This window comes from Bacillus sp. Xin1 (assembly GCF_013314535.1).
Taxonomy (GTDB): Bacteria; Bacillota; Bacilli; order Bacillales; family Bacillaceae_G; genus Bacillus_A.
On sequence record NZ_JABUAE010000001.1, the window covers coordinates 288,358 to 517,024 of the forward strand.

Genomic DNA, 228,667 nt, shown 5'->3' on the forward strand with positions numbered 1-228,667 from the left:
CGCTGCATATGTTGTTCCATTAATTCTTTACCAAATTGTTTGCCTGTTTCATATAGTGCCTTTTCACCAGCTGCACCAAGGCTCAGTAATGAATTAAAAGCGATTTTCGCTAATAACTGATAATCGCGAAATGGGAATTGTAATTGAATTAAGTCTTCAGACAATACATATAACCTGCTTGGCCTTCCGCCTTTTCCTGTTTTCTTCGTTTCAGATCGTAGCATATTAACATCTTCTAATTTTGATAAATGTAGACGTGCCACGTTTGGATGGATATTAAATTCATCTGCGATTTCTTGTACAGTTACGTAACTATGCTTTTGAGAAATATATTTATAAATATAATAACGAGTTGGATCAGATAGTACACCTGTAATTTTTAAAGCTTGCTCCATGAGGATCTCCACCTTTATCACTTTATCCAAGATATTAACATTATAATACAGATAAAGTTGCATATAGGTAATTTTAGTCAATAATTCAGAAATTGTTCATATTTTCACAAACATATTTTTCCTTTTTCGGATAGAGAAAACGTGAAAGTTGCGATTTTTCTTGCGCACCTCTTCATGATATAAACATAGTGAGGGGGCGATAATGATGAATGGTGTTGAACATTTTGCTAATACAATTATGAAAGAAGCATGCGCATTACAGGCATCCGATTTACATATCGTGCCGCGGCAAGAGGATGCAGTTATACAATTACGTATTGGAAAAGATTTAGTAACGAAGCATTGTATTAGAAAAGAATTTGGAGAAAGACTTGTTTCGCATTTTAAATTTTTAGCGTCTATGGATATAGGGGAAAGGCGTAAGCCACAAAATGGATCATTGTATTTACAAATTGATGGGCAAGAAGTTCACTTACGTCTTTCTACACTGCCAACTGTATATCACGAAAGCCTTGTCATCCGTTTACACTTGCAAGCATCGATTCAACCACTTTCCCATCTCTCTTTATTTCCAAGCTCGGCGAAAACACTTCTCTCTTTTTTACATCATTCTCATGGATTACTCGTATTTACTGGGCCAACAGGATCTGGAAAAACAACAACAATGTATGCTTTGCTAGAGGTAGCTAAAAAGGGACAAACGCGCCGCATTGTTACACTGGAGGATCCAATTGAAAAGCGAAAGGATGGTTTATTACAAATTCAAATTAATGAAAAAGCAGGTATCACGTATACAACAGGTTTAAAAGCGATTTTGCGCCATGATCCTGATATTATTTTAGTCGGTGAAATTCGTGATGAGGAAACAGCGAAAGTAGCTGTGCGTGCAAGTTTAACAGGACATTTAGTTATGACAACGCTACATACAAACGATGCCAAAGGGGCTGTACTGCGGTTGATGGATTTCGGAATTACACAGCAAGAAATTGAACAATCATTGCTTGCTGTAGCGGCGCAGCGCCTTGTGGAATTGAAATGTCCATTTTGTAATGGGAAATGTTCACCGCTTTGTAAAGCAATGAGGAAAGTGCGACAAGCAAGCATTTATGAGTTGTTATATGGCCTTGAATTGAAACAAGCGATTCGTGAAGCGAATGGAGAGCAGGTAACCTATTATTATGAAACATTGCAATCGTGTGTAAGAAAAGGGTATGCCTTAGGATTTTTAGAAGAGGATGTTTATGTTTGAACGAAAAGGGTGGAGATTACATGAGCAAGTCTTGCTATTAAAAAGGCTTGGTGAATTGTTAGAAAAAGGTTATCCGCTCTTACAAGCGCTAGAATTTTTACAGTTTCAATTATCTTCTGCAAAAAAGTTACAACTGCAGCATATTATCGAAGAATTGAAAAATGGACAAAGTTTACATGATGCTTTTCAGCAAATGATGTTTCATCCGGACATATTAAGTTATTTATTTTATGCCCAGCAACACGGTGATGTTTCTTTTGCTTTAAAGCAAGGAAGCGTACTCCTCTATAGGAAAGATAAGCATCAAAAAGATATGATGAAAGTTCTCCGTTATCCGATTTTTTTATCTCTTTTTTTACTAGGAATTCTTGCTGTATTCAACCTTGTTTTGCTTCCTCAATTTGAGACATTGTACAGTTCTTTACGTGCAACTTCAGCTTCCTTTTCAGATCAAATTATGTCCCTTATTCAAATGCTCCCATATATCATTGGCGGATTTTTTCTCGTTATTTTACTAGGAGTATGCGTATATGTGTTTTATCTACGAAAGCTTCCTCCCATTCAAAGGGTAAGTATTATGGTGCGTATTCCCCTTATCAAAACATTTCTTATTTTAACAAACTCCCATTATTTCTCTGTTCAATTAAGCGGCCTATTACAAGGCGGATTATCGGTACTCGAGGCTTTAACGTTAATGATTGAACAAAAACATCACCCGTTCTTTCAATGTGAAGCCACTCGAATTGAAGAGTTATTAACGGCGGGAGAACAGTTGGATTCTATTATTATGAAGAGCAGTTATTACGAGCGTGAACTGTCTTACGTTATTGCGCATGGACAAGCAAACGGAAACTTAGCGACAGAATTAGGTGATTATAGCGAATTAACGATTGAAAAAATGGAAGGAAAGATTCAACGTATTTTAGTCATTATTCAGCCACTCCTGTTTACATGCATTGGCATAATTGTTGTTCTTATGTATTTAGCGATGATCATGCCAATGTTTCAAATGATGAATTCTATTTAGGAGGTAAGTTATATGAAAAATGAAAAAGGATTTACTCTTTTAGAGATGCTATTAGTGATGGTTGTTATTTCGGTATTGCTTCTATTAATTATTCCAAATGTCATTAAACAGCGTTCTTCCGTACAAGGAAAAGGTTGTGATGCTTACGTAAAATCGGTCGAATCGCAAGTGCAGGCTTATCAATTACAACATAATAAGATACCTACCATCGACGAATTAGTGAAAGATAAGTACATTACTTCCACAACGTGTCCAAAAGGGGAACAAATTAGTATTTCAAGTGATGATGGTGCAGTATCGGTAGTTGGAAAATCGTGAAACAACAGGGATTTACATTTTTAGAGATGCTCCTCGTTCTATCCATCATCTCGATATTGAGCGTTGTTACTTATTTTAACGTTGCACCATTATATGAAAGGCAAAAAGTCGAACAGTTTTTAAAACAATTTTCGCAAGATATATTATACATGCAGCAGTTAGCTATAAACCGCCGGAATCTTCATATGTTACGATGGGTCCCTGAAAAACATATGTACAGTATTTGGGAATCTGGAGATAAACGTTCCTTGTTTATCCGGGAATATGAACGTGATATAAAGATTGATTTAAATACTTTTCCGAATCCAATGACCTATAATGCAAATGGAAATATAAACCAAGGTGGTACAATCATACTTTCTTATCGCTCGCACACTTATGAAGTTGTATTTCAACTTGGGAGAGGGAGATTTGCGTATCGTGAAGTGCCAAAAAGGATCGGTTATGCTCGAGATGCTCGTATCGTTAAGTTTATTAATGATGGCTGTGTCACTGTTGCTTCCGCAAACACTTCTTATTATGCAAGAAAGAAAAAATATTCAATTTCGGTATAAAGCACATGTATTGTTGAAGAGGGAAGCGGCGCTATATATGTATCAAAATCGGCCGAAGCAGCAAAAAGAGGAGACAATAGATGGTGTTGTATACAAGACGCATTGGCAGGGAGAAGAGGTTTGTGCAATTTGGAAAGACGTTAAACAAAAAAGAATGGAACAATGTCGCTATGTCCAAAAGTAAAAAGGGAGAAGCAGGATTTACGTTATTAGAAATGTTATTATGTGTATTGTTTTTATCTACTTTCTTTCTTCTTGTGCCGCGCCTCCATGGTTTATTTATCGAGAAACCGTATTCGAAGCAAATAAATAGTTGGGAATGGGATGTGTTCATGGAACAAGTGCAATTAGAATTTAGGGAGAGTCAGATGGGAAAAGGTGTTCAGTTAGAAAATCAAGAAGATTTACTCCTTCTTCAACTGAGTAGCGGAGTTAATGTAACATATGAAGTGTTAGGAAATAATATCGTGAGAAAAGTAAATACGCTAGGGATGGAGATTATATTACAAAAGGTAAGTTCGGTTTCTTATGACGTAACACCGAATGTATTAACCATACATGTGCAAGATATAAGGGGTAAAACGTATCACGGTATAGCAACACGTTACACACCTATTGAGTTGAAAACATGAGAAAGCAAGATGGTTTTGCGATGCCAGGAACATTAATTCTTCTTTTCTTACTGTTTTCATTTTTTATATATGAAATAAATATGTTACAATCTGATCAAAGATTTTATAAAGAAGCGCAGCAGAAATTTTTGTTAGAAGAGATTACCGATCAAGCGATTGCCTCGATAAAGGCAGATTTGCTGGAAAAAGAACAAAATGATGCATTCTCATTTCGATATAAAAATGGTGAGGCGAGTGGGAACTATGCATTTGAGAACGAACTCGTTTTTGTTACATTACAGTGCATGACGAAACAAAAGCATTCTTATAAAGTGAACTTTCAATACGATAAAATAAATAAACGGGTTATGAATTGGGTAGAGGAGAGATGAGGTAGAAGGTTCATTACTGTTACGTTTTGTTCTTGATACAGAATTAAGGGCAAAACGTTTCTTATTAATGTGCGCAAGTCACATATAAAATAAACCCTATCAGTCAATTTTTCGTTATAATACAAATAATTAAACAATGACCAACTCGATAGAAAAGAGGTAACAAAATGAAATCCATCTACCTAACAGGTTACATGGGAGCAGGCAAAACAACAATTGGGAGAGTGCTAAGTGAACGATTGCATATTCCAGTTGTAGATACCGATCAAAAAATTGAGGAGAAGCAAGGGAAGTTAATTCGTGATATCTTTGCAGAAGAAGGAGAAAATACATTTCGGCAATATGAAAGCGAAATGTTGTGCTCTTTGCCGACGAGTAACTTAATTATTACAACTGGTGGAGGTATCGTTGAGCGAGCTGAGAATCGCCAGTGGATGAAAGAAAATGGGACGGTTGTGTATTTATATTGTGATCCGTATGTTGTTGCGGAACGCCTTCGCGAAGATATGACGCGTCCATTATTTCAAAAAGAAAACATAGAGGCGTTTGTAGAGAAGTTTGAGAACCGCCGTGCATATTATGAAGAAGCTTATATCTATATAGATACGACAAATAAAAATGTGGAAGAGATTGTGAAAGAGCTACTGCGAAAGATTAATGCGTAAAAAAGTGGGCATACTAATCAAGTAGAGGTGATGATAATATGTCTACTAATGATTATGTGCGTTTTGTGACGCAACAATTTGTATCATATATGGATGCTCCAAAAGAGGATCGAAAGCAGAAGAAAGAACAACGCCGTGCTGAAAAAGCACCGTTTTTAAACAGATGGTTTGGAATGATGCCTCTTAGTGCTGCTTTGTTTTATCAAAATGTAAAGAAGAAAAGAAAAAAAACAAGTTAATGAAAATTGGAATGATTTACCGCTAGTGATTATGCTAGGCGGTACAGTAAAATTTTTGCGACGAGTATATACTTGTCATTGATTCGACAGACAAACCTATGAAAATCCCCCTGTACATGTACAGGGGGATTTTCATTATTTCTTTTGATGATCTATACTCTATTGGGTAGATTCGCTCTGTTCAGTTACTGCGTGTATTTTATTATTCACCCATACAAATCCTATACCAATACATATAGAAATTCCCCAACCAACTGCAGTCATGATTGCTCTCATTTCACCATATCCTTCCACACCAAACACAGAGATGAAATAGATTTTTAAAAAGCTTTTTAAAATGAATTGGAGACCGAAAAATAGTGTTAAATATTGCAGTGCTGGATATATGCGTTTGTCGCGGTAAAGGACGCGACTTTTATCTCGGTCATGTCCTTGCAGTGCTGCAATATCAGCTGCGAAATATAACATGAGTGGTTTTTTAATAAAGATTGTGCAAATAACAATGCACCCGAGTACGATATGATAATATGCGTCATTCCAAAGCATTCGCTCGGCAGATCCGGATAATAGATCTACTGCCGTGTTAGCAACGAGGGTAATTAAAATAAAGAACCCTGTGACGTTGAACTGCTTTTCTTTCTTAAAGCAGTACAGTGTATAAAGAATTCCCGGTACCGAGGAAATGAGCATTGCATAATAAGGATCAATATGTGCTTTTGCAAATTTCCAAATAACAAAAGGGAAGACGAGGTAAAAGACAATATCGAATATAACTTTTTTATTTTGATTCATTTTATGCCTCCTTAAGTAATAGGTATATTTTACAATAGAATTTCTGAATATTGTACAAGATTAATTGATAATGAAAGTTAAAAAATCGATATAAATCCCTTCTTTTTGGTTAGGAGAGAGAATTTAGCCATGTATATAAGCGGTAAATGCTATGTAAACATTTTGAGCGTATACGAAATGAAGCGAAAATCATAGTTTGGTAGAAATAAAAAGATTGCCCCTAGCGTGGTAATCTTTTTTAGTATATAATAATTAAAACGCTTTCATTTTTAAATTTTTGTTCACAAAATTGACGAAAACTTAAGTTATTCCTATCGTCATGTTGTTTTATAATGAAACTAATCAACTATACATGCATACAATATTGTGAAATAAATAACATAAATAATCTATACAAATGTAAACGTTATCAAAAAAAGAGAGGTGGAGACAATGAGTAAATTTTTCTTCAATCATAACCCAGCAACAATAGAAGATGGAAGGCTTGTAGAATACGCTGAAATTATTTATGGTGAAGGTGGCCGTTCTGTATTAGAAAATTTAATGGTGAAAGCATCTATCAGGTTGCGTGATCGTTATCCGCATAAATCTGACGAACAGATCTCTCATCTCGTAAATCAAGGCTTGCACGATATGTTTCAGAAATATGTGAAGGAATAAGAGGAGCGAAAAAGCTTCTCTTATTTTTGCATAAGGATTGCCCCCTTAGCTGACAATAAGAGTGAATTTGAAAAGCATAAGGGGTGAAAGAGATGAGCAATGGCGTAGGACGTTCGAAAAAGAATCTTCCAACAGATGCAAACCATGTGAGTGCGAAAGACAGGGAATATCAAAAACGAATGACAGAAAAGCAGCAACAAGAACATAACGATGGCCGGAAGTATAATGGGAAAATATAAGAAAAGCTCCTTCTCATATGAAGGGGCTTTTCTCATGAAAAAAAATGATTAGCGGTTACATAAAAGAGTCCACCATTTATAATTTGCATTGTAATACGAGGTTCGTATTGCTCTTGTAGTGCTTGCTTTTCTATTTCGTAGCTTTCGGGAAGCTCTTCGCTTTCTTCGTAAAATCGATTTAGAAGCGCTAAGTCATGGTTCCAGCGCACATGTGCTTCTTCAGCCCATGTATGATTATCTGCTGCGATGAGATTTTTTAGTGCATCTTCTATTCGCTGGAGTCCGCTTTGCGGCTTAATAATTGGAGTAAGCGTAAAACTGAAATCTGGTATTTTTGGCGTGAGCCGAATTTTTGCTAATGTTTCATGAAAGTTTGTAATCATTGTCCCAGAAATAAGATGAATCCCAATGGAATGAAGCATGTCTTTTTTTCGATCACATTGATAACATACTTTTACATTAACGCCAAGCCATGGGTGAAGTGGTGTATGAGTTGTACCACCTGAATTCACTTCCTCGAATAAACGTATGTAGGATCCAAGTTCTTTTGTTGTTTGAAAGATTTGATGCAGGCGAGGAGAGCCATAGTGAATAAGCTCACCTTCCTCCTCTGCGTTCTCTGGATTTGTAATGAGAGTAAGTTTCATCGGATTTGGAACGCCGCCTGTTTTCTCAAGGTAATGCCAGTAAAAAGGGCGATTCATCAATAGTTTATCCATCTCAATTGTTAATTGTACATCTAGTAGATGCGGGGAACGTCGGGAAATTTCACAGTCGTTTGCTTCAAAAAAACTCCATAAATAATTATGAATTTCATGTTGCTGCATAACCTTGCACCTCAGCTTCGTTTCTCTTCGCAAAGTCGATGATGGATGTTAAATTTTCCATTTTAATTCGAATTTCTCCTTCGCTCTTTGACCCTGCGAAAATCTCTTGAATATGCGCATCGATATTTTTCATATTGATTCTTGTTAAAATCTCATCAAGTTCACCGATGACTCGCTCAAATAAATTGATTTTTTCGTATAGAAGTTTCAAAATATGTTCTTCAACTGTATGCTTTGTCGCTAAGTTATAAATATGGACATCATTTTTTTGTCCAAGCCTATGAATACGTCCAATCCGTTGTTCAAGCCGCATTGGGTTCCAGGGCAAGTCATAGTTAATCATATGACTACAAAATTGTAAGTTAATCCCTTCACCGCCTGCTTCTGTTGCGATTAACACTTGCGCATGATTTTGGAAGAGTTCTTTCATCCAATCTTTTTTTCCGCGTTTGAATCCACCTCGAAAGGGAACCGATGAAATACCATGTTGTTTTAAAAACCATTGTAAGTACATTTGTGTTGCTCTATATTCTGTAAAGATAACGACTTTATTATCAATTTCTTTTATAAGCTCTAGTGCTTGATTTGCTTTTGAATTAAAAGGAATATGGTTGATTTTATCCATTAAAACATCGATATATGGATCTGGTATATAATTCTCATTTTCTTTTTGTCTTTTTTCTACATGTTTTTTAAGTGAATAATAAACTGCTTCCCGGCTACTGCATACTTCTCTTTTCAAAGTTAATGATGAAAAGGCAGAGGTAAACGCGTCTTGTCCTTTCCAATGTTCAATCGCGTTATACAGAGCTCGTTCTTCTCCATTAAAATCAACAAATATGGTTCGAACGTGCCTTTTAGGCCACTCAATCCCTGTACCGTTTCGACGATTTCGTACCATGACTTTGTTAATAAGGGCTTTCAAATCTTCATCTGACTCTGTAGAGCGATTTTTAGAAGCATAGTATTCTTCGAAGTTAGATTGATTCCCTAAATGACCGGGTTTTAATAAAGAAACAAGATTAAAGATTTCATCGATTTTGTTTTGGACAGGTGTTGCAGTTAGTAATAAACAAAACTTCTTTTTTAGACGCTGCGCAAATTCATAGTTTTTTGTTTTATTATTTTTGAGTTTATGTGCCTCATCAATAATGATGAGATCATATTCTAGGTTCAAAACGATATCACGATGCGGTGAACGCTTTGCTGTATCAATTGATGAAACGATGACGTCAGCTTGTTCCCATGAGTAGCTTTTTCTCTGGGCAACTGCAGGGATAAAAAACTTGGTGTTAAGTTCATATGCCCACTGGGAAACAAGGGAGGCTGGAACGAGTATAAGTACTTTTTTAACAAGACCACGCACCATATATTCTTTTAAAATCAGACCCGCTTCAATTGTTTTTCCAAGTCCAACCTCATCTGCTAGTATCGCTTTTCCATTCATTTGCTCAATCACAGTTTGCGCAACTTCTAATTGGTGAGGAAGCGGTGTGAAATGAGATAAATGTTTTGGTGCTTGCAAACCATCGAATGTAGGGACAAGTAACGACTTTTCTGTTTCGTAGGCTAAATTATACAATTCCCAATTTGTCCAAGGACCGTCCTCATCAATTCGTTTTAAAAAATTTTCTTGCCATGTCCGATCTACGGAAATATCAACATTCATGAAAACTCTCCCACCTTTTGTAAACTAAAACGGTTATTATTATATCCTTCACCCAAAACGATAATTTCTAGCATTTTTAGGGGAAGTCGTTTTTGCAAGTATAAGAATAAAAAATTCCAAATTATTTTTTATGCTAGAATATTGATGAAATAGATCGAAAAATGTTAGGATAATGGTGTGAAATGAATGGAATCTTTCGTATTTTATCCAAGAAAGTACTTTTTTATTTACGCTTTCATAAAAAAATGCATTGAGATTCCGTATATCCCATCTTTTCTGAATGAAAAATGTTTAGATACGGGAAGCCAACTTTTATTGATTTGTCATAGACAGCATAAGGGGGAAAGAACATGATTACATTACAACGTACACCGCTATTTGATGTTTACGCGAAGTATGGTGGGAAAACAATCGACTTTGGTGGTTGGGAATTACCAGTTCAATTTTCAAGCATTAAAGAAGAGCACGAAGTTGTTCGTACAGCAGCGGGTCTATTTGATGTGTCTCACATGGGAGAAGTAGAAGTAACGGGCACAGATAGTTTAGCATTTTTACAACGTGTTGTTACAAATGACGTTTCTACCTTAAAGGTAGGAGGCGCACAATATACAGCAATGTGTTACGAAAATGGTGGTACTGTAGATGATTTATTAATCTACAAACGTGGCGAAGAAGACTATTTATTAGTAATCAATGCATCGAACATCGAGAAAGATTACGAATGGTTAGCAAGTCATGTAATTGGCGATACGAAAGTAGTCAATGTTTCTAGTGAAATTGCACAGCTTGCAATTCAAGGACCAAAAGCAGAAGGCATTTTACAAAAAGTTGTGTCAGAAGATTTAAAAGAAATTAAGTTCTTTAAATTTAAAAATCCTGTTCTTGTAGATGGTGTAGAAGCACTTGTATCACGCACTGGTTACACAGGCGAAGACGGATTTGAAATTTACTGTAAGAGTGAAGATGCTGCAAAACTTTGGGAGAAACTTCTTGAAGTTGGAGCAGAAGACGGCTTAAAACCATGTGGTTTAGGAGCACGTGATACACTTCGTTTTGAAGCAACACTTCCACTTTATGGTCAAGAATTATCGAAAGATATTACACCAATTGAAGCTGGAATTGGTTTTGCAGTAAAAACAAACAAAGAGGCAGATTTCTTTGGAAAAGAAACATTAAAAGAATACAAAGAAAACGGTGCACCTCGTAAATTAGTCGGTATTGAAGTAATTGAGCGCGGTATTCCTCGCACACATTATCCAGTATATGTAGGCGAAGAAAAAATCGGTGAAGTTACAAGTGGTACACAATCTCCAACGTTAAAGAAAAGCATTGGCTTAGCATTAGTTGATGTAAAATACGCAGCAGTTGATACAGAAGTAGAAATTGAGATTCGTAATAAACGCGTCAAAGCAGTAGTCGTTCCAACACCATTTTACAAACGTTCAAAGTAACGGGGAGAGGGGTAGATTTCATGTTGCATCGTTATCTTCCAATGACAGAAGAAGACAAAAAAGAAATGTTACAAACGATCGGCGTTCAAACGATCGATGAATTATTTTCTGATATTCCAGAGAGTGTTCGTTTTAAAGGGGATTTAAAAATTAAACAAGCGAAGTCAGAACCAGAACTTTTAAAAGAACTGACTGGTATGGCTCGTAAAAATGCGAATTTAAAAGATTATGCTTCCTTCTTAGGAGCAGGCGTATACGATCATTATGCTCCAGTAATTGTTGATCATGTTATTTCTCGTTCAGAATTTTATACAGCGTACACACCATACCAACCAGAAATTTCACAAGGGGAATTACAAGCGATTTTTGAATTCCAAACAATGATTTGTGAATTAACAGGAATGGATGTGGCAAACTCCTCTATGTATGACGGAGGTACAGCTTTAGCAGAAGCGGCAATGCTAGCAGCTGGTCATACTCGTAAAAAGAAAATCCTTGTTTCTAAAGCAGTTCATCCAGAATCAAGAGCAGTACTTGAAACATATGCAAAAGGTCAACATCTTGAAGTTGTTGAAATTGATTATAAAGACGGTGTAACAGATTTAGACGTATTGCAAAGCGAAGTAGATGATACAGTAGCTTGTGTAATTGTTCAATATCCAAACTTCTTTGGACAAGTTGAAAAGTTAGCTGATATTGAAAAAATCGTTCATGAACAAAAGTCATTATTTATCGTTTCTTCAAATCCATTATCATTAGGTGCATTAACACCACCAGGAAAATTTGGTGCTGATATTGTAATCGGTGATGCACAACCATTTGGCATCCCAACACAGTTTGGTGGACCACACTGTGGTTATTTCGCAACAACGAAAGCATTTATGCGTAAAATTCCAGGGCGTCTTGTAGGACAAACTGTAGATTCAGATGGTAAACGTGGTTTTGTATTAACATTGCAAGCTCGTGAACAACATATTCGTCGTGATAAAGCGACATCTAACATTTGTTCTAACCAAGCATTAAACGCATTAGCAGCATCTGTTGCGATGACAGCACTTGGAAAACAAGGTGTGAAAGAAATGGCGCGTCAAAACATTTCTAAAGCACAATATGCAAAACGTCAATTTGAAGCAAAAGGATTTACAGTAACATTTGCTGGTCCATTCTTCAATGAATTTGTTGTAGATTGCAAACGTTCAGTACAAGAAGTAAATGATGCATTAGTTCAAAAGAATATTATCGGTGGTTATGACCTGGGCCGTGATTATAAAGAGCTAGCGAACCATATGCTTTTAGCAGTAACAGAGCTTCGTACAAAAGAAGAAATTGACACACTTGTAAACGAAATGGGGGCTATCCAATGAAGAACCAAGACCAAGCACTTATTTTTGAAATGAGTAAAGAAGGACGCGTAGGATATAGCTTACCCCAATTAGATGTAGAAGAAGTAAAATTAGAAGATGTGTTTGAGAGCGATTATATTCGTACTGAAGATGCAGAGCTTCCAGAAGTATCGGAGCTTGACATTATGCGTCATTACACAGCACTTTCAAACCGTAACCACGGCGTTGATTCTGGATTTTATCCATTAGGGTCTTGTACGATGAAGTACAACCCAAAAATCAATGAGAATGTGGCACGTTTCCCAGGCTTTGCGAATATTCATCCGCTTCAAGACGAAAAAACGGTGCAAGGTGCAATGGAATTAATGTACGACTTGCAAGAACATTTAATTGAAATTACAGGTATGGATACTGTTACACTTCAACCAGCAGCTGGTGCACATGGAGAATGGACAGGATTAATGTTAATCCGTGCATACCATGAATCAAACGGTGACTTTAACCGTACGAAAGTAATTGTGCCGGATTCTGCGCACGGAACAAACCCAGCGTCTGCAACGGTAGCAGGATTTGAAACAATTACAGTAAAATCAAATGAGAATGGTCTTGTTGATTTAGAAGACTTAAAACGTGTTGTGAACGAAGAAACAGCAGCACTTATGCTAACAAATCCAAATACACTTGGTTTATTTGAAGAAAATATTTTAGAGATGGCAGAAATCGTTCATAATGCAGGTGGTAAATTGTATTATGATGGTGCGAACTTAAATGCGGTATTAAGTCAAGCACGTCCTGGTGATATGGGATTTGACGTTGTGCATTTAAACCTTCATAAAACATTTACAGGTCCGCATGGCGGCGGTGGCCCAGGCTCTGGTCCAGTAGGTGTAAAAGCAGATTTAATTCCGTTTTTACCAAAACCAATTTTAGAGAAAACAGAAAATGGTTACCACTTTAACTACGATCGTCCACAAGCAATTGGACGCGTAAAACCGTTCTATGGAAACTTCGGTATTAACGTTCGTGCTTATACGTATATTCGTTCTATGGGTCCAGATGGACTGCGCGCAGTAACAGAATATGCTGTATTAAATGCAAACTATATGATGAGAAGATTAGCTCCGTTCTATGATCTTCCATTTGATAGACATTGTAAGCATGAGTTTGTATTATCAGGTCGTCGTCAAAAGAAACTTGGTGTACGTACATTAGATATCGCAAAACGTCTGCTTGATTTTGGCTACCATCCACCAACAATTTACTTCCCACTAAACGTGGAAGAATGTATTATGATTGAGCCAACAGAAACAGAATCAAAAGAAACGTTAGATGGATTCATCGATAAGATGATTCAAATCGCAAAAGAAGCAGAAGAAAATCCAGAGGTTGTACAAGAAGCACCACATACGACGGTAATTAAGCGTCTTGATGAAACGATGGCTGCTCGTAAACCAGTTTTACGTTATCAAAAGCCAGCTCCTGTACAAGTTTGATCATATGTAAAATGAAAAGAACTCACTATATGCGAGTTCTTTTTTTGTGGAGAATTTGTGCAGAAATTATGAAAATCATGTAAAGAATTTTTAGGTTTTATGTAATAGTGCGGAAGAAAGTTGTTTTTTAGGTTTTATTGTTGAAAAAGTCAGTTTGATAAAATTGTGTATTTTTGTTAGAATTTTATTGAAATTAAGAGGGTGTAATGAGAGAGACGTAACTCATTTTTATGTATATGTGAAAAAACGAACAATTTGGGGTGAGAGAATGGGCTATAAGTGTTACAGGATGGTGTATCATTTAGAAAATGGTAAAACGATTAAAGATATAAAGGAATTTTGTTATCGGGATCATGGGAAAATGTTAGAGCGTGTAGCACATCGTGTAATGGATAACGCAGAAGTGACAGCAATTGATAAGCAAGGAACAATTATTTCAATAGCTTGCGATGACATTGTAAAAGTAGAGCTCGATTATATAAAAGAAAGTTAACCTTGAGTCATATCGAATTATTCGATAAAATATACTGTTGAATGGTGAAGTGAGAAGAGAGGAGTTTATCATGGGTAGTACAAGACACTTTTATATGTTTGTTTTAGCGTTTGTACTTGTTGTGGCATTAACGGTATATTTAATTGTTGATAGCAGCTGGTACAATGCAGTGCATCCAGCATTTCTTATTTTTATGTATGTAGGAATTGCGGTTGTTAGTTTTGGGATGAGAGATGAAATGTTAGATCGCTTTGAGAAGTGATACATATACAAAAGACCAACAGGAAATAGTTGGTCTTTTTTTCTTGCCAAAAATAGGATGATGTGTATATACTGTACATATAAAGTATATACAGTATATACACATTGGAGGGAAACATGGATATTATCATTTCAAATTCTTCTCCAGACCCTATTTATGAACAAATTAGTAAGCAGTTAAGGCAGCTTATTTTAAATGGTCGTCTAAAGGGTGGAGATCAATTGCCATCTATTCGCATATTAGCAAAAGAATTACAAATTAGTGTGATTACGACGAAACGTGCGTATGAGGAACTTGAAAAGGAGGGTTACATTGAAACGGTTGCGGGAAAAGGGTCGTATGTCTCTGGGCAAAATAATGAGCTTATAAGGGAACAACGATTGCGTTTACTAGAAAGTAAAGTGGAAGAAGTTGTTCAGGAAAGTAAATTTTTACAGCTTTCACTTGAAGAGTTAGAGCAAATGATTGCGTTTTTATATAAGGGGGAATAAGCGACATGTTAGAGTTAAAAAATGTTTGTAAAAACTATAAAGATTTTTCAGTGAAAAATGTAAGTTTTGCATTGCCACGTGGATATATTATGGGATTTGTCGGGCCAAACGGTGCCGGGAAAAGTACGACCATTAAAATGATAATGAACTTAGTAAAACAAAATAGTGGGGATATTATGATTTTTGGGAAAGACAATCAAAAAGCAGAGAAGGAAATTAAGCAAAATATCGGATTTGTGTATGATGAAAATCACTACTATGAAGAGTTAACGTGTGAACAAATGAAGCGAATTATCGCACCACTATATAAAAAATGGGATGAAGAAAAATATCAATCATATATAGAGCAATTACAAGTTCCAAACGACAAGAAGATTAAGCAGTTATCAAAGGGGATGAAAATGAAATTTGCAATTGCGATGGCGTTATCGCATCATGCAAAGCTTATCATTATGGATGAACCAACATCAGGTTTAGATCCAGTTGTCCGTAGTGAACTGCTTGATATTTTGCAAGAGATTGTAATGGAAGAAGAAGCATCCGTACTATTCTCCACGCATATTACAACTGATTTAGAGCGAATTGCTGATTATATTACATTTATTCACGAAGGTGAAATTATCTTTACGGGAGAAAAAGACGAAATATTAGAAAAACATGTGATTGTAAAAGGAAGCAATGATTTATTAGATGTGGAGGGAAAAGAGCTCTTTATCGGGTTACGTAAAAATAAATTTGGTTTTGAAGGCTTGGCGAAGGATAAACAAGCGATTAAAGATTGGTTTGGACAAGAAGTTGTGATCGAAAAACCGTCTTTAGATGATATTGTTGTGTATACAGCGAAAGGGAGAGGTGCTTATGCGTCAGCTCGTATATAAGGATTTATTCTTTTTTCGGGTAACTTGGTTGGTTAATATTATTATGCCTTTTCTGTTTTTTATTTTAGAACCAAATGGAGAAACAGCATTTCCTCTAAGTTGCTTACTTATAACGATTTCCTCAGCGATGGTATTAATAGCAATGGATGAAAGAAATAAAAGTGAAATTGTTTTTAATAGCTTACCTGTAAGGCGAAGGGATATTATAATTGCTAAATATATTTCTAGTGCAATATTCATTGCAGTAGGGATGGTTGTGACAATAGCGGTATTGGGGCTTATCAAAGGTGTAGCTTCAATTGGTAATATAGGTGCACATCATCCTAATTTATACATTGAGATTCCATGGTATGTAGTAGTAAGAGGGGCTTTTGTTTCGATTGTTTTTATAGCAGCTTTGTTTCCTAGTTATTACGGAACAAAGTCAAAAGTAGTGCGAGGAATATTTACAGGCCTAACAGTTGGAATAGCTGTTCTTATTGGGATATTTATTGAGGAAGGACCAACAAACCAAATAGCATTGTCATTCATGGATTGGATCATGAATCCATCACATGTTGTGATATTTATAATTGGTGGGATTATAGTAGCTAGTATATATATCACTTCTATGTTTATTACGATTAAAATTTATGAAGCACGTGATTTATAAAAACAGGAAGGGGGATACATATGAAGCAACTTATTATGAAAGATTTTATTGTGCAAAGGAACATGCTCATTTGGTATATCATGTATCCTTTTTTATTCTATATGGCAACGCACGATAACCATAGTACATTCACACTTACGACAGTTATTATTCCTGTTATATTGATGATGAGAACTTTTTATAGTGATGAAAAAAATCAAATCGAAAAAATGTTTAATAGTTTACCGATATCTAGAAAACAAATAATATTGGCAAAGTATATGTTTGCATCGATTATTTTAATGATCAGTGTTATCATTGTTTACTTTGCAGTAGGTATTCAGCTACGAAATGGGACAGTGGATTTTATAGAAACGACAGTTGTGGCTAGTATGAGCCTCAGTTTTATTGTTTTTAGTTTAATTTTACCAATATACTTTCTGTTCGGTTATCAGAAAACGTTTATGATTGCTTGTTTTATATTAATTGCACCTATATTTATTTTAGAAGTTTTCTTTAAAGTAAATATAGAGCGATTGAATTTACATAGTGGGTTTTTATTCATAGGTGCAACTTGTATGATGCTGTTATCGATGATAGTTTGTACAAAATTATATGAACAAAGAGACCTATAAAAAGGGAGAGAGAAGATAATGAAAATCATAGGTATTCTATTTAGCATTGCTGGATTTCTCCTGATCATCGGAACTGGAATAGGAACAACAATACATGTCATTCCTTCATCTATTTCAGTATCTACGTGTCTATTGTTCGGAACAGTTTTTGTAACAACAGGGAGTATCATTAGAAAAAGGAAAAACGTACATTGAAAAAGGTGTCTCATCATAAGACACCTTTTTCAATAGGCAAAATAACAAAGGAGTAACTTATAAACTAAAACGGTGCTCGGCATATCTTTTGGTGTATGTAAGATTAGGCTGAAACATATAACAAAGAAAAGAAATAGGAAGAACAACAATAGGATATGTTTATGTATGGAATTTTGCATATAATCAGCTCCTTTTTTGTAGTATGTCCAAAAGGTAAGAGGATATAGTTGGAGTTTGAAAATTTTACAGGAGGGTTGCATGGTGAGGAAGCAAACGTTAAAAGGAAGAATACTATATGGTTTTGGAGTGGTCTTATTTGTCTGGGGACTTATTATGCTTAATATTATTTCAGATATAGCTGTATTTGAGAATGTGAATAAGAGCGTAGGTGGGGGAGTGCTTATCCTTGGAATCATATGTCTTATTACATCTAATTTCTTTAGAGAATCAAAAAATGAGAATCATTAAACATAAAAAAGACAGTTACTTCTTTTCAGAAGAACTGTCTTTTTTGGTTATTTTATTCCAAAGTTTAGCGATACTCCAAACGATAATAATGGTAATGGAGGCAATAATCGACCAAACGATAGATACGACTTCAAGTGCCATGTTGGGAAGGAACGTAAGAACAGAAATAACTTTATGGAATAGCCCTTCTATCACATGAAAGCTCATTTGCAGTAGAATAACCATTCCAATCAGAATTCCTGTCAGAAGCTGTTTCCCTTTTTCTTTCCACATGACATTCACCTCACGTTAGCTCATTAATTTTAAGCCAACTGCACCGCATAAAATGCAGCTTAAGAAGGCAAGACGACGCCAATCAGCTGATTCGCGGAAGATCAAAATGCCTAAGAGTGCACTTCCAGCCGTTCCAATTCCTGTCCAAATGGCGTAAGCTGTTCCCATTGGTAATGAGTCCATTGCAAGTGATAAGAAGAAGAAGCTTACTCCAAAGTTGGCGATTAAAATAAGCTTTGGTGCCCAGCCTTTTTTTTCAGTGGCTACTTTCATAAACAGTACACCAACGATTTCACAAATACCAGCAATAATTAAAAATACCCATGCCATTTTATGCGGCCTCCTTCTCTTCTTGTTCACCTGTTACTCGTTTTAAACCAATTACTCCGAAGAAGATTAAACCGATTAATAAAACTTTTACAATTGAAAAAGGTTCTCCAAAAATAAAAATCTCTGTAAGAACGATTCCACCAGCTCCGATACCTGTAAACACAGCATATACAGTTCCTACAGGTAAATCTTTATAGGCTTTAAATAATAGGACAAAACTAATTGTAATTAATAGAGCGACACCAATCCATTCAAGTGGTGTCTCCGCGTGCTTTAGTCCAATCACCCAAAAAATTTCAATAATACCAGCTAAAATTACATAGATCCATGCCATATATTATTTCTCCTTCCTACCAGTCGTTAGGTAAAGGGCTGAAAAACGACGCATTGCAAAGAAAGCAATCCGTCATTTTGAAAGGCCGCGCCAAAACACTTTCCAAGAGGCGTTTAAGCGGGTCTCAAAGCGATTTAAACCTGCGTATAATAGTTCAACCATAAGACCATCAAGTAAGCATAAGTAAGCCTCTAGAGCGTCTTTAATTTCAATGTTATGCAGTTCACCTTGTTCATTTGCTCGTTTGAATACAGGAAATAAAAGTTCCCTAATATTCTCAATGTGAGCATTTGCTTTTTCAATAATTTGCTCGCGAAATGCATCGGGTGGAAAATAAGAAGTGCGTAACCAAAACATTGATTCTTCACTCTCACCAAATCGTTTTGCATAACCGTTTAACAGATTTACGAGTAATACTTCAGTAGATGATTCCGAAAGTGCTTCTATATCATCAGTAAAGCATTGTAAATCTTTTTGCAGGGCTGCTTCTAAGCAGATGAAATATAATTCTTCTTTTCCCTTAAAGTGTGCGTAAATCGATGGCTTTTTAATCCCGACTTCTTGAGCAATATTTGCTAATGAAGTCCCTTCATAGCCGTAGCGTGCGAAATGAGAGAGTGCTACAGCTTTAATGCGGTTTGCTGTCATTTCCATCCCCTACCTATCGTTCGTTAGTTTAAGTATAAAAGAAAGAAAAAATAAAGTCAATAGGAAGAACATCTAAAAAAGAGTACCTAATTAGATACTCTTTATACGGTTTGACGCTCAATTAATCGGAAAGAGAGTTCTTTTGAATTATTTTGGATTTGCTCGTTTTGTATTTGTTTATAAAACATGGAAAAAGCATGAGACCCCATGATTTTTCCAGGATGTTCAATTGTTGTAATCTCTAAAGCTTCGGAAATTTCATGGTTATCGAACCCTAGAATTGCTATATCACCTGGAACGTGCAGACCTTGTTTTTTTGCTTCTGTTAATAAACCAGCTGCAACTTGATCGTTTGCAGCAAAGATAGCAGTGGGACGTTTTTTCATTTTTAATATGTTTTGCATGACTTTGGAACCGTCTTTCATCGTATAACATTGATAAAACATCCAGTCTTGATGAACCGTTTTTCCAGATGAATGGAGCGTATTAAAAAATGCTTGTTTTCGTTGTTTTGTATTGGCACTGTGTTCGCGAGCTAGGCAAACCCCGATGTAATCATGTCCCTTTTGTAATAAATACTCTGTGCCGATGCGAAAGCCCTCATAGTGATCAACGTAGACAGATGAAATAAGGGGATGTTTCATTTTTTCACATGAGATGATGGGAGCAAACGTTGCGAAAGGTTCAATTTGCTCCCACGAGCTTGCTCGTGAGCAAATAATCATACCATCAAATTGTTTCATTTTCATCATTTCTAAAACGCGAATCTCTTCTTTACTATCGTAATTCGTTTGACACAAATTAATATGATAACCAGCAGCTAATGCTTCATTTCCAATCCCTTCAATAAGGGTACTAAAGTAGGGTAAATTGATGAAAGGAAGCATCACCCCAACCGTAAATGTTTTTCCTTTTATTAAATGAACTGCATTTATATTCTTTGCATAATTTAGCTCTTCAACTGCATCTAAAACGCGTTTTCGCTTTTCATCGCTGACGTGGGGATGGTCATTTAGCACGCGCGAAACCGTCGTGATAGATACTCCAGCGATTTTCGCGATTTGTTTTATATTCGCCATATGTATCACCTCTTCATTCATTATAAAGGCAAATAGATAAGAATGGAAAAATACTGAAAAAGGCTTGACCTGAAAAGCTTTTCACAATCTATTTTATAAATAAGACTTTCCGTTATTCGCGTAACCTTTTTGGGCGTAAGAGTAACGAAGAGTCTTTTTTTGTCTAAAAAGATACAGTATGTCAAAATGTGTGAGATAAACGAGGAAAGTTTTCAAAGGGAGAGTAAACAAGTGAAGCGAATATGAACAACATATTAACGCTTTGTTCGCAAAAGGAGCGGTATGAAAGGGCGGAAACAAATTGAAAAAAAGAATCATTTGTTTCGTGTTTTCGAGTATGTTGCTGAGCTCATGTTCATTCCAACAAACGGCGAAAGAAGAAAAACAATTTGTGGGAAATGCGGATGGAGCTGTAGATCTTGTATCTGGTCCCATTTCGTTAAAAGATACAAAAAAATATTTTTCGGCAGCATATAAAGTTCCGACGTATTTGCCGTACGATGTTATGAATGATGTAAAAGGAGAAGTAAGAACAATTGGGAAGAAGAACGCTGTCTTGACGATAAAATATAAACCACAAGAAAAAGGAAGAAAAGATTATATAGAATTAACAGTTGCTAATTTTTCTTACAGTTTTCCTTATATTGTAGAACAAAATCGATTTCATGAAAAAATGAGATTAGATAATGGTTCAGCTACCTATTTTAAAAATAGGGATGAGGGTGAACAGGGGGAAGAATTTGCGACACTCATTTGGAGAGAGAAAGGATTAGAGTATCAATTGCTATACCGTAATGTAGAATTAGGAAATGAGGAAGAAGTGAAACAAAACTTATTGTATATTGCGAACAACATGGAAGAAAAGAACTAGCTGATGAGTTATGCTAGTTCTTTAAAATATTATTTCTTTTTAATTTTGCCTGTCCAAGATTTAAATCCACCTTGTAATTGGTAGAAATCTTTGTAACCTTGTTTTTTTAGATATTGAGCGGCACGTCCTGTACGGAATCCGCTTTGGCAGTATAAATAGACAGGTTGGTCTTTACGTAGCTCTTTGTAACGCATACGAATTTGTGATAACGGAATGTTACGAGCACCTAAAATATGACCAGCGTTAAATTCATCTGCTTCACGAATATCGATAAGCTGTGCTTTACGGTAGCCAGCGCGAAATTCTTCTTCTGAAAGTGTTTTAATTAATCTTTTCTGATAGAAAAACATCCATACAGAGTAGCCGATGAATGCCAGAACTACGGCTAGTATAATAATTAAGTTTGTTGACACGATTCTATCGCTCCCTTTTTTCTTATCCTACTTTAAATATTATAATGCCCATATGTATTTATGCAACAGGTTCGTTCGGTGAGAAGAAGAAATTTCGTATTCTTTCACAAATTTTGTCGAATTTGTTAGACTAGAGATTGTGAAAAATAATTGGTTATATGAGGTGCAGGATGGGAAAAGAAAAATGGTGTTATATTAACTCTGGTCAATGTTCACCGGCATTTAATATGGCGTTAGATGAATGTTTATTAAATTGGCAAAGTGAAAAGAAAATGCCGCCGATAATTCGCTTCTATGAATGGGAAGTGCCAACGTTAACGGTGGGGTATTTTCAGAGTGTAGAAAAAGATATCAATATGGATGTAGTAAAAGAGAAGGAATATGGATTTGTTCGCCGTCAGACAGGTGGTAGAGGCGTATTGCACGATAAGGAATTAACCTACAGTGTCATTGTCTCTGAAGGTCATCCTAAGATGCCAAAAACAGTTACAGAAGCGTATCGTGTAATTTCGCAGGGGTTACTTGAAGGTTTTAAGGCGCTAGGATTAGAAGCGTACTATGCAGTTCCAAAAACAGAAGCGGATCGTGAGAATTTAAAAAATCCACGTTCAGGTGTATGTTTTGATGCACCATCTTGGTATGAAATTGTTGTAGAAGGTAGAAAAATTGCTGGGAGCGCTCAAACGCGTCAAAAAGGTGTTATTCTGCAACACGGGTCAATTCCGTTAGAAATTGACTTAGATGAGCTATATGATTTATTCCTATTCCCAAATGATCGAGTGAAAGAGCGTATGAAGAGTATGTTTTCTTCAAAAGCCGTCGCAATCAATGAATTAACAGATCGTACGTTTACAATTGAACAGTTGATTGAAGCGTTCCAAATTGGATTTGAAAAAGGTTTAGATGTAGAGCTAGTTCCGTATGAACTAACGGAAGAACAGCTTCAGGAAGTACAAACATTAGCAAAAGAAAAGTACGAAAGTAATGAATGGAATTATAAAAAATAAGGAGACGGCATTTGCCATCTCCTTGTTTTTTATAATAAATTTAGTACCTTTTCTACTTTAATCCCTTTTTCTTGTAAAGAACGAAGACGATTTACAACATCCATAATCTCTTTATCAAAAGTAACACTAATTCCTTGGCTTTGTAATTCTTCTTTTAAATTTTCAATAGAATCATCTATGTCGATGCCAAGCTCGTAATCTTGACACACTTCGATTGTCTTTTTCACAAGCTTCACATAATTCTCTTGTAGTTTTGAATTTGTTTCCGCCACAGCTGTTTGTTTCGGTTTTGTAGGCATAGCTACAGTCGTTTCTTTCTTTGCAACTGGAGTAGGTACTGCCTCTTTTACAGGTGCTGGAGTAGGTGCCACTACAACTGTTTCTGAACGCACTGGCTTCGGTGCAGGTGTTGGAGTAGGTTTAGGTATTGCGACAGATTCTTCAACACGTGTAACAGGTTTAGGCGCAGTTGTAACTACTTTTGGTGCTTCTACAACTACTTCTTTCTTTGGCGCAGTTTCTACAGGTGTTACTTCTTGTTCAGCTGCCTCTTTGTTTTCTTTACTCCACATAACGCGTTCGATTTCTAGGGAAACATTGTTTTTGTTCATTGCTGTTAATGTAACTTTACCAACTTCAGCGTTACCTGTGAAATCGACAATTTTATAAATCACACTTTTGTTCCAATCTACGTTTCCGCTCAAAAATAATTCTTCGTTACATTTCGGCGTTAAGCCCTCGATTTTAATTTCTGCATTTACACCGTTTTCACTGTATACCATAATTAGCGAAGCATTTACATCTTCGTCTGCTAACATTAGTTCACGTACCATTTTGCCGGTGCGTACTTGCGTTTTCTTCTTAAGTGACATCAAATTTCCCCTCTCAAAAATTCAGTAATAATAAAAAAATCGTATAACGAAAAATAATTGCTCACGAAGAAATATGATACCGATAATAAAAGCATCACGTCAACAATTTACGTTAATTATTTTGCATTTTTCTTTTTTTCTTTATGAAATTTTTCAATTTGTAAAATTAGACAAAAGAAAACCAGCCTTTTGAGGCTGTTAAAATCTAGAGGTTTTATATAAAAGTTTGTATAAAATGTAAAAGGAACTTGCAACGAGAGTGCCTTGTAAAATTGTTAAGTTGAATGATAAATAAGATTGTGTTTTAAAATAAATGTTTGTAAATATTGATAATCCAAAAGGTATACAAAAGGATAACATAAGCATAGTCTTTTGCTTCCAAGATGCTAATATTGTGAAAGAATAGCGTCTTAATAGGGAAAAAGTTAAAATAGTGCCTGCAGTAAAAATAAAGGCTGATAATATTGTTCCAGGGATGCTAAAGGCAATGTTTGATGTATTTTCATCTGTGAAGAGGACATGCATAACTGATAAAAGTGTATCAAATCCAAATTGAATAGCTAGTAATAAACTAACTGCGAAACCAATTACTGCTCCTTTTTCAAAAGTAGTTTGATGTTCAGATGATTTTATTAATTCATCGCAATATGCTTTTAGATCTTCCCCGAAAATATCGTAAGCATTTTTTTCATCTTTTTGAGCGTCTAAAAGGTGATCTAATATTTCTAAAAGTAGTTCTTCCATTTGTTTTTGGGGAACGGTAGTAAAACGTAAATAAATGAGCATATCGCTATAAATATTTTCGTTTTCGGGGGTTAGAAGCTTGCGTTTGTCATTGTTTAGCTCAACCATGTCTTTTGCGTTCAATTTTCTCACTCCCTGTATAATTAAAAGTTTAAGCGTCTATAAAAAAATTTATAAAAAAAATAAAAAGTGATAGCAAGAAATGATCCAATCCAAGGAGACAGTTGATACTTTATAATTGGGTGATCGATAAAAAATAAAGAAATGACAATGAGTATAAACCATGGGCTTTGTTGGGAAATGAATCCTTTTACACGCTTCCAATTACTCATGTGGTTGTTGAATAAATCCCCTTTAATAAAGTCAAATACAAAACGGATAGCAAGGTGTATAGCGATAATGATTATAAATACATATATAAAATTTACCTGTACAGATTGGAAGCGTTTGTTGTCAAAGAAAAAGGGCAAAATAAAAGCTGCAAGAGAATTAATAGCGAAAAATATAGCAAGTAAATAACTACTCATAAAGGCTGGTGTGGCTATTTTCTGCCATATATTTTGTTTTGGAAGTGCAGCGATTACTTCATCACAGTAATCTTGTAAGTTATGTCCAAAAACATCATAGGCATTTTTATCTTCTTCTTGCGCATCAAGTAGGTGATCTAAAATTTCTAGTAACAGTTCCTCTACTTGTTGCTCTGGAATATTAGCAAATCGAATGTATACTAGCATATCTCCATAAGCAGCCTCGTTTTCTTCTGTCAACAATTTACGCTTTTTATTATTAAGTTCAATCATGTCTTTTGCTTTCAAATCCTTCACTCTCCTTGTAACAAATTATTTACCGTCGTCGAGACCATCCCCCAGCTCTTTTTAAACGCTTCTAACTGCTCAAATCCTTTATCTGTCACATGATAATACTTATGTTTTGGACCAAGGTTTGAGGCTTTTAAGGTACCGGCTATGAGCTTTTCTTTTTGCATTCGTAGCAAAAGGGGATAGATGCTACCTTCACTTACGAATGTAAAACCGTGTTGATTTAATTTCGTACTTAGTTCATACCCATACACTTCTTCTTGAGAAATGATGTATAAAATACATCCTTCGAGCACACCTTTTAACATTTGACTATGCATGATTTCACCACCTTTAATTCAGGTAACTTGTTGTGCAAGGTAGATGTTATCAAAATTATAACACTTCAGTAACTTGCCATGCAAGTTACTGAAGTGGAAAACTTTAAACAGCGTTGTTATCGATTGTCTGCTCATACTAGGAATAGGGAGGGAAGTTGTATGAAGCCATTTATGCCAAAGCTTGTTTATTTTGAACCAGGGGCACTTGAGTATCCACTTGGAAAAGAGTTGTATGAGAAGTTTACAAAGATGGGTCTGGAAATTCGAGAAACAACATCACATAATCAAATTCGTGATTTACCTGGAGAGAATGATTTGCAAAAATATCGCAATGCGAAAACAACACTTGTTGTTGGTGTAAGACGGACGTTGAAGTTTGATACATCTAAACCATCGGCTGAATATGCAATACCACTTGCCACAGGTTGTATGGGACATTGTCATTATTGTTATCTGCAAACAACATTAGGCAGCAAGCCATATGTTCGTGTATATGTGAATTTAGATGAAATTTTTGAGAGAGCGCAGCAATATATGGATGAAAGAGCGCCAGATATAACGCGTTTTGAAGCAGCGTGTACGTCGGATATTGTAGGAATCGATTATTTAACACATGCTTTAAAGAAAACGATTGAATTTATTGGGAAGAGTGAATATGGTCGTTTGCGTTTCGTGACAAAATATTCTCATGTTGATCATTTGTTAGATGCAAAGCATAATGGGAAAACGCGTTTTCGTTTCAGCATCAATTCTCGATATGTCATAAAAAATTTTGAACCGGGTACCTCACCATTTGAGGATCGAATTGAAGCGGCTCGTAAAGTAGCGGGGGCAAATTATCCACTTGGTTTTATTGTTGCTCCAATTTATATGCATGAAGGTTGGGAAGACGGGTATCGTGAATTATTTGAACGACTTTTTGATGTGTTAAAAGATTTAACTTTGCCGAATTTATCATTCGAATTAATTCAACATCGCTTTACTAAGCCAGCGAAAAAGGTAATACAACAACGTTATCCCAATACAAAACTCGAAATGGACGAGGAGAAACGAAAATATAATTGGGGACGATATGGTATCGGAAAGTATGTATATCAGAAAGATGATGCAGTAAGGTTAGAGAAAACAATACGAGGATATATTCACGAGTATTTTCCAGATGCTGAAATTCAATATTTCACATAGAAGAATCTGTAGTACTTTGCAGATTCTTTTTTATTTCGTATTTTTAGGCTTGTTTCCACCCTTGTCACGATATCCTTTCTGGTGTATCATTTTATTGATTGCTTAGTGCGGAAAACACAAAATGAAATTGGATGGAGGAAACCGATGCCTACCCCTAGTATGGAAGATTATATTGAACAAATTTATTTGTTGATTGATGAAAAGGGATATGCCCGCGTATCTGATATTGCTGAAGCGCTTAGTGTACATCCATCCTCTGTAACGAAAATGGTACAAAAGTTAGATAAAGATGAGTATCTCATTTATGAAAAATATAGAGGGCTTGTATTAACATCAAAAGGGAAAAAAATCGGGGAGCGTCTTGTATATCGTCATGAGTTACTAGAACAATTTTTGCGTATCATCGGTGTGGATGAGAGTAAGATTTATAATGATGTAGAAGGAATTGAACATCATTTAAGTTGGGAAGCTATTGACCGTGTTGGTGATTTAGTACAGTATTTTGAGCAAGATGAACTTCGAATTGAAACACTTCGTGGTGTTCAAAAAGCAAATGAAGAGCGGGGAAAGTAAAGGGAACGAGAGGCGTTTCCTTTTTTGTTTAGAAAAGGAAATTACTTTCTTTAAATTGAATGTATAGAAATGTGAAAAATCGTTTTGTAAAAGGTGGGATAGGAATGAAAGCAATTATTTTTGACTTTGATGGATTAATTGTAGATACAGAGACAATTTGGTTTCAATCTTTTCAGGAAGTAATGCGCGAATATGGTGGTGAGTTACCTCTAGAAGAGTTTGCTAAATGTATTGGAACAACAGATGAAGTGCTTTATACATATATTGAACAACAATTGAAAGAGAAATTTAATAAAACATTGCTAGAAGAAAAAGTTTCGGCTGTACATCAAGAGAAAATGAAAATACCAGTAGCTCGTGAAGGTGTGCAAGAATACTTAGAAGAAGCAAAAAGTCTTGGAGTAAGAATTGGTTTAGCTTCTAGTTCTTCAAGAAAATGGGTTGTTGGTTTTTTGGAAGATTTAGGAATACGAGAGTATTTTGAAGTGATTAAAACAAAAGAAGATGTTGAGAAAGTAAAACCAGATCCAGCGCTGTATCTGGCAGCTATTGAGGAATTGGAAATTGATTCTTCAGAAGCTGTTGTATTTGAGGATTCAGTAAATGGATTGAAAGCAGCGATTGCAGCGGGATTAAAATGTGTCGTTGTTCCAAATGAAGTTACAAAGACTTTGCAGTTTGAAAATCACGATCTTCGCTTAGAAAGCATGCAAGACAAAAGTTTAGCAGAAGTGCTTAAATATGTGAGAGAGCATAAATGAAAAAAGACCGCATTTCCTAAAAGGAAGCGCGGTCTTTCTTTTTATTTTTTTTACCTTCAATCACGGTTAAATGAGATTGTTTTCGCTTCCTTTTTAATACGGATGAATTGCCTTTCTTAACTTTGTCATCAGAAGCATTTCGCTTTAATAAAGAATTGCTTAGGGGTGCTACGTTTTGTTTTCCGTATTTTCGGTTCGAGTGTTTCGCAGCACGCTTATACGAGTTTTGCGAATTGGCGGAACCGCTGGAGCTTGTAAACATTTTATATAATAAATAAAAGACACCAACAACAAGTAACATGATGGCAATGTTTTTGATCATTCCGTATGGATTTGTAATTGCAGATGATACGAGACCAAATATTGCTAACCCAATAATAAGCATGACTAAAGCGAACGTAAACGAACGACCGTTCATAGGGAACACCTCCTAAATAACATATATTTAAATTAGTATATTAGCGACAGGGAAGGAGTTGAGTACCATTTTGAAAAATTATTGTTGTTTTCCTTCTAAACGTAATAATTCTTCAAAAGATGCAATTGCAACTTCAACTTGATCATTTTCTGGTTCTTTCGTTGTTAATAGTTGAAGCCATAATCCTGGATATCCTAATACGCGCAAGACCGGAATATCTCGTAATCGATTTGTAAATTGCAAGACTTCAAAAGAAATACCTAGAACAACTGGAATTAATAAAATTCGATTTACCACTCTGACCCAAAGGGGATCAGTTGGAACAAGAAAATAAACAAACATTCCGATAATGACTGTAAATATAATAAAACTACTACCGCAGCGATAATGGAGACGAGTTTGTTTTTGTACATTCTCTACTGTCAGTGGAAGGTTGTTTTCGTAAGCATTGATGACTTTATGTTCCGCACCGTGATATTGAAATACACGCTTAATGAGCGGAGTTAATGACACAATATATATATAGCTCAGTAAAAGGATGAGCTTGATGATGCTTTCAACAACGATTTGCCCAGTGTGAGATGGGAAAATCGGCCTTGTCAATTCTGCTAAAAGTGCGGGAACTGCTGTGAAAATAACTTTGCCGAATACGAACGATAAGACTCCGACTGTGGCTACTCCTAATATCATCGTCAATTTTGATTGTTCTTCTTTTTTGTTTGCAAGCTGTTCATCGTCCGCAGGATGAACGTCAAATCGTTCCGAAGCAAAGTTTAAGTGCTTTGCTCCATTAGCGCTTGCATCAATGATAGCTGCGATGCCACGTATAAATGGAATCTTCTTCAGCAAAGATGATACCTTATTGCGTACGCGTGGTAATCGGTAAAATTCGATCGATTTATCCTTACGACGAACCGCTGTAACAGTATATTCTCTACCGCCAAACATAACTCCTTCTATGACCGCTTGCCCTCCGTATATTTGTTTTGTCTCCTCTGCCATGTTAACACCAACCTGTATTTGTTTCTCTCTTATGTAGAAAAGAGGCAATTGTCACACTTGGTTCTGTCACTGTGAGATTTGACAATCACCGAGTTTCCTTTATTTTATCGACAAACACAAGCTGCTGACAAGGAAAATTGTTACGGAAGCTAGACATTTCTTATTCTTTTTATAGACAAATTTCGCATAATTTAAACATGCTTCAAAATAGTTTCGGACATACTAATAAGCGGAGGTGTTGATGTGAAGCAAGAACAATCAATAACAAAGAAATTTGTACAGATTGGTTTATTTGGTGGTGTTTTTTGGGGGAGTATATGGTATTTTCTTCATGTTTTTTCATTTACAGAAGCGGGACCAAACTATCTACTTTTACCATTTGCGTTTGGAGCGTGGAAAGAAGGAGTTTGGGGAAATGTATTAGGTATTATTTGTATGGGGCTTCTTTCTATTTTAGTGGCATTTCTCTATAAGGCTCTTTTCAAAAGATTTGAAGGGATACTGCCTGGAATATTGTATGGTCTTTTTTGGTGGAGTCTTTTATTTTTTGGGCTTGGTTCTATTGCCCCTGTTATTAAAAATGCACTTCATTTACCGAAAGAAACAATTGTCACAACGATATGTATTTTTATTTTATATGGTGTATTTATCACATACTCTGTTTCGTTTGAAGCGAATAATGTGAATCGGGGAGAAGGGATAGAGTAGACAAACTATTCAAATAAGTGACTCCTGTGTTAAAATGTTTTATAGACATTTTTATATTAAGGAGTTTTGCAAGATGAAGAAATTACTCCTCGTTAACGGTCCTAATCTAAATCGCCTCGGTGTTCGAGAGGTGAATGTATATGGGAAAGGAACGTTAGCGACACTTGAAACAGAGATGAAGCAAGAAGCAGAGAAATTGGGAGTGGAGTTAGAATGTTTTCAATCGAATCATGAAGGTGCTCTTATTGACATCATTCATGAGGCAGATGACATATATGAAGGGATCATTCTAAATCCTGGGGCATTTACGCATTATAGCTATGCGATTCGAGATGCAATTGCCAGTATCTCGATTCCAGTTATTGAAGTACATATTTCTAACATTCATCAGCGTGAATCGTTTCGTCATGAATCTGTAACGGCAGCGGTCGCAGCGGGACAAATTGTTGGATTTGGTTTTTATGGTTATAAGTTAGCGTTATTTGCATTATTGGAGAAACTGAGGGGGGCATAGACTGATGGAAAAGATCACGAAGTTAAGAAGTGCATTTGGTGAAGCTGGTATTGATGGTATTTTATTAACGAATGAATATAGCCGTAGATATATGACGAACTTTACAGGAACAGCTGGTGTTGTACTTATTTCGAATGACCGCGCCCTATTTATTACAGATTTCCGCTATGTAGAGCAAGCTGGTAAGCAAGCTGTTGGGTATGATATTGTACAACATACAGGGGCAATTCTTGATGAAGTTGCGAAACAAGTGAAAAACTTGGGAATTCAAAAGCTTGGCTTTGAGCAAGATACGCTTACATATAGCTCTTATACAGCACATAAAGAAGCAGTTGAAGCAGAATTTGTTCCAACTTCTGGGCTTGTAGAAAAGTTACGCTTGATTAAGACTGATTCAGAGATTAAGATATTAAAGGAAGCTGCACAGATTGCAGATGCTGCCTTTGAACATATTCTATCATTCATTCGCCCAGGCGTATCTGAAATTGAAGTGTCAAATGAACTTGAATTTTTCATGAGAAAACAAGGAGCAACATCTTCTTCGTTTGATATTATCGTTGCTTCAGGACTTCGTTCAGCATTGCCGCATGGTGTGGCATCTGAAAAAGTGATAGAAAAGGGAGATTTCGTAACACTAGACTTCGGTGCTTATTATAAAGGATATTGCTCTGATATTACACGTACGATTGCAGTCGGTGAGCCATCTGATAAATTAAAAGAAATTTACAATGTCGTTTTAGAAGCACAGCTTCGTGGTGTAAACGGCATTAAAGCTGGTTTAACTGGTCGTGAAGCTGATGCATTAACACGTGACTACATAACTGAAAAAGGATACGGTGAATACTTTGGACATTCTACAGGTCATGGAGTGGGTCTTGAGATTCATGAAGCACCAGGTTTAGCATTCCGCTCTGAAACGGTACTTGAGCCTGGTATGGCTGTGACAGTAGAGCCAGGTATTTATATTCCAGGTGTTGGCGGTGTACGTATTGAGGACGATATTATTGTAACAAGTGACGGTAATGAAGTAATCACGAAGTCTCCAAAAGAACTTATTATTTTGTAATACACAGGAGGATTTTTTGCATGATTTCAGTAAACGATTTTCGTACAGGTTTAACAATTGCGGTGGACAACAGCCTTTGGCAAGTTATTGATTTCCAACACGTAAAGCCGGGTAAAGGTGCTGCGTTCGTTCGTTCTAAACTACGTAATCTTCGCACAGGTGCGATTCAAGAAAAAACATTCCGTGCTGGTGAAAAAGTAGAGAAAGCACATATCGAAAACCGTCGTATGCAATATTTATACGCGAGCGGTGAGGCTCACGTATTTATGGATAATGGAACTTATGAGCAAATCGAACTTAGCGAAGCTCAAATCGAGTATGAACTAAAATTCTTAAAAGAAAACATGGAAGTAGCTATTATGACATACCAAGGTGAAGTACTTGGAGTTGAACTTCCAAATACTGTTGAGTTAAAAGTTGTTGAAACAGAACCAGGTATTAAAGGTGATACAGCTTCTAACGTAACGAAACCAGCTACATTAGAAACAGGTCTTGTTGTACAAGTACCAATCTTCATTAATGAAGGTGAAATGCTTATCATCAACACAGGTGAAGGTAAATACGTTTCTCGTGCATAGTTAGAAAAAGCACTCGTGATCATCACGAGTGCTTTTTTATGTGAAGTACGGTAAATAATAAATGATGCTTGTAATAAGACTGATAGCTATAAGACTGATTGTTCCTATTATGTAAGGACTCCAAATGAATTGGAATGGTTTTACTTTCCCTGTTTTGTATATAGTGTGATCCATATTAACGTTAAGATTGATATTTAGCGCAAGCAACCAAATAACACCGAATATAGCTAAACTCCCTAGAAAAAACGTCTCCATAAATGACCAACTAACCAGTTTGGAAAAAAGGTAAATGCCAATTACTTCTAATGTGATTGTAATAATAAATTTAATTGCTTTCACTCCAAAACCTCCTTGCTATTTAATACCATTCCAACTTAAAAAATTCTCACGAGATAATGTAAAAATGATGTCCGTATATTGTAAATCGAGTGGTAATAATGTGACGTGCTTCATAGAAAATTCTCCTTTCATATACTAAGTGTAACATATAAAGTTTTGAATATTATGATTATTTTTGTTGAGAGTAATATGAAAAAATATGTTTTTACTTCTGAAATAGACAACCTCTGCATATGGTTGTACAAATATATGTTTTTTGGAGTACGACTTACTCAGTAAGTCTAAGAAGTTACTTGAAAAGTAATTGGTAAGGAGAGAAGGTGGGAAAATGAAACAGTGGCTAGCGGCAATGGAGACATCTGTGCTTGTTATGGGGTTGCTTCGATTGTTTTCAGGTAGCGCGGAAATATTCGCCGCTTTGCTAATGCTTTATGTGAATGATGCAAAAAAAGCATTGTTTATAAACGGTATGCTGGCATTTGTTGGACCGACTGTATTGATTCTAACGATGACAATTGGTATTGCAAGCGTTGCAAATGAAATTTCCTTTCTGAAACTTTTTTTTCTAACTCTTGGAATTGGCTGTATTTTTATTGCGGTGCTGAAATAGTAAGTCAATTATAGTGGGGAGAAGCTTATGAAGGAAGTATTAGAAGTTTTACCAAAGCATATGAAACAGTTCATTGAAGGCTGTGAACAATATAGCGTGTTAGAAGAAATTCGGGTCCGGATTGGAAGGCCGCTTGAATGTATTGCACACGGAGAAGTGTTCTTTTATGACTATGTCGTTACAGCAGAGGATGCAATCTATTTATTAAATAAGCTGAGTCAATATTCAATTTATACGATGGAAGAAGAGTTAAAGCGCGGGTATGTTACTTTGCGCGGTGGTCATAGAATTGGCTTAGCTGGAAAAGTAATTACCGAGAAAAGTGCAGTGAAAATGATCCGGGATGTGTCGTCATTTAATATTCGGATCGCGCGTCAAAAAATTGGAATAGCTGAGCCGCTCCTATCTTATTTGTACGACTCACGTTGGTTAAATACGATGGTAATTGGTCCACCGCAAACAGGGAAAACAACACTTCTCAGGGATGTGGCACGTTGTATGAGTCAAGGAGTTCGTTCCTATAAAATTCCTTCTTGTAAAGTGGGGATTGTTGATGAACGCTCAGAAATTGCTGGATGTGTAAAAGGGGTTCCGCAATATGAGTTTGGCCCCCGTGTTGACGTGCTAGATGCGTGTCCAAAAGCAGAAGGAATGATGATGATGATTCGTTCTATGAGTCCCGATATATTAATAGTGGATGAAATTGGGCGTATGGAAGATAGTGAAGCTATTATGGAGGCAGTTCATGCAGGTGTTCAGCTTTTTATAAGTGCTCACGGATTTTCTTTTGATGATGTAATGAAAAGACCATCTTTAAAGGCTGTGATGGAACTTGGGGTGTTTGATCGCTTTATTGAACTATCAAAAGCAAAGGGACCTGGAACCGTTGTCCAAGTGAAAGATGGGGATGGCAAGCCTGTTCAAAGGCAAGGGAAGGCTCAAAGTGTATGGTGAAAATATTTGGTGCAGTGTTAATTGTAGCAGTGACTACTTTCTTTGGGTTTTCTTACGCGAAAAGGTATAGTGAACGCCCACGTCAACTTAGGCTTTTAAAAGCAGCACTGCAATCCCTAGAGGCTGAAATTATGTATGGGCATACCCCTTTATCGGAAGCAGCCGAACGCTTAGTAAAACAAATGCCGAAGCCTTTAAACTGGATATTTCAAAGTTTTTCAAAGCGGTTAGAAAATGGTGAACAAACAGTTAGAGAAGCTTGGCTCGACAGTTTACAAGAAAATTGGAAACTCACTGCATTTAAACAAACTGAATATGAGATTTTACAACAATTTGGTGAAACATTAGGGCAGCATGACCGTGAATCGCAGCAAAAGCATATTCGCTTATGTATTACGCATTTAGAAAGAGAAGAGGGTGAAGCGAAAGCGCTGCAATTCCAATATGAAAAGATGATAAAGAGTTTAGGGGTATTAGCGGGGCTACTTATCGTAATTTTACTGCTATAGGGGGGAGAAAGGCGATGTCCATCGATGTTGGATTAATATTTCAAATCGCCGGAATCGGCATTGTTTTAGCTTTTATTCATACAGTTTTAAAAGAGTTAAAGCGGGAGGATATTGCAAACTGGGTGATCCTTGTTGGTTTTGTCGTTATTTTATTTCATGTAGCTTTTTTGATTAATACTTTGTTTGACAAGATTAAAAGTGTCTTTCTCTTCCAGTAAAGGGGGCGGTTCGAATCGAAATCTTGCAAATTGTCGGATTGGGCCTCGTTGCGACATTTTTAGCAGCTGTGCTAAATCAACATAAATCTAGTATTACTTCTTTGTTTATTGTATTTGTTGCGAGTGTAATGTTTCTGCTACTAATCGATCAAATTCATTCTATTTTGAGAATGATTGAGAGAGTTGCAAGTGAGGCGAAAGTGAGCAATGTCTATGTGGAGACGCTGCTGAAAATCATTGGAATTGCCTACATTGCTGAGTTTGGGGCACAAATTACAAAAGATGCTGGTCAAGGCGCAATCGCTTCAAAAATTGAACTAGCGGGAAAGATTTTAATTCTTGTTATGGCTATTCCTATTTTAACGGTTGTTATTGAAACAATTCTCGGCTTTTTACCTACGGGATAAGGAGGAGTGAATGTTGCGAAGGTTTGGAGCTAAGCTGCTGTTTGCTTGCTTCCTTTTCTTTTCTTTACCAATTGTTGTACAAGCTTCTCCTGTAGAACAAAACGTCGTGGATCAGCAATTGGATAAATTAGGGATTGAAGATGTGAAGCAGTTTTGGGACGGGCTTGTCACAAAGTATGGAGGCTATTTACCAGAGAGTCAAAAGGGAAGTTTTATGGAATTTGTAAAGGGTGAAAAGGAATTTTCTATAAAAGAATGGATGGTAGGATTATTAAAATATTTATTTCATGAACTTGTTGCAAATGGAAAGTTACTCGGAACGCTCATTATGCTGACAATTTTTAGTGCGTTATTACAGTCCCTACAATCAGCTTTTTCAAAGAGTAGCGTTAGTAAAATTGCAGATGCAGTTGTATACATGGTGCTCATTATTTTTGCTTTAAATAGTTTTTATGTCGTAATGACGTATGCACGAGAAACGATTCAAACAATGGTAGATTTTATATTAGCTCTACTTCCTATTCTTCTAGCACTCATAGCGACAGGGGGCGGGGTTGTATCCGTATCATTCTTCCATCCGATTATCATTTTTTTAATGAATACAAGTGGGCTGCTCATGAATTATATTGTACTTCCACTTTTATTGCTGGCGACCATCTTAAGCATTGTAAGTACAATGAGTGATCAATATAAAGTTACGAAATTGTCCAAGCTCCTGCAAAATGTAAGCGTTGGGATCATTGGTATCTTTCTAACAATTTTTCTAGGCGTATTATCTGTACAAGGGACAGCAACAGCAGTTGCTGATGGGATAGCTGTTAAAACAGCGAAGTTTGTAACGGGGAATTTTATTCCTGTGGTAGGCCGGATGTTTACAGAAGCGGCGGATACTGTTATTAGCGCCTCTGGATTGTTAAAGAATACGGTCGGGATTATCGGACTTGTTATCTTATGTTTAATCGTTGCTTTTCCGGCGATTCAAATTTTTTGTATCGCGTTTATTTATAAATTCGCAGCGGCAGTACTACAGCCGGTTGGCGGCGGAGCTATTATTAAATGTTTAGATATTATAGGACGAAGTATCATTTATGTATTTGCCTGCTTAGCTATCGTATCTTTTATGTTCTTTTTAAGCATTACCATTATTATTGCCGCGGGAAACATTACCCTTATGATGCGATAGGAGGTGACGGGTATGCAATTTATTACAGAGTGGATTCGAAATATTATCGTATTTTTACTCTTAGCGACGATGCTGCATCTTATCCTTCCTAACTCAAATTTACAAAAGTATGTCAAGTTTGTCGTGAGCTTACTGTTAGTTGTTTTAATCTTAACGCCGCTATTTAAGTTGTTACAAACAGATGTAAATGAAGTGATTGCGAATTTTAATCAAGAAAAATACGTAGCGAACGGATCAATAAAAAATTCAATTGATGAAAAGAAAAAAGAAATACAAGCCCTAACACGTGCATATAGTTTAGAAGAGATGGCTGTCAAAATGAAAAAAGAAGTTGGAAAAGAATTTGAGAAAAAGTATGGCGTGACAGTGTCTGAAATAAAAGTAATTGCAGCAGAAACGAAGGAAGAAGTAAAAACAGCGAAGGATATTCAATCTGTTATTGTGACATTAAAAGAAACTGAACCGAAGAAAAATGATGCAATTGAAACAGTAAAACCAATTGAAATTGATACGGAAGAACCACGAAAAACTTCGGAAGAAACAAACGTAGAAATGAAAGAGTTCTTTTCAAGCAGGTGGCAACTAGAGAATAAACAAATCCAAGTTCAAATGGAAGGGGGGACAGGTAGAGTAAATGGACAATAAAGATAAAAATTCAAAATTCTCATTTTTTCGCAACTTATTAAAAGGGGACGAAAAAGACGATAAGGAGAAGGGAAAAAAGGTAACACCGAAGTTTTTGCTTGTCCTACTCATACTTGGAATGTTACTTATGTTTTCTAGTAATTTCTTTGGGCCGAAAAAAGAAGAATTGCCTGTATTTAAAGAAAAGACAAGTCAAGATGCAGGAAAAGATGTGCCAACCTTTGGACAAAAGAATAACGATAATATGTCAATTATAGAAAAATATGAAAAAGCATATGAACAAGAATTGAAATCTTCATTAGAAGATATAACAGGGGTAAAAGATGTATCTATTGAAGTGAATTTAGATTCATCTGAACAAAAAATACTTGAAAAAAATATTGTAAAACGATCACAAACAACAGGGGAAACAGATAAAACTGGAGGTAAAAGGGAAGTTGAAGATGAATCAACTGACGAAAAAACAGTGATTATACGTGAAGGTGACAAAGAAACTCCGATTGTACTGCGAACAGAGAAACCGAAAGTACGAGGTGTCCTTGTCGTAGCAAAAGGAGTGGATAATATACAAATAAAAGCAATGGTGAAAGAAGCGGTAACGCGTATGCTTGATGTACCATCTCACCGCGTAGCAGTACTACCAAAAAAGGGTTAGGGAGGAACTAAAGTGTTAAAAAAACAAACAGTTTGGTTATTAACAATGCTAAGTTTAGTAGTTGTGCTATCCGTATACTATGTTACAACACCTGAGAAAATGAATACTGCAACACCAACAGTAGGTGAAAAGGTTGGACAAGAAAAGCAAGGTGTTGAAAAAGAAGTGACGAAAGAAACGACAAAGGAAACATCAAATAAGGAAGCTACTCCAAAAGAAACAACGGGTAAAGAAACAGAGAAAAAAGATGATAGTAAAAAGGAAACAGGTAAAAAGGAAAGTAATGTAACGGTTCAATCAAGTGATGAGAACTTTACAGCACTGCGTTTAAAAATGGAAGACCAACGCAGTGCAGAGAAAGAAAAATTACAAGAAGTTATGAAATCAACAAAATCTTCTGCTGAAGAAATAAGTAAAGCGAAAGATCAATTGAACGCAATCGATAAAATGGAAACAAAAGAAGGATTACTTGAAACAGTAATTAAATCACAAGGTGGCTACAAAGATGCGCTTGTAAGGGCGGATGGAGAGGATATTAAAGTGACAGTAAAAGCTACGAAACATTCCCAAAAAGAAGCAAATAAAATTATCCAACTTGTTCGCGCTGAAGCAGGCTCCAAAGATGTAGGTGTCAAGTTCGATCCAGCAAAATAAAATATATATCCGCTAGTTTTAAATACGCATTGCGAATGGTGATAAGTTAGGCGGATTCCTATTCGTGGACAATGGGGAAACAGAAAAAAGGCTATCGTTTTCGATAGCTTTTTTCTGTTTCAGCTTTTTGAGTGGCTGTAATGTTTTCTATAGGGAAAGGAGAAATACGCTGAGAGTGAAAAATTAAAGGTTCGTGGTAATGGTGATTGCCTTTTCCATATTTTATATGAGTGAAGACAATGATGAGCCAGATCAATACAGCTGGTACGAACAAGATGAGCCATATCATATTTCTGCACCTCACCACAAGATAATTTACTATACTTTGAACATACTATTCGTATGTGAAGGAAGGATGAACGGCTTGTAAATAAAAAAATATTTGGTAAAAATATGTTTTTCTATGCAGTGGTCTTGCCAATTTCGAGTGAAACTTGGTATTATTACTAGGTGACAATTTTTTATCGAAATAATATTTTTACAGGAATTTCGATTTATCGTAAAGAAATATAAATTGGAATGCTGAAAATATTTATCGTAAGATGAGAGTAGTAAAAGTTTCTATTAGAAAATGTGATAGGAATAATTTTTCTAGTAGGATGAATCGTATCTTTACAGACAACGTAGCTTTTTTATATGTTCGTATCTGTAAGAGCGAGACAAACAAGTGTATGGGAGTGGATTTTACATGTTTAAAATTCAAGAAGTTCGTGAATTAATTAAGTTAATTGATAGCTCTAACATTGATGAATTTGAATACAAAAAAGATGGTACCACAATAAAAATGAAAAAACGTGGTAATGAAGTTGTTTCTGTGCAAGCAGCTCCAGCGGCAAAAACAGCATTACAAATGCCAGCAGTAGAACTTGAAACGACGGTAGCAGCGGCGCAAGTAGAAGTACCGAAGCAAGAAGAAAAGAAAATTGTTCAAGATGAGAATTTACATAAAATCACATCACCGATGGTTGGAACATTCTACGCTTCTTCTTCGCCTGATACGCCTGCATATGTAAGCGTTGGTGATCGTGTTTCAGAAGGGAAAGTTGTTTGTATTGTTGAAGCGATGAAGCTCTTTAATGAAATTGAAGCAGAAGTAACTGGAGAAATTGTTGAAATTCTTGTTAACAACGGACAACTTGTTGAGTATGGACAACCGCTATTTCTTGTAAAAGCGTAATAAGGGAGTCTTTGTGATGATAAAAAAAGTATTAATAGCCAATCGTGGGGAAATTGCTGTACGAATTATTCGTGCTTGTAAAGAAATGAATATTGAAACAGTAGCTATTTATTCAGAAGCGGATAAAGAATCACTTCATGTGCAAATCGCAGATGAGGCGTATTGCGTTGGACCGACACTGTCGAAAGAAAGCTATTTAAATTTGACAAATATTATAAGCGTTGCAAAATTAACAGGCTGTGATGCAATTCATCCTGGTTATGGATTTTTAGCGGAGAATGCAGATTTTGCAGAACTATGCCGTGAGTGTAATTTAATTTTTATTGGTCCTAGTCCTGAGGCAATTTCAAAAATGGGTACAAAAGACGTTGCTCGTGATACAATGAAAGAAGCAGGGGTTCCGATTGTACCAGGTTCACAAGGAATTATAAAAAATACAGAAGAAGCGATAGAACTTGCAAATCAAATTGGATATCCGGTCATTATTAAAGCAACTGCGGGTGGCGGCGGAAAAGGAATTCGTGTTGCTCGCGATGAAGAGGCGCTTGTAAAAGGAATTCAAATTACACAGCAAGAAGCTAGTACCGCTTTTGGAAACCCTGGTGTATACTTAGAAAAGTACGTTGAAGATTTCCGTCATGTTGAGATTCAAATAATGGCAGATACACATGGCAATGCGATTCATTTAGGAGAGCGTGATTGTACAATTCAGCGCCGTTTGCAAAAATTGATAGAAGAAAGTCCTTCGCCTGCACTTGATGCCAACGTTCGCAAGGAAATGGGTGAAGCGGCAGTAAAAGCAGCGGTAGCAGTTGATTATACAGGTGCTGGTACGGTTGAGTTTATTTATGAATATAAAACGAAAAGTTTTTACTTTATGGAAATGAACACACGAATTCAAGTAGAACATCCAGTTACAGAGCTAGTAACAGGGGTGGATTTAATTAAAGAACAGATTCGTGTTGCTTCTGGAGAAACACTATCGTTACAGCAAGAAGAAGTACAATTTAACGGTTGGGCAATGGAATGTCGAATTAATGCGGAAAATCCTGCCAAAAACTTTATGCCGTCTCCAGGTAAGGTAGAAATGTATTTACCGCCAGGAGGATATGGTATTCGCGTCGATTCAGCTGTTTATCCTGGATATTCAATACCACCTTTTTATGATTCAATGATTGCAAAATTAATTGTTCATGGGAAAACACGTGAAGAAGCAATTGCAAAAATGAAGCGAGCGCTTAGTGAATTTGTCATTGAAGGCGTACATACGACAATCCCGTTCCATTTACAATTGCTAGATCATCCTGACTTTATAAAAGGGGAATTTAATACGAAATTCTTGGAAGAGCATGAACTTGTGACGCAGTGATACATTTAAAGGAGGTTTTTTTCATGGCTGAACATATGTTAGATATGGGTCAAGATACAACCCTTGGAAAAGTAGAAATTGCACCAGAAGTAATTGAAGTAATTGCAGGCATCGCTGCTGCTGAAGTAGATGGTGTAGCAGCAATGCGTGGTAACTTTGCTACAGATGTTGTTGAGAAGTTAGGGAAGAAAAATCACGGTAAAGGCGTGAAGGTTGAATTAGTAAACGACGATATTATCGTTGATGTTTATGTTGTCATGTATTTTGGTGTAGCGATCCCAGTTGTTGCACAAAAAATTCAAGATAATATTCGCCAAGCACTCTTTACAATGACGGGTCTTGAGCCGAAAGAAGTGAATGTTCACATCGTTGGAGTAACATTCGAAACGCAAAAAACAGAAATCGAGCCAGTGTAAAAAATGGGAAGGTGCCTTGTCAAATGGGCACCTTTTTTCTCGTTTCATCTCTTCATGCACAAAATCTTCTAATTATTATACTATTTTAAAAATAAAGAATATAAAAAAAGAGTGATGCGTTTTTCCAAAAAACGTACATTGTGATAGGATATGGAACTTGAAGTTAATCTTTTTATTATTTTTCAGCCTTGTAACTCGTGTGTGAAACGATAAATTGTGTTATTATCATTGTATTATAAGGTTGAAAAATCAATGAAAACTGTAAGAGTAAGTAAATTGACGGCTTATAAATTATAATAATATAACAAAACATAAGGAAAGACTTGAAGTATAAAGGAGAGTTACAATGAAACGTAGGACGGCTAGAGAAAGAGCCATGCAAGCATTATATCAAATGGACATTACTGGAGAATTAGAGCCAAAAGTAGCGGTGGAAAATACGCTAGAAGAAGGCGAAGAAACAAATGAGTTTTTAGATTCACTTGTTGTTGGTTTTGTAGAACATAAAGAAACAATTGATGAAGCAATTCGTCAAAATTTAAAAAAGTGGAAATTAGAACGTATTAGTATTGTGGACCGCAGTATTTTACGTCTAGCTGTGTATGAAATGAAGTACATGGAAGAAATTCCACACAATGTAACAATTAATGAAGCAATTGAAATTGCAAAAACATTTGGGGATGAGGAATCTCGTCGTTTTATAAACGGCGTTTTATCTAATATAAAAGACACAATTTAATTTCTTTAAGGGGGAATCTTAAAATGGTAGCAGTAATCATCAAAGGAAATGAAGTTGCGGAGAAAAAACGAGCACAATTAAAAGAAGAAGTTGTGAAGTTGAAAGAGCAAGGAATTGTACCAGGATTAGCAGTTATTTTAGTTGGAGAAGATCCAGCATCTCGTTCTTATGTAAAAGGAAAAGAAAAGGGCTGTGAACAAGTTGGGATTTATTCAGAGTTAATTGAGTTTCCAGATACAATTACAGAAGAGCGTTTGTTAGCTGAAATCGATCGCTTAAATGAGGATGACCGTATTAATGGAATATTAGTACAATTACCTTTACCGAAACATATTGAAGAGAAAGCTATCATTGAAAGAATTTCACCTGAAAAGGATGTAGATGGATTCCATCCAATCAGCGTTGGCCGTATGATGACAGGTCAAGATACATTCCTTCCGTGTACACCGCATGGCATCGTGGAATTAGTAAAAGAAACAAATCTTGATATTTCAGGAAAACATGTTGTGGTGATTGGAAGAAGTAATATCGTTGGGAAACCAGTGGGACAGCTATTTTTAAATGAAAATGCGACTGTAACATACTGTCACTCCAAAACGAAGAATATAAAAGAATTATCAAAGTTAGCTGACATTTTAATTGTAGCTGTTGGAAGACCAAAAATGGTAACGGCTGACTATATAAAAGAAGGTGCAGTTGTAATTGATGTTGGTGTCAATCGCTTAGAAACAGGAAAACTATGCGGTGATGTTGATTTTGATAATGTACTGGATATCGCAGGCTATATTACACCAGTACCAAAAGGAGTCGGCCCAATGACAATTACAATGCTCCTTCATAATACAGTTGAATCTGCAAAACGTGCAGGGGTTGTTTGTAAATAATTTGAATCGGCTATGAGGAGAGAGAGATGGAAAAGCAATATTTAACCGTTACAGCATTAACACGCTATATAAAAACAAAAATAGAGTATGACCCGCATCTGCAGTCTGTTTGGTTAAAAGGAGAAATTTCAAACTTTAAATATCATAGCCGTGGCCATATGTATTTCACATTAAAGGATGAAAATGCAAGGATAGCAGCGGTTATGTTTGCGGGGCATAATCGTAATATAAAGTTTAGACCAGAAGATGGAATGAAGGTACTTGTAAAAGGGAAAATTTCTGTCTATGAAGCGAGTGGTTCCTATCAGATTTATATTCAGGATATGCAGCCTGATGGGATTGGGAATCTTCACTTAGCTTACGAGCAATTAAAGGTTCGATTAGAGGAGGAAGGGCTGTTTTCTCAAGTTTATAAACAACCAATTCCTGCCTATGCCAAAACAATTGGTGTCATTACATCACCAACAGGAGCTGCGATTCGAGATATTATAACGACAATTAAACGCCGTTATCCAATTGGGAATGTGATTGTATTTCCGGTACTTGTACAAGGGGAGTCTGCGGCTCCCTCAATTGTACAAGCGATTCAAACAGCGAATGAGATGAAAGAGATAGATGTATTGATTGTTGGTCGTGGGGGTGGTTCTATTGAAGAACTATGGGCCTTTAATGAAGAAAGTGTTGCACGGGCGATTTTTTCAAGTGAAATTCCAATCATTTCAGCTGTTGGACATGAAACAGACTTTACAATTGCTGATTTTGTAGCCGATTTACGTGCGCCAACTCCAACGGCGGCAGCAGAACTTGCAGCACCGAATATACTTGAATTACAAGAGAAAGTGTTACAAAGAACTCTTCGTATGCAAAGAGCAATGCGAGAGATGTTACATAAAAAGCAAGAACAACTGCAAACCCTTCAAAAATCGTATGCATTTCGTTATCCAAAGCAAGTGTACGAGCAAAAAGAAGAGCAGTTAGATCGCACTCTTGAACAGCTTATTTTAGCGAAAGAACGTTATATAGAGAAAAAGGTAAATCAATTGAAACAGCTCTCATTTTATGTTGAGAAGCATCATCCATCTCAAAAGATTTTTCAAACGAAGACAAGAGTAGAAACGTTGCAAAAGCAATTACAACGTGAAATGCAAACATTGCTGCAAACGAAAGAGTTTACTTTTATGAGGGCGGCTCAGCAACTAGAAGTACTTAGTCCACTTAAAGTAATGATGAGGGGATATGGGCTCGTATATAGCGAGAAAAAGCAAGTGTTAAAAAGCGTGAAAGATGTTAGCCTTGGTGAGGGTGTTTCCGTACAATTACAAGATGGAGTGTTAGATTGTAACGTATCGGGCATAGAGGAGCGTGAATTGAACAATGGAAAATAAATTAAGTTTTGAAGAAGCGATTTCTCAGCTTGAACACCTTGTTTCTAAGCTTGAACAAGGTGATGTTCCATTAGAAGAGGCAATTTCATATTTTAAAGAAGGTATGGAGTTATCTAAGCTATGTGATGAGAAATTAAAAGATGTTCAAGAACAAATGGCGGTTATCCTTGGAGAGGATGGAGAACTTAAACCATTTACTGCTGTAGGAGATGAAGCATAGTGGCATATGTAGCTTTTGATGCTTTTGTGAAAGAGAGTAAAGCTTTCGTTGAGGAGCAGCTTGTGCGCTATGCAAATCAATTACAATGTCCAAATGTACTTCGCGAAGCGATGATATATTCATTGGAAGCGGGCGGAAAACGTCTCCGTCCGTTACTTTTATTTGCAACGTTGCAAGCGTTTGAAAAAGAAAGAGAATTAGGTATAGGAGCAGCTTGTGCTCTTGAAATGATTCATACGTATTCGTTAATTCACGATGATTTACCATGTATGGATGATGATGATTTAAGACGAGGAAAACCAACAAACCATAAAGTGTTTGGTGAAGCGATGGCCGTTTTAGCAGGAGATGGCTTGTTGACATATGCTTTTCAGGCAGTGACAGCGTACGATCATCAAGATGTTTCTACAGAAACAAAGCTAAGGCTTGCTCTTGAACTTGCAAAAGCAGCTGGGCCAGAAGGGATGGTTGCTGGACAAGTAGCAGATATGGAAGCGGAAGGAAAGCAGCTTACGCTTAGAGAATTAGAATATATTCATAAGCACAAAACAGGACAATTATTAGAATATGCTGTGCTTGCAGGAGCTATACTTGCAGGAGCAACACCAGAACAAGAGAAAAAACTACTTGCATTTGCAAAATATATTGGTCTGGCTTTCCAAATTCGAGATGATATTTTAGATGTAGAAGGTATAGAAGAAGAAATCGGAAAACCTATTGGTAGTGACGCTTCCAATGAAAAAAGTACATATACGACGTTATTTACTATAGATGAGGCAAAATGTATCTTAGAAGAAACAATTGTCAAAGCGAAAGATGCGATTGCATCTTTACAATTACAAGATGAGCATTTATTATCTATTTGTGATTTAATCGCAAAGCGTAATAACTAATGTAAGAGCGTTTTCATTTGTTGAGTCATTTATCATTTTGTGGTATAAATGTAGAAAAAGGTTTTTCTTTACTTGTTATTGGCAAAAATATATCTAGATTACGTTGCCGTTATCACTTTGTGTTAGCGGCTCTTTTTTCATCGGATAGAGAAGAGACGATAACTGGCGGCTTCTTAGCTGAAAGGCATATTTCGCTTTCTAAGAACGTAGAGAAAGATGACAGATTGTCTGTTCAAGCACGATAGAATAGAGCGTAATAGGAAAGATATTGAAGAATTACTTGTATTGTGCAAATATTTTTTGCAGTATTTGACATGTTGACAGATTATGAAACGAAAGTGAGTGATCCATGTGGATCTAACGCAAATTCAAAACCCTAGTTTTTTGAAAGATATGTCTATCAGTGAACTAGAGGCATTGAGTGAGGATATTCGGAAGTTTTTAATTGAAGAGCTCTCTCAAACGGGTGGACATATTGCTCCTAACTTAGGTGTAGTAGAACTCACAATTGCTCTGCATAAATTATTCGATAGTCCAAAAGATAAATTTTTATGGGATGTAGGACATCAATCCTATGTACATAAAATTTTAACAGGGCGTGCAAAAGAGTTTGGCACATTAAGACAATATAAAGGCCTATGTGGTTTCCCAAAGCGCTGTGAAAGTGAGCATGATGTATGGGAAACAGGTCATAGTTCGACTTCATTATCCGCTGCAATGGGAATGGCTCTAGCGCGTGATTTAAAGAAAACGAAAGAGTGTGTTATACCAATTATTGGGGATGGTGCTTTGACTGGTGGAATGGCTTTAGAAGCATTAAACCATATTGGGCATGAAAAAACAGATATGATTGTTATCTTAAATGATAATGAAATGTCGATTGCTCCGAATGTTGGCGCTCTTCATAATGTTCTAGGCCGTCTGCGTACCGCTGGAAAATATCAATGGGTGAAAGACGAGTTAGAATATTTACTCAAGAAAATCCCAGCAGTTGGCGGGAAAGTGGCAGCAACAGCAGAAAAAGTAAAAGATAGCTTAAAATATTTGCTTGTATCAGGTGTCTTTTTTGAAGAGTTAGGGTTTACATATTTAGGTCCTGTGGATGGACATAGTTATGAAAATCTATTTGAAACGCTTCAATATGCAAAGAAAACAAAAGGCCCGGTACTTGTTCATGTGATTACGAAAAAGGGAAAAGGCTATAAACCAGCAGAGAGCGATGTAATTGGAACTTGGCATGGAACAGGTCCATATAAAATCGAATCTGGTGATTTTGTGAAGCCGAAAGAAGTTGCACCAGCATGGAGTGCCGTTGTGAGTGAGACAGTTCGTAAGCTTGCAAGAACGGACGAGCGGATTGTAGCTATTACACCAGCGATGCCAGTTGGATCTAAACTTGAGAAATTTCATCAAGAGTTTCCAGATCGTATGATTGATGTTGGGATTGCTGAGCAGCATGCGACAACAATGGCGGCTGGAATGGCAACGCAAGGAATGAAGCCGTTTTTAGCAATTTATTCAACATTCCTGCAACGGGCATATGATCAAGTTGTTCATGATATATGTCGTCAAAATTTAAATGTCTTCATTGGAATTGACCGTGCAGGACTAGTTGGAGCGGATGGTGAAACGCATCAAGGTGTATTTGATATTGCGTTTTTACGTCACTTGCCGAATATGGTGCTCATGATGCCGAAAGATGAAAATGAAGGTCAGCATTTAGTGTACACGGCAATGCAATATGAAGATGGTCCAATTGCTCTGCGTTATCCACGTGGAAATGGGCTTGGTGTTCCAATGGATGACGAATTGCAGGCTATTCCAATTGGGACATGGGAAACGTTAAAAGAAGGCACGCAAGCGGCAATTTTAACGTTTGGTACAACGATTCCGATGGCGATGGAAGCAGCGGAGCGTCTTGAAAAGGCTGGTATTTCAGTGAAAGTAGTAAACGCTCGCTTTATTAAGCCGATGGATGAAACGTATTTACATGAACTTTTAGGTAAGAATATTCCAATTTTAACCATTGAAGAAGCTTGCTTAATTGGTGGATTTGGAACAGGTGTAGTTGAATTTGCTACTGACCATGGGTATCATAGCAATTTAATTGAACGAATGGGTATTCCGGATCATTTCATTGAGCATGGTAGTGTTACAAAGCTATTAGAAGAAATTGGTTTAACGACAGATGCTGTTGTGGACCGTATTCATACAATGATTCCATCAAAACAAAAAAGGGCGTAACAAATGAGTGTAAAAAAAGAAAGAGTAGATGTACTATTAGTAGAACGAGGGCTTATAGAAACGCGTGAAAAGGCAAAACGCGCTGTTATGGCGGGACTTGTATATGCAAATGAAATGAGGCTCGATAAGCCAGGGGAAAAAATTCCACAAGATATACCGATTACGGTAAAAGGACAAGTTATGCCATATGTGAGCCGCGGTGGTTATAAGTTAGAGAAGGCATTAGAGACTTTTCATCTTGATTTACAAGATAAAATTATGTTAGATATTGGTTCATCAACTGGTGGCTTTACAGATTGTGCGTTGCAAAATGGTGCAAAGCTATCTTATGCTTTAGATGTAGGTTACAATCAACTTGCTTGGAAATTGCGTCAAGATGAGCGCGTTGTTGTTATGGAGCGAACAAATTTTCGTTATGTAACACCGGCTGATTTAGAGCGTGGTTTGCCGCAGTTTGCTAGCATTGATGTTTCATTTATATCATTAAAATTAATTCTTCCAGTCTTAAAAACGATATTGACTCCAAATGGTGATGTTGCGGCTTTAATTAAACCGCAATTTGAAGCTGGAAGAGAGCAAGTTGGGAATAAAGGCATTGTTCGTGATCGTAAAGTTCATGAAGCTGTCGTAGAAATGATCGTTGATTTCGCAATAAAAGAAGGATATGATGTTGAAAACTTAACATTCTCTCCAATTACAGGTGGGGACGGAAATATTGAGTTTTTAATTCATTTAAAATGGCATGGAGAGCGCGAGAGTGGTGCGAATCATTCTCTAGTTTCTGCAAGACAAGTGGTAGCAGAAGCTCATGAAATTTTAAAACAAAAAGGGAAAGGGGAATAACTGTTGTTGTTCCTCTTTTTGCTGGAATTGTATAATGATTGTAAAAACAATTATGTACAAGTAAACGATTATAAGTTAACATAAATAAGTGAAGTATACCAATGTTTAAACTATGGTAAGAGATAGTGTGAGGTGCAAATGTATGAATAAAGGTCAGCGCCATATTAAAATCAGAGAAATTATCGCGAATAAAGAAATTGAAACGCAAGATGAACTAGTTGATATTTTACGTAATGAAGGCTTTAATGTAACACAAGCAACTGTATCGCGTGACATTAAAGAGTTGCACTTAGTAAAAGTGCCATTGCATGATGGTCGCTATAAATATAGCTTACCAGCAGATCAACGATTTAATCCACTGCAAAAATTAAAACGTAATCTAGTTGATTCGTTTGTAAAGTTAGACACAGCAGGACATATGCTGGTGTTAAAAACACTACCTGGTAACGCGCACGCGCTTGGAGCACTTATTGATCATTTAGAATGGGATGAGATTATTGGAACTATTTGTGGTGATGATACTTGCTTAATCATTTGCCGTACGCCTGAAGATACAGGTTTTGTATCAGATCGGTTCTTGAATATGTTGTAAAAAGGATCTTGTTTACTTTTTTGCTAAAAGCAAAAAGTAAACAAGATATTTTTTTGTTAGGAGAAATGGATAAGTGTGAAGTGAGATATAGTATTTTTTAGAGTGAAATGAGGAAATCGATGGATTGACCCGTAAAACAAATGTTTGGTACAATGGAGCGGTCTAGAAGAGTAAACGATACATACAATAACTACTTGAGTGAAAAGTGTGTAATGAAAGCACTTAGTAGGGGATTAGTTTATAACGAGGTGAATGGGGCATTGTTATCGGAATTATCGATTAGAAACTTTGCTATTATTGAGTCATTAAATATTTCTTTTCAAAAAGGTTTAACGGTTTTGAGTGGTGAAACAGGTGCTGGGAAATCAATTATTATTGATGCAATTAGCTTACTTGTTGGTGGCCGTGGTTCAGCAGAGTTTGTTAGATACGGAACAGAGAAAGCTGAAATTGAAGGATTATTTTATATAGAGGATGATAGACATCCGTGTATTGCGAAGGCTGAAGAGCTGGATATTGAAATTGAAGATGGGATGATCATTTTAAAGCGTGACATTGCTGCGAATGGAAAAAGTGTATGCCGTGTAAATGGTAAGCTTGTTACATTGAGTATATTAAAAGAAATTGGAAAAACGCTTGTCGATATTCATGGACAGCATGAAACCCAAGATTTGATGAATGAGGAACGCCATTTGTTTATGCTTGATCATTTCGATGGAGATCGGATTACGAATCAATTAGAAATATATCAAGATGTATACGGTGAGTATGAGCAGTTAAAAAAACAACTGAAATCTTTAACAGAGAATGAGCAACAGATGGCCCATCGGTTAGATTTAATTCAATTCCAGCACGAAGAAATTCGTAAAGCAGATTTGAAAGCTGATGAAGAAAATGAATTGACGGAAGAGAGATTAAAAATCTCAAATTTCGAAAAAATTTATAAAGCGCTGGGTGATGCATATCGTGCATTAAGTGAAGATGGTAGCGGACTTGACCATGTACGAAATGCAATGGGACAAATGGAGAGTATTACGCACCTAGATGAGGCGTATCAAGAGAATCATGATTCGATTGCGAATAGCTATTACTTATTAGAAGAGGTTGCCTATCAGCTTCGGGAAAAGTTAGATATGATGGAGTATGACCCGAATCGTTTAGATGAAATTGAAACGCGTTTAAATGAAATTCGTATGCTTAAGAGAAAATATGGAAATACTGTAGAAGAGATTTTAGTGTATGCTGATAAAATAGAGCAGGAAATTTTTACAATTGAAAATAAAGATGTACATATTGAAACGACGAAAAAGAAATTAAAAGAATTAGAAAGCGTGATTTTGAAAGAAGCAACGATGTTGAGTAATATGCGCCATCAGCTTGCAGATCATCTTACGAACGCAATCCACCAAGAATTAAAAGAACTGTATATGGAAAAAACAAAATTTGAAGTGAGGATTGCGAAAAGAGCTGGAATTATGGATGATCCGCTTGTAGATGGAACGCCAGTGAAACTTACGGTAGATGGCTATGATTATGTGGAATTTTATATTTCAACAAATCCAGGTGAACCTTTAAAACCACTTTCAAAAGTAGCTTCTGGCGGAGAATTATCCCGCATTATTTTAGCTTTGAAAAGCATTTTTTCTAAGCATCAAGGTGTTGCATCTGTTATTTTTGATGAAGTAGATACAGGCGTAAGTGGTCGAGTGGCACAAGCGATTGCGGAAAAAATTTATCGTGTATCTGTAAACTCGCAAGTACTTTGTATTACGCACTTACCTCAAGTAGCGTCAATGGCGGATTCGCATTTATTTATCCGCAAACAAGTTGCAAATGATCGGACGATTACATCAGTTACTGTATTAAGTACAGAGGATAAGGTAACGGAGATTGCTCGAATGATTTCTGGCGTGGAAATTACCGATTTAACGACGGAACATGCAAAAGAGTTACTTACGCAAGCACATCATTTTAAACAGACAGCAGAGGCTATCCAATAATGGATAGCTTTTTTGTTCAAATGATGATTTCTTAATTCTTCCGGTTATAAACAGAGCGTTGCAAGGAGAGATTAAAAGATGAAGTCGTTAGGCTGAATGTGGGGTAGGAGCGAGGAGAGTGAACGAATTGAAATTAGAGCAATTCCGAAAAATAATAGGTCTTTGTCTCCTTGTTTCATTAATTTTTATCGGATGTTTTAAACCGCTTCGTACGTTTATTTCATCCCCAAAGCAACTCGTTATTTTTGAAGGACAACAATCAGAAATAGCATCATTTCCGGTTTTTCAGGCTTCATCCACAAATCATAATGTTTTTACGGTAAGTTCAAATAAAGAACAGAATTCTGGACTTGTAGTAAATTCGCACCAAAATGGTGAAGCGGATATGGTATTTCAACTTGCTGGCTTTCCGGTAAAAAAAGTAAATGTTAAAGTATTAAAAGATTTTAAAGTAATTCCAGGTGGACAATCAATTGGAGTGAAATTGAATACAAAAGGTGTACTCGTTGTTGGGCATCATTTAATTCAAACAGAAAAAGGAAAAGTATCGCCTGGAGAAGTAGCTGGTGTACAAGTGGGGGATATGATTACTGAAATTAATGGAAAAACCATTGAGAGAATGAGTGATGTGGCACCTTTCATTCATGATAGTGGAAAAACAGGTGAACCACTTAACCTTGTCTTATTGCGAGATGGTAAGTATATTCGCACAAAATTAACCCCAGAAAAAGATAATGGTGAGTCGTCTTATCGAATTGGTTTATATATTCGTGATTCAGCTGCTGGTATTGGAACGATGACTTTTGTTCATACGGATTCCATGAAATATGGAGCGCTTGGTCATGTTATTTCTGATAACGATACGAAAAAACCAATTCAAGTGGAGGATGGACAAATTGTACGTTCGACAGTTACTTCCATCGAGCGTGGTAGTCATGGAAATCCAGGAGAGAAATTAGCAAGATTTTCACCGGATCGTGAAGTGATTGGTAATATTACAACAAATAGTCCGTTTGGTATTTTTGGTAAGTTAAATACAGGTATAAAAAATGGCATAATGGATGAGGCGATGCCGATTGCATTATCGCATCAAGTGAAAGAAGGACCAGCGAAAATATTAACAGTTATCGATCAAGATAAAGTAGAGGCATTTGATATTGAGATCGTAAGCACGGTACCACAAAAGTTTCCAGCCACAAAAGGAATGGTTGTAAAAGTTACAGATAAACGTCTCTTGTCCAAAACGGGTGGTATTGTTCAAGGGATGAGTGGTAGTCCGATTGTTCAAAATGGAAAAATGATTGGTGCTGTTACACATGTATTTGTTAATGATCCAACTTCAGGATATGGTGTCCATATTGAATGGATGTTACATGAAGCAGGAATTAATATTTATGAGCAAGAGAAAAAAGCAAGCTGATTTACATCAGCTTGCTTTTTTCTTGAGAAATTCGTTGAAATTTTGTAAAAGCTCCGCAAGAGCTGCTTTTTGTTGTAAAATAAAAGAAAAGAGTGAACGTTTCGTTGTAATCCTATGATGGAATGTGTAAAGAAAGAGAATAAATGAACGATAAACATATTTTTTTGTGATTTTATCGGAAATTAAGAAACTTTAAAAGGGAAATTTCACACAATTGTCGAACAATTCATGTAGCCTAGAAGCTTACACATGTCGGGAGAATCGATTCGGTAAGGGAGGAAAAGCTGTGGAGAAAATTAAAGTGTGTCTTGTGGATGATAATAAGGAACTCGTATCAATGTTAGAAAGTTATGTTGCTGCTCAAGATGATATGGAAGTAATTGGAATCGCTTATAATGGTCAAGAGTGTTTAAATTTACTGAAAGAGAAACAACCAGATGTACTCGTTTTAGATATTATTATGCCTCATTTAGATGGTTTAGCGGTACTAGAGAAAATGCGACATATTGAACGACTAAAGCAGCCAAATGTCATCATGTTAACAGCCTTTGGACAAGAAGATGTAACGAAAAAAGCAGTTGATTTAGGTGCTTCTTATTTCATCTTAAAGCCATTTGATATGGAAAATTTAACTAGTCATATTCGTCAAGTGAGCGGTAAAGTGAATACTGCGATTAAACGTCCACTACCATCTTTCCGATCTGCAACAACAGTAGATGGAAAACCGAAGAATCTAGATGCGAGTATTACAAGCATTATTCACGAAATTGGTGTACCAGCTCATATTAAAGGATATATGTATTTGCGAGAGGCAATTTCTATGGTATATAACGATATCGAGCTCCTTGGCTCTATTACAAAAGTTTTATACCCGGATATTGCGAAAAAATATAACACGACAGCGAGCCGTGTGGAACGAGCAATCCGTCATGCGATTGAAGTAGCATGGAGTCGTGGGAATATTGATTCAATCTCGTCCTTATTTGGTTATACTGTATCAATGTCAAAAGCAAAGCCTACGAATTCCGAATTTATCGCAATGGTTGCGGATAAGTTGAGGCTTGAACATAAGGCATCATAAAGGTTAATATTATAGGATTTTTTCGTGTTTAGTGGTAATGTAAAGTTACCACTAAACTTCTTTTTATGCCAACAAATAACATTGAATGTAATGCGGTAAACACTGTCCTGTATTAATTTTTTAATTAAACGAATGGTGGTATTTTTTGTTTGAATTTGAGTAGTTTTCTTCCTTTATATAGTTACAGTTATTCTTGCATATTAAAAATTGGGTTGAATATTGTATATAATTTGTTATTTTGCTCTCAAATGACTGAATATTCAATTAAAATGAGAACTGTAGGAGGATCAAAATGGAATTCGTGGGCAGCAAAGTAGTAACGGTGTTATTGGGTATATTTTTTTTAATTACTTTATATGTTAACGTTAATACTCTATATTATGTAATTTTATCTTTTTTTGGTTTTACTAGAGCAAAACGGGATTATGAATTAGTCGAAGATAAGACAAAGTTTTTAATCTTAGTAGCAGCGCATAATGAGGAGAAGGTAATTGGCTCGACTATTGACAATTTGAAAAAAATTAAATATCGTGACGATTTATATGACATTTATGTTGTAAATGATAATAGTTCTGATAGAACAGGTGCCATTTGTGAAGAAAAAGGAATGCAATATATAAATACAAGTGAACAGTTATTTACACGCGAGGGAGTCGGTAAGCCAGCAGGATTACAATATGCATTACGTTATTTAGGGTTTGAAGAGTTAACACGAAAATATGATTGTTTAATGATTCTCGATGCCGATAATCACATTGATTCTAATGTTTTACAAGAATTAAATTCTCAGTACATTGCAAAGGAAAAACCAGAAGCGATTCAAATTTATTTAGATTCCAAAAATTCGGCGACTAATTTGTCCCTTGGATATGCTATGAGTTATTATTTAACAAATCGTTTCTTTCAGTTGGCGAAATATCGTGTTGGGTTACCGAATGCTATTGGTGGAACTGGATTTATTGTTAAAATGGAGTACCTTATGAAACATGGAGGTTTTTGTTTTGATTCTTTAACAGAGGATTTAGAGTTAGAAATGGAAATTGTTAAAGATGACGGAAGGGTACTATGGAATCATTTTGTTCGTGTATATGATGAAAAACCGGATAATTTTAAAGTAAGTATCAAGCAACGCACACGTTGGTCACAGGGGCATTGGTATGTAGCGTTTACGAACTTTAAACCGATGATGAAAAAATTATTTACTGAAAAAGGTAAGATGAAAATTATTGACCAGTTATTTTACTTATTTGGTATGACACGTGCAGTTCAAATGATGATAACTTTAATGGGAATTTTAATTGCTATTGGCTATGTGATTGTGACGAAATCATATCAGGATATTCCGGGTATAGGGAAACGACTTGTAGCGCTGATTTTGGGAGCCAGTATTATTTCTTTGGTACTATTTACTTATCAATTTGTTGTTTGTATGTATTATGCAGTTAAGGTAGATACAAATCGGAAATATAAATTGCTTCAGATGAGTTTCTCAACTTTCTATTATGCATACACGTTTATATATGCCCAAATTATGGGGTTAATTAAGTGGAAACAACAACATACATGGGTGAAAACGGAACATAACAAAACATCTATAAACCATAAAGAAGGCAAATAATAATCGCATAACTTATTATGAATAAAGAAATAGACAAGGAGGAGAGATGTTGTCTGATATCTCTTCTTCTTGTTTTAGTTAGTAGATTCCTTGCCGTAAAGTTTAACAAAAGTAAGTAGGTGTCAGTAGAAGCTTGAATAATGAAGACGAATAAAGGGTGAAGAAATTTAATTTATTGAAATTTACTTCTGTTACACATATGTTTCTTAGGTTTATGTACGAAACCGCTTGTGATATTATGATGTATGAGATGAAAATATAGTAAAGAGAGCTAATAAAAGCCCTGTAAAAAAACAGGACTATTACTCTTCATCTTTATTTTGTTTTTCTAATTCAACTAACTTTTGAACTAAAATGTGCTGCGGCATATGCATGATTTGCTCAAGTGGAACACCGAGAGCTTTTGATAGACGGATTGCCGTTTCTGGAGAAATTTGTAATGGTTTCATAGAAGTACCTCCTTTTTCGTATAGTATAGCATAGATTGGAGGAGTGAGGATGACTCATATATTTGCGCACCGCGGTGCGGCGGGGACGTATCCAGAAAATACAATGATTTCATTTGAAGCTGCGGAATCGTTTCGGGCAGATGGAATAGAATTAGATGTGCAATTTACGAAGGATGGAAAAGTTGTTGTAATTCATGATGAAACGGTCGATCGAACAACGAATGGAAAGGGAGCTGTTCGTAATTACTTATATGAAGATTTGCGAAAATTGGATGCGAGTCACAAGTTTTCGGAAAAGGTAGGTTTTTGTCCGATTCCTTTATTAGAAGAAGTATTAGGGTGGTTGCAATCTAATCGATTACTTCTGAATATTGAATTTAAAAATAATAAAATTCCGTATCGTGGTTTAGAAGAAGAGGTTATAACACTTATACGAAAATTTAATTTAGAAGAGAGGACCGTTTTTTCGTCTTTTAATCATTACAGTATGAAAAAATGTCATATGATGGCTCAGGATATTCAAACGGCTATTTTATACCGAGAAGGTTTACATAGTCCATGGGCGTATGCAAAAAAAATGGGAGCTACTGCTATTCATCCGAATCATCGCTATCTCCAAGATGCGATTGCTGAATTAACAATGGATAGTGGGATAGAGGTTCGTCCTTATACAATAAATGATGAAACAGTTATGCGGAAATATTTTGATATGAACATTTCTGCGATTATTACAGATTATCCAGAAACGGCTAGAGCGTTATTGCCAGTAAAAAAATGAGACCTTTTATTAGAAAAGGTCTCATTTTTTTATGTTCACCTATCTTCGAAAACGAGCTTGTACTTTGTTCCGTTTACGATCGCGGTATAAAACGAATCCACCGAAGATATAAAAACCAATTGCAAAGCAGAATATACCCATTAAAAATTGTAACCATAGTGCAGGAATTGGAGATAAAAGAATACCGAATACAGTATCTCGCATTAATTTTATACCTAGCACTGCCAAGGAAATAGGAATGAGTGCTAATAGAAGAGCAAGGTAACGCTGCATAGGTAACGCTCCTTTTCAGATAATTTCGTATATATTAAATGATGTTATATCGAAAGGGGATTTGTCAAGTAGTTGCTGAACGAGTAAGATAAAGGTGTGAAAAATTTTGCAGAGATACTTCGAGGGGAAGTGGAATGTGTGAAACAAAAAGTGTTAATTATTGGAGCAGGCGAAGGTGGAAGTACGATTCTGAGCTTGCTACAGACTTCAAATATATTTGAAATTATAGGGATGATCGATATAAATCCAAAGGCGAAAGGGTTACAATTTGCAAAGGAACAACATATTGCGATTGGAGCAGATATAGAGCCCTTTTTGGAAGTTGATATTGACGTAATGTTTGATATGACGGGGGATTATCATTTACATAAAGTTCTTTTAGCAAAAAAGCGTGAAAATACACTTCTTATACCAGGAGATATTGCAAAAATCGTTACGAAGTTGGCGCATGAGAAAGAGGATTTAATTGAAAAACTGAAAGAACAAACACAGCAAGGAAATTTGATTTTAAATTCTACTCATGACGGAATGATCGTTATTGATGCAGAGGGTTATGTAAAGCTGTTTAATAAAAGCGCAGAACGTATAATCGGTTATAAAACTAGAGATGCGGTAGGGAAATATATTTTAGAAGTAATTCCGACTAGTAAATTACTTCGTATTATACGAACGAAACAAATAGAAGTGAATCATGAGTTGACGTTAGGGAATGAAAAGAAGATTATTACAACTCGTATTCCTATTTTAAAAGAAGATGGAGAGGTTCAAGGAGCTTTTGCTATTTTTAAAGATATTACAGAAGTTGTAGATTTGGCAGAAGAGGTTACGGATCTAAAAGAAATTCAAACCTTACTGGAAGCAATTATTCATTCATCTGAGGAAGCGATATCTGTTGTAGATGAGAAGGGGAGAGGGCTTGTTATAAATCCCGCCTATACGAAGTTAACAGGCCTTACAGAGGATGACATAATTGGAAAACCTGCAACGACTGATATTGTAGAGGGTGAAAGTATGCATATGAAAGTACTTCGGACGCGTAGAGCGGTACGAGGAATTCATATGAAAATCGGTCAGAAGAAACGTGATGTAATTGTAAATGTTGCACCGGTTATTGTGGATGGCATATTGAAAGGTAGCGTTGGTGTTATTCGTGATGTCTCAGAAATTCAGAAGCTAACACATGAATTAAATCGGGCAAGACAAATTATTCGGACGCTTGAAGCAAAATATTCTTTTGAGGATATCGTAGGAACGTCTGATGAAACGATGGCGGCAATAGAACAAGCAAAGCTTGGAGCAAATACACCAGCAACAGTATTGCTTCGCGGAGAATCAGGGACTGGAAAAGAGTTATTTGCACATGCTATCCATAATGGAAGTAACCGAAAATATAATAAGTTTGTGCGTGTGAATTGTGCCGCTATCTCGGAAACTTTATTAGAAAGCGAATTGTTCGGTTACGAAGAAGGTGCTTTTTCTGGAGCGAGAAGGGGCGGTAAACGAGGTTTCTTTGAAGAAGCGAATAATGGAAGTATTTTTTTAGATGAGATTGGTGAGTTGTCTGCTAATACGCAAGCAAAACTATTACGTGTTTTGCAGGAAAAAGAAATTGTGAAAGTGGGAGGAACAAAACCAATTCCTATCAATGTTAGGGTTATTGCAGCGACACATGTGAATTTAGAAAAAGCGATTTTGGAAGGTGAATTTCGGGAAGATTTGTATTATCGCTTAAATAAAATTCCAATTCAAATTCCTTCTCTTCGTCAGCGAAAGGAAGATATTCCAGTGATATCAGAACGATTGATTCAAAAAATCAATCAAGATTATGGCCGGAATGTAGAAGGGTTAACGGAATCGGCTATTGAATATTTGCAATCGTATGATTGGCCGGGGAATGTCAGAGAACTTGAAAATATTTTGGGTCGGGCAATTATTTTTATGAACTACAATGAGATGTATATGGATGTCCAGCATTTGCCTTCTTTGCATAAGGAAGACCAAGTGGAGTTAAAAGGAAGTAATTTATTGCCAGAGTTAGAAGAGAAGTCTCTTGAACATTTAGTCACGGAGTTTGAAGGGAACATCATACATGAATATTTAGAGAAATTTGATGGGAATAAAACAAAGACAGCGAAAGCGTTAGGAATTTCAGTTCGAAATTTATATTATAAGTTAGAAAAGTATGACCATGCAAAAAATAGCATGCAATAAATTGCGCACCATGCAATTTATTGCATGGTATACAAAAAACGACAAATCAAGACAGAATATTATGTAAATTTATAAAGTATTGATTTCACTGTATTTTGTATGCGTTTTCATAATTGGTATGACCAATTTGAAAAGTTGGCACGGTATTTGCTTATTAAATAGACGAGGGACGACGGAAAGGGTTGGTTACAAAATATGAAGTTAAAACATCTAATTGATCAAGCGGCAGGACAACCTAAAAAAACTGTGGCTGTAGCAGTAGCTGAAGATCATGAAGTAATTGAAGCGGTAGCGAAAGCTATTCAATTACAGTTAGCTCAATTTCGTCTATATGGAAATCAAGAAAAAATTATGGGTATGCTACAAGAGCATGGCTTACAAGTTTCAGAACATGTTCAAGTGATTGCGGCATCATCAAATGCTGAGGCCGCGGAACTTTCTGTTAAAGCTGTAAGAAATGGTGAAGCAGATGTACTTATGAAGGGGAACATCCCAACAGCAAACATTTTAAAAGCAGTATTAAATAAAGAGTGGGGACTTCGTAAAGGTAGTGTATTATCACATGTTGCAGCGTTTGAAGTTCCAAATTATGATCGCTTTATTTTTGTCACAGATGCAGCGATGAACATTGCACCTGATGTACAGCAAAAAGCTGCTATTATACAAAATACTGTTGAAGTTGCCCGGGCAGTAGGAATCGAATTGCCGAAAGTGGCTCCAGTCGCGGCGGTGGAAGTTATTAACCCAGCGATGCAGGCGACAATCGATGCGGCGATGTTAACACAAATGAATCGTCGTGGACAAATTAAAGATTGTATCGTTGATGGACCGCTTGCTTTAGATAATGCTGTATCACAAATTGCAGCAGAGCATAAAGGCATAGTAGGTGATGTAGCAGGTAAGGCAGACATTTTACTCGTCCCAACGATTGAAGCTGGAAACGTGCTATATAAATCGCTTGTCTATTTTGCAAATGCAAATGTAGGAGCGATGATTGCTGGCGCAAAAGCACCGATTGTTTTGACATCTCGTGCTGATTCAGCAGAAACAAAAGTATATTCATTAGCTTTAGCAGTTGCGACTGCTTCTAAATAAACCAAAAGGGTAAAACAATTAGGGGGAAATGACAATGACATTAGAAATCTTCGAATACTTAGAAAAATATGATTATGAGCAAGTGGTATTTTGTCAAGATAAAGAGTCTGGATTAAAAGCAATCATTGCAATTCATGATACAACACTTGGACCAGCTCTTGGTGGAACAAGAATGTGGACATATGATTCTGAAGAAGCGGCGATTGAAGATGCATTGCGCCTTGCAAAAGGGATGACATATAAAAATGCAGCAGCTGGTTTAAATCTAGGTGGTGCAAAAACAGTTATCATCGGTGATCCACGTAAAGATAAAAGTGAAGCGATGTTCCGTGCACTAGGACGTTACATTCAAGGATTAAACGGACGTTACATTACTGCAGAAGATGTTGGTACAACTGTTGATGATATGGATATTATCCACGAAGAAACTGACTTTGTAACAGGTATTTCACCTTCATTCGGTTCTTCTGGTAACCCATCTCCAGTAACTGCTTATGGCGTTTATCGTGGTATGAAAGCAGCAGCAAAAGAAGCATTTGGCACAGATAGCCTAGAAGGTAAAGTAATTGCTGTTCAAGGTGTTGGTAACGTAGCATATCATTTATGCAAACATTTACACGCTGAAGGAGCACAACTAATCGTTACAGATATCAATAAAGAAGCGGTACAACGCGCGGTAGAAGAATTTGGTGCAACAGCAGTTGAACCAAATGAAATTTATGGTGTAGAATGCGATATTTATGCGCCATGTGCATTAGGTGCAACAGTAAATGACGAAACAATTCCACAATTTAAAGCGAAAGTAATCGCAGGTTCTGCAAATAACCAATTAAAAGAAGATCGTCATGGTGACATCGTTCATGAAATGGGAATTGTATACGCACCAGACTATGTAATTAATGCAGGCGGCGTAATTAACGTAGCAGATGAATTATATGGATACAATAGGGAACGTGCATTAAAACGAGTAGAGTCAATTTATGACACAATTGCAAAAGTAATTGAGATTTCAAAACGTGATGGTGTACCAACTTATGTTGCAGCAGATCGTCTAGCTGAAGAGCGTATTGCAAGCTTGAAAAATACTCGCAGCACGTACTTACGCAACGGACATGATATTATTAGCCGTCGCTAATCTATCATATACAACTTCTACAAAAGCTGTGGATACCTCTTATGAGGTCTCCACTGCCTTTTGAATTTTTAAAGGTGGAGGTAGCAACAGTGTCTTTAAATCGAATCCTTGTTATTAATCCTGGTAGTACATCTACAAAAATAGGTGTTTTTGATAATGAAAGACCTGTTTTAGAAGAAACAATTCGTCACGATGTAGATAAAATCGGGGAATATAAACGAATTATTGATCAATATGAATTTCGAAAAGAAACAATTTTAGAGGTTCTACATTCTCATGGTATTAATATTTCAAAATTAAACGCTGTTTGTGGACGCGGAGGATTACTTCGTCCGATTGAAGGCGGTACGTATACAGTAAATGAAGATATGTTGGAAGATTTGAAAAATGGATATAGTGGCCATCACGCTTCAAATCTTGGCGGTATTTTGGCGTATGAAATTGCTTCTGGGTTAAATATTCCAGCTTTCATTGTTGATCCAGTTGTTGTTGATGAAATGGAGCCAATCGCTCGCATTAGTGGAATTTCTGGCATGGAGAGAAAAAGTATTTTTCATGCGTTAAACCAAAAAGCAGTGGCGCGTAAAGTTGCAGAAGAACTTGGCCGTAAATACGAAGATTTAAACCTATTAATTGCACACATGGGCGGTGGAATTACAGTTGGCGCTCATAAGCAAGGGAAAGTTATTGATGTAAATAATGGCTTAAATGGAGAAGGGCCATTTAGTCCAGAGCGTGCTGGAACAGTGCCGGTTGGTCAGTTAATAGAAATGTGTTTCTCTGGTGACTATTACCGCGATGAAATGATGAAAAAGATTGTTGGGCAAGGCGGATTAGTGAGCTTGATTGGTACAAACGATGCAATTAAAGTTGAAAACATGGTCGAAAAAGGTGACCCTGAGGCAACTCTCATTTATAAAGCAATGGCGTATCAAGTGGCGAAAGAAATTGGTGGAGCTAGCGCGGTGCTTCATGGGAAAATCGATGCAATCGTTTTAACTGGAGGACTTGCATACAGCAAAATTCTTGTTGATGAGATTAAAGATCGTGTTCATTGGATTGCAGATGTGATTGTACATCCTGGAGAAGATGAATTACAAGCATTAGCAGAGGGAGCACTTCGCGTATTACGTGAAGAAGAAGATCCAAAAGAGTATGTTGTACGAGAAAAAGAAACGGTAGCTAGGGGTTGAGATAATGGCAAAAGAATATGATTTAGTCATCGTTGGCGGCGGTACTGGTGGATATGTTGCCGCTATTCGTGCATCACAATTAGGGCTAAAAACAGCACTTGTTGAAAAAGATAATCTTGGTGGTACTTGCCTGCATAAAGGTTGTATTCCTAGTAAAGCATTGCTACGTAGTGCTGAAGTATATGCAACTGCGAAAAAGAGTGAAGAATTCGGTGTGGTAACGAGCAATGTGGAATTAAACTTTGCAAAAGTGCAAGAGCGTAAAGAAAAGATTGTAACGCAGCTTCACAAAGGCGTTCAACATTTAATGAAGCAAGGTAAAATTGATGTGTTTGAAGGTATCGGCCGAATTCTTGGACCTTCAATCTTCTCTCCAATGCCAGGAACAATTTCAGTTGAATTTGCAAATGGTGAAGAGAATGAAATGTTGATTCCAAAAAATGTTCTGATTGCAACTGGGTCTCGTCCAAATTCATTACCAGGATTAGAATTAGATGGTGAGTACGTGATGTCATCGGATCATGCCCTAAAAATGGAAACGCTTCCGGAATCAATTATTATCGTCGGTGGCGGGGTAATTGGAATTGAATGGGCATCTATGCTTGCTGACTTCGGTGTAGAAGTTACTGTATTAGAGTACGCAAAACATGTCCTGCCGCTTGAAGATCAAGATGTTTCGAAAGAAATGCAGCGTCTATTAAAGAAAAAAGGTATTAAAGTGGTGACAGGTGCAAAAGTATTACCAGAAACATTAGTAAAAGATAATGGTGTATTAATTCAAGCCGAACACAATGGTGAAAATAAAGAATTCAAAGCAGAAAAAATGCTTGTATCTGTAGGAAGACAGGCGAATACGCAAAATATCGGTTTAGAGAATACAGATATCATTGTGGAAAAAGGATACATTCAAACAAATGAATTTTATCAAACGAAAGAATCACATATTTACGCAATTGGTGATGTAATTGGTGGCTTACAACTTGCTCACGTTGCTTCTCATGAAGGTATTGTAGCTGTAGAACATATTGCGGGCAAAGAAGTTATGCCAATTGATTACTCAATGGTATCGAAATGCGTATACAGTAGTCCAGAAGTTGCTTCTGTTGGTTTAACTGAGCAAGAAGCAAAAGAAAAAGGCTATAAATTAAAAGTAGGTAAGTTCTCATTCCGTGCAATCGGAAAAGCGCTTGTATACGGAGAATCAGATGGCTTTGTGAAACTTGTAGTTGATGAAGAAACAAATGATATTCTTGGTGTTCATATGATCGGCCCACATGTAACGGATATGATTTCTGAAGCGGGTCTTGCAAGAGTCCTTGATGCAACACCTTGGGAAGTTGCACATACAATTCATCCGCATCCATCCTTATCTGAAGCAATCGGTGAAGCTGCATTAGCAGTAGATGGAAAAGCGTTACACGCATAAAAATGTGGATTTAGGAGGTTATGAAAATGGCAGAAGTAAAAGAAAAGCGCCATGAAGAACTTGGCTTAAGTGATGAGCAAGTATTAGAAATGTATCGAACAATGTTGCTTGCGCGTAAAATCGACGAACGTATGTGGTTATTAAACCGTGCAGGAAAAATTCCATTCGTAATTTCTTGTCAAGGACAAGAGGCTGCACAAGTAGGCGCAGCGTTTGCACTTGATCGTGAAAAAGACTATGCATTACCATACTACCGTGATATGGGTGTTGTACTAGCATTTGGTATGACAGCAAAAGAGCTTATGCTATCTGGTTTTGCAAAAGCAGGCGATCCGAACTCTGGTGGACGTCAAATGCCAGGTCACTTCGGTCAGAAGAAAAACCGTATTGTGACAGGTTCATCACCAGTTACAACGCAAGTGCCTCATGCAGTAGGTATTGCATTAGCAGGAAAGATGGAAAAGAAAGATTTAGTAACGTTTGTAACATTTGGTGAAGGCTCTTCTAACCAAGGTGACTTCCACGAAGGTGCAAACTTTGCTGGTGTACACAAATTGCCTGTTATTTTTATGTGTGAGAATAACAAATATGCAATTTCTATCCCTGTTGAAAAACAATTAGCATGTAAAAATGTATCAGATCGTGCGATTGGTTATGGTATGCCAGGGTATACAGTAGATGGAAATGATCCACTTGCAGTATATAAAGCTGTAAAAGAAGCAGCAGACCGTGGACGCCGCGGAGAAGGTCCAACTTTAATTGAAACAGTGTCGTACCGTTTAACAGCACACTCTAGTGACGATGATGATCGTGTCTATCGTGATAAAGAAGAAGTAGAAGAAGCGAAGAAAAAAGATTCGATCTTTACATTTGCTGCTTACTTAAAAGAGGTTGGCGTGTTAACAGAGGAATCTGAAAAACAAATGTTAGACGAAATTATGCATATCGTAAACGAAGCAACAGAATATGCAGAAAATGCTCCGTATGCAGCACCTGAAGATGCATTGAAGCACGTATACGCAGAATAGGGGGGAACGTTTCATGGCTGTAATGTCTTATATTGACGCAATTACATTAGCGATGCGCGAGGAAATGGAACGCGATGAGAAAGTATTTGTATTAGGAGAAGATGTTGGTAAAAAAGGTGGCGTATTTAAAGCGACAAATGGATTGTATGATCAATTTGGTGAGGATCGTGCGCTTGATACACCGCTTGCAGAATCTGCAATTGCAGGGGTAGCAATCGGGGCTGCGATGTATGGAATGCGTCCAATTGCTGAAATGCAATTTGCTGATTTTATTATGCCGGCAGTAAACCAAATTGTTTCTGAGGCAGCAAAAATTCGTTATCGTTCTAACAATGACTGGACTTGTCCAATCACTGTGCGTGCACCATTTGGTGGCGGTGTTCACGGTGCGTTGTATCATTCGCAGTCTGTGGAAGCAATGTTCGCAAATCAACCAGGTTTAAAAATTGTTATTCCTTCTACACCATATGATGCAAAAGGATTATTAAAAGCGGCAATCCGTGATGAAGATCCAGTATTATTCTTTGAACATAAACGTGCATATCGTTTAATTAAAGGCGAAGTGCCAGAAGATGATTACGTATTACCAATTGGAAAAGCAGATGTAAAACGTGAAGGTGATGATATTACTGTTATCACATACGGATTATGTGTTCACTTTGCTCTTCAAGCTGCTGAAAAATTAGCGAAGGATGGCATATCTGCTCACATTCTTGATTTACGTACTGTATATCCATTAGATAAAGAAGCAATTATTGAAGCAGCTTCTAAAACAGGTAAAGTTCTTCTTGTAACAGAAGATAATAAAGAAGGAAGCATTATGAGTGAAGTAGCAGCAATTATTGCAGAAAACTGCTTATTTGACCTTGATGCACCAATTGCACGTCTTGCAGGTCCAGACGTTCCAGCAATGCCATATGCACCAACAATGGAAAAATTCTTTATGGTAAATCCAGATAAAGTTGAAAAAGCAATGCGTGAACTTGCGGAATTTTAATCGGGGGGACTATACATGGCTGTAGAAAATATTACAATGCCTCAGCTCGGGGAGAGCGTTACAGAAGGTACAATTAGTAAATGGCTCGTAAATGTTGGCGATCACGTAAATAAATATGATCCGCTTGCAGAAGTAATGACAGATAAGGTAAATGCAGAAGTACCATCTTCTTTCACAGGAATTGTGAAAGAGTTAATCGCTGGTGAAGGTGATACACTTGCAGTAGGTGAAGTTGTTTGTGTAATCCAAGTAGAGGGCGCAGATGAAGTAGCTGCGACAGCTGTAGAAGAGAAAATAAAAGAGGAGCCAAAAGCAGAAACTGCTCCAGCTGAAAAAGCACCAAAAGTGAAGCAACCAACTGATGGTAAACCACGTTTCTCACCAGCTGTATTAAAGCTTGCTGGTGAACATAATATTGATTTAGATGCAGTAGAAGGTACGGGGACAAATGGCCGTATTACGCGTAAAGATATTTTAAAGCTAGTTGATTCTGGCAATATCCCCGTAGTTGGTGCAAAGAAAGAAGAAGCACCTGTTTCTGTACCAACAATGCAGGAAGCACCAAAATCAGTTACGACAGCACCGGTAGCACAAAAAGCAGAAGCGGCAAAACCAGTGTCTGTACCGACTGTACCTGGAGATATCGAAATTCCAGTGACTGGTGTGCGTAAAGCAATCGCTGCAAATATGCTGCGTAGTAAACATGAAGCACCACATGCATGGATGATGATTGAAGTAGATGTAACAAACCTTGTATCATACCGTAATTCAATTAAGGGTGAGTTCAAAAAACGTGAAGGCTTCAACTTAACGTTCTTTGCATTCTTCGTAAAAGCAGTTGCACAAGCCTTAAAAGAATATCCACAAATTAACTCAATGTGGGCTGGCGATAAAATCGTTCAGAAAAAAGATATTAACCTTTCTATCGCTGTTGCAACAGAAAGTGAATTATTTGTACCAGTTATTAAACAAGCGGACGAGAAAACAATTAAAGGTATCGCTCGTGAAATTACAGAACTTGCAGGGAAAGTACGCACGAAATCATTAAAAGCGGACGAAATGCAGGGCGGTACATTCACAATTAATAACACAGGATCATTTGGTTCAGTTCAATCGATGGGTATTATTAACCATCCACAAGCAGCTATTTTACAAGTAGAATCTATTGTAAAGCGTCCGGTGATTATGGATAACGGTATGTTTGGTGCACGCGATATGGTTAACTTATGTTTATCATTAGATCATCGTGTATTGGATGGCTTAATTTGTGGTAAGTTCTTAGGACGTGTAAAAGAAATTCTTGAAAATGTATCAGCGGATAATACATCTGTATATTAATAAAAAAGCTCGCGTTTGCGAGCTTTTTTATATTCTCTAAAAGACCAGTTCTCTCCGCTATTTCCCTCAATAAAATATTTTTCAGTAATCTGACAATGGACTACAATGTATTATGAACTTATAAAAATACATTGCTGCTATATTGTATATGGATATACAATAAGAAAAGAATGCTTTTTTGGCAAATCTTACTGATGAAACTGCAGTATAATGTATTGTATTGTTTGAAAAAGAAAGTTATTCTATATAAGTATTTTATCGATTAATGTGCAATCAGTCGTCAAAACATAAAGAATATTGACTCCTGGTTTTTTATTTTGTCGTAATAATGTTTCAGGAGGATGTCATGAAGAGAAGTACAGAGTTTCTAAAGAGTTTAGATGTTAAGTTAATTTTGATTCTATGTATATTATGCGTCACGAGTATAGTTGCCATATACAGTAGTCAACAAACTGGGCAATACGGAGATTCAAACTTTGCAATGAAACAGGGGATTAATTATGTAATTGGTATTGTGTTATTACTACTTGTTGCAAGTATTGATTTAGATCAATTGCAAAAATTAGCGTGGCCATTTTATATTGTTGGATTTGCTTCAATTATAATACTTAAAATCTCGCCGTTTAAAGCGCTAACGCCTGAAATATTAGGGGCAAAAAGATGGTTTAGGGTCCCAGTTCTTGGGGCAATCCAGCCATCGGAGTTTTTTAAAATTGCATTGCTTATTTTAATTGCAAGTTTAGCAGTGAAACATAATGAAAAATATATGATACGAACATTTCAAACCGATTTAATCTTAATAGGTAAAATTATTTTAGTGTCGATTCCACCAGCGTTACTTGTATATAGCCAGCCTGATACAGGGATGGTTTTCTTATACGCTGCAGGAATTGCATGTATTTTGTTTATGTCAGGTATTCAAAAGAAATTAATCGCATTATGTACAGTCATTCCCGTGACGGTATTATCTACGCTAATCTTTATATATGTAAAATATCCAGACATATTTTTTAACAAGTTAGTTACTCTGTTAAAGCCACATCAACAATCACGTATTTTAGGTTGGTTAGATCCATTTGAACATGCAGATCAAGGGTACCAAACCCAGCAATCTATTTTAGCAGTAGGTAGTGGGGGAATGGATGGAAAAGGGTTTGGATATGGAAACGTCTATATCCCGGAAAAACATACGGATTTTATTTTCGCTACGATTGCTGAAGAAGGTGGATTTTTAATAGCTGCTTTTATCGTATTTATGTTTCTTCTTCTTTTATATCGTACAATTATAATTGGGTATTCAGCAGATAACTTGTTTGGTACATTGTTATGTGCGGGTGTAATTGGTGTTTTGACACTCCAAATCTTCCAAAACGTTGGTATGATTGTTGGATTAATGCCAGTAAAAGGGATTGCGCTTCCGTTTTTATCATATGGAGGAAGTTCTTTGTTTTCCAATATGATGATGATGGGGCTTGTATTGTCGGTACGAAAAACGTATAAAAAGTATATGTTCTCAGTTGGTTAAATCCGATTCATAGACAAAAAAGCTGAAAAATCGATTGTTAGGTAGGAGAGGGCATCCGACCATGCGTAGAAAGGTTTAGCTCCAGCATTATACCAAATGAATCTATTAAAAAAGTAAATAATAAACGCATTTTACCATTTCTTGCATATGATACAATAGTGTGGACAACGAAATAAAAAAAGAAGGGTTTGTTTCGATGGGATATGTAGAAGAATTACGAAAAGTAGTTGGTCATCGCCCTTTAATTTTGGTTGGTGCTGTTGTTCTCGTATTGAATGAAGATGGACATGTTTTGCTGCAACAACGAACAGAACCGTATGGGAAATGGGGTTTGCTTGGCGGCTTAATGGAACTTGGCGAATCACCAGAAGAAACAGCTTACCGCGAAGTGTATGAAGAAGCAGGGATTCATGTGAAGAATTTAAAGCTCATTAATGTATTTTCTGGTGCAAATTACTTTACAAAATTAGCGAACGGCGATGAGTTTCAATCTGTGACGACTGCTTATTATACAAATGAGTATGAAGGAGCACTATCTGTGAATAAAGAAGAAGCAGTCCAGCTCAAATTCTTTTCAATAACAGAACTACCGGATTATATTGTAGGATCACATAAAAAAATGATTGAAGCATATGAGAAGATAGAAAAAGGAAGTAGAAATACGATATAATGGATATAGAGATACAAAAACACAGTTCTGGTTGGTAGTCCAGACGCATACTAGTATGCCAGTAACCTTCCCCTCCGGGATGTCCAGTATTTCTAATTTTTTCTAAGGAGGGGCTGTCGATGGAATTGACAGTATATCACGATGGTCAATTTTTTGTGGGAATGATTGAGAATACACATAAAGGAACTTTATACGCAGCAAAGTATATTTTTGGTGCTGAGCCATCGGACGAAGAGATACTTTTATTTGTAAATAATACGATGCTAACATATTTTAATTATTTTGCCAGATGCGGTATTCAAGTGAAAGAGAAAAAACGTCCGAAAAGTATAAAACGTATTATAAGAGAAGCAGCAAAAGAAATGCATACAAGGTGTTTTACGAAAGCTCAAGAAGCAATTAGTTTATCTTATGAATTGCATAAACAAGAAAAACGAGTGCATTTTAAGGAACAACGTGAAGCAGAAAAGAGGAGAAAACGTTTTATAAAAGTGCAAAAAGCAAAGAAAAAACATCGTGGTCATTAAGAAAACACGTCTTAGAATTTGCTCTAAGACGTGTTTTCTCTTATGCAAGTAAGTTTACTTGTATTTCTGAAACGGATACTGGTAAGATACAAATAGATAGATCTAGAGGAGGGAAACCCTTGATTAACTTTAACTTTTTTATGAATGACGTGGTTCGTCAGGCACGTGAGGAAATCGTAGCTGCCGGTTATACAGAATTAACAACACCAGAAGCAGTGGAGGAAGCATTCAAGAAAGATGGCACAACACTTGTAATGGTAAACTCAGTATGTGGTTGTGCAGGTGGTATTGCTCGTCCTGCTGCTGCGCACTCTGTACATTATGATAAACGCCCAGATTACCTTGTTACAGTATTTGCAGGACAAGATAAAGAGGCGACAGCTCGCGCACGTGAATATTTTGAAGGATATCCACCATCTTCTCCATCGTTCGCATTATTAAAAGATGGAAAGATTGTAACGATGGTTGAACGTCATGAAATTGAAGGACATGACCCAATGCAAGTTATTGCAAAATTACAATCGTATTTTGAAGAGAATTGTGAAGAGGTTTAATAGAACAAAAAAACGGTACAGACACTGATGTGTCTGTACCGTTTTTTTTGTATCTTGCTGATGTAGAGGGAAACGAGAAAGATAGGTAGTGGATAAATTTGGACACTTCATAGTATTGAAAGGACATATATCCATTTTAATTTTTTGACATATAAGTTGATGCTATGAAAAATAAAAGAGGATTTCCTCTCTCTATTTTTACTTGGCATGGGGTAGAAGAGTATCTGAACGCTTCTATGCATGACTGGATCCTCTTTCCCACAAAAAGAAAGGGTTTTTGTATTTAGATTTATATAGAAAATTTTACTTTAATGGTTAATAGAATTTGAATTTCTTTATTCTTACTTGCATATCATGAAAGAGGATATACATGAAAAACATGTATTATGCAATATTTTATACATAAAAAACATGTCGAATGTAGATTATAAATAAAAAAATATTTATTTTTATTTTAATTATTGCATAAAAATAAAAACGCTGATACAATACAAACATCGAATAGAAATTCTATAAAACTTTTAAATATACATTATTAGGGGGAAGGAATATGAAAAAGTTATTATCACTTTCATTTGCACTTATTTTAATCGTAAGTATGTTTAGTGCTTGTAGTAAGGGAGAAACAAAAGAAGCGAACACAAATAAGAAAGTACTTATTATGGGAACTTCAGCAGACTATAAGCCTTATGAATATGTAGAAGCTTCAAAGAGTGATGAAATTATCGGTTTTGATGTAGATATTGCAAAGTATATTGGAAAAGAACTTGGTTATGAAGTGAAAATAAAAGATATGGATTTTGGAGGATTATTAGCATCTCTTAACTCAGGAAAAGTTGATTTTGTAATGGCAGGTATGACACCAACTCCAGATCGTAAGAAGAATGCGGATTTTACAGATATATATTTTGTTGCTAAAAATCTGATCGTTTCGAAAAAGGATTCTGGTATCCAATCATTACAAGATTTAAAAGATAAAAAAGTAGGAGTACAGACAGGTTCTATTCAAGAGGAAAAAGCAGAGGACTTCCAAAAACAAGTGAAATTCGAGGCGCAAGGTCGTGACCGTATCCCAGAAATCGTGCAAGAAATTCAAGCTGGACGTTTTGATGCTGCTATTTTAGAAGATACAGTTGCTAAAAATTATTTAGAAAAAATGAAAGATTTACAAGGAATTGAAATTCCGGAAGCACCAGAAGAGGTAGGGGCAGCAATCGCTCTTCCGAAAAATAGTGATAAAACAGCGGAGTTTAATAAAGTAATCAAGAAAATGCAAGAGAATGGTGAAATGGATAAATTAGTGAAGAAATGGTTTGGCAGCGGAAAGTAAGCTGCCTTTCTGTTTTCTGTGAGAGGAAGGACAACAAATGAACTTAGATTTTTCGGCAATTACTCCGTCGATACCATATATATTAAAGGGCCTAGAAGTTACCCTGAAAATTGTAGCAGTATCTGCTTTAGCTGGTTTTATATTAGGAACGTTATTAGCACTTTGCAAAATTGCTAGAATAAAAGTATTAAATATCGCCGCTGATTTATATACATCGATATTTCGTGGGACACCGCTCGTCTTGCAATTAATGATTATTTATTTCGGTGTTCCGCAAATGATTGGATATGATATACCTGCATTTTTAGCAGCAGTACTTGCATTTAGTTTAAATTCGGGTGCATATATGTCAGAGATCATTCGTGCAGGTATTCAAGCTGTTGATAAAGGACAGACAGAAGCTGCGATGGCATTAGGTGTTCCATATGGAAAAATGATGAGAAATATTATTTTGCCACAAGCACTAAAAAATATATTACCAGCGCTTGTGAATGAATTTGCAACACTTACGAAAGAATCGGCTGTAGTGACAGTAATTGGTGCTACAGACTTAATGCGTCGTGCTTATATTGTAGGCGGTGAAACGTTTAAATATCTTGAACCGCTATTATTTGTCGGACTTGTTTATTATATATTAGTAATTATTCTTACATTTGTTGGGAAGGCGATTGAAGGGAGAATGAAGAAAAGTGATTAAAATTGAAAACCTTCATAAATCATTTGGACAAAATGAAGTATTAAAAGGCATTACAACAACAATTGAAAAGGGAGAAGTTGTTGCGATTGTTGGACCATCTGGATCGGGGAAATCAACATTTTTACGTTGTATGAATGTATTAGAAACGCCCTCAAGTGGTAACATTTGGATTGGAAATGAAGAAGTAACGAATCCAAAAACAAACATTATGAGCGTTCGTGAAAATGTTGGAATGGTGTTTCAACATTTTCACCTATTCCCTCACATGACAGTTTTAGAAAATATTACGTATGCACCGGTAAATGTAAAAGGAGTGGCAAAACAAGAAGCGGAGAAAAAAGCGAAGGAACTCCTTGAAAAAGTAGGATTACTCGAGAAAAAGGACGCGTATCCAAACCGTCTTTCAGGAGGGCAAAAGCAGCGTGTAGCAATTGCCAGAGCTTTGGCGATGGAACCGGAAGTTATGCTTTTTGATGAACCGACATCGGCACTTGATCCTGAAATGGTAAAAGAAGTATTGGAAGTAATGAAATCTTTAGTAACTACAGGAATGACGATGGCTATTGTAACGCATGAAATGGGATTTGCAAAAGAAGTAGCTGATCGTTTGCTCTTTTTAGATGGTGGAAAGCTTGTTGAAGATGCAAGCCCAGAACAGTTTTTTTCAGAACCAAAAAGTAAACGTGCACAAGAATTTTTACAAAAAATATTGTAACATGTAAAAGTTACGTGAATAATAAGGAGAAAAGGATGACAGTTTGTCATCCTTTTTTTATACTTATCGTAACTACGTTTATACATATATAAATACAGATTGAAAACCTAGCATGAAACCTTTCCTTTTAGGTGGAAGAGAGGATCCGACCATGCATAGAAGCGGTCAGTACCTGTTTTAGCCCCATGCCAAGTGAAAACAAAGGGAGAAAATGAGTGCAGGATTCTTTTTTGTTTTCATAGCCGGGACTTGTATATCGGAAAATCAAAATGAATATATAGGAGTAATGATATGTTTAAAATTGGATATCGTACAGTGAAAACAGCAGTGGGAACAGGTGCGGCAGTTTTTATTGCACAGCTATTTGGTTTAGAATTTTATAGCTCTGCGGGGATTCTTGTTATTTTGTGTGTGCAAAATACAAAACGAAAATCGCTTCAAGCATCTTTGCATCGGTTTTTAGCTTGCTTATTATCGATGGTGTTCTCGTTTTGTATTTTTGAAACAATTAGTTATACACCGCTTGCAATTAGTTTGTTATTACTTACTTTTATCCCGACCGCCGTTATGCTTAAAATTCAAGAAGGAATTGTTACAAGTTCTGTTATTGTCATGCATTTGTATTCATTAAAACAGATTACGTGGTCAGCGATTGAAAATGAAATTGCAATTTTAACAATTGGCATTAGCGTGGCTTTATTAGTAAATATGTATATGCCAAGTGCGGAAAAGAAATTAAAAGGCTATCAGGAAAAAGTAGAATGGAATTTTAAAACCATTTTATTCGAGATGGCTGTATATTTACGAAACAGGGATAGTACATGGTCTGGGAAAGAACTAATTGAAACAGAGGATATTTTGAAGGAAGCAAAAGAGTTATCTTTTAAAAAACTTGAAAATCAATTTATGCGAGAAGATGATTATTATTATCGATATTTTGATATGCGTATGCAACAATTTGAAATTTTAGAGCGGATTATGCCTCTCGCCGCTTCGTTATCGTGGTCATATGAGCAGGCAGGTATGATTGCGGAAGTAATTGAAAATGTGGGGACTTCGATTCGTCCTGAAAGTACGGGGCTTATTTCACTTAGGCAATTACAAGAAATGCGAGAGATTTTTAGAGAAATGCCACTTCCTGAGACTCGTGAAGAATTTGAAATGCGTGCGAAGCTCGTTCAACTTGTTTATGAAATGGAGCAATATTTACTCATTAAAAGTCGGTTTAAGGGGAAGGATAATGTGAAAGAACTTATATAAATCCAAATAAAAAACAACATCAAACCATTCTTTTTAGGTGGGCGAGAGGATCCGGCCATGCATAGAAGCGGTCAGTGCTTTTTAGCCCCATGCTGTGTGAAAACAAAAAGAGTAAATAAGTGGAGAACTGTTTTTGTTTTCATAGCCACAGCTACTATCTCGAAAAATCAAAATGGATTTATATAGAGAGGGAAGGAATAGGTTATGTCGTATTTTCTGTCCTTGTTATTATGTTTTTCTCTTTCACCGATTTGGCCTCTTGGAGATAACCCGCGGGTCGGAGATCCATTTATTATTGTAAATAAGCAGACGAATAAGCTTGCTTACATTAATGATGGGAAAATCCAAAAAATCTTTCCTGTAGCGACAGGGAAAACAAATGAATTAACGCCAGAAGGGACATTTGATGTTGTAATGAAAGCAAAAAATCCTTATTATATTGCAAAGAATATCCCTGGTGGATCGCCTAAAAATCCCCTTGGATCTAGATGGATAGGGTTTAACGCGCGAGGGACTGATGGGAGTAAATATGGTATCCATGGCACAAATCAGCCAAGTTCAATTGGAAAATATATTTCGCAAGGGTGTATTCGAATGAAGAAACAAGATGTGGAGTATTTATTTGATCGTATTCCGATTGGAACAAAGGTGTCGATTGTGAAATCAAAAAAAACGTTCCAACAACTTGCGAAAGAAAAAGGAGCTATCGCTTATGAAAAGGTCAACCTACAAGTTGGCTTTTTCTTTTCTTCTAAGGTGTCTTGACATGTGTACATAACCATGCGTTAATGAGAATATACAAAGATAATAGGAAAAGGAGTTGCTTATATGTACTTGAATCCAAGGCTTTCTTATATGCAATTTTGTATTGGTTTTCTATTTGCTGTTACCTTCATATTGGCAACCTTTAATATATGTTCTTTTCTCTTATCCATTGTATTCATGGCACTTCTGAATGTAACCTTTGTTATAGGAGCGTTTCAGCAGAAACATTATACAAGCTTTGTTATGGCCCTTTTGATGGCTTTTTCATTTAGTATCGTAGCGATTGTACTCATAATAAAATACATATGATTCATTAAAATAATTGTGATTAAGCAGGCTGTTTATGAGAATAAATAGCCTTTTTATATGTGCATAGGTAACAAAAAAAGACGAACACGTCGTCTTTTTTACCAAAACATACTTGCCCCAGCAAGCAATGTTGTTACAAGCATGGAAATTAGCATAGCGTAAATCATAACTTTTTGTGCTTTTTTATTCATAATGGGCCTCCTTGCAATCATTACAACTTTATTGTAACGAGAAAAGAAAGTATGGACAAGGGGAGAGTGAGGACAAAATTCGAGAAGTGTATATAAAATAGAACAGGAAAATTCAAAGTGCATAGAGAATATAAAGGGATGGGACACAAGTTTTTTCGGTGCCTTTAAAAAAGGGTTACAAGATGAAGAATGGAGATACGATGATGAAAATATATGAAACAGAGCGGTTGCAGTTAAGGGAAATCGATGAGTCGTATGCAGAGCAAGTTCTTCAATATTACGACAAAAATCGTGAATTTTTAAAGGCGTGGGAAGAATATCGACCAGATGATTTTTTTACACTAGACTATCAAAAGAGAAGATTACTAAAAGATAGAAAGGAGTTTAAGGAAGGGAAAATTATCCGATTATGGATTTTTAAAAAAGGCGATAATACAAATATTATCGGTTGTATTTCTTTCAATTTAATTGTTCGTGGAATTTATCAGTCCTGTGTTCTTGGATATAAATTAGATAAAGATGAATTAAATAAAGGGTATACGACAGAAGCGCTTAGAAAAGCAATTGGAGTGGCTTTTCAAGAATTTCGTTTACACCGCATTGAAGCTCCAATTATGCCACGTAATTTAGCATCTATACAAGTTGTAACGAAAATTGGCTTTCAATATGAAGGGGTATCTCGGAAAATGTTAATGGTAAATGGAGTTTGGGAAGATCATATGCGTTGGGTGCTTTTAAATGAGTAGAAGTAAGCGGATGGTTATCTAGATGTGTGAACCATCTGTTTTTTTGTCTCGTATTTCGAAACTTTTGCGGAATTCTGTTATAATGAATGTTGTTACATACATAATGGTAGTGCAGGAGGCGCAGTCTTATGATTAATCAAGAACGATTAGTAAATGAATTTATGGAACTTGTACAAGTAGATTCTGAAACAAAATTTGAAGCTGAAATCTGCAAAGTGTTAACAGAAAAGTTTACTGCTTTAGGTGTTGAAGTATTCGAAGATGACACAATGGGTGTAACTGGACACGGTGCAGGTAACTTAATTTGTACGTTACCAGCGACAAAAGAAGGTGTAGACACAATCTACTTCACTTCTCATATGGACACTGTAGTTCCTGGTAAAGGAATTAAGCCTTCTATTAAAGATGGGTATATTGTATCTGATGGTACTACAATTTTAGGGTCAGATGATAAAGCTGGATTAGCATCTATGTTTGAAGCAATTCGCGTTTTAAAAGAAAAGAATATTCCTCATGGAAAAATTGAATTCATTATTACAGTAGGTGAAGAGTCAGGTCTTGTTGGTGCGAAAGCATTAGATCGTGAACGTATTACAGCGAAATATGGCTATGCATTAGATAGTGATGGCAAAGTTGGTGAGATCGTAGTTGCAGCACCAACGCAAGCGAAAGTAAATGCGATTATTCGTGGGAAAACAGCTCACGCTGGTGTAGCACCAGAAAAAGGTATATCTGCAATTACAATCGCAGCAAAAGCAATTGCAAAAATGCCACTTGGTCGTATTGATTCTGAAACAACTGCAAATATCGGTCGTTTCGAAGGTGGTACACAAACAAATATCGTTTGTGACCATGTGCAAATTTTCGCAGAAGCCCGCTCTTTAGTAGATGAAAAAATGCAAGAACAAGTTGCAAAAATGAAAGAAGCATTTGAAACAACTGCAAAAGAAATGGGTGGTCAAGCAGATGTTGAAGTAAAAGTTATGTACCCAGGGTTTAAATTTGCAGATGGCGATCATGTTGTAGAGGTTGCAAAACGTGCTGCTGAAAAAATTGGTCGTACGCCTTCTCTTCACCAAAGTGGTGGCGGAAGTGATGCAAACGTAATTGCAGGACACGGTATTCCAACAGTAAACTTAGCAGTTGGATATGAGGAAATTCATACAACAAATGAGAAGATTCCTGTTGAGGAATTAGCGAAAACAGCTGAACTAGTTGTGGCAATTATTGAGGAAGTAGCGAAATAATTGTAAGGAAACTAAAAGAGCGTGTAGCCTGTAGAAGGTTACATGCTCTTTTTCATTTTGATTCACTTGCTTTCACAAGGCGAATGAGCCAATAGAGAAAAATCCATGAGAGTATATATGTTGTTGCGACGTGTACTACGTGAGGGAGAAGTTTGGCGGAATTAATATTGAAAATTGGAAGTAACAAATAATTAATATAATGACTAGAAATGTTTGATTAAGTTTACTATGATTTTTCATATCACCCTCTCCTTTACATAATTATCCATTATTAATTTCAGTATATCAAAAATATGATAGGAAAGTTTCGCTGTTTTCTTTAATTTGATATAATAGAAAGAACAAATGTTCTTGGTTAGGGGGAGAAATATGAGAGAAATGTATCCGAAAAACGGTCGTGTCATCTTGCATGTGGATATGAATTGTTTCTTTGCATCAGTTGAAATTGCACATGACCCATCGTTAGAAGGGGAGCCTTTAGCAATTGCAGGAAATGAAAAAGAGCGAAAGGGAATCATTGTAACGTGCAGTTATGAAGCAAGGGAATACGGAGTGCGGACAACAATGCCACTTTGGGAAGCGAAGCGGTTATGCCCAGAGTTAGTTGTAAAGCATCCGAATTTTAAATTATATCGCGAAGCTTCATTTCAAATGTTTCAAATTCTTTCACGCTTTACTGAAAAGATACAGCCAGTTTCTATAGACGAAGGTTATTTAGATATAACAGATTGTTACGGATTAGGTTCGCCTCTCGAGGTTGCTAAGATGATCCAACAAGCGTTATTAACAGAATTACAGTTGCCATGCAGCATTGGAATAGCGCCAAACCTCTTTCTAGCGAAGACTGCGTCGGATATGAAAAAACCGCTCGGCATTACAGTATTTCGAAAACGAGATATTCAGGAGTTACTTTGGCCACGTCCTGTTGAAGTGATGCATGGAATTGGTGAGAAAACCGCGGAAAAATTAAAAGAAATCCACATACATACCATTGAACAGTTGGCAAAGGGAGAAGAACATGTGATACGTACGAAAATAGGAAAGCATGGCGTTGATTTACAAAAACGAGCAAAAGGCATGGATGATAGAGAAGTTGATCCAAATCAAATGGGACAACATAAAAGCATTGGGAATTCCACAACATTCTCAAAAGATATGGATGAAGAGAAAGAATTGCTCGATATGTTAGAGCGATTATCGAAATCGGTTAGTAAAAGATTACAAAAACGTACCCTTGTCAGCTATAACATTCAAATTATGATCAAATACTATGATCGGCGTACAATAACACGAAGTAAACAATTAAAAAATGCAATTTGGCAGGAACATGATATTTTTCAAGCAGCTTCACGTTTGTGGAAACAACATTGGGATGGAGATCCGATTAGGTTGCTTGGTGTTACAGCTACTGAATTAGAGTGGAAGACAGAATCAATGAAGCAACTGGATTTATTTTCATTTGAAGAAGATGCGAAAGAAGAGCCACTGTTAACTGTAATTGATCAGATCAATGATAAATATGGGGCTCCTATGTTACAAAGAGGAAGTCAGCTATTTCGAAAACAGGAGAAATCATTTCAGCAGAAATTAGAAAATAAATTTATGTAAAAGGTGTCATGATACTGAATTATCATGGCACCTTGTATGTTTAGTTAGCTTGTAAATCGAATGAAGTTTTCCATCCGATAGCTGTTAGACTAGATTCAAAAAGCATTAGACTTACTACTTTTTCAATTAAGGTTGCTTGATTTGTTATCGAGGGTTAGGGAATACCCTTCGAACAGTTTCGGTAAATTCTTCAAACAACCCTGTTACTGGTTTGCCTGCGTTAATTTTGTTCGCATAGTCTCTCATACGGTCTACAAAATCAGGATTTGATGATACAAATACATTGCGGATATCTGGATTTGTAGCTCTAACTTGATCCGCAACTTTCTTTTCTAATTGCTTTGTGATTTGGCCCTTTATGTTTTCGCGTAACACAACTGCCACATAGGCATTTCTATTTGTGACGATTACATTTGCTTTGTCTATTTCTTCTAGTTCAACGATTCGATCTGCTGCTTTATTTGCTATGTGTAGTTGTGTTTCGTTGTTCGTGACATTGTTTGTATTATTTCTTACCTTTTGAAGATCAGTGTTGTTCTCTTCGTATCTAATATTTCGTACGCCATTGTTTTCACGATTATCTAACGCTTCTTCCTTTTGCTTTCCTGCGCATCCAAATAATGAAATCATCGCTAAAAAAACAATTGGGAAAATCTTTAATTTTTTCAATGATATCCCTCCTTTATAATACTATGTTTTTAAAATGACCAGTTGGCTATTTATTATGCATAATGAAAGGAGAGGATATGGTTTTATTTATAAAAATAAAAAAAGCACCGATTTTCGATGCTTTTACATTTTTATTGATTATGAGATTGAAGGATTTTCATAAATCACAATCTCTGAATTGCTTGCTGTTGAAATACGCTGTGCATAATATGTGATAGAGGAAGAAATATATTCCGGTAACATTTGATTCGTATGCAATGTTGTGTACTCATGGATTAACTCTTTTAAAGTCGTCCATTCTAGTTGTGCTGGATGATCAGAAACGAAAGAACTTACCCAGCGATCAAATGAAGATGAAAAATCAGTTTGTAAACGAAATATTTCTTTCATAGTTAAACGCTCCCTTTATTTATGGTATCATTATTTTACTACAAAACACGAACGATTTCCATTTTTTTGTTCGCATTGTTCGTATAATATAGTCGTCTAGATGAGTAGTTCATGGAAATTCATTTGCCATTTGAAATAACATTCCGTAAGATGAAAGGTAGATTCTATAAAGAGCTGGAGGAAAGAAAGTGGAATTTGTATTTTTAGGAACTGGTGCAGGCGTCCCTTCAAAAGGAAGGAATGTCTCGGCAATTGCTTTACAGTTGTTAGAAGAACGAGGAGAAACATGGCTATTTGACTGTGGTGAAGCAACGCAACATCAAATTTTACATACATCTGTGCGACCGCGTCGCATTGAAAAAATATTTATTACGCACTTACATGGAGATCATATTTTTGGATTACCTGGCTTGTTAGGAAGCCGCTCTTTTCAGGGTGGAACAACGCCTTTAACAGTGTACGGTCCAAAAGGTATTAAGCAATTTATTGAAGTGGCATTGTCAGTAAGTACAACGCATGTGAAGTACCCACTTGAAATTGTTGAAATTACAGAGGAAGGCATTATTTTTGAAGACAAGCAGTTTTCTGTGGAAACGAAGCGATTATCACATGGGATTGAATGTTTTGGATATCGAATAGTAGAGAAAAATATACAAGGACATCTCCTTGTTGAGAAATTGTTAGAAGAAGGCGTGAAGCCAGGTCCAATCTTTAAACGTTTAAAAGATGGTGAGACAGTAGAATTAGATGATGGAAGAGTTTTACATGGTAAGGATTTTATCGGTCCACCTCAAAAAGGAAGAATTATCACGATTTTAGGAGACACGCGTTATTGTGAAGCTAGTAACCAGCTAGCACAAGAGGCAGATGTACTTGTACACGAAGCGACGTTTGCAGCAGAAGATGAAAGGCAAGCACATGATTATTTTCATTCTACAACAGAACAGGCAGCTCGTATTGCAGTGCGAGCAAATGTGAAACGGTTAATTTTAACTCATATTAGTTCTCGTTATCAAGGGGATACGTATAAGGAATTATTAAAAGAAGCACAAGCATTGTTTGCGAACACAGAAATTGCAATGGATTTAAAACATTTTCCAGTAGAACGGTAATGTTTTACAAACAATGGCAACGTAGGTTTGCCATTGTTTTATTAGTAATAAAAAATTTTTCTCTATTAAATAGATGACTCTGTTATTATTTAATAGCTATATGAGGTGATACAGAAACTTTAAAGGTTTTGAATGTGTAGGAAAAAGTACAAAGTATCGGTTGTTTTGAAAAAACTGTTATATAAGTAAGTTTATATATCATTAGTACAAGAAAGATAAACAGTATTTAATTCAGAAATTTTAAAATTCAACAAAAGTAAGCGTTTCATAAAAAACAAGCTATAATGAAGTTTGGTGATAAACGAACGACAATTGCAGTTGCAATTGAGCCGCTTACGCAAGCTGATTTAATTTCAGCAAATCCAATTTCAGTCTATGTGACAAACTTTATGGGTGGTGCGACAGCAGGTATTATTATTTCCATGTTCGATCTTGTAAATAATGCAACAGGAGCAGCAACACCAATCGCCGGACTTATGGTTATGTATGGCTTTAATGATTCGATGCAAGTAACGCTATGTTTCTTATGTATTATGGTGTCGGGTATTATTTCAGATATATTGGCTCACTTCTATTCAAAAACTATCCAATTCGTACAGCGGAGCAAATTCGTAGTACGGGAGGAAAGGCAGCAGAGTCGGCAGCTTAATAGAATAGTAGTAAGCAATTTTTCATAAAAGATTTAGGGGGAATCATGATGAAATATCGCTCAGTATTTGATATTATCGGTCCAGTTATGATTGGGCCGTCCAGTTCACATACAGCAGGTGCAGCAAGAATGGGGCAAGTTGCTCGTCAACTTTTCCGTCATGAACCAGAAAGAGTTACGATTTCGTTATATGGCTCATTTGCAAAAACATATCGTGGTCACGGTACGGATGTAGCTTTGATTGGTGGAATACTCGGATTTGAAACAGATGATACACGTATCCCAAGTGCGTTAGAAATTGCAAAAGAGCGTGGTATTGAAGTGGACTTTATTGAAGAAGACGCGAATGCGCCACATCCAAATACAGCGAGAATTCGTTTGTATAAAGGAGAAGAGGAGATTGAAGTGGTTGCTTGTTCAATTGGTGGCGGTAAGATTGAAGTGGTGGAGTTAAATGGATTTGATTTACAGTTATCAGGAACAAGCCCGGCACTCCTTATCGTGAATAATGATCGCTTTGGAGCAATCGCATCTGTAGCTTCTATACTTGCGAAACATGAAATTAACATTAGTACAATGAGCGTTTCACGTAAGGAAAAAGGAAGAAGAGCGCTTATGGTCATTGAAACAGATGAATTATTGGCAGATGAAGTGATTGAAGAAATAAAAGGACAATCAAATATTTGTCAAGTAACTATTATGGACTAATTGCAGGGGGGGACGCACCATGTTTCGGAACGCAGCGGAACTAGTGGCACAAGCTAAAGAACAAAATGTAAAAATTGCAGAAATTATGATTCAATGTGAAATGGAAACAAGAAGTATATCTCGCGAAGAAGTACTTGCTGGAATGGAAAAGAACTTAGTCGTGATGGAACAAGCAGTAGAGCGTGGTATTCGCGGTGTTAAATCGCCAACTGGTTTAACGGGCGGAGATGCGGTGAAAGTACAAGAGTATATGAAGAGCGGAAAAGGCTTATCCGGACATACGATTTTGGATGCAGTGAGCAAAGCGGTTGCAACAAATGAAGTAAATGCAGCGATGGGAATTATTTGTGCAACACCAACAGCTGGATCAGCTGGAACTGTACCAGGCGTACTGTTTGCGCTCAAAGAAAAATTACAGCCAACACGTGGAGAAATGATTGAGTTTTTATTCACAGCTGGAGCATTTGGTATGGTTGTTGCGAACAATGCCTGTATTTCAGGTGCAGCTGGAGGCTGTCAAGCTGAGGTTGGTTCAGCAAGTGGAATGGCAGCTGCGGCAGCTGTTGAAATGGCTGGTGGAACACAAGAACAAGCAGCTACAGCGATGGCGATTGCTTTAAAAAATATGCTAGGGTTAGTATGTGATCCGGTCGCTGGACTTGTAGAAGTCCCTTGTGTAAAACGTAATGCAGCAGGAGCTTCAAATGCGATGATTGCGGCAGATTTATCACTAGCTGGTGTAACAAGTACAATTCCGTGTGATGAAGTGATTGAAGCGATGTTTAGAATTGGGCAAACGATGCCAGTTGCTCTTCGTGAGACAGCAGAAGGTGGACTAGCAGCAACACCAACAGGTCGTCGCCTCCAAGAAGAGATTTTTGGAAAGAGTAGTAAATAAGAGAACGTAGTTGTGATACAAGGAGCTCAGATGTATTTTCTGAGCTCCTTTATTATTTTTCTAATGTTTTTCCAAGTTCATGAGATCGTTTTGTAGCTTGTGTAATACATGAGATAAGTGCTTGTTGGAAATCAAAGCTTTGTAACACTTCAATGCCGGTTTCTGTCGTTCCACCAGGAGAAGTAATTTCTTTTCGTAAGATAGAAGGATGTTTTGTATTCGCTTTAAGCATTTCAGCCGCACCGATCATTGTTTGCAAAATAAGTGATTTAGCCACATCCTCTTCTAAGCCGATTTGTTTTGCAGCCTCTTCCATTGCTTCAACTACGTAATATACATATGCAGGACCGCTTCCAGATAGTGCAGTAACAGCATGCATATGTTCTTCTTCTACCACTGAAACAAGACCAATTGTTTCGAATAAAGATTTGGCCAGATGAACATGCTGCTCTGTTGCATGCAAGGATGGAGATATAGCCGTAGCTGATTTTAAAATAGCTGCTGATGTATTTGGCATCGCACGGATAATCGGAACCTTCTTTTGAAGCTGGCTTGTAATAGAATTTGTAGAAACACCTGCTAATAATGAAATGATGAGTTGATTACTCTTTATATATTCTTTGAGAGGTACAATGGCTTCTGCTACATCTTTTGGCTTCATTGCTAGAAAGATAATATCTGCATGAGCTAGCAGTTCTGGTTTGTTGTGGGTTCCTTTAACACCATACTTTGCATGTAATTCCTGTAATCTTGTTTCATTGGAGCGGTTACTTACTGTAATTTGTTCACCTTTTACGACATTCGCATCTAACAAACCAGCGATGATTGCTTCAGCTATAGATCCAGCACCGAGAAAGGAAATTTTTTGAATAGACATGATGAAGCCTCCTTCATTTTTGTAAGAAAAACTTATGAATTTACATACATTCGTTTTATTATAGAAAACACCTTCTTTTTATCTGAAAATAATGACAAATTTTTATGGAAGTTGTAAACTGAAGAGAGATTCATTTTTGAAACGGAGAGAGACAGGGGGGCATAAATATGCTAGCAATTCACCGAATGGAGATTCCTGTTCCATTTGCAGTTGAGACAGTTAATGTATTTTTAGTTGAAGGGGAGTCATTAACACTAATTGATACAGGGACAAATACAGAAGGGGCTAAGGCGGCGTTAGAAATACAATTGGGGAATTTAGGGTATAAGGTTGAAGATATTGAGACAGTCGTGATTACACATCATCATGCTGACCATTGTGGACTGTTAAATGCATTTTCTGAGAAGACGAACATTGTGGGGCATCCTTGGAATGAACCATGGATTACGCAAGATTCTGAGTTTCTAAAGCGTTATCAACGTTTTTTTAAAGAGGCCTCATTACAGTTTGGAGTTCCAGAAGTATTTTTGAAAGATGATGCGTCACTTGTCTTAAAGACACTTAAATATTCTTGTAATAGATCATTAACGCATACTGTAAGAGAAGGAGATAGAATTGAATCATTACCTGAGTTTATAGTCATTGAAACACCTGGGCATGCTTCAACTCACATTTCGTTATATAGAGAGCGAGATGGGTTGTTAATTGGTGGAGATGCTTTAATTAGCCATATTTCTTCGAATCCAATATTAGAACCACCGTATGAAGGACAGACGGAACGAGCGCAGCCTTTATTACAATATAATCAAACATTAAAACGCTTAAGTAACATGAATATTTCACGGATTTTATCAGGTCATGGAGAAGACATTGTGAATGTGAAAGGGCTGATAGAGGGAAGATTGCAAAAGCAAGAAACGCGTGCGTTTAAAGTATTAGAATTATTAAAAGAAAAACCGATGACAGCCTTTGAAGTATGTGTGAAATTATTTCCAGTATTATATAAAGAACAATTGCCACTTACGATTTCAGAAACAGTTGGACAATTAGACTTTTTAGCATATAATCAACAAGTGATGATTGATGAATCGTCGCCACAATTGATTTATTATGCAAAGTAGGTGACAGCAATGACAAGACGTTTACAAGAAAAAGTAATCGTCATTACAGGTGCTTCTAGTGGAATTGGTGAACAAATTGCGATGCAAGTTGCAGCAGAGGGCGCGATTCCTGTCTTAATAGCGCGAACAGAGGAAAAACTACGAGTATTAGCAGAAAAGATTAAAACGACTTACAATACGCCTTGCTATTATTATGTATTAGATGTAAGTGACGAAGCAGAGGTTGATACTGTTTTTGCAAGAGTATTAAAAGATGCAGGGCAAATTGATATATTGGTAAATAATGCGGGTTTTGGTATTTTCAAAACGTTTGAAGAAGCATCTATGGCTGAAGTGAAAGATATGTTTCAGGTTAATGTATTTGGATTAGTCGCTTGTACGAAAGCGGTATTACCTCATATGCTAGAGAGAAATAATGGACAAATTATTAATGTTGCTTCGTTAGCAGGGAAAATTGCAACGCCAAAATCTAGTGCATATGCCGCAACGAAACATGCGGTATTAGGGTTTACGAATAGTTTACGCATGGAGCTCGCAAGTACAAATATTCATGTGACAGCAATTAATCCAGGGCCAATTGACACAAACTTTTTTAATATTGCGGATCAATCCGGTACATATGTAAAAAACATGGGGCGTTACATGTTAAAGCCAACATACGTAGCAGATCAAATTGTAAAAGCAATGCAAACGAAAAAACGTGAAGTGAATTTACCGAAATGGATGAGTGTTGGACCCAAACTTTTTGCACTATTTCCGGGGTTGTTTGAACGTGTAGCAGGTAAATCATTAAGTAAAAAATAGGAGATTTCCAAATGGAAATCTCCTATTTTTTATTTTCCTGTAATATATTCATAAACAATGTCCTCAATTGCTTCATATACATCGATAGTAGGTTCCGAATGAATCATTGTTTGGATATTTTGAATTAAAATTTCCTCATCTTCTTTTGAAACAGGTTTACATTGATATTGCCGAAAACTTTTTATTAACATCTTTTCGATTAATTTTTCGTTCATCTTTTTCCCCGCTCGCATGTATAAATGTATTGTTTTTATTGTACTTGAAGTACATAAAAAATACTAGTATACATCTATTTTGTATAAAAAATTCATATATGTTTATTGTTTTTCTAGAAAAATTAAGAATTTAAAGCCTTTAAAATTAATAAATATTTAATTGACTTTATAAATATACAATATTATAATCATACTTAATTTAAAGAATCGATATAAGGAGGAGCGTATGAAAGTCGCGATTATTGGAGCAACTGGATATGGAGGAATTGAGTTAATCAGGTTGTTGCATCACCATCCATATTTTTCGATGGCATCTCTTCACTCTTTTTCACAAGTAGGAGAACAAATAACAAATACATATCCGCATTTACGAAATGTTATTGTCCATACATTACAAGAAATCGACGTAGAAGTGATAGCGAAGGAGGCTAGTATTGTATTTTTAGCGACGCCGGCAGGAGTTTCGGCGCATATGACGCCGCGCTTGCTAGCGGCTGGTTTAAAAGTTATTGATTTATCTGGTGATTTTCGTATGCTGGATCCTCATGTATATGAAACATGGTATAAAAAGCCTGCTGCAAAGGAAGAGATTCTTCAAAAGGCAGTGTATGGATTGAGTGAATGGAAAAAATCAGCTATTCAAGGTGCAGAATTAGTTGCAAATCCAGGATGTTTTGCAACAGCGGCACTATTAGCAGCGGCACCATTAATGCGAGGCGGGATGATAGAGGAAGAATCACTTATCATCGATGCAAAATCAGGGGTGTCAGGAGCAGGAAAGACACCGACAACAGTGACTCATTTTCCAGAGTTATATGATAATTTCCGTATCTATAAGGTAAATGAGCATCAGCATGTTCCAGAGATTGAGCAAATGCTTACCGAGTGGAATGCACAGGCAAAACCAATTACATTTAGCACACATTTAATTCCGATATCAAGAGGAATTATGGTTACTCTCTATGCAAAAGCAAAACGAGATATCAGTGCACAGGTATTACAGAAGCTATATGAAGAAACGTATTGTCATGCTCCTTTTGTTCGTATTCGTCCTAAAGGGGGGTTTCCAAGTCCAAAAGAGGTGAGAGGTTCAAATTATTGTGATATTGGAACGGCTTATGATGAACGAACAGGACGTATTACAATTGTTTCTGTTATCGATAATATGATGAAGGGAGCTGCTGGGCAAGCAGTTCAAAACGCAAACTTATTAACAGGACTAGAGGAAACAGAAGGATTAGAATATATACCGCTCTATCTATAAGGGGGAAGAAGAATGATGATTGGAGCAGATTCCATTATAAAAGTTGTAAGTGGATCAATTGTAACACCAAAGGGTTTTTCTGCGATTGGGATTCAGGCTGGATTGAAAAAAGGGAAAAAAGATATGGGAGCAATTGTTTGTGATGTTCCTGCTAATTGCGGAGCTGTATATACAACAAATCCATTTCAAGCTGCACCAGTGCAAGTTACAAAAGAAAGTATAGGGGTGGAGGGGAAATTGCAAGCAATTGTTGTAAATAGCGGAAATGCAAATGCTTGTACAGGAATGCAGGGATTACAAGATGCGTATGAAATGAGAACGTTGGCTGCGAAACAATTCCATGTAAAAGAAAATCACGTGGCAGTCGCTTCAACAGGTGTTATTGGAGTTCCTTTACCAATGGAAGCAATTCGTCCTGGTATTCTATCTCTCATACCATCGAAAGAAAAAGAGAAAGCAACTGCATTTTATGAATCGATTGTAACAACGGACCTTGTTACAAAGCAATCGTGTTATCAGTTAATGATTGAAGGAAAAGAAGTAACAATTGCAGGGGCAGCAAAAGGCTCTGGTATGATTCATCCGAATATGGCGACGATGCTTAGTTTTATTACAACAGATGTAAATATAGAGCAAGAAGCAATCCAACTAGCATTATCACAAGTTACGAATCATACATTTAATCAAATTACTGTGGATGGAGATACATCCACAAATGATATGGTCGTTGTGATGGCAAGTGGATTATCAGGAACAACTGTTATTCATGCCGATCATGCAGAGTGGGAAAAATTTATGTTTGCTTTGCAAAAGGTATGTGAGGATTTAGCGAAGCAAATTGCTAAAGATGGTGAAGGTGCTACTAAGTTAGTGGAAGTGAATGTATATGGGGCACGAACAGTAGAAGAAGGGAATAAGGTTGCCAAACAAATTGTTGGATCAAGTCTTGTGAAAACAGCAATGTACGGTGAAGATGCAAATTGGGGTCGCATTATTAGTGCGATTGGGCAAAGTGGAGTTGCTATTGAACCTCATGCTGTCGATATTGCTGTTCAGTCTATTTTTGTTTTACAAAGCAGTGAGCCACAAATATTCTCCCAAAAGGAAATGAAACAAAAATTAAAGCAATCTGAAATTGTTATTGATGTTTATTTGCATCTTGGAGAGGAAAAAGGGAGAGCCTGGGGCTGCGACTTAAGTTATGAATATGTGAAAATAAATGCTTGTTATCGTACGTAAGGAGAGAAAAGATGAGCGAGTATATCGTAGTAAAATGCGGTGGTAGTATGTTAGATCGTTTAGACCATATGTTTTTTGATTGTATAAAGCAACTGAAGAAAAAATATCAAGTTATTGTTGTTCACGGTGGTGGACCAGACATTGATGCAAAGCTAAAACAAGTTAATATTCCAATTGAAAAAAAGAATGGGCTACGTGTGACAACGAAAGAAGTAATGGATATTGTTCAAATGGTTTTATGTGGAAGTACGAATAAAAAAATAGTGATGAATTTTCAAAAGCATGGTTTGCATGCAATTGGAGTATCTGGTTGTGACGGGAAATTACTTCAAGTTCAGCCGCTTGATGAGGGGATTGGATATGTTGGTGAAGTTAGCAGTGTAGAGACTTCTCTATTAAAAGGATTACTAGATTTAAACTATATCCCGGTCATTGCTCCGATTGGAATAAGAGGAGATCAAGTTTATAACATAAATGCAGATACTGCTGCAGCGGGAATTGCATATGCGCTTGGAGCAAAAGAACTGCTCTTTATTACGGATGTAGACGGAGTATTGTGTAAAGGAGAATTATTAAAGAATACGGATGAAACAGAGCTTTTACAGCTCATAGAAAAAGGAGTTATTACAGGGGGAATGATTCCGAAAATACAGGCTGCTCTTACCTCGATAAAGATGGGGGTCAAGCATGCCAGCATTGTAAATGGTACAAAAATTTTTATCGGAACATCGGGTGAATGGATTGGAACGACAGTAACAAAAGGGGTGAGTATCGGATGAGTAGCTATATATTTCCGACATATGGGAGGCGCAGTATTGAAATTGTTCAAGGAACTGGAGCAACGGTTATAGATGAAAATGAGAAAGAGTATTTAGATTTTACTTCTGGAATCGCTGTATGTAATTTAGGACATTGTCATCCTGTGCTTGTAGAAGCAATGACAAAGCAATTACAGGAAATTTGGCATATATCTAACCTTTTTCCACACAAGGTACAAGAAAAGGTAGCTGCACTATTAACAGAGGGACGTGATTTAGATTATGTGTTCTTTTGTAATAGCGGAGCGGAAGCGAATGAAGCAGCACTTAAATTAGCACGTAAGCATACAGGGAAATCTCTTGTTTTAACATTTCAGCAGTCTTTTCATGGTAGAACGTTTGGAACAATGAGTGCAACTGGACAAGAGAAGGTTAAATTGGGGTTCGGACCACTTCTACCGTCTTTTTTACATATTCCTTTTAATGATATAGAAGCGATTAAGGAGGCAATGAATGAAAAAGTAGCTGCAGTTATGGTGGAAGTTGTTCAAGGAGAGGGTGGCGTTTTACCTGCTGATATTTCTTTTTTACAAGAGATAGAACAGTTATGTAGACAATATGGAGCTCTTTATATAATAGACGAGGTACAAACTGGAATAGGAAGAACAGGGACATTGTTTGCTTATGAACAGACGGGAACATCCCCAGATATTGTTACAGCGGCAAAAGCACTTGGAAATGGTATTCCGGTTGGAGCAATGCTTGGAAGGAAAGAGCTTATGGTTGCATTTACAGCCGGGGTGCATGGCTCTACCTTTGGTGGAAATTATATGGCAATGACAGCAGCGAAAGAGGTACTACAAATTATAAAGCAACCATCTTTTTTACAAGAAGTTAATGTAAAGGGAGAATATTTATTACAAAAACTAAAAAAAGAATTACATGATATGGAATGGATTACTGCTATTCGCGGAAAAGGCCTTATGATTGGAGTCGTTTGTAAGTGTGACGTCGCATCAATGATAGAACAGTTAGAACAAGAAGGGCTACTTGTATTACAAGCTGGAACCAATGTTTTACGACTTTTACCACCACTTATTGTAACGAATGAAGAAATAGATAAAGCAGTAAATATAATGAAAAAAGTCATATGTTCGCAAAAATCATCAATAGTATAAGGGGGATTTTCTATGTCAACTATTCAAGTACCGAAATTACAAACGAAAGATCTTTTAACATTGGAAGAACTAGCACAAGAGGAAATAATTGCGCTAATTGAATTTGCTATTTATTTGAAAAAGAATAAACATGAACCTTTATTGGACGGGAAAATATTAGGACTCATTTTTGATAAACATTCAACTCGTACGCGTGTTTCTTTCGAAGCAGGGATGGTACAACTCGGTGGGCATGGAATGTTTCTAAGTGGAAAAGAAATGCAGCTTGGCAGAGGAGAAAGTGTTTCAGACACGGCGAAAGTATTATCTCAGTACATTGATGGAATTATGATTCGTACATTTTCACACGCGGATGTAGAGGAGCTTGCGAAAGAAGCAAGTATTCCTGTTATCAATGGATTGACAGATGATCATCATCCGTGTCAGGCATTAGCAGATTTGATGACAATTTATGAAGAAGTCCATACATTTAAAGGAATTAAACTAGCTTACGTAGGTGATGGAAATAACGTATGCCACTCTTTACTTTTGGCAAGTGCAAAAGTCGGTATGCATATGACAGTAGCCACTCCTCCAGGATATGAACCAAATGAACAAATTGTAAAGCGTGCACTAGAAATTGCAAATGAAACGGGAGCGAATATTGAAATTTTGAATAAACCGGAGTTGGCAGCGAAAGATGCAGATTTTATCTATACTGATGTTTGGATGAGTATGGGGCAAGAAGATACGGAAGGGAAATATAATTTATTCGAGCCGTTTCAAGTGAACGAAAAACTTGTTCAGCATGCGAAAGCGACGTATCGTTTCTTACATTGTTTACCTGCTCATCGTGAAGAGGAAGTAACAGGAGCAATTATAGACGGGCCTTCTTCCGTTGTCTTTGAGCAAGCGGGGAACAGATTGCACGCTCAGAAAGCATTATTGGTAAGTTTATTTCAAAATGCGAAAGGGCTTTCTAAATAGAGGGGGCTTCCGTATATAATTTATGAAAAAACACATGTTATAGTATGTAAATTACTTGTACAAATATAAAGAATGTCACATTCATTTTCTACCTTGAATATGTTTAAGAAAAAGGGGGAGAAGATAAATGTATTATTACTATGTACCTCAAGTATATCGATATGTGAATTATTATCCCGCTCCTTATACACGGCAACAGGTTCAAGTATATCAGCAGGCGCAATCTTCTCAGGAAATAAGACCATATTTAATGACATGGCCATATTCAAATTCATATTATGGAAATTATTATGAATCGTAAAGCTGCTTCTTTTGGAAGCAGCTTTACACGTTTGTTTTCAAAATTAGATTTTGAATGGTTTGAAGCGAGTGAATGAGTTGTTCACGATCGCTTTCAGATAATGTTTGAAAGTTTTCTTTTAATTTGTCTAAAATAAATTGTTGATACTGACTTACTAATGTTTTCCCTTCAGCTGTAAGAGAAATTAAAATGACCCGTCGATCTTTTTCGCTATAATGACGCTCTATGAGTTCTTCCTGAATCAATTTATTTAATAGAGGTGTCATGTTTGGCCTTGAAATCGCCAATCGCTTTCCGATTTCTGACACTGCTAATGTGCTACGTTCATGCAATAGCAGTAACACCTGTGTATGTGACTTTGGCATGTGCCTTTGTGAAGAAAACTCTCCAGGAAGCATAAATTTGCGATAAAAAAGAGGCACTAACGAAAGAAGATGATCAACAATACGTTCCCACTCACGTGATTTCATATAAAGGCCCCCTTCCACTATCATTGTAACAAAAAAGGTATCGTATAAAAATAGAATTGTTCGGCTTATCCTCAATATTTATAGGATAATACTTGCTTTGTAAATGCATTAGCGATAATCTCATAGCCTTTATCATTTGGATGTACTTGGTCGTATAGTAAATCTTTCTTATCATTTGATATTAACTTTCGAATTGGTAAAACAATGGACGGTTGATTCGCTTTCGAAATTGCGTAAACTGCATCATTCCAGCCATCTAAAAACATATCTGCATAAGAAGCAATTGAATCATCGAGTTGTAAAGGATTATAGAGTTCAGATAGAATGAGTAAAGCATTCGGATTCAAGGTCCGAACAGTCTTTACAATGTTTTTTACGTCTGTTTCAAAATGAGCCTTTTCTTTATTTAACATTTTAATACCATCTATAACACCTACATCGCGATTTAAACGAAATAAATTATTTCCTCCAATATTAATGGTAATTATATTCGCTTCTTTAATTTTTTGTTGTACTTCTTCTGCCTGAATTTTTTGAACGAGACGATCTGTTGTAAGTCCATTCACTCCAAAATTTTCCACTCTAATCGGTTTATGAATTTGTTCTTCTATTTGTTTGGAAGCTAATTCGGCAAACCCTCCTTGTGTCGAGCCATAACCTTTTGCAAGCGAATCACCTAACACAAGATGATAAAACGAGTCATTCGTTTGTTTGTTAATCCAATGAGGAGTAGATGATGCTGATTTGTCTTTTTGTTTTTTTGTCTCATCGTTCTTTTCAAAATGCGAATAAGAAATGATTAGAAGGAGGAGACAAACAATAATTAAGATGACTTTTTTCATAAATCCATCCTCCTTATAATTGGTAATTGTATCATATTCAGCTGTATAAGCAATGGAAGGGCTTATTATATCTTTATGGAAAGTTTACAATAACTTTACAGAAAATTTGTAGAAATATGTCAAAAATTATTGACGATATGAAAGTATGTTAGATATGATAATGTCAGATAAGTGAAGATACGTCACTCTAATATGAAGAAAGAAGAGAAGTAATGTAGAGAGACTACCTTATTAGAGTTTGATGAGAAAATCATTTTATTTGTATTTAAGGGACAATTTTATAAGGGGGATTTTTTGTGAAGAAGTCAAAGAAAGTGCTAGCGGGGACAACTCTTGCATTAGGTATTATGGCTCCGCAAGTGTTGCCAACAGTTGCTCATGCAGAGGGACAAGCAGAGGGGAGTACAGTTAAATTACGAATCTTAGAAACTTCTGACATTCATGTTAACTTAATGAACTACGACTATTATCAAACAAAAACGGATAATAAAGTAGGCCTTGTTCAAACTGCGACTCTTGTTAACAAGGCACGTGAAGAAGCGAAGAACTCTGTGTTATTCGATGATGGAGATGCGATACAAGGGACACCACTTGGGGATTATGTGGCGCAAAAAGGTTTGGATGGAGACTATGTTCACCCTTTATATCGTTTAATGAATTTAATGAAGTATGACGTCATTTCTCTTGGGAACCACGAATTTAACTATGGCTTGGACTACTTAAATAAGGCAATTAGTAAAACACAGTTCCCAGTTATTAATTCAAATGTATACAAAGAAGATGGCGATAATAATGAAGAAAACGATGAAAATTACTTTAAACCATACCATATTTTTGAAAAAGAAGTAGAAGATGAGTCTGGTCAAAAGCAAAAAGTGAAAATCGGTGTAATGGGCTTTGTACCACCGCAAATTATGGGGTGGGATAAAGCGAATTTAGAAGGAAAAGTAAAAGCGAAAGATATTGTGCAAACGGCGAAGAAAATGGTTCCAAAAATGAAAGCCGAGGGTGCGGATATCATTGTTGCATTAGCGCACTCTGGCGTCGATAAAAGTGGTTATAATGCTGGTATGGAAAACGCATCATATTATTTAGCAACGGAAGTTCCTGGCGTTGATGCAGTGTTAATGGGACACTCACATACAGTAATAACGGACAATTTTAACGGTGTTCCAGTTGTGATGCCAGGTGTTTTTGGAAGTAATTTAGGTATCATTGATATGGAACTGAAAAAGGTAAACGACAAGTGGGAAGTACAAAAAGATAAATCGGTTCCAAGTGTTCGTCCAATTTCTGATAGCAAAGGAAATGCGTTAGTAGAATCTGATAAGAGATTAGTTGATGAAATCAAAGATGATCATGAAGCGACAATTAAATATGTAAATACACCTGTTGGTAAAACGACAGCACCAATCAATAGTTATTTTTCACTTGTACAAGATGATCCATCTGTCCAACTCGTTACGAATGCTCAGAAATGGTATGTAGAAAAGTTATTTGCTGAAAATGGACAGTACAGCAAATATAAGGGACTCCCAGTATTATCTGCAGGGGCACCTTTTAAAGCAGGGGGCCGAAATGGTGCAACTTATTATACAGATATTCCAGCTGGAACTTTAGCGATTAAAAACGTTGCTGACTTATATGTGTACCCAAATACACTTTATGCTGTAAAAGTAAACGGCGCACAAATAAAAGAATGGCTTGAAATGTCTGCAGGTCAGTTCAATCAAATTGATCCAACTAAAGTACAAGAACAGTCATTAGTAAATATAAACTATCCTACATATAACTTTGATATTTTAGATGGCGTGAAATACGAAATTGATGTTACACAACCAGCAAAATATGATAAAGATGGAAAAGTAGTAAACCAAAATGCAAATCGTATCGTGAATATAACATATGATGGAAAGCCGATAGCTGATAACCAAGAATTTATTGTTGCTACAAATAATTATCGTGGTAGTAGTCAAACATTCCCTGGAGTAAGTAAAGGTGAAGTTGTATATCAATCTCAAGATGAAACGCGTCAAATCATTGTGAAATATATGCAAGAAACACCTGTTATTAATCCGGAAGCAGACCAAAACTGGGCGTTTAAACCAATTGCTGCTGAAAAATTAAATACTACATTTGACTCTTCACCAAATGCACAGAAATATATTACGAAAGATGGAAAAATCTCATATGTTGGCCCGTCTGAAAATGAGTTTGCGAAATATGCCATTGATTTAACGAGAAAGAATGATGAGGAAAACCCAACACCACCACCAACGACAGGTGAAGGAAACGATGGAGACAAACCAACACCGCCAACAGGTGAAGGAAACGATGGAGAAAACCCAACACCACCGCCAACAACAGGCGAAGGAAACGGTGGGGATAAACCAACATCACCTAGTGAAGGTGAAAATAAAGATACAACAGTACCTACAAATGTAAATGAAGATAAAGAAACAAACAAAGTAGAACGAGATCTTCCGAAAACAGGAGCAAACGTCTTTTCTACAATTGGAGCAGGAGTTGCATTTATTGGAGCAGGTATTTTCATGCTCTTTAGAAGAAAAAAAGCAAGTCGATAAAGTAAAAGAGGATTACCAGTATCGGTAATCCTCTTTTATATAATTTAAGAAACAGTAACAGGCTTTTCTTTCTGCCATGAAAGTCCAAATCCTGTAAATCCAACGATAATTGTAACAATTGGACACGCTAGGCAGAAGATTGAGTATGGAACGTAATCGATTGTTGGAACGCTTAGTACGTTTGCTAAGAAGACACCACTTACGCCCCATGGTACAAGCGGATTAATAACTGTGCCAGCGTCTTCTAGTACGCGTGATAAATTACGACGTTTTAAACCAACTTCATCGTATTTGTTGGCAAATGCTTGTCCTGTTAATACGATGGATAAGTATTGCTCACCAAGCAAGAAATTAACACCAATTGCTGTTGATGCAGTAGAAACAATTAAACGTGTACTTGTTTTAACGAAGTTAGAAATGATGTTCATAAGCTGCGCGATAATACCCATTCCTTGTAATAGTCCACCCATACAAAGTGCAAGGAAAATAAGTGCAATGGACATCATCATACTTTGTAGGCCACCGCGTGATAATAAGCTATCAATATCTTTTATCCCTGTCTTAGATACATAACCATCTTGCATAATTTTCATTAAATCAGCAAGTGAAGTACTTGGCTTGAAAATAAATAGGATGATAATGCCAGCTACAGTGCCAGCAAGTAAAGTTGGGACAGCTGGTACCTTTTTAAAAGCAAATAAGAACAGTAATAAAATCGGAATCAGAGTGACAATCGAGATTGTTGCATTCTTTTCTAATGTACTTGTAAAAGTAGTGAAATCAACATCTCCTGTAGATCCGCTTCCTAAAATGAAAAACGCAATAAAGGCAATAATGAAAGCGGGAATCGTCGTCCAAAGCATGTTACGAATATGTTCAAATAAATCCACTCCTGTTACAGCAGGCGCTAAGTTTGTTGTATCAGATAAAGGCGACATTTTATCACCGAAGAAAGCTCCAGAAATAATTGCTCCGGCAATTAGCGCTGGATCGTATCCAAGAGCAGTGCCCATTCCCATAAAGGCAAGACCTACCGTTGCTGCGGTTGTAAAGGCGCTACCAATACTTGTTCCAACAATTGCACAAACAACAAAGACTGTCGGAATGAAAATTTTTGGTGATACAAGTTTGAAGCCGTATACCATTAATGTTGGAATCGTTCCAGCTGCAATCCAAACGCTAATTAATACACCAACAAGTAAGAAAATGAAGATGGATGGAATGCCAGCTGAAATGCTACTTATCATTCCTTTTTCCATAGTAGACCAAGAGATTTTTTTTATAAATCCAAATGCTAACAATACAATAATACCAAATAAAATTGGAATGTGTGGTGATGTTTCTAATTGAATAACACTGAAGCCAATGCAGAAAAAGATTAAAAATGTTAAAAGAATAGATTCGATTTTTGAAACCATTGTTTGCCCCTCCTAATAATCTAAAATAGTTCTTTTTTATATAAAATTCGCCAATATTGTGTATTTCCTTCTAAAATTTAGAATTTTGTGACAAATTACCGGTAATTGTTTAACATCAATAAAAAAACGTCCCTGCATATAAATATGCAGGGACGAAAAAATCGCGGTACCACCCTAGCTTGTGAAGTGAACGTAGCACAAAATAAAGGGTCGTATAATATGCACCAACAAAAAATAAAAAACGCCCCTGCAATACATGCAGGGACGAAAAAATCGCGGTACCACCCTAAATTGTGAAACAGTTTCATTTCACCACTCTGTAGAAATAACGGTCCATAACCGTCTTTCACTACTCCAAACGTTTCGTAAAAGAAGCTCCAGGGGGTAATTCATAAATCGTTCTGTACTGGTTCGCACCGACCACCAGCTCTCTGAAAGCAAAAAACGAAATACTACTAAATCCTATCATTGCCGATTCATATGATGTTAGTTAAATTTTTATCACACATCGGGCTCTTATGTCAACATATATGTTGATTATTTTTTTCAAGAAAATAATGGGAGAATGTTTTTTTAATTCTTAATTTGTGCGTTATAATGAAAATAGAAAGGAGGGGAGTGAATGAAGAAAAAAATATTTCTTTTTACAACCTTACTTATTTTAGGTGGTGGTGCTGGAATTTATACAGCATTTGCAGCATCACCAGATCAGCCGAAGCAAAAGAATGTACAAAAGGCAGAAACAAAGGAATTAGAGAAAGTCAAAGAGGAAAAGAGTAGAGAGAAAACAGCTGCTAAATTAGGATTTTCTCTTGAAGGGAAAACGGAAAAAGAGATTCGAAAAGATTTAGATAAGGCTAGATTTGAGAAGCGGCATGAATTGTTAATAGAACACGCAAAACAACTTGGAATTGATACGGAAGGAAAAACAGATGAAGAGATTATTTTGGAAATTGGAAAGATTCAACATGGCAAATAAAACGACTTATCTTATGATAAGTCGTTCTTTTTTGAGAACATAATTATCTAAAAAAATTGACAGTACTTCGTTTTTAATGTTAACTATATTTATATAAAAGTTAACATTAGGGGTGACAATTGTGACTGTTAGTCGTAATACAAGTGAAAAGAAAGCTTATACATATGAAGAGTTAGCCGGAAAAAACAAAGCGTATGTATGGCATCCATTTACACAAATGAAAGATTATTTAGCTGAAGATCCCGTTATCATTGAACGAGGAGAAGGACGTAAATTATATGATGTAAATGGAAATGGTTATTGGGATGGTGTTTCATCAATTTGGCTTAATGTTCATGGACATCGAGTGCCAGAATTGGATGATGCGATTCGTGAACAGTTAAATAAGGTTGCACATTCTACTATGTTAGGGCTTGCCAATGTACCATCGATTTTACTTGCAGAAAAGGTCATTGAAGTTGTTCCAGAAGGCTTGAAAAAAGTATTTTATTCAGATTCTGGTTCTACAGCTGTTGAAATTGCAATCAAGATGGCTTTTCAATATTGGCAGCATAAAGGGAAACCTAAAAAACAAAAGTTTGTTACATTAAAAGAAGCATATCATGGAGATACAATTGGGGCTGTTTCAGTAGGAGCAATTGACTTGTTTCACCAAGTGTATAGTTCGCTCTTATTTGATGCGATAAAAATGCCATATCCATATACATATCGTTCTCCTTATGGGGATGACAAAGAAAAAATTGTTCAAAAACATTTGGACGAAATGGAAGAGTTATTAAAAGAAAAGCACAATGAAATTGCAGCGATTATTGTAGAACCGTTAATGCAAGGTGCAGGCGGTATGATTACAATGCCGAAAGGGTATTTAAAAGGTCTTCGAGATCTTTGTACAACATATAATGTTTTATTTATTACAGATGAAGTAGCAACGGGATTTGGGCGTACTGGAAAAATGTTTGCTTGTGAGCATGAAAATGTTACACCGGATATTTTAACAGCTGGAAAAGGCTTAACAGGTGGGTATTTACCAGTAGCTATTACTGTGACAACAGATGAAATTTATGATGCTTTTTTAGGTGACTATGAAGAACAGAAAACATTTTTCCATGGTCATAGTTATACTGGAAATCCATTAGGTTGCGCAGTAGCGATCGCTAATTTAGAACTGTATGAAAAAACAAATCTAGTAAAAGATGTTGCACATAAAGCAGAATATGTAGGAAAACAATTGGAAGCACTTTACGAATACAAGCATGTTGGGGATATTCGTCAGTGCGGATTGATGGTAGGAATTGAGCTTGTGAAAAATAAAGAAACGAAAGAGCCGTTTGATTGGACGGAGCGAGTAGGCGTGGAAGTGTGTAAACGATCTAGAGAATTAGGAATGATTATACGTCCACTTGGTAACACGATTGTATTTATGCCACCGTTAGCATCTCGGATAGATGAGATTGACGAAATGCTGCGCATTTTATATGAAGCAATTGCAGATGTTACGGAGGTAGAATAATGAGCGGCTTTTTCATAACTGCAACCGATACAGAAGTTGGAAAAACAGTTGTTACAGGTGCGTTAGCAGGAGTGTTTAGAAATCGTGGATATAATATAGGTGTATATAAACCATTGCAAAGTGGTCATGTCGATTCGAATCCAGAAGGTGACGCAGCTAGATTGAAAGTTGCATCAGGAGTAACGACAGAGACGAATAAAATTTGTCCGTATTCTATTGAAGAACCTCTTGCGCCAAGATTGGCAATGCAGCGAGCAGGAAGAACTGTGAAGCTAGCACAAATTACAGCTCATTATAATGAGTTAATGGCAGAGTTTGATAGTTTATTTGTAGAAGGTGCCGGTGGTCTTGCTGTTCCGTATACAGAAGACGCATTAGTGGTTGATTTTGCAAAGAAATTGAAATTACCACTTATTATTGTCGCGCGTCCGGCGCTAGGTACTGTTAATCATACCGTTTTAACAATCTCTTATGCGAGAGAACATGGCTTAACAGTTGCTGGTGTTATTTTATCGGGCTGTAAAGAATGTGAGAAAGAGCGTGTACAAGAAAATAAAGAGATGATTGAGGAATTAAGTGGCGTGCCGGTTTTAGGTTTACTACCTGAACTTCAAGAAGGATTTACACGTGATGAACTATTAACAGCAGCAGAAGAGAATATTATGATTTCAAATTTAGAGGAGCTTATCAAACATGGATCAAACGTGGGATCTACACTTTCACTCTAGCTTAAATCGTTTGAAGGAGAAATCACAATATCGACATGTAGTAGTAACTGAGCAAGCTGAAGAATCGTGGTTGATTAGGAACGGAATGCGTATGTTGAATTTAGCCTCGAATAACTATCTCGGTTTGGCAGGAGATAAACGATTAAAAGAAGCATCTACCGAAGCGACAATGCAATATGGAGCAGGAGCTACGGCGTCACGGCTTGTTGTAGGAAACTATTCATTATATGAAGAGGTCGAACAGAGTGTTTGTGACTGGAAAGAAACTGAAAAAGCAATCATTGTGAACAGTGGGTATTCAGCAAATGTAGGTGCAATCTCTTCTTTAGTAGGTCGTCACGACATTGTTTTTAGCGATAAGTTAAATCATGCTAGCATAGTCGATGGAATTATGCTCAGTGGTGCAGAACATAAAAGATACCGACATAATGATTTGGAACATTTGGAAACATTACTGCGAGCAGCGCCTTCTGCAAAGCGGAAGTTGATCGTTACAGATACGGTTTTCAGCATGGATGGAGATGTTGTTCATTTAAAAGAGTTGATTATGCTGAAAGAAAAGTATGAAGCTTTATTGATGATTGATGAAGCGCATGCAAGCGGAATATATGGCAGGCATGGTGCAGGCTTAGCTCACATCGAACAAGGGCTTTCTCAGAAAATTGACATTCATATGGGAACGTTTAGTAAAGCGTTAGGATGTTATGGAGCTTATTTAGCAGGCGATGCGATTTGCATGGATTATATGAAAAATACGATGAGAAGTTTCATTTTCACAACAGCATTGCCACCAGGGACGCTCGGTGCAATGAAACGTGCAATTGAAATTGTGAAGGAAGATGCGGGAAGACGACAGCGGCTCTTAGAAAATGGAATGTATTTCCGTAATACTTTAGAGGAAGCGGGTTTTCATATTGGTGATAGTACAACGCATATTGTTCCAGTTATTACAAAATCAAATGAAGTGGTGATGCGTTTTAGCGAAAAGTTGCAGGAAGCGGGAATTGCTGCAATTGCTATCAGACCACCAACGGTTCCACATAATAGTTCGCGAATTCGATTTGCAGTTACGTCTGAACATACAAAAACTGACTTGCAATGGGCTACTAGGCAGATCATTCGAATTGGAAAAGAGGAGGGGGTCTTGAGATGAAACAGCCCGAGCTTATTTTTATTCCCGGATGGGGGATGGAAAAACAAGTATGGGATTCATTACTTCCATATTTTCAAGAATATTCTGTCCAGTATGTTGAATGGCGTGGTGTAAAAGAACGTACTGATTTTGCAGGGCGTGTGGAAGAAGCCGCACAAGGAAAAGATGTAATTTTGATTGGATGGTCACTCGGTACATTAGCCGCTCTTCAAGTGTGTGACAGGATACAAACAAAAGGATTGATTTTAATAGGTGGTACAGCAAAGTTTACAGTGGATGAAACTTATGAGTGTGGATGGAAACTTCCTTTTGTAGAGCGGATGAAAAGAAGTTTGTTGAAACGAAAGGAAGATACATTGAAGCGCTTCTATAAAAGTATGTTTGCAAAACAGGAGATAAAAGATAGTGAACAATTTGAAAGTATTGTAGCGCATTTTCAAGGTGATTCTATAGAATCTTTACAGCTCGGGCTTGATTATTTAATAGATATGGATATGAGAAGTCAGTTAAAGCAGGTGAAGATGCCGATGTTACTTATTCATGGAGAACAGGATGCCATATGTCCACTATCTGCTGCTCGCTATATACAAGAAAATACGAATGGAGCGCTTAAAGTAATAAGTGGGGCTGGGCATGCGCTTTGTGTAACTAATTTTGAATATTGTGCAAATGAAATGATTCAGTTTATAGAGGGGATACAAAATGATCAACAAAACGTTATTACAAAAACGATTTAATGGGGCAGCTGTATCCTATGATCAATACGCAAGTGTACAAAAAAAGATGGCGCAACAATTACTTTCTATAATGAAAAAACACTACCACAAAATGTCGTCCATCCGTATTTTGGAACTCGGATGTGGCACAGGTTATTTGACTGAGCAATTAGCCGTTTCTTTTCCAAATGCAGAAATTATAGCAATTGATTTTGCTGAAAGTATGATTGCTGTTGCTAAAACGAGAAATCACGTAGAATCTGTGACATTTAGATGTGAAGATATCGAACACCTTGCATTAAGTGAGTCATTTGATGTCATCATCTCAAGCGCAACATTTCAATGGCTAAATGATTTGCAAATAACGCTGAAAAACTTATATCGTTATTTGTTTGAAGGTGGTTTATTGTTATTTTCAACATTTGGGGAGCAAACGTTTCAAGAACTTCATACAGCATTTCAGATTGCTAAAGAAGAAAAAAATATACAAAGTAGTTCATCTGTTGGACAACGTTTTTTAATGAGAGAACAGTTGCAAGATGTATGTGAAAGTATAACAGGGGATGTTGATGTTTCTGAAACATGTTACATAGAGAAATTTGCTACAGTTCGGGAGTTTCTACAATCCATTCGGAAGGTGGGAGCAACGAATAGTAATGCAGAGTCTTATTGTCAAAGCCCTTCTATCTTTCGAGCCATGCTTCGCATATACGAAAGAGATTTCACGGAAGAAGGGCAAATTGTAACAACGTACCATGCTTTATTTGCGTATATTGAAAAAGAGGGGAAGAGAAGAAATGAAACAAGTACAAACAAAAACAGATTGGAAGAAAATTGCATCTGAAGTAGTAGAGGGCAGAAGTATAACGAAAGAAGAAGCTGTAGCAATTTTAGAAGCTGACGATACAGAAGTATTGGAAATTATGAACGCAGCTTATATCATTCGTCATCATTACTTTGGTAAAAAAGTGAAATTAAATATGATTATTAATACGAAATCTGGATTATGTCCAGAAGATTGCGGATATTGCTCACAGTCTATCGTTTCAGAAGCACCAATCGATAAGTATGCATGGTTAACACAAGAAAAAATCGTAGCGGGAGCTCACGAAGCAATTCGCCGTAAAGCAGGTACATACTGCATTGTTGCATCTGGCCGTCGTCCGACGGATAAAGAAGTAAATCATGTTATTGGTGCAGTGAAAGAAATTCGGGAAACAACAGATTTGAAAATTTGTTGTTGCTTAGGATTTTTAAATGAAGATCAAGCAGGGCGCTTAGCAGAAGCGGGTGTTCACCGTTATAACCATAACTTAAATACACATGCAAATAATTACGATAGCATTTGTTCAACACATACGTATGATGATCGCGTAGATACAGTGGAAAAAGCAAAGCAAGCAGGGATTTCTCCTTGTTCTGGTGCGATTTTCGGTATGGGGGAAACGAAAGAACAGCGAGTTGAAATTGCGCTTGAATTAAAACGTATAGATGCTGACTCTATTCCATGTAACTTCCTTGTAGCTGTAAAAGGGACACCGCTTGAAGGACAGAAGGAATTAACACCGGTAGAATGTTTAAAAGTACTAGCGATGATGCGTTTTGTGAATCCATCAAAAGAAATCCGTATTTCCGGTGGTCGCGAAATTAATTTACGCTCTGTACAGCCAATTGGCTTATTTGCAGCAAATTCGATCTTCGTTGGTGATTATTTAACAACAGAAGGACAAGAGCCAACAGCTGACTGGGGTATGATTGAAGATTTAGGATTTGAAATAGAAGAATGTGCACTGTAAAGATCGAAAAGAAAGCTCCTTTTGGTGCTTTCTTTTTTTGTAAACAAAATGTAATGAAATACCTTCAAACCTTTAAAATAGTAGCTTTTTAGAAAAAAATAAATTGTGTGGACGAATTTTCCACCCAGTAATTGTACATAGTAAAAGTGTAATTTATCTTGGGTGGAGGATCTGACATGCACAAATATATACTAGCTATTATGACTTTTTTAATTTTAGTAAAGGCGATTAGTGCTGATCCAGTTAAGGCAGCTGAGAATCCAGAACAGAAAGAAATGCAGCAAAGAATTGAACAACATTTTCGAACAAAAGCTGAACATTTTGGAATTGAGACAGAGGGAAAAGACTTAAAGGAAGTACGGAAAGAACTTCATATTGTAGAGGAAGAAAAGAAGCGAGAAAATGTATGGAAAACCGCTCAAAACCTTCGTATTAAAACAGAAGGAAAAACGATGGAGGAATTGATAAAAGATGTGCGAAAAAAAGTGAGGAAATAAAAAAGAGGCCGAAGCCTCTTTTTTATGCCCATTGTTTTGATAAATGAGCCATTTCAATTGCAGCAACTGCCGATTCATATCCTTTGTTACCAGCCTTTGTACCCGCGCGTTCAATGGCTTGTTCAATTGTTTCAGTTGTTAATACGCCGAAAATAACTGGGATGTCTGTTTGTAGTGATAAAGAGGCAACGCCTTTTGCAACTTCATTACAAACGTAATCATAATGAGTTGTTGCACCACGAATGACTGTTCCTAGTGTAATGACAGCATCGTATTTACCGCTACTAGCCATTTTTTTTGCGATTAATGGGATTTCAAATGCACCTGGAACCCATGCGACATCAATATCGTTTTCTTCTACCCCATGGCGCTTTAACCCGTCTAATGCACCGCCTAATAGTTTGCTTGTAATAAATTCATTAAAACGTCCAACAACAACGCCAACTTTTAATCCTGTACCAACTAAATGACCTTCGAATACCATATTTTATCTCTCCCTTTATATATTATAAACTTAGTAAGTGACCCAATTTTTCTAATTTTGTTTGTAAATATGCTTTATTTTCTTCTTTTGTTGGCATTTGCAATGGTACGCGTTCGACAACTTCTAAATCATACCCTTGCAAGCCGGTGATTTTTCTTGGATTATTTGTTAATAATCGTAGTTGTTGTAAACCTAAATCCTTTAAAATTTGTGCGCCAATACCGTAATCGCGAAGATCTGCTGGAAAGCCTAATTTTTCATTTGCTTCCACAGTATCGAATCCTTCTTCTTGTAACTTGTATGCACGAAGTTTATTAAGCAATCCAATGCCGCGACCTTCCTGTCTCATATAAAGAAGAACACCTTTTCCTTCGCGTTCAATTTGCGCAAGAGCAGTATGAAGCTGTGGACCGCAGTCGCAGCGGCATGAACCGAAAACATCGCCAGTTAAGCATTCTGAATGAACACGAACGAGAACCGGTTCATCAGTAGAGATGTCTCCTTTTACGAGAGCGATGTGTTCTTTTTGATCAAGCGAGTTGGAATAACCAATTGCATGAAATGTACCGAAGTCTGTCGGCAATGTAATTTCAATTTCTCTTGTTACGAGTGTTTCATGATGGCGACGATAAGCAATTAAATCTTCAATCGTAATCATTTTTATATCAAATTGTTCTGCCACTTGTACTAAATCAGGAACACGTGCCATCGTGCCGTCTTCTTTTATAATTTCACAAATGACTCCTGCTGGTTCTGCACCGCATAATTTTGCTAAATCAACCGCTGCTTCTGTATGGCCAGCGCGGCGCAGAACGCCGCCTTCTTTCGCAATTAAAGGGAAGATATGGCCTGGGCGATTAAAATCTGTACTTTTTGATGCTGGATTTAATAACTCGCGTACGGTTGTCGCACGTTCGTAAGCGCTAATACCTGTTGTTGTAGAAATGTGGTCGATACTTACTGTGAACGCAGTATGATGAGAATCTGTATTATGAGAAACCATAGGTTCTAGCTGTAAGCGGTCTGCATATTGCTCTATAATCGGTACACAAACAAGACCACGGCCATGTGTAATCATAAAATTAATTGTTTCAGGTGTAATGTTCTCTGCTAAAGCGATGAAATCTCCTTCGTTTTCACGGCTTTCATCATCACATACAATAATGACTTTTCCTTGTTTTAAATCTTCTAGTGCTTCTTCAATACGATGAAACATTGTGCTTCCCCCTTATAGAAATCCATTTTCTTGTAAAAAGCTTTCTGTAACTGAATTGCTCTGTTTCGCGGGCTTTGAAATAAAACGCTCAATATATTTTCCAATCATGTCACATTCAATGTTCACGATGTCTCCAGCTACTTTTTCACCGATAATAGATTCGCTTACAGTGTGCGGAATGAGTGAAATGGTAATGGAAGATTCATCTATATCAAATATCGTTAAGCTTGTTCCATCAATAGATACTGATCCTTTGTGTAAACAATAACGGAGCAAATTATTTGGAATTTCAATTTTGTAATATATCGCATTATAGTGCTGTTTTTTACTTACAATGGTTCCAATTCCATCAATATGTCCTGTGACGAAATGTCCACCAAAGCGCCCATTTGCAGCCATTGCCCGTTCTAGATTTACTTTAGAACGGTTGCCAAGTATACGTAGTGATGTTGCTCGCATCGTTTCAGGCATGGCATCAACAGTAAAGGAAGACGCTGTAAAAGAAGTAACAGTTAAACAAATTCCATTTACAGCAATACTGTCTCCTAGCTTTACGTCTGATAAGATTGTATTTGCTGTAATTGTCAGCTTCATTGCTTCTCCGCTTTGCCTTATATTCGAAACAGTTCCAAGCTCTTCTACAATTCCTGTAAACATGCAGGCACCTCATTTCGCACTGTAGCGACGATTTTTATATCATCGCCAATTTGTTTCATCTCTTGAATTTGCAAGGAAAGTGCATCTTGCAGCTTGTTAAAGCCGGTGCCACCAAACATAGTTGGGGCATCTTTTCCACCAATTAATTTAGGGCTTATATAAGTTACAATTTCATTAAAACACTTTGTTTTTAAAAAGCTCGCGTGTATCGATTGTCCTCCTTCAACAAAGAGTGAAAGAATTTGTTTCTCACCGAGAAGGAGGAGAAGATCGCGTATTTCAATTTGGCTCGTCTGCATTTGAAGTACAGATGTTCCTTGAGATTCATATCTTGCTATTTGTTCTTTCTGTACATCTTTTCCAACAATAATCCATGTTGGTGCGATCCCGTCTGTAATGACACGAGAGGAAAGTGGCATTCGTAAATGTGTATCTAAAATGATTCGAATCGGATGCTTGCCACCGTTTGGAAGACGTGTTGTTAAAGATGGGTCATCAGCTATAACAGTATTCACTCCGACAAGGATGGCATCGTGCGTATGACGATATTGGTGAACATCCCCGCGAGCATCTTCACCTGTAATCCACTTGCTTTCTCCAGTAGAAGTTGCTATTTTTCCATCTAAACTCATTGCAGTTTTTATTGTTACAAACGGCTGTTTCGTTTTCATGTAATGGAAAAAATATCGGTTTAATTGGATAGCTTCTTTTTCGAGAATGCCAGTAGTTACATGAATACCTGCTTTTTGCAAACGTTTTGCACCGTTACCTGAAACAAGCGGATTACAATCAAGGGTAGCGATTACAACATGTTTCACCTCTTTTTGAATGAGTAAGTCGCAGCACGGTGGCGTTTTTCCGAAATGGCTACATGGTTCTAGTGTCACGTATACAGTGGATCCTTTTGCTTTTTCGCCAGCCATACGAAGGGCATGGACTTCAGCATGTTCTTCACCTGCGCGTAGATGCGCTCCCATTCCTACGATGTTTCCATCCTTTACAACAACAGCACCGACCATTGGATTTGGACTTGTTTGCCCTGTAGCACTTTTGGCTAACTGTAAGGCAATCTTCATATATTCTTGATCAGTCATTCTTTTCACCTCTCCTAAGAAAAATCAAAAAACCCCAAGGATAATAGTATCCTTGGGGTTTGGGAGACGTGATTTCTAGAAATATAGTTCGAATACGAGAGTATAGGAAAGAAACCTAACGATGATTGATATTTTTGCACGAGAAAAAAGCCTAGCAAACTATCAATTTTTTATACGCTAGTCGTATCTTTTTATTTTAGCATAGGAAAATAGGTATATGAAATAAAACATATACACTGATTCAAAACGAATCAGTAAAAATGTGTACGCCAAAATAAAAGTGTATTCGTTATATAAGTACTAGAAAACATATCCTTCTCCCATCCAGACTATACTGTCGGCCCTAGAATTTCACTAGATCCACCGTTTCTAAGCTTAGAAACGGGTCACGGACTTAGAAGTGTGCACTTCATCACCGCCGGTTGGGAATTTCACCCGACCCCGAAGGATGTTGTTTGCTCACATTATAGCACAAAAAAGAAAAAAGGATAGTAAAAAATATTCGAATGTGAAGAATTGTATGAAAATGAAGGGGAGAATAAATTTTGTTATACTAGTATGGGAAAGATTTCAGTATAGACATAAATGAGGTGGAGATATGAAATATATTGCAGTGGGAATCGGTGGTATCGTGGGAGCTTTAGTGCGGTATGGATTAGAGCAATGGATTGGTACTCCTTCAGTCGACGCTTTTCCGCTGGCAACATGGTTAGCGAATATGATTGGTAGTTTTTTATTGGCATTTTTAACGATGTATTTCTTTCGTATGAAACAAGTTTCACAAGTGGTAATGAATAGCGTTGGAATAGGAATAATTGGCTCTTTTACTACTTTCTCAACATTTAGCATAGAGACATTGAAACTAATGCAACACGAAGCATTCTTTATGGCGTTTTATTATGTAAGTACGAGTATAGTCGGAGGATTGCTCTTATCTTTATTTGGATTTTACCTTGGAAATGCATTATATGAAAAAAGCGTGAAGAAAGAAGGAGCACGATGAATATTTTGCTTGTAGGAATTGGTGGTTTTTTCGGAACTATTGCTAGATTTTCTATTAGTAGTGCAATAAAAGAAAAGTACGGAAGTTTATTTCCATATGAAACATTATTTGTAAATATAGTAGGCTCATTCTTATTAGGTCTATTGTATGGAGTTGATGTGAATAGTACGTGGTTATTATTATGTGGAACAGGTTTTATGGGGGCATTTACGACATTTTCAACATGTAAGCTTGAAATTGTTCAATTGATACATAAACGTGAGGGACAAAAGGCGCTATTATATTTAGTAATGAGTTATATGCTAGGTATTTTTTCTGCACTGATAGGTTTTTATATAGGACATTTATAAGAAGCATGCACAAATCATTGTGCGTGCTTCTCGTATTATTATTCTTCCTTTGGTGCTCGAACGATAGATTCGAATTTTCCCTTATGCGAAGCATCGCAATAAGGCATGTTTTTTGATAACCCACAGCGACATAAAGAAAATGCAGGTTTTGCCGGGAAAGCATTCCCTTGTGAGTCGATTAGTTCCACATCCCCTGTAATGCGAAACGAACCATTATCATTCACTTTAATTTGTACTTTAGCCAACGGTATCCCTCCTTCCAAAACGCTTATGTTCATCATATAATTACAGGAAGTGCTTGACAATAAAAAACAGTACTTTGTATGTAGAAGAAGAGAGTGTTATAATAACGTTTATAGTTGACATATAGTAAGGTGACGAAACATGAATAAACAATTACGTACACTGCAAAATATTGCAAATGAGCGCACGTGGGCATCTTTTTTAAATGATAATCATCCATATAGTTTACTGCATTGGTCAATTGCTGGTGTAGGACAAGAACCAAAAGATGTGTGGCTTCTTCAAGACGAAGTTACATTTCAAACGACAGAATTTCAAACGCTTGATGAAGCGGTAAAATGGATTTCTGAAAATATGGAACAAGTTACAGACGTGTTAGCGCAATAACGTGAAAAAAACAGGCTTATGCAAGCCTGTTTTTTGTTTCTTTCACATATGTGTTTAAGAATCGATCCACAGCAGCTTCATACTCTTGTTTGTTTTCATTATAAGAGCAAGCGTGTGCACCGTGTTCCGCAATAAAGAGCTGTTTATGGTTTTCTTTCGCTTCATAAAGAGCTTTTGTCATATCACATAAAATATAGTCATCGTCTTTGCTATGAATAAAAAGGACTGGGTTATTTATGTTTTTTACACAATCGATTGGAGAAATTTCGCGTATTGTATAACCGTCCCTTACCTTTAAAAAGGCATTTGCTAATGGTAGCAGCGGCCATTTTGGTAAATGAAATTCGACTTTTAAGCGATGCTGTAGCTGACCATAAAAGTCAGAGAATGGGCAGTCCGCAATATAAAAATCAGCGCCGTCTTCCACCATTCCTGCATATTGAAGGAGTGTGGCAGCCCCCATCGATTCTCCATGAATGCCAAGTGTAATATTTGTTCCAAAACGGTTCTTTAGCCAATCAACTACCGTCTTTAAATCATATTTTTCGTAATAGCCATAACTTGTCGTTTTACCACCTGTTTTACCATGGCGACGGTGATCATAAATAAATACGTTATATCCTCTGTTTAAAAATAAATTTGCATATTTGACAGAGTTTATTTTATTTACGGTTACACCGTGACAAAAAATCATAAACTTATTAGAATTACCTGCAGAAATGTAATAGCCGTGAATGTCATATTTAAATTGAGATGGAATACAAACTTCTTCTTTTGGAATGGCATTAAAATCCTCTAAGCGAAAATGTTTTTTCGTTTCACGTTCTAAAATTTCTTCTTCTGTTTTTTTCTTTAAGTACATTACTTTATTCGTAAAGAAAATACCGATACCAATTAATACTCCTATTATGGTTAGCAATGCTGTAAAAAAACGTTTCATACCTCATCCTCCAAATACCTCTACATGTGATACGCTTATATTGTATCATAATGATGTAAAAAAGGGAGAGAGTGGAGCATGGTTCAAATGCAAAAAATTACAGAAGAAATGAGAAAAACAATTGCGTTATTTATGCGTGAAAATTGGGGAAGCGCGCTGATGGTTTCACGTGGAAGAGTGCATCAGCTAGATCAATTACCCGGTTTTATTGCAATTGAAGATAACAGAATAATAGGAATTATTACATATGAAATAAGCAAAAATGATTGTGAGATTGTTTCATTAGATAGCTTTAAGGAGAAAAAGGGAATCGGAACGAAACTTATAGAGTGTGTAATTGATATTGCGAAAAAACAATGTTGTAAAAAGGTGTGGCTCATTACGACAAACGATAATACGAATGCACTTCGCTTCTATCAGAAACGTGGTTTTATAATGACTAACTTATATATAGATGCGGTCAAGGAAGCGAGAAAGATAAAGAAAGAAATTCCGTTCATTGGCTATGATAACATCGCGATTTCACATGAAATTCAATTAGAAAAAATGAATATATAAGATTAGTTTGTATATATGGGGAGAATTAGAAGTAAGAGAATTTTATGTAACAATTTTCAGAAATATAAAACAATAACCTTGACGAATGATCTACTTTGTTTTAGGTTTAAATTGTAAGCTATTACCATATTAAGGGGTGACGATGTGGCAACCATACGTGATGTTGCAAAATTGGCCGGTGTTTCAGTCGCAACCGTTTCACGAGTTATTAATGAAAAAGGGTATGTCCATGAGGATACAGTAAAACAAGTAAAACAGGCAATTGAAGAGTTACAATATAAACCGAATGCCGTAGCAAAGGCGTTATTTAAAAAATCTTCGACAATGATTGCCGTATTAGTATCAAATTTAGAAGATCCATCCTATATAACATTGCTTCGTTCAGTAGAAGAGGCTGCATATAAAGAGGGATATCAAATTGTTATTTGTAATATAGAAAATAAGAGTGGTTACATAGAGATACTGATGCAAAATAATATTGCTGGTGTAATTATGACAAACGACATATATAAGCGTCTAGATAATCTTTCTATTCCATTTGTTGTACTTGATGAAGCAGGAGCGCTTTCTATGTATTATGACAGTGCTAAAAAGGCAGTTGTTTTGCTAAAAGAAAAAGGTTGTCATTTTCTTGCTTATATTGGGGAAGAGGCAGAAGATGAGACAATGGAAGAACATGTATCTGGATTTTTAGATGGAGTTTGGGAAGAAGGGCTTGCTTATCGAGAAGAAAAAATAGAAGGGCCTGAAGAAAAACAAATTATTGAATTATTACGAAAGTATCCATATATTGACGGTGTTGTCACTTCTAGTGATGCTGTTGCAATTGCAGTCGTTCATGCAGCAAGTTATCTTGGTATTCATATACCGGAGCATTTGCAAGTCGTTGGTTTTAAAGGAAGTTTACAAGGTGAATGGGTTACGCCATCTTTAACAACGATTGGAAGTCCCTTTGAAAAGCAAGGAGTGGTAGCTGTACAAAAGTTGGTAGGAAAAATAAAAAAGAAACAAGTAAACTTTGAAGAAGTACAGCAAGAAGAGTTTCTATTAATTGAACGAGAATCGACAAAGTAAAAGGTGCGTCCAAGTAAAACGCACCTTTTTTATAATGTTATGGCAGCAATAAACCCAAATATAAGTAGCGGAATATTGTAGTGAAGAAAGGTTGGAATACATGTATCCCATATATGATGATGCTTACCATCTGCATTTAAACCTGAAGTAGGCCCTAGCGTACTATCAGATGCTGGAGAACCAGCGTCACCTAATGCACCAGCTGTACCGATAATAGCAATGGTTGCCATTGGGCTAAAGCCAAGCTGCATACATAGCGGAACGAAGATTGTTGTTAAAATCGGAATGGTGGAAAAGGAAGAACCGATTCCCATTGTAACGAGTAGACCGATAACAAGCATAAGAAATGCAGCAAGTGGCTTACTGTTCCCAATTAAATCCGCACTTGTTTGAACGAGTGATTCAACATGCCCTGTTTTCCGAAGAACTGCTCCGAATCCAGCGGCAGAAATCATAACGAAACCGATAAATGACATCATACGCATACCGCTTGTTAAAATAGCATCAGCTTCTTTTAGCGGGAGACTCCCACTAATTGATAATACAATAATCCCTGCTAATGCACCAAAAATCATTGATTCTGTTGCTAATTGCACGCTTAATGTTGCGATAATAGATAACAATCCGAACGTAATGCTTCTTTTGGTGTAAGGAGCTATTTCATCAGTTGAAGAATGAATCGGTTCGGTAGAGTAGGTGCGTGGTTTACGATACGTAATGAAAGCAGCGACACATAGCCCGATAATCATACCTATTGCTGGAATTGTCATCGCTTTTGGAATAAGGGTTACATCAAATGTAAGCCCACTTTGCTGTGCATTTGTTTGTAACACGTCGTGATAAATTTTTCCAAATCCAGCTGGAATCCACATATAAGGAGTAATTAATCCGAATGTAATGAGACATGTAACAAGACGACGATCCACTTCTAATTCATTTAAAACTTTTAAAAGCGCTGGAATTAAAATAGGGATAAAAGCAATGTGAACCGGTATAATATTTTGCGAAAAACAAGCCATTGCTAAAATGATAAATAAAATAAGTACTTTGGAATATGTTTGCTTTTTTGTGTCTTTTTCGTTGCCAATTACATTCAGTGCAGTATGAATCATCGCGTCGGGTAGCCCCGTTTTGGAAAGCGAAATAGCGAATCCCCCGAGCATGGCATAACTTAAAGCGATTGGAGCACTGCTTCCAAGACCTGTGGTAAAAGTATGGATTGTTTCTGAAATCCCAAGTCCGCCAATTAGTCCACCTGTTAAGGCGCCGACGATAATAGCGACAATGACTTGGACACGTAATAAACTAAGCAGCAGCATCACTGCTACTGCGACGAGTACAGCGTTCATAATAAATGTAATCTCCCTAATTTTTTTCTGTTTTGCAACTTATCCTAGGTAAGTATATAGACGAACCAAGTAAAGTTACGACATGTAATTATAAAATGTTTTCTATGAAATGTAAAAGACATAACGATTGTTACCTATGTTGAAAAGATAACTCTTGTTTGATAGAGCGTATAGATTGTGCAAACAGTTCAGGTTCTTCTAAACTTGGTGAATGAGCAGAGTTTGGGAACCAGATCATTTTTTTGATGGGTGCTTGAATTGTATCACAATATTGTTGAACGAGTGCATAAGGTGTTTGGTAGTCGAAACGACCAGAACAGAAATAGACAGGTACGGAAAGTTTTGAGATTGTAGAAAAGAAATCTACTGTGAGCATTTCCTCCCATAATGCCCCAGATTTCATATTTCCTGCGAGAAATCTCACCCAATCTAACCATGTATATTCTGAAGAAAACAACCCTTTTCGAATGAAAGAAAAGGAAGTCCCATTTTGAACTGCTCCTCCAAACGTACCAAGCCATTTTCTTTGAATAATAAGGCGCCGCATATCTAGGAAAGGAGGCTTTCCAAGTTTGGTTAGAGATGTTAATGCACGTTCGTGTCCATGTTTTTTTGCGGAGTGAATTAAATGTTGATAGAGCAATTCTTCATTTTGTTTCATATGTACAATCTGACCTATACCAATATAAGCTTCGATATAGTCTGGATATTTATTTGCAATTTGTAAGCCGATAATACTTCCCCAAGAATGTCCAGCGAGAAATAGCTTCTGTTTTTTGAAACGAGAAAGAAGATATTTTATTACTTCGAATGCATCTGAAACAAATTGTTCAATTGTAAAAGGTGCTTTTATATCACGCCAGGAAAAGGATTTTCCTGCTCCTCTTTGATCCCAATTGACAACAATAAAGTGTTTTTCTAAGTCTTTTTGAAAATGACGAATGAACCCAATTTGTGCCATACCAGGGCCACCGTGACAGCATAATAAAATAGGTTGATTTACGTCTTGACCACGAATAAGTAGAGATTGTTCACGGTTGTTAATCGTAACGCTTTCTATCGTAGCAACGCTATTTGAAATTGGATTTTTTAATTCGTCGCAAAACGGTGGAGTGTAGCTACGAAAAAGCATATAAAAAAACCTCCTTTTATCTAATGGCATGTATCGCACGGATGTACAATTTTGCATATACTGTTAAGAAATTATTGTATCATAACATGTAGGCTATGTTTCAACTATGAGCGCTCAGAGAGAAGGGGGAAGAAAGTGACAGTTGGAGAAATTATAGATCGCTTAAACAAACGGGAACCACTTGCTATTATTGCGAAACGCCTCGACATGAGCCCATATGCATTGTCAAAAAAGTTAAGGGTGCTTGGATATGAATACGACGGCGAACTGAAGAAACGAATATTCATTGGAGAGGGAGAAGAACCGCGGCATTTGTATCTTCAAGAAGTTACTGCACTTCAATATGTAAAAACAGATTATCAAGTTTTAATATATGAACAATTGCAAAAAATTTACGAATTGCTTCGAAAACGAGAGAGACCAATTATAACGGAACCGATTATAAGCAATGAAAAGAAAAAACGCACTTTCTCTATTCGTACGGAAATTTTAGAGAAATTAGACGCTGTTTCTGTTTCCGAAGGGATGCATAAATCTAAAATTGTAGAAGTAGCATTGATGGAATTTTTACGGAAATATGAAGAGGTAGACGAAATATATCAAGATAAGTAAAAGAGAGAAGGTGTGTACCCCTCTCTCTTTTTGTGAGTGATAAAGTTTAGTTCACTCTTTGAATTCGGCCATCAATAATAGGCTGAATCGGTTCTTTTACTTGTTTTACATAATCCACTAACGCTTCAAAATCATTTGGCCCTGTTTCAGCGTCTTTTCCATTTTTAAAGGACACAAATCCATCTCCTCCTGAAGCAAGAAAGGCATTTGCAACGACGCTATACATTTTAGTGGCAATGAGTTCTTCACCGTTTGTTAAATGAATATTTGTAACCTTTTCACCATCTGGTTTGTTGGCATCCCAAGTATACTGAATACCTGAAATTTGAAGCATTCTCGTCTTATCTTTTTGCCATTGCTGATTTAAAATATCGCGAATGTCCTGGCCAGTTAAATTGACTTTTATTAACTGATTTCCAAATGGTTGAATTCCATATAATTCTCCCCACGTAATATCACCAGCATCTAAATCATTACGAATACCACCAGGATTCATAAGGGCAATTTGAGTATTCATGGTCGCACGCTGAGCGTCTGCAACTAAATTTCCAAGAGTCGATTCACCAGCGGCATTTTGTTTACGATCTATTGGAGCGGTAGATTTTCCAACAACCTGATTTACAAGAGGAGCGATTTTTTCTTGATACTGATCCATTTTCTTTTTCACTTGTTGGTCAGGTTTTATACCTTCATGGTAGGTTGTAACAACTTCTGCTTTTTTCTCAACAATATCTTTTGTTTTACGATCAATCTTGACATCAACATCAGCAAAAGCCATTCCATAGGAATTTGCTTGTACGACGAGTTTGTTGTTTACTGTTCCGTTTACAAAAGTATGACTATGACCGCCGAAAATAACATCGACCTCTGGGTCGGTTTCATTTGCTAGGCGAACGAGATCGCCATTTGTTACACCAGTATCATCGGTTGTACCTCCGACATGCGCAAGGACAACGATTGATTTAACGCCTAGTTTTTTCAGTTGTTGTGCAGATTTATTAATTGCTTCTACTTCATCTGTAATTTGTACATTTTTAAGCATAGTAGGCATAACAACATTAGGTGTATCTGTTGTTACAACCCCGATAAAGCCGACAGGCACCCCTTGTACCATTTTTACAGTAAATGGTGGTAGAAATAAGCGTCCAGTTGATTTATTGTAGAAATTGGAAGCGACGTAAGGGAATTTTGCTCCCTTGAAATTCCCTGTTTTTTCATGGTATCCACCATAAATGAGACGGTGCATTTCGTCAATTCCTTCGTCAAATTCATGATTTCCAATGGTCCCAACATCAAATCCTAAATCATTTAAAATTTCAATTGTTGGTTCGTCTTGTAGTAGGGCTGAAACTGGAGGACTTGCTCCAACGATATCACCAGCATGAACCATAAGCGTATTCGGATTTTGATTCTCACGATCTCGTAAATAAGCAGCTAAATACTCGGCTCCTCCTGCTTCTTTGTTGTTAATTTTCTTTACAGTGTCTAATTGCCCATGAAGATCGTTAATGCCAAGCATCTGTACGTCTATGTAGCGATTTTTTTCTGTGGGTGCTTGAGATGGAGGTGCAGCAAATACACTTGAAAAAGTAATTGTACTTAATACTAAAGCAACCGGAATGACTTTTTTCCACATGCGTTTTCTCTCCCTTTTTTATAATCTGACATCATACGACATAATTTTAATAGATTAAGAGAGTTATTGCTATAAAAATTCTACCAATTATAAAAATTAATAAAATTTCATTTTTTCATTTACACCTTTACAAAATATACATGTTAGAAAAATAAAAAGAGAATGGTCTGTTTTTATTGTCGAGAGGGAGTCATTTCCCCTATAATGGAGAAAAAAGTAAAAGGTGAGCAATTCATGAAGAAAAAGAAACAAAGACAAATGCAAAGACAAACGCAAATGAATCAGACAGATAAGGAATCCATTACAATTGGTGATCAATTAAATGCGTCATTAATGGATCAATTAAAAAGTAAGAAGAAAGAATTACAAGTAAGAGCGGAGCAAAAAGAAATAGAAGAGCAAGAGAGAAAGCGTAAGGAGCAAAAAGAACGCGAAAAGAATAAATCATTTGAAGAACTATTAAGTGAAAGTAACCTCACTTGGAAAGACTTTAAATAATACAAAAAAATCATCAGTGGGATTGCCCTGATGATTTTTTTACAATGTGATAGAAAAGGGGATTGGCATGAGGAAAATTGTAGTAGTTCCATATGAAAATCATTGGAATGAGAAATTTCAAATAGAGGCAAAGCGGTTGGCAATAGCGATGCCAGAATCAGTTAAGGTACATCATATTGGAAGTACATCGGTACCAGGACTCGCAGCAAAACCGATTGTTGATATGATTATGGAAGTGGAAGATATTGAGAGGGTAGATAATTGGAACGAGTGTTTTGAAGAACTTGGTTATATTGTAAAAGGCGAAAATGGGATTACAGGTCGGCATTTTTTTATTCATGGAACTGAAGAAAAAAGGTCGTACCATTTACATGTTTTCGAAGCAGGTAATCCAGAAATTACACGTCATTTAGCGTTTCGTGATTATATGATGGCGCATTGTGAAGAGGCGGAAGCTTATGCAGCATTAAAGAAAGACTTAGCAGAAAAATTTATATGTAATGGAGAGAGATATACAGAAGGAAAGACTGATTTTGTACGGAATATTGATGAGAAAGCAAAACAGTGGTTAGAAAAGAACACGAACGAGTAAGCATAAGTTATTTTTATAAAAATATTATGTTAACTGTATATATTTTGACTTTTTCTATAAATCTTGTTCAAATAAGGTGACGGTTATAAAAATTTTATGCCATCTCTCTATATCATTCAAAAGAGAGAAGAAGGAGGAGCAATCATGTATATTCCAACAACTACACTTCATAATGGCGTGAAAATGCCGATGCTTGGTTTAGGTGTATATAAAGCAAAAGAAGGAGAAGAAGTAAAACAAGCAGTAAAAACGGCTTTAGAAGTTGGATATCGCTCTATTGATACAGCGACTGTATATGAAAATGAAAGCGGTGTCGGAGAAGCGATTCGTGAATCAGGAATCGCACGTGAAGAGTTATTTATTACGACAAAAGTATGGAATGACGATCAAGGATATGAAACAACACTTCAAGCATTTGAAAAAAGTTTAAAGAAATTACAAATGGATTATGTGGATTTATATTTAATTCACTGGCCAATAAGAGGGAAATACATAGATACATACCGCGCTCTTGAAAAGTTATATGAAGAAGGAAAGGTGCGTGCAATTGGTGTTTCAAATTTTCATCAGCACCATTTAGAACAACTTCTGCCAAATTGTAATGTGAAGCCGATGGTGAACCAAGTAGAACTTCATCCGATGCTTGCACAGTTTGAATTACGTAACTTTTGTCAAAATGAACAAATTCAAATGGAAGCATGGAGCCCGCTAATGAGAGGTGGCGAAGTATTTCAGCATCGAATTATTCAAGAGATTGCTAAAAAGTATGAAAAAACGCCTGCTCAAATTATTTTACGCTGGGATATTCAAAGTGGCATTGTAACAATTCCTAAATCTGTTACACCATCTCGCATTCAAGAAAACTTTACGATTTTTGATTTTTCATTAACAGAAGAAGAGATGAAGCAAATTGATACGCTCGATCGTAATTTACATGTTGGAACGAATCCTGATAAATACGATACAATGTAAAAAAACGCTACCGAAGAGGTAGCGTTTTTTTAGCGGTGTAATGTGTATGTATCAGATTTAACCACTGCTTGAATTTGTTTATATTCTTCAGGTGTTAGTGAAGATTGAATTGTAGCTTGTACATTCTCTCGTAATTGCTGAATAGAACTAGCGCCTGGAATAACAGCGGCAACAGCTGGGTCATGTAAACAATATTGAATCGCTGTTTCGGTTAATGAATGAGTGTTTGTAATTTCTGTTACAGAAGCTAAAGTTTTTGTTAATTCGTTATAAGAATAAGAAAGATAATCTTTTTCTTTCACTTTTTCTACTTTTCTTTCATTACTGTCAGTTAATAACCCTTTCGCGAGTGGCCCGCGAGCAATTACGCTAATTTGATTGTCTTGTAAGAATGAAAACCATTCTTCGGGCCGGCGATTTAATAGACTGTACTCCATTAATATGCTAACAATGTTAGAGCGTTTTGCATATTCACGAATGACATTTGGACGAATAGAAGAAATTCCGTACTGTCGAATGATACCTTCTTCTTTTAATTCTTCAAACGCTTCGATTGTTTCATCGATAGGATCTTCTATTGTCCCGCCGTGAAGTTGATATAAATCAATATAATCTGTTTGGAGGCGGCGTAAACTTTCCTTTGCTTGTGCCTTTATATAAGCTTTAGAAGGGTCCCAAGACCAGCCGTTTTTTTCATCGGTCCAGCGGTTTCCGACTTTCGTTGTCAGAACAATTTGATCCCTTCTTCCCTTAAGCGCTTTTCCAACAAATTCTTCATTTAATCCATAATTGTATAAATCTGCTGTATCAAAAAAGTTAATTCCTAAATCAATCGCTTCATCGATGATGCGAATAGCTTGGTTTTCTTCTGTGCCAAGAGACATACAGCCAAGTCCCATTTCAGTAATATACAAATCTGAGTTTCCTAATTGTCGTTTTTTCATCGGTCAACCTCCTTAGTTATATTGTACGAAAGCGGAAGAAGGTTGACAAACGTTTACTTTTTGCTTGCAGTAATCCAGTCTTGCACAGTTGCGTACTCTTTTCCATATTGCTTTAGTTTATTACGAATTTGCCAAGCCTTTCCGACCAATGTGATGCTGTTTGGTAAAATATACACTTTCATTTTTATCACGCTCCTTTCAGTGTGGTAAAATGTATGAAGAACAATTAGGAAATAGAATAGGGAGATGAAATATTGTGAGTAATCTTGCAGAGAGAACAGTTGCAACTGAACCAATTTTTGATGGAAAAGTTATTAAAGTTCGTGTTGATGATGTAGTATTGCCAAATGGAGAAGTGAGTAAACGTGAAATTGTAAATCATCCTGGGGCTGTTGCTATCATCGCTGTTACAGATGAAGAGAAAATCGTGCTTGTTGAGCAGTACCGTAAGGCACTTGAAAAAGAGATTGTTGAAATTCCTGCGGGGAAATTAGAGCCTGGAGAAAAGCCAGAGGTAACAGCGATTCGTGAACTAGAAGAAGAAACAGGATATGTATGTGACAAAATGGAATTCATCACATCTTTTTATACATCACCAGGTTTTGCTGATGAGATTTTATATGTATACAAAGCAACAGGATTAAAGAAAAAAGAAAATAAAGCAGCTTTAGATGAAGATGAATTTGTGGAATTGATGGAAGTTTCATTAGAAGAAGCTGTTGAACTTATGAAAAATCAGCGTATCCATGATGCAAAGACGATGTTCGCTGTACAATATTTGCAATTACAAAAATAAACACTCGCCTAAGGCGAGTGTTTTAATTAATTTTTGCATACACGCGTGTGTCACGTAAGCTGCCATCTGGAGCAAGAAAATCGTTTTCTAATGTACCTTCTAAAATAAATTCTAGTCGTTCTGCTAAAGCACATGCATTTACATTTGTAGCATCGCAGCGAATTTCAAGTCGTCTTGCACCAAGCTTATCAAAAGCAAACTGGACAGCACCTTTCACTGCTTCTGTCATATAACCTTGTTTTGTATAAGCGCTATGTAACCAGAAACGAATTGAAAACTTTGGAATATCCCAGTCTTCTGGATGAAGGGTAAGAGCTCCAATAAATGTACCAGATATTTTATCATATAAATGAAAAGCCAATGTTTCACGAAGTAAAAATTGCCCGTGAGCTTCTCGAACGGTTTCTTCGGCAGTTTCTTCTGTCTCGGATGTAATTGACATCCATGGCTGTAAGTCTTCTAAAGAAGCTTGAACTGCTTCATATACCTCTGTTCCATCACCTGGAAATGGTTTGCGTACTTGCAGGCGCTCAGTTTGAAATAATGTTGGAAAATCTAATAATAATGGTTTCAAGCAAAATCCCTCCTATTCTCTACTTTTAAGTTTAGCAAAGTGGAGCGGAATTTCAATCTTAATTAATCATACTTTTTTCTTTCTTTCATACATTTTAATAAGAGTGTGAACGGAGGGAAGAAAAAATGTTACGAAAAACTTGGCAAGATCGTGTAATTTCTCATATACAAGAGAATTCTTCGCTATATATATTTAATTCTGTTTTATTATTGATGGGTGTAGTGTTTGGAGCTATTCTTGTAAATAGTCTAGAGGTGAGTCAAAAACAAGATTTATCTTTTTATTTGAATCGATTTTTTGGACAAGTTTCCAAAGGAGAATTTGCAATTGCGAGCGACATGTTTCGAGAAAGCTTCTTTTCACAATTAAAATATATTGGATTTATTTGGCTGTTAGGAATTTCAATTATTGGATTGCCACTTATTTTTATTTTATTATTTTTAAAAGGAGTGGTTGTTGGATTTACAGTAGGTTTTTTAGTTAGTCAGCACGGATGGAATGGATTGATGTTGACATTTGTATCTGTGTTGCCACAAAATTTAATTATTATTCCGGCGTTTCTTGTTATGACAACAATTGCTGCAAGTTTTTCTTTACGCATGATTAGGCATCAATTTATTCGGAAAATTACCGAGCCACTATTACCGTTATTAATTCGCTACACTTGTTTCTTTCTTGCTATTGGTGTGGTATTAGCAATTGCTTCTAGCATTGAAGCCTATGCATCACCGGTATTAATGAAAGAAGTCGTGGAAGTTATCAATAAAAAATAAATACTATATGAGAATAATTATCAACTTATTTTGATTGTTTTTCTTTTGACAGAAGCTCTTCTTCTGATATAATGGTGTAAGAGTGGCGAGGAGGGAGTAGTACCGAATGGAAGAGAGAATTGAACGAATTAAGAAGCAATTGCATGCAGCGAGCTATAAGTTAACACCACAACGTGAAGCAACGGTTCGTGTGCTGCTAGAAAATGAAGAAGATCATTTAAGCGCAGAAGATGTTTACCTCCTTGTAAAAGAAAAGTCGCCAGAGATCGGACTAGCAACCGTCTATCGAACTTTAGAGTTATTATCTGAGTTAAAAGTTGTTGATAAAATTAACTTCGGAGACGGTGTTTCACGCTATGACTTACGTCAAGAAGGTGCACAGCGTTTCCATCATCATTTAATTTGTACACAGTGCGGTGCTGTACAAGAAATTCAAGAGGATTTACTTGGTGAAGTGGAGAAAAAAGTAGAACGAGACTGGAGCTTTAAGGTAAAAGACCATCGTTTAACTTTCCATGGGCTTTGTAAAAATTGTCACGAAAATGAAACGGATGAAAAATAACCTTTTCCTATTTAGCTAGGAAGGGTTTTTTTATTTGAGTTTAGGTATAAATTGCAGAAAGCTTGGCATATGTTGTAATAACATATATCTTGGAGGAGTTTACAATGCGCCGAGCTTTAAAGTTAACTTTTGATGGAATGAAAGTATTTTTATTATTTACAGGTTGTACGATTTTGTTTTATTTCGCTATACTATGGATAAATGAAGAATATGAAAGTTATCATCGGTATGAAAAACCAAAAGAAGAGACAGTAGAAAAAGTATCAGGGAATGAGGAACCAGAAAAAGATGCTTTTGTAAATAGAATAATTTTTTTCTATGAAAATGGGGAGTAGTGTAGATTGGAAGATCAATTAAAAGATTTTATTCATTATATGATTGTGGAAAAAGGTTTAGCAAGAAATACAGTTGTATCCTATGAGCGAGATTTAAAAAGTTATGTGAAGTATTTACAAAATGTTGAGCAAATAAAAACATTTCATGAAGTGACAAGGATACACATTGTGAATTTTTTGCAGTATTTAAAAGAGAACGGAAAATCTTCAAAAACTTTGGCACGTCACATTGCCTCTATTCGTTCGTTTCATCAATTTTTACTTCGTGAAAGAGTAGTAGAACATGATCCATCTGTGCATATTGAAACGCCTCAGGGCGAGCGGAAATTACCGAAAGTATTGTCAGTGGATGAAGTAGAAGCATTGCTTCAAACGCCCAAAGCGACAAGTGCATTTGGTATTCGTGATAAGGCTATGTTAGAGCTATTGTATGCAACAGGGCTCCGTGTTTCTGAATTGATTGCATTAAATTTAGAGGATGTTCATTTAACAATGGGTTTTGTTCGTTGCATAGGAAAAGGGAATAAAGAGCGAATTATCCCACTAGGTAGTTTGGCGACAGAAGCGATTCAACGCTATATTGAAAAGGGCAGAAGGGAACTGATAGGAAAAAAAACAGTTGATGCCCTCTTTTTGAACCATCACGGTAATCGATTGTCCCGTCAAGGGTTTTGGAAGATTTTGAAACGACTAGCAAAAGAAGCGAATATAGAAAAAGAGCTTACGCCGCATACACTGCGCCATTCTTTTGCGACTCATTTATTAGAAAATGGAGCGGATTTGCGTGCTGTACAAGAAATGCTTGGACATGCCGATATTTCTACAACGCAAATTTATACACACGTTTCAAAAACTAGATTAAAAGATGTATATAAACAGTTCCACCCGAGAGCATAGTAATTTATGCTCTTTTTTATTTTGTTTCGCTATTTGTGGGGAGTATGACCTCTATCTTAAGGTTCAGAGAGAAGGTAAGAAGAGAGGTGAGGAAGAACGCCTGTAAAAGCCTAATTGGTGAGAGCTTTCTATCTGTTACTTAGTCTATACAGAGCCATTTTTATTTTCCAACATATAAATCGCTGCTATGAAAATAAAAGGAGATCTCCACTTATCTTCTTCTTTTGTTTTAACTTGGCATGGGGCAGGAAGAGGGTCTGACCGCTTCAATGCATGGCTAGATGCTCTCTCCCATCTAAAAGGAAGGTTTTTTATTTTGTATTTATAAAGCTAACGCACAAATCTAGTAATAATAGAACGTGTATGAAAAAGTAAGTGCTTCACAAAAACTTCACAAACATTTCGTACATTGTTTTCAGCAGAAAGCTGGAATATGAACTGGTATATCCTCTATACTAAATAAAGTATAAAGGAGGAAATCATAATGAAAAAACTTATAATCACTTTATTTATTGCAATGTTAGCATTAGCTGGATGTAATACAAAGGAAGAAGATACAACAAAAAAAGAGAAACTTGAAGAAGTAAAAGTAGCTGTCCAAACAAATCCGAAAGAAATTAAACCAAATGAAAAAACAGAAGTACAGGCTCTTGTTACACAAGGAAAGGAAAAAGTAACGGATGCTGATGATGTGAAATTTGAAATTTGGAAAGATGGCGAAGAAAAACACGAAATGTTAAATGGAACGCATAAAGGAAAAGGTGTTTATGCAGTAGAAAAAACATTCCCGTCAGATGGTGTATATCATGTTATTGCACATACAAATGCACGTGAAATGCATGTAATGCCAGAAGTGAAAATAGCTGTAGGAAATGCGAAAGTTGAGGATGTAAAGAAAGAAAAAGGTAATCATGAAGCAGGTCATGGTGAGCACAAAAGTGACACAATGATTCATCTTATGGCTGGCGACGTGAAAGCAAATGCTGAATCAACAATGAAAGTTCATTTGAAACAGAAAGAAGATGCTTTAACTGGTGCTGAAGTACAGCTTGAGATTTGGAAAGATGGCGCTGAAAAACATGAGTATATTCCAGCTAAAGAAGGTGACAAGGGCGAATATGTTAGTAAACATACGTTTAAAGAAGCTGGTGCTTATAAAGTAAAAGTGCATGTGAGAAAAGGTGAGCTTCACGAACATAAGGAAGAAACAGTAGAAGTAAAATAAAAAGCAGCTCTAAAGAGCTGCTTTTTATTTTAGGGTAATGAAATATATCATAATTTCATTAGCACTTCTGTGCAGAATGGATTACAATAGAAAGTGTGAAGAAAATAAGAATTTCTACGAAAATGTATTAAAAAGAAAGCGTAAACATGTTATGATATCAGCATGAGATGTCTGACATCTGACTTAGAAAAAACAGGGAATTTTTTTGCTTCGTTTGAAAATAGAGCGAAGAGGGTTGGAGAATGACTTGAACAAGTGGTTTAGTTAGTGGGAAAATGAGAGGATTCTCACTGATAGCAGTTTCACTTTACAACGTTTTGCACATACTACAAGAAGTAGAACTGAACATATAGGAGGTTGCAGTTATGAATAAATATAAACGTATATTCCTAGTCGTAATGGACTCAGTAGGAATCGGAGAAGCACCAGACGCGGACAAATTTGGTGATGTAGGTTCTGATACAATCGGTCATATCGCTGAACATATGAACGGATTACAAATGCCAAATATGGTGAAATTAGGTCTTGGTAACATTCGTGAGATGAAAGGGATTTCTAAAGTAGAAAAACCACTTGGATATTATACAAAAATGCAAGAAAAATCTACGGGTAAAGATACAATGACAGGTCACTGGGAAATTATGGGTCTGTACATTGATAAACCATTCCAAGTGTTCCCAGAAGGATTCCCAAAAGAATTACTTGATGAGTTAGAAGCAAAAACAGGGCGCAAAATCATCGGTAATAAACCTGCTTCTGGAACTGAGATTCTTGATGAACTTGGTCAAGAACAAATGGAAACAGGCTCTTTAATTGTTTATACTTCTGCGGATAGCGTATTACAAATCGCGGCCCATGAAGAAGTTGTACCACTTGAAGAGTTATATAATATTTGTAAAATCGCCCGTGAGTTAACACTGGATGAAAAATATATGGTGGGCCGTGTTATTGCTCGTCCATTCGTTGGAGAACCAGGAAACTTCACACGTACACCAAACCGTCATGACTATGCATTAAAACCATTTGGTCGTACAGTAATGAACGAGTTAAAAGATAGCAACTATGATGTAATTGCAATTGGCAAAATTTCTGATATTTACGATGGAGAAGGAGTAACAGAATCGCTTCGTACAAAATCTAATATGGATGGAATGGACAAGCTTGTTGATACATTAAATATGGACTTTACAGGCTTAAGTTTCTTAAATCTTGTTGACTTTGATGCGCTATTTGGTCATCGCCGTGATCCTCAAGGATACGGAGAGGCGTTGCAAGAATATGATGCACGTCTTCCAGAAGTATTTGAAAAACTAAAAGAGGATGATTTATTAATCATTACAGCGGATCATGGTAACGATCCAATTCATCATGGTACAGACCATACGCGTGAATATGTACCATTACTAGCTTATAGCCCAAGCATGAAAGAAGGCGGACAAGAATTAGCACTTCGCCAAACATTTGCTGATATTGGTGCAACTGTAGCAGAAAACTTCGATGTAACAATGCCAAAATACGGAACAAGTTTCTTAAACGACTTAAAGAAATAGGGGGATAAACACATGAATCGTGAACTTATTACAAAATCAGCTTCATACTTAAAAGAGAAATTCCAAGAAACACCACAAGTAGGACTTATCCTTGGATCTGGACTAGGTGTATTAGCAGATGAAATCGAAAATGCGGTGACAGTACCATATAGTGAAATTCCTGAATTTCCTGTATCAACTGTAGAAGGTCATGCAGGACAGCTTGTATTTGGTACACTTCAAGGTGTAACAGTAGTAGCAATGCAAGGACGTTTCCATTTCTACGAAGGATACGACATGCAAAAAGTAACATTCCCAGTTCGCGTGATGAAAGAACTAGGTGTAGAAACAGTTGTTGTAACAAACGCAGCTGGTGGTGTAAATACATCATTTGAACCAGGCGATCTTATGTTAATTTCAGACCATATTAACTTCATGGGTACGAATCCATTAATTGGACCAAATGATTCTGAAATGGGCGTACGTTTCCCTGATATGTCTACATCATATACGACAGAACTTCGTGAAATGGCGAAACAAGTTGCAGCGGACTTAAATATTAAAGTACAAGAAGGTGTATACGTTGGGATGACAGGTCCTGTATATGAAACACCTGCTGAAATTCGTATGCTTCGTACAGTTGGTGGAGATGCAGTTGGTATGTCTACTGTACCGGAAGTAATTGTAGCGCGTCATGCTGGTATGAAAGTACTTGGTATTTCTTGTATTTCAAATATGGCGGCTGGTATTTTAGATCAACCACTTCATCATGATGAAGTAATTGAAACGACAGAACGTGTTAAAACTAATTTCTTAGCATTAGTAAAAGCAATTGTAAAACAAATGAAGGGGTGAGTTCACAATGAGAATGGTGGACCTAATTGCAAAAAAACGTGATGGACATGCATTAACGACAGAAGAAGTGAACTTTATTGTAGAAGGCTATACAAATGGTGATATTCCAGATTATCAAATGAGCTCATTTGCAATGGCGATTTTCTTCCAAGATATGAATGAACAAGAGCGTGCTGATTTAACGATGGCGATGGTAAATAGCGGTGATACAATTGACCTATCAGCAATTGAAGGGGTAAAAGTAGATAAGCATTCAACAGGTGGTGTTGGTGATACAACTACGCTTGTGTTAGGTCCATTAGTAGCTGCTTTAGATGTACCAGTTGCAAAAATGTCTGGCCGTGGTTTAGGACATACAGGTGGTACGATTGATAAATTAGAAGCAGTTCCAGGATTCCATGTAGAAATTGAAAATGACGAATTTATTCGTCTTGTAAATGAAAATAAAATTGCAGTTATCGGGCAAAGTGGAAACTTAACACCTGCTGATAAAAAGTTATATGCACTTCGCGATGTAACAGCGACAGTAAACTCTATTCCGCTTATTGCAAGCTCTATTATGAGTAAAAAAATTGCTGCTGGTGCAGATGCAATTGTGCTTGACGTAAAAACAGGTGCAGGTGCATTTATGAAAACAGATGAAGATGCAAAACGTTTAGCAGAAGCAATGGTACGCATTGGTAATAACGTTGGCCGTAAAACGATGGCAGTAATTTCGGATATGAGTCAACCGCTTGGCGAAGCAATCGGTAACGCATTAGAAGTGAAAGAAGCAATTGATACACTGCAAGGAAAGGGACCAAAAGATTTAGAAGAGCTATGTTTAACGCTTGGAAGTCAAATGGTATACCTTGCTGGAAAAGCATCTTCTTTAGAAGATGCTCGTGAAAAGCTAATTGAAGTAATGAACAATGGAAAAGCGTTAGAAGCATTTAAAACGTTCTTAGCAGCACAAGGTGGCGATGCTTCAGTTGTTGATGACCCTTCTAAGCTTCCACAAGCACAATACAAAATTGAAGTAGAAGCAAAAGAAGACGGATACGTATCTGAAATTGTTGCAGATGAAATTGGTACAGCGGCGATGCTTTTAGGTGCAGGACGTGCAACAAAGGAATCTGAGATTGATTTAGCAGTTGGGCTTATGCTTCGCAAAAAAGTGGGCGATAGCGTGAAAAAAGGTGACTCACTTGTTACAATTTACGCAAACCGTGAAAATGTAGAAGATGTAAAAGCAAAAATTTATGAGAACATGAAAATTGCGAAAGACCATGTTGATGCACCGAAACTCGTGCATGGCATTGTAACGAAATAATCTAAAAAGCTAAGGAGCCTTCTCCTTGGCTTTTTTTGTTGTTTTTTGTTTATAATAATAACGGGTGAAATTATGATTAGAATTTGCGCAGTAACGAAAGAAGATGAAGTATTATATGATGTTTCATTAGAAGATACAAAGAGAGAAGATATTGTATGGTATTGGCTTGATTTATATAAGCCAACAAAAGAAGAGTATACATATATTTTACGAGATCATTTTAAGTTCCATCCCCTGGCGATTGAAGATTGTGTAGAGTATGTACAGAGGCCAAAAGTGGATTTCTATGATGGATATAACTTTTTAGTTCTCCATGCATTTGGAGAAGATGGATTAGAGCCACATGAAATTGACTTATTTGTTAGTGAAAGTTATATCGTCTCTTTCCATTTCTCACATAATAATGCGATTGAAAGAGTGTGGAAAACGCTCGGTGAGAAGAAACGGATTAAGAAGAGTCCTTTGCATGTAGCACATACGATCATTGACCAAATTGTTGATGATTATTTTGCACCTGTTTATTATATTGAGGATCATTTAAATGCGATTGATGATAATTTAACAGGAGATACAGCAGGAAGTGTACTAGAAGAAGTATTCGATATTCGGGCAGATTTATCGAAGCTTCGTCGTACGATTATTCCGATGCGTGATTTGTTGTATCGTATTTTAAACTCAACTCGTTTTTATGGTGTGAGTGATCATGAAATTTATTTTAAAGATATTCATGATCATTTATTAAAACTTTCAGAAATGATTGAAGCAAGTCGAGAGTTAACAGCGGATATTCGAGATAGTTACTTTTCGTTAAACTCGCATCATATGAACAACATAATGAAAACATTAACCGTATTCTCGACTATTTTTATGCCATTAACATTTATTGTTGGTGTATATGGGATGAATTTCGATAATATGCCAGAATTAAAATGGGAGTATGGTTATTTTATTTGTTTAGCACTTATGGCCTTTATAGGTGGGGGCATGATGGTTTGGTTTTATAAAAAAGGATGGTTTAAGTAAACAACCGCTAGGAAGTTTAGTTTCCCTAGCGGTTGTTTTATTAGCCAATAGCATGTAAGACAAACATTGCTAAGAATAGGCATGTAATAATATACATGGACGGTGCGACTTCTTTATGCTTTCCAAGAGCAACCTTTAAAATAGGATAAGCAATAAATCCGAACGCAATACCATCAGCGATGCTATATGTGAGTGGAATCATAACGATGATTAAAAACGCTGGAAATCCTTCTGAAAAGTCATTAAGAGGGATTTGTAGAATGTTTGTAATCATTAGACCACCAATAATAATTAAGATCGGTGCAATGGAACTATCAGGAATTAATTTGACAAACGGAAGAGCAAACAGTGATGCGAAGAATAACATCCCTGTAACGATAGACGTCAGACCTGTTTTCCCTCCCGCGGCAATACCTGCAGCACTTTCTACTGTTGAAACGGTAGGGCTTGTGCCAAATAGACCACATGTCATTGCTGAAATTGCATTTGCTTGATAAGCACGTGGGAATTTACGATCGTCTTCTAATAATCCGTGCAATAGCCCCATGTTCTCAAAAATAAGTACCATGCTTAAGGAGAATGTTGCAATCCAAAACGGTAAGGAAGAAAGTTTTCCAAATGACATAGCTCCGAATACATCTCCGTAGTTAGCGAATGAAAATGAGCTATTCCCTACTTGGCTTGTATCAACAAGACCAAATAGCCACGCAATACCAGTTCCAATTGCAATCGTCCATAAAAAGTTTCCACGTACGTTACGAATAAATAAGACAAGTGCAACAATAAGAGTAAGTAGTGTTGCAAGAACAACAGGGCTACTTAATTTTCCTAATGCAACAGCAGTGTTCGGATGCGAAACGACTAAACCACCTTTTTGCAATCCGATGAAAGCTAGGAATAAACCGATGCCGACAGTTATTGCTTCTTTTAACGATTTTGGAATCGATAGTGAAAGCGTGCGAGCAATCGGTGTAAACGCGGCAATTGCAAAAATAATACCGGCGATAAAGACAGCTGCTAATGCCTCTTGCCAACTTAATCCAAGCGTATGCACAGCTGTGTAAGTGAAAAATGCATTTACACCCATACCTGGTACAAGAATAGCAGGTGCATTTGCCCAAAATGCCATCATTAGACATCCGACAAATGAACTAAAAACAGTTGCCAAAATTCCAGCTTCAAGTGGAATGCCGGCATCTGATAAAATAGACGCGTTGACAATCATAATATAAACGATTGTAAAAAATGACGTTACTCCAGCTAATATTTCTTGTTTTGTTGATGTGTGGTGTAGGTCTAATTTAAATGTTCTTTCAAGAATTCCTTTCATGTTAAACCTTCTTTTTTATATCCCTCTCCCACCCGTGATATCCCTTTTGTAAAGAGCTCACCGTTTTTTATTATATCAGAACATAATCTTTTTACAATAAATAAAATGAGAACGTTTACTTAAAAGCTAACTGGTGCTACAAATAAGTAAAAATCGCACGAACAGTAGAGATAATTTCTAGTTCCCCAGATTGAATTGGAGGAGCAGCTTGTGCTTGTAAAGTAGCATGAGTCGTAAATTCGCGCGGCAATTGTGCTGATTCTTCGACGAGTGATAGAGGAACAGGATTAATATTTAAATTATATGAATTCGCAATGATGCGAGCCTTTTCTTGAGCATGCTGAACTGCTTGTAAGAGTGCTTGTTGATAATACGCGTTTGGATGGGAAATACGGAAGCGTAGTCCTCTTGCGACATTTGCTCCATTTGTAACGGCTATATCATATACTTCCCCAGCTTTCTGTACATTTAAAACGGTAATTTCATACAAATGCTCTACTCGGTAACCTTGTAATAATGCTTTTTCATTTACGTATTCATATTGAGGAGTAATTGTATAGGAGATGGTTTCTATATCTTTATCGGCGATACCAATTTGTTTAAGTGCAGCAAGTAATTGATTAGATTGGATTGCATTTTCCTCTTGTGCTTGTTTGACATCTTTATTATCTGTTCGAATACCGATTGTTAATATAACAACATTTGGTTTTGCTTTTATAACGCCTTCTCCTTGTACAGTAATCGTTGCTTGCTTTCCATTACGGACATCGGGTGAATAAGGATTCATGCCAACCTGCATTTTTGCTCACCGTCCTTTTTTATATGTATATGAGTAAAAGTGTGAGAAAATTGTATGTAAAAAGTTACATAATTGAGAATCAACAGGAAAGAAAACATATACAACGTAGGTATTTATAGATTATAATATGTATAAATATGATGAAAAAGGGTCGAGGCTAGTGAACGAAAAAAGGGAAGCGCTGATTTTAGATTTATCTACATCATTTCGAAAGATGATACGTTTATTACAAAATGATATCAATACACGTTTTTCAGAGCATATGCCATATAATGAATTTTCTGTATTGCGTGCATTATTCTTGAAAAGCCCGCAAATGGCTTCGCAAATAGCTAGTGAAGTAAATGTAACATCCAGCCATATTACAGCAGTAACAGATCGGCTTGTACGAAAAGGTTTTGTAACGAGAAAACGTTCTGATTCAGATCGTCGTATCGTGTATTTAGAAATTACAGAGCATGGAAAAGAAGTTACACAAAAACTTGAAGCTGTACGTAAAGAATACTATAAAGAGAAATTTAAAGAGTGGAGCGATCAAGAGGTTGAGATGGTATTAGAACTATTTGGTCGTGTACTATAATTACGATAAATGAGGATAGGAGGCAACATGCTTTCCTATCTTTTTCTTTTGAATAAAAATATTTTGAAATTCCAATACTTTAAGTAAAAAGTATTCGGAGGAAAAATAATGAAATATATCGTTTCACTTGCAATTATTATTGGAAGTTTTATATGCTCAAGCACGTTAAGTTATGCAAAAACACCAATCCAAGTTGTACAAAAAGAACTACATTATATTACGAGTGATCAGCCTATTCTATATTCAAAACTATGGATTCGTTCTATGCAGAATGCTATTCTTTTTCAACATAGTAATAACATTCGTGAGCAGGATACAATGCGTAATGTCAAGAATTCTTCTCTCGTAAAAGTAAAACAGCTTTCCCTTGAAAAGGCTTCACATTACATCCCGAGATTATCTCAATATGTCTCTAAATTTGAAAATAAAAATGTTCAAGTTTATTACGTTGCTGTTCGTTATGAGGTGAAAAAAGAAACTCCATATCAATTGAATGGAATGAATTACTTTCTTCAAGTATTTGTACAAGAACAAGGTGATTGGAGGATTGCTGAAAGTATTGTAGCTCCTACAGATCAAATGATAGAGAATGGTGATGGATTTGGGATGAAAGAAGAGAAGGAGTATGGAAAAAGAAGAGAGAATGTGAAATAGCCTCCTTATTTAGATGGGAGATGTATATAACAAGGCATTGCATGAAAGCAGTGCCTTGTTGATTTAGTTCATATAAGAATTCACTAATTCGTAACATCTTTCTTTTGTCATTGTATAGCTTGCTTCGTCAGCCTCTATTAATGCCATTGTTCCGTTGTTTGGATCATTTATAATTGCTTGAACTCTACTTTCCTTCGCTTTAATCCATGCAATTTGTTTGCTTTTCAGAGTTTCAAATGCATTAGCTGGCATGTTATTTTTTAATACACGATAAATTTCATTCAGTTTATTGTCCCATAACTGATAGTTGTTATTAATTTCCGCTCGTATGTCTACTGTAGTAACCATATTTTCTGAATGTTTCTCTTGTTTTTCTAAAGAGGACAATTCATTAAGAAACTCTGCTTTACTTAATCCGCTAGCATCTTTTTCCTCCGAGCCTTTTTGAGTTCCTTGGTTTGTATGACTACCCGAATCATTTTGTTGCGTTTTCGTTTGTTGTCGATTTGTTCAGGCTGTGAAGAAACTTTTATTTTGCATATAAAGAGAGTCTATGTTTTAACAACCGATGTAAGATAATGTATGTCAGTATGCCAGACCCTATAAAATAAATATAGTAAAGAGGTAAAGAATTACTACCATCAATAAAAACAGTACCACCAAGAAGCCCAAAACAAATAGAAGTACAGATTAAGAAATATTTATGAAGTTTTGGATATAACAATATTTTTCCGTTATGCTCGTTTGGAGCACGCGTATATAAATAAGCTCCTAGTGGAAGGAAGATGAGTATATAGATAACAGGGCTTAACAGTATCCAAGCGGACGGGATGTGATGGTAAGTAGGTCCTGTATGTCTGTTTCCGTATTCATCTTCTATAGGCTCCCTTTGTAGATTGTAGTCATAGTTAATTCGAAAATGAGTAAGAGGAGATACAATACTTACATTTTCTGTATAAAGGGCATATTTATTATAATTATAATTGTACTCTTCTCGTGATAAATCTATATGTAGTGCGAAAAAAGGGAACGCGAGCTGAAAGATGTATAAAGGTAAAATGATAATAACGTAACTTAAAGCGCTTTGTGAGATAAGGTTCCCTGTAATCGCCCCAATAAAGAGCGTAAATGTATAAACTGCAATTAGTGTAATGATTGTATAAGCAAAGTATATATGAAATAGTGAAAAGGATTGATACTGAGCATGTATCGTATTCTTGTGAATAATATACATAAGAAACCAACTAAGGCTAAGGGCACCTACGATATGAACGATGCCTAGTAACCATTTTGATAAAAATAAGTGTGACCGTTTAAATGGCATAGACCAAAGGAAATCGATTGTTTGATTATTGCGTTCCCATCCTATTAGAAGAATCGCTAATCCCATTAATAGAAGAGCTGGGAATAGTATGTTAGCTCCCTGTAAAAAATAGTTGTAATAAGTATCTGTTGTGTTGCGTAAATACTCAGTAGTGTGCTGTGCATGCATATAATATTTATATGGTAAGGCGTATAAAGTGCTTAGCCAAAAAAGCCAAATGACATATTTTCCCTGCTTATAGTTTCGTATCCATAAAGCTTTATGAAACATATATCCACCACCTCAATTTGTATTTATTTCCCTCCAAAAGCAAACTTCAATTTTAATAGACGTGTAAAAATGAAGTAACTTATGATAGCGAATAGGAAAAATCCAATATAATAAGACAGGAGTGCATCTCGTCTGCCTAATATGCTACCGCCAAGTAATCCGAAGCATAGAACAGTACAAAGCATGAACCACTTTTGCAAGCTAGGAAACAATAGTATTTTTCCATTATGTTCATTCGGTGTACATGCGTATAGAAAAATTGATAATGGTAAAAAGATCATGATATAAGCAAACGGTGTTAATAGTGTCCAAGGGGAAGGAATCGAAGTATGTTCCATTGGATCGTCCTGTGGTACACTAGAAAGTTTATTTCCATAGTCATCAAACGTTTCTATCGGGTGATAATCATAAGCAATTGAAAAAAATTCTAATGGTGAAATGATGCTCGCATGTTGTAAATATATATGAGTCTTACGTTCTATTTCACCTAATGCTTCTACTGAACCTTGTGTATGAGAGTAAATAAATCCAGATATTAATAACGCCAGGCCGTATGGTAAAAATAATAAAATGGCAGTTAAACTACTTTGCGAGAAAACATTTCCGGTAATCGTACCGATGAATAAAGCAAATGTATAAATAGCAATGAGTACAACCGTAGCATATAAAAAGTAACTATGAAACGGAGTAAAGATTTGATACTCATTGTGAAATGATATGTTTTTAATTCCGTACATGCTAATCCAACAAATTATGTGTACTGCAATAATGTTGAAAACGCCAAATAACCACTTTGTTAAAAAAATATCTTTTCGCTTAAACGGCATTGCGAATAGAAAATCAGTTGATTGATTGTTACGTTCCCATCCAATTAAAAGACAAGCAAGTGCAATAAGAGCAACTCCTTGAAAGAGGACGGCACCATCATATGTTTGAAAATAGTAGGAGTAGTAGTACGTATATTCATCAATCTTCATTTTCGAATGATTTAGCGCCATTTGTGCTGCTTGATAATATTTATAAGGGAGTTGATACAAACTAATTAACCAAAACAATAGAATTATATATTTTCCTTGTTTCCATTGCTTCATCCATAAAGCTTTATGAAACATATGAATCCTCCCCAAACGTTGTGACAAATATATCTTCGAGTGACATTGGTAATTCTTCTAATAAAAGAGGTTGTTCTTTATGAAATTTTTCTAACGTAGTTGCTACATTATTTTCAATTAAAATCGTATATACTTTTCCAGTTTGATTTAATATTTTTATATTTGCTAAGTTTTCTAGTTTTTGTGGTAGTGAACGCTCGTAAGCAACTTGTATTTTTGCATAGCGAGATTTTGTATCTTCTAATGCTGTAATCGATGCGATTGTATGATCTTTTAAAATAATAACCGTGTCAGCAATTTTTTCTACTTCATCTAAGTGGTGAGTCGAAATGAGAATGGTAATTTCACGTTCTGCTACTTCTTCAATTAAAAATTGTAAAATTTGTCTTTTTACAATCGGGTCAAGTCCATTAGTTGGCTCATCTAAAATAATGTATTCTACACCTGTACAAAACGCTAAAACCATAGCAAGAAGTGCTTTCATACCGCGTGAGTAACTACGAATGCGTTTTTCAGGTAATTTGAAGCGTTCTAGCAGCTGATAGAAATGTTCTTCATTAAAATTGTGATAAACAGCCTTATAAAACTTCGCAATTTCCTTTACTGTATATCCGCTTAATATATTAGTAGAATCCGGCACATAAGCTATCTTCTGCTTCATCTCTGGATGCCCATGAACATCCACATCATCATATGTAACAGTGCCTTCATCCGGATCTAAAATACCAACAAGTGTCCGAAGTAAAGTCGTTTTCCCCGCACCGTTTCTTCCGAGTAATCCAACAATACTTCCTTTTTGTAATGTGAAAGAAATATTGTCTAAAATGACTTGGTTATCAATTGCTTTCCCTAGATTCGTCACTTTTAGCATTCTTATTTCCCCCTAGTTCTTTATAGTATGAATCAATCCAATCGTGAATTTTCTCTTTCGTAATTCCAAGGTAAGAAGCTTCTAGTAGTAATTGATGGAATTGTTTTTCAACCATGGCCATTTTCCTTTCATCTAATATTGGTGTGATCGATTGGGAGACAAATGTCCCTTTTCCTCGCAGTGTTTCAATAATTCCTTGCCGTTCTAATTCTTGATACGCTTTGCTTACTGTATTTGGATTAATGACAAGAAGTGAAGCGAGTTCACGTACAGATGGTAGTTTATCTGTTGGAGCTAACATTTTTTTTAGTACGAGCTCTTTTATATTGTGAACGATTTGTTCCCATATCGGAGTGTTGCTTCTCGGATCGAGTTGAATGTGCAAGAGCAATGTCTCCTTCCTAATGTTTTCAGTGTACTGCTATATATAATACACTTAATACAATATATGTGGTAGATTTGTTTGTCAATACAATTTCATAGAAAAATATGGTATAAAAACGCACGAATTGGAAAAAATAGGTTTGATATAGAATGGAGGGTTAGTCATGAGGCGAGTTTTTGGAATACTTGTTTGTTTCATGTTGTTATTTTCTGGTATTTCTGTTGGCTTTGCGCAGTCTGAGAAAAAAGAAGTAGAAACAGGGCCGAATTTAGCAGAGCAAGCATCGTCAGCGATTGTGATTGAGCAAGATACAGGTAAAGTTTTATTTGAGAAAAATCCAAATGAAAAATTACCACCTGCTAGTATGACGAAAATTATGACGATGCTACTGATTATGGAACAAGTTGAAAAGGGAAAACTAAAACTAGAAGATAAAGTAAGAACAAGTGAACATGCAGCATCAATGGGTGGTTCGCAAATTTTTCTTGAGCCTGGTGAAGAGATGACAGTGAATGAAATGCTAAAAGGGATTGCGATTGCATCGGGAAATGATGCGTCGGTTGCGGTTGCTGAGCATATTGCTGGTTCAGAAGAAGGCTTTGTAAACATGATGAATAAAAAAGCGAAGGACTTAGGACTAAAGAATACACAGTTCCAAAATCCAACGGGTCTTCCAGCAAAAGATCATTATTCAACATCATATGATATGTCAATTATGGCGAAAGAATTGATGAAATATCCACTTATTCGGAAATATACAGGAAAGTATGAAGATTATTTACGTGAAAATACAGAGAAAAAATTTTGGCTTGTGAATACAAATAAATTAGTTCGTTTTTATCCAGGGGTAGATGGGGTGAAAACAGGTTTCACGACAGAAGCAAAATATTGTTTAACTGCATCAGCTGAGAAAAATGGCATGCGTGTTATTTCTGTTGTCATGGGAGCGCCAACATCAAAAGAACGCAACAACCAGGTAACAAAGCTTCTTGATTATGCATTTGGACAGTATACAACGAAAAAATTGTATAAGCGCGGTGAAAAAATTCAAACTGTAAAAGTAGGAAAAGGTAAGAAAGAAAATGTAGATTTAGTGGCATCGGATAATGTATCTCTTCTTATGAAAAAAGGCGAGAATATGGACAAGGTAAAACAGGAAGTTATTGCTGAAAAGAAAGTAAAAGCACCAATTAAAAAAGGTGATGCACTCGGTACACTTGTTATTAAAAAAGATAAAGATGTTTTATTAAAGCAAACGATTGTAGCGAAAGAAGATGTTGCCGCAGCAAGCTGGTGGGAACTGTTTAAAAGAAGTTTAGGAACGTTTTCAACATCGAAATAACGGCAAAGGTATTGCCGCTTTTCTATCCGCATACATGAAAAAGGTAGAATAATTGCTGAAAGGTTCACATTATGGCGAAATAGTACTTCTTTTGTCAGTAGGAAGGATTCTTATTTTATGTTCACGAAAATCTTATGTAAATGAATCAAGTTTAAGCATAAGGAGGAAATCGTGTGAGTCTTTCCATGCATTTAGAAGTAAAGCGTGATGTCTTATGTGTTCGGTTAGCGGGTGAACTAGATCACCATACTGCTGAAGAGTTGCGAGCAAAAGTAACGGATATGATTGAGACGCATCGCGCTCATCATATTGTACTAAGTTTAGAGAAGTTAACATTTATGGACAGTTCAGGTCTTGGTGTTATATTAGGCAGATATAAGCATGTTAAAGGTTTAGGAGGGGAGATGGTCGTTTGTGCAATCTCACCTCCTGTAAAACGTTTATTTGAAATGTCAGGTCTGTTTAAAATCATTCGCTTAGAAGAAAGTGAAGCGCATGCGCTCGCGACGTTGGGGGTGGCATAAATGAGAAATGAAATGAACCTTCAATTTTCAGCATTAAGTCAAAATGAATCGTTCGCTCGCGTTACAGTTGCTGCTTTTATCGCACAATTAGATCCAACAATGGAGGAATTGACAGAGATTAAAACGGTTGTGTCTGAAGCAGTCACAAATGCAATTATTCACGGATATGAAGGGAATGCAGAAGGTCTTGTTTACATTTCAGTGATTTTGGAAGAAGCAATGGTGAAACTCACGATTCGAGATGAAGGGGTTGGCATTTTTAACTTAGACGAGGCAAGGCAACCTCTTTTTACAACTAAACCTGAATTAGAGCGTTCCGGAATGGGATTTACTATCATGGAAAATTTTATGGATGAAGTAGAAGTTATTTCAAATGAATCTTTCGGGACAACAATCCATTTGACAAAATACTTATCAAATAGTAACGCTCTATGCAATTAAGGAGAATTGCCTATGGACATAGAGGTCAGAAATGAGAAAAAGAAACCTCAGTTAAAGGACCACGAGTTAAAAGCGTTAATTCAAAAAAGTCAAGATGGAGATCAACAAGCAAGGGATACGATAGTCCAAAGCAATATGCGTCTTGTATGGTCAGTTGTACAACGATTCCTCAATCGAGGATATGAACCAGATGATTTATTTCAAATTGGCTGTATTGGACTGTTGAAATCAGTAGACAAATTTGATTTGTCTTTTGAGGTGAAATTTTCAACCTATGCAGTTCCAATGATTATTGGAGAAATACAGCGGTTCTTGCGGGATGATGGATCTGTGAAAGTAAGTCGTTCTTTAAAGGAAACTGGAAATAAAATTCGGAAAATGAAGGATGAGCTTTCTAAAGAATACGGCAGGGCTCCAACGATTAATGAGGTTGCTGAAGCACTCGAACTGACGCCAGAAGAAGTTGTTCTTGCGCAGGAAGCGAGCCGTACTCCGTCATCCATACATGAAACGGTTTATGAAAATGATGGGGATCCCATTACGATATTAGATCAAATTGCAGACCAAACGGAAACGAAATGGTTTGATAAAATCGCCCTAAAAGAGGCGATTAGAGAACTAGATGAGCGCGAACGTTTAATTGTGTATTTGCGCTATTATAAAGATCAAACGCAATCAGAAGTAGCGGAGCGAATTGGTATCTCTCAAGTTCAAGTTTCGAGACTTGAAAAGAAAATTTTAAAACAGATGAAAGATCGAATAGATGAATAGCCATCTATTCGATTTTTTATTTGAACTAGAAGGGAGTAATATTTCAAATGAACTTTTGAAAAAAGCTACATCTTATGTTATTGATGTTATCTTTTCCAAAATCCCAAAATTTCACTCATCCAGATAAATTTACAGAATTTATTGATAATTTAGTAAATTTTAAATATAATCCAATTATAGACTTGTCATAAAGGGGGAAGGAAGCATGGAAACAAGGCAGCAATGGGGAACGAGGGCTGGATTTATTTTTGCAGCAATCGGTTCTGCTGTTGGATTAGGGAACATATGGCGTTTTCCGTATACTGCGTATGAAAACGGAGGGGGAGCATTCTTTTTACCGTACTTATTTGCATTATTAACGACTGGTATTTCATTATTAGCTTTTGAATTTGCTCTTGGACATCGTCACCGCGGTTCAGCACCACTTACATTCTTTCGCATAAATCCACGTGCTGAATTTATTGGTTGGTGGCAAATGGCTGTTACATTTATCGTTTCCACGTATTATGCTGTTATTATTGCATGGTCGATTTCTTATACGTATTTTTCAATTACTGGAGCGTGGGGGAAAGATACAGAAGCTTTTTTATTTAAAGAATATTTACAAGTTGCTGATAAGCCAGGACAATTTGGAGGCCTTGTACCTGAAGTGTTAATTCCACTTGCTCTTGTTTGGATTATTGTACTTGGTGTGGCATTTAAAGGGGTTAAGAAAGGAATTGAAGTTGTAAACCGTATTTTTATTCCTTTACTTGTTGTGATGTTTCTAATTATTGTTGTTCGCGCTGTTACGATGGAAGGAGCAATGCAAGGGCTTGATGCCTTTTTTAAACCGGATTGGAGTCGTATTTTAGATGGAAAAGTATGGCTTGCTGCATACGGACAAATTTTCTTTAGTTTATCGTTAGCATTCGGAATTATGATTACTTACTCTAGTTATTTACCAAAGAACTCTGATACAACAAATAACGCTTTTATTACTGGTTTTGCGAACTCAGGATTTGAATTATTAGCTGGAATCGGTGTGTTTGCAGCACTCGGTTTTATGGCAAATAACATGGGAGTACCAGTTGATAAAGTAGCGAGCGCTGGCGTTGGACTCGCGTTTGTCGTATTCCCACAAATTATTAACGAATTACCGATGTCACCATTATTTGGAGTATTATTCTTTCTGTCTTTAACGGTAGCTGGAATTACATCACTTATTTCATTAGCAGAAGTATGTTTTGCAGCTGTATCTGAAAAATTTAGTCTAAGTCGTCAAAAGACCATTGGAATTATGGGTACTCTTCTTGTGCTAGTTTCACTTGTATTTGCGACACGTGGCGGGCTGATGTTCCTAGATGTTGTAGATTACTTTGCAAATAACTTTGGACTTATTGTAATTGCATTAGTAGAGGTGGTTACGGTTGGACTTATCCTTCGCCGTTTACCAGTATATCAAAATCATGCGAATTTCACATCGGATATTAAGCTAGGGATGTTCTGGAGAGTTAGTTTACTTGTTATTACACCACTTATGTTAGGGTACATGTTGATTGATGGTACAATCCAAAACATTCAAAAGAATTACGGAGATTATCCAACACAATTTGTCGTAACGTATGGTTGGGCTTTAGCAGCAGCATTTCTTATCATTGCATTAATTATTAGCGTGAAAAAATGGAATTCGCAAATACATTCAGATTCTGCCCAGCTTGAAAAAGAATGGAAAGATCGAGGTGTTTCATAATGAGTGGATCAGCAATTATGATGATGATCATTGGAATTGTAGTCATTTGGGGAGGATTAGCTTTAAGTATTATGAATTTATTTAGAAAAAAGAAGGCATAAAAAACATCTGCGCCAAAAAGGTGCGGATGTTTTTTCTTTAAAGGTGTGGGGAAACAGGAGTCAGCAGGCTCCTGTTTTTGTCGTTATTTGTTGCAAAATTGATATCCTTTGTCGAATCGCTGATATATTTTGAGAAAAGGTCGATATATTTGAATTTGTGTCTATAAAATTTAATTTACCCTTTTATACCATAAAAGGCTATTGCTAAAATCCCTGTTTTCTTTATTTGTTAAGATTGTTGATAAAAAATTCACTGTACAGAGTGTATTTTATAAAAATGTTGTATTAGAAAATTTTCCAAAAACCATACTACAACTACGAGGAAAAGTGAAGAGGTGAGCTTTAAGTGGAACAAACAATCTATCTCAAAATGCGAAATCGTTTGCAAGTATCACCTTCATATGAGGTGAAGATTGAAGATGTTGCACAAGTAGTTGGAGAGTCTGATGTAGTAGAAAAAATAAAAAAACAGCTCGTATATAAAATCACAAAACGTGATAAAACACATGTCGTAATTGATGCGATGAAAATTATTCAAGTCATTGGGCAAACTACACAGCAGACACAAATTAATTTATTTGGTCCTGGACAAACACTTGTTGAAATCGTCTATGAAAAAAAGAAAGTAAACCCTGTTTTCTTTGGATTGGTTTGGATATTACTTTTTGTCGGGGCGGCTCTAGCAATTATTTATTTTCATGAGGACGTAAGTATGCAACAAGTACATGGACGTCTATATTACATGATTACAGGAGAAATCAATTATAAACCGCTCCTATTTCAAGTTCCTTATTCTTTAGGACTTGGATTAGGGATGGTCCTATTTTTTAATCATGTGTTTCAAAAACGAATTAATGAAGAGCCGAGTCCGTTAGAAGTGGAAATGTTCCAATATCAACAGTCACTCGATCAATATGTCATGATTAATGAAAATAAAGAGAGTGCAAAACAAATTGCAGATGATTGAGTACAGTTTAGTAATCATAATTGGTCTTGCTGGTGGGATTGCAGTTGGAGGGGGATACGTTGCTTTTTTAGCTGTACTTGGTGTCATCCCACGTTTAGCGCAGTTAACAAGGAGTGGTCATCGTGTCCAATGGTTTGAATGGGCCGTAATTGGTGGTTCTTTGATGGGAGCATGGTGCAGCTTAAGAGATATAACCTTTCAAGTATCTCAGTATTGGCTCATTTTACTTGGGTTATTTTGCGGAACATTTATCGGTATGCTTGCTGCGGCTTTGACAGAAGTATTAAATGTTTTACCTATATTAGCTAAACGGGTAGGAGTAGATGGGAAAATTGTTATTTTACTCGTTGCACTTGTACTTGGAAAGGTAATGGGTTCTTTATTTCATTGGATTTATTTTGCACGGTAGGAGGCAACAAGATGACACAAGATAAATTAAAATATGATTACATAAATAAAGTAAAAGATTATCATCCAAAGCCAAATTATGTGATGAATTGTGTGAAAGCGTTTGTTGTAGGAGGAGCGATTTGTACAGTAGGAGAATGCTTGATGAAGTTTTATATGCATTATTTTCATTTCAATGAGAAAACTGCGGGGAATCCTACTATAGCAACGCTCATACTATTATCGGCCATATTAACTGGATTTGGTGTATACGATAAAATTGGTCAGTTCGGAGGAGCTGGTTCAGCAGTTCCTGTTACTGGGTTTGCAAATTCAATGGCAAGCGCAGCAATGGAACATCGTAGTGAAGGAATTGTACTTGGAGTTGCTACAAATATGTTTAAGCTTGCTGGAAGTGTAATTGTATTTGGAGTTGTTGGAGCATACATTGTTGGACTCATTCGATATACGTTTAAACTTTGGCTGTCTTAAAGGAGACTAGATATGAGATTGACAGGAAAGCAAACATGGGTATTTCAAAATCATATATTTGTGAATGCAACAGGTACTGCTGTCGGTCCAAAAGAAGCGGAAGGTCCTCTTGGAAAGTGTTTTGATATTTCATACGATGACTTACACTGCGAGGAAGAAAATTGGGAGCTCGCTGAAAGAAGGTTGATGAATGATTCAATTCAGCAGGTTATGCGAAAGGGGGATATAAGACCTTCCCAAATTGATTTTTTTTTAGCAGGTGACTTATTAAACCAAACCGTTACAGCGAATTATGTGGCACGAGAGCTCGGAATTCCTTTTTTAGGTATGTTTAGTGCTTGTGCAACCTCGATGGAGACACTAGCAATTGGATCGGCTTTTATTGATGGCGGTTTTGCTAACCGTGTGATAGCTACGGTTAGTAGTCATAATGCAACTGCAGAACGGCAATTTCGTTATCCAACAGAATATGGGGGGCAAAGGCCTGGTACAGCTACATCAACTGTTACAGGGGCGGGAACAGCTTTAATTAGTAAAGAACCGAGCGATATTAAAATAACAGCTGCCACCATTGGGAAAGTGCAAGATTTAGGAATTACAAATCCTTTTGATATGGGATCGGCAATGGCGCCTGCAGCTGCTCATACGATTCAACAACATTTTGAAGATTTAGGGAGAAGTGCAGCTGATTATGATCTTATTGTTACAGGTGATTTATCAGGTGTTGGAGCGCCAATTACGAAGCAGCTTTTACTTGAGGAAGGATATGATTTAGGGCATGTATATAATGATTGCGGATTAATGATTTATCACAAGGATCAAGAAGAGGTTTTTGCAGGTGGAAGTGGTTGCGGTTGTTCGGCAGTTGTAACATACGGACATTTACTAGAAGAAATGAAAAAAGGAAACTTACAGCGTATTTTTGTAGTTGCAACAGGGGCATTGTTAAGCCCGATTATGATACAGCAAAAAGAAACGATTCCAACAATTGCACATGGCGTTGTATTTGAAAGGGTAAAAGGAGTGTGAATTGTGGATTTTGTATACGCGTTTATTGTTGGGGGAGTTATTTGTGTGATAGGACAACTTTTATTGGATTTTGCTAAATTAACTCCTGCACATTTAATGGCCACTTTTGTAGTGATTGGAGCGATTTTAGATAGTTTTGGATTATATGATAAACTCATAAAATTTGCAGGGGCAGGTGCAACTGTTCCTATAATGAGTTTTGGGCATTCCCTTTTACATGGGGCATTAGAGGCAGCTGAAAAACATGGCTATTTAGGAATAGGAATTGGTATGTTTAGTTTAACTTCCTCAGGTATTTCAGCAGCGATATTATTTGCGTTCTTTGTGGCACTTATATGTAAACCGAAAGGATAAAACAAATGAGACGAAGGGTTATTTTGGTGACAGACGGAGATGAATATGCAAAGCGAACAATTGAGTTGTTAACAAAGGAATTGGGTGGCAGGTGTATTTCAGCCTCCCAAAGCAATCCCACTAAATTGACAGGAAAGAAGATTGTTGAGCTGATTATGCAAACGCCATATGACCCTGTATTTGTCATGTTTGATGATAGTGGATTTATTGGAGAAGGTTCAGGTGAAAAGGCATTAAAATATGTGGCGATGCATAAAAACATTGATGTTCTCGGTATTTTAGCCGTTGCGTCTAATACACATCATTGGGAGTGGGCCCGTGTAGATGTCAGTGTAGATCGAGAAGGCAGATTAACAGAATACGGCGTTGACAAATTTGGATTGCCCGATGGTGAAATTGGCAGGATTAATGGAGATACGATTTACTGTTTAGATGAATTAAATGTCCCTGTCATTGTTGGAATTGGTGATATTGGAAAAATGTGTGGAAATGATGAATGGGAACGAGGATCGCCCATTACAAAAAAAGCAATTCAATTAATTTTAGAAAGAAGTGGATTTTATGACGAAACAGAAGAACGTTAATATCCCGATTTCTTCTTTTTTAAGTGACAATGAAAATTATTTAAAACAAACAGTTGGACTCGGTGTTACATTTGATGTTGGAATTCGTAAATTTCAAATTCTAGATAAAGAAATCGGTGTATTATTTGTAAATGGATTGTGTGATACAAACTATATCATTCCAATTTTGGAAGAAGCAGTGGATACGAATGAGATAAGGGATTACGAAGGAGATACAGTAAAGCTTTTAGAAAATCGATTTATTCATCAACAAGTAAGTAAAGTGAAAACGATGGATGATGTAATGACACAAGTTTTATCTGGCCTTATTATTATTTTTGTAGAAGGTGAAACGGAAGCTTTTGTAATTGATGTCCGTAGTTATCCAGGCCGAACACCAACAGAGCCAGATACAGAAAAAGTAGTACGCGGAGCGAGAGATGGCTTTGTAGAAAATATTGTTGTAAATACAGCACTAATAAGAAGGCGTATTCGTGATCCACGCTTACGAAATGAAATTATCCGGGTAGGGGATCGATCGCAAACAGATATTTGCATTACATATGTTCAGGATGTCGCCAATCCAGATTTAGTAAAGATTATTAAGCAAGAACTAGAGAGTATTGAAGTAGATGGAATTACAATGGCTGACAAAACAATCGAAGAATTTTTAGTAAAGCAGGGTTGTAACCCTTTTCCGCTTATTCGTTATACAGAAAGACCAGATGTAGCGGCAAATCATTTATTAGAAGGGCACGTATTAGTTATTGTTGATACATCACCAAGCGTCATGATTACACCAACAACTTATTTTCATCATGTGCAGCACGCGGAAGAGTTTAGACAAAACCCAGCAGTTGGTACATTTTTACGATGGGTTCGTTTTATTGGTATTATATTTTCTTTGTTTTTATTACCATTTTGGCTCGTGTTTGTATTTGATCCAACGTTGCTACCAGAGAAACTTGCTTTCATTGGCCCAAATAAAATGACTAATCTTCCTATTTTATTACAAATAATTCTGGCAGATATCGGACTTGAATTTTTGCGAATGGCATCCATTCATACACCAACCCCGCTATCATCAGCTACCGGCTTAATTTCAGCGATTTTAATTGGGCAAATTGCCATTGATGTTGGATTATTTGTACCTGAAGTCATTTTATATACAGCAGTTTCAATGATTGGGATATATGCAACGCCAAGTTATGAATTGGGTTTAGGAAATAAATTAGCAAAGCTATTCGTTATTATCTTAACTGGTTTGTTCCACGAAATAGGATTTGTGATTGGAATGACAATGCTAATTTTATTTTTAACATCTATTAAAAGTTTACAAACACCATATTTATGGCCGTTTTTACCATTTGATTGGGGCGCATTAACGAAAATTTTGGTACGTCCAACTATGTCCAGCTTAAAAGTACGTCCAAGCATTGTCCATCCGCAAAATATACGTAGACAAAAGTAAGCAGGGGTATACTCCTGCTTACTTTTTTATTATAAATTTATCGTTTTTTAACAAAAACACAACATTTTTTTCGTACACTTAGAGTAGACATTGTGTATGAAAGGGGAAGAGAGCATGATCAAATTATTTGTAAGTGATTTAGATGATACACTTGTTTATAATGTGAGTCATATTCATAAGGAAGATGAAAAAGCACTTTGTTGGTTAGCAGAAAAAGGGACAAATATTTGCTTTGCTTCTGGCCGTTTTACACATAGGATTCACGATGCAGTTAAAGGGTTCACATTTCCATATTATACAACTGGTTTAAATGGAGCTACGATGCTATTACCAAATGGGCAAATATTTCATGAATCGAAATTTAACGATGGAGTTGCCCGGGAAATATATCGATATATACATGAAAAAAGACTAGCTGATATTGTGTGTGCAAAAGAGCAGAGATATACAAAAAAGAAAAATGAACATCATTACGTTTTTGAAGAATATATGGGTGTGCATATTGCTGAAATCGAAACATTAGAAGAAGAGTTTGGTAAGACTGTTCATCCAGCAAAGTTGTTTGTATATGGAGATGCAGAAAAGATTGTAACATTAGATCGAGAATTAAGAGAAACGTTTCATGAGCAAGCTGAAATTTTTATTTCTGGAAAAGGTTATGTGGATATTATGCCAGTAGGAGTTAGTAAAGGAAGTGCTTTAAAACGTTTAATGGAGCATTTGAAAATTGAAGCGCACGAAGTAGCATGTATCGGGGATTCTTTTAATGATATCTCGATGTTTTCAGTAACACCACATTCGTTTACTCTTCATCATGCACATCCTTATGTAAAGGAAAAGGCATGTCACGTTGTTCGCTCAGTAGAGGAAGCTGTTATGAAATTGCCTTTGCTTATATAATATATAAATCTATTTTGATTTTTTAACATATAAGTTGCTGTTACGGAGAACAAAAGGTGTTTTTCCCTCTGTATTCACAAGGCATGGTGCTAAAAAAGGCCCTGACCGCTCTATGCAGAGGCGGATAATCTCTCCCGCCTAAAAAGCAGAGGGTGTATCTGATTTTTAAAATTCACTTTGATTTTCAAGCGTATTATTCACGGCTATGAAAACAAAAAGAAATGTCCACTCATTACCTCTTTTTGTTTTTCCATGGAATGGTGCTAAAAAAGGCCCTGATCGCTACTATGCGTGGCTGGGTGCACTCTCCCATCTAAAAAGCAGAGGGTTTATCTCATTTTTTAATTCGGATGTATAAAGAAAAAGCTCGTCAATGACGAGCTCTTTCTTACTTAAATAAGGATTTAATAAAATCAATAATACTAGAGAAGAAATCTTTTACTTTATCTAGGAATCCTTGTCCTTCTTCAGATCCTAAGAAGGCTGAAACATGTTCTTTTGCTTTATTTAATTGGCTACCAACTTGGTTCCAGTCAATATTTAAATTTTTCATTTTATCAAATAATGAAACTAAACTATCTAATTGCTCATCTGTTAGTGTAATACCAAGTTGCTCAGCAATCTTTTTAATTAGCTCACGTAAATCCTCTGTTGTTTTTGGTTGTTCCTTAGCAATCTCTTCTTTTACTTTTGCAACAAGTTGAACAGCTTTTTCTTCACCAATTTGGTCACCGAGCTTGGCTGTTTGTACCATTTCTTCATTGGCTACTTTCTTTACTTCTTCAGGAATTTCTTTTTTCGATGTCGTTTCGTAAGCTTTCATTAGTCCTGTTAAAGCAGCTGTTCCTGATACTTTAAAGGGTGCTGTGATTTGAATTTCTGCATCTTTTACACCCGCTGTAATGAGTGCGTTTGTATACATTGCATCTGTTACCCAATTAATGTTTTTCGCTCGCACAATAAGACCTGATCCTGGTTTTGTATACGTAATCATAGAAGAGGAAATCGCTCTCGTACCAATTTGTGCTTTTGGTACAATCCCCTCTAAAAATTTATGTTCTTCCGCATTAGAAACAGTAATAATTTGCGCATCTTTTGGCGCTTTCATTTCTTTTAAAAGATCTTGTTTTTGTTGTTCAGATAAATTTTCTCCTAATGTAACGATTGATTCTCCCTCAATCACGTCTGCAAATGAAGCTGCTGGAATCATAAATACTGTAACAGCTAGTAGCAGAGCTAATAGTTTCGTTCTCACGAAAAATCGCTCCCTTTCTCTTTCTGGAATTTTCGGGCAACACAGTTATTATAGTATATTTTTCTGATTTGTCATCTGTCTTCTTCTTAATTTCAAAAAAGAAGTATACAGATTGTCGGATTCTTTTTGTTTCTGGACGCGAATATGGTAATATAGTGCTGAGATAGTTGAAAGGAGAAATATACGTATGAAAACTTTAGGATACATATTAATGGAGAATGGTGAAAAAATCGAATTAGAATTTTTCCCAGAAGAAGCACCCAAAACAGTTGAAAACTTTAAAAAATTAGCTGACCAAGGATTTTATAATGGTGTTACATTCCACCGCGTTATTCCTGGTTTCGTAAGTCAAGGCGGAGATCCAACAGGAACAGGTGCAGGCGGTCCTGGTTACTCTATTCCATGTGAAACTGATGGGAATCCTCATAGACATGTAGTTGGATCACTTTCTATGGCACATGCTGGCCGTAATACAGGTGGTAGCCAATTTTTTATCGTTCATGAACCACAACCACATTTAGATGGTGTGCATACTGTATTTGGTAAAGCGACAAGCGGTATTGAAACAGTATTAAATATGCGTCAAGGCGATGTAATGAAAGAAGTTAAAGTTTGGGAAGAGTAAGTGAAAGAGAGAGCAAATTAGCTCTCTTTTTTTGTACTTATTCTTGCTATGATCAGTTTAAGATAATTCTTTTACAATCAATATGAAAAGGGAAGAGCAGTTTTTTATGCTATAAAGAGGAATTGATGATAGTTGTACAGTAAATGATAATGTAGAGAATAAAGTTATTATACGAAGAACTAGTTTTTGTAAACACACATAGGATATAGTGAAATTTTTTATAGGTGTTATCATTGAATTGTATTCAATTTTTATGCTTTGTTTAATTTGGCATGGGGCAGGAAAAGGGTTTGAACATTTCTATGCATGGATGAATGCTCTCCTCATGCATAATAGGAAAAGTTTTATGTCGATTTTTAAATTTATCCTGCTATTTGTGGGAGTGAAAAAACACTGATTAAAGTTTCGTTTTACATGTAGTTGACTTTCCTAAACTCTCTTTGTATGATTATCAAGTTGTTTTGACAGCCCTTCTCACTATAGTGAAAATATTGTAGAATGGATATGATGTAGAAATAGTGGTAGAGGGGATACATGGTTTGTAACTTTTGTAAGAAGGGATAAGGTTTATGTTAATTCGTTTTAAAAAAAGTTATGAAAAGATTGCAATGGGACTTCTTTCTTTTATGCCGACTGAAAAAAATGTGAAAACTTTACAATTAACAATGAAAGAGTATGATAAAAACGATAGTTGGCAACTGTATTTGTGGAAACAAAATGATGATTTTGTGGGGATAGTTGGAATTATCAATGAAGAAAATGTAATAGAGATTCAACATCTTAGTGTGAATCCATCTCATCGTCACATGGGAATTGGTACGAAGATGGTACAAGAATTAAAAAATAAGTTTCAAGGTGTTACGGTTTGTGGCAATGAACAAACTACTAGTTTTTGCGAAAAGTGTAAGGAAGTTGAACAAAATATACATTCATAAAAGCAGAGATAAGAACAATGTCATCTCTGCTTTCTCTTTTTTAGTTGTTCGTTTCGTTCGGCAATTACATCATTTCTGTTACGTAATTTATGTTTATGGACAATGTACTCAGTAGGTAGCGAATGAGCATTTTTCCAGGGAAGCATTTTTTCTGTACACAATTGCAAGCATGTATTTTCCAAGGAAGAGTCTGAAAAGGGTAAAAATATAGGTGTAAAAGGTTCTTTCTTTTGAATAGACTGTAATTGTTTTTGCAAAATAGTTAAAAGTGTTGGGTGATCAAGACCTAATTCATGCACTTGTTTACTTTCTTCTTTTAAAATAGCAATGGCGCTTGTCATCATTCGTATGGAACCATTCCAATTCGAGCGTCTGTGATGATATAAAGAAACTGCTATTTGAATAAAACCAACCCAGTAGTTGTCACGTTCTCCTCGTGGTTTTAATTTCCAATATTCTTCTAGTACTTCGTGACATTCAAAGTAATCATAATCTCCATGAAAATGAATTAAAAACTGTATGTATGCAGTAGGATACATTTTTTCTCTCCTATCTAAACGGTCTTACGTACAGTGTATCATGAAGCGTAACTATAATGTGAGTAGGGGGAGAGTTCTAAAGCCTTTATTTTTTAGGGCTGTGAGTTAAAATGAACCTTTAATTATAGTGGGGGAGGGCTTACTGCCCGCAAATAGTGGAATAAATAATAAACGACTAGAGAATCTCTAGCCGTTTATTATATTTTACATTAGCAGAAGCAAGCCGCGCCCACAATAATTAATAAGATAAAGAGCACAACAAGTAAAGCGAAACCGCCGTTAAAACCACAATCAACATGGCCCATAGTTTTTAACCTCCTACATTGAACTTACTACACTTTTATCATATGAAGGGGTGGGCATTGTTGCATGGGCAAATGTCTATTTTCAAGTAAATTTCTTAAAAAGGTTGGATAGAACATAAGTATGCTCTATACTTATGTTGTTATAGAAAAAATGTGGTGGGATGCTTTGTGCAATATAATTTTAAAGTAGAGGCTTTTGAAGGGCCTTTAGATCTATTGTTACATTTAATCCATCGTTATGAAATTGATATATATAATATTCCTGTAGCGGAAATTACAGAGCAATATTTATCTTATATTCATACGATGAAAGACTTGCAACTGGATGTTGCGAGTGAGTATTTGGTAATGGCTGCAACGCTATTGCAAATTAAAAGTAAAATGCTGTTACCGAAACAGGAGGAAGATGTACCTGATAATGGTGAAGACTTTATAGATGATCCCCGTCAAGAGTTGATGGAGCGGTTAATTGAATATAAAAAATATAAACAAGTTGCTACTGAATTAAAAGAGAGAGAACAAGAAAGAGCGCAACTTTATACACGTCCACCAATCGATTTTGCATCGTTTCAGCAAGAAGAGGAGACAAGCTTACCTCTAGATGTCACACTGTATGATATGTTAGCAGCATTTCAAAAACTTATGCGTCGAAAAAAATCAAAGCGTCCAGTAACAACGCGAATTACTCGTCAAGAAATACCGATTGAACAACGTATGAGTAATATTTTACAGCAATTAGAAACAGCGGAAGGACGTCAAAGTTTTTATGATTTATTTGTTGATGAAGAGCGTGAAGTAATGGTAGTAACGTTTTTAGCCGTGCTCGAACTTATGAAAAATCAACAAATTATTATTGAGCAAGAACACAATTTTGATGAAATCTTTTTGATTCGTTCTAAAGCGTAGTAAAACTCTAATTTCAAGAGTGTGAGGGAAGTTAACAGTAAGTCATAATTAGTGGAGATAATTCTCGCTAATTATAGTTTTACATGATCTGGTTTGGAACAATAGAAGGAATGTTGGACCGAGCGCAATATACTGTGATTCGGTCTTTGTCATGGATATTTTTGCACGGAAAGATATGAGAAAGGAGATTGTATGTTGGATAGAAAAGAACAGATGGCAATAATTGAGGGGCTTTTATTCGTTGCGGGTGATGAAGGGATTTATCCGGAACAAATTGCAAAAGTACTTGAAATTGAAGTGAAAGATGTAATTCAGCTTATCGAAGAAATGCAAAAGGAATGCCAAGGGATGCAGCGAGGATTGCAAATTGTGCAATTTGCAAAAGTGTATCGCCTTGCTACAAAAAAAGAACATGCATCTTATTATCAAAAATTAATGGATACGCCAACAACAGCATCTCTTTCCCAGGCTGCTCTTGAAACATTGGCGATTGTTGCCTATCGTCAGCCAATTACAAGAACTGAAATGGAAGAGATTCGAGGTGTGAAAACGGACAGGGCATTGCAAACATTGGTATCGCACTTGCTTATAAAAGAAACGGGCCGAGCAGAAGGTCCAGGGCGCCCTATTTTATATGGTACGACTAAAGAGTTCTTAGATACGTTTGGACTTCAAACATTAGAGGATTTACCAACCCTTTCTGAAGAAAGTGAACAAATGAATGAAGCAGACTTATTCTTTGGTTCTTTGCAAGAACTATCAAAAGCGTAGCTTAGCATATTGCTAAGCTTTTTTTGTATATGAAATACGCCTCGTGCCATACTAAATGAAAAAAGGAGACGAATTATGAAAAGTGTACGGATTATTCTATTGCTAGTTTCTGTTTTGTTATGTTTTTCATTAAACAGCACATCTGCCAAAAGATATATGACGTCTGTTCATACTGCGTCCTCTTTTTCCATACAACGACCGCATTTAGGGAGAATGAAAGTAAGTTTTTTTAAGGTAGGACAAGGTGATGCCACACTTATTATTCTGCCTAATGGTCAAACAATGTTAATTGATGGAGGTCCTTATGAGGCTGGAGAGGTAATCATTCAAAAATTGGTTGAAAAGGGAATTAACCATTTAGATGTTGTTGTAGGAACTCATCCAGATATGGATCATATAGGTGGACTTATACCAATTATAGAACAAATGCCAGTGTCACTTGTATTAGATAGTGGCAAAACCTATAGTTCTTTTACATATCATACGTATAGGAACAATATTAAAAAGAGAGGGATTCCGTTTGTTCGTGTAAAACAAGGGCAGTACATCCCATTAGATCCTCAAGTTTCTATGCAAGTTTTAAATAATGGAAAGTCGAAGGATGAAAATAATGAATCATCAATTGTTTTAAAAGTTCGATATGGTAAAGCTGATTTTTTGCTAATGGGAGATGCGGATGTACAAACTGAAAGGGAAATAATAAAGCAGTATGATGTACATGCAGATGTTTTAAAGGTAGGTCATCATGGTTCGTATACGTCAACTAGTGAAGAGCTTTTAGAAAAGGCAAATCCTCAATTTGCTATTCTTTCTTATGATAAAAAAAATCCATATGGGCATCCACATCAAAGTGTAGTAAAAAGGTTAAAGAGACATGGTGTGATGACATATACAACAGATAAGCGAACGGTAGAAGTTGAAACAGATGGAGAGCATATTGTAATGTGGTCTAATTTGCTACTTCCGTTATTAAAGTAAACTAGTATGATTTATTGATAATCAAAATCTAAGTAAAATAAGGAATCGATACCAAATTTTATAAAAGTCTACTGTCTTCTTTTGGAAAAAATGCATAATATATATTATAATTAGGGAAGAAAAGTGAATTTCCTTTTTGATCATAAAAGGGGAAATTTATTATTAATGTATAGACAACTACTCATGTATATATTAAGATAGAATTAGGCAAATAGGTAATAATACAAGTAGGTATTTTATGGGAAAGGATCGATGAAAATGAAAACGCAAGTTGTCATCAATGCCAAAATTTATACAGGTCACGAAGTAATGGAAAGTGGATTTATTCGTTACGCAGAAAAAATTGAAGAAATTGGTTTGATGGCTCAATATGTATCACAAGAAAATGAAACTGTTTTTGATGCAGAAGGAAAAATTGTGATTCCAGGTATGATCGATGTTCATATTCATGGTGGATACGATATTGATGCGATGGATGCAAATAGCGATGGATTAGTAACTCTTGGTAAAGAAATGTTAAAAGAAGGAGTTACAACTTACTTCCCAACAACAATGACACAAGCTCCAGAAGCGATTGAAGCGGCTTTAAGTGCTGCAAAAGAAGCAAAAGAAAAAGGAGCACATTTTGAATATATTCATTTAGAAGGACCATATGTTTCAAAAAAACGTGCGGGAGCACAGCCACTTGAGCATATTGTCCCTGCGGATATTGAACAATTTAAACAATGGCAAGAAGCAAGCGGTAATTTAATTAAATTAGTAACGTATGCACCAGAAGGAGAGGGTGCGGTAGAGTTTGAACAGTATCTTGCTGAAACTGGTGTTGTTGGTACAATGGGACATACAGATGCAATTGATGCACAATTAAAAAATAGAAATATTACACATGCTACACACTTATACAATCAAATGCGTGGTTTACATCACCGTGAACCAGGCGTTGTCGGTCATGTGTTATTAAACTCAAATGTAATGGTTGAAGTGATTACAGATGGGATTCACATTCATCCAGACATGGTGAAATTAGCATATAAATTAAAAGGACCTAAAAAAGTAAGTGTCATTACAGACGCGATGCGTGCAAAAGGTTTAGAAGACGGATTATATGAACTTGGTGGACAACCTGTACACGTAAAAGATGGCAGTGCTCGTTTAGAAGATGGAACATTGGCAGGTAGTATTTTAAAAATGGACCAAGCATTCCGAAATGTAATTGAATTTACAGGATGTTCCATTGAGGATGCTGTACTTATGACATCAGTTAACCAAGCAGAAGAGTTTGGCTTAACGAATAAAGGTGCATTAGCAGCAGGAAAAGATGCTGACTTTGTTGTCATGACTGAAGATTTACATGTATATGATACAGTTCGATTAGGAATTCATATGAAGGAAGGGAAGTAAGTAGATGAATATTCTTGTTGTAAAAACTCCAGAAGAATTAGCGGAAGCAGGTTATAAATTAATTGAAGAAGTTGTAAAATCAAAAAAAAATCCAACATTAGGAATGGCTACAGGAAGCTCTCCACTTGGTATTTATGCAGAAATGAGAAAAAATAAACTTGATACAAGCCGTGTAACCACTGTAAACTTAGATGAGTACGTAAATTTACCACATGAAGATAAAAACAGCTACCATTATTTTATGCAGGAACAGTTGTTTAATCATCTTCCATTTAAAGAAACTTATGTACCGAATGGGATGGCAAATGATTTAGAAGAAGAGTGCAAGCGTTATGAAGGCATTCTAGCAGCTAACCCAGTTGACCTACAGATTCTTGGAATCGGTGAAAACGGTCACATCGGATTTAACGAGCCAGGAACAGCTTTTGATTCTCCAACTAACATTGTAGAATTAACAGAGTCTACACGCCAAGCAAACCTTCGTTTCTTCGAAAAAGAAGAAGATGTGCCAACTCATGCAATTACAATGGGAATTGGTAGCATAATGAAAGCGAAGCAAATTTTACTTGTTGCTATGGGACCGAAAAAAGCAGGAGCAATCAAAGAACTGCTTCAAGGTGAGTATAGCGAAGCGTGTCCTGCTACAGTATTGCAACGTCATCCGAATGTAACCGTAATTGCTGATCCAGAAGCTCTATCTTTATGCAGTGAGGCGATTGCTGATGAACATCGACAAGTATTCACCATTTCCAATCTATTATCAGATTCAAGAGTGGGTGAAACAGCTAATTGAGGACGGTGAATGGACGCCGGGAGATAAAATTCCATCTGAGAATGAACTTTGTGATAAGTTTGAAGTAAGTCGCATGACAATCAGACAGGCAATTAATAACTTAGTGGAACAAGGATATTTATATCGAAAACGTGGAATTGGAACGTTTGTTCAACTTCCAAAAGTGGAGCAGAAACTGCAAGGGATGACGGGATTTACAGAGGATATGCTTTCCCGTGGTATGAAACCAAGTAGTCAGTTATTGAGCTTCCATCTAGTTCCAGCTACTGCTAAAATAGCAGACCGGCTTAAAATTCAAGAGGGAGAATCGGTATATGAAGTAAGGCGTATTCGCCTAGCTGATGATGAACCGATTGCCTTTGAGACAACATATTTGTCACCAACTCTTGTAAAAGATATTAACGAAGAAATTCTGCAACAATCTTTATACGAACATTTAGAGAAAAAGTTAGGCTTTAAACTTGTTCGTGCTACCCAAGCAATTGAAGCTTCAATTGCAACAGATGATGAAGCAGAGCATTTGCATATACCTAAAAAAGCACCTGTGCTTGTAATGCGACAATGGTCATATGCAGAAGGTGAATTACCGTTAGAATATGTAAAATGTATTTATCGTGGTGATCGTTATAAGTTTATTACGAGTATTTCACGAAATAAGTAATATACTTCATTTTTTGAAACATAGTAAACTTTCGATTGATTGGGTATGTAAAGAAATAAAAATACGACTCATCCTTATAAGGAGTGAGTCGTATTTTTATTTTGCTTTGAATTGTAGGCTAGAACACGTTCCACAGCATCTTTTACAGAGTCTACGACATAATGAGAATGCTCTTTTACTGCGTCATCTGCTTGCGCCATGGCAAAGCTATGAGGAGTTAGTGAGAACATTGGAATATCGTTATAAGAGTCACCAATACAAGCAATTTCCTCAGGATTTATTTGGAACTCTTGTAATAGAACAGAAATAGCAGAGCCTTTACTAATATTGGGTGGCATAACATCTAGGCACTGTTCAGCAGAAATAAAAGTGCTGACCTTCCCATAAAATTTTTCATCAATTTTCTTCTGAAGAGCTTGTAAGTCCTCTTTCATGCCACCAACAGAAATTTTATTTGGAAAGATTGTATCATCAATTTTTTGTAATAAATTTGGTTCTTCCACAGAAGTCATTGTGACTTGTTTTTCAAGTTCATGGATAAAGGGCGTTTTTTCTTCGATGTAATAATTATGTTCATCACTTACATAACGGAAATAAGGTTCTTCTTTTGTCATTGCTAACAAATCTGGTAAGATGCTTGAATCAAATGTGGCAGACAATAACTGTTTATTCTCATGAGTATATACAAATACACCATTTACGCTAATGCGGTGAAAATCAGTGCCGATTTCTTTCATTAAACCAGCGATTTCATTATCAAGCCTACCAGAGGCAAAACAAAGTATCACATTTTGTTCTGCAAGGTTACGAAGGGCAATAATGTCTTGTTCATCAATAATTCCCCCATGTTGCATCATTGTACCATCAATATCGCTAACAAACATTTTAATCATGCTGTGCTCTCCTTTCTATGTACATGTGCTCTTACATTATACGCATCTTGTGCAAGCATGTCTAAAAAATGAATTTTTCTAAAATGGTAGATGTTTTGCATTGACGAAAAAGAAGAAAGTTCTGTAACATAAAAGCAGGCTATTTAAGTACGAGGGTGGTGTTATATGAATAATTATCTAGAAATTAAAAAAGTTTTAAATAATAATGTCATCATTGCGAGCCATCCGGAACATAAGGAAGTAGTAGTGATTGGCAAGGGAATAGGGTTTGGAAAAAAAACAAAAGATGTATTAGAAGCGGAACAAATTGAAAAAATGTTTGTTTTAAAGAATGAACGGGACCGTGAACAATATAAACTTTTAGTGCCACATGTGAGCGAAAAGTTAATTGAACTGATGAACGATATTATGTTGTACATTCAAGAGAAGGCGCAGTCACCATTAAATGAGCATATTCATATTGCCTTAACAGATCATATTTCTTTTGCAATTAAAAGACTGAAACAAGGATTTATAATAGATAATCCTTTTTTAGTTGAAACAAAAATGCTGTACCCAGAAGAATATAAAATTGCTGAGGGCGTTGTACAACTCTTGAATTCTCGTTTGCAAATTACATTACCAGAAGGGGAAATTGGTTTTATTGCACTTCATATCTATAGTTCACTCACAAATTCTGATTTATCTTCTGTTAATCAAAACTCCCGTCTTATTGTGCAGCTTGTTTCTTTAATTGAAACAAATCTACACCTTACATTAGATCCAGAAAGCATTCATTATTTACGTCTTATTCGTCATTTGCAATATGCAATTGAACGAGTGAAAAAGGGAGAGAAGGTTGAAGAATCACAAGGATTTGCTGATTTGTTAAAAGCAGAGTATCCAGTTTGTTATAATTTAGCTTGGAAGCTTGTGAAGGTGATGCAAAAAGAATTACAGCTTCCTGTATATGAAGCGGAGAGCATTTATTTAACGATGCACTTGCAAAGATTAGTAAAAGCAGAGCATGTGTAAAAGACATATATTTTTGTCTAAAATGAAAACGTTAAAAAAAATGATTGAATCGCTTACAATTGTTTTGTATAATAAGTCATGCAAAGTTATACAAAATTCGACAAACAAATGAAAGCAAATAACGAAAACGTTTGCTTTAAAATAGTGAACTTATACGTAAACCTATTTTTGACACGTGTTACTGATTCGATCAGGCATGAGTGGAGAAAAGTCAGGAATGTAAGCTAGAGAAAGGGATATACTACCCTTTGTATAGCTATCGTTCTATCTTTTTTTCCTCATGCCTTTTTGGCGTTTGTCGAAAAGTACAATATAGATAAGAGAGGAAGGGTTTCCATGTTTAAGAAGATCTTTGGTGTTCTTCAAAAAGTCGGAAAAGCGCTTATGCTTCCAGTAGCGATTTTACCGGCAGCAGGTATTTTACTTGGATTTGGTAACGCATTTCAAAATGAAACGTTAACAAATTTCATTCCTGCTTTAAAAGCAGATTGGTTTGTAATGGTTGCAAAAATCATGGAACAATCTGGTGATATTATTTTCGCAAACCTGGCGTTATTATTTGCAGTTGGGGTAGCGATTGGACTTGCTGGTGGAGACGGAGTAGCTGGGTTAGCAGCTTTCGTTGGCTACTTAATTATGAACAAAACAATGAGTGTGTTCCTAGAAGTAGACAAGCTAGTAAAAGTAACGAGTGTTGGATCTGATCCAGTTAAAATTGGTTTTGCAGATCCAGCGTATGCAAACGTACTAGGAATTCCAACACTGCAAACTGGAGTGTTTGGTGGTATTATCGTCGGGATATTAGCGGCGTATTGCTATAATAAATATTTCAATATTGAATTGCCACCGTATTTAGGGTTCTTTGCAGGTAAGCGTTTCGTACCGATTGCAACAGCAGCATTTTCTTTACTATTAGGGATTTTAATGTGCTTTATCTGGCCAACAATTCAAGGTGGCTTAAATACATTCTCGCACCAAATGATTGATGCAAACAAGACATTAGCAGCATTTATTTTCGGCTTAATTGAACGTTCCTTAATTCCATTTGGACTACATCATATTTTCTATTCACCGTTCTGGTTCGAGTTCGGTCAATATACAAATGCAGCAGGCGAATTAATTCGCGGTGACCAAAAAATCTTTATGGCACAGTTAAAAGACGGTGTAGAATTAACAGCTGGTACATTTACAACAGGTAAGTATCCGTTCATGATGTTCGGTCTTCCAGCAGCAGCGTTAGCAATGTATCATGAAGCTCGTCCGGAAAACAAAAAATTAGCAGCAGGTATTTTAGGCTCCGCTGCGTTAACATCTTTCTTAACAGGTATTACAGAACCACTTGAATTTTCATTCTTATTCGTAGCACCAGTATTATTCGGAATACATGCTGTATTTGCTGGTTTATCGTTTATGACAATGCATATTTTAGGTGTTAAAATTGGTATGACATTCTCTGGTGGTTTAATTGACTTTATCTTATTCGGTGTACTTCAAAACCGTACACCATGGTGGTGGGTAATCGTTGTAGGTCTTGTACTTGCGGTAATTTACTACTTCGGATTCCGTTTTGCAATCCGTAAATGGGATTTAAAAACACCTGGTCGTGAAGTAACAACAGATGCTGATGGCGCAGGAAAAACAGAAGCAGGCGAACTTCCACGTGAAGTATTAGTGGCGCTTGGTGGTAAAGAGAATATTGCTTCTCTAGACGCTTGTATCACACGTTTACGTGTTCAAGTTAATGAACAAAAAAATGTAAACAAAGATCGTTTAAAAGAACTTGGAGCAGCTGGTGTACTTGAAGTTGGAAATAACATTCAAGCTATTTTCGGACCGAAATCAGACACATTGAAATCACAAATTCATGATATTATGTCAGGTCGAACGCCTCATGTTGAAAAAGAAGAGCCTGTAAAAGTAGAAGAAACTCCTCAAAAAGTGGATGAAAACGAGACAATCGTATCACCAATTGAAGGGAAAATTTTACCGATTACAGAAGTACCTGATCAAGTATTTTCAGGGAAAATGATGGGAGATGGATTTGCAATCGAACCAACAGAAGGAACAGTAGTTTCTCCAGTTAACGGTGAAATTGTGAATGTATTCCCTACAAAACACGCAATTGGTATTCAATCTGAAGGCGGGAAAGAAATTTTAATTCACTTCGGTATTGATACTGTAAAATTAAATGGTGAAGGTTTTGAAGCGCTTGTAGCACAAGGTGATCAAGTGAAACAAGGACAACCTTTATTAAAAGTAGACCTAGCATTTGTAAAAGAAAATGCACCATCTATTATCACACCAATTATTTTTACAAATTTAGGCCAAGGACAACAAGTTGAATTGAAAAAAGAAGGTAATGTCAAGAAAGGCGAAGCATCTATTATTGACATTCAGTAAGAAATTGACGAAAAATGTTTATAATTATAATGGGCGATGTGGTTGACCGAACATCGCCTATTATATACAATAGATGATGTAGTACTAACGTCTATACAACTAAAAAAATACTGTATTTAAAGGAGATAGATTATTATGGAAAAAATCTTTAAAGTAACTAGCGATTCAGGAATTCATGCTCGTCCAGCAACTTTACTTGTTAACACTGCAAGCAAATTCGGTGCTGATATCAACTTAGAATATAACGGTAAAAACGTTAACTTAAAATCAATCATGGGTGTTATGTCTTTAGGTATTCAACAAGGCGCAGAAATTAAAATCACTGCAAATGGTGATGATGCAGCTCAAGCACTAGCAGCTATCGAAGAAACTATGAAAAACGAAGGATTAGGAGAATAATGACTCTTAATATTCAAGGGATCGCTGCATCAAGTGGGATTGCTATTGCGAAGGCTTTCAGACTTGAAAATCCTGAATTCAACATTGAAAAGAAAACGATTACGGATGAAGCTGCAGAAATTGCACGCTTAGACGCTGCGCTTGAAAAAGCAAAATTTGAATTAGAAGCAATTAAAGACCATGCTTTTGCTGAACTTGGTGCTGATAAAGCTGCTATCTTTGAAGCACATTTACTAGTACTAAATGATCCAGAACTAGTAAATCCAGTAAAAGATAAAGTAAATAGTGAAAAAGTAAATGCTGAATTTGCAATGGATGAAGTTGCAACAATGTTCATTACTATGTTTGAAAACATGGATAACGAATATATGAAAGAGCGTGCAGCGGATATTCGCGACGTAACAAAACGCGTTCTTGCACATTTACTAGGAATTAACTTCTCAAACCCAAGCACAATTTCTGAAGAAGTAATCATCATTGCTGAAGATTTAACACCATCGGATACAGCTCAATTAAACCGTAAATATGCAAAAGGTTTTACAACTGATATTGGTGGACGTACATCTCACTCTGCAATTATGGCTCGCTCTATGGAAATTCCAGCTGTTGTTGGTACGAAAGTTGTTATGGAGAAAATCCAAAACGGCGATATGGTAATCATCGACGGTTTAGATGGAGAAGTAATTGTAAACCCATCAGAAGAAACTCTTCGCGCTTTCCAAGAAAAGAAAGCGAAATTCGAAGAACAGAAAGTTGAATGGGCGAAATTAAAAGATCAAGCTACTGTAACAAGCGACGGACACCATGTCGAGCTTGTTGCTAACATCGGAACACCAAATGATGTACAAGGTATCATCGACAATGGTGGAGAAGGCGTTGGATTATACCGTACAGAATTCTTATACATGGGCCGTGACAATCTTCCAACAGAAGAAGAGCAGTTCGAAGCGTATAAAGCAGTTCTTGAAGGTGTAAAAGAAGGTCAACCAGTTGTTGTTCGTACACTTGACATTGGTGGAGATAAAGAACTTCCATACTTACATTTACCAAAAGAAATGAACCCATTCTTAGGTTACCGTGCAATTCGCTTATGCCTTGAAGAACAAGATGTGTTCCGTACGCAACTTCGTGCATTACTTCGTGCAAGTGTATATGGTAATTTAAAAATCATGTTCCCAATGATTGCAACTCTTGATGAATTCCGTCAAGCAAAAGCAATTTTATTGGAAGAGAAAGAGAGACTTGTTGGGGCTGGTACAACTGTTTCTGACGATATTGAAGTAGGTATGATGGTAGAAATCCCTGCTTCTGCGGTATTAGCAGATCAATTTGCTAAAGAAGTTGACTTCTTCTCTATTGGAACAAATGATTTAATCCAATATACAATGGCTGCTGACCGTATGAATGAACGTGTATCTTACTTATACCAACCGTATAACCCATCTATTTTACGTCTTGTAAAAATGGTTATCGATGCTGCTCATAAAGAAGGAAAATGGGCTGGTATGTGTGGTGAGATGGCAGGAGATTCGCTTGCAATCCCATTACTACTTGGATTAGGTTTAGATGAATTTAGCATGAGTGCAACATCTATCCTTCCTGCAAGAACACAACTAAGTAAGTTGTCAAAAGCACAAATGGAAGAGTTAGCACAAAAAGCATTAACAATGTCAACTGCTGAAGAAGTTGTTGAATTAGTTAAAAGTATTTAATAGTAAAAAGAAAACCTGAGACCGATTTCAAATCGGTCTCAGGTTTTTTGTACAAGGCTAATCTTCTAACAAATTGCAATTGCGATTATATCCTCTGGGCAAACACGTAATAATCCTTTAAAATCGTCTTTGTGTTTGTTATCACATGGCTCATGGTGATTATCGTTTCTGCAGTTATTCTTGGAGAAGAGAGCCACCCCACAAGAAAACCCTTCAAATACTACATCACGGAACGTACCACAATCTTTAACTTTTAGAAGAGAAATTTTTGTTCCAATTGAAATGTTAATAAGGACATTGCATAGTGATTTTTTGTGAAAATCATCATCTCTGCGATCATCTCTTTTACACCCATCGTCAAAGTTACAACCTCTGAAGTCATCACGACATCCAAAAGATCCAAACATAATTCTTCACCCCCTTCACACTTATAATGTATGTAAGTTCCATATGTGGTGATTGGACATAGCGTGGAATTTTTGTTGGGATATTTACTTATTTTAAATGACTAGATGGGTGTTTGTTATTTAATGGTATTTGGATAAGGACAAATGACAGGGGAAGATAGATTGCAAATTTTATTCGTGTTTTTTCTTTATTCAAGCATCGGAATTTTATGGGGAGTTATCCTGTGTTTCTCATCTTTGAATCAACAAGAATCTTTAGGAGAGGTTCGACTATTCACGAATAACCGGATATATAGAAAAAAGACACCTTCATTTATAACGAGGTATCCTTTACACTTTTTTACTTTTATATAAAACGATTGCATATACGGGAAGAGCCAACAGTAATGGTACGATAGATTGTGAGATATGTAGTCCTTCTTCTAGCTGTAGTGCTTTTTCTTTTGGAAATTGTAATATTGTAATATTTGTGGCATCTCCAATAAAGTATAGAAGCAGTACAGTTACGGTATAGCTTAAAAATGCAATAAAGCTTCCATATGAATTCAATGAAAATCCCTCTCTTGTTATCTATTTGTTACCATTGTATCACAATTGTAACAAAAAATCACCCCTTATATTTCAGTATGTAATAAAGTTCGACAAAATACTACGGTTCAAAGGGGGAGAGAGGAATGAATCGTTATTTATATATGTTGAAATATTACAAAGAAATGACATAAAAACCGAAGGAATCTCCTTCGGTTTTTATGTCATTGTGGGACTGTTTATTTTACCCACTCAGTCACTTGTTCGACATTCATACGTGGTGCTGGATGTCCTTTTAAAGTCGATTCCCCAATTGTAATTAGCATGATTGGTACATAGCGAGAAGAAACATTAAATTCATCCATTAGTGCTTGTGGATTAAAGCCGCCGATCGCACAAGTATCCCAGCCAGTTGCTTTTGCTGCAAGCATAAGCTGCATTGCTGCTAGTGATGCATTGGAGAAGGCTGCATCTCGTGGATATTGTTCACGCTTATATGCAGATTCAATATTTTGTGCCAAACGTTCTTTGGCCTCTTCTTTCATAAATCCTTGCTCTACAATTGGTCCATATACAGGATCAATGTTTTTATCCGCTTCTAGGTCACCTAAAATAGCGACTACTGCAGAGGCGTCAAGAATTTGTTGTTGATTATAAGCGATTGGATGTAAACGGCTTTGTACATCTTTACCTTGGAAAACAAGAAACTTCCAATGTTGTAAGTTCCAAGCTGACGGTGCTTGGCCCGCTGCTTTCAAAATTTCTTGTAATTCTTCTTTTGAAATTTCCCTTTCAGGATTGAATGCACGATTAGATGTTCGTTCATATAAAACAGTAAAAAAATCTTGCTGTGTCATAATATACCTCCAAGTTGTATGTCGATTTACAAAAAATACTATATGTAATTTTTACTTACGTTTTGTAAGTTATCACTGTAAAAGAGTATAATACCTTTATTTTAATTGTCAAGTTGTTGAGAATAGAATAAATAAAAAGAGGACATTCGTACAATCGCTATCATTCATGAAATCATACAATAAAAAGATGATTCACAGATTAAAAAAGAAATATGTAAAGTGAAGCTCCTGTCAGTGGGAGGGTTCTTCGTTCCTGCTGATACTCAGCCCTCATCAATCGGGTTCTTTTGATAGCGGTCCCTTATAGAAAAGGATAGTGAAGAATTCAGTAGAACAGGATATATGAAGTGAGTGAAGACCAGTGGTGAACATACTACATTTTTTATTAGAGAATACGGTTTTTCAAAATGTATTACAAGATCTCCATGTAAATGTACTTTATATAGAAGAAGGGTGTAATCACCAGTATACGATTGACAATATACATCCTAAATGTATGTTTATAGCAAATAGTTTTGAAGAAGGAGAACTATTATATGAAAAAGTGCGACCACAAATTGTAATCATTTATGTGTCGAATGGTGCACAAGTAGAGCATATAAAACACATATATAATTCAATGAGTTCTTTTATAGTTATTTGGGATCAGCCGGTGACGTCAAAATTTGTAGATCTACTTACAATAGGGGTACGAAATATTGTGATGGCTCCTGTTACACCGCAGGTTGTGTTAGAAGAGGTAAACAAAAGTCTTTATCAATTATCACTATTGCAGCAATTAACTATTCAACAAGAGCTTCTTCAAATGATGTTTGATTTTCAAAATGATTTATTATTTATTGTAGAAGATGATGAAATCGTCGACTGTAATACGAACTTTTTGAGTTTTTTTGGATATGAAAATTTATTTTCATATCATGAGAATCATATGGTATTTGCGGAACATTTTATTCAAGAGCATGGATATTACACAACAAATCACGATATAACTTGGCTCGATGATTCTTTAGAACAATCCAGAAAAATAAAAATGTATAATTATGAAGGTGAAGAGTTCATTTTTTTATTACGTGCCGTATCTGTACCAGAAGATTTGTCTAGGTTTATTGTTAAGTGTACCGATATTACGGAATTAGATGAATTATATCAAGAGCAAGAACAGCTTGCTGCAATTGATTCTTTAACAGAAATATACAACCGTTTGAAGTTTCAACAAGTATTGGAAGAAAACTGGAAAAACGAAAAACGAATGAATCAAACAATGGCGGTTATTCTTTTTGATATAGACGATTTTAAAAAAGTGAATGACACATATGGGCATGATTTTGGTGATTTAGCATTAATTCAGTTAGCTGAACTTATGAAATCTAAAATAGCATCCCAGCATATTTTTGCACGGTGGGGTGGAGAGAAATTTAGTATATTAGTAATAAATACAACGGAAAAAGAGGCCTTCCAAGTTGCTGAATCTTTACGTTTTTTTATTGAAACGAAACAGTTCTCTAGTATTTCAAAATTAACTGCAAGTTTTGGTATTGCTTTGTATGAGCAAGGAATTACAAAAGAGGAGTTAATACAGCGAGCAGATATTGCTTTATATGAAGCGAAAAAAAATGGGAAAAACCAAGTACGTCTATATAGAGAAGAAAAAATGTGAATTTTTCGCAACAAAGTGTTGCGATTTTTTTCTGTTGTTTGATAATAGAGATAGGGGACCATTTATGATGAAGTAACTGCGGAGGTTTTTAAATGCTAAAAAGATTGATTATGATGGTCTTGTGTTGCTTTTTAGTATGCGGAATTGTGTACTATTTTTGGGATACGCTGGAGAAGTCAGAGGCGCCAATATCAAAGGTAATCCCTTCTACTAAATCTGAATTACAGGATAATTTGGAAGAAAAAAAGCAACCACCAATTGATTATGCTAGTATTGCACAAAAGTTAGACCAATATTTAATAGACAAAGACTTTAATGGAACAGTTCTTGTCGAGGATAAAGGTCATGTATTACTCAATAAAGGTTATGGATATGCGGATGTGCAAAATAAAGTTAAAAATACACCGCAAACAAAGTATCGCATCGGTTCAATTACTAAGACTGTTGTGGCAACATCCATTTTACAGTTGCAAGAGCAGGGGAAAGTAAATATTCAGGACAATGTAAATAAATATATCCCTTCATTCCCCGCAGAAAAAAATATTACATTATACCACCTTCTCACACACACTTCGGGCTTACCAGGGAAGGGAAAGGGAAAAGTGAATGCTGCATCCCGTTTGGCGTTAGTTACTTGGATTGGAAACCAGCAAGTAGCTTTTCCACCCGGTACTGGTTGGGAATACACTGACTATAATTATATGGTGCTTGCTTATATTATAGAAAATATATCTAAGAAGCCTTTAGAAGAATACGTAAAGGAAAATATATTTGCGCGAGCGGGCATGCATGAGTCAGGTATGGGAAATATGGCGCCAGGAGAGAGATATTTCACGAAAGGGTACAAAAAGGAAAATAATATACTTGTACCAGCTCCAAAATTAGCAATGAACTGGCTATATGGCTGCGGTGAGATGTATACTACAGTTGGGGATATGAAGAAATTAGATGAAGCAATTATAAATGGAAAACTTCTTTCACTGCAAAGTATACAAGCAATGTTTATGCCTTCAGCAGAAAAAAAGTATGCATTTAGTTTTTATATTTATCATGATTATTTTCATAATCATGGTGTAGTAGCTGGTTGGAATACATTTAATAATTTTAATAAAGATAAGGGAACGTTTGTTATCTTATTCTCAAATGTACAAAATAGTATAAATGATGATTTCAATAAGGAATTTCGAAAAACGGTAAGTGACTTATTAGAACAAAGGGGATGAGTGGATGAAACAAGTAATTTCGTCAATTGGTTTTATAGGTACAGGTGTTATGGGGAAAAGTATGGTACATCATTTATTACAAGGTGGTTATACAGTATATGTATATAACCGTACGAAAGAAAAGGCAACTTCTTTATTAAAAGAAGGAGCGCATTGGTGTAATTCACCAAAAGAATTAGTAAAGAATGTAGATGTTGTTATGACGATGGTAGGATATCCGCATGATGTAGAAGAAATTTATTTTGGAACAGAGGGAATTCTGGAACATGCAAATGAAGGGACAATTACAATTGATTTTACAACATCGACACCAACGTTAGCAAAACGTATATATGAAAATGGAAAAACAAAAAATGTACATACTTTAGATGCGCCAGTATCAGGAGGAGATATTGGTGCAAAAGAAGGTAGACTGGCTATTATGATTGGTGGAGATCAAGAAGTATATGAAGCTTGTTTGCCGTTATTTGAGAAGTTAGGAGAAAATATTCAATTACAAGGGTCAGCAGGAAGTGGACAGCATACAAAAATGTGTAATCAAATTGCGATCGCTTCTAATATGATAGGAGTTTGTGAAGCGGTAGCGTATGCAAAGAAAGCGGGATTAGATCCAGATAAAGTATTAAAAAGTATTTCAACTGGAGCAGCTGGTAGTTGGTCATTAAGTAATTTAGCTCCGCGTATGCTAAAGGAGGACTTTGCGCCAGGGTTTTATGTAAAACACTTCATGAAGGACATGAAGATTGCATTAGATGAGGCTGAAAAGTTAGAATTACCTGTACCAGGTTTAACCCTCGCGAAAGACTTATATGAACAATTAATAGAAGCGGGAGCGGAAGATAGTGGAACACAAGTATTATATAAAAAATACATAAGGGGGTAATATGATGAATTTAGAAACATTTGATGGAATGATTGATGCTGTGCAGCGTACAACTTGTATGCCGATTAATGATAAACAACAAGCAGCATTTAAACAAAAATATGATTTTGAGCCAACATTTGAATATGGACGTGATGAGAATGGCCATTATGTTATTCGAACATCAAAGAAAATGCTAGAAGAAATGGAATTTTATTTAGCTTTAAAGTATGACCGTGAAGGTATCGATCTTTATATGCATGCTGAAATTGATGGAGTATGTTATGTATCTGTTAGTTACGGAGAAGATGCTCTCCATTTACAAGAACTATTTCAGTTTTTGGAAGCTAATAAATAAAAAAGTCCTCAAATGAGGACTTTTTTATTATGTTTAAAATATTTTTTGGAATTGGAAGCTAAATTTGACAAGGGTAGGCTATATTAAAGTAGATATATTGTGAGGATATAATAAATGAGATTATAAGCTTGAAGCACGACGAGAGCGTTCAATTGGAAATGGAATGATTTGGGCCATATGGTTTCGACTGAATTGCTTTGCGCGAGCATGACGTAATATATATAATGAAAAGAGAATAGCGACAGGAATAGCACCGTACAAGCCAAAAAGTAAAGCGCTTACAGAAGATGCGACAAAACCTAACATACCAATTTCTAATTCCTCCATAATTGCACCGAGAATAGCAGGAATAGCTCCACAAGTAACCCCAAGTATAAGTGCTATAATTAAATTCATGTTCTTCCCCCTCTTTTACAGTTTTTTCGATACATTTTCTATTATTTGTATTATAACACAATTTAAACAGAATTTTCAGAAAAAGTTCAAAAAATGTTCAAAAATTATTGATAAATATACTTGATAAAATGGAAAAATAAAAAATATGGGGATCATTTATTCTAGGTGATGAATCTGCGAGGCAGGAGAAAATAAAAAAGCAGGCTTATTTCATATTTTTGAAATAAGCCTGTTCCATAGGAGGATGTATATATGTAGAGTGAATAAAAGGAAGGAAAAGGGGGTCCAATTCCTTTTATTCAACTAACTACCTTAGTAAAGTGAAACTTTAATCAGTGGGGGCTTTATCCCCCACTGATTATGAGCCCTCATCAATCGGGCTTTTATGGGCAGTTGATTTCCCGCCTATCTTCCTTGTTTCTCTCTCAATCTTGAGTGGAGAACTTACTGCCCGCGAATAGCGGGGTAAATAGGAACCCAACCTTCCGTTGTAACAAAGATACGAATGGCTACAACTTGGCGATCATCTTGTAATGTGAAATAATGTCTTGCATTTTCAGGTACAGAGATTAAATCACCAGGTTCAAGTTCAACATCGAAGAAGCGACCATCTTTGTCTTGGATGGCAAAGATGCCATGCCCACTGACAATAAAACGAACTTCATCGTCTGTATGATGATGTTCTTGTTTAAAGTTAATTAATAACTCATCGAGGTTAGGTGTTGCATTTGAAAGGGAAATAACATCATGTGCTTTATAACCTCGACGCTCTGAAACATCAGCAATTTCTTTAGAGAATATTGTTAAAATTTCTTTTTTGTCTTCATCAGTTAAGGAGTAGTTTTCTTTTAAATGAACAGGAAGTTTTGAAATATCCCATTTCTCATATAAAACGCCTTCTCCTTGTAAAAATTGCTTCACTTCTACTTCATTTTCAATGCGGGTGTTTATTTCATGAATACGAATTTGCGCCATGTGAAACGCCTCCTTGAATTGATAATAGTTTTATATGAAATTGGAATAAAAACTCATATGCTTCTAATCGTTTCTTTGTGTCAAAGCTATCTTTTCCCCAAACGGTAATACCGTGGTTTCGGATTAATATAGCTCCTGAATCTTCATGGATGTGCTTCTTGAATTTTTCTCCAAGCGAAGGGATGTGGGCATCATTTTCAATAATTGGAATGTGAATGGTTGCACCTTCTTCCCAAATATCAAGAGCTTTAATAATTTCTTGGTTACGAAGAATAACTTCTTCCTTATATAAATTTGTGATGACATTATTATCAGTTGTATGGACATGCAGGACGCAACCAGCATTTGTATGATTGTAAATATGCGTATGCAATATGGTTTCGGCAGAAGGACGTAAATCGGTATCTAAGACAGGTTTTCCTTGATAATCAACTAATAGGAAATCATCAGGTGTTGTTTTTGTTTTATCCTTCCCGCTTGCTGAGATAAGAAAAGTAAGTGGTTCGTGATTTACTTTTATAGAAATATTTCCACTTGTTGCTGGAAACCAGTTGTGACTGGTTAATTCTTTTTTTAGTTCACTTAGGTTATGCCATTGATGAAAAAGTTGTTTCATAGCTTTACCTCCAACAAGTGTCGTAATTCAGTTTGAATATCATAAAACGTTTCAAATGGTGTGTAAGGAATATGGTGTTCTTCACATTTTGTAATAAGAAAATCCCGGGCGAATACTTTATCAGCTTGTTTAGCTGCTTGTAAATCTGTGATGGAGTCACCTATTACAATATGAAAATCATCTTTACAACTAAGCTGTCGAATTAATGTTGATTTACAAAGGCCGCAGTTATAATTACAATGTTCATCGCAAGGGTGTGGCCATTTTACTTTGATGTATTCTTCAGAAAAATCGGTTTTATTGCAATAAATTCGGTTTTCCGGAACGAGCCCTTCTAAGAGGGGATGAACGAAGAAATCCATTCCTCCAGAAATAATATAAAAAGAAATGTTATGTTCATTTATAAACTGTAAAAACTCTTCAAAACCAGTGCGTATATTAGCCGTTTCTTTTAGAAACTTGATGATATTATCATGCAAAGCTGTTGGTAATAATTTAAAAAGTTGTGAGACTCCTTCTTGAATAGAAAGATCTTGTGATAATATCCTTCGTTTTATCTCCTCAGATTCTGGTGGAGCGAATTTCTCCATAATGGCAATGATATTATCATTGTGCGTAATCGTACCATCGAAGTCACAAAAAACCTGAAGGTTCATAGTTTCACCTCGCAAGATGGATTTCCCCATAATTGCAGTGCAACATGTAAATCAGTGTTACCGACTTCATGTAATGGTGTTCCTTGCAAAGTAGCATCAATTGCTGCTCGGAACGCTTTTCCTCCGCCTTGTGCACCGCTTGGATGACCGTGAATACCACCACCTGCATTAATGACAACATCCTTACCAAAATCACGAAGGATAAATGGAACAAAACCAGGATGGATGCCAGCCGATGGAACAGGGAAGCTTTGTTTTAAAGATTGATCTTGTTCAGTTAATGCATTTGTAATAAGAAGAGTTTCGTTTTTATCTAATGCAACACTGCCATATGGTGATGGAAATAAAGAAAAATCTGCACCAGCATAACGAAGTAGCTTTCCAAGTAGCAATGGATAAGAAAGACCATATAATTCCGATGAAGCGTATGCACCGCTTACAGCAGGATGAGCCATAATAGGAATAGAAATATCTTTATCCTCTGCAAGTGATTGTAGTACATCTAATCCGTACGCGAAGACATTAAAAAGTAGGATATCTGCACCGGATTCGATTGCTCGTTTGGCATTTTCTTTTAAATCATAAGTACGTCCCGTTAAATTCACTGCATATAAAGTCTTATGACCATATGTTTCGTATACAGATTGTAATACTTCTTTTCCAACATGAATTCGTTTCGTAAGTGGCGTTAATGAGTTTTCAAATAAAATCTCATCATCTTTTACAATATCTACACCGCCAATTGCTTGATCGCGTAGCTGGGTTTTTAAATATCCGATATTGCGTCCAATCATTCCTTTGAAAATACTCATTAGAAGTGGACGGTCATGAATATGTAAGAGATTTCGAATTCCTTCAATACCGAATCTAGGACCAGGGAAACGCTTTTTTAAGTCATCTGAAAATGTTAAATCAATCAGTTTAACTTCGCCATCTAATGATAATTTTCCAAATGTTGTTGTTAAAATGGCCGGTAAATCAGGGCTGAAATTTAATGATGGATAATGAATTTTAATGAGTCCACGCGTTACTTTTTTTCCAAGGTACACATTTACATGTTCTGGTTCTTCTAATTTTTCAACATGAATGACGTTGCCTTTATGTTGTTTTAATTGTTCTTGTAATAAGTGTGGTAAATGAGTCCATGAACCAATTGTCAAACCGAGAGCAATTTGCTCCGCTTTTTGGTTTAAATTATGAGAATCATCATGAATTAAATAGGTTGCTGTTATTCCGCTCATTTTCATAACCTCCTAGTTAAATAAAAAAACCTCTCAGCTAAGGAGAGGTTTTTTTACAACCAGCTCCTTATCTGTCAGCATAACGCTGCGAGAATTAGCACCGTGTCTACAATTGTAGATCGGTTGCCGGGCTTCGTCGGGCTCGTCCCTCCACCTGCTCTTGATAAGAAGTATTTAGAAATGTTTAAATTTTTTCGATATCTGAATTTTGACAGAGTTTTTTTAGGTTGTCAATGATTTTTTGAAAATTTTTAATTTATCAATTCGCTGAACTGCTTCTTGTAACCGTTCTTCTGTATGTAATAATCCGATCCGAACGTAACCTTCACCGTGTTCGCCGAATCCGACTCCAGGTGCGACAGCTACATGAGCTTGTTCTAGTAATATATCAGCAAACTCCTCGGATGAAAGACCTGCTGGAACAGGAAGCCAAGCAAAAAAAGAGCCTTTTGGTGCGAGTACATTCCAACCGATTGAATGACATGCTGAAATAAGTGCATTTCTTCTAGATTCATATCGATCAACTAGCTCTGTTACACAAGATTGCGAGCTTAATAATGCAACGCTAGCAGCCTCTTGTACAGCGCCAAATATACTAACATACATATGATCTTGCAATAAATTAATCGTTTCAATGACGCTTTCGTTACCAATTGCAAAGGCGATTCGCCAACCAGCCATATTAAATGTTTTTGATAGTGTATAAATTTCAATGCCAACATCTTTTGCACCGTCTGCTTGTAAGAAGCTAGTTGGTTTGTTGCCGTCAAAGCCAATTGCACCATAAGCAAAATCATGCACGACTAAAATATCGTGTTCATTTGCAAAGGAAATTGTTTCTTCAAAAAATTCTTTTGAAGCAGTAGCGCCAGTTGGGTTATTTGGATAGTTTAAAAACATTAATTTTGCTTGTTTGGCAATAGATGCATCAATTTTTTTATAGTTTGGTAAAAAATTGTTTTCTGCTAGTAAGGGCATCGTTTCAAATTTTGTTTTTGCTAAAGCGACACCTGATAAATAGTCAGGGTATCCTGGATCTGGTACAAGTACTGTATCGCCAGGGTTTGTAAAACAAAGTGGTAACTCAACCAATCCTGCTTTACCACCAAATAAAATAGCAACTTCTGTTTGTGGGTTTACTTTGACGCCATATTCACGTTCGTAGAATGTAGCGACAGCTTCTTTTAAGCTTTCATGTCCACGGAATGGCGGGTATTTATGGTGAACTGTTTTTTCTGCTGCACGTTGTAAAGTTGTTACGATATGCGGCGGTGTTGGTTGATCTGGATTGCCTTGTCCTAGATTGATAACATCGTGACCTGCTTCGACGACTTTGTTAACTTTTGCAACAAGTGAAGCAAAAAACTGTGTTGGCAATGATGTTACAATCTCGGAAGGTTGAAAATGTTTCATACTTTCCACCTCTTTTGAAAGTTGTTACAATTCTAGTGACAAATGATATAACCTTCCCAAGTTTTTGTAAAGAAAAAAATTGTAGATGGAGTGGATAAAATGAAAATCGCATGTATTCAAATGGATATTGCTTTTGGGAATGTAAAAATAAATATTGAAAATGCAAAGAAAAAAATAGAAGAAGCGATGCAAGTAAAACCGGACGTTATCGTATTACCAGAACTTTGGACGACTGGTTATGATTTAAAGAGGTTGCCGGAAATTGCAGATAGAGACGGGATTCAAACAAAACAGCTTCTTTCAGAATGGGCACAGCAATATGATGTGAATATTGTTGGTGGCTCTATTGCGAAGCAAATAAAGCACGGTGTTACGAATACGATGTATACAGTGAATCGTGAAGGGAAACTACAAAGTGAGTATAGTAAGGTTCATTTGTTTCAGTTGATGAATGAACATAACTATTTAATAGCAGGTGATGAAACAGGAGAATTTACATTGGATGGTGTACAGTGCGGTGGTGTCATTTGTTATGATATTCGTTTTCCAGAATGGATGCGTGTTCATACTGTAAGAGGAGCAAAGGTGTTATTTGTCGTGGCAGAATGGCCACTTGTTCGCTTGTCTCATTGGCGTTCACTTCTTCAAGCAAGAGCAGTTGAAAATCAATGTTATGTAATCGCGTGCAATAGAGCTGGTGAAGATCCAAATAATGTGTTTGCTGGTCATTCTCTTATTATTGATCCGTGGGGGGAAACTGTAGCAGAAGCAGAAGAAGAAGAATCTATTTTGCATGGGAATATAGAGTTAGAAAAAATTAAGGAAGTGCGTAAGGGAATTCCTATTTTTGTTGATCGACGTCCAGAATTATATAAATAAAAATATTGACAAATGATTTTTATTCTTGTTATAGTCTGTAGCAGAAACTTAAAAATTCGAATAAATCATGCAACTCTTATCAAGAGCAGGTGGAGGGATTTGGCCCGATGAAACCCAGCAACCGACCGTAATACCATTGTGAGATGGGGCGCTGATGCGCCAAAAAGGCACGGTGCTAATTCCAGCAGAAAGGATAGCTTTCTGACAGATAAGAGGGGAGAAGATCAACTTCAAACCTCTTTCTTCATGGAAAGAGGTTTTTCTTATGATGAAAAGCCTCTGAATTTAATAAAGGGGGATAAAAAATGGGATATCGTTCATTAACAAAAGAAACAGCAGTTGAGTATGTAAAAGAGCATGGGTACTTTGAGCAAAAAGCAAAGGTGACTTGCCATGAAATAGGGGATGGAAATTTAAATTATGTATTCCGAATCCACGATGGAGAACGAGGTATCATTGTAAAACAAGCTCTCCCCTATGCAAAAGTCGTTGGGGAAAGCTGGCCACTTTCGTTAAGAAGGGCCACAATTGAAAGTCAAGCATTGCAAGTTTTTGCAAAATATGTACCAGAATATGTTCCGAAAGTATATGGTCATGATGAAGAGTTAGCTGTGACAGTAATGGAGGATTTATCAGCTCTTACCATTACTCGTAAAGGCTTGATTGAAGGGGAAGATTATCCACTTTTATCTCAGCACATTGGACGCTTTTTGGCACACGTTCTTTTTTATACGTCAGATTTTGGTCTATTAGCAGAAGAGAAAAGGGTGCTAGATGGAAAGTTTGTAAACCCTGATCTTTGCAAAATTACAGAAGATCTTGTGTTTACAGATCCGTTTGGAAACTATGATACAAACGATTATGAGAAAGAATTACAGCCTACATTAGATGAACTTTGGTGTGATAAGAAATTGAAATTACAGGTAGCGCAGTATAAATATAAATTTTTAACGAGAAAAGAAGCACTAATTCATGGCGATCTACATACAGGTAGTATTTTTTCATCACCTTCGGAAACAAAGGTGATTGATCCAGAGTTTGCAACATTTGGACCACTTGGATTTGATCTAGGTCAATTTATAGCAAATTTATTATTAAATGCGCTATCAAGGGAAGAAGAGAAGCGAAGTGTATTATTCTATCATATTGAAAAAACATGGAGTAATTTTGTAGAAGTATTTACAAAACTCTGGGTACTAGAAGGAGTAGAATCCTATACAAAGGAGAAACAATGGCTGGCAATTGTACTGCAAAATATTTTTGCTGATGCAGTTGGGTTTGCGGGGTGTGAAATCATTCGTCGAACAATTGGGTTAGCACATGTAGCAGATTTAGATGGAATTCAGGATAAGAATAGAAGAATACAAGCTAAAAAACATGCATTATATTTAGGCAGAGAACTAGTGATACATGAAACGAACGGTGCGGATACTCGATTGTTTCAAACGGTATTTCAATATATTGTTTCAGGAGGGGTGAAAGCATGAGTGCAACAGTTGCCGTTCCACGTTCTATAAGCTGGAAAGGAGATTCTATTGCATTATTAAATCAAACGAGATTACCGCACGTTGTAGAATATAAAACGTTAACCAATATTGAAGATGTGTGGAAAAGTATTGTTATGCTGGAAGTGCGAGGAGCACCTGCAATTGGTATTACGGCAGCTTTTGGTTTAGTGCTTGCCGCAAAAAAATATAATGCTACGAATATCACTGACTTTGAAAAACAATTTAAAAGAGATTGTAATTATTTAGCAACCTCACGTCCGACTGCTGTTAATTTATTTTGGGCAATTGATCGTATGGCAGCTTCTATTAAGCAAATAACAACAATTAAAGAAGTGAGAGAAATATTGGAAGATGAAGCACTTAAAATTCAGCAAGAAGATGAAAATGTATGCCGTAGCATAGGAGAGCATGCTTTAACTAGGTTTAAAGATGGTGATCATATTTTAACGATTTGTAATGCGGGAAGTATTGCTACAGCTCGTTATGGAACAGCGCTAGCTCCGTTTTATATTGGAAAAGAACAAGGGGTGAATTTACATGTTTATGCATGTGAAACAAGGCCAGTTTTGCAAGGGGCGCGCCTTACTGCCTGGGAATTGAAACAAGCTGGTATTGATGTAACGCTTATTACAGATAATATGGCGGCCCATGCGATTCGAACAAAAAATATTTCTGCTATCATTGTAGGAGCAGACCGAATTGTTGCAAACGGTGATACAGCAAATAAAATAGGGACATTGAATTTAGCTATACTAGCAAAATATTTTCATATCCCTTTCTACGTTGCTGCACCGATTTCTACATTTGATATTACGAAAAAAACAGGAGCTGAAATTGTGATTGAGGAACGTGATGAATCTGAGGTTACAAAGGTTTTTGGAAAACAAATTGCTCCAGAGGGAGTCAATGTGTATAATCCTGCATTTGATGTAACTCCGCATGATCTTATTACTGGAATTATTACTGAAAAGGGAATTCTACAAGGGGATTATGCGGTAGAGATTACTTCATTATTTGAAAAAACAAGCGATATAAATACGCATTGAAAGTCTGACATAAAACCATTTCTTTTAGGTGGAAGAGAACATCCGCTCATGGGGAAGGGCGATCGGTTCCTTTTTTAGCCCCATGCCATGTGAATACAGAAGGAGATAATAAGTGGTCAACTTCTTGAGATGGCATAACCGTGACTTATGTGTAGAAAAATTAAATATATACAGTATCTTGTTCTTTATTACCCAATTTCCTTTCTTTTGCTTATTTATTTAAAAGAAGGGAGGAGAAATAGATGGAGGAATGGATATCTATGATCGGTAATGTTGGATTTCCAATTGTTGTGACATTATATTTACTGCATCGTATTGAAAGTAAATTAGATGGTGTAATTGTTGCGATTGAGAAATTACCACAACAGATGACAAGATATGAAGATCCGCATGAAACAAAATAACAAAAGGCTTTGCTCTCAATGAGCAAAGCCTTTTGTTACAAAGATTATTGTGCTGTATATCCCCCATCAATAACGACCGCTTGACCAGTTACTCCTTTTGTTTTCTCACTTGCTAAAAATAAAGCATAATCGGCAATTTCCTCTACAGCTAGCAATCGTTTTTGTGGTACGAGTGGATAAATCACATCTTCTAATACACGCTCTAGTGGAACATTTCTTGTTGCCGCTAAATCTTGGAGTTGGTTTCGAACAAGTGGTGTGTCTACATAGCCGGGGCAGAGAGCGTTTACCGTAATGCCATGTGTAGCTCCTTCTAAAGCAGCAACTTTTGTTAAACCAATTACACCGTGTTTCGCACTATTATAGGCAGCTTTTCCAGCAAATCCAACAAGCCCATTAATAGAAGCAACATTAATAATGCGTCCATACTTTTGTTTTTTCATAATTGGAAAAGCATGTTTTATTGCGATGAACGGTGCGATTTGCATAATTTGAATCAGAAGTTCAAACTTATTTGTTGGAAACTCTTCGATAGGTGAAACATGTTGCATACCAGCATTATTTATTAACACATCAAGTGAGCCGAATGTTGTAACAGTTTCAGAAATAGCCTCGGATATTTCTTGCTCAGATGTAACGTCACATCTTAGACCTATTGCTTCATAACCTTCCCTGCATAACTGTTCAGCAGCTTCCTTCGCACGATCTTCAAGACGATCACTAATCACCACTTTTGCTCCTTCTTTTGCAAAAGCATTTCCCATTTCATAACCAATTCCACTTGCAGCACCTGTTAAAAAGACGACACGATTTGAAACCATGTTGAGAGCACTCCTTTATATAAAGTTTATCTTATTGCTCTATTTAGAGGGAATACAATGAAAATCCTGCAAAGAATCGGAATATTTTATTTTAAACAGTAACTAATATGGTTACTGTTTTTTTCTGTGTAATAAAGAACTCTGTAAAGATAATGATCGCTGTTCTTTTGTTAATAAAGATTCAATGTGTACTTGATCAGGACGAGGTACGATTGGATACATGAGGTTTGTGGAAGAAGGGTGATGTTCAGAACCGGTTTGTGAGTGAGGGTCAGCATGTGTAAGCCTACCTTCTATACGTCGTGTGAATAAAATATGACCGATTTCATGAGCGAGTGTATATATATTTTTCATAGGAGAAGCAGCATTAGTAAGAATGATATAACCTGTGAGGATTTGGTTTATAATGAACGAATAAGCACATGCAATTACGGATTGCTCTTTAAAATAATTACTTCCGATATAACAAATATAAATATCACAATCTGGAACTTCTGATGAACAGGTGTTAAAAAAGGAAGAAACTTTAGGTTGGTTCTGGACAGAATCCATATAGCTAATTTCACCATCATGGAATGTAAATGATTCATTTAGGATAATGACATCTTTAATTTGAAATGAAATGGGGTGCCATATTGATTCAGCAACTGCTAAGTCTTTGGCAATGCGATTGTCTGTAATATCGGAGCCTGGGGCAATACAAATACATATATTTACGTACGGATCCATTAGAAACACCTCAAATGGAAAATAGTTTATTGATATACTATGTGAAATGAAACGGGTGTGTATGGATAGAATCCCTAAAAATTAGGTGTATTTTGATGTGTTGGAATTGGTGATAAAATATAATATATTTTATCTCACAGTAACAGGCAGTAAGGCTCCTACCTCAAAATTTAGTGAAAGCAAAGAAGTTAGATGGGAGAATCGCCTATAAAAGTCGAATTGGTAAGGGTTAAATAAAGTTTTCATTTATGCATAGCTATGTTTTTAACTGAGAAGATGTAGATGAATGAATAGGATATACGAATGAATGGAAGAAGTCGGAAAATATTCATAGTTTAATTAAATTATATGCGGTTCATTTTGATATAGTAAAAGAAAAGGGGGGAGAATGTATGTATACATTAAAAATTGTTTCAGATCGAGAAGCTGTTTATCAGTTTGCAAGTTATGTAAGAGTGGTTCAAGGGGTAGAAAATGTATATGTAGAAGTTGGAGAAGCTTTATATGAACATCCACTTATGAAATTTTATGTACATGTAACGATTGAAGAGACATATGAAAAGCAAAAAGCATTACAGGAAATTGCTCGATTAGTAGAATTAGGACGTTTTACATATGTTCATTATCGAAACGAAGAGATTGAAAATGCGTTTGAAGCGGTTAAATATGAAAGTTTTCGAAAATAAAAATGATGAGAAGGGAGCAGATGCTTCCTTTTTTTGTTAGTAAGAATATTTTTTTGCATGTCACAAAAAAATAAAGAATTTTGCTATGATAAGGAAGGGTGAGGAAAGGAGAGAGTTATAATGGGGTATATTGAGGAGTTACGAAAATCAGTCGGTACAAGACCGTTAATTCTTGTAGGATCAGCTGTGATCATATTAAATGAAAAGCAAGAGGTATTGCTTCAATACCGTTCGGATACATATGATTGGGGTATACCAGGTGGGGCAATGGAGTTAGGTGAAACAACGGAAGAAACGGCTCGGCGAGAGCTTTTTGAAGAAACAGGATTAGAAGCGAAGATGTTGCAGTTTCTTGGTGTCCTTTCTGGAAAAGATGTATATTATCGTTATCCAAATGGAGATGAAATTTATAATGTAATTCATCTATACCAAGCGCATCACGTGAGTGGTAAAGTAGAGCTTGATGAAGAAGGGTTGGATCTCAAGTATTTTCCTGCTGAAAAGTTACCGAATTTAAATAAAACAACAGAGAAAATTTTACAAAAATTCTTATACGCATTAACGGAATAGAGGGGGGATTCCCCCTTTTTTTACTATATGAAATATTTTGATTTTTCGGTATGTTTGTAGTATGATAAGTTCAGATATACATCTTCTGCTATTCCATCCAAAAACTTACTAGGGTACATAAGAGAGGGGCAAGTGCAAGATGCATAATGTTGTCATTACAGCCGCAGTTCGTTCGCCAATTGGAACTTTTGGAGGAGCACTAAAAAATGTAACGCCAGTAGAATTAGCTGTTCCTGTACTTCAAGAAGCTGTCAAAAGAGGTGGAGTAGACCCTCATGAAGTGGATGAAGTCATTTTAGGACACTGTATTCAAAGAACAGACGAAGCAAATACAGCGCGAACAGCTGCATTAGCAGCAGGATTTCCAGAAACAGTTACAGGTTATACAATTCAGCGTCAATGTTCTTCAGGTATGCAAGCGATTATGTCAGCAGCAATGCAAATTCAGTTAGGTGTAAGTGATGTTGTTATTGCGGGTGGAGTAGAAGCGATGAGCTCAAGCCCTTATGCATTAAAACAGCACCGATGGGGACAGCGTCTTCAGCATGGAGAAATCCGTGATACGGTGTGGGAAGTTTTAGAAGATCCAATCCATCATATTATGATGGGAGAAACAGCTGAAAATTTAGTTGAACAATATGAAATTACAAGAGAGGAACAAGATGAAGTTGCGCTACGTAGCCATCAATTAGCGCTTCAAGCAATTGAATCAGGTTATTTTGATGAACAAATTGTTCCTATTACAATAAAAGAACGTAGAAAAGAAGTAGTATTTTCAAAGGATGAACATCCACGTGCGGATATTACAGCTGAAAAATTGGCTGGGCTAAAGCCAGCATTTCGTAAAGGTGGATCCGTAACTGCAGGGAATGCGTCCGGTATTAATGATGGAAGTGCAGTTTTAGTATTAATGAGTGAAGAAAAGGCTAAGGAGAAAGGTTTACAACCATTAGCTAGAATTGTTGGTTATTCTGTAGCTGGGGTAGATCCGAAGATTATGGGAATTGGTCCAGCACCAGCAATTCGTAAAGGGTTAGAGAAAGTAAATTGGTCATTAGAAGATGCTGATTTATTAGAAATTAATGAAGCGTTTGCGGCACAATATTTAGCGGTTGAGAAAGAGCTTGGATTAAACCGTGAGAAAGTAAACGTTAACGGAAGTGGTGTTGGTCTTGGACATCCAATTGGTTGCACAGGAGCACGCATTACAGTAAGCTTAATTCACGAATTAAGAAGACGTGGACTAGAAAAAGGTATCGCATCTCTTTGTGTCGGTGGTGGCATTGGAGTAGCGTTATTTATAGAAGCGTTGTAAAAAAGAAGCAGCAATTTGCTGCTTCTTTTTTTATTGATAAGAGTTCAAATTCATGATTGAAACAAATGATGGAATAACCGATCACGATTTTCAAAAAAGAGTTTTGTTGTTTGATAGTGTTCAGTTTCTTCTAAAGTCGATTCACGGATTCCTTCTTGTGTTAAAGAATAAATAGCGGACTCTGGATAAGCCATTAGAATAGGAGAATGTGTTGCAATGATGAATTGTGCCCCTTGCCCAGCCAATTCATTCATCCGAATAAGCATAGAAAGTTGCCTCATGGGGGACAAAGCGGCTTCAGGCTCGTCTAAAATATATAAACCTTGTCCTGAAAAACGATTCATAAATAAAGAAAAGAATGATTCCCCATGAGATTGATCATGTAAGGATATACCACCGTAGGAATCAATTATCTTATTGCCTAATATGGCATCCTCATTTGCATCCACCTCATCAATGTAGGAAGCAACGTTATAAAATGACTCTGCCCGCAGAAAGAATCCATCTTTGGGTGTAGCAAAGCTTTTAGCAACGCGGATATATTTGTACAGAGAAGAGTGAGAATCATAAGTAGTGAAACGGAAATTTTTTGTACCACCTTCTGCATTAAATCCCAAAGCGACAGCGATTGCTTCTAGTAATGTTGATTTTCCAGTTCCATTCTCTCCGATAATAAATGTTACATTAGGATGGAAAGTGAGTGATTGCAATGTTCGAATCGCAGGTAAGCAATATGGATACACGGAAAAGCTAGGGATCTGTTCTTTTTGCAAGGAGACACTTTTTAGAAAAGGCGTATGTTCATTCAATATATAGACCTCAATTCATGGATGATTTCGTTTTTAATATAGCTGCAAATACAAGGGGTAGGCAAATTGCGAGAAAAATAATAAATTGTAGAACTTTAAAACCTAATCCTTCCCATCCATATGTATTTTTCTTGAAAGAAAAAATTAATACCGCGGTAATAAAGTCTATCATACTTGGGATATATTTAATTATGTTTAAGTGGTTTCATAGAAAAAAACGAATAGAATAAGGAAAAATACAAGTATTAGTGAAAAATTATATCACATTCATTTCCTAAAAATTACATTTTGATTATAGCATTTAAAGTATAGATATTCCAATGTCAAAATAAGTATTGCATATAAAGAATTGATATCGTTATGATAGATTATATTCTATATAAATCCATTTTGACTTTTTGACATAGTAGTTGCGGTTATGAAAACAAGAACAGTTCTCCACGTATTTCCTCTTTTGGTTTTCACACGGCATGGGGCGAAAAAAGGCACTGACCGCTTCCATACATGGCTGGATGATCTCGCTCACCTAAAAAAAGAGTTTGATGTTTTAATTTGGATTTAAATAGAACTGCAGTTTTAATGTTTAGAAGGGAGTAACATATGCCGTTTACATTTGCACATCCTGCTGTTGTCATTCCTTTTTGCAAGAAACAACGATATGTTTCAGTAACATCACAGCACTTGGCGTGTTTACTGTACATGCATTGTTAGACCCGTATTTTCAAATTTTACAAATAGGGAGTATAATAGTATCCGGACCTACAAGTGTTTTTTGTGGTATATTCATTGTTTCAGCAGTATATAAAATAAGTAAATAATCTAGTTAATTATGAATGAGAGTGTTAGGGGTAATAAGAAGATGAAAATATGGAAAAGTATTTGTATTTTATGTAGTTTTCTCATTGTACTAAGTGGTTGCTTTCCAAAGGAAGAAAAAAAAGAAGCTAAGAAGAAAGAATCGATTCCAGAGACGACTGAATATGGTGGCAAGGAATTAAAGAAGGTTGGACAGGTTGTAAAAGAAAAAGGATGGGGAACGTATAAATTAGAACAACTAAAGCATGTGAATCAAACGTTTGAAGTAGCTCCAATGAAAATTCACGTGCAAGATGTAAAGGTCATCGCATTATCACAAATGAGTCAAGATGCAAAAGATACATTGAAGGTATATACAGCATTAAGTCCAGAAGAAGTGCAACGTAGACTTGGGGATAAAGTCAATCGAGAAGATGCTGAATTGTACGCTTCGTTAAGTGGAAAAGACATTAAAGATAAAGTACGTTATGTCGAAATTACATATAAAGTAGAAAATAGTGGAGATAAAGATATGCAGTTTTTCTCTCTGAATGATGTTACGATTAATGGAACACAACAATTTAATGTTCCCAAACAAAATTTCTTATATGAAGAGGATACGCTTGTAGGTACAAAAAGTGTTACAAGGGAAGAGTACAAACCAGGCGAGACCAGGGAAGGAATAGTTGGATTAATACTTGAGGATGAGAAAAAAGAGGTTACTCAAATTGCATTTACAACAGATGTCCTTGCAACAGGTGATGCACATGAAACGGTTGTAGAACCACAAACATTTAACATCTCACTTTCTAAGTGAGATGTTTTTTATATATAAATTCGAGTTATTTTAGTTAGGAGAGAGGATACAGTCCTGCATAGAAGCGGTCAGATCCTGTTCCAGTTCTATCTCAAGAAGAAAATGAGTAGCAGGCTCCTTTCTTCTTCGAATGAGCGACTTATATGTTGAAAGACTAAATGGATTTACATAGAAAATGAACAGGAAATTTGTCAAATCAAAGCGAATGTATTATAAAGTGCAAAGGGGGAAGGGAAATGGAAAAAAGATGTTACGAATGTGGTAGTAAAGAGATAGAAAAAACAACGATAGCACCAAACCAAAAAAACTATCTTACTTTATTTGCACAAACAGTCGCGGAGGTAGAAATTTGTAAAAAATGCGGTACTGTTATCACAATAAAAGAGAAGCATCTAAGTTATCTAAATCAGCAGATGGACTAAAATAGTTTTGGTTTTGAAACAAACAGCTGTTGTTTAGGGGTTTGCTGATTGTTTATTTTGCTCGTTTAAATAAACTTCTACAGTTTGTAATTGTTTAGAAATTCGAAATGCTTCCTTTTGTTCTTGAAATTGTTTTTCATTATAAGGACCAAAACGTCGATTGTTGTTCATATCAATAATCCAATAATGTTCACTCTGTTTGTTTATAATACTAGATTCCGGGTTATTGGGATCAGATTTTTCTTCAATTTGTTTTGCAATAATATATATATCGTCCCAGGCAATTTCTACAATTTTAGCTGGTACATATTGTGTAGCGTATACAGCGTCTTGTTTTGGGAAAAGTTCAAATGCATTTCCGGAAGTATTTATTAGTTCATATTCATCATTGATGGTGTAAGCTGAGTGGCTAGAGTTTGCTGCGCAACCAGTCAGCAGCATAATAGCAATTGCGGTCATCAATCGCTTCAATATGAGGCCCTCCTTATCAAATGCTTGTTTGTAAACACATTGTACAGGAAACGGAAAAGAAACGCCAATATATGAGTTATTTACAATGGTTTTTAGAAATGGTACGATGAAGCAGGTAAAGAAGGATGCAAAGGAGTCGACATAAAATGAAGTTAAAGATGCATCGTCCAGCGGTGGTAATGAATCGCATAGGTGCCTCCATTATTGATATGTTTATCATCTCGGTTATGTACGGTGCGGTTGTGGCAATTGCAACGGGAAATTATGGAGCCATTTTCAATCGTTTTAATATAAGCTTAGGTGATTACCGATATGACCTTATGCTTGTTTTTATATTAATGGCTATATATTTTATTATTGTTCCATTTATATGGAACGGCTGTACAATTGGTAAAAAAATTACACGAACAAGACTTATATCATTAACAAGTGAAAAGTTAACAATTCAAACGCTAACACTACGGTTCTTTGTATTGTTATTACCAAACATATTGCTACTAGGAATTCCATCTATTTGTAATATATATATGATGTTGTTCCGTCAAGATAATTGTGGCTTCCATGATCTAATTATGAAAACGAAAGTGATGAGTCGCGTTTAAAGAATAATAGAATAGAATGATAAAAATTTATATTTTGTAAAACCCCTTTTTGAAAGGCAATATGCTATTCAAAAAGGGGTTTTATTTAGGTTTATTAAAAAATATGTGTAGCCTTAAAGTTTTATAAAACTTGATAAATTTAATTGGTATAATGAAGTTCATATAAGGCGGACATTTCTTATAGAGTACCTCCATATTGATGTAGGAAGTGTTAGAAAGTCAGTTTTTAACACTGCCTATTTTTATTAGATTGAAAATTAAGAAAATGATATAATGAAGAAAACGTGTTATACAACAAGGGGGAGATCGAAATGACAGAAAGCAGCTTAATTTTTTGGGGGATACTTATTTTTATCGGTCTAGCTTTTGATCAATATAATAGTAAGAAAAAAGAGAAAACAAACAAGTAAATGGTTACAAATAATGATATTGACTTTTCCTGCTTGCAGAGCTACAGGCGAAAGGAGTATACTGAATGACGGTAAGACTTACAAAAGGGGTAATGACGATGAAGCTTGCAGGAAAAGTTGCCGTTGTAACTGGCGGTGGCATCGGTATTGGACGTAGTACAGCTCTTTTGTTGGCAAAACAAGGTGCAAAAGTAATTGTGACGGATATTGATAAGGAAAATGGACAAGCAACAGCAGAGGAAATTGTAGATTTAGGTGGAGATGCACTTTTTGTTACTCATGATATGGCGAAACAAGGAGATTGGCAACATGTCATTGAAGTAGCGATTGACGCTTATAATCGTATTGATGTGCTATTTAATAATGCTGGCTTGTATAAAATAGATTCTATTTTCTCGCGGCAACAAGAGAACGATTCCAATGTGCTTTGTATTAATGATATTTGGATAGAAATAAAACAATTGACATCATCGTTTATGAAACACCAAGAAGAAATAATGTTAACTGATTTACCTATTTTCGGTATTATTAGTACAAAAGAACAGTCACTTCATACAGTAGGAACCCTAGTATAATAATAGAAAACCGTCCAAAATACATATGTGGACGGTTTTTTTGTATTTGTATGATGCAAAGAAAAGTGCTATTTTAGCGAATGCGTTTTTCAGTTTTACTATCAAAGAAATGTGCTTTATTCATATCAAATGCAAGTTTAATTTGATCACCGTGTGCAAAAGTATGTCTTGCATCAACGCGTGCTGCAAAATCTTGATTTCCAAGTTTCATATATAAAATAGATTCTGCACCTAATAATTCTGCAACTTCAATTTGAGTTGTAAATGTTGTTCCTTGTGAAGCTTCTAAAAATAGAAGTTCATCATGAATATCTTCTGGACGAATCCCTAGTACAACTTCTTGATTCACATAACCTTGTTCGCGTAATAATTTCATTTTGCCTTCAGATACTTTAATTTTTACCTTAGCATCTATAACAAAGTCTTGTTCTGTTAATTTACCACGGAAGAAATTCATTGCAGGAGAGCCGATAAATCCACCAACGAAAATATTTTCTGGCGTTTCATATACTTCTTTCGGAGAGCCGATTTGTTGAATCTTTCCATCTTTCATAACGACAAGGCGTGAAGCCATTGTCATCGCTTCGGTTTGATCATGTGTTACATAAATTGTTGTTGTTCCAAGTCTTTGATGCAGTTTAGAAATTTCGGAGCGCATCGCTACACGTAATTTTGCATCTAGATTTGATAACGGCTCGTCCATTAAGAAAACCTTTGCGTCACGGACGATCGCACGACCTAGCGCAACACGTTGGCGTTGTCCACCAGATAATGCTTTTGGTTTTCGATTTAAATATTCCGAAAGTCCTAAAATTTGAGCTGCGTCTTTTACACGGCGATCAATTTCGTCTTTTGGGATTTTACGAAGCTTTAATCCAAATGCCATGTTATCGTAAACGCTCATATGTGGATAGAGTGCATAGTTTTGAAAAACCATTGCAATATCGCGATCTTTTGGAGGAATATCATTCATTAACTTACCATCAATAGAAAATGCCCCTTTTGAAATGTCTTCAAGTCCAGCTACCATTCGTAATGTTGTGGATTTTCCACATCCAGATGGACCAACGAAAACGATAAACTCTTTATCTTGAATGTGTAAATTGAAGTCTGTTACTGCTGTGACGTTATTATCATAAATTTTATAAATGTTTTCTAACTTTAGTTCTGCCATGACTTTTCCCCCTAGAAAAAATTATGCAAACGTTTTCTTTGAGTTCATTATATACGAATGAAATCAAAAAATAAATAAAAAGGGATAAAAAAATAAAACGTTTTCATAATTTATGTAGAATGAAAAGTGAAATCACTTAAATAGATTATAAAAATTGTAAGCGCTGTTTTCATTTATTTTAAAATCTGTTATCATTCATTAATGAAAACGTTTGCGCCTGGGATTTTTTGATTTAAAAAATGAAATGGGGTAGCATGATGAAAAAACAATGGTGGAAAGAAAGTGTTGTATATCAAATTTATCCACGTAGCTTTATGGATAGTAATCGTGATGGGATTGGTGATCTTCGCGGAATTATTGCAAAGCTTGATTATTTACAAAACTTAGGTATAGATGTTATTTGGTTATCACCAGTCTATGAATCTCCAAATGATGATAATGGCTATGATATCAGTGATTATCGAAAGATTATGGATGATTTTGGGACAATGGAAGATTGGGACGAATTATTAAGCGAAATGCATAAACGTAATATGAAATTAATGATGGATTTAGTTGTTAACCATACGTCCGACGAGCATAATTGGTTTATCGAATCTCGTAAGTCAAAAGATAATCCATATCGAGATTACTATATTTGGCGTCCTGGGAAAGATGGAAAAGAGCCAAATAACTGGGGGGCAGCTTTTAGTGGCTCCGTTTGGCAGTATGATGAAACGACAGGTGAATATTATTTACACTTATTCTCTAAAAAGCAACCAGATTTAAATTGGGATAATGAACGGGTGCGAAAAGAGGTTTATGAGATGATGGGGTTTTGGCTTGAAAAAGGGATTGATGGTTTCCGTATGGATGTAATTAATTTTATTTCCAAAGAAGAAGGATTGCCAGCTGTGAAGACAGAGGAAGACGGTTATGTATCTGGGCATCAACACTTTATGAATGGGCCGAATATCCATACATATTTGCATGAAATGAATCAAGAGGTATTGTCCAAATACGATATTATGACAGTTGGTGAAACGCCTGGTGTAACAACAGAGGAAGCTAAACTTTATACAGCTGAAGAACGTCACGAACTACAGATGGTATTTCAGTTCGAACATATGGATTTAGATTCTGGAAAGGGAGGAAAGTGGGATGTAAAGCCATGTTCACTCCTTACATTAAAACAGAATTTAACAAAATGGCAGAAAGCGTTAGAACAAACAGGTTGGAATAGTTTATATTGGAATAATCATGACCAGCCTCGTGTTGTCTCTCGCTTTGGTAACGATAAAGCATATCGTATAGAATCAGCGAAAATGTTAGCGACGGTACTTCATATGATGAAAGGGACTCCTTATATTTATCAAGGAGAAGAAATTGGAATGACAAATGTTCACTTTGATTCGATTGATGACTACCGAGATATTGAAACGCTGAATATGTACCGTGAAAAAGTAATAGAACGCGGTGAAGATGAAGAAACAGTAATGCAATCGATTTATATAAAAGGGCGAGACAATGCTAGAACACCAATGCAATGGGATGCCACTGTGCATGGTGGGTTTACAGCGGGGAAACCATGGATTGGATTAAATCCTAATTACAAAGAAATCAATGTAGAGCAAGCGTTACAAGATTCGAACTCTATTTTTTATTACTATAAAGAATTAATTGAACTTCGTAAAAAACATGAAATGATTGTGTATGGAACGTATGATTTAATTTTAGAAGAACATCCTTCCATTTTTGCTTATGTGAGAACATGGAAAGATGAAAAATTACTTGTTATTGCGAACTTTACTGAGGATAACTGTATATTTGAAATGCCAGAAGGACTACATTATAATAGTTCAGAATTATTGATACACAATTATGATGTACGAGATGAAGGGGTTAAGAGTATCGATTTACAGCCATATGAAGCGAGAGCATACAAATTAAAATAATAAAAAGCCTTGTGTAATTTCTGACACAAGGCTTTTATATTTTACTTCGCTATTCGCGGACAGTAATACTCTCACCTCAAAATTTAGTGGAAGTGAAGAAGTTAGGTAGGAGATAAACTGCCCGAAAAAGCCCGATTGGTGAAGGCTAATAATCAGTGGGGGATGAAGAAAACCCCACTGATTAAAGTTTCACTTTACCATTTCAAAATTGCGAAACCATATGGCGGAAGTGTAACTTGTAATGAGTTTGTTTCCGCTGAAAATTCTTCTTTTGTATATAGGTTGATGATTTTTTTACTAGAGATATCAAAAGGTATAGGAGCTGAGACTTCATGATTTGTTGAATTTAAAACAAAGAAAATTGTTTCTTCTCTATATGTTTTCGTATAAGAAATGTAGCCCTGTTCATCATTTGCTTCAATACATTGAAATGTTCCGTGGCCACCAAATGCTTTGTATTGTTTTCGCAATGAAATTAATGTTTGTATATGCTTAAATAATGCTTTATCTTGCCTATCTTTATTCCAAATCATACATTTTCGACACTCAGGGTCCATTCCGCCATCCATCCCAATTTCATCACCATAATAAATGCATGGTGAACCGATGAAAGAAAGATGAAATACATAGAGTAAGTGCACTTTATCTTTATTTCCGTTACAAGTTGTTAAAATTCTCGGTGTATCATGACTGTCTAATAGATGAAAAGCCGCTTCGTTTACGTTCATGGAATACGAGTGAAGAGATGCTGCGATTTGTTCCATAAATTCACTCGCACCCATTGTTTCGTTTGCAAAGTAAGAAAGGAGGGCATTTGTAACAGGATAGCTCATAACCGCATCGAATTGATCGCCTTGTAACCATGGTAGAGCATCATGCCAAATCTCTCCTAAAATATAAACTTCAGGGTTAATATTTTTTATTTCGCTACGGAATTCCCTCCAAAAGCTATGATCAACTTCATTTGCTACATCGAGTCGCCAGCCATCAATGTGAAACTCTCGCACCCAGTAACGTCCTACTTCAAGTAAATATCCCTTTACATCTGGGTGTGCTGTATTTAACTTTGGCATATATGGTGTAAAGGCAAAAGTATCATAATTTGGGAGTGGTTCTGTTATGATCGGAAAGCTATGAATATGAAACCAATCTTTATATAATGACTGATCGCCTTTTTCGAGCACATCTTGAAATTTATCAAAAAAGTATCCGCTATGATTAAACACAGCATCCAACATTACTTTTATACCGCGTTCGTGGCACATATTAACAAGCTTTCGAAACGTTTCCTTTGTCCCAAACTGTGGGTCAATTTCCATATAGTCAATCGTGTCGTATTTATGATTAGAGTGTGCCTTAAAGATAGGTGTAAAGTAAATGCCAGTAATACCGAGTTCTACAAGGTAATCGAGGTGTTCGATAACTCCTGCAAAATCTCCACCGAAAAAATTAGTAGCTGTAGGATCAGTACTTTCCCACGGAAGTGTATGTACTGGATTGCATGCTGGGTCTCCATTCGCAAATCGTTCTGGGAAAATTTGATACCAGACTGTATCTTTTATCCATGAAGGTGCTTTAAAAACATCTTGTTCATGAATAAATGGAAAGCAAAAAAAGTTGCCTACATCATCATGAGGTGTTTCGCGGAAAAAGCCGCGTTCCGTATAAATGGTCGTTTCTGTATTACTTTTTAATTCAAACCCATATCGTAAGCGTTTGAATTTCGGTTCCATTGAAACGAACCAATAATCAAATAAATTTGTTGATCCGCTTTTTTTCATAGGTATGTTTGATGTGATCCATTTTCCATCTTGCCATTCATAAGGATCGCCATGAATGAGTGAGACGATATCCACATCATTCTTTTTTGTACGTAATCGAATATGAAGTGTTTTTTGATCATAAGCGTATGCATAATTATCTTTTGGTCTATGGTATATAGCTTCTTTAAACATATAGAAAATCCCCCTTTGATATTTCTATAAATAATAATATATTGCAAACGATTGCTTTTGATATAACTTTAATATTGCTTATAAGAGTAGTATTCATTTCATATAAAGTCAATGGATAGAAAGAATAATGTCATAATTTTTTGAAAAATATAGAAAGAAAATATTTGCAAAAAATATAAAAGAATGTATAATGATAGACAAATAGCGCAAACGTTTTCATAGATTAGAAGATTGTTTGCGCTTCTATTAAATAAGTAAGTGCAAGCGTTTTCATTTATTAAACCAGTACATATATAATTTGGGGAGGTTTTGAGGGTGAAGAAAGCATTATCATTATTAACAGTTTCAGCTTTGACAATTGGTATGTTAGCGGCATGTGGTCCGAAAGATTCAGGGAAGAAGGAAGCAAGTAAAGAAAAGAGAGATTATGATCTTCTTGTTTGGGAAGATCTTAAAAAAGGTCCTGCATTAGAACCAGCGGTAAAGAGCTTTGAAAAGAAATATAACGTGAAAGTAAAAGTGGCTGAAATTCAAATGACGGATCAAACAAAAAAACTACGTCTTGATGGTCCAGCAGGTACAGGTCCTGACGTTGTAACATTACCGCATGATCATATTGGAAATGTGGTTACGGAAGGTTTAATTGATGAAGTAAAAGTTGATGATGCTGTGAAGAACAAATTTACGGACTTATCTATAGAAGCTCAAACATATAAAGGGAAATTATATGGTTTACCAAAAGCAATTGAGACACCTGTTTTTATCTATAATAAAAAGCTTATGCCAAAGGCACCAGAAACAATGGATGAATTATACAGCTTCTCGAAAGATTTCACGAAAGATGGGAAATATGGCTTTTTAGCATTAGGAGATAATTTGTATTTTGCGAATGCATTTATGGCTGGTATGGGAGGATATGTATTTGGTGAGAAAGATGGTAAACCAAATACAGCGGATATCGGGTTAAATAATGATGGAGCCGTACAAGGTATGGAATATATTCAAAAATGGTATAAGGAGGATTTATTCCCAAAAGGTATTATTGGTGAATCTGGTGGGGCAGCTGCAGATGGATTGTTTAATGAAGGAAAAGCTGCATCCATTATGAACGGTCCGTGGGCATTTCAGGCTATGGAAAAGAATGGAATTGATTATGGTGTAGCACCGATGCCTAAATTACCAAATGGTCAACCAATGAAAACTTTTGTTGGTGTAAAAGGGTGGCATGTAACGAGTTTCTCAAAAAATAAAGATTTAGCAACGAAATTTGTTGATTGGGTAACGAATGAAGAAAATGCAAAAATTCGCTATGAAAAATCAAAAGAAATTCCTCCTGTAAAATCAGTAATGGAAGATCCAATGATTAAAGACAGTGAAGCTGCAAAAGCGATAACTACACAGGCTGAGACAGGTATTCCAATGCCGAACATTCCAGAAATGCAAGAAGTATGGGAGCCAGCAAGATTTGCATTAGAGTTACTTGCGGCTGGAAAACAAGAACCAAAACCAGCACTTGATGAAGCTGTGAAACAAATTAAAGGCAACATTGAAGCAAACCATAGTAAGCAAAAATAAGACGGAATTCGTATCTCTTGTAAAGAAGAGGTACGAATTCTCCTCCTTCCAAGGGGAAGAAAAAAGGGGGAAGAAATATGCACACATCCATTGAACCAGTGAAAGAAGCGAAGGGTTCAAAACACCGTAAAACAGCTGTGATGTTGTCAATCATTCCAGGTATTGGTCAAATATATAATAAACAATATGTAAAAGCACTAATCTTTCTTGTATTAACAGGTTCATTTATTGTAGCATTTGCTGATTTGTTAAATATGGGATTGTGGGGAATTGTCACGCTCGGAACAGAAGTTCCTCGAGATCACTCTATCTTTCTATTGGTAGAAGGAATTTTAGCACTAATCGTTATTGCATTTGGATTAGGCATATATGCTTTTAATTTATATGATGCCTATCAAAACGGGAAAAAACGTGATGTAGGAATACCATTAAATTCTGTGAAAGAACAATACCGTAATTTATTAGATCAAGGCTTTCCATATTTGATGGTTTCTCCAGGATTTTTGCTATTGATTTTTGTAGTTGTGTTTCCGATTATTTTCGTATTCTTAATTGGATTTACAAACTATGATTTGTATCATTCTCCACCAGCGAAATTAGTAGAGTGGGTTAGTTTCAAAAACTTTATTGATATTTTCACTTTACCAATGTGGAGAGATACATTTTTAAGCGTATTCTCTTGGACCGTAATTTGGACTTTTGTGGCAACGACATTGCAAGTAGCTCTTGGTATTTTCTTAGCAATATTAGTGAATCAACCTGGTATTAAAGGGAAAGCAGTTATTCGTACAATCTTTATTTTACCGTGGGCAGTTCCAGCATTCGTATCTATTCTTGTCTTTGCTGGTATGTTCAATGAATCATTTGGAGCGATTAACAATCAAGTATTAGTGCTATTTGGAATTGAAAAAATTGCATGGATGACAGATCCGTTTTGGGCAAAAATTGCTTTAATATTCATTCAAACATGGCTTGGTTTCCCGTTTATCTTTGCAATGACAACAGGAATATTGCAATCGATTCCAGGGGAATTGTATGAAGCTGCTACAGTAGATGGAGCGACGGCATGGCAACAATTTCGTAAAATTACATTACCGCTCGTTCTATATGCAACAGCACCAATTTTAATTACGCAATATACGTTTAACTTTAATAATTTCAGTATTATTTATCTGTTTAATAGCGGGGGACCTGCTGTGTCAGGACAAAATGCAGGTGGAACGGATATTTTAATTTCCTGGATTTATAAATTAACGATGACATCAGCACAATACGGAAAAGCGGCAGCACTTACGATGATTTTATCGTTAATTGTTATTTCAGTGGCGTTATGGCAATTTAAAAGAACAAAATCATTCCAAGAAGAGGATATGATGTAAATGAATATAAAACGACAGAAGATGTTACGTCTTTCATTAAGTTATTTTGTAATTTTCATAATGTGTATTATTATTTTCTATCCATTACTATGGATTGTTGGCTCATCGTTTAATCCAGGAGATAGTTTATCAGGATCAAGTATCATTCCGAAAAATGCAACGTTAGATCATTATCGAGAATTATTAGATCTTGAAAAAAGTAATTATTTACTTTGGTACAAAAATACACTGAAAGTTAGTGTATTGACGATGATTTTCTCGGTACTATCCATTAGTTTCACTGCATACGCTTTTTCAAGATATCGTTTTGTTGGAAGAAAAAATGGGTTATTAACGTTTTTAATTCTACAAATGATACCGAACTTTTCAGCGTTAATCGCACTCTATGTATTAGCTCAATTGACAGGATTAATTGATACACATCTAGCATTAATATTAATTTATGTCGGCGGAGCAATTCCGATGAATACGTGGCTTATGAAGGGTTACTTTGATACGATTCCAAAAGAGTTAGATGAGTCAGCTCGTATGGATGGGGCAGGACACTTCCGGATTTTTTGGCAAATCATTATGCCACTTGCAAAACCGATTGTGGCAGTTGTAGCGTTGTTTACCTTCATCGGTCCGTTTACAGATTTTATTTTAGCGAGTATCATTTTACGCACGCCAGAAAACTATACATTAGCTGTTGGATTATATGAGATGGTAGCAAAGAAATTTGGTAATGAATTTACAACATTTGCAGCTGGTTCGGTATTAATTGCCATACCAATTTCAATTTTGTTCTTATCATTGCAAAAATACTTTATTTCTGGTTTAACAGCTGGAGGTACGAAAGGGTGAAAATGGGACATTATGTCCCATTTCTCTTTTTTAGGCAGAATTTCGATTCATATGACATTGTAAGGGGAAAGATGTGAAAAAAATAGTATATTATAGTATAGGAAAATAAGCTTGTATCCCTTACAATACATGAAGAGGGAGAATATTAGTTTACATTAATATAATTTTTTTGAGGAATGAAATAAAGTAATGGCGGCTTTCGTTTTCTCCTACTACCTGTAGAACTGCGGGATAAAAATAGATATGAATGAAGAATGAGAAGAGAGGAGGAGATTTTATGACAGTTACCATTAAAGATGTAGCGAAAAAGGCAAATGTTGCACCATCTACTGTGTCTCGTGTAATTGCTGATAACCCAAGTATAAGTGAAAAAACAAAGCGCCGTGTTCGTAAAGTAATGAGTGAGTTAGGATATCATCCGAATCTAAATGCAAGAAATCTTGCGAATCAAACGACAAAAACACTTGGTCTTGTAATGCCAAGTTCTGCAAGTAAAGCATTTCAAAATCCATTTTTTCCAGAAGTAATTCGAGGGATTAGCTCGTTTGCACATGTCGAAGGTTATGCGCTATATATGTCAACTGGTGAAACAGAAGAGGAGATTTTTAATGGCGTTGTGAAGATGGTACAGGGACGTCAAATTGGCGGAATTATCCTGCTTTATTCACGGGAGAACGATCGTATTATTCAATATTTACATGAGCAAAATTTTCCATTTGTTTTAATTGGAAAACCATATGAAAGAAAAGATGAAATTACATATGTAGATAATGATAACTATACAGCTGCAAGAGAAGTAGCAGAATACTTAATTTCACTCGGACATAAACAGATAGCTTTTATTGGCGGTGGTTCTGATTTACTTGTTACAAAAGATCGTTTAGCTGGAATGAGCGATGCTTTAAAGCTAGCTGACATTATGTTGCCAGATGAATATATTTTACATTTTGATTTCTCAAGAGAGAGTGGTCAGCAGGCTGTAGAAGAGTTAATGGGACTTGAAAAACCACCAACAGCAATTATGGCAACAGATGATTTAATAGGTCTTGGGGTGTTAAGTGCGCTTGCAAAAAAAGGAGTGGCTGTACCGAAAGATGTTTCAATCGTCAGCTTTAATAATGCTTTATTATCTGAAATTGCGAGCCCACCGCTTACTACGGTCGATGTGAATATTTATCAATTAGGGTATGAAGCTGCAAAAGCGTTAGTTGATAAGGTGGAGCATTCCGAGTCCACTTCAAAATGCATTATTATTCCGCATAAATTATTGAAGCGTCAAACTTGTGATCATTATGCGTAAAAAGCTAAGAGGGTTACCTCTTAGCTTTTTGTTTTAAAAATTCTTCTAAACGATCGCAGCCTTCTTTTAGTGTCTCCATACTATAAGCGTATGAAAGACGGATATACCCTTCACCATACTCTGAAAATGCTGTTCCTGGAACAACAGCGAGCCTAGCTTCTTTGACAAGCTCAATGGCAAAATCAAATGATGAAGAGGCAAGATTCCCAATGTATGGGAATAAGTAAAAGGCACCAGTTGGTTTCTCAACAGTTAAGCCCATTTGAATGAGTCTGTTATATACGTAATCGCGGCGCTTTTTATATTGAACGCGCATCATTCGCGGTGCATCTTTTGCTGCTGTTAACGCTTCGATTGCAGCGTATTGGGCGATTGAAGTTGCGCATGTAACGTTATATTGATGCACTTTTAAAATATGCTGTGCTAAATAGCTTGGAGTAAATAAAAAGCCAATGCGCCATCCTGTCATTGAATGTGATTTTGATAGACCATTAATAACAATTGTTTTATCTCGCATTTCTGGAAAATGTGCAATAGATGTGTGGCTTTCTTCATATACAAGTTCGCTATAAATTTCATCAGAAAGAACGAAAATGTTTTTATCTTTTAAAACAGATACAATATCTTGCAGCTCTTCTTTTGATAGTGTAACACCAGTCGGATTAGAAGGATAAGGTAAGACAATGCACCTTGTTTGATCTGTAATTGCATTTTGAATTGCATCCGCTGTTAAGCGAAATCCTGTTTCCCGAACATCTACAAACACAGGTGTTGCACCACATAATCTAATAATAGGTTCATAGCCTGGGTAAATAGGAGCTGGTAAAATAACCTCTGTTCCAGGTTCTAAAATGGTACGAAACGTAACATCGATTGCCTCGCTAGCACCGATTGTAACAATGGTTTCGTTTTCAGGTGAATAGTGTAAATCGTAATTTTCCTTTAGAAAATGACAAGCTGCTTTGCGTAACTCTAATAGACCAGCATTGTGTGTATAGCTTGTATAGTTTTCTGTAATTGCTTGTTTTGCAGCTTCTTTTACTAAAGAAGGTGTTGGAAAATCTGGTTGTCCAATTGTTAACGAAATAAGATTATCGTAGTTTTGAATCATATTTGAGAACTGGCGTATACCAGAAATTTGAATATCTTTTACTTTAGGATTAATGAATTGTTCCATCTTGTCTCCCTTTCTTCCGTTTGAAAATTAATTTTATTTTACCATATTTGCAATATTTTCGCTTTATAGCGAAAAAAAAGCCGCGTAAAGCGACTTTTTAATAACCGTATTCCCAATCTATTTCATCTTCATTCCAAAGAACCGAAGATACTTTTCCGAGATACATAACAGATTCATTCACAGCGCATGTGCAATGTTCTTCACCAGTTTTGTCTTGTAATTCTTCGTATACTGATTTATCCACATTTTCGAGAACAACCAAATTTTCCTCTTTTAAAACAAGCGTAGTTCCTGCCATATTTATCTTCCTCCTACTAAAATAATGGTCACTTACTTGTAAACATAGATAGTATGGATTATATGCTGTATGTTGTTATAGTTGTCCGTTTACTGGACCGTTTTATCTTTTATTTTTAATCCGTATTCATTGTATCGTGCATTGTGATAATTTGGTACAGGGTTTACAATCATTTCGGAAAGTTGTAACATTTCTAAACGTTTATTCACAAATGATTTACAAATATGTTAAGAAAAATCTAAATTTTAAAACAAAAGTGACTGTAAAATGATATAATCATATCAAAATACATGTAGAGGATGAAAGGGTATGGAGCTAATCCGTGACTTAATGATCCAAGTTGCTATCATTATTTTGCCACTGTTTTTATATGAAGCGATTCGTCTAAATCGCTATCAAGATATGCTTCCAAAGCCCAATCGCTATTTTATTATGTTTTTATCTAGTATTACGCTTGTTCTTTCTATGACGTATTCTATTTGTTTTGGTGATGTTTGTGGTTATAATTTCCATCCGATTCCAATTATTAGTGCTTTTTTGTATGGTGGGATTGCAGGGGTTATCCCGGCTTTTATCTTTGTTATATACGAATGGTTTTTGAATGGTTTACAGTGGTTTCGGATCGTAGAAGTTTTATGTCTTGCAATTATTCCTTTATTGTTATCAAAAAAGTGGTTTGTATTTCCAAGAGAAAAAAAACTTATTTTAGCTTTTATTATTTCATCTTTGTATGTTCTTGTCGGTTTAGTGTGTAGTATGTTTGGAATTTTATTGAGAGTAGGCTTTACGCCGCCTATATCGCATGTATATAGTGGATACATATTCGCTTCTCTTATTATGGTTATGACGATGGTATTTCAAGTGTATTTAACAGAGTATTTAAATGAAAATGCATTGTTACGTACGGAAATGCAAAAATCTGAAAAGCTAAACATTGTAAGCGAGCTAGCGGCGAGTGTAGCACATGAAGTTCGAAACCCGCTTACAGTTGTTCGTGGTTTTATTCAGCTATTAGAAAGTACAGAAGATATGAAGAATAAAGATTATATGCGTCTTGTACTAGCTGAGCTTGATCGAGCTGAACAAATTATTTCAGATTACTTAAATTTAGCTAGACCACAAATTGAAAAAAAGGAACATATATGTTTATCTGCACAGCTCATAGAAATGACTACTTTAATGTCTTCGTTTGCAGCTATGCAAGGCGTTTATTTACAAGTTGAAATTTCTGAGAATCTTTATACAATCGGTGATAAGACAAAGTTAAAACAAGCAATTATGAATATCGTTAAAAATGGAATTGAAGCGATTCAAGAAAACAAAGGGTATTTAAAAGTAACTGCTGTTCAAAAAGATGATTTTATAATAGTGCGAGTAAAAGATAGTGGTGTTGGAATGACGAAAGAACAGTTAGCTAGGCTTGGACAACCGTATTATTCATTAAAAGAAAAAGGAACAGGTTTAGGGCTTATGGTTACCTTTAGCATTTTACAAGCACATAATGGTACGCTGGAATATAAAAGTGAGAGTGGGAAAGGAACAGAAGCAATTATTACATTACCAGCAGTTAGAAATAAGGAATAAAAGTTAAAAAAACGACATAACCCCTTTCTTTTTAGTTGAGAGAGAGGATCCAGCCATGCATAGAAGCGGTCAGATCCTTTTCCTGCCCCATGCCAAGTAAAACAGAAAGAGACAACAAGTAGCAATCACTGTTTCTTCTTCAGGTGAGCGGCTTATATGTTAAAAGTTAAATTGGATTTATATACGTGAAAATGAAAAGCCTGTAAAACTACTACCTTGAGTGATGGAAGCTAGCGATGAAGATTTTACTTTATTCATTTGTTTTTTCTGGTTTGACTCGAACAAATAAATTTTTAAATGATTGAAATAAACTTTGCTCTTTTGAGGCGGCGACTAGTCGTTTTGTCTCTTGAATTTCACGAATGACTTGCATAAGTTGTGCATCTCGATTGCTATCTTTCGTATAAACTTGATTGACAAGTTTATTCATTTTTTCTTCTTGCTTGGATTCACGCTTATACATATGATTCATTAATAAGTCCATTTTTTCTTTTTGCAGGGCATCTGTTTGAGCGGCATGATCAATAAGTTTTTGTAGCATTTCTTCTTGTGTTCCTTCTTTTACATAGACTTGTTGCATTAATTCATCTAGTTTTTCATCTTTTAAGCGATTTTGTGTAATTAAGGTTGAGTTTTGATGAATAATCGCTTCGTTTAATTGTGCGAGCATCTCAAGTTTTAACATAAATTCTTCAAAATTTCGACCTTCTTCTTTTGATTGAACTTCTTGATTTTTCTTTATCATCGGCACAGGTGGATTCTCTTTTTCTTTTAAAATAATAGAGATTGTTTCTGTAATATCTTCTTGTAGTGTGGCTGCTCGTTCGTGAATTGATTTTAAAAGCTTCATATCATCCATTTTATATATACGAGCATCAGCAGTTTTTGCGATTATATAACCATTTTCTTCTAAAATTTGACTATATTTTCGAACTATATGTTTCGGGATTCCTGTTTTATTTGTAACATCCTTCGTTTTATATGTCGCCTCCATAACATTTCCTCCCCAAAAAGTATCGTATATACAAATTCCATTTCTTTATTTGGACTTCCTTTGAAAAAGAATGTCGGAAGTCCAGAAGTTTTCTACATGATTAGCGAAAAGTTGCATAAAAAAGAATGTTTTTGGCGTAAGGAAGAGGAAGGGATAAAATAATGTCTGAAAACATGTATCGAGAAAGTTTGTTATAATAGCCTGGGAAAAGAAATTGGGTTAAAAATGGAGGTACATATATGAAACAATTAAAAGGCATTATCATTTCGATTATTGTGATTCTTTCTATTTTGGTTGCTGTTTATGAAGCGTTTATACCAGAGGAACCAAAGAACCAGAAAGAAGTTACATATGATCAAGTTCTAGAATTTCCAAAAGAACGCTATCCTGAAACAGGAAAACATATTGCAGGTGCGATGAAAGAAGGGCATTCTAAAGTGTGTACGATTGACCGAAGTGGTGCAGCTGATAGAAGAAAGTTGTCTCTAGCTCCATATCCAGCAAAAAAAGGGTATGATCGTGATGAATGGCCAATGGCGATGTGTAAAGAAGGTGGAAAAGGTGCACATATTGAATATATTAGTCCAGCCGATAATAGAGGTGCAGGTTCGTGGGTTGGGAATAAACTAGATAAGTACCCGGACGGTACGCGCGTGAAGTTTATAGTGAAGTAGTAGAACGCTATTCTAATCAGTGATTGAAGGGAATGATATATATGGAGTTAACAATTTCCTATTCGCAATTGATTGTGATGAATTATGATGGAGAACAGCCTTATGTAGACTGGACGAATGAAGATTTTGAGAGAGGTTATGCTGAAGCAGAAGGTGTAATTATTTTTGAGGCAATTTCTGATTATACGTGTGAAATCGAGGTATCTGCAGGAAAACACGTTGAGAAAGAAGAGATAATGAGAACGATATCAGCACCATTTACTGTAGGTAATGAGGGTGTTTTTATAAGTAGCATTCTTTCAAGTAAATTACATATTTCTATTCCGCAAGGTGAATATATGTTAGTGATGCAAGCAATTCCGCTTGAAGAACCGACAGATGATGAGCTGTACAGAGTCCGGTATGAACTGTTTTTTGAAGAGAAAGAATGAAAAAGCCACTGCAATGTGGCTTTTTATTTTGGCTTTCATTTTATTTGTACCGGTGTATTATGGGCAGTAAGTGTCGATTGAGTCTTTTATCATTTCTATATGGCATCACCTGTTTTAATTGAGAAGGAAGCTAGTTAGAAGATATATATAGATAAAAAAATAGGTTGTCCTTTAAATGGACAACCTATTTTTATTAAGCGTTTGTTTTTAGAAGAGAACGAGCCTCTTTAGCAGCTTGAACCATATGCTCTAAAGCAGGTATAACTTCTTCGGTTCTTCTTGTTTTTAAACCGCAGTCTGGATTAATCCAGAAGTATTTTGGATCACATACTTTTAAGGATTGTTCTACAATTGTATACATCTCATCTTTACTCGGAACACGAGGGCTATGAATATCATAAACACCTAAACCGATTCCTTTTTCATATGTTGTATGCTCTAATGTATGAATAAATTCACCATGACTTCTTGATGTTTCGATAGAAATAACATCGGCATCTAATGCGCGAATAGCATCTACGATGTCCTCAAAGTTACTGTAACACATATGTGTATGAATTTGTGTTTCATTCGCTACAGAAGAAGTTGCTAGAAGGAATGATTGAACAGCCCATGTAATATATGTGTCCCAATCTTTCTCTTTTAGCGGCATCCCTTCGCGAAGTGCTGGTTCGTCGACTTGAATAACACGGATACCAGAAGATTCAAGTAATTCGATTTCATGGCGAAGTGCCAATGCAATTTGATATGAAACTTCTTTTCGTGAAATATCATTTCGAACGAATGACCAGTTTAGAATTGTCACCGGACCGGTTAACATACCTTTTACAACTTTATCTGTAAGGCTTTGTGCATATGCAGTTTCCTTAATTGTCATTCCATTAATAAAGGCCACATCGCCGTAAATTACAGGTGGTTTCACACAACGGGAACCATAAGATTGCACCCAGCCATTCTTCGTGAAAGAGAAACCAGCAAGGCGTTCACCAAAGTATTCTACCATATCAGTTCTTTCAAATTCACCATGTACAAGTACATCAAGACCAATATTTTCTTGATGACGAATCCACTTTTCAGTTTCTTTTTCGATAAATTGTTCATATTGTTCGTTTGTAATATCACCACTTCGCCATTGTTTACGCGTTAGACGAACTTCAGTAGTTTGTGGGAAGCTACCGATTGTTGTTGTTGGAAGTAGCGGTAATTGTAATGCTTCTTGTTGCAGTGCATAGCGTTGTTCGAATGGAAGAGGACGAGAAAAGTCTTCTTCTTTAAGAGCTGCCCGTGCTGCTTTCACATCTTCACGATTACGTGCAGCTGAAGAACGTATAGCCTCGTGAGCGGTGCGGTAAGTAGCTAATTCAGTACTAACACTTTCTGCACCTTCAGAAAGCGCACGTTTAATTAATGTAAGTTCTTCTAACTTTTGATTTGCAAATGCAAGAGCATCAAAAAGTTCTTTTGATAAATGTGTTTCTTCTGTTTTGTCAATTGGAGTGTGTAGTAAACTACAAGAAGGTTGAACAATCCAATCTTTCGGTGTCACACGGTCCTTTAATGTTTTAAATAAAGAAAGAACTTCATCGAGATCGGCTCTCCAAATGTTACGACCATCTATACAACCAACAGCTAAAATTTTGTCTGTTGGGAAACCATGCTCTAAAATAGCTTTTACATTGCCTTCTTTACCGTGAACAAAGTCCAATCCAATGCCGGATACAGGGAATGTAATAATCTCTTCATAGTTTTCTTCTACGCTATCAAAATAAGTTTGTAGAATAAGAGATACATGTGGTACTTCTTTACGAATTGTTTCATAAAGTTCTTTAGCTTCTACAATTTCTGTTTTTGTTAAAGATGCAAAAATCGGCTCATCAATTTGTACGAAGCGTGCGCCAGCTTCGTGTAATTCAGTTAATAGTTGTACATAAGGTGCAACTAGTTGGTTTAAAATAGTAGTAAATTGCTCTGGTTTATAACCTTTTGCTAATTTTAGGAATGTATAAGGTCCTAATATAACTGGCTTTCCATCGATGCCTAATTCTTGTTTTGCTTCTTCATATAGGCGAAGAGGTCGATTATCTTTTAAAGAAATATCTAATCCTTCTTCATATTCAGGAACAATATAATGATAGTTCGTGTTAAACCATTTTGTCATTTCGGAAGCAACGTGATCTTTAGAGCCTCGTGCCATCGCAAAATATACATCAAGATAAGAAGAAAACTCAGAAAAACGTGATGGAATAAAGCCGAGCATGTAGGCTGTGTCCAGCACATGATCATAATATGTAAAGTCGCCAATTGGAATTAAATCGATTCCTTTTTCTTGTTGAACTTTAACATGTTGCAGACGAAGCTCTTTCATTGTTGTTGAAAATTGTTGCTCATCAATCTTATTTGACCAAAAAGCTTCCAACGTTTTTTTCCATTCTCGGTGTAATCCAATACGTGGATACCCTAAACTACTTGTTTGAATTGCCATTTAAATTTCCTCCCTAATTGAAAGTAAGCATTTCCGTTTACTCGGAAATGCATGTAACGAAAAGTATAAAGGTACAGAAAATAGCCCTTTCTCCTCGTTCATAACACCTAATCATCATCCGTGAGTCTATCAGTGTTGTTAAAATAGGCAGGTCTCCTGGCTTATGCTTTATACGATTTCTTTCACCTTCCCGTTTTCACAGTGGTATAGAAAAGAAGTCTCTGCACTTACAGTGGCGGAACCGCGTTGGAATTTCACCAAACTTCCCTTTTAAACAAGAAATAAGAAACTTCGTGTACCTATTTTCCTTTATGAAAGGAATTTAACAAGCGAATATGATATTGAAACAAATTCTAACATAATTTTTAAAATTTTGTCTACTGTTTTGAAATAAGAATATTTTAAAGTTTTTAATTCTTATTATTCAGAAAATTAAACTAATAAAAAAGATGTTTTTCATCATTAACTCCCATGCAAGAATAACGAGAAAATATGAGATGAGTATCAAAAGAAAACAAATGTTTATTGATTAGAAAGTAGATAAGAACAAAAATAGAGAAAAACTGCTCGTAAGAACTTGATTAAAGAGAATTCTTACGAGCATTGGGGAGAAAAGCATCTAAGTATAGAAGTTTTACTATATATCCATTCCAATTTCAGAAAGACATCCAGCGCTTGCATCCTTATGTAGCTCATTTAACCAACATAATTCAACGCTAATATGCTCAATAACACTTTTTAAAATATAAAGTTGTGCACGCGGAACACTTTCTTTGCTATGTTCATATATGGATTGCATTGTATGTAAATATTGAATCGTGTCATCCCTTTTTTTTTCTAAAATAGGAATGAGTGTTTTTTCATCACCAAAATGAGTGAAAGATAGTGCTGAATAGATTGGTTTATATATTTGGTTTTTTGCTGCAAATTGTTTTAAAAGCAGTGCATGGAAAAGGTCTATTCCTGTTTTAGTTATATGAAAAATAGTCTTATCTGGTCGATTGGTATCTCGTACTACGTTTGTAACTGCAATTGCTCCTTGCTTTTCTAATTGTTCAAAAGCGTAGTAGAGGGAGCCTTTTGCATATTTAATATAACAATCCATTTGCCGTTCTTTCATTGTGTGTTGCACTTCATATGGATGTTTATCTCCTTCGAGTAGTAAACCGAGAATGACTAGTTTCATACTCATGCTGTCTCAACTCCTGTAATATAAACTTTATACATAGTATAAACGGTATATCTCTTTCGATAAAGAGATATACCGTTTCATTTTGTCATATATTAACTTACTTGTTTTTGTTTTTTCGTTGTTCCAGTTAAGAGACGTTCTTTACCCATCATTGTAATGCAGATAATACTTAGAATAGCTGGGATAAGCGCCCAGAAAAATGTATCGGCAATAGATATCGCGAGCGCTTGTTTAATTCCACCCAATATTTGAGGTGGAATCTTTTCAGTGGCATGCGGTGATAATAAAAAGCTTGTATCCCCGCCTTTGGGTGCCATCTTTGCTAACTCTGGAGGAAAAACGATTTTTAATTTTTCAGTGAAAATATGGTTTTGAATCGTACCAAAAATTGTTACACCAAGAGTCATACCGAGAGAACGGAAGAATGAGTTTGTGGATGTGGCAGAACCTCGGTCTCTCATTTCTAAGTTATGGATGGAAGACATACTTAAAACTGAGAAAGAGAAGCCGACTCCAAGTCCAGCAAGAATCATAAAGAGTGTTACGAGTACGCGTGGTGTTTCCATTGTTAAGGTGCTCAGTAAATAGATGCCAAGTACAAAGAAAATGCCTGATACGACCATGATGTTACGGTAACTTGTTCGTGAAGCAAATTGTCCACCTGTTTGGCTTCCAATTACAGAACCAACCATCATCGGTGTTAAAATTAATCCAGCATTTGATGCTGAACCACCGAGGACGCCTTGGACAAAGATTGGAATATAAACTGTGCAAATAATAAAAGCTGCTCCATAGAAAAAGGCAACACCTTGACTTGCTGCAAATAACTGCTTTTTAAATAAATGGAAAGAAATAATCGGTTCTGTTGCTCGTTTTTCTACAAAGATAAAGATAATAAGCATAATAGCAAAAGTAGTAAATAATCCAAGAATCATATTGGAATTCCATGCGTATTCCTTACCACCAAGTTCTAGTGCAAACATTAAGCAAACAATGCTTATTACAAGTGTAATAGCACCAGCCCAATCAATTTTTTGTTTTTTATATTGCAAAGATTCTTTGTAGTACTTGGAAATGAAGAAGAAAGAAATAAGACCTAATGGAATATTGATATAAAAGACCCAGTGCCAACTTATATAATCAGTAATATAAGCGCCTAATAAAGGACCAAATACGCTTGACGTTCCAAAAACTGCTCCAAATAATCCCGTCATTTTCCCGCGTTTTTCTGGTGGGAATATATCATACATAATTGTGAAGGCGATTGGCATGAGGGCACCGCCACCAATTCCTTGAATTGCTCTGTAAATACTCAGCTGTTCAATGCTTGTTGCTGTAGCACAAAGAATAGAGCCAACTAAGAAGAGAAGTAACCCGCCGATATAAAAACGTTTACGACCATACATATCTGAAAGTTTTCCGAAAATTGGCATTCCCGCCATTGTTGCTACCATATAAGCTGATGTGACCCAAACAAATTTGTCAAATCCTCCTAGGTCTCCAACAATTGTCGCCATGGCAGTGGCGACGATTGTATTATCCATTGCTGCCATTAAAATACCAAGTAACAATCCCGCAACAACAAATTTTGTTTTATTTACTTTGTTTTGAGATGTTTGTTCTTGCAAACATACCCCTCCTTTTATATAAGATTCATTGCTCTTTAGGAAAATCTTATTAGTAGTTCTTGCTTTAGTATGTCTTTATGTAACGACTATAAGTTTACTACTCCTTTTACCAAAAGTAGGATAAAAAATAGAGAGCATAAACTTTATTATAGTCAAATTTGACTAAAAGGTAAATCTTTTTACTTTATTCTTCTATTCGCGGCCAGTGATACCCTACTTCGAAATTTGGTGGAAGAGAAGGGGAAAGTGGGGAGATAAACGGTTCGTAAAAGCCTGATGGATAAGGAATTTTATATTGGAAAAAACAAAAGGAAGCTGATGGTAGTATGGTATCTCTATTTAAAATGGTTTTTTAATTGTATTGTCGAATAAATAAAGAAGAAATATAAAAATGGTGAAGACGTATATTTTTATTGAGAGAAAATAGGAAGGTGTTTTAAAGGGAACGAATTGGAGAAGGGGGTTTTATTATTGAAGAGAGCAGAATAAATTTGTACAGATAATAACATCTGGAATGAGGTGAATGGTTATTGTGAAAATGTGGGAAATAGGTTTAGATAAAGAATTGTTTCCTTTGTCTTTGCAGCCTGTTATGTGGATGGAAGGCGGTTCGAAAGAAGTTACGAGCAAACAATCTAACCCCAATGTAGAAGTAACATTACAAATTCGCAGTCAAAAAGAGAAGAATTTTTCACAAAAAGTTGTTTATGATGTACATGAAATTCTCTTTATTCAATTAGAAGCTGAAAACATAGGAAGTGAAGGGGTTTCTCATGTAATCGTTAGTCATATGATTCGAGATCATTTTGCATATATCCCCAATACATTACACACGAATAAAGGAATGGGAGAGTTTTTATTTCAACTTGTAAGGTGGCGTATTGATGAATTACTATCAGGTGAAAAGGCTCAATTAATCTGTCAGGTCAAAGCGTCACGTATACAAATCCCGTCCAGTATTTCATTACGTGCTACATACACGTTCCAGCAGAAAGGCCGATTATATGGACCACTACAAACAAAAGAAGTGATGTTGATACAATAAAAAGGAACCCGAACTGGGTTCCTTTTTTAATGAAGGTTATGCTTTTTTAGTAATTCTTTTTGTTCCAAACCTTTTTTTCCTACATAGTTATTTTTATATCCAAAGTATAAAATAAATAAGAAAGAAGCAACATTTATGATTGCATCAATTTGGTCATTTGTAATAAATGAAAGCCCGAACGATTCAAATAATAGTTTTAATGATAAGAGAAATCCGGCTAAAAAACGAAGGATGTCTGAAATATTTTCTTTTTGTAACATTTTCTTCTCCCTTCCATAATGGATATATACTATATATATGAAATAAAAAAGAAGATGAATACAAGTTGTAAGGAGAAATGGATAATAAGAACGTCCATTTTTTGTTTTGTAAAAAAACATTATTGTAATAGAAACATATAGTAGTATAAAAGGGGAGAATGCATGAAGCATAAAGGGAAAATTAGTGGTTTGTTGTTTGGTAATATAATTGCTAAGTTAGATGAAAGGTCTTTTGGAGCGGTACTTAGTATTTATATTATACAAATGATATTAAGTTATTATTTTGGACATCGTTACGATCAAAAGCAGCATGGAAATAGTGAGTTGCAGGAGATAAAAAGTAGAGAGTTTATGGTTTCATTTTTTGGAAAGTTAGCTGCTTTATCGGAGAGAAATAGCTATGAAATTACTATATATATTATATCTATTAAAGAGTGGAGAGAGTTAATAGATAGTATGCAAGATAAAAAAATAAATGAATTGGTTCGAAAAAGTGATGTTGTTACGAAGTGGGAAGAAAATAAGTATGTAATTATTGCGGTGGACAATGGATATATGAAATCGACATTACGGGATCGAATATTAAAGAGTGTTGAAGAGGAATTAGAGGATGATGTCGTGAATATTACGCTTTTATTTGATACTGCCACATATGCAATAGATGGAAGGACATTAGAAGAATTGTTGAGTAAAGCGAAAACTCAATTGTATTAGGAAAGAAATTTGAAAAATACGGAAGAAAAAGAGAATTTTTATAACAAATTTTTCTCTTTTGTTACAAAAAAATAGTATTTTGTAACAAAAGTCTTTAAAAATAGATTTAAACATCATATAATTGTGATGGATGTGTCAATACATTTTTGCACAATGGTTTTTCATTTAAAAAGTGTAGGGGGAAACATTCTCTACACTTTTCCTTTTAAGGGGATAAAAAGAATATTTGTAAATTGTTGCAAGTAAACCTTTACACTGTGTAAAATGGACAAGAAAAGATTGTAGGGGGAAAAGAAGTTGAAATATAATAAAATAGCAATTGTAGCAGTTTTATCTATGACATTATTAGCTGGTTGTTTCGGACCAAAACCAGAAGAGGAATTATATGTAGCATTTGAAAATGCTGCGAAGCAAGAAAAGCCGATGTTTGAAGAAGCGAAAAAATTAGAGACATTAGAAAAAGAAGGTCAAACATTATATGGTCAAATTGTGCAAGAAGGAAAAGATAATAATCAAGCTGTGAAAGAGAAGTTAGATCAAGCAATGAAAAATACAGCGGAACGTGGAAAAGTAATCGATAAAGAGAAAGAAGCATTGAACAAAGCACAAGAAGAAGTAAAATCAGTTGAAAAATATGTGAAAAAAATCGAGAATGGTAAATTAAAAGAACAAGCAGATAAAGTGAAAAATACATATGAAAAACGACATGAGTCTTTTAAGAAGATGTATGATAACTATAGTAAATCATTAAAATTAGAAAAAGAGTTATTTACAATGCTTCAAGATAAAGAAGTAAAATTAAAGGATATTAGTGATAAAGTAAAAATGGTGAACGAATCTTATAAAGGTATTGATGCTGAAAAAGATAAGTTTAATGAATATACAAAATCATATAATACAGAAAAAGTAGCATTTTATAAACAATCGAATATTAAAATAAAAGAAGAGAAAAAATAAAGCAGGCTGGCCGTTATGGCCAAACCTGCTTTATTTTTTTGTATACGTACGGCGATACCAAGGAATCGGTTCGCTTAATTTTTTTTCTTGTTTTAGTGCTTCCGGCCCAATGTAGTCTTGAAGTGTTTTTTTCGCTATTGCTAAAGAAAGAGTTGTTTTTGGGTTTCTATAGGAAGATTCGAGGCTACCGAGATGCGGGAGATTACTGAAATCATCTTTTGTAGGAGGAATATGAAAAAAGTAGTCACCTAATCGAACGAGAACATCTGATTGTTGCTGACTAAAGCGTGGATTTCTAGAGAAATGTAACCCTTCTTTTATCGCTTTCTTTTCGTTAATCAAACGCTCTAAAGCAATCTTTTTCAACCAATATAAATATTTAGGATTTGTAGCAGCTTTGGCATGCCGGTTCACAATGAAAATAGATTGAGCCAATCGATCAATAGAATGTTGTTTGCGTGACTGAGACTGTGGTTGTGAAGGTTTCATAGTGGGACCCCTTTCTAGTTTTTCAATATTATAGCATAAATAAAAGTAGTTTTTATTATATACAAAAAATGATTGTGTATATTTTCAATATTAAAGCAATATTGTTACAAAAAACAACTATTTTGTATAATAGTGATAGGAATGGTTTTTAGAAATTTGATAATGAAAGAGTGAGAAGTGTGAAAGATATATTGAAACAACAATATGCTATTATTGATATTGGTTCAAATACGATGCGATTGGTGATTTATGAAAAACAAAGTGGGGGTTTTTATAAGGAAATTGAAAATACAAAAGTTGTGGCACGATTAAGAAATTATTTAATAAATGGGGTGCTGATAGAAGAAGGAATGAATATACTACTGCAAACACTACTTCAATTTCAGGAAAGTACAAGGTTTCACGGGTTACATAATGTGCTATGTGTTGCGACAGCAACCATTAGACAAGCAAAGAACCAAGAAGAAATAAAAAAGCTTGTAGAAGGAAAAACTGATTTTGTACTTAGGGTTTTATCTGAATATCAAGAAGCACGTTATGGTTATTTAGCTGTGATGAATTCAACTTCTTTTACGGAAGGAATTACTGTCGACATCGGTGGAGGAAGTACAGAGGTTACGTATTTTCGTGATCGAGAAATTATAGAATATTATAGCTTTCCTTTTGGAGCACTTTCTTTAAAACACCAATTTATTCATCATGAGACACCAACTGCAGAAGAATTAGAAGAATTAAGAAGATATTTATGGTATCAATTTGAAACGTTACCTTGGTTAAAGGGAAAAGGGTTACCTCTTATTGCGATAGGTGGAAGTGCTCGGAATATGGTGAAGATTCATCAAAACATAATTTCTTATCCAATAGCAGGTTTACATTTATATAAAATGAAGGAAGCGGATATAAGGGATGTAAAAGAGGAATTAGAAAGTCTTTCTTTTGTGGAATTACAAAAGTTAGATGGGCTAGCAAAAGATCGTGCTGATACAATTATTCCAGCGGTAGAAGTATTTTATATGCTAGCAAACATAATACAAACCTCGTCCTTTGTATTAAGCAGGAAAGGATTGCGAGAAGGTGTTTTCTATGAGGAACTTACAAAAAATTTAGGTGTTTCTTATTATCCGAATGTGGTAGAGGAGAGTTTACACTTATTGTCCTATGAATATGAAATGGATATGAAATTTGTTGTTCAACTTATCAAGCAAGGCACGTTAATTTGTAAACAACTTGAAGAGTCTGAAATTATTTGTTTTTCAGAAAAAGATTGGTGTATATTTTATCAAGCCGCGAAGGTGTTTAATATTGGAAAATACATAGATGCAGAAGCAAGTCGTCTACATACATTCTATTTATTGGCGAATAAAACAATTGACGGCATGATGCATAAAGAGCGCATTAGGCTTGCACTTATCGCATCTTATAAATCGAAAATGTTATTTAAACAGCATTTGAAACCATTTGAAGGATGGTTTGATAAAAATGAACAAAAAAAGATTCGCTTGTTAGGAGCGATTTTACAATTTTCTGCTGCTTTAAATGTGAGGCAAAGGGAACTGATTGAAACGATTCAAGTGAAAAAAAATAAAGAGGGGCTTGTTTTTCATATTATGTGTGAACAATCGGCTTTAGCAGAAAAAGTGCAGGCTGAAAAACAAAAAAAACTACTTGAAAAAGTATTGAAGATGAACATTCAACTCATGTTTGAAGGGGAATGTTAGGTTATACGGACGTCTTTACAAAAAATTTACACTTAAATAATTTGGAATTTGATACAATAAATGTAACTAAATTATATTGAAAAAGTTTCAAAGGGAAGTGTGAGAGAAATGGAATTGGTGAAGGAGAATCCTGTAAATTTCAATGATACAGCTTACTATAATAACCGCGAATTAAGTTGGCTTGCTTTTAATGAACGTGTGTTGCAAGAGGCGCAAGATGAAAGTAATCCACTTTTGGAAAGGTTAAAATTTATCAGTATTTTTAGTTCGAATTTGGATGAATTTTTTATGGTACGCGTTGCAGGATTAAAAGATCAAGTAAAAGCGGGCTTTAATCAACCAGAAAATAAAGCTGGCTTAACACCGAAACAGCAAATAAATAAAATTGCTACGAAAGCTCATGAATTGATGACAATTCAGTATAATACATTTAAAAATACTGTGTTGCCAGCACTTGAAATGGAAGGTATCGAGCCGTTAACGTTTCAAGATTTAACGAAAGAACAACGTGAATTTATTGAAGAGTATTTTGATGAACAAATTTTCCCTGTGTTAACCCCCGTGGCAATAGATGCATATCGCCCGTTTCCTATGTTGTTAAATAAAAGTTTAAACTTGGCTACTATTTTGTATGATGGAAAACAAACAGAGGAAGAGAATCGAACAAAGCTTGGAATCGTTCAAGTGCCATCATTGCTCGAACGTTTTATTTTTTTACCGAGTGAAGACCAAAAACATAAATTTATTTTATTAGAAGATGTAATTAGTAGCTTTACTCATAAATTATTTACAGGATATAAAGTATCCTCTGTTACGCGTTTTCGTATTACACGTAATGCGGATTTAACAATTCATGAAGAGGGTGCGCGAGATTTATTAAAAGTGATTGAAAAAGAGCTAAAGAAACGTAAATGGGGAGCGGCTGTTCGTTTAGAAATTGGCAAAGAGCATGTTGATGAAAGAGTTTTAGCTCTATTATATGAAGTGTTAGAAGTGAAAGATGAAGATGTATATATGATGGATGGACCATTAGACCTAACATGCTTATTCTCCTTATATAAAAAATTAGCACCTTTATATGAGCATCTTGTTTATCCAGCTCTTATACCGCAGCCACCTCAAGATTTAGATGATGAAGAAGACGTATTTGAAAAAGCGATAGAGCATGATATTTTACTACATCATCCGTTTGAATCTTTTCAACCAGTCATTGATTTTGTGCGTGATGCGGCAGATGATCCGAATGTACTAGCAATAAAACAGACGTTATACCGTGTAAGTGGGGATTCGCCGATTATTCAGGCGTTAAAGACTGCAGCTGAGAAGGGGAAACAAGTAACAGTACTTGTTGAATTAAAAGCACGTTTCGATGAAGAAAATAACGTCCATTGGGCAAAGGAACTCGAACAAGCTGGTTGCCACGTTATTTATGGTGTAAGTCATTTGAAAACACATAGTAAAATTACCCTGGTTGTAAGAAGAAAACACGGAAAAATCGAAAGATTTGTACATTTAGGGACAGGAAATTATAATGATGCGACAGCAAAATTATATACAGATTTTGGCTATATTACATCTCGAAAAGATTTCGGGGTAGATGCGACAAATTTCTTTAATTACTTGAGTGGTTATACAACAAAGCCACATTTTCATCACTTGTCAGTAGCACCGTTTGATATACGTCATCAATTTATGGAATTGATCGATGAAGAAGTCCGTTATCATAAACAATATGGAAATGGGCATATTGTGGCAAAGATGAACTCATTGACAGATAAACCGTTAATTCAAAAATTATATGAAGCATCACAAGCTGGAGTAAAAATAGAGCTTATTGTTAGAGGAACGTGCTGCTTGCGACCTGGTATTCAAAATGTCAGTGAAAATATTCGTGTAACTAGCCTTGTTGGACGTTATTTAGAACATAGCCGTATTTATTATTTTCATCACAATGGGGATGAAAAAGTGTACTTATCTTCAGCTGATTGGATGACAAGGAACATGGAAAAACGGGTGGAAATTTCATTTCCAATTTTAGGATTTGAAATGAAAGCACGAATCAAAGCAATTTTGCAGCTTATTTTAGCGGATAATGTAAAAACACGTGAACAAAATAAAGATGGTGAATACTATTATGTAATAAATAATGGTTCACAAGAAATTGATAGCCAAGTGAAGTTATTTAAGATGGCCTATCAAAATACAGATGCGGAGTAATGTGTAAATTCAAAAATGATATAAAGTCATCTTTTTTAGGTGGGAGAGAGGATCCGTCCATACATAGAAGCGGTCAGATCTTTTTTCAGCCCCATGCCAAGTGAAAACAAAGAGAGAAAATGAGTAGAAGTTTCCTAGCAGTGACTGATGTGCCAACAAATTAAAATGGATTTATATATTAAATAGTAAGTTTAATAATTTGTGAACAAGTAAACTCCTGAATTCAAGGTTATGAGAATACGACGAAAAAAGCCTCTTGCAAATGAAGAGGCTTTTTTCTCATAGTTTTTGTTTATATTAATAATAATACGGCTGGCACGGACCTCCGTAACAAGGAAACGGCGTTGGCGGATATGGCGGTGGGTATGGAGGATAGTAAGGTGGTCTAGGACCAAATGCTAATGCTCCGCCGATTAAGCCACCAGCAAGTCCTGCTAAGAATGGAACGCCGAAGAATGGTAAGAAGCGTGAGTCACTTACTGGGCCAATAGGTCCTGAACGAACTAGATAGGGCTGAGGGTATGGGTACATAAAAAAACCTCCTTTATTGGACTCATTGTTATCATATGGTGAAAAAGCATGGATGAGCGAGTACAAGAAAGGATATATAAGAAAATAGGCAATCATAGGTTACAAGTGCTGGAGAGTAAATACTGTAATTTCAGGGCTGGACAAAAAACGAAATGGAACACGTGTCCTTCCAAGTCCGCGATTTACATAAAGAAGTAATTCCTGGATATGATAAAAGCCTTCGATGTAATGTTTTGCTAGTGCTGGGGTAACGATTGCACCTAAAAAGGGAAGTTGCACTTGTCCACCATGGCTATGTCCAGAAAGCTGGAGATTCACTGGGAAGTTAGCGATTTTAGGTGCTATATCAGGTTCATGTACGAGTACAATAGTATATAGTTCTTTCTGCACATGTTGTAATGTTTCGTCGATTTCTGGTTTACCAAGAAGCATGTCATCGATTCCAAAAATAGAAATCTCGCTATTATCTAATAAGCGAATACGTTTTTCGGTATTTTGTAATACTTCAAAACCTGCATTACTCATAATTTGACTATAGTATTCGGTTCCATACCCACCATGATCGTGATTTCCGTAGATTGCAAATTTACCAAAGGGTGCACGGATGTTTCGTAAAATTGAAGAAACAAAAGGGATTTCACTATATGTTTGGTAGTCATCGATTAAATCACCAGTAAAAAGAACAATATCGGGTGCAGTCTTATTTATTTTTGAAACGATTGTAGAAAGGTGTTGGAGAGAAAAATAGTATCCTAAATGTAAATCACTAAATTGAACAATTTTCATACCATGAAAGTTTGGTGGAATGAGTGGAGAGCTCAGTGTATGATGACTCAAAGAAAGACAGTACGGTTCAATATACTTTGCATAGTAATAACCGATACTAGCCGTAATACAGGTATAGAAACAAGATCGTATTCCGTTTTTTATAAAATTTCTTCTTGTTATTTGTTTCATAGGAATATGAACGGGCCTATATAATGAAAAAAGTAGGAAAAGTATTATATGAATGTGGTGTAGGCCACAACAGCTCTCCTTTCTTTTTAATTCTTCTTAAAGAAGTATAATTGAGTCGATTAACCTTGTCATCTAGTGAAAATACAATTTAGTAGAATAGTCTAGAGTTAAGAGTATGGTTATTGTGAAAAAGAGGGATTGTATATAAAGATATCAGAAAAGTTTAAAAATATAAAGATTTCTATTAAATAAAGTGGTAAAATGAATATGCATTCATTTTTGGGAGGGGATATATTTGAAAGAAAAAGTAGTGATTATAACAGGTGGTTCAAGTGGAATGGGAAAAGGCATGGCAACTCGTTTTGCGAAGGAAGGGGCACGCGTTGTTATTACGGGACGTACGCAAGAAAAACTTGAAGAAACAAAAAAAGAGATTGAGCAATTTTCAGGGCAAATATTGACAGTACAAATGGATGTTCGAAATATTGAGGATATAAGTCGTATGATTGAATATATTGATGAAAAATTTGGACGTATTGATATTTTAGTTAATAATGCAGCAGGGAATTTCGTTTGTCCTGCAGAAGATTTATCTGTTAATGGTTGGAATGCAGTTATTAATATTGTATTAAATGGAACGTTTTATTGCAGCCAAGCAGTAGGAAAGTATTGGATTGAGAAAGGGATAAAAGGAAATATCATTAATATGGTAGCAACGTATGCATGGGATGCAGGACCTGGTGTCATTCATTCTGCAGCTGCGAAAGCGGGTGTATTAGCAATGACGAAAACACTTGCTGTTGAGTGGGGGCGTAAATATGGCATTCGCGTTAATGCAATTGCCCCTGGACCAATCGAACGAACAGGCGGTGCAGATAAATTATGGATTTCAGAAGAGGCAGCAAAACGGACACTGCAAAGCGTTCCACTTGGTCGACTTGGTACGCCAGAAGAAATTGCCGGCTTAGCTTTTTATTTATGTTCTGATGAAGCTGCATACATAAATGGAACGTGTATGACAATGGATGGTGGGCAGCATTTGCATCAATATCCGTTTTAAGAGGGGTTATATAAAGTAAAACATGGAGGATTAATGCCCATTCATGTGAGGTGAAATGTGACGAATTTGTGACATATGAAAGAAAAGTGTTTACAATAGGTTTAATATAAGGTATATTTAAGACCTCTTTTTTCTTCATAGTAGAATTGCTAATTCCCCTTAGCATTTTACCCCTCTAATCCCTTCAGGAAAACTGAAGGGATTTTTTATTATTTTTCTATACATATCATGTTATAATTTTTGAAAAGTAAAGGGAGGGAAACATTTTGGTAGATGCATTAGATGTGATGAGTAATTTGGATAAAGTCCTTCCTTATTATCAAGCTATTTTTAGTGCTGATCAGCATACAGTAATTGGATATGAAGTAGTAGGGCGTATCCAAACGGAAGAAGGGATACAAAGTCTTTCTTCTTTTTTTCATGATGATTCCATTCCAGGTGAATTCCAACTAGAGGCAGATAATGTCATAGTAGAAAAAGCATTAGAACGTTACTTGGAAACAAATCAAAATTTTTTATTGTTTATACATCGTAATGCAAACATATTAATGAACGATGAAGATGAAAGTTTACTTCATTTATTGTTAATGTATGAAAAAAAAGGATTGAATTTAAAGCATATCGTTCTAGAAATAACGGAGCATGAGTGTAAGGAAGATATAGAACAATTTAATCATTTACTTATGTATTACCGTACATATGGTATTCAAATTTCAATTAACAAAGTAGGAACAGGTACGAGTAATCTGGAACGGATTAGTGTATTAGCGCCTGACATTTTAAAGGTGGATTTAACGAATTTAAGACAAACAGCACTTTTACAATCTTATCAAGATATTTTATATTCTTTGTCGTTATTAGCAAGAAGAATTGGTGCGACATTATTATATGAAGAAATTGATGCTTTTTATCAGTTGCAATACGCTTGGAAAAATGGCGGCAGATATTATCAAGGGAATTATTTGAAAGAGTGTTTGCCAGACTTTATTGAAGCGGATATTTTAAAGGAACGTCTTGGTAATGAGTGTCATCAATTTATCCAGCATGAAAAGAAAAAACTACAAAAAATTTATCAATTGACAGAAACATTGCGTGATCAAATTGGGAATGTTTTATCTAAACAGAAAAAGAATGAAGACGTTAATGATTGGTTGTTACATTTCAGTCAACATGTATCGCAGTATAGTTTTCGAATCTTTATTTGTAATGAAGACGGTTTTCAGCAATCAGGAAACATTATGAAAAAAGATGGTAAATGGATTGTTATGCCAGAGTATTATATGAAAAATTGGAGCTGGCGCCCATATTTTTTAGAAAATATAATGAAAATGAGATTTGAAAATAAAGCAAGACTCTCTGACTTATATGCAGATATAGAAACAGGAGAGATGGTACGAACATTTTCCTTTCCAATTGATGATGAGCATTTTTTATTTATTGATTTGTCCTATGAATTTTTATATGAAGAAGATGTTTTATTTTAATGCACGAAGCAATTCGTGCATTTTTTTGTTTGTTTTTATCATAAATTGGTAATAGTGAAAAAGATGGTGAAAATGCTGTCTATCATTGTAAAGATTTTACGAACGAAATCATCCCTTTCTGTGCATAATCATTGTTACAATGAATACTACAAAGACAAGCTCTGTTAAAGGAAGGTGAAAGAATGAGAAAGTATGGAATTTGGTTTGTTCTATTTCTATGTGTTGCCTTTCTAGTTGGGTATAGTGTTACAACAGTTCTTGGTAAAGAAGAAATAAAAGTGGATCGAAAAGAGGTATTCACAACGATTCAAAAGGGATATGAGGCACAATTTTCAATTCGTGGAAAGCATTTATCGATGGATAAAATGTATGATGCGTTGTCACCTTATTTTACAAATAACTTCCTTCAAGTTTTTACGGATGAAAATAGTAATGGTGATAAACGAAGTGGTGAATATTTACTTCCTACAAACGAACCTCCTTTTTCTTTTACTTCTCAAACGAACTTAGCATATGATGAAGAACATAGACTTTTATATGTATATGAGCGGATGAAAAATGAACAATATCAAATTATTACATTGCAAAAGGAAGAAGGGAAATGGAAATTAGCTGGTTATCATGAGAGTCAGCAACTTTTGACGGAAATGCAAAAATTACAGGAGTTGAAAGAACAGGAATAGGTAAAGAGTACCTATTCCTGTTCTAGATTTAGTAATTGTTGTAATTTTTCAATTTGAAAACCAGAGACAACTTCTCCATCAATGACAACAGTTGGAGTTGAGTATGAGTTATAGTCATATAAAAGACGGTTGCGAGCTGAAGCATCCTTTTTGACATCAAATTCTTCATATGTTACGTTATTATGCTTTAAAAATTCTTTTACAATGGTGCAGGGTGGACAATCTGGTTGTGTATAAACCTCTATTTTTTTCATTTTAAATCCTCCTCTTTTTCTGCTTTTTATTATATTCCGCAGCTTTAAAAACCGCAATAAAGGAAGATAAAGATTTTCTTTCTGCTTTTTACTTCTTTTTTCGACAAATTTTAGTTGAGTTTCTTGCCAAGAAGCTTTATCCTAGAGTGTGGAACATTTTTTCTGTTATGACGGATAGAATGAGTATAGCTGTAAAACCTATTGGTAGGAAGATTAGAGAAAGGGGAGATTTCATGTCTCTACTCCAAGGAATTTTAACTCGACTTGTTAGTCTACAAGAACAAGCTGAAAGCGGTGAAGTAGCACAGCGCTATTTTGAAGTGAACGGTGAACGTAAATGTAGCGTGAAATTTTTTGATAAAAGTGAAATGTATGAGTTAGAAGTGTATCAACAAGGCGAAAAGCCACAAGTATATCAATTCGATAACATTGACATGGTTGCAATTGAGATTTACGATATTATTTCTTGATACATACAAAAAAGGTACCGCGAGAAGCGGTACCTTTTTTGGTTATTATAATAACTAATAGTAAGAGGGATAAGGAATTGAAGAAGAAATAGGGGAGATAACGATATAAAAAGCCCGATTGGTGAGGAGTGATTAAAGTTTCACTTTATATGTATAAGATTTTTGGGATCTTCCTACACTGGTATTAAAAGTTAGAAAGGAATGTGGAATGTGGAGCGATTACCAATTGTTGTTTGTCCAAAATGTCATATGTCATTTGAAATGGATCAAGTATTAACAGCTCAGTCTAATCAAAATGTAATTTATATTTGTCCAGCATGTAAGTATTCCATCCGAAATATAGAAACGAGTAAAGGATAATAAAGTCATATTTTGTTCTTTTGTCCCATACAATGAGAATGCAAAAAGTCTGTCTAATTGAAGGGACGTGACTATATGGACGGTGAGTATCGATTTTATAATGTATCAGAGAGGCATATGGATTTTGAAACAGTTTTCTCACACATTTGCACTTTTATTGAAAGGGATCCCCGAAATTTATATCGCTTATCTATTGGAACAGATTCACAAGCGCATCAAAAATATACCCGTTTTATTACAGCAGTGCATATTCATCGCGTTGGGAAAGGAGCATGGGGATGTTTGAAACATAAAGCAGTACATAAAAAACCACCGACCTTACGTGAAAAAATATATTTAGAAACACAATTTAGTCAAGAAGTTGCCTGTTTGTTTACACCGGAACATATAAGGCGTATATGGGAGATTTTACATCCATATGCTCATGAAGGAGCCGGATTTGTAATGGAAATTCATTTAGATATTGGAAATGATGGATTAACAAAAGAGTTTATTTCAGATATGACAGCAAAGGTTAAAGCAATGGGACTAACTGCAAAAATTAAACCTGATGCTTATGCAGCTTTTAGTTATGCAAATCGCTATACAAAATAAAAAAACTGAATCTTTCATCTATTAAATTAAGCGAATATTTTATATAATAAATAATAAGGAAAAGCATAAACATAAGGAGAGGGGTATATGCATAAGGAAATTACTTTAACAAAAGAAGAAAAAAGCTTGCTGTTAGATATTTTATTTCGTCAAAATTATGCTAGTGAAATTCTAGCTGTTGAGCTTACAGATATTGAAAGTGGCTTGAAAAAAGCTGATATTTCCCAATATAGAAGAATTACAAGGTTATTTAATCGATTAAAAAATGAAGGATACTAAGTGCTACCAGAAAGGTAGTCTTTTTTTTGTGTTCTATGGTAGAATGAACTGTGTATCATTATTTTTGTTGGAATAAAATAAGGACAAAATAATAATATGAAAACGCTATCATAAGATATGAATAGAAATGGGAAATAAAGTGAAACTTTTAAGCGTGGATATGATTAACTCTAAACAGTAAGCATTATGGATTGTCGATTGGAGATCATGCTAACAGGAAAAAGGGAGAAAAAGTGGGGGATATAATATGATTAGTATTCCAAAAGATGAGTTTCAACAAGTTCTTGTAAAGGATTTAATGATTTCATCAGAAAAAGTCGCGCATGTTCAAATCGGAAATAGCCTAGAACATGCTTTACTTGTTCTTGTAAAGTCTGGATATTCTGCGATTCCTGTTTTAGATCCTATGTATAAATTGCATGGATTAATAAGTACTGCGATGATTTTGGATGGTATTTTAGGGTTAGAACGCATTGAATTTGAAAAGCTTGAAGATATGAAAGTGGAGAATGTAATGAAAAAAGACATTCCGCATCTTGGACTTGAGGATTCATTTGCTAAAGCGCTAGAAATGACAATTGATCATCCATTTATTTGTGCTGTAAATAATGATGGGTACTTTGAGGGGATTTTGACAAGGCGTGCTATTTTGAAATTGCTGAATAAAAAAGTAAGACAACATAATCGATAAAGAAGGGTAAGCGACTTCGAATAAAAAAGAAGTCGCTTTTTTACCATGCGTCTCTTTTTATTTTATCCGGTTATTCGTGTTTAGTAAGACCACCAGCTTTAAGAGAGAAGCGAGAGAGGTGGACGCTAATAATTAGCGGGAGATGAAGACCACCTCCGCTGATTAAATTTTCGCTTTATATAGTAACTGGAGTAAACAAGTATAAAAGGTTAGGTAAAATGTCGATTCATCCGATTTTCTTGAAAACAAAAATGAAATAATGCATGTTAGAGAATAGTGCAACGTATATATTAAGGTTAGAAGTTTATATGTAAGATGAGGAAAGAGGGAGAAAGTTGCAAATTGATGATTTTCAAATGATGGTTGTTTTAGCACAGGAATCCAATATGAGAAAAGCTGCGGAGCGCTTATTCGTTTCACAGCCTGCACTCAGTCAACGATTACAATCAATGGAAAAACAGTGGGGAATGAAATTTTTTATTCGTTCTCAAAAAGGATTAACGATTACACCAGAAGGGGAAAAAGTGGCCAATTATGCGAAAGATATGTTGCGAAGAGAAGAGGCAATAAAAAGTGAATTAGCAATCTATCGTACAGAAACATACGGGACATTAAAGATAGCTGTGGCATCTGTGATTGGACAATATTGGTTACCACCTGTTTTAAAGAGGTTTGTACAAAAATATCCGTTTGTTAAAGTTTCTCTTTTTACAGGGTGGAGTAGTGAGGTGCAAAAGCACTTTTATGAAGGGGATGTGCATGTCGCTATATTGAGAGGAAAACAAGAATATAAAGGGCATAAAGAGCAATTGTTTGAGGATGAGTTGTATTTAGTTGACACAGAAATTAAAGATATTTCTATGCTGAAAGATACAAACAGACCGTTTATACAATTTAAAAGTGATTCGACATACTATGGACAAATTCAGAATTGGTGGTATGGTTTATTTTCTAATCCACCTAAACGAACGATTGTAGTTGATCAAATTGAAACATGTAAGCAACTCGTTTTAAATGGGATTGGTTATGCACTGCTGCCTTCTACTGTTTTAAAAGAAGTAAGAGAAAAGACGTATAAAACACCTGTTCAATTGACTCGAGAAACGTGGTTGTTGACAAGTGATTCTGCAAGGCAATTGAAACAAGTACAAGCGTTTTTAGATATTATAGAAGAAATTCAAATGGAAAAATAAGATTATTGTCTTGCTAGTAGCTCTTTCGTTTGGTAGAGTAACATTATAAATGGATTTAGGAGGCAACAAGCATGAAAATGATGGATGCAAACGAAATTATTTCGTTTATTCAAAAAAGCGAGAAGAAAACTCCTGTAAAGGTATACATAAAAGGGGATTTAAAAGAAGTAACATTCCCTGAAACAGTACAAGCATTTGTGAATAAAAAAGCTGGTGTTTTATTTGGAGAATGGTCTGAAATCAAGGCAGTTCTTGAAGAAAATAAAAAGTATGTTGTAGATTATGTTGTCGAAAACGACCGTCGTAATTCTGCAATTCCAATGCTTGATTTAAAAGGCATTAAAGCTCGTATTGAGCCAGGTGCAATCATCCGTGACCATGTTGAAATTGGTGATAATGCAGTTATTATGATGAATGCAACGATTAACATCGGTGCAGTAATCGGGGAAGGTTCAATGATCGATATGAATGCAGTGCTTGGCGGACGTGCTACAGTAGGTAAAAACTGTCACGTTGGTGCTGGTGCTGTACTTGCAGGTGTTATCGAGCCGCCTTCTGCAAAACCAGTTATCGTTGAAGACGATGTTGTAATTGGTGCAAACGTAGTTGTTCTAGAAGGAGTAACAGTTGGTAAGGGTGCAGTTGTTGCAGCAGGAGCGATTGTGACAGAAGATGTACCACCATATACAGTAGTTGCAGGAACACCAGCACGTGTTATTAAAGAAATTGATGAGAAAACAAAAGCGAAAACAGAAATTAAACAAGAACTTCGTCAATTAAACCCAGAAAAATAAAGAACGAAAGCGTAAGGGCAAATAAGCTCTTACGCTTTTTATAAATGGTGGTGGAGACATGACAGTCGGTAAATTTGTACAAATTCGTAGAGACTTACATAAAATTCCAGAGTTAGGATTTCAAGAGTGGAAAACACAACAATATATTTTAAATTATATCGGGACCCTTCCTAGTGAATATCTTGAAGTGAAAACATGGAAAACAGGTGTTATCGTTAAAGTAAATGGGAAAAAACCAGAAAAAACAATTGGCTATCGTGCAGATATTGATGGCCTACTAATTCCAGAGGAAACAGGATATGAATTTACTTCTGTTCATGAAGGCATGATGCATGCATGTGGTCATGATTTTCATACTACAATTGGTTTAGGACTTCTAACAGCCGCTGTAAATGAAAGGATAGATGATGATCTTGTTTTTCTATTCCAACCAGCTGAAGAAGGTCCAGGTGGCGCTCTTCCTATGTTAGAAAGTGAAGAATTGAAGGAATGGAAACCGGATATGATTCTCGGGCTTCATATTGCGCCGGAGTATCCAGTAGGGACAATCGCAACAAAAGAAGGATTGTTATTTGCCAATACATCAGAGTTATATATTGATTTAAAAGGAAAAGGTGGGCATGCAGCATATCCACATACTGCAAATGATATGATTGTTGCGGCAAGTCACCTTGTTACACAGCTCCAATCGGTAATTAGCCGTAATGTAAATCCACTTGATAGTGCAGTTATTACAATTGGTAAAATCACAGGAGGTACAGTTCAAAATATCATTGCAGAAAAGTCTCGTTTAGAAGGGACGATTCGAACTTTATCTGTCGAATCAATGAAACGAGTGAAAAGTAGAATTGAAGCAATTGTTGCAGGAATTGAAGCTGCGTTTCAATGTGAAGCTGTTATTGATTACGGAGCAATGTATCATCAAGTATATAACCATGAGGCATTGACACGAGAGTTTATGGAATTTGCATCAGAACACACTGATATGAATGTTATTACATGTACAGAGGCAATGACGGGAGAAGATTTTGGATATATGCTTCGTGAAATTCCAGGGTTTATGTTCTGGCTCGGTGTAGACTCTGAATATGGTTTACATCACGCAAAATTACAGCCGAAAGAAGAAGCGATTGAACAGACTATTGCTTTTTTAAATCAATATATAAGTTGGAAAGGGAACAGGGTTTAAACCTGTTCTTTTTTGATTTAAAGGATTGTAATATATAATGTTTTTTTTTTTGGAAATTCTAACACAATACTTTATAATGGTAGATGGAGGGATAAGTTGTTAGTGATTTTTAAATGAAAATGGTTGAAAACTCATCCCTCTTATATACTACAAGAGTGGACATATATGATAAAAAATTATGGAGGTTGATACATATGGCAGAACGTATGGTAGCAAAACAAGCTCCACGCTTTGAAATGGACGCTGTTATGCCAAACAAAGAATTTGGTAAAGTAAGTCTTGAAGAAGTTATGAAACAGGACAAATGGACAGTACTTTTCTTTTATCCAATGGATTTCACTTTCGTATGTCCAACAGAAATTATCGCGCTTTCAGATCGTTATGATGAGTTCGAAGATTTAGAGGCGGAAGTAATTGGTGTATCTACTGATACAATCCATACTCACTTGGCTTGGATTAACACTGACCGCACGAAAAACGGTTTAGGTGAATTAAAATACCCTCTAGCTGCTGATACGAACCATGTAGTATCTCGTGATTACGGTGTATTACTTGAAGAGGAAGGTATTGCACTTCGTGGTTTATTTATCATTAGTCCAGAAGGTGAATTAATGTACCAAGTTGTACATCATAACAACATCGGCCGTGAAGTTGATGAAGTAATTCGTGTTCTGCAAGCTCTTCAAACTGGTGGACTTTGCCCAGCAAATTGGAAACCAGGTCAAGAAACTTTAAACGTTTAATGATATAAAAATAAAAAGGTCTAACAATATTTTGTTAGGCCTTTCTCTACATATAAGGAGGAAGATAAAATGAAATTACGTGAACCTATGCCCTCTTTAGAGGGTGCGACAACAGTATTAAATGGAGACGTAGTACGCGAATCACTAATCGGTGAAAAGCCGACACTTGTTCATTTTTGGTCCGTTAGTTGCCATTTATGTAAAGAAGCGATGCCGGATATTAACAATTTCCGCGATGAATATAAAGAACAAT

Annotated in this window: 264 protein-coding genes, 6 pseudogenes, 4 riboswitches and 1 other annotated feature (2 of these 275 running past the window's edge); of the genes and pseudogenes, 190 read left to right on the top strand and 80 right to left on the bottom strand. The window is 35.9% G+C overall.

What is annotated here, in order from left to right; genetic code table 11:
• On the bottom strand, positions 1–395 hold the 5' portion of the coding sequence (locus HRG09_RS01480) for a helix-turn-helix transcriptional regulator (RefSeq protein WP_174099016.1). 301 nt of this gene lie to the left of the window's left edge; 395 of the gene's 696 nt are visible here — the first part of the coding sequence; the start codon lies at positions 393–395; its stop codon lies off the left edge, out of view.
• 205 nt (positions 396–600) lie between these two features.
• Here HRG09_RS01480 and comGA point away from each other — a divergent pair, with 205 nt between their 5' ends.
• The 9 genes and pseudogenes from comGA to HRG09_RS01520 all read left to right on the top strand — a co-directional run bounded on the left by comGA (position 601) and on the right by HRG09_RS01520 (position 5,450).
• Positions 601–1,644, top strand: a complete 1,044-nt coding sequence (gene comGA / locus HRG09_RS01485) for a competence type IV pilus ATPase ComGA (RefSeq protein ID WP_174099017.1) — start codon at positions 601–603, stop codon at positions 1,642–1,644.
• Positions 1,631–2,671 (top strand): competence type IV pilus assembly protein ComGB, encoded by a 1,041-nt coding sequence (comGB, locus tag HRG09_RS01490; RefSeq protein WP_302480761.1) that lies wholly within the window; start codon positions 1,631–1,633, stop codon positions 2,669–2,671. Before comGA ends, comGB begins: the two co-directional genes overlap by 14 nt.
• A gap of 12 nt (positions 2,672–2,683) precedes the next feature.
• A complete protein-coding gene (comGC, locus tag HRG09_RS01495; protein ID WP_174099019.1) occupies positions 2,684–2,989 on the top strand; it encodes a competence type IV pilus major pilin ComGC in 306 nt (101 codons plus the stop codon).
• Positions 2,986–3,429, top strand: a pseudogene (gene comGD, locus HRG09_RS01500) (competence type IV pilus minor pilin ComGD); the annotation flags it as partial. The gene comGC and the pseudogene comGD, both read left to right, overlap by 4 nt.
• Positions 3,410–3,727, top strand: coding sequence for a competence type IV pilus minor pilin ComGE (gene comGE / locus HRG09_RS28700; protein WP_309231930.1), 318 nt, complete (start codon positions 3,410–3,412; stop codon positions 3,725–3,727). The pseudogene comGD and the gene comGE, both read left to right, overlap by 20 nt.
• A complete protein-coding gene (comGF, locus tag HRG09_RS01505; protein ID WP_375335739.1) occupies positions 3,624–4,175 on the top strand; it encodes a competence type IV pilus minor pilin ComGF in 552 nt (183 codons plus the stop codon). The genes comGE and comGF overlap by 104 nt, the downstream gene beginning before the upstream one ends.
• Positions 4,172–4,546, top strand: a complete 375-nt coding sequence (comGG, locus tag HRG09_RS01510; protein ID WP_174099021.1) for a competence type IV pilus minor pilin ComGG — start codon at positions 4,172–4,174, stop codon at positions 4,544–4,546. Before comGF ends, comGG begins: the two co-directional genes overlap by 4 nt.
• A gap of 167 nt (positions 4,547–4,713) precedes the next feature.
• Positions 4,714–5,211, top strand: a complete 498-nt coding sequence (locus HRG09_RS01515; protein WP_174099022.1) for a shikimate kinase — start codon at positions 4,714–4,716, stop codon at positions 5,209–5,211.
• Positions 5,212–5,249: 38 nt separating this feature from the next.
• Positions 5,250–5,450, top strand: a complete 201-nt coding sequence (locus HRG09_RS01520) for a YqzE family protein (RefSeq protein WP_000106078.1) — start codon at positions 5,250–5,252, stop codon at positions 5,448–5,450.
• Between the two features lie 159 nt (positions 5,451–5,609).
• Here HRG09_RS01520 and HRG09_RS01525 read toward each other — a convergent pair whose 3' ends face one another.
• Positions 5,610–6,242: a VC0807 family protein gene (locus HRG09_RS01525; RefSeq protein ID WP_174099023.1), complete on the bottom strand. Its 633-nt coding sequence runs from the start codon at positions 6,240–6,242 to the stop codon at positions 5,610–5,612.
• A gap of 238 nt (positions 6,243–6,480) precedes the next feature.
• On the bottom strand, positions 6,481–6,588 hold the full coding sequence (locus tag HRG09_RS29470) for a GTP pyrophosphokinase (RefSeq protein WP_309231931.1): 108 nt from the start codon (positions 6,586–6,588) through the stop codon (positions 6,481–6,483).
• 86 nt (positions 6,589–6,674) lie between these two features.
• Between HRG09_RS29470 and HRG09_RS01530 the strand changes: the two genes are divergently transcribed.
• Together HRG09_RS01530 and HRG09_RS01535 are read left to right on the top strand one after the other, a co-directional pair.
• The gene (locus HRG09_RS01530) at positions 6,675–6,902 is read left to right on the top strand and encodes a hypothetical protein (RefSeq protein ID WP_017150839.1); all 228 of its coding nucleotides are present in this window, start codon (positions 6,675–6,677) and stop codon (positions 6,900–6,902) included.
• 92 nt (positions 6,903–6,994) lie between these two features.
• Positions 6,995–7,141 carry a hypothetical protein gene (locus tag HRG09_RS01535; RefSeq protein ID WP_000064866.1) on the top strand — a complete coding sequence of 49 codons (147 nt, stop codon included), beginning with the start codon at positions 6,995–6,997 and terminating at the stop codon, positions 7,139–7,141.
• Between the two features lie 32 nt (positions 7,142–7,173).
• Here the strand turns inward: HRG09_RS01535 and HRG09_RS01540 are convergent, their stop codons facing one another.
• Positions 7,174–7,968: a YqhG family protein gene (locus tag HRG09_RS01540; protein ID WP_174099025.1), complete on the bottom strand. Its 795-nt coding sequence runs from the start codon at positions 7,966–7,968 to the stop codon at positions 7,174–7,176.
• A complete protein-coding gene (locus tag HRG09_RS01545) occupies positions 7,955–9,637 on the bottom strand; it encodes a DEAD/DEAH box helicase (protein WP_174099026.1) in 1,683 nt (560 codons plus the stop codon). Before HRG09_RS01545 ends, HRG09_RS01540 begins: the two co-directional genes overlap by 14 nt.
• A 350-nt stretch (positions 9,638–9,987) precedes the next feature.
• Here HRG09_RS01545 and gcvT point away from each other — a divergent pair, with 350 nt between their 5' ends.
• From gcvT to HRG09_RS01600, 11 genes are all read left to right on the top strand, one after another.
• Complete coding sequence (gcvT, locus tag HRG09_RS01550) at positions 9,988–11,088, top strand: glycine cleavage system aminomethyltransferase GcvT (protein WP_174099027.1); 1,101 nt, start codon at positions 9,988–9,990, stop codon at positions 11,086–11,088.
• A 20-nt stretch (positions 11,089–11,108) separates the two neighbouring features.
• On the top strand, positions 11,109–12,452 hold the full coding sequence (gcvPA, locus tag HRG09_RS01555; protein WP_174099028.1) for an aminomethyl-transferring glycine dehydrogenase subunit 1: 1,344 nt from the start codon (positions 11,109–11,111) through the stop codon (positions 12,450–12,452).
• Positions 12,449–13,924, top strand: a complete 1,476-nt coding sequence (gene gcvPB / locus HRG09_RS01560; RefSeq protein ID WP_174099029.1) for an aminomethyl-transferring glycine dehydrogenase subunit 2 — start codon at positions 12,449–12,451, stop codon at positions 13,922–13,924. The genes gcvPA and gcvPB overlap by 4 nt, the downstream gene beginning before the upstream one ends.
• A 268-nt stretch (positions 13,925–14,192) precedes the next feature.
• Positions 14,193–14,417, top strand: coding sequence for a DUF3929 family protein (locus HRG09_RS01565; RefSeq protein ID WP_026049147.1), 225 nt, complete (start codon positions 14,193–14,195; stop codon positions 14,415–14,417).
• A gap of 70 nt (positions 14,418–14,487) precedes the next feature.
• Positions 14,488–14,679: a hypothetical protein gene (locus HRG09_RS01570; protein ID WP_174099030.1), complete on the top strand. Its 192-nt coding sequence runs from the start codon at positions 14,488–14,490 to the stop codon at positions 14,677–14,679.
• 116 nt (positions 14,680–14,795) lie between these two features.
• Positions 14,796–15,170 (top strand): GntR family transcriptional regulator, encoded by a 375-nt coding sequence (locus HRG09_RS01575; RefSeq protein ID WP_174099031.1) that lies wholly within the window; start codon positions 14,796–14,798, stop codon positions 15,168–15,170.
• 5 nt (positions 15,171–15,175) lie between these two features.
• Positions 15,176–16,048 carry an ABC transporter ATP-binding protein gene (locus HRG09_RS01580; protein ID WP_174099032.1) on the top strand — a complete coding sequence of 291 codons (873 nt, stop codon included), beginning with the start codon at positions 15,176–15,178 and terminating at the stop codon, positions 16,046–16,048.
• Positions 16,029–16,700 (top strand): ABC-2 transporter permease, encoded by a 672-nt coding sequence (locus HRG09_RS01585; protein WP_174099033.1) that lies wholly within the window; start codon positions 16,029–16,031, stop codon positions 16,698–16,700. Before HRG09_RS01580 ends, HRG09_RS01585 begins: the two co-directional genes overlap by 20 nt.
• A 20-nt stretch (positions 16,701–16,720) precedes the next feature.
• Positions 16,721–17,314 (top strand): ABC-2 transporter permease, encoded by a 594-nt coding sequence (locus HRG09_RS01590; RefSeq protein ID WP_174099034.1) that lies wholly within the window; start codon positions 16,721–16,723, stop codon positions 17,312–17,314.
• Positions 17,315–17,332: 18 nt separating this feature from the next.
• Complete coding sequence (locus HRG09_RS01595) at positions 17,333–17,509, top strand: hypothetical protein (protein WP_174099035.1); 177 nt, start codon at positions 17,333–17,335, stop codon at positions 17,507–17,509.
• Positions 17,510–17,770: 261 nt separating this feature from the next.
• Positions 17,771–17,977, top strand: a complete 207-nt coding sequence (locus tag HRG09_RS01600) for a hypothetical protein (RefSeq protein ID WP_375335740.1) — start codon at positions 17,771–17,773, stop codon at positions 17,975–17,977.
• 15 nt (positions 17,978–17,992) lie between these two features.
• Here the strand turns inward: HRG09_RS01600 and HRG09_RS01605 are convergent, their stop codons facing one another.
• The 5 genes from HRG09_RS01605 to HRG09_RS01625 form a co-directional block, all read right to left on the bottom strand.
• Positions 17,993–18,250 (bottom strand): DUF3975 family protein, encoded by a 258-nt coding sequence (locus HRG09_RS01605; protein ID WP_174099037.1) that lies wholly within the window; start codon positions 18,248–18,250, stop codon positions 17,993–17,995.
• Between the two features lie 15 nt (positions 18,251–18,265).
• Complete coding sequence (locus HRG09_RS01610; RefSeq protein WP_098336277.1) at positions 18,266–18,580, bottom strand: DMT family transporter; 315 nt, start codon at positions 18,578–18,580, stop codon at positions 18,266–18,268.
• 1 nt (position 18,581) lies between these two features.
• Positions 18,582–18,914: a DMT family transporter gene (locus HRG09_RS01615; RefSeq protein ID WP_174099038.1), complete on the bottom strand. Its 333-nt coding sequence runs from the start codon at positions 18,912–18,914 to the stop codon at positions 18,582–18,584.
• 72 nt (positions 18,915–18,986) lie between these two features.
• Positions 18,987–19,568 carry a TetR/AcrR family transcriptional regulator gene (locus HRG09_RS01620; RefSeq protein ID WP_174099039.1) on the bottom strand — a complete coding sequence of 194 codons (582 nt, stop codon included), beginning with the start codon at positions 19,566–19,568 and terminating at the stop codon, positions 18,987–18,989.
• Between the two features lie 95 nt (positions 19,569–19,663).
• Positions 19,664–20,641, bottom strand: a complete 978-nt coding sequence (locus HRG09_RS01625) for a LacI family DNA-binding transcriptional regulator (RefSeq protein ID WP_174099040.1) — start codon at positions 20,639–20,641, stop codon at positions 19,664–19,666.
• 325 nt (positions 20,642–20,966) lie between these two features.
• Here HRG09_RS01625 and HRG09_RS01630 point away from each other — a divergent pair, with 325 nt between their 5' ends.
• Positions 20,967–21,512 carry a DNA polymerase III subunit delta gene (locus HRG09_RS01630; RefSeq protein ID WP_174099307.1) on the top strand — a complete coding sequence of 182 codons (546 nt, stop codon included), beginning with the start codon at positions 20,967–20,969 and terminating at the stop codon, positions 21,510–21,512.
• 29 nt (positions 21,513–21,541) lie between these two features.
• On the opposite strand, the gene HRG09_RS01635 is transcribed toward HRG09_RS01630, so the two are convergent.
• Complete coding sequence (locus HRG09_RS01635) at positions 21,542–21,925, bottom strand: rhodanese-like domain-containing protein (RefSeq protein WP_017150860.1); 384 nt, start codon at positions 21,923–21,925, stop codon at positions 21,542–21,544.
• 170 nt (positions 21,926–22,095) lie between these two features.
• Between HRG09_RS01635 and HRG09_RS01640 the strand changes: the two genes are divergently transcribed.
• A complete protein-coding gene (locus tag HRG09_RS01640; protein WP_174099041.1) occupies positions 22,096–22,932 on the top strand; it encodes a lipoate--protein ligase family protein in 837 nt (278 codons plus the stop codon).
• Between the two features lie 29 nt (positions 22,933–22,961).
• On the opposite strand, the gene HRG09_RS01645 is transcribed toward HRG09_RS01640, so the two are convergent.
• From HRG09_RS01645 to HRG09_RS01660, 4 genes are all read right to left on the bottom strand, one after another.
• On the bottom strand, positions 22,962–23,804 hold the full coding sequence (locus HRG09_RS01645) for an energy transducer TonB (RefSeq protein WP_174099042.1): 843 nt from the start codon (positions 23,802–23,804) through the stop codon (positions 22,962–22,964).
• 198 nt (positions 23,805–24,002) lie between these two features.
• Positions 24,003–24,671, bottom strand: coding sequence for a DUF1129 domain-containing protein (locus tag HRG09_RS01650; RefSeq protein ID WP_174099043.1), 669 nt, complete (start codon positions 24,669–24,671; stop codon positions 24,003–24,005).
• 20 nt (positions 24,672–24,691) lie between these two features.
• The gene (locus HRG09_RS01655; RefSeq protein ID WP_174099044.1) at positions 24,692–25,363 is read right to left on the bottom strand and encodes a DUF1129 family protein; all 672 of its coding nucleotides are present in this window, start codon (positions 25,361–25,363) and stop codon (positions 24,692–24,694) included.
• 5 nt (positions 25,364–25,368) lie between these two features.
• Positions 25,369–25,686 (bottom strand): PadR family transcriptional regulator, encoded by a 318-nt coding sequence (locus HRG09_RS01660; protein ID WP_174099045.1) that lies wholly within the window; start codon positions 25,684–25,686, stop codon positions 25,369–25,371.
• 159 nt (positions 25,687–25,845) lie between these two features.
• Here HRG09_RS01660 and splB point away from each other — a divergent pair, with 159 nt between their 5' ends.
• The 3 genes from splB (at position 25,846) to HRG09_RS01675 (ending at position 28,205) form a co-directional block, all read left to right on the top strand.
• Entirely contained in the window at positions 25,846–26,871 is a 1,026-nt protein-coding gene (splB, locus tag HRG09_RS01665; RefSeq protein ID WP_174099046.1) for a spore photoproduct lyase, read from the top strand.
• Positions 26,872–27,015: 144 nt separating this feature from the next.
• Positions 27,016–27,444, top strand: a complete 429-nt coding sequence (gene mntR, locus HRG09_RS01670; RefSeq protein ID WP_174099047.1) for a transcriptional regulator MntR — start codon at positions 27,016–27,018, stop codon at positions 27,442–27,444.
• Between the two features lie 104 nt (positions 27,445–27,548).
• Positions 27,549–28,205 carry an HAD family hydrolase gene (locus HRG09_RS01675; protein WP_174099048.1) on the top strand — a complete coding sequence of 219 codons (657 nt, stop codon included), beginning with the start codon at positions 27,549–27,551 and terminating at the stop codon, positions 28,203–28,205.
• 16 nt (positions 28,206–28,221) lie between these two features.
• Here HRG09_RS01675 and HRG09_RS01680 read toward each other — a convergent pair whose 3' ends face one another.
• Together HRG09_RS01680 and HRG09_RS01685 are read right to left on the bottom strand one after the other, a co-directional pair.
• On the bottom strand, positions 28,222–28,623 hold the full coding sequence (locus tag HRG09_RS01680; protein ID WP_174099049.1) for an SA1362 family protein: 402 nt from the start codon (positions 28,621–28,623) through the stop codon (positions 28,222–28,224).
• A 78-nt stretch (positions 28,624–28,701) separates the two neighbouring features.
• Positions 28,702–29,625: a DUF1385 domain-containing protein gene (locus tag HRG09_RS01685; RefSeq protein ID WP_174099050.1), complete on the bottom strand. Its 924-nt coding sequence runs from the start codon at positions 29,623–29,625 to the stop codon at positions 28,702–28,704.
• A 243-nt stretch (positions 29,626–29,868) separates the two neighbouring features.
• On the opposite strand from HRG09_RS01685, the gene HRG09_RS01690 reads away from it, so the two are divergent.
• From HRG09_RS01690 to efp, 4 genes are all read left to right on the top strand, one after another.
• A complete protein-coding gene (locus HRG09_RS01690; RefSeq protein ID WP_174099051.1) occupies positions 29,869–30,333 on the top strand; it encodes a YqhR family membrane protein in 465 nt (154 codons plus the stop codon).
• Between the two features lie 73 nt (positions 30,334–30,406).
• Positions 30,407–30,847 (top strand): type II 3-dehydroquinate dehydratase, encoded by a 441-nt coding sequence (gene aroQ / locus HRG09_RS01695; RefSeq protein WP_174099052.1) that lies wholly within the window; start codon positions 30,407–30,409, stop codon positions 30,845–30,847.
• A gap of 4 nt (positions 30,848–30,851) precedes the next feature.
• Positions 30,852–31,913, top strand: coding sequence for a Xaa-Pro dipeptidase (pepQ, locus tag HRG09_RS01700; protein WP_174099053.1), 1,062 nt, complete (start codon positions 30,852–30,854; stop codon positions 31,911–31,913).
• Positions 31,914–31,933: 20 nt separating this feature from the next.
• Positions 31,934–32,491 carry an elongation factor P gene (gene efp, locus HRG09_RS01705; RefSeq protein ID WP_174099054.1) on the top strand — a complete coding sequence of 186 codons (558 nt, stop codon included), beginning with the start codon at positions 31,934–31,936 and terminating at the stop codon, positions 32,489–32,491.
• Between the two features lie 36 nt (positions 32,492–32,527).
• Here the strand turns inward: efp and HRG09_RS01710 are convergent, their stop codons facing one another.
• The gene (locus HRG09_RS01710) at positions 32,528–32,830 is read right to left on the bottom strand and encodes a hypothetical protein (RefSeq protein WP_174099055.1); all 303 of its coding nucleotides are present in this window, start codon (positions 32,828–32,830) and stop codon (positions 32,528–32,530) included.
• A 328-nt stretch (positions 32,831–33,158) separates the two neighbouring features.
• Here HRG09_RS01710 and HRG09_RS01715 point away from each other — a divergent pair, with 328 nt between their 5' ends.
• Genes HRG09_RS01715 through HRG09_RS01755 form a run of 9 tightly spaced genes read left to right on the top strand, consistent with a single transcriptional unit; the run spans position 33,159 to position 38,665 of the window.
• Positions 33,159–33,440, top strand: coding sequence for a YqhV family protein (locus HRG09_RS01715; RefSeq protein WP_017150874.1), 282 nt, complete (start codon positions 33,159–33,161; stop codon positions 33,438–33,440).
• A 27-nt stretch (positions 33,441–33,467) separates the two neighbouring features.
• Positions 33,468–34,394 carry a stage III sporulation protein AA gene (gene spoIIIAA, locus HRG09_RS01720; RefSeq protein ID WP_174099056.1) on the top strand — a complete coding sequence of 309 codons (927 nt, stop codon included), beginning with the start codon at positions 33,468–33,470 and terminating at the stop codon, positions 34,392–34,394.
• Positions 34,388–34,903 carry a stage III sporulation protein SpoIIIAB gene (spoIIIAB, locus tag HRG09_RS01725; protein ID WP_174099057.1) on the top strand — a complete coding sequence of 172 codons (516 nt, stop codon included), beginning with the start codon at positions 34,388–34,390 and terminating at the stop codon, positions 34,901–34,903. The genes spoIIIAA and spoIIIAB overlap by 7 nt, the downstream gene beginning before the upstream one ends.
• Before the next feature lie 14 nt (positions 34,904–34,917).
• Positions 34,918–35,121, top strand: coding sequence for a stage III sporulation protein AC (gene spoIIIAC, locus HRG09_RS01730; RefSeq protein WP_000020914.1), 204 nt, complete (start codon positions 34,918–34,920; stop codon positions 35,119–35,121).
• Between the two features lie 23 nt (positions 35,122–35,144).
• Positions 35,145–35,528, top strand: a complete 384-nt coding sequence (gene spoIIIAD / locus HRG09_RS01735; protein ID WP_001167588.1) for a stage III sporulation protein AD — start codon at positions 35,145–35,147, stop codon at positions 35,526–35,528.
• A gap of 10 nt (positions 35,529–35,538) precedes the next feature.
• Positions 35,539–36,711, top strand: a complete 1,173-nt coding sequence (spoIIIAE, locus tag HRG09_RS01740; RefSeq protein ID WP_174099058.1) for a stage III sporulation protein AE — start codon at positions 35,539–35,541, stop codon at positions 36,709–36,711.
• 12 nt (positions 36,712–36,723) lie between these two features.
• A complete protein-coding gene (gene spoIIIAF / locus HRG09_RS01745; RefSeq protein WP_174099059.1) occupies positions 36,724–37,356 on the top strand; it encodes a stage III sporulation protein AF in 633 nt (210 codons plus the stop codon).
• The gene (gene spoIIIAG, locus HRG09_RS01750) at positions 37,346–38,011 is read left to right on the top strand and encodes a stage III sporulation protein AG (RefSeq protein ID WP_174099060.1); all 666 of its coding nucleotides are present in this window, start codon (positions 37,346–37,348) and stop codon (positions 38,009–38,011) included. Before spoIIIAF ends, spoIIIAG begins: the two co-directional genes overlap by 11 nt.
• Positions 38,012–38,023: 12 nt before the next feature.
• Positions 38,024–38,665 carry a SpoIIIAH-like family protein gene (locus HRG09_RS01755; RefSeq protein WP_174099061.1) on the top strand — a complete coding sequence of 214 codons (642 nt, stop codon included), beginning with the start codon at positions 38,024–38,026 and terminating at the stop codon, positions 38,663–38,665.
• Positions 38,666–38,756: 91 nt separating this feature from the next.
• On the opposite strand, the gene HRG09_RS28705 is transcribed toward HRG09_RS01755, so the two are convergent.
• The gene (locus tag HRG09_RS28705; RefSeq protein ID WP_241814729.1) at positions 38,757–38,954 is read right to left on the bottom strand and encodes a DNA recombination protein RecO; all 198 of its coding nucleotides are present in this window, start codon (positions 38,952–38,954) and stop codon (positions 38,757–38,759) included.
• Between the two features lie 399 nt (positions 38,955–39,353).
• On the opposite strand from HRG09_RS28705, the gene accB reads away from it, so the two are divergent.
• From accB to HRG09_RS01835, 16 genes are all read left to right on the top strand, one after another.
• Positions 39,354–39,842, top strand: a complete 489-nt coding sequence (gene accB, locus HRG09_RS01760; protein WP_174099062.1) for an acetyl-CoA carboxylase biotin carboxyl carrier protein — start codon at positions 39,354–39,356, stop codon at positions 39,840–39,842.
• A 16-nt stretch (positions 39,843–39,858) separates the two neighbouring features.
• Positions 39,859–41,211, top strand: a complete 1,353-nt coding sequence (gene accC / locus HRG09_RS01765; RefSeq protein ID WP_174099063.1) for an acetyl-CoA carboxylase biotin carboxylase subunit — start codon at positions 39,859–39,861, stop codon at positions 41,209–41,211.
• Between the two features lie 23 nt (positions 41,212–41,234).
• A complete protein-coding gene (locus HRG09_RS01770) occupies positions 41,235–41,627 on the top strand; it encodes an Asp23/Gls24 family envelope stress response protein (protein ID WP_017150885.1) in 393 nt (130 codons plus the stop codon).
• Positions 41,628–41,973: 346 nt separating this feature from the next.
• Complete coding sequence (gene nusB / locus HRG09_RS01775) at positions 41,974–42,366, top strand: N utilization substance protein NusB (RefSeq protein WP_174099064.1); 393 nt, start codon at positions 41,974–41,976, stop codon at positions 42,364–42,366.
• Between the two features lie 23 nt (positions 42,367–42,389).
• A complete protein-coding gene (gene folD / locus HRG09_RS01780) occupies positions 42,390–43,250 on the top strand; it encodes a bifunctional methylenetetrahydrofolate dehydrogenase/methenyltetrahydrofolate cyclohydrolase FolD (protein ID WP_174099065.1) in 861 nt (286 codons plus the stop codon).
• 26 nt (positions 43,251–43,276) lie between these two features.
• The gene (xseA, locus tag HRG09_RS01785) at positions 43,277–44,635 is read left to right on the top strand and encodes an exodeoxyribonuclease VII large subunit (RefSeq protein WP_174099066.1); all 1,359 of its coding nucleotides are present in this window, start codon (positions 43,277–43,279) and stop codon (positions 44,633–44,635) included.
• A complete protein-coding gene (gene xseB, locus HRG09_RS01790; protein WP_016116257.1) occupies positions 44,625–44,855 on the top strand; it encodes an exodeoxyribonuclease VII small subunit in 231 nt (76 codons plus the stop codon). The genes xseA and xseB overlap by 11 nt, the downstream gene beginning before the upstream one ends.
• Positions 44,855–45,748 carry a polyprenyl synthetase family protein gene (locus HRG09_RS01795; protein WP_174099067.1) on the top strand — a complete coding sequence of 298 codons (894 nt, stop codon included), beginning with the start codon at positions 44,855–44,857 and terminating at the stop codon, positions 45,746–45,748. The genes xseB and HRG09_RS01795 overlap by 1 nt, the downstream gene beginning before the upstream one ends.
• 17 nt (positions 45,749–45,765) lie before the next feature.
• Positions 45,766–45,993, top strand: a complete 228-nt coding sequence (locus tag HRG09_RS01800; protein ID WP_174098773.1) for a hypothetical protein — start codon at positions 45,766–45,768, stop codon at positions 45,991–45,993.
• Positions 45,994–46,099: 106 nt separating this feature from the next.
• On the top strand, positions 46,100–47,992 hold the full coding sequence (gene dxs / locus HRG09_RS01805) for a 1-deoxy-D-xylulose-5-phosphate synthase (protein WP_174099068.1): 1,893 nt from the start codon (positions 46,100–46,102) through the stop codon (positions 47,990–47,992).
• 3 nt (positions 47,993–47,995) lie between these two features.
• Positions 47,996–48,835: a TlyA family RNA methyltransferase gene (locus HRG09_RS01810; protein ID WP_174099069.1), complete on the top strand. Its 840-nt coding sequence runs from the start codon at positions 47,996–47,998 to the stop codon at positions 48,833–48,835.
• A gap of 142 nt (positions 48,836–48,977) precedes the next feature.
• A complete protein-coding gene (argR, locus tag HRG09_RS01815; RefSeq protein ID WP_017150893.1) occupies positions 48,978–49,427 on the top strand; it encodes an arginine repressor ArgR in 450 nt (149 codons plus the stop codon).
• 260 nt (positions 49,428–49,687) lie between these two features.
• Positions 49,688–51,427 (top strand): DNA repair protein RecN, encoded by a 1,740-nt coding sequence (recN, locus tag HRG09_RS01820; RefSeq protein ID WP_174099308.1) that lies wholly within the window; start codon positions 49,688–49,690, stop codon positions 51,425–51,427.
• Positions 51,428–51,545: 118 nt separating this feature from the next.
• Positions 51,546–52,847, top strand: a complete 1,302-nt coding sequence (gene spoIVB / locus HRG09_RS01825) for a SpoIVB peptidase (RefSeq protein ID WP_174099070.1) — start codon at positions 51,546–51,548, stop codon at positions 52,845–52,847.
• 286 nt (positions 52,848–53,133) lie between these two features.
• Positions 53,134–53,928, top strand: coding sequence for a sporulation transcription factor Spo0A (gene spo0A, locus HRG09_RS01830; RefSeq protein WP_174099071.1), 795 nt, complete (start codon positions 53,134–53,136; stop codon positions 53,926–53,928).
• 292 nt (positions 53,929–54,220) lie between these two features.
• Complete coding sequence (locus tag HRG09_RS01835) at positions 54,221–55,546, top strand: glycosyltransferase family 2 protein (protein ID WP_174099072.1); 1,326 nt, start codon at positions 54,221–54,223, stop codon at positions 55,544–55,546.
• A gap of 302 nt (positions 55,547–55,848) precedes the next feature.
• Here HRG09_RS01835 and HRG09_RS01840 read toward each other — a convergent pair whose 3' ends face one another.
• Complete coding sequence (locus HRG09_RS01840) at positions 55,849–55,995, bottom strand: YycC family protein (RefSeq protein WP_174099073.1); 147 nt, start codon at positions 55,993–55,995, stop codon at positions 55,849–55,851.
• A gap of 49 nt (positions 55,996–56,044) precedes the next feature.
• Between HRG09_RS01840 and HRG09_RS01845 the strand changes: the two genes are divergently transcribed.
• Positions 56,045–56,773 carry a glycerophosphodiester phosphodiesterase gene (locus tag HRG09_RS01845; protein WP_174099074.1) on the top strand — a complete coding sequence of 243 codons (729 nt, stop codon included), beginning with the start codon at positions 56,045–56,047 and terminating at the stop codon, positions 56,771–56,773.
• 39 nt (positions 56,774–56,812) lie between these two features.
• Here HRG09_RS01845 and HRG09_RS01850 read toward each other — a convergent pair whose 3' ends face one another.
• Positions 56,813–57,046, bottom strand: coding sequence for a DUF2627 domain-containing protein (locus HRG09_RS01850; RefSeq protein ID WP_174099075.1), 234 nt, complete (start codon positions 57,044–57,046; stop codon positions 56,813–56,815).
• Between the two features lie 138 nt (positions 57,047–57,184).
• On the opposite strand from HRG09_RS01850, the gene HRG09_RS01855 reads away from it, so the two are divergent.
• From HRG09_RS01855 to HRG09_RS01940, 18 genes are all read left to right on the top strand, one after another.
• Positions 57,185–59,257 carry a sigma 54-interacting transcriptional regulator gene (locus HRG09_RS01855; RefSeq protein WP_174099076.1) on the top strand — a complete coding sequence of 691 codons (2,073 nt, stop codon included), beginning with the start codon at positions 57,185–57,187 and terminating at the stop codon, positions 59,255–59,257.
• Positions 59,258–59,452: 195 nt separating this feature from the next.
• A complete protein-coding gene (gene yqiS / locus HRG09_RS01860) occupies positions 59,453–60,352 on the top strand; it encodes a phosphate butyryltransferase (protein ID WP_174099077.1) in 900 nt (299 codons plus the stop codon).
• A gap of 34 nt (positions 60,353–60,386) precedes the next feature.
• Entirely contained in the window at positions 60,387–61,487 is a 1,101-nt protein-coding gene (locus HRG09_RS01865) for a leucine dehydrogenase (protein WP_098490145.1), read from the top strand.
• Positions 61,488–61,576: 89 nt separating this feature from the next.
• On the top strand, positions 61,577–62,680 hold the full coding sequence (buk, locus tag HRG09_RS01870) for a butyrate kinase (protein ID WP_174099078.1): 1,104 nt from the start codon (positions 61,577–61,579) through the stop codon (positions 62,678–62,680).
• 4 nt (positions 62,681–62,684) lie between these two features.
• A complete protein-coding gene (lpdA, locus tag HRG09_RS01875; protein ID WP_174099079.1) occupies positions 62,685–64,106 on the top strand; it encodes a dihydrolipoyl dehydrogenase in 1,422 nt (473 codons plus the stop codon).
• A 26-nt stretch (positions 64,107–64,132) separates the two neighbouring features.
• On the top strand, positions 64,133–65,134 hold the full coding sequence (gene bfmBAA / locus HRG09_RS01880; protein ID WP_017150928.1) for a 3-methyl-2-oxobutanoate dehydrogenase subunit alpha: 1,002 nt from the start codon (positions 64,133–64,135) through the stop codon (positions 65,132–65,134).
• 13 nt (positions 65,135–65,147) lie between these two features.
• The gene (gene bfmBAB / locus HRG09_RS01885) at positions 65,148–66,131 is read left to right on the top strand and encodes a 3-methyl-2-oxobutanoate dehydrogenase subunit beta (RefSeq protein WP_016133247.1); all 984 of its coding nucleotides are present in this window, start codon (positions 65,148–65,150) and stop codon (positions 66,129–66,131) included.
• 15 nt (positions 66,132–66,146) lie between these two features.
• A complete protein-coding gene (locus HRG09_RS01890) occupies positions 66,147–67,469 on the top strand; it encodes a dihydrolipoamide acetyltransferase family protein (protein WP_174099080.1) in 1,323 nt (440 codons plus the stop codon).
• 346 nt (positions 67,470–67,815) lie between these two features.
• On the top strand, positions 67,816–68,994 hold the full coding sequence (locus HRG09_RS01895; protein WP_174099081.1) for an FtsW/RodA/SpoVE family cell cycle protein: 1,179 nt from the start codon (positions 67,816–67,818) through the stop codon (positions 68,992–68,994).
• A 196-nt stretch (positions 68,995–69,190) separates the two neighbouring features.
• On the top strand, positions 69,191–69,664 hold the full coding sequence (locus HRG09_RS01900) for an NUDIX hydrolase (protein WP_217447875.1): 474 nt from the start codon (positions 69,191–69,193) through the stop codon (positions 69,662–69,664).
• Positions 69,665–69,783: 119 nt separating this feature from the next.
• Positions 69,784–70,191: a YjdF family protein gene (locus HRG09_RS01905; protein WP_174099083.1), complete on the top strand. Its 408-nt coding sequence runs from the start codon at positions 69,784–69,786 to the stop codon at positions 70,189–70,191.
• A 140-nt stretch (positions 70,192–70,331) separates the two neighbouring features.
• Positions 70,332–70,745 (top strand): BrxA/BrxB family bacilliredoxin, encoded by a 414-nt coding sequence (locus HRG09_RS01910; protein ID WP_174099309.1) that lies wholly within the window; start codon positions 70,332–70,334, stop codon positions 70,743–70,745.
• Positions 70,746–71,295: 550 nt separating this feature from the next.
• Positions 71,296–72,075: a transporter substrate-binding domain-containing protein gene (locus HRG09_RS01915; protein ID WP_174099084.1), complete on the top strand. Its 780-nt coding sequence runs from the start codon at positions 71,296–71,298 to the stop codon at positions 72,073–72,075.
• A 37-nt stretch (positions 72,076–72,112) separates the two neighbouring features.
• Positions 72,113–72,772 (top strand): amino acid ABC transporter permease, encoded by a 660-nt coding sequence (locus tag HRG09_RS01920; protein WP_174099085.1) that lies wholly within the window; start codon positions 72,113–72,115, stop codon positions 72,770–72,772.
• Positions 72,765–73,487, top strand: coding sequence for an amino acid ABC transporter ATP-binding protein (locus tag HRG09_RS01925; protein ID WP_174099086.1), 723 nt, complete (start codon positions 72,765–72,767; stop codon positions 73,485–73,487). Before HRG09_RS01920 ends, HRG09_RS01925 begins: the two co-directional genes overlap by 8 nt.
• A 291-nt stretch (positions 73,488–73,778) precedes the next feature.
• The gene (locus tag HRG09_RS01930; protein WP_174099087.1) at positions 73,779–74,747 is read left to right on the top strand and encodes an aromatic acid exporter family protein; all 969 of its coding nucleotides are present in this window, start codon (positions 73,779–73,781) and stop codon (positions 74,745–74,747) included.
• A gap of 204 nt (positions 74,748–74,951) precedes the next feature.
• Complete coding sequence (locus HRG09_RS01935) at positions 74,952–75,512, top strand: L,D-transpeptidase (protein ID WP_174099088.1); 561 nt, start codon at positions 74,952–74,954, stop codon at positions 75,510–75,512.
• 63 nt (positions 75,513–75,575) lie between these two features.
• Entirely contained in the window at positions 75,576–75,821 is a 246-nt protein-coding gene (locus HRG09_RS01940; protein ID WP_174099089.1) for a DUF3894 domain-containing protein, read from the top strand.
• Between the two features lie 98 nt (positions 75,822–75,919).
• On the opposite strand, the gene prli42 is transcribed toward HRG09_RS01940, so the two are convergent.
• A complete protein-coding gene (prli42, locus tag HRG09_RS01945; protein ID WP_098336220.1) occupies positions 75,920–76,012 on the bottom strand; it encodes a stressosome-associated protein Prli42 in 93 nt (30 codons plus the stop codon).
• 200 nt (positions 76,013–76,212) lie between these two features.
• Between prli42 and HRG09_RS01950 the strand changes: the two genes are divergently transcribed.
• Both HRG09_RS01950 and HRG09_RS01955 read left to right on the top strand, forming a co-directional pair.
• Positions 76,213–76,758, top strand: a complete 546-nt coding sequence (locus HRG09_RS01950; RefSeq protein ID WP_174099310.1) for a GNAT family N-acetyltransferase — start codon at positions 76,213–76,215, stop codon at positions 76,756–76,758.
• Positions 76,759–76,886: 128 nt separating this feature from the next.
• Positions 76,887–78,005: a tripeptidase T gene (locus HRG09_RS01955; RefSeq protein ID WP_174099090.1), complete on the top strand. Its 1,119-nt coding sequence runs from the start codon at positions 76,887–76,889 to the stop codon at positions 78,003–78,005.
• A 52-nt stretch (positions 78,006–78,057) separates the two neighbouring features.
• On the opposite strand, the pseudogene HRG09_RS01960 reads toward HRG09_RS01955, so the two are convergent.
• Positions 78,058–78,245 (bottom strand): annotated as a pseudogene (locus tag HRG09_RS01960) (hypothetical protein).
• Between the two features lie 129 nt (positions 78,246–78,374).
• Here HRG09_RS01960 and HRG09_RS01965 point away from each other — a divergent pair.
• The gene (locus HRG09_RS01965; RefSeq protein ID WP_174099091.1) at positions 78,375–79,613 is read left to right on the top strand and encodes a DNA polymerase IV; all 1,239 of its coding nucleotides are present in this window, start codon (positions 78,375–78,377) and stop codon (positions 79,611–79,613) included.
• Positions 79,614–79,653: 40 nt separating this feature from the next.
• On the opposite strand, the pseudogene HRG09_RS28710 reads toward HRG09_RS01965, so the two are convergent.
• The 3 genes and pseudogenes from HRG09_RS28710 to HRG09_RS01975 all read right to left on the bottom strand — a co-directional run.
• Positions 79,654–79,758: pseudogene (locus HRG09_RS28710) on the bottom strand (MgtC/SapB family protein); the annotation flags it as partial.
• On the bottom strand, positions 79,758–80,282 hold the full coding sequence (locus HRG09_RS01970) for a YhcN/YlaJ family sporulation lipoprotein (protein ID WP_174099092.1): 525 nt from the start codon (positions 80,280–80,282) through the stop codon (positions 79,758–79,760). The pseudogene HRG09_RS28710 and the gene HRG09_RS01970, both read right to left, overlap by 1 nt.
• Before the next feature lie 138 nt (positions 80,283–80,420).
• Positions 80,421–80,672, bottom strand: coding sequence for a DUF3932 family protein (locus HRG09_RS01975; protein ID WP_174099093.1), 252 nt, complete (start codon positions 80,670–80,672; stop codon positions 80,421–80,423).
• A 188-nt stretch (positions 80,673–80,860) separates the two neighbouring features.
• Here HRG09_RS01975 and rnz point away from each other — a divergent pair, with 188 nt between their 5' ends.
• The 4 genes and pseudogenes from rnz (at position 80,861) to sdaAA (ending at position 84,039) form a co-directional block, all read left to right on the top strand.
• Positions 80,861–81,784 carry a ribonuclease Z gene (gene rnz / locus HRG09_RS01980; protein WP_174099094.1) on the top strand — a complete coding sequence of 308 codons (924 nt, stop codon included), beginning with the start codon at positions 80,861–80,863 and terminating at the stop codon, positions 81,782–81,784.
• A 284-nt stretch (positions 81,785–82,068) separates the two neighbouring features.
• Positions 82,069–82,433, top strand: a pseudogene (locus HRG09_RS01985) (PTS sugar transporter subunit IIC); the annotation flags it as partial.
• Positions 82,434–82,481: 48 nt separating this feature from the next.
• Positions 82,482–83,141, top strand: coding sequence for an L-serine ammonia-lyase, iron-sulfur-dependent subunit beta (gene sdaAB / locus HRG09_RS01990; RefSeq protein WP_174099095.1), 660 nt, complete (start codon positions 82,482–82,484; stop codon positions 83,139–83,141).
• 19 nt (positions 83,142–83,160) lie between these two features.
• The gene (gene sdaAA / locus HRG09_RS01995; protein WP_174099096.1) at positions 83,161–84,039 is read left to right on the top strand and encodes an L-serine ammonia-lyase, iron-sulfur-dependent, subunit alpha; all 879 of its coding nucleotides are present in this window, start codon (positions 83,161–83,163) and stop codon (positions 84,037–84,039) included.
• 52 nt (positions 84,040–84,091) lie between these two features.
• Here the strand turns inward: sdaAA and proI are convergent, their stop codons facing one another.
• On the bottom strand, positions 84,092–84,916 hold the full coding sequence (gene proI / locus HRG09_RS02000) for a pyrroline-5-carboxylate reductase ProI (RefSeq protein ID WP_174099097.1): 825 nt from the start codon (positions 84,914–84,916) through the stop codon (positions 84,092–84,094).
• Positions 84,917–85,083: 167 nt separating this feature from the next.
• On the opposite strand from proI, the gene HRG09_RS02005 reads away from it, so the two are divergent.
• Positions 85,084–86,037, top strand: coding sequence for an MBL fold metallo-hydrolase (locus tag HRG09_RS02005; protein WP_174099098.1), 954 nt, complete (start codon positions 85,084–85,086; stop codon positions 86,035–86,037).
• 9 nt (positions 86,038–86,046) lie between these two features.
• A complete protein-coding gene (locus HRG09_RS02010; RefSeq protein WP_174099099.1) occupies positions 86,047–86,841 on the top strand; it encodes an SDR family oxidoreductase in 795 nt (264 codons plus the stop codon).
• Between the two features lie 29 nt (positions 86,842–86,870).
• Here the strand turns inward: HRG09_RS02010 and HRG09_RS02015 are convergent, their stop codons facing one another.
• The gene (locus tag HRG09_RS02015; RefSeq protein ID WP_174099100.1) at positions 86,871–87,056 is read right to left on the bottom strand and encodes a YqzH family protein; all 186 of its coding nucleotides are present in this window, start codon (positions 87,054–87,056) and stop codon (positions 86,871–86,873) included.
• Between the two features lie 226 nt (positions 87,057–87,282).
• Between HRG09_RS02015 and argC the strand changes: the two genes are divergently transcribed.
• From argC to HRG09_RS02045, 6 genes are all read left to right on the top strand, one after another.
• Positions 87,283–88,320, top strand: coding sequence for an N-acetyl-gamma-glutamyl-phosphate reductase (argC, locus tag HRG09_RS02020; protein WP_174099101.1), 1,038 nt, complete (start codon positions 87,283–87,285; stop codon positions 88,318–88,320).
• Between the two features lie 15 nt (positions 88,321–88,335).
• Complete coding sequence (gene argJ, locus HRG09_RS02025; protein WP_174099311.1) at positions 88,336–89,559, top strand: bifunctional glutamate N-acetyltransferase/amino-acid acetyltransferase ArgJ; 1,224 nt, start codon at positions 88,336–88,338, stop codon at positions 89,557–89,559.
• Positions 89,560–89,570: 11 nt separating this feature from the next.
• Positions 89,571–90,338, top strand: coding sequence for an acetylglutamate kinase (gene argB, locus HRG09_RS02030; protein ID WP_174099102.1), 768 nt, complete (start codon positions 89,571–89,573; stop codon positions 90,336–90,338).
• Positions 90,335–91,495 (top strand): acetylornithine transaminase, encoded by a 1,161-nt coding sequence (locus HRG09_RS02035; protein WP_174099103.1) that lies wholly within the window; start codon positions 90,335–90,337, stop codon positions 91,493–91,495. The genes argB and HRG09_RS02035 overlap by 4 nt, the downstream gene beginning before the upstream one ends.
• 12 nt (positions 91,496–91,507) lie before the next feature.
• Entirely contained in the window at positions 91,508–92,461 is a 954-nt protein-coding gene (argF, locus tag HRG09_RS02040) for an ornithine carbamoyltransferase (RefSeq protein ID WP_174099104.1), read from the top strand.
• A 127-nt stretch (positions 92,462–92,588) separates the two neighbouring features.
• Positions 92,589–92,762: a hypothetical protein gene (locus HRG09_RS02045; RefSeq protein WP_174099105.1), complete on the top strand. Its 174-nt coding sequence runs from the start codon at positions 92,589–92,591 to the stop codon at positions 92,760–92,762.
• 23 nt (positions 92,763–92,785) lie between these two features.
• Here HRG09_RS02045 and HRG09_RS02050 read toward each other — a convergent pair whose 3' ends face one another.
• Both HRG09_RS02050 and HRG09_RS02055 read right to left on the bottom strand, forming a co-directional pair.
• Positions 92,786–93,232: a MarR family winged helix-turn-helix transcriptional regulator gene (locus tag HRG09_RS02050; protein WP_174099106.1), complete on the bottom strand. Its 447-nt coding sequence runs from the start codon at positions 93,230–93,232 to the stop codon at positions 92,786–92,788.
• Between the two features lie 71 nt (positions 93,233–93,303).
• A complete protein-coding gene (locus HRG09_RS02055) occupies positions 93,304–94,074 on the bottom strand; it encodes a GDSL-type esterase/lipase family protein (protein WP_174099107.1) in 771 nt (256 codons plus the stop codon).
• Between the two features lie 296 nt (positions 94,075–94,370).
• Between HRG09_RS02055 and cpdB the strand changes: the two genes are divergently transcribed.
• On the top strand, positions 94,371–96,659 hold the full coding sequence (cpdB, locus tag HRG09_RS02060) for a bifunctional 2',3'-cyclic-nucleotide 2'-phosphodiesterase/3'-nucleotidase (protein ID WP_174099108.1): 2,289 nt from the start codon (positions 94,371–94,373) through the stop codon (positions 96,657–96,659).
• 44 nt (positions 96,660–96,703) lie between these two features.
• Here cpdB and nhaC read toward each other — a convergent pair whose 3' ends face one another.
• Positions 96,704–98,077 carry a Na+/H+ antiporter NhaC gene (gene nhaC / locus HRG09_RS02065; RefSeq protein WP_174099109.1) on the bottom strand — a complete coding sequence of 458 codons (1,374 nt, stop codon included), beginning with the start codon at positions 98,075–98,077 and terminating at the stop codon, positions 96,704–96,706.
• A 257-nt stretch (positions 98,078–98,334) separates the two neighbouring features.
• Positions 98,335–98,555: a binding site (T-box leader), on the bottom strand.
• Between the two features lie 144 nt (positions 98,556–98,699).
• Here nhaC and HRG09_RS02070 point away from each other — a divergent pair.
• From HRG09_RS02070 to HRG09_RS02105, 8 genes are all read left to right on the top strand, one after another.
• Positions 98,700–99,056: a hypothetical protein gene (locus HRG09_RS02070; RefSeq protein WP_174099110.1), complete on the top strand. Its 357-nt coding sequence runs from the start codon at positions 98,700–98,702 to the stop codon at positions 99,054–99,056.
• Positions 99,057–99,168: 112 nt separating this feature from the next.
• Positions 99,169–100,566, top strand: coding sequence for an adenosylmethionine--8-amino-7-oxononanoate transaminase (gene bioA, locus HRG09_RS02075; protein ID WP_174099111.1), 1,398 nt, complete (start codon positions 99,169–99,171; stop codon positions 100,564–100,566).
• Positions 100,566–101,294 (top strand): dethiobiotin synthase, encoded by a 729-nt coding sequence (gene bioD / locus HRG09_RS02080; protein WP_174099112.1) that lies wholly within the window; start codon positions 100,566–100,568, stop codon positions 101,292–101,294. Before bioA ends, bioD begins: the two co-directional genes overlap by 1 nt.
• A complete protein-coding gene (gene bioF / locus HRG09_RS02085; RefSeq protein ID WP_174099113.1) occupies positions 101,260–102,447 on the top strand; it encodes an 8-amino-7-oxononanoate synthase in 1,188 nt (395 codons plus the stop codon). Before bioD ends, bioF begins: the two co-directional genes overlap by 35 nt.
• The gene (locus tag HRG09_RS02090) at positions 102,444–103,184 is read left to right on the top strand and encodes an alpha/beta fold hydrolase (RefSeq protein ID WP_174099114.1); all 741 of its coding nucleotides are present in this window, start codon (positions 102,444–102,446) and stop codon (positions 103,182–103,184) included. The genes bioF and HRG09_RS02090 overlap by 4 nt, the downstream gene beginning before the upstream one ends.
• Positions 103,150–104,007 carry a malonyl-ACP O-methyltransferase BioC gene (gene bioC, locus HRG09_RS02095; protein WP_174099115.1) on the top strand — a complete coding sequence of 286 codons (858 nt, stop codon included), beginning with the start codon at positions 103,150–103,152 and terminating at the stop codon, positions 104,005–104,007. The genes HRG09_RS02090 and bioC overlap by 35 nt, the downstream gene beginning before the upstream one ends.
• Positions 103,961–104,959: a biotin synthase BioB gene (gene bioB / locus HRG09_RS02100; protein ID WP_174099116.1), complete on the top strand. Its 999-nt coding sequence runs from the start codon at positions 103,961–103,963 to the stop codon at positions 104,957–104,959. The genes bioC and bioB overlap by 47 nt, the downstream gene beginning before the upstream one ends.
• 176 nt (positions 104,960–105,135) lie before the next feature.
• A complete protein-coding gene (locus HRG09_RS02105) occupies positions 105,136–105,456 on the top strand; it encodes a hypothetical protein (protein WP_174099117.1) in 321 nt (106 codons plus the stop codon).
• Positions 105,457–105,478: 22 nt separating this feature from the next.
• On the opposite strand, the gene ribH is transcribed toward HRG09_RS02105, so the two are convergent.
• The 4 genes from ribH to ribD are packed head-to-tail and all read right to left on the bottom strand — an operon-like array spanning position 105,479 to position 108,907.
• Complete coding sequence (gene ribH / locus HRG09_RS02110) at positions 105,479–105,940, bottom strand: 6,7-dimethyl-8-ribityllumazine synthase (RefSeq protein WP_000230897.1); 462 nt, start codon at positions 105,938–105,940, stop codon at positions 105,479–105,481.
• Between the two features lie 22 nt (positions 105,941–105,962).
• Positions 105,963–107,156 carry a bifunctional 3,4-dihydroxy-2-butanone-4-phosphate synthase/GTP cyclohydrolase II gene (locus HRG09_RS02115; protein WP_174099118.1) on the bottom strand — a complete coding sequence of 398 codons (1,194 nt, stop codon included), beginning with the start codon at positions 107,154–107,156 and terminating at the stop codon, positions 105,963–105,965.
• A gap of 12 nt (positions 107,157–107,168) precedes the next feature.
• Complete coding sequence (gene ribE / locus HRG09_RS02120) at positions 107,169–107,813, bottom strand: riboflavin synthase (protein WP_174099119.1); 645 nt, start codon at positions 107,811–107,813, stop codon at positions 107,169–107,171.
• On the bottom strand, positions 107,795–108,907 hold the full coding sequence (ribD, locus tag HRG09_RS02125) for a bifunctional diaminohydroxyphosphoribosylaminopyrimidine deaminase/5-amino-6-(5-phosphoribosylamino)uracil reductase RibD (protein WP_174099120.1): 1,113 nt from the start codon (positions 108,905–108,907) through the stop codon (positions 107,795–107,797). The genes ribE and ribD overlap by 19 nt, the downstream gene beginning before the upstream one ends.
• A 308-nt stretch (positions 108,908–109,215) precedes the next feature.
• A riboswitch (FMN riboswitch) is annotated at positions 109,216–109,360 on the bottom strand.
• Positions 109,361–109,505: 145 nt separating this feature from the next.
• Between ribD and HRG09_RS02130 the strand changes: the two genes are divergently transcribed.
• Together HRG09_RS02130 and crcB are read left to right on the top strand one after the other, a co-directional pair.
• Positions 109,506–109,910, top strand: a complete 405-nt coding sequence (locus tag HRG09_RS02130; RefSeq protein ID WP_174099121.1) for a fluoride efflux transporter FluC — start codon at positions 109,506–109,508, stop codon at positions 109,908–109,910.
• Positions 109,907–110,260 carry a fluoride efflux transporter CrcB gene (gene crcB / locus HRG09_RS02135; protein ID WP_174099122.1) on the top strand — a complete coding sequence of 118 codons (354 nt, stop codon included), beginning with the start codon at positions 109,907–109,909 and terminating at the stop codon, positions 110,258–110,260. The genes HRG09_RS02130 and crcB overlap by 4 nt, the downstream gene beginning before the upstream one ends.
• Positions 110,261–110,298: 38 nt before the next feature.
• Here crcB and HRG09_RS02140 read toward each other — a convergent pair whose 3' ends face one another.
• Complete coding sequence (locus HRG09_RS02140; RefSeq protein ID WP_174099123.1) at positions 110,299–110,541, bottom strand: CDGSH iron-sulfur domain-containing protein; 243 nt, start codon at positions 110,539–110,541, stop codon at positions 110,299–110,301.
• 103 nt (positions 110,542–110,644) lie between these two features.
• Between HRG09_RS02140 and HRG09_RS02145 the strand changes: the two genes are divergently transcribed.
• Positions 110,645–110,890 (top strand): DUF2552 family protein, encoded by a 246-nt coding sequence (locus tag HRG09_RS02145; RefSeq protein ID WP_174099124.1) that lies wholly within the window; start codon positions 110,645–110,647, stop codon positions 110,888–110,890.
• Between the two features lie 16 nt (positions 110,891–110,906).
• On the opposite strand, the gene HRG09_RS02150 is transcribed toward HRG09_RS02145, so the two are convergent.
• Positions 110,907–111,830: an alpha/beta hydrolase gene (locus HRG09_RS02150; protein ID WP_174099125.1), complete on the bottom strand. Its 924-nt coding sequence runs from the start codon at positions 111,828–111,830 to the stop codon at positions 110,907–110,909.
• A 78-nt stretch (positions 111,831–111,908) separates the two neighbouring features.
• Here HRG09_RS02150 and HRG09_RS02155 point away from each other — a divergent pair, with 78 nt between their 5' ends.
• Together HRG09_RS02155 and HRG09_RS02160 are read left to right on the top strand one after the other, a co-directional pair.
• Positions 111,909–112,388, top strand: coding sequence for a GNAT family N-acetyltransferase (locus tag HRG09_RS02155; RefSeq protein ID WP_174099126.1), 480 nt, complete (start codon positions 111,909–111,911; stop codon positions 112,386–112,388).
• A 144-nt stretch (positions 112,389–112,532) separates the two neighbouring features.
• Entirely contained in the window at positions 112,533–113,462 is a 930-nt protein-coding gene (locus HRG09_RS02160) for a LacI family DNA-binding transcriptional regulator (RefSeq protein ID WP_174099127.1), read from the top strand.
• A gap of 29 nt (positions 113,463–113,491) precedes the next feature.
• On the opposite strand, the gene HRG09_RS02165 is transcribed toward HRG09_RS02160, so the two are convergent.
• Positions 113,492–114,811 carry a Na+/H+ antiporter family protein gene (locus tag HRG09_RS02165; protein ID WP_174099128.1) on the bottom strand — a complete coding sequence of 440 codons (1,320 nt, stop codon included), beginning with the start codon at positions 114,809–114,811 and terminating at the stop codon, positions 113,492–113,494.
• Positions 114,812–114,941: 130 nt separating this feature from the next.
• On the bottom strand, positions 114,942–115,943 hold the full coding sequence (locus tag HRG09_RS02170; RefSeq protein WP_174099129.1) for an alpha/beta fold hydrolase: 1,002 nt from the start codon (positions 115,941–115,943) through the stop codon (positions 114,942–114,944).
• A gap of 135 nt (positions 115,944–116,078) precedes the next feature.
• Here HRG09_RS02170 and HRG09_RS02175 point away from each other — a divergent pair, with 135 nt between their 5' ends.
• A complete protein-coding gene (locus tag HRG09_RS02175) occupies positions 116,079–116,555 on the top strand; it encodes a ribbon-helix-helix domain-containing protein (RefSeq protein WP_174099130.1) in 477 nt (158 codons plus the stop codon).
• 46 nt (positions 116,556–116,601) lie between these two features.
• Here HRG09_RS02175 and HRG09_RS02180 read toward each other — a convergent pair whose 3' ends face one another.
• Positions 116,602–118,191: a bifunctional metallophosphatase/5'-nucleotidase gene (locus HRG09_RS02180; RefSeq protein WP_174099131.1), complete on the bottom strand. Its 1,590-nt coding sequence runs from the start codon at positions 118,189–118,191 to the stop codon at positions 116,602–116,604.
• Between the two features lie 234 nt (positions 118,192–118,425).
• On the opposite strand from HRG09_RS02180, the gene HRG09_RS02185 reads away from it, so the two are divergent.
• From HRG09_RS02185 to HRG09_RS02195, 3 genes are all read left to right on the top strand, one after another.
• Positions 118,426–118,689 carry a YqkE family protein gene (locus HRG09_RS02185; protein ID WP_174099132.1) on the top strand — a complete coding sequence of 88 codons (264 nt, stop codon included), beginning with the start codon at positions 118,426–118,428 and terminating at the stop codon, positions 118,687–118,689.
• A gap of 67 nt (positions 118,690–118,756) precedes the next feature.
• Positions 118,757–119,281 (top strand): GrpB family protein, encoded by a 525-nt coding sequence (locus tag HRG09_RS02190; protein WP_174099133.1) that lies wholly within the window; start codon positions 118,757–118,759, stop codon positions 119,279–119,281.
• 144 nt (positions 119,282–119,425) lie between these two features.
• Positions 119,426–120,253, top strand: coding sequence for an aldo/keto reductase (locus HRG09_RS02195; protein ID WP_174099134.1), 828 nt, complete (start codon positions 119,426–119,428; stop codon positions 120,251–120,253).
• A 29-nt stretch (positions 120,254–120,282) separates the two neighbouring features.
• On the opposite strand, the gene HRG09_RS02200 is transcribed toward HRG09_RS02195, so the two are convergent.
• Complete coding sequence (locus HRG09_RS02200) at positions 120,283–121,197, bottom strand: aldo/keto reductase (RefSeq protein ID WP_174099135.1); 915 nt, start codon at positions 121,195–121,197, stop codon at positions 120,283–120,285.
• Between the two features lie 53 nt (positions 121,198–121,250).
• Positions 121,251–121,379: a Z-ring formation inhibitor MciZ gene (mciZ, locus tag HRG09_RS02205; protein ID WP_174099136.1), complete on the bottom strand. Its 129-nt coding sequence runs from the start codon at positions 121,377–121,379 to the stop codon at positions 121,251–121,253.
• Positions 121,380–121,453: 74 nt separating this feature from the next.
• On the opposite strand from mciZ, the gene HRG09_RS02210 reads away from it, so the two are divergent.
• On the top strand, positions 121,454–121,993 hold the full coding sequence (locus HRG09_RS02210) for an NUDIX hydrolase (RefSeq protein WP_174099137.1): 540 nt from the start codon (positions 121,454–121,456) through the stop codon (positions 121,991–121,993).
• Between the two features lie 22 nt (positions 121,994–122,015).
• Here the strand turns inward: HRG09_RS02210 and HRG09_RS02215 are convergent, their stop codons facing one another.
• Positions 122,016–122,567 (bottom strand): GNAT family N-acetyltransferase, encoded by a 552-nt coding sequence (locus tag HRG09_RS02215; RefSeq protein WP_174099138.1) that lies wholly within the window; start codon positions 122,565–122,567, stop codon positions 122,016–122,018.
• Between the two features lie 155 nt (positions 122,568–122,722).
• Between HRG09_RS02215 and spoIIM the strand changes: the two genes are divergently transcribed.
• From spoIIM to corA, 9 genes are all read left to right on the top strand, one after another.
• Positions 122,723–123,340: a stage II sporulation protein M gene (gene spoIIM / locus HRG09_RS02220; protein ID WP_375335742.1), complete on the top strand. Its 618-nt coding sequence runs from the start codon at positions 122,723–122,725 to the stop codon at positions 123,338–123,340.
• Between the two features lie 106 nt (positions 123,341–123,446).
• Entirely contained in the window at positions 123,447–123,902 is a 456-nt protein-coding gene (fur, locus tag HRG09_RS02225; protein ID WP_174099140.1) for a ferric iron uptake transcriptional regulator, read from the top strand.
• 104 nt (positions 123,903–124,006) lie between these two features.
• Positions 124,007–124,237, top strand: coding sequence for a YqzK family protein (locus tag HRG09_RS02230; protein ID WP_174099141.1), 231 nt, complete (start codon positions 124,007–124,009; stop codon positions 124,235–124,237).
• Between the two features lie 6 nt (positions 124,238–124,243).
• Positions 124,244–125,134 carry a site-specific tyrosine recombinase XerD gene (gene xerD, locus HRG09_RS02235; RefSeq protein WP_174099142.1) on the top strand — a complete coding sequence of 297 codons (891 nt, stop codon included), beginning with the start codon at positions 124,244–124,246 and terminating at the stop codon, positions 125,132–125,134.
• A 484-nt stretch (positions 125,135–125,618) separates the two neighbouring features.
• Positions 125,619–126,359, top strand: coding sequence for a FixH family protein (locus tag HRG09_RS02240; RefSeq protein WP_174099143.1), 741 nt, complete (start codon positions 125,619–125,621; stop codon positions 126,357–126,359).
• Positions 126,360–126,724: 365 nt separating this feature from the next.
• Positions 126,725–127,909 carry a phosphopentomutase gene (deoB, locus tag HRG09_RS02245; protein ID WP_174099144.1) on the top strand — a complete coding sequence of 395 codons (1,185 nt, stop codon included), beginning with the start codon at positions 126,725–126,727 and terminating at the stop codon, positions 127,907–127,909.
• Between the two features lie 12 nt (positions 127,910–127,921).
• A complete protein-coding gene (locus HRG09_RS02250; RefSeq protein WP_174099145.1) occupies positions 127,922–128,743 on the top strand; it encodes a purine-nucleoside phosphorylase in 822 nt (273 codons plus the stop codon).
• Between the two features lie 7 nt (positions 128,744–128,750).
• Complete coding sequence (locus HRG09_RS02255) at positions 128,751–130,055, top strand: pyrimidine-nucleoside phosphorylase (protein WP_174099146.1); 1,305 nt, start codon at positions 128,751–128,753, stop codon at positions 130,053–130,055.
• A 72-nt stretch (positions 130,056–130,127) separates the two neighbouring features.
• A complete protein-coding gene (gene corA, locus HRG09_RS02260; RefSeq protein WP_174099147.1) occupies positions 130,128–131,078 on the top strand; it encodes a magnesium/cobalt transporter CorA in 951 nt (316 codons plus the stop codon).
• A gap of 40 nt (positions 131,079–131,118) precedes the next feature.
• Here corA and HRG09_RS02265 read toward each other — a convergent pair whose 3' ends face one another.
• Both HRG09_RS02265 and HRG09_RS02270 read right to left on the bottom strand, forming a co-directional pair.
• Positions 131,119–132,408 (bottom strand): NCS2 family permease, encoded by a 1,290-nt coding sequence (locus HRG09_RS02265; RefSeq protein WP_174099148.1) that lies wholly within the window; start codon positions 132,406–132,408, stop codon positions 131,119–131,121.
• A gap of 136 nt (positions 132,409–132,544) precedes the next feature.
• A complete protein-coding gene (locus tag HRG09_RS02270; protein WP_174099149.1) occupies positions 132,545–133,207 on the bottom strand; it encodes an SIMPL domain-containing protein in 663 nt (220 codons plus the stop codon).
• 160 nt (positions 133,208–133,367) lie between these two features.
• Between HRG09_RS02270 and HRG09_RS02275 the strand changes: the two genes are divergently transcribed.
• Together HRG09_RS02275 and HRG09_RS02280 are read left to right on the top strand one after the other, a co-directional pair.
• Entirely contained in the window at positions 133,368–133,787 is a 420-nt protein-coding gene (locus tag HRG09_RS02275; RefSeq protein ID WP_001003304.1) for a MarR family winged helix-turn-helix transcriptional regulator, read from the top strand.
• A 108-nt stretch (positions 133,788–133,895) separates the two neighbouring features.
• Positions 133,896–134,441: a hypothetical protein gene (locus tag HRG09_RS02280; RefSeq protein ID WP_174099150.1), complete on the top strand. Its 546-nt coding sequence runs from the start codon at positions 133,896–133,898 to the stop codon at positions 134,439–134,441.
• Positions 134,442–134,504: 63 nt separating this feature from the next.
• On the opposite strand, the gene HRG09_RS02285 is transcribed toward HRG09_RS02280, so the two are convergent.
• The 5 genes from HRG09_RS02285 to HRG09_RS02305 all read right to left on the bottom strand — a co-directional run bounded on the left by HRG09_RS02285 (position 134,505) and on the right by HRG09_RS02305 (position 138,403).
• The gene (locus tag HRG09_RS02285; RefSeq protein WP_174099151.1) at positions 134,505–134,789 is read right to left on the bottom strand and encodes a lysozyme inhibitor LprI family protein; all 285 of its coding nucleotides are present in this window, start codon (positions 134,787–134,789) and stop codon (positions 134,505–134,507) included.
• Between the two features lie 181 nt (positions 134,790–134,970).
• Entirely contained in the window at positions 134,971–136,035 is a 1,065-nt protein-coding gene (locus tag HRG09_RS02290) for an ABC transporter permease subunit (protein WP_174099152.1), read from the bottom strand.
• Between the two features lie 23 nt (positions 136,036–136,058).
• On the bottom strand, positions 136,059–137,147 hold the full coding sequence (locus HRG09_RS02295; RefSeq protein ID WP_174099153.1) for an ABC transporter permease subunit: 1,089 nt from the start codon (positions 137,145–137,147) through the stop codon (positions 136,059–136,061).
• Positions 137,137–138,018, bottom strand: coding sequence for an ABC transporter ATP-binding protein (locus HRG09_RS02300; RefSeq protein WP_174099154.1), 882 nt, complete (start codon positions 138,016–138,018; stop codon positions 137,137–137,139). Before HRG09_RS02300 ends, HRG09_RS02295 begins: the two co-directional genes overlap by 11 nt.
• Complete coding sequence (locus HRG09_RS02305) at positions 137,984–138,403, bottom strand: GntR family transcriptional regulator (protein ID WP_174099155.1); 420 nt, start codon at positions 138,401–138,403, stop codon at positions 137,984–137,986. The genes HRG09_RS02300 and HRG09_RS02305 overlap by 35 nt, the downstream gene beginning before the upstream one ends.
• Positions 138,404–138,566: 163 nt before the next feature.
• Between HRG09_RS02305 and HRG09_RS02310 the strand changes: the two genes are divergently transcribed.
• From HRG09_RS02310 to HRG09_RS02375, 14 genes are all read left to right on the top strand, one after another.
• Positions 138,567–139,745: a D-alanyl-D-alanine carboxypeptidase family protein gene (locus HRG09_RS02310; protein ID WP_174099156.1), complete on the top strand. Its 1,179-nt coding sequence runs from the start codon at positions 138,567–138,569 to the stop codon at positions 139,743–139,745.
• 173 nt (positions 139,746–139,918) lie between these two features.
• Positions 139,919–140,269, top strand: coding sequence for an anti-sigma F factor antagonist (spoIIAA, locus tag HRG09_RS02315; protein ID WP_017151015.1), 351 nt, complete (start codon positions 139,919–139,921; stop codon positions 140,267–140,269).
• Positions 140,270–140,710: an anti-sigma F factor gene (gene spoIIAB, locus HRG09_RS02320; RefSeq protein WP_098336151.1), complete on the top strand. Its 441-nt coding sequence runs from the start codon at positions 140,270–140,272 to the stop codon at positions 140,708–140,710.
• A 12-nt stretch (positions 140,711–140,722) separates the two neighbouring features.
• Positions 140,723–141,481 carry an RNA polymerase sporulation sigma factor SigF gene (sigF, locus tag HRG09_RS02325; protein WP_098336150.1) on the top strand — a complete coding sequence of 253 codons (759 nt, stop codon included), beginning with the start codon at positions 140,723–140,725 and terminating at the stop codon, positions 141,479–141,481.
• Between the two features lie 205 nt (positions 141,482–141,686).
• Positions 141,687–143,213, top strand: a complete 1,527-nt coding sequence (locus HRG09_RS02330) for a sodium-dependent transporter (protein ID WP_174099157.1) — start codon at positions 141,687–141,689, stop codon at positions 143,211–143,213.
• Positions 143,213–143,314, top strand: coding sequence for a methionine/alanine import family NSS transporter small subunit (locus HRG09_RS02335; RefSeq protein WP_082188779.1), 102 nt, complete (start codon positions 143,213–143,215; stop codon positions 143,312–143,314). Before HRG09_RS02330 ends, HRG09_RS02335 begins: the two co-directional genes overlap by 1 nt.
• Positions 143,315–143,660: 346 nt before the next feature.
• Positions 143,661–144,281: a stage V sporulation protein AA gene (locus HRG09_RS02340; protein WP_174099158.1), complete on the top strand. Its 621-nt coding sequence runs from the start codon at positions 143,661–143,663 to the stop codon at positions 144,279–144,281.
• Positions 144,274–144,690, top strand: coding sequence for a stage V sporulation protein AB (locus HRG09_RS02345; protein ID WP_174099312.1), 417 nt, complete (start codon positions 144,274–144,276; stop codon positions 144,688–144,690). The genes HRG09_RS02340 and HRG09_RS02345 overlap by 8 nt, the downstream gene beginning before the upstream one ends.
• 11 nt (positions 144,691–144,701) lie before the next feature.
• Entirely contained in the window at positions 144,702–145,160 is a 459-nt protein-coding gene (gene spoVAC, locus HRG09_RS02350) for a stage V sporulation protein AC (protein WP_174099159.1), read from the top strand.
• Positions 145,161–145,172: 12 nt separating this feature from the next.
• A complete protein-coding gene (gene spoVAD / locus HRG09_RS02355) occupies positions 145,173–146,189 on the top strand; it encodes a stage V sporulation protein AD (protein WP_174099160.1) in 1,017 nt (338 codons plus the stop codon).
• Positions 146,190–146,192: 3 nt separating this feature from the next.
• Complete coding sequence (spoVAE, locus tag HRG09_RS02360) at positions 146,193–146,543, top strand: stage V sporulation protein AE (RefSeq protein WP_174099161.1); 351 nt, start codon at positions 146,193–146,195, stop codon at positions 146,541–146,543.
• A 5-nt stretch (positions 146,544–146,548) separates the two neighbouring features.
• Complete coding sequence (spoVAEA, locus tag HRG09_RS02365) at positions 146,549–147,127, top strand: stage V sporulation protein SpoVABEA (protein ID WP_174099162.1); 579 nt, start codon at positions 146,549–146,551, stop codon at positions 147,125–147,127.
• Positions 147,105–148,577: a spore germination protein gene (locus HRG09_RS02370; protein ID WP_174099163.1), complete on the top strand. Its 1,473-nt coding sequence runs from the start codon at positions 147,105–147,107 to the stop codon at positions 148,575–148,577. Before spoVAEA ends, HRG09_RS02370 begins: the two co-directional genes overlap by 23 nt.
• A gap of 96 nt (positions 148,578–148,673) precedes the next feature.
• A complete protein-coding gene (locus HRG09_RS02375) occupies positions 148,674–149,477 on the top strand; it encodes a Cof-type HAD-IIB family hydrolase (protein WP_174099164.1) in 804 nt (267 codons plus the stop codon).
• 388 nt (positions 149,478–149,865) lie between these two features.
• Here HRG09_RS02375 and HRG09_RS02380 read toward each other — a convergent pair whose 3' ends face one another.
• A complete protein-coding gene (locus HRG09_RS02380; RefSeq protein ID WP_174099165.1) occupies positions 149,866–150,732 on the bottom strand; it encodes a DUF1002 domain-containing protein in 867 nt (288 codons plus the stop codon).
• Positions 150,733–150,919: 187 nt separating this feature from the next.
• Here HRG09_RS02380 and HRG09_RS02385 point away from each other — a divergent pair, with 187 nt between their 5' ends.
• Positions 150,920–151,357 carry a peptidylprolyl isomerase gene (locus HRG09_RS02385; protein WP_174099166.1) on the top strand — a complete coding sequence of 146 codons (438 nt, stop codon included), beginning with the start codon at positions 150,920–150,922 and terminating at the stop codon, positions 151,355–151,357.
• Positions 151,358–151,926: 569 nt separating this feature from the next.
• On the top strand, positions 151,927–152,292 hold the full coding sequence (locus HRG09_RS02390) for a GNAT family N-acetyltransferase (RefSeq protein ID WP_174099167.1): 366 nt from the start codon (positions 151,927–151,929) through the stop codon (positions 152,290–152,292).
• A 20-nt stretch (positions 152,293–152,312) separates the two neighbouring features.
• Here the strand turns inward: HRG09_RS02390 and HRG09_RS02395 are convergent, their stop codons facing one another.
• The gene (locus HRG09_RS02395) at positions 152,313–152,831 is read right to left on the bottom strand and encodes a DUF309 domain-containing protein (protein WP_174099168.1); all 519 of its coding nucleotides are present in this window, start codon (positions 152,829–152,831) and stop codon (positions 152,313–152,315) included.
• Between the two features lie 209 nt (positions 152,832–153,040).
• A complete protein-coding gene (locus tag HRG09_RS02400) occupies positions 153,041–153,136 on the bottom strand; it encodes a YjcZ family sporulation protein (protein ID WP_000510192.1) in 96 nt (31 codons plus the stop codon).
• Positions 153,137–153,304: 168 nt separating this feature from the next.
• Here HRG09_RS02400 and HRG09_RS02405 point away from each other — a divergent pair, with 168 nt between their 5' ends.
• From HRG09_RS02405 to phnF, 6 genes are all read left to right on the top strand, one after another.
• Positions 153,305–154,042, top strand: a complete 738-nt coding sequence (locus HRG09_RS02405) for a segregation/condensation protein A (RefSeq protein ID WP_174099169.1) — start codon at positions 153,305–153,307, stop codon at positions 154,040–154,042.
• Positions 154,043–154,237: 195 nt separating this feature from the next.
• Positions 154,238–154,813 carry an SMC-Scp complex subunit ScpB gene (scpB, locus tag HRG09_RS02410; RefSeq protein WP_174099170.1) on the top strand — a complete coding sequence of 192 codons (576 nt, stop codon included), beginning with the start codon at positions 154,238–154,240 and terminating at the stop codon, positions 154,811–154,813.
• A 75-nt stretch (positions 154,814–154,888) separates the two neighbouring features.
• Positions 154,889–155,791: a ComEC/Rec2 family competence protein gene (locus tag HRG09_RS02415; protein WP_174099171.1), complete on the top strand. Its 903-nt coding sequence runs from the start codon at positions 154,889–154,891 to the stop codon at positions 155,789–155,791.
• 258 nt (positions 155,792–156,049) lie between these two features.
• A complete protein-coding gene (gene nagA / locus HRG09_RS02420) occupies positions 156,050–157,192 on the top strand; it encodes an N-acetylglucosamine-6-phosphate deacetylase (protein ID WP_174099313.1) in 1,143 nt (380 codons plus the stop codon).
• Positions 157,193–157,196: 4 nt separating this feature from the next.
• The gene (nagB, locus tag HRG09_RS02425) at positions 157,197–157,985 is read left to right on the top strand and encodes a glucosamine-6-phosphate deaminase (RefSeq protein WP_174099172.1); all 789 of its coding nucleotides are present in this window, start codon (positions 157,197–157,199) and stop codon (positions 157,983–157,985) included.
• Positions 157,915–158,646 (top strand): phosphonate metabolism transcriptional regulator PhnF, encoded by a 732-nt coding sequence (gene phnF / locus HRG09_RS02430; RefSeq protein WP_174099173.1) that lies wholly within the window; start codon positions 157,915–157,917, stop codon positions 158,644–158,646. The genes nagB and phnF overlap by 71 nt, the downstream gene beginning before the upstream one ends.
• 74 nt (positions 158,647–158,720) lie before the next feature.
• Here phnF and HRG09_RS02435 read toward each other — a convergent pair whose 3' ends face one another.
• Positions 158,721–159,539 carry an HAD family hydrolase gene (locus HRG09_RS02435; RefSeq protein WP_174099174.1) on the bottom strand — a complete coding sequence of 273 codons (819 nt, stop codon included), beginning with the start codon at positions 159,537–159,539 and terminating at the stop codon, positions 158,721–158,723.
• Between the two features lie 165 nt (positions 159,540–159,704).
• Here HRG09_RS02435 and glcT point away from each other — a divergent pair, with 165 nt between their 5' ends.
• The 4 genes from glcT (at position 159,705) to ptsP (ending at position 165,064) form a co-directional block, all read left to right on the top strand.
• The gene (glcT, locus tag HRG09_RS02440; RefSeq protein ID WP_174099175.1) at positions 159,705–160,553 is read left to right on the top strand and encodes a glucose PTS transporter transcription antiterminator GlcT; all 849 of its coding nucleotides are present in this window, start codon (positions 159,705–159,707) and stop codon (positions 160,551–160,553) included.
• Positions 160,554–160,889: 336 nt separating this feature from the next.
• Positions 160,890–162,953: a PTS glucose transporter subunit IIABC gene (ptsG, locus tag HRG09_RS02445; protein WP_174099176.1), complete on the top strand. Its 2,064-nt coding sequence runs from the start codon at positions 160,890–160,892 to the stop codon at positions 162,951–162,953.
• Between the two features lie 135 nt (positions 162,954–163,088).
• Entirely contained in the window at positions 163,089–163,352 is a 264-nt protein-coding gene (gene ptsH / locus HRG09_RS02450; protein WP_000411078.1) for a phosphocarrier protein HPr, read from the top strand.
• On the top strand, positions 163,352–165,064 hold the full coding sequence (ptsP, locus tag HRG09_RS02455) for a phosphoenolpyruvate--protein phosphotransferase (RefSeq protein ID WP_174099177.1): 1,713 nt from the start codon (positions 163,352–163,354) through the stop codon (positions 165,062–165,064). The genes ptsH and ptsP overlap by 1 nt, the downstream gene beginning before the upstream one ends.
• A gap of 65 nt (positions 165,065–165,129) precedes the next feature.
• Here ptsP and HRG09_RS02460 read toward each other — a convergent pair whose 3' ends face one another.
• The 3 genes from HRG09_RS02460 to HRG09_RS02470 all read right to left on the bottom strand — a co-directional run bounded on the left by HRG09_RS02460 (position 165,130) and on the right by HRG09_RS02470 (position 166,856).
• On the bottom strand, positions 165,130–165,471 hold the full coding sequence (locus tag HRG09_RS02460) for a DUF3915 family protein (protein WP_174099178.1): 342 nt from the start codon (positions 165,469–165,471) through the stop codon (positions 165,130–165,132).
• 330 nt (positions 165,472–165,801) lie between these two features.
• Positions 165,802–166,020 carry a hypothetical protein gene (locus HRG09_RS02465; protein ID WP_174099179.1) on the bottom strand — a complete coding sequence of 73 codons (219 nt, stop codon included), beginning with the start codon at positions 166,018–166,020 and terminating at the stop codon, positions 165,802–165,804.
• Between the two features lie 218 nt (positions 166,021–166,238).
• A complete protein-coding gene (locus HRG09_RS02470; RefSeq protein ID WP_174099180.1) occupies positions 166,239–166,856 on the bottom strand; it encodes a nitroreductase family protein in 618 nt (205 codons plus the stop codon).
• A gap of 364 nt (positions 166,857–167,220) precedes the next feature.
• Between HRG09_RS02470 and HRG09_RS02475 the strand changes: the two genes are divergently transcribed.
• The 4 genes from HRG09_RS02475 (at position 167,221) to HRG09_RS02490 (ending at position 170,956) form a co-directional block, all read left to right on the top strand.
• Positions 167,221–168,513 (top strand): GGDEF domain-containing protein, encoded by a 1,293-nt coding sequence (locus tag HRG09_RS02475; RefSeq protein WP_174099314.1) that lies wholly within the window; start codon positions 167,221–167,223, stop codon positions 168,511–168,513.
• A gap of 92 nt (positions 168,514–168,605) precedes the next feature.
• Positions 168,606–169,736 carry a serine hydrolase domain-containing protein gene (locus tag HRG09_RS02480; protein ID WP_174099181.1) on the top strand — a complete coding sequence of 377 codons (1,131 nt, stop codon included), beginning with the start codon at positions 168,606–168,608 and terminating at the stop codon, positions 169,734–169,736.
• Between the two features lie 4 nt (positions 169,737–169,740).
• Positions 169,741–170,619, top strand: coding sequence for an NAD(P)-dependent oxidoreductase (locus tag HRG09_RS02485; RefSeq protein WP_174099182.1), 879 nt, complete (start codon positions 169,741–169,743; stop codon positions 170,617–170,619).
• A 4-nt stretch (positions 170,620–170,623) separates the two neighbouring features.
• Positions 170,624–170,956, top strand: coding sequence for a DUF3909 family protein (locus tag HRG09_RS02490; protein WP_174099183.1), 333 nt, complete (start codon positions 170,624–170,626; stop codon positions 170,954–170,956).
• A 120-nt stretch (positions 170,957–171,076) separates the two neighbouring features.
• On the opposite strand, the gene HRG09_RS02495 is transcribed toward HRG09_RS02490, so the two are convergent.
• The 6 genes from HRG09_RS02495 to HRG09_RS02520 form a co-directional block, all read right to left on the bottom strand.
• Positions 171,077–171,352, bottom strand: a complete 276-nt coding sequence (locus HRG09_RS02495; protein ID WP_174099184.1) for a hypothetical protein — start codon at positions 171,350–171,352, stop codon at positions 171,077–171,079.
• 444 nt (positions 171,353–171,796) lie between these two features.
• On the bottom strand, positions 171,797–172,327 hold the full coding sequence (locus HRG09_RS02500) for a 1,2-dihydroxy-3-keto-5-methylthiopentene dioxygenase (RefSeq protein WP_174099185.1): 531 nt from the start codon (positions 172,325–172,327) through the stop codon (positions 171,797–171,799).
• Positions 172,305–172,943: a methylthioribulose 1-phosphate dehydratase gene (locus HRG09_RS02505; protein WP_174099186.1), complete on the bottom strand. Its 639-nt coding sequence runs from the start codon at positions 172,941–172,943 to the stop codon at positions 172,305–172,307. Before HRG09_RS02505 ends, HRG09_RS02500 begins: the two co-directional genes overlap by 23 nt.
• Positions 172,940–173,599 carry a 2-hydroxy-3-keto-5-methylthiopentenyl-1-phosphate phosphatase gene (locus tag HRG09_RS02510; protein WP_174099187.1) on the bottom strand — a complete coding sequence of 220 codons (660 nt, stop codon included), beginning with the start codon at positions 173,597–173,599 and terminating at the stop codon, positions 172,940–172,942. The genes HRG09_RS02505 and HRG09_RS02510 overlap by 4 nt, the downstream gene beginning before the upstream one ends.
• Complete coding sequence (mtnW, locus tag HRG09_RS02515) at positions 173,596–174,840, bottom strand: 2,3-diketo-5-methylthiopentyl-1-phosphate enolase (RefSeq protein ID WP_174099188.1); 1,245 nt, start codon at positions 174,838–174,840, stop codon at positions 173,596–173,598. The genes HRG09_RS02510 and mtnW overlap by 4 nt, the downstream gene beginning before the upstream one ends.
• 64 nt (positions 174,841–174,904) lie before the next feature.
• Positions 174,905–175,010: riboswitch (SAM riboswitch) on the bottom strand.
• Between the two features lie 52 nt (positions 175,011–175,062).
• Entirely contained in the window at positions 175,063–176,253 is a 1,191-nt protein-coding gene (locus HRG09_RS02520; protein ID WP_174099189.1) for a pyridoxal phosphate-dependent aminotransferase, read from the bottom strand.
• A gap of 14 nt (positions 176,254–176,267) precedes the next feature.
• On the opposite strand from HRG09_RS02520, the pseudogene HRG09_RS02525 reads away from it, so the two are divergent.
• The 4 genes and pseudogenes from HRG09_RS02525 to HRG09_RS02540 all read left to right on the top strand — a co-directional run bounded on the left by HRG09_RS02525 (position 176,268) and on the right by HRG09_RS02540 (position 180,090).
• Positions 176,268–177,132: pseudogene (locus HRG09_RS02525) on the top strand (carbon-nitrogen family hydrolase).
• Positions 177,133–177,205: 73 nt separating this feature from the next.
• Positions 177,206–177,347, top strand: a riboswitch (SAM riboswitch).
• A gap of 90 nt (positions 177,348–177,437) precedes the next feature.
• A complete protein-coding gene (mtnK, locus tag HRG09_RS02530; RefSeq protein WP_174099191.1) occupies positions 177,438–178,619 on the top strand; it encodes an S-methyl-5-thioribose kinase in 1,182 nt (393 codons plus the stop codon).
• A complete protein-coding gene (gene mtnA / locus HRG09_RS02535) occupies positions 178,616–179,686 on the top strand; it encodes an S-methyl-5-thioribose-1-phosphate isomerase (RefSeq protein WP_174099192.1) in 1,071 nt (356 codons plus the stop codon). Before mtnK ends, mtnA begins: the two co-directional genes overlap by 4 nt.
• Before the next feature lie 242 nt (positions 179,687–179,928).
• Entirely contained in the window at positions 179,929–180,090 is a 162-nt protein-coding gene (locus HRG09_RS02540; RefSeq protein WP_174099193.1) for a YvrJ family protein, read from the top strand.
• 44 nt (positions 180,091–180,134) lie between these two features.
• Here HRG09_RS02540 and HRG09_RS02545 read toward each other — a convergent pair whose 3' ends face one another.
• Entirely contained in the window at positions 180,135–180,911 is a 777-nt protein-coding gene (locus tag HRG09_RS02545; protein ID WP_174099194.1) for a 3-hydroxybutyrate dehydrogenase, read from the bottom strand.
• Between the two features lie 111 nt (positions 180,912–181,022).
• Positions 181,023–181,640 carry an ImmA/IrrE family metallo-endopeptidase gene (locus tag HRG09_RS02550; RefSeq protein WP_174099195.1) on the bottom strand — a complete coding sequence of 206 codons (618 nt, stop codon included), beginning with the start codon at positions 181,638–181,640 and terminating at the stop codon, positions 181,023–181,025.
• A gap of 392 nt (positions 181,641–182,032) precedes the next feature.
• Here HRG09_RS02550 and HRG09_RS02555 point away from each other — a divergent pair, with 392 nt between their 5' ends.
• From HRG09_RS02555 to HRG09_RS02565, 3 genes are all read left to right on the top strand, one after another.
• Positions 182,033–182,326 (top strand): DUF3928 family protein, encoded by a 294-nt coding sequence (locus HRG09_RS02555; protein WP_174099196.1) that lies wholly within the window; start codon positions 182,033–182,035, stop codon positions 182,324–182,326.
• A 120-nt stretch (positions 182,327–182,446) separates the two neighbouring features.
• Positions 182,447–182,896, top strand: a complete 450-nt coding sequence (locus HRG09_RS02560; protein ID WP_174099197.1) for an NUDIX hydrolase — start codon at positions 182,447–182,449, stop codon at positions 182,894–182,896.
• A 139-nt stretch (positions 182,897–183,035) separates the two neighbouring features.
• Complete coding sequence (locus tag HRG09_RS02565) at positions 183,036–184,211, top strand: acetyl-CoA C-acetyltransferase (RefSeq protein WP_174099198.1); 1,176 nt, start codon at positions 183,036–183,038, stop codon at positions 184,209–184,211.
• A gap of 50 nt (positions 184,212–184,261) precedes the next feature.
• Here HRG09_RS02565 and HRG09_RS02570 read toward each other — a convergent pair whose 3' ends face one another.
• Entirely contained in the window at positions 184,262–185,020 is a 759-nt protein-coding gene (locus tag HRG09_RS02570) for an AAA family ATPase (protein ID WP_174099199.1), read from the bottom strand.
• A gap of 600 nt (positions 185,021–185,620) precedes the next feature.
• Between HRG09_RS02570 and HRG09_RS29615 the strand changes: the two genes are divergently transcribed.
• From HRG09_RS29615 to HRG09_RS02585, 4 genes and pseudogenes are all read left to right on the top strand, one after another.
• Complete coding sequence (locus HRG09_RS29615) at positions 185,621–185,731, top strand: DUF4184 family protein (RefSeq protein WP_254610006.1); 111 nt, start codon at positions 185,621–185,623, stop codon at positions 185,729–185,731.
• Positions 185,707–185,838: pseudogene (locus HRG09_RS29475) on the top strand (DUF4184 family protein); the annotation flags it as partial. The gene HRG09_RS29615 and the pseudogene HRG09_RS29475, both read left to right, overlap by 25 nt.
• Before the next feature lie 41 nt (positions 185,839–185,879).
• Complete coding sequence (locus HRG09_RS02580; protein WP_174099200.1) at positions 185,880–186,632, top strand: hypothetical protein; 753 nt, start codon at positions 185,880–185,882, stop codon at positions 186,630–186,632.
• 236 nt (positions 186,633–186,868) lie between these two features.
• Positions 186,869–187,054 (top strand): hypothetical protein, encoded by a 186-nt coding sequence (locus HRG09_RS02585; RefSeq protein WP_174099201.1) that lies wholly within the window; start codon positions 186,869–186,871, stop codon positions 187,052–187,054.
• Positions 187,055–187,087: 33 nt separating this feature from the next.
• On the opposite strand, the gene HRG09_RS02590 is transcribed toward HRG09_RS02585, so the two are convergent.
• Entirely contained in the window at positions 187,088–187,513 is a 426-nt protein-coding gene (locus HRG09_RS02590; RefSeq protein ID WP_375335743.1) for a DUF3997 domain-containing protein, read from the bottom strand.
• A gap of 158 nt (positions 187,514–187,671) precedes the next feature.
• Between HRG09_RS02590 and HRG09_RS02595 the strand changes: the two genes are divergently transcribed.
• From HRG09_RS02595 to HRG09_RS02605, 3 genes are all read left to right on the top strand, one after another.
• Positions 187,672–188,127, top strand: coding sequence for an RDD family protein (locus tag HRG09_RS02595; RefSeq protein WP_174099203.1), 456 nt, complete (start codon positions 187,672–187,674; stop codon positions 188,125–188,127).
• A 311-nt stretch (positions 188,128–188,438) separates the two neighbouring features.
• Positions 188,439–188,537 (top strand): flagellar motor protein, encoded by a 99-nt coding sequence (locus HRG09_RS02600; RefSeq protein WP_174099204.1) that lies wholly within the window; start codon positions 188,439–188,441, stop codon positions 188,535–188,537.
• A 65-nt stretch (positions 188,538–188,602) separates the two neighbouring features.
• Positions 188,603–189,112, top strand: coding sequence for an SDR family NAD(P)-dependent oxidoreductase (locus tag HRG09_RS02605; RefSeq protein WP_174099205.1), 510 nt, complete (start codon positions 188,603–188,605; stop codon positions 189,110–189,112).
• 73 nt (positions 189,113–189,185) lie between these two features.
• Here the strand turns inward: HRG09_RS02605 and HRG09_RS02610 are convergent, their stop codons facing one another.
• On the bottom strand, positions 189,186–190,286 hold the full coding sequence (locus tag HRG09_RS02610; RefSeq protein ID WP_174099206.1) for an ABC transporter ATP-binding protein: 1,101 nt from the start codon (positions 190,284–190,286) through the stop codon (positions 189,186–189,188).
• Between the two features lie 239 nt (positions 190,287–190,525).
• Between HRG09_RS02610 and HRG09_RS02615 the strand changes: the two genes are divergently transcribed.
• Positions 190,526–192,220, top strand: coding sequence for a glycoside hydrolase family 13 protein (locus HRG09_RS02615; protein ID WP_302480762.1), 1,695 nt, complete (start codon positions 190,526–190,528; stop codon positions 192,218–192,220).
• Between the two features lie 194 nt (positions 192,221–192,414).
• Here the strand turns inward: HRG09_RS02615 and HRG09_RS02620 are convergent, their stop codons facing one another.
• Positions 192,415–194,175, bottom strand: a complete 1,761-nt coding sequence (locus HRG09_RS02620) for an alpha-glycosidase (RefSeq protein ID WP_174099208.1) — start codon at positions 194,173–194,175, stop codon at positions 192,415–192,417.
• Between the two features lie 315 nt (positions 194,176–194,490).
• On the opposite strand from HRG09_RS02620, the gene HRG09_RS02625 reads away from it, so the two are divergent.
• The 4 genes from HRG09_RS02625 to malR all read left to right on the top strand — a co-directional run bounded on the left by HRG09_RS02625 (position 194,491) and on the right by malR (position 199,272).
• Positions 194,491–195,750 carry a sugar ABC transporter substrate-binding protein gene (locus HRG09_RS02625; protein ID WP_174099209.1) on the top strand — a complete coding sequence of 420 codons (1,260 nt, stop codon included), beginning with the start codon at positions 194,491–194,493 and terminating at the stop codon, positions 195,748–195,750.
• Between the two features lie 77 nt (positions 195,751–195,827).
• Positions 195,828–197,129 (top strand): sugar ABC transporter permease, encoded by a 1,302-nt coding sequence (locus tag HRG09_RS02630; protein ID WP_174099210.1) that lies wholly within the window; start codon positions 195,828–195,830, stop codon positions 197,127–197,129.
• On the top strand, positions 197,130–197,972 hold the full coding sequence (gene malD / locus HRG09_RS02635) for a maltosaccharide ABC transporter permease MalD (RefSeq protein ID WP_174099211.1): 843 nt from the start codon (positions 197,130–197,132) through the stop codon (positions 197,970–197,972).
• Positions 197,973–198,249: 277 nt separating this feature from the next.
• A complete protein-coding gene (gene malR / locus HRG09_RS02640; protein WP_174099212.1) occupies positions 198,250–199,272 on the top strand; it encodes a maltose operon transcriptional repressor MalR in 1,023 nt (340 codons plus the stop codon).
• Positions 199,273–199,285: 13 nt separating this feature from the next.
• Here malR and HRG09_RS02645 read toward each other — a convergent pair whose 3' ends face one another.
• Positions 199,286–200,449 (bottom strand): aminotransferase A, encoded by a 1,164-nt coding sequence (locus HRG09_RS02645; protein WP_174099213.1) that lies wholly within the window; start codon positions 200,447–200,449, stop codon positions 199,286–199,288.
• A 97-nt stretch (positions 200,450–200,546) separates the two neighbouring features.
• Positions 200,547–200,747 carry a hypothetical protein gene (locus HRG09_RS02650; protein WP_017151082.1) on the bottom strand — a complete coding sequence of 67 codons (201 nt, stop codon included), beginning with the start codon at positions 200,745–200,747 and terminating at the stop codon, positions 200,547–200,549.
• 309 nt (positions 200,748–201,056) lie between these two features.
• Here HRG09_RS02650 and HRG09_RS02655 point away from each other — a divergent pair, with 309 nt between their 5' ends.
• Positions 201,057–202,331 (top strand): sensor histidine kinase, encoded by a 1,275-nt coding sequence (locus tag HRG09_RS02655; RefSeq protein ID WP_174099214.1) that lies wholly within the window; start codon positions 201,057–201,059, stop codon positions 202,329–202,331.
• Between the two features lie 250 nt (positions 202,332–202,581).
• On the opposite strand, the gene HRG09_RS02660 is transcribed toward HRG09_RS02655, so the two are convergent.
• The gene (locus tag HRG09_RS02660; protein WP_174099215.1) at positions 202,582–203,325 is read right to left on the bottom strand and encodes a DUF3967 domain-containing protein; all 744 of its coding nucleotides are present in this window, start codon (positions 203,323–203,325) and stop codon (positions 202,582–202,584) included.
• Between the two features lie 239 nt (positions 203,326–203,564).
• Here HRG09_RS02660 and nucA point away from each other — a divergent pair, with 239 nt between their 5' ends.
• Entirely contained in the window at positions 203,565–203,999 is a 435-nt protein-coding gene (gene nucA / locus HRG09_RS02665; protein WP_174099216.1) for a DNA-entry nuclease, read from the top strand.
• A 41-nt stretch (positions 204,000–204,040) separates the two neighbouring features.
• Positions 204,041–204,430, top strand: coding sequence for a competence protein ComJ (gene comJ / locus HRG09_RS02670; protein WP_174099217.1), 390 nt, complete (start codon positions 204,041–204,043; stop codon positions 204,428–204,430).
• Between the two features lie 193 nt (positions 204,431–204,623).
• On the opposite strand, the gene metE is transcribed toward comJ, so the two are convergent.
• The 3 genes from metE to HRG09_RS02685 all read right to left on the bottom strand — a co-directional run bounded on the left by metE (position 204,624) and on the right by HRG09_RS02685 (position 209,732).
• Positions 204,624–206,912 carry a 5-methyltetrahydropteroyltriglutamate--homocysteine S-methyltransferase gene (metE, locus tag HRG09_RS02675; RefSeq protein WP_174099218.1) on the bottom strand — a complete coding sequence of 763 codons (2,289 nt, stop codon included), beginning with the start codon at positions 206,910–206,912 and terminating at the stop codon, positions 204,624–204,626.
• Positions 206,913–207,041: 129 nt separating this feature from the next.
• A riboswitch (cobalamin riboswitch) is annotated at positions 207,042–207,230 on the bottom strand.
• A 319-nt stretch (positions 207,231–207,549) separates the two neighbouring features.
• Positions 207,550–208,104 carry a PadR family transcriptional regulator gene (locus tag HRG09_RS02680; protein ID WP_174099219.1) on the bottom strand — a complete coding sequence of 185 codons (555 nt, stop codon included), beginning with the start codon at positions 208,102–208,104 and terminating at the stop codon, positions 207,550–207,552.
• 92 nt (positions 208,105–208,196) lie between these two features.
• A complete protein-coding gene (locus tag HRG09_RS02685) occupies positions 208,197–209,732 on the bottom strand; it encodes an MDR family MFS transporter (RefSeq protein ID WP_174099220.1) in 1,536 nt (511 codons plus the stop codon).
• Positions 209,733–210,264: 532 nt separating this feature from the next.
• Here HRG09_RS02685 and HRG09_RS02690 point away from each other — a divergent pair.
• Positions 210,265–210,777 (top strand): hypothetical protein, encoded by a 513-nt coding sequence (locus HRG09_RS02690; protein ID WP_174099221.1) that lies wholly within the window; start codon positions 210,265–210,267, stop codon positions 210,775–210,777.
• A 26-nt stretch (positions 210,778–210,803) separates the two neighbouring features.
• Here HRG09_RS02690 and HRG09_RS02695 read toward each other — a convergent pair whose 3' ends face one another.
• Entirely contained in the window at positions 210,804–211,037 is a 234-nt protein-coding gene (locus HRG09_RS02695) for a phage holin (protein ID WP_174099222.1), read from the bottom strand.
• Positions 211,038–211,199: 162 nt separating this feature from the next.
• Here HRG09_RS02695 and HRG09_RS02700 point away from each other — a divergent pair, with 162 nt between their 5' ends.
• The gene (locus HRG09_RS02700) at positions 211,200–211,751 is read left to right on the top strand and encodes a nucleotidyl cyclase domain-containing protein (RefSeq protein WP_174099223.1); all 552 of its coding nucleotides are present in this window, start codon (positions 211,200–211,202) and stop codon (positions 211,749–211,751) included.
• Between the two features lie 336 nt (positions 211,752–212,087).
• Positions 212,088–212,708: a YkyA family protein gene (locus HRG09_RS02705; RefSeq protein ID WP_174099315.1), complete on the top strand. Its 621-nt coding sequence runs from the start codon at positions 212,088–212,090 to the stop codon at positions 212,706–212,708.
• 30 nt (positions 212,709–212,738) lie between these two features.
• On the opposite strand, the gene HRG09_RS02710 is transcribed toward HRG09_RS02705, so the two are convergent.
• On the bottom strand, positions 212,739–213,197 hold the full coding sequence (locus HRG09_RS02710) for a YkyB family protein (protein ID WP_174099224.1): 459 nt from the start codon (positions 213,195–213,197) through the stop codon (positions 212,739–212,741).
• Positions 213,198–213,376: 179 nt separating this feature from the next.
• On the opposite strand from HRG09_RS02710, the gene HRG09_RS02715 reads away from it, so the two are divergent.
• A complete protein-coding gene (locus HRG09_RS02715; protein ID WP_174099225.1) occupies positions 213,377–214,915 on the top strand; it encodes a Ppx/GppA family phosphatase in 1,539 nt (512 codons plus the stop codon).
• Positions 214,916–215,023: 108 nt separating this feature from the next.
• Entirely contained in the window at positions 215,024–217,132 is a 2,109-nt protein-coding gene (locus tag HRG09_RS02720) for an RNA degradosome polyphosphate kinase (RefSeq protein WP_174099226.1), read from the top strand.
• A 297-nt stretch (positions 217,133–217,429) separates the two neighbouring features.
• Here HRG09_RS02720 and HRG09_RS02725 read toward each other — a convergent pair whose 3' ends face one another.
• Entirely contained in the window at positions 217,430–217,663 is a 234-nt protein-coding gene (locus tag HRG09_RS02725) for a hypothetical protein (protein ID WP_174099227.1), read from the bottom strand.
• A gap of 99 nt (positions 217,664–217,762) precedes the next feature.
• Positions 217,763–218,620: a metallophosphoesterase gene (locus HRG09_RS02730; protein ID WP_174099228.1), complete on the bottom strand. Its 858-nt coding sequence runs from the start codon at positions 218,618–218,620 to the stop codon at positions 217,763–217,765.
• Positions 218,621–218,915: 295 nt separating this feature from the next.
• Between HRG09_RS02730 and fadH the strand changes: the two genes are divergently transcribed.
• The 3 genes from fadH to HRG09_RS02745 all read left to right on the top strand — a co-directional run bounded on the left by fadH (position 218,916) and on the right by HRG09_RS02745 (position 221,847).
• Positions 218,916–219,680: a 2,4-dienoyl-CoA reductase gene (gene fadH / locus HRG09_RS02735; protein ID WP_174099229.1), complete on the top strand. Its 765-nt coding sequence runs from the start codon at positions 218,916–218,918 to the stop codon at positions 219,678–219,680.
• A 266-nt stretch (positions 219,681–219,946) separates the two neighbouring features.
• Positions 219,947–221,164 (top strand): EAL domain-containing protein, encoded by a 1,218-nt coding sequence (locus tag HRG09_RS02740; RefSeq protein WP_174099230.1) that lies wholly within the window; start codon positions 219,947–219,949, stop codon positions 221,162–221,164.
• A gap of 182 nt (positions 221,165–221,346) precedes the next feature.
• Positions 221,347–221,847, top strand: a complete 501-nt coding sequence (locus tag HRG09_RS02745; protein ID WP_174099231.1) for a DUF3993 domain-containing protein — start codon at positions 221,347–221,349, stop codon at positions 221,845–221,847.
• Between the two features lie 11 nt (positions 221,848–221,858).
• On the opposite strand, the gene HRG09_RS02750 is transcribed toward HRG09_RS02745, so the two are convergent.
• Positions 221,859–222,101 carry a glutaredoxin family protein gene (locus tag HRG09_RS02750; protein ID WP_017151106.1) on the bottom strand — a complete coding sequence of 81 codons (243 nt, stop codon included), beginning with the start codon at positions 222,099–222,101 and terminating at the stop codon, positions 221,859–221,861.
• 233 nt (positions 222,102–222,334) lie between these two features.
• Here HRG09_RS02750 and HRG09_RS02755 point away from each other — a divergent pair, with 233 nt between their 5' ends.
• The 10 genes from HRG09_RS02755 to HRG09_RS02800 all read left to right on the top strand — a co-directional run.
• The gene (locus tag HRG09_RS02755; RefSeq protein WP_000055151.1) at positions 222,335–222,571 is read left to right on the top strand and encodes a YkuJ family protein; all 237 of its coding nucleotides are present in this window, start codon (positions 222,335–222,337) and stop codon (positions 222,569–222,571) included.
• Between the two features lie 210 nt (positions 222,572–222,781).
• Complete coding sequence (locus HRG09_RS02760; protein WP_174099232.1) at positions 222,782–222,931, top strand: hypothetical protein; 150 nt, start codon at positions 222,782–222,784, stop codon at positions 222,929–222,931.
• A 75-nt stretch (positions 222,932–223,006) separates the two neighbouring features.
• On the top strand, positions 223,007–223,525 hold the full coding sequence (locus tag HRG09_RS02765; RefSeq protein WP_174099233.1) for a ribonuclease H-like YkuK family protein: 519 nt from the start codon (positions 223,007–223,009) through the stop codon (positions 223,523–223,525).
• Positions 223,526–223,612: 87 nt separating this feature from the next.
• Positions 223,613–223,804, top strand: a complete 192-nt coding sequence (gene abbA / locus HRG09_RS02770) for an antirepressor AbbA (RefSeq protein WP_174099234.1) — start codon at positions 223,613–223,615, stop codon at positions 223,802–223,804.
• 247 nt (positions 223,805–224,051) lie between these two features.
• Positions 224,052–224,495, top strand: a complete 444-nt coding sequence (gene cbpB / locus HRG09_RS02775) for a cyclic-di-AMP-binding protein CbpB (protein ID WP_174099235.1) — start codon at positions 224,052–224,054, stop codon at positions 224,493–224,495.
• Between the two features lie 335 nt (positions 224,496–224,830).
• Entirely contained in the window at positions 224,831–225,688 is an 858-nt protein-coding gene (locus HRG09_RS02780) for a transcriptional regulator CcpC (RefSeq protein ID WP_174099236.1), read from the top strand.
• Between the two features lie 71 nt (positions 225,689–225,759).
• Complete coding sequence (gene dapD / locus HRG09_RS02785; protein ID WP_174099237.1) at positions 225,760–226,482, top strand: 2,3,4,5-tetrahydropyridine-2,6-dicarboxylate N-acetyltransferase; 723 nt, start codon at positions 225,760–225,762, stop codon at positions 226,480–226,482.
• A gap of 58 nt (positions 226,483–226,540) precedes the next feature.
• Entirely contained in the window at positions 226,541–227,671 is a 1,131-nt protein-coding gene (locus HRG09_RS02790; RefSeq protein ID WP_174099238.1) for an N-acetyldiaminopimelate deacetylase, read from the top strand.
• A gap of 194 nt (positions 227,672–227,865) precedes the next feature.
• Positions 227,866–228,414, top strand: coding sequence for a peroxiredoxin (locus HRG09_RS02795; protein WP_174099239.1), 549 nt, complete (start codon positions 227,866–227,868; stop codon positions 228,412–228,414).
• A 69-nt stretch (positions 228,415–228,483) separates the two neighbouring features.
• Positions 228,484–228,667, top strand: partial view of a TlpA disulfide reductase family protein gene (locus HRG09_RS02800; RefSeq protein ID WP_174099240.1) — the 5' end (the start) only. The gene runs 275 nt beyond the window's last position; only the first 184 of its 459 coding nucleotides appear in the window; it begins with the start codon at positions 228,484–228,486; its stop codon lies off the right edge, out of view.

Bases quoted from the DNA above. Each gene is read 5' to 3' on its own strand.
- comGA (WP_174099017.1), top strand. From the start codon at position 601: ATGAATGGTGTTGAACATTTTGCTAATACAATTATGAAAGAAGCATGC.
- comGB (WP_302480761.1), top strand. From the start codon at position 1,631: ATGTTTATGTTTGAACGAAAAGGGTGGAGATTACATGAGCAAGTCTTG.
- comGC (WP_174099019.1), top strand. From the start codon at position 2,684: ATGAAAAATGAAAAAGGATTTACTCTTTTAGAGATGCTATTAGTGATG.
- comGF (WP_375335739.1), top strand. From the start codon at position 3,624: ATGGTGTTGTATACAAGACGCATTGGCAGGGAGAAGAGGTTTGTGCAA.
- comGG (WP_174099021.1), top strand. From the start codon at position 4,172: ATGAGAAAGCAAGATGGTTTTGCGATGCCAGGAACATTAATTCTTCTT.
- HRG09_RS01515 (WP_174099022.1), top strand. From the start codon at position 4,714: ATGAAATCCATCTACCTAACAGGTTACATGGGAGCAGGCAAAACAACA.
- HRG09_RS01520 (WP_000106078.1), top strand. From the start codon at position 5,250: ATGTCTACTAATGATTATGTGCGTTTTGTGACGCAACAATTTGTATCA.
- HRG09_RS01525 (WP_174099023.1), bottom strand. From the start codon at position 6,242: ATGAATCAAAATAAAAAAGTTATATTCGATATTGTCTTTTACCTCGTC.
- HRG09_RS01530 (WP_017150839.1), top strand. From the start codon at position 6,675: ATGAGTAAATTTTTCTTCAATCATAACCCAGCAACAATAGAAGATGGA.
- HRG09_RS01535 (WP_000064866.1), top strand. From the start codon at position 6,995: ATGAGCAATGGCGTAGGACGTTCGAAAAAGAATCTTCCAACAGATGCA.
- HRG09_RS01540 (WP_174099025.1), bottom strand. From the start codon at position 7,968: ATGCAGCAACATGAAATTCATAATTATTTATGGAGTTTTTTTGAAGCA.
- HRG09_RS01545 (WP_174099026.1), bottom strand. From the start codon at position 9,637: ATGAATGTTGATATTTCCGTAGATCGGACATGGCAAGAAAATTTTTTA.
- gcvT (WP_174099027.1), top strand. From the start codon at position 9,988: ATGATTACATTACAACGTACACCGCTATTTGATGTTTACGCGAAGTAT.
- gcvPA (WP_174099028.1), top strand. From the start codon at position 11,109: ATGTTGCATCGTTATCTTCCAATGACAGAAGAAGACAAAAAAGAAATG.
- gcvPB (WP_174099029.1), top strand. From the start codon at position 12,449: ATGAAGAACCAAGACCAAGCACTTATTTTTGAAATGAGTAAAGAAGGA.
- HRG09_RS01565 (WP_026049147.1), top strand. From the start codon at position 14,193: ATGGGCTATAAGTGTTACAGGATGGTGTATCATTTAGAAAATGGTAAA.
- HRG09_RS01570 (WP_174099030.1), top strand. From the start codon at position 14,488: ATGGGTAGTACAAGACACTTTTATATGTTTGTTTTAGCGTTTGTACTT.
- HRG09_RS01575 (WP_174099031.1), top strand. From the start codon at position 14,796: ATGGATATTATCATTTCAAATTCTTCTCCAGACCCTATTTATGAACAA.
- HRG09_RS01580 (WP_174099032.1), top strand. From the start codon at position 15,176: ATGTTAGAGTTAAAAAATGTTTGTAAAAACTATAAAGATTTTTCAGTG.
- HRG09_RS01585 (WP_174099033.1), top strand. From the start codon at position 16,029: ATGCGTCAGCTCGTATATAAGGATTTATTCTTTTTTCGGGTAACTTGG.
- HRG09_RS01590 (WP_174099034.1), top strand. From the start codon at position 16,721: ATGAAGCAACTTATTATGAAAGATTTTATTGTGCAAAGGAACATGCTC.
- HRG09_RS01595 (WP_174099035.1), top strand. From the start codon at position 17,333: ATGAAAATCATAGGTATTCTATTTAGCATTGCTGGATTTCTCCTGATC.
- HRG09_RS01605 (WP_174099037.1), bottom strand. From the start codon at position 18,250: ATGTGGAAAGAAAAAGGGAAACAGCTTCTGACAGGAATTCTGATTGGA.
- HRG09_RS01610 (WP_098336277.1), bottom strand. From the start codon at position 18,580: ATGGCATGGGTATTTTTAATTATTGCTGGTATTTGTGAAATCGTTGGT.
- HRG09_RS01615 (WP_174099038.1), bottom strand. From the start codon at position 18,914: ATGGCATGGATCTATGTAATTTTAGCTGGTATTATTGAAATTTTTTGG.
- HRG09_RS01620 (WP_174099039.1), bottom strand. From the start codon at position 19,568: ATGGAAATGACAGCAAACCGCATTAAAGCTGTAGCACTCTCTCATTTC.
- HRG09_RS01625 (WP_174099040.1), bottom strand. From the start codon at position 20,641: ATGGCGAATATAAAACAAATCGCGAAAATCGCTGGAGTATCTATCACG.
- HRG09_RS01640 (WP_174099041.1), top strand. From the start codon at position 22,096: ATGGGAAAAGAAAAATGGTGTTATATTAACTCTGGTCAATGTTCACCG.
- HRG09_RS01645 (WP_174099042.1), bottom strand. From the start codon at position 23,804: ATGTCACTTAAGAAGAAAACGCAAGTACGCACCGGCAAAATGGTACGT.
- HRG09_RS01660 (WP_174099045.1), bottom strand. From the start codon at position 25,686: ATGCATAGTCAAATGTTAAAAGGTGTGCTCGAAGGATGTATTTTATAC.
- splB (WP_174099046.1), top strand. From the start codon at position 25,846: ATGAAGCCATTTATGCCAAAGCTTGTTTATTTTGAACCAGGGGCACTT.
- mntR (WP_174099047.1), top strand. From the start codon at position 27,016: ATGCCTACCCCTAGTATGGAAGATTATATTGAACAAATTTATTTGTTG.
- HRG09_RS01675 (WP_174099048.1), top strand. From the start codon at position 27,549: ATGAAAGCAATTATTTTTGACTTTGATGGATTAATTGTAGATACAGAG.
- HRG09_RS01680 (WP_174099049.1), bottom strand. From the start codon at position 28,623: ATGAACGGTCGTTCGTTTACGTTCGCTTTAGTCATGCTTATTATTGGG.
- HRG09_RS01685 (WP_174099050.1), bottom strand. From the start codon at position 29,625: ATGGCAGAGGAGACAAAACAAATATACGGAGGGCAAGCGGTCATAGAA.
- aroQ (WP_174099052.1), top strand. From the start codon at position 30,407: ATGAAGAAATTACTCCTCGTTAACGGTCCTAATCTAAATCGCCTCGGT.
- pepQ (WP_174099053.1), top strand. From the start codon at position 30,852: ATGGAAAAGATCACGAAGTTAAGAAGTGCATTTGGTGAAGCTGGTATT.
- efp (WP_174099054.1), top strand. From the start codon at position 31,934: ATGATTTCAGTAAACGATTTTCGTACAGGTTTAACAATTGCGGTGGAC.
- HRG09_RS01715 (WP_017150874.1), top strand. From the start codon at position 33,159: ATGAAACAGTGGCTAGCGGCAATGGAGACATCTGTGCTTGTTATGGGG.
- spoIIIAA (WP_174099056.1), top strand. From the start codon at position 33,468: ATGAAGGAAGTATTAGAAGTTTTACCAAAGCATATGAAACAGTTCATT.
- spoIIIAB (WP_174099057.1), top strand. From the start codon at position 34,388: ATGGTGAAAATATTTGGTGCAGTGTTAATTGTAGCAGTGACTACTTTC.
- spoIIIAC (WP_000020914.1), top strand. From the start codon at position 34,918: ATGTCCATCGATGTTGGATTAATATTTCAAATCGCCGGAATCGGCATT.
- spoIIIAE (WP_174099058.1), top strand. From the start codon at position 35,539: ATGTTGCGAAGGTTTGGAGCTAAGCTGCTGTTTGCTTGCTTCCTTTTC.
- spoIIIAF (WP_174099059.1), top strand. From the start codon at position 36,724: ATGCAATTTATTACAGAGTGGATTCGAAATATTATCGTATTTTTACTC.
- spoIIIAG (WP_174099060.1), top strand. From the start codon at position 37,346: ATGGACAATAAAGATAAAAATTCAAAATTCTCATTTTTTCGCAACTTA.
- HRG09_RS28705 (WP_241814729.1), bottom strand. From the start codon at position 38,954: ATGATATGGCTCATCTTGTTCGTACCAGCTGTATTGATCTGGCTCATC.
- accB (WP_174099062.1), top strand. From the start codon at position 39,354: ATGTTTAAAATTCAAGAAGTTCGTGAATTAATTAAGTTAATTGATAGC.
- accC (WP_174099063.1), top strand. From the start codon at position 39,859: ATGATAAAAAAAGTATTAATAGCCAATCGTGGGGAAATTGCTGTACGA.
- HRG09_RS01770 (WP_017150885.1), top strand. From the start codon at position 41,235: ATGGCTGAACATATGTTAGATATGGGTCAAGATACAACCCTTGGAAAA.
- nusB (WP_174099064.1), top strand. From the start codon at position 41,974: ATGAAACGTAGGACGGCTAGAGAAAGAGCCATGCAAGCATTATATCAA.
- folD (WP_174099065.1), top strand. From the start codon at position 42,390: ATGGTAGCAGTAATCATCAAAGGAAATGAAGTTGCGGAGAAAAAACGA.
- xseA (WP_174099066.1), top strand. From the start codon at position 43,277: ATGGAAAAGCAATATTTAACCGTTACAGCATTAACACGCTATATAAAA.
- xseB (WP_016116257.1), top strand. From the start codon at position 44,625: ATGGAAAATAAATTAAGTTTTGAAGAAGCGATTTCTCAGCTTGAACAC.
- HRG09_RS01810 (WP_174099069.1), top strand. From the start codon at position 47,996: ATGAGTGTAAAAAAAGAAAGAGTAGATGTACTATTAGTAGAACGAGGG.
- argR (WP_017150893.1), top strand. From the start codon at position 48,978: ATGAATAAAGGTCAGCGCCATATTAAAATCAGAGAAATTATCGCGAAT.
- HRG09_RS01835 (WP_174099072.1), top strand. From the start codon at position 54,221: ATGGAATTCGTGGGCAGCAAAGTAGTAACGGTGTTATTGGGTATATTT.
- HRG09_RS01840 (WP_174099073.1), bottom strand. From the start codon at position 55,995: ATGAAACCATTACAAATTTCTCCAGAAACGGCAATCCGTCTATCAAAA.
- HRG09_RS01845 (WP_174099074.1), top strand. From the start codon at position 56,045: ATGACTCATATATTTGCGCACCGCGGTGCGGCGGGGACGTATCCAGAA.
- HRG09_RS01850 (WP_174099075.1), bottom strand. From the start codon at position 57,046: ATGCAGCGTTACCTTGCTCTTCTATTAGCACTCATTCCTATTTCCTTG.
- yqiS (WP_174099077.1), top strand. From the start codon at position 59,453: ATGAAGTTAAAACATCTAATTGATCAAGCGGCAGGACAACCTAAAAAA.
- HRG09_RS01865 (WP_098490145.1), top strand. From the start codon at position 60,387: ATGACATTAGAAATCTTCGAATACTTAGAAAAATATGATTATGAGCAA.
- lpdA (WP_174099079.1), top strand. From the start codon at position 62,685: ATGGCAAAAGAATATGATTTAGTCATCGTTGGCGGCGGTACTGGTGGA.
- bfmBAA (WP_017150928.1), top strand. From the start codon at position 64,133: ATGGCAGAAGTAAAAGAAAAGCGCCATGAAGAACTTGGCTTAAGTGAT.
- bfmBAB (WP_016133247.1), top strand. From the start codon at position 65,148: ATGGCTGTAATGTCTTATATTGACGCAATTACATTAGCGATGCGCGAG.
- HRG09_RS01890 (WP_174099080.1), top strand. From the start codon at position 66,147: ATGGCTGTAGAAAATATTACAATGCCTCAGCTCGGGGAGAGCGTTACA.
- HRG09_RS01895 (WP_174099081.1), top strand. From the start codon at position 67,816: ATGAAGAGAAGTACAGAGTTTCTAAAGAGTTTAGATGTTAAGTTAATT.
- HRG09_RS01900 (WP_217447875.1), top strand. From the start codon at position 69,191: ATGGGATATGTAGAAGAATTACGAAAAGTAGTTGGTCATCGCCCTTTA.
- HRG09_RS01905 (WP_174099083.1), top strand. From the start codon at position 69,784: ATGGAATTGACAGTATATCACGATGGTCAATTTTTTGTGGGAATGATT.
- HRG09_RS01910 (WP_174099309.1), top strand. From the start codon at position 70,332: ATGAATGACGTGGTTCGTCAGGCACGTGAGGAAATCGTAGCTGCCGGT.
- HRG09_RS01915 (WP_174099084.1), top strand. From the start codon at position 71,296: ATGAAAAAGTTATTATCACTTTCATTTGCACTTATTTTAATCGTAAGT.
- HRG09_RS01920 (WP_174099085.1), top strand. From the start codon at position 72,113: ATGAACTTAGATTTTTCGGCAATTACTCCGTCGATACCATATATATTA.
- HRG09_RS01930 (WP_174099087.1), top strand. From the start codon at position 73,779: ATGTTTAAAATTGGATATCGTACAGTGAAAACAGCAGTGGGAACAGGT.
- HRG09_RS01935 (WP_174099088.1), top strand. From the start codon at position 74,952: ATGTCGTATTTTCTGTCCTTGTTATTATGTTTTTCTCTTTCACCGATT.
- HRG09_RS01940 (WP_174099089.1), top strand. From the start codon at position 75,576: ATGTACTTGAATCCAAGGCTTTCTTATATGCAATTTTGTATTGGTTTT.
- prli42 (WP_098336220.1), bottom strand. From the start codon at position 76,012: ATGAATAAAAAAGCACAAAAAGTTATGATTTACGCTATGCTAATTTCC.
- HRG09_RS01950 (WP_174099310.1), top strand. From the start codon at position 76,213: ATGATGAAAATATATGAAACAGAGCGGTTGCAGTTAAGGGAAATCGAT.
- HRG09_RS01955 (WP_174099090.1), top strand. From the start codon at position 76,887: ATGATTAATCAAGAACGATTAGTAAATGAATTTATGGAACTTGTACAA.
- HRG09_RS01965 (WP_174099091.1), top strand. From the start codon at position 78,375: ATGAGAGAAATGTATCCGAAAAACGGTCGTGTCATCTTGCATGTGGAT.
- HRG09_RS01975 (WP_174099093.1), bottom strand. From the start codon at position 80,672: ATGAAAGAAATATTTCGTTTACAAACTGATTTTTCATCTTCATTTGAT.
- sdaAB (WP_174099095.1), top strand. From the start codon at position 82,482: ATGAAATATCGCTCAGTATTTGATATTATCGGTCCAGTTATGATTGGG.
- sdaAA (WP_174099096.1), top strand. From the start codon at position 83,161: ATGTTTCGGAACGCAGCGGAACTAGTGGCACAAGCTAAAGAACAAAAT.
- proI (WP_174099097.1), bottom strand. From the start codon at position 84,916: ATGTCTATTCAAAAAATTTCCTTTCTCGGTGCTGGATCTATAGCTGAA.
- HRG09_RS02005 (WP_174099098.1), top strand. From the start codon at position 85,084: ATGCTAGCAATTCACCGAATGGAGATTCCTGTTCCATTTGCAGTTGAG.
- HRG09_RS02010 (WP_174099099.1), top strand. From the start codon at position 86,047: ATGACAAGACGTTTACAAGAAAAAGTAATCGTCATTACAGGTGCTTCT.
- HRG09_RS02015 (WP_174099100.1), bottom strand. From the start codon at position 87,056: ATGAACGAAAAATTAATCGAAAAGATGTTAATAAAAAGTTTTCGGCAA.
- argC (WP_174099101.1), top strand. From the start codon at position 87,283: ATGAAAGTCGCGATTATTGGAGCAACTGGATATGGAGGAATTGAGTTA.
- argJ (WP_174099311.1), top strand. From the start codon at position 88,336: ATGATTGGAGCAGATTCCATTATAAAAGTTGTAAGTGGATCAATTGTA.
- argB (WP_174099102.1), top strand. From the start codon at position 89,571: ATGAGCGAGTATATCGTAGTAAAATGCGGTGGTAGTATGTTAGATCGT.
- HRG09_RS02035 (WP_174099103.1), top strand. From the start codon at position 90,335: ATGAGTAGCTATATATTTCCGACATATGGGAGGCGCAGTATTGAAATT.
- argF (WP_174099104.1), top strand. From the start codon at position 91,508: ATGTCAACTATTCAAGTACCGAAATTACAAACGAAAGATCTTTTAACA.
- HRG09_RS02045 (WP_174099105.1), top strand. From the start codon at position 92,589: ATGTATTATTACTATGTACCTCAAGTATATCGATATGTGAATTATTAT.
- HRG09_RS02050 (WP_174099106.1), bottom strand. From the start codon at position 93,232: ATGAAATCACGTGAGTGGGAACGTATTGTTGATCATCTTCTTTCGTTA.
- HRG09_RS02055 (WP_174099107.1), bottom strand. From the start codon at position 94,074: ATGAAAAAAGTCATCTTAATTATTGTTTGTCTCCTCCTTCTAATCATT.
- nhaC (WP_174099109.1), bottom strand. From the start codon at position 98,077: ATGGTTTCAAAAATCGAATCTATTCTTTTAACATTTTTAATCTTTTTC.
- HRG09_RS02070 (WP_174099110.1), top strand. From the start codon at position 98,700: ATGAAGAAAAAAATATTTCTTTTTACAACCTTACTTATTTTAGGTGGT.
- bioD (WP_174099112.1), top strand. From the start codon at position 100,566: ATGAGCGGCTTTTTCATAACTGCAACCGATACAGAAGTTGGAAAAACA.
- bioF (WP_174099113.1), top strand. From the start codon at position 101,260: ATGGATCAAACGTGGGATCTACACTTTCACTCTAGCTTAAATCGTTTG.
- HRG09_RS02090 (WP_174099114.1), top strand. From the start codon at position 102,444: ATGAAACAGCCCGAGCTTATTTTTATTCCCGGATGGGGGATGGAAAAA.
- bioC (WP_174099115.1), top strand. From the start codon at position 103,150: ATGATCAACAAAACGTTATTACAAAAACGATTTAATGGGGCAGCTGTA.
- bioB (WP_174099116.1), top strand. From the start codon at position 103,961: ATGAAACAAGTACAAACAAAAACAGATTGGAAGAAAATTGCATCTGAA.
- HRG09_RS02105 (WP_174099117.1), top strand. From the start codon at position 105,136: ATGCACAAATATATACTAGCTATTATGACTTTTTTAATTTTAGTAAAG.
- ribH (WP_000230897.1), bottom strand. From the start codon at position 105,940: ATGGTATTCGAAGGTCATTTAGTTGGTACAGGATTAAAAGTTGGCGTT.
- HRG09_RS02115 (WP_174099118.1), bottom strand. From the start codon at position 107,156: ATGTTTCATCGTATTGAAGAAGCACTAGAAGATTTAAAACAAGGAAAA.
- ribE (WP_174099119.1), bottom strand. From the start codon at position 107,813: ATGTTTACAGGAATTGTAGAAGAGCTTGGAACTGTTTCGAATATAAGG.
- ribD (WP_174099120.1), bottom strand. From the start codon at position 108,907: ATGACTGATCAAGAATATATGAAGATTGCCTTACAGTTAGCCAAAAGT.
- HRG09_RS02130 (WP_174099121.1), top strand. From the start codon at position 109,506: ATGAAATATATTGCAGTGGGAATCGGTGGTATCGTGGGAGCTTTAGTG.
- crcB (WP_174099122.1), top strand. From the start codon at position 109,907: ATGAATATTTTGCTTGTAGGAATTGGTGGTTTTTTCGGAACTATTGCT.
- HRG09_RS02140 (WP_174099123.1), bottom strand. From the start codon at position 110,541: ATGATGAACATAAGCGTTTTGGAAGGAGGGATACCGTTGGCTAAAGTA.
- HRG09_RS02145 (WP_174099124.1), top strand. From the start codon at position 110,645: ATGAATAAACAATTACGTACACTGCAAAATATTGCAAATGAGCGCACG.
- HRG09_RS02150 (WP_174099125.1), bottom strand. From the start codon at position 111,830: ATGAAACGTTTTTTTACAGCATTGCTAACCATAATAGGAGTATTAATT.
- HRG09_RS02155 (WP_174099126.1), top strand. From the start codon at position 111,909: ATGGTTCAAATGCAAAAAATTACAGAAGAAATGAGAAAAACAATTGCG.
- HRG09_RS02165 (WP_174099128.1), bottom strand. From the start codon at position 114,811: ATGAACGCTGTACTCGTCGCAGTAGCAGTGATGCTGCTGCTTAGTTTA.
- HRG09_RS02170 (WP_174099129.1), bottom strand. From the start codon at position 115,943: ATGCTTTTTCGTAGCTACACTCCACCGTTTTGCGACGAATTAAAAAAT.
- HRG09_RS02180 (WP_174099131.1), bottom strand. From the start codon at position 118,191: ATGTGGAAAAAAGTCATTCCGGTTGCTTTAGTATTAAGTACAATTACT.
- HRG09_RS02185 (WP_174099132.1), top strand. From the start codon at position 118,426: ATGAAGAAAAAGAAACAAAGACAAATGCAAAGACAAACGCAAATGAAT.
- HRG09_RS02190 (WP_174099133.1), top strand. From the start codon at position 118,757: ATGAGGAAAATTGTAGTAGTTCCATATGAAAATCATTGGAATGAGAAA.
- HRG09_RS02195 (WP_174099134.1), top strand. From the start codon at position 119,426: ATGTATATTCCAACAACTACACTTCATAATGGCGTGAAAATGCCGATG.
- HRG09_RS02200 (WP_174099135.1), bottom strand. From the start codon at position 121,197: ATGAAAAAACGACAATTAGGAAACTCAGATTTGTATATTACTGAAATG.
- mciZ (WP_174099136.1), bottom strand. From the start codon at position 121,379: ATGAAAGTGTATATTTTACCAAACAGCATCACATTGGTCGGAAAGGCT.
- fur (WP_174099140.1), top strand. From the start codon at position 123,447: ATGGAAGAGAGAATTGAACGAATTAAGAAGCAATTGCATGCAGCGAGC.
- HRG09_RS02230 (WP_174099141.1), top strand. From the start codon at position 124,007: ATGCGCCGAGCTTTAAAGTTAACTTTTGATGGAATGAAAGTATTTTTA.
- HRG09_RS02240 (WP_174099143.1), top strand. From the start codon at position 125,619: ATGAAAAAACTTATAATCACTTTATTTATTGCAATGTTAGCATTAGCT.
- deoB (WP_174099144.1), top strand. From the start codon at position 126,725: ATGAATAAATATAAACGTATATTCCTAGTCGTAATGGACTCAGTAGGA.
- HRG09_RS02250 (WP_174099145.1), top strand. From the start codon at position 127,922: ATGAATCGTGAACTTATTACAAAATCAGCTTCATACTTAAAAGAGAAA.
- HRG09_RS02255 (WP_174099146.1), top strand. From the start codon at position 128,751: ATGAGAATGGTGGACCTAATTGCAAAAAAACGTGATGGACATGCATTA.
- corA (WP_174099147.1), top strand. From the start codon at position 130,128: ATGATTAGAATTTGCGCAGTAACGAAAGAAGATGAAGTATTATATGAT.
- HRG09_RS02265 (WP_174099148.1), bottom strand. From the start codon at position 132,408: ATGAAAGGAATTCTTGAAAGAACATTTAAATTAGACCTACACCACACA.
- HRG09_RS02270 (WP_174099149.1), bottom strand. From the start codon at position 133,207: ATGCAGGTTGGCATGAATCCTTATTCACCCGATGTCCGTAATGGAAAG.
- HRG09_RS02280 (WP_174099150.1), top strand. From the start codon at position 133,896: ATGAAATATATCGTTTCACTTGCAATTATTATTGGAAGTTTTATATGC.
- HRG09_RS02285 (WP_174099151.1), bottom strand. From the start codon at position 134,789: ATGGTTACTACAGTAGACATACGAGCGGAAATTAATAACAACTATCAG.
- HRG09_RS02290 (WP_174099152.1), bottom strand. From the start codon at position 136,035: ATGTTTCATAAAGCTTTATGGATACGAAACTATAAGCAGGGAAAATAT.
- HRG09_RS02295 (WP_174099153.1), bottom strand. From the start codon at position 137,147: ATGTTTCATAAAGCTTTATGGATGAAGCAATGGAAACAAGGAAAATAT.
- HRG09_RS02300 (WP_174099154.1), bottom strand. From the start codon at position 138,018: ATGCTAAAAGTGACGAATCTAGGGAAAGCAATTGATAACCAAGTCATT.
- HRG09_RS02310 (WP_174099156.1), top strand. From the start codon at position 138,567: ATGAGGCGAGTTTTTGGAATACTTGTTTGTTTCATGTTGTTATTTTCT.
- spoIIAB (WP_098336151.1), top strand. From the start codon at position 140,270: ATGAGAAATGAAATGAACCTTCAATTTTCAGCATTAAGTCAAAATGAA.
- sigF (WP_098336150.1), top strand. From the start codon at position 140,723: ATGGACATAGAGGTCAGAAATGAGAAAAAGAAACCTCAGTTAAAGGAC.
- HRG09_RS02330 (WP_174099157.1), top strand. From the start codon at position 141,687: ATGGAAACAAGGCAGCAATGGGGAACGAGGGCTGGATTTATTTTTGCA.
- HRG09_RS02335 (WP_082188779.1), top strand. From the start codon at position 143,213: ATGAGTGGATCAGCAATTATGATGATGATCATTGGAATTGTAGTCATT.
- HRG09_RS02345 (WP_174099312.1), top strand. From the start codon at position 144,274: ATGATTGAGTACAGTTTAGTAATCATAATTGGTCTTGCTGGTGGGATT.
- spoVAC (WP_174099159.1), top strand. From the start codon at position 144,702: ATGACACAAGATAAATTAAAATATGATTACATAAATAAAGTAAAAGAT.
- spoVAD (WP_174099160.1), top strand. From the start codon at position 145,173: ATGAGATTGACAGGAAAGCAAACATGGGTATTTCAAAATCATATATTT.
- spoVAEA (WP_174099162.1), top strand. From the start codon at position 146,549: ATGAGACGAAGGGTTATTTTGGTGACAGACGGAGATGAATATGCAAAG.
- HRG09_RS02370 (WP_174099163.1), top strand. From the start codon at position 147,105: ATGACGAAACAGAAGAACGTTAATATCCCGATTTCTTCTTTTTTAAGT.
- HRG09_RS02375 (WP_174099164.1), top strand. From the start codon at position 148,674: ATGAAAGGGGAAGAGAGCATGATCAAATTATTTGTAAGTGATTTAGAT.
- HRG09_RS02385 (WP_174099166.1), top strand. From the start codon at position 150,920: ATGAAAACTTTAGGATACATATTAATGGAGAATGGTGAAAAAATCGAA.
- HRG09_RS02390 (WP_174099167.1), top strand. From the start codon at position 151,927: ATGTTAATTCGTTTTAAAAAAAGTTATGAAAAGATTGCAATGGGACTT.
- HRG09_RS02395 (WP_174099168.1), bottom strand. From the start codon at position 152,831: ATGTATCCTACTGCATACATACAGTTTTTAATTCATTTTCATGGAGAT.
- HRG09_RS02400 (WP_000510192.1), bottom strand. From the start codon at position 153,136: ATGGGCCATGTTGATTGTGGTTTTAACGGCGGTTTCGCTTTACTTGTT.
- HRG09_RS02415 (WP_174099171.1), top strand. From the start codon at position 154,889: ATGAAAAGTGTACGGATTATTCTATTGCTAGTTTCTGTTTTGTTATGT.
- nagA (WP_174099313.1), top strand. From the start codon at position 156,050: ATGAAAACGCAAGTTGTCATCAATGCCAAAATTTATACAGGTCACGAA.
- nagB (WP_174099172.1), top strand. From the start codon at position 157,197: ATGAATATTCTTGTTGTAAAAACTCCAGAAGAATTAGCGGAAGCAGGT.
- phnF (WP_174099173.1), top strand. From the start codon at position 157,915: ATGAACATCGACAAGTATTCACCATTTCCAATCTATTATCAGATTCAA.
- HRG09_RS02435 (WP_174099174.1), bottom strand. From the start codon at position 159,539: ATGATTAAAATGTTTGTTAGCGATATTGATGGTACAATGATGCAACAT.
- glcT (WP_174099175.1), top strand. From the start codon at position 159,705: ATGAATAATTATCTAGAAATTAAAAAAGTTTTAAATAATAATGTCATC.
- ptsG (WP_174099176.1), top strand. From the start codon at position 160,890: ATGTTTAAGAAGATCTTTGGTGTTCTTCAAAAAGTCGGAAAAGCGCTT.
- ptsH (WP_000411078.1), top strand. From the start codon at position 163,089: ATGGAAAAAATCTTTAAAGTAACTAGCGATTCAGGAATTCATGCTCGT.
- ptsP (WP_174099177.1), top strand. From the start codon at position 163,352: ATGACTCTTAATATTCAAGGGATCGCTGCATCAAGTGGGATTGCTATT.
- HRG09_RS02460 (WP_174099178.1), bottom strand. From the start codon at position 165,471: ATGTTTGGATCTTTTGGATGTCGTGATGACTTCAGAGGTTGTAACTTT.
- HRG09_RS02470 (WP_174099180.1), bottom strand. From the start codon at position 166,856: ATGACACAGCAAGATTTTTTTACTGTTTTATATGAACGAACATCTAAT.
- HRG09_RS02480 (WP_174099181.1), top strand. From the start codon at position 168,606: ATGCTAAAAAGATTGATTATGATGGTCTTGTGTTGCTTTTTAGTATGC.
- HRG09_RS02485 (WP_174099182.1), top strand. From the start codon at position 169,741: ATGAAACAAGTAATTTCGTCAATTGGTTTTATAGGTACAGGTGTTATG.
- HRG09_RS02490 (WP_174099183.1), top strand. From the start codon at position 170,624: ATGAATTTAGAAACATTTGATGGAATGATTGATGCTGTGCAGCGTACA.
- HRG09_RS02495 (WP_174099184.1), bottom strand. From the start codon at position 171,352: ATGAATTTAATTATAGCACTTATACTTGGGGTTACTTGTGGAGCTATT.
- HRG09_RS02500 (WP_174099185.1), bottom strand. From the start codon at position 172,327: ATGGCGCAAATTCGTATTCATGAAATAAACACCCGCATTGAAAATGAA.
- HRG09_RS02505 (WP_174099186.1), bottom strand. From the start codon at position 172,943: ATGAAACAACTTTTTCATCAATGGCATAACCTAAGTGAACTAAAAAAA.
- HRG09_RS02510 (WP_174099187.1), bottom strand. From the start codon at position 173,599: ATGAACCTTCAGGTTTTTTGTGACTTCGATGGTACGATTACGCACAAT.
- mtnW (WP_174099188.1), bottom strand. From the start codon at position 174,840: ATGAGCGGAATAACAGCAACCTATTTAATTCATGATGATTCTCATAAT.
- HRG09_RS02520 (WP_174099189.1), bottom strand. From the start codon at position 176,253: ATGAAACATTTTCAACCTTCCGAGATTGTAACATCATTGCCAACACAG.
- mtnK (WP_174099191.1), top strand. From the start codon at position 177,438: ATGGGATATCGTTCATTAACAAAAGAAACAGCAGTTGAGTATGTAAAA.
- mtnA (WP_174099192.1), top strand. From the start codon at position 178,616: ATGAGTGCAACAGTTGCCGTTCCACGTTCTATAAGCTGGAAAGGAGAT.
- HRG09_RS02540 (WP_174099193.1), top strand. From the start codon at position 179,929: ATGGAGGAATGGATATCTATGATCGGTAATGTTGGATTTCCAATTGTT.
- HRG09_RS02545 (WP_174099194.1), bottom strand. From the start codon at position 180,911: ATGGTTTCAAATCGTGTCGTCTTTTTAACAGGTGCTGCAAGTGGAATT.
- HRG09_RS02550 (WP_174099195.1), bottom strand. From the start codon at position 181,640: ATGGATCCGTACGTAAATATATGTATTTGTATTGCCCCAGGCTCCGAT.
- HRG09_RS02555 (WP_174099196.1), top strand. From the start codon at position 182,033: ATGTATACATTAAAAATTGTTTCAGATCGAGAAGCTGTTTATCAGTTT.
- HRG09_RS02560 (WP_174099197.1), top strand. From the start codon at position 182,447: ATGGGGTATATTGAGGAGTTACGAAAATCAGTCGGTACAAGACCGTTA.
- HRG09_RS02565 (WP_174099198.1), top strand. From the start codon at position 183,036: ATGCATAATGTTGTCATTACAGCCGCAGTTCGTTCGCCAATTGGAACT.
- HRG09_RS29615 (WP_254610006.1), top strand. From the start codon at position 185,621: ATGCCGTTTACATTTGCACATCCTGCTGTTGTCATTCCTTTTTGCAAG.
- HRG09_RS02580 (WP_174099200.1), top strand. From the start codon at position 185,880: ATGAAAATATGGAAAAGTATTTGTATTTTATGTAGTTTTCTCATTGTA.
- HRG09_RS02585 (WP_174099201.1), top strand. From the start codon at position 186,869: ATGGAAAAAAGATGTTACGAATGTGGTAGTAAAGAGATAGAAAAAACA.
- HRG09_RS02590 (WP_375335743.1), bottom strand. From the start codon at position 187,513: ATGACCGCAATTGCTATTATGCTGCTGACTGGTTGCGCAGCAAACTCT.
- HRG09_RS02595 (WP_174099203.1), top strand. From the start codon at position 187,672: ATGAAGTTAAAGATGCATCGTCCAGCGGTGGTAATGAATCGCATAGGT.
- HRG09_RS02600 (WP_174099204.1), top strand. From the start codon at position 188,439: ATGACAGAAAGCAGCTTAATTTTTTGGGGGATACTTATTTTTATCGGT.
- HRG09_RS02605 (WP_174099205.1), top strand. From the start codon at position 188,603: ATGACGGTAAGACTTACAAAAGGGGTAATGACGATGAAGCTTGCAGGA.
- HRG09_RS02610 (WP_174099206.1), bottom strand. From the start codon at position 190,286: ATGGCAGAACTAAAGTTAGAAAACATTTATAAAATTTATGATAATAAC.
- HRG09_RS02615 (WP_302480762.1), top strand. From the start codon at position 190,526: ATGAAATGGGGTAGCATGATGAAAAAACAATGGTGGAAAGAAAGTGTT.
- HRG09_RS02620 (WP_174099208.1), bottom strand. From the start codon at position 194,175: ATGTTTAAAGAAGCTATATACCATAGACCAAAAGATAATTATGCATAC.
- HRG09_RS02630 (WP_174099210.1), top strand. From the start codon at position 195,828: ATGCACACATCCATTGAACCAGTGAAAGAAGCGAAGGGTTCAAAACAC.
- malD (WP_174099211.1), top strand. From the start codon at position 197,130: ATGAATATAAAACGACAGAAGATGTTACGTCTTTCATTAAGTTATTTT.
- malR (WP_174099212.1), top strand. From the start codon at position 198,250: ATGACAGTTACCATTAAAGATGTAGCGAAAAAGGCAAATGTTGCACCA.
- HRG09_RS02645 (WP_174099213.1), bottom strand. From the start codon at position 200,449: ATGGAACAATTCATTAATCCTAAAGTAAAAGATATTCAAATTTCTGGT.
- HRG09_RS02650 (WP_017151082.1), bottom strand. From the start codon at position 200,747: ATGGCAGGAACTACGCTTGTTTTAAAAGAGGAAAATTTGGTTGTTCTC.
- HRG09_RS02655 (WP_174099214.1), top strand. From the start codon at position 201,057: ATGGAGCTAATCCGTGACTTAATGATCCAAGTTGCTATCATTATTTTG.
- HRG09_RS02660 (WP_174099215.1), bottom strand. From the start codon at position 203,325: ATGGAGGCGACATATAAAACGAAGGATGTTACAAATAAAACAGGAATC.
- nucA (WP_174099216.1), top strand. From the start codon at position 203,565: ATGAAACAATTAAAAGGCATTATCATTTCGATTATTGTGATTCTTTCT.
- comJ (WP_174099217.1), top strand. From the start codon at position 204,041: ATGGAGTTAACAATTTCCTATTCGCAATTGATTGTGATGAATTATGAT.
- metE (WP_174099218.1), bottom strand. From the start codon at position 206,912: ATGGCAATTCAAACAAGTAGTTTAGGGTATCCACGTATTGGATTACAC.
- HRG09_RS02680 (WP_174099219.1), bottom strand. From the start codon at position 208,104: ATGAGTATGAAACTAGTCATTCTCGGTTTACTACTCGAAGGAGATAAA.
- HRG09_RS02695 (WP_174099222.1), bottom strand. From the start codon at position 211,037: ATGTTACAAAAAGAAAATATTTCAGACATCCTTCGTTTTTTAGCCGGA.
- HRG09_RS02700 (WP_174099223.1), top strand. From the start codon at position 211,200: ATGAAGCATAAAGGGAAAATTAGTGGTTTGTTGTTTGGTAATATAATT.
- HRG09_RS02705 (WP_174099315.1), top strand. From the start codon at position 212,088: ATGACATTATTAGCTGGTTGTTTCGGACCAAAACCAGAAGAGGAATTA.
- HRG09_RS02710 (WP_174099224.1), bottom strand. From the start codon at position 213,197: ATGAAACCTTCACAACCACAGTCTCAGTCACGCAAACAACATTCTATT.
- HRG09_RS02720 (WP_174099226.1), top strand. From the start codon at position 215,024: ATGGAATTGGTGAAGGAGAATCCTGTAAATTTCAATGATACAGCTTAC.
- HRG09_RS02725 (WP_174099227.1), bottom strand. From the start codon at position 217,663: ATGTACCCATACCCTCAGCCCTATCTAGTTCGTTCAGGACCTATTGGC.
- HRG09_RS02730 (WP_174099228.1), bottom strand. From the start codon at position 218,620: ATGAAACAAATAACAAGAAGAAATTTTATAAAAAACGGAATACGATCT.
- HRG09_RS02745 (WP_174099231.1), top strand. From the start codon at position 221,347: ATGAGAAAGTATGGAATTTGGTTTGTTCTATTTCTATGTGTTGCCTTT.
- HRG09_RS02750 (WP_017151106.1), bottom strand. From the start codon at position 222,101: ATGAAAAAAATAGAGGTTTATACACAACCAGATTGTCCACCCTGCACC.
- HRG09_RS02755 (WP_000055151.1), top strand. From the start codon at position 222,335: ATGTCTCTACTCCAAGGAATTTTAACTCGACTTGTTAGTCTACAAGAA.
- HRG09_RS02765 (WP_174099233.1), top strand. From the start codon at position 223,007: ATGGACGGTGAGTATCGATTTTATAATGTATCAGAGAGGCATATGGAT.
- abbA (WP_174099234.1), top strand. From the start codon at position 223,613: ATGCATAAGGAAATTACTTTAACAAAAGAAGAAAAAAGCTTGCTGTTA.
- cbpB (WP_174099235.1), top strand. From the start codon at position 224,052: ATGATTAGTATTCCAAAAGATGAGTTTCAACAAGTTCTTGTAAAGGAT.
- dapD (WP_174099237.1), top strand. From the start codon at position 225,760: ATGAAAATGATGGATGCAAACGAAATTATTTCGTTTATTCAAAAAAGC.
- HRG09_RS02790 (WP_174099238.1), top strand. From the start codon at position 226,541: ATGACAGTCGGTAAATTTGTACAAATTCGTAGAGACTTACATAAAATT.
- HRG09_RS02795 (WP_174099239.1), top strand. From the start codon at position 227,866: ATGGCAGAACGTATGGTAGCAAAACAAGCTCCACGCTTTGAAATGGAC.